General features: G+C 46.3%; 136 protein-coding genes and 6 pseudogenes (1 of these 142 cut by a window edge). 83 read left to right on the top strand and 59 right to left on the bottom strand.

Annotated elements, in window-relative coordinates:
* The 4 genes in view from ACH32G_RS00710 to ACH32G_RS00695 are tightly spaced (at most 16 nt apart) and all read left to right on the top strand, a layout consistent with a single transcriptional unit that may run on beyond the window.
* A protein-coding gene (locus ACH32G_RS00710) for an SDR family NAD(P)-dependent oxidoreductase (RefSeq protein ID WP_448813895.1) crosses the window boundary here: on the top strand, positions 1-6,900 show its 3' portion. It extends 6,504 nt beyond the left edge of the window; the window shows 6,900 of its 13,404 coding nt (coding positions 6,505-13,404); its start codon lies beyond the left edge, outside the window; the stop codon is at positions 6,898-6,900.
* A gap of 16 nt (positions 6,901-6,916) precedes the next feature.
* The gene (locus tag ACH32G_RS00705; RefSeq protein WP_448813894.1) at positions 6,917-17,422 is read left to right on the top strand and encodes an SDR family NAD(P)-dependent oxidoreductase; all 10,506 of its coding nucleotides are present in this window, start codon (positions 6,917-6,919) and stop codon (positions 17,420-17,422) included.
* Positions 17,412-33,704, top strand: a complete 16,293-nt coding sequence (locus ACH32G_RS00700) for an amino acid adenylation domain-containing protein (protein WP_448813893.1) — start codon at positions 17,412-17,414, stop codon at positions 33,702-33,704. The genes ACH32G_RS00705 and ACH32G_RS00700 overlap by 11 nt, the downstream gene beginning before the upstream one ends.
* A gap of 13 nt (positions 33,705-33,717) precedes the next feature.
* The gene (locus tag ACH32G_RS00695) at positions 33,718-41,172 is read left to right on the top strand and encodes a beta-ketoacyl synthase N-terminal-like domain-containing protein (RefSeq protein WP_448813892.1); all 7,455 of its coding nucleotides are present in this window, start codon (positions 33,718-33,720) and stop codon (positions 41,170-41,172) included.
* Positions 41,173-41,311: 139 nt separating this feature from the next.
* Here the strand turns inward: ACH32G_RS00695 and ACH32G_RS00690 are convergent, their stop codons facing one another.
* Complete coding sequence (locus tag ACH32G_RS00690) at positions 41,312-42,523, bottom strand: cytochrome P450 family protein (protein ID WP_448813891.1); 1,212 nt, start codon at positions 42,521-42,523, stop codon at positions 41,312-41,314.
* Between the two features lie 296 nt (positions 42,524-42,819).
* Between ACH32G_RS00690 and ACH32G_RS00685 the strand changes: the two genes are divergently transcribed.
* Entirely contained in the window at positions 42,820-43,251 is a 432-nt protein-coding gene (locus ACH32G_RS00685; RefSeq protein ID WP_016936037.1) for a NucA/NucB deoxyribonuclease domain-containing protein, read from the top strand.
* Between the two features lie 60 nt (positions 43,252-43,311).
* Positions 43,312-44,067: a YoaK family protein gene (locus tag ACH32G_RS00680; RefSeq protein ID WP_032864741.1), complete on the top strand. Its 756-nt coding sequence runs from the start codon at positions 43,312-43,314 to the stop codon at positions 44,065-44,067.
* A gap of 35 nt (positions 44,068-44,102) precedes the next feature.
* Here ACH32G_RS00680 and ACH32G_RS00675 read toward each other — a convergent pair whose 3' ends face one another.
* Both ACH32G_RS00675 and ACH32G_RS00670 read right to left on the bottom strand, forming a co-directional pair.
* Complete coding sequence (locus ACH32G_RS00675; RefSeq protein ID WP_016936035.1) at positions 44,103-44,465, bottom strand: hypothetical protein; 363 nt, start codon at positions 44,463-44,465, stop codon at positions 44,103-44,105.
* A 182-nt stretch (positions 44,466-44,647) separates the two neighbouring features.
* Positions 44,648-45,976: a S8 family peptidase gene (locus ACH32G_RS00670; protein ID WP_327814282.1), complete on the bottom strand. Its 1,329-nt coding sequence runs from the start codon at positions 45,974-45,976 to the stop codon at positions 44,648-44,650.
* A gap of 164 nt (positions 45,977-46,140) precedes the next feature.
* Here ACH32G_RS00670 and ACH32G_RS00665 point away from each other — a divergent pair, with 164 nt between their 5' ends.
* The 3 genes from ACH32G_RS00665 (at position 46,141) to ACH32G_RS00655 (ending at position 47,849) form a co-directional block, all read left to right on the top strand.
* Positions 46,141-46,374 (top strand): hypothetical protein, encoded by a 234-nt coding sequence (locus ACH32G_RS00665; protein ID WP_016936033.1) that lies wholly within the window; start codon positions 46,141-46,143, stop codon positions 46,372-46,374.
* 254 nt (positions 46,375-46,628) lie between these two features.
* Positions 46,629-47,336: a poly-gamma-glutamate hydrolase family protein gene (locus ACH32G_RS00660; RefSeq protein WP_045926688.1), complete on the top strand. Its 708-nt coding sequence runs from the start codon at positions 46,629-46,631 to the stop codon at positions 47,334-47,336.
* Between the two features lie 60 nt (positions 47,337-47,396).
* On the top strand, positions 47,397-47,849 hold the full coding sequence (locus ACH32G_RS00655; protein WP_045926687.1) for an OsmC family protein: 453 nt from the start codon (positions 47,397-47,399) through the stop codon (positions 47,847-47,849).
* A 13-nt stretch (positions 47,850-47,862) separates the two neighbouring features.
* Here ACH32G_RS00655 and erbB read toward each other — a convergent pair whose 3' ends face one another.
* The 3 genes from erbB to ACH32G_RS00640 all read right to left on the bottom strand — a co-directional run bounded on the left by erbB (position 47,863) and on the right by ACH32G_RS00640 (position 49,014).
* On the bottom strand, positions 47,863-48,216 hold the full coding sequence (gene erbB / locus ACH32G_RS00650; RefSeq protein ID WP_223152198.1) for an SMR family multidrug efflux transporter EbrB: 354 nt from the start codon (positions 48,214-48,216) through the stop codon (positions 47,863-47,865).
* Positions 48,217-48,233: 17 nt separating this feature from the next.
* Positions 48,234-48,548, bottom strand: a complete 315-nt coding sequence (gene erbA, locus ACH32G_RS00645; RefSeq protein WP_064778945.1) for an SMR family multidrug efflux transporter EbrA — start codon at positions 48,546-48,548, stop codon at positions 48,234-48,236.
* A gap of 139 nt (positions 48,549-48,687) precedes the next feature.
* Positions 48,688-49,014 (bottom strand): hypothetical protein, encoded by a 327-nt coding sequence (locus ACH32G_RS00640; RefSeq protein ID WP_049628517.1) that lies wholly within the window; start codon positions 49,012-49,014, stop codon positions 48,688-48,690.
* A 101-nt stretch (positions 49,015-49,115) separates the two neighbouring features.
* On the opposite strand from ACH32G_RS00640, the gene ACH32G_RS00635 reads away from it, so the two are divergent.
* From ACH32G_RS00635 to ACH32G_RS00595, 9 genes are all read left to right on the top strand, one after another.
* A complete protein-coding gene (locus ACH32G_RS00635; protein WP_016936026.1) occupies positions 49,116-49,520 on the top strand; it encodes a YmaF family protein in 405 nt (134 codons plus the stop codon).
* 98 nt (positions 49,521-49,618) lie between these two features.
* Complete coding sequence (gene miaA / locus ACH32G_RS00630; protein WP_448813890.1) at positions 49,619-50,563, top strand: tRNA (adenosine(37)-N6)-dimethylallyltransferase MiaA; 945 nt, start codon at positions 49,619-49,621, stop codon at positions 50,561-50,563.
* 39 nt (positions 50,564-50,602) lie between these two features.
* Positions 50,603-50,824 (top strand): RNA chaperone Hfq, encoded by a 222-nt coding sequence (gene hfq, locus ACH32G_RS00625; RefSeq protein ID WP_003154064.1) that lies wholly within the window; start codon positions 50,603-50,605, stop codon positions 50,822-50,824.
* A gap of 95 nt (positions 50,825-50,919) precedes the next feature.
* Positions 50,920-51,195 (top strand): YmzC family protein, encoded by a 276-nt coding sequence (locus ACH32G_RS00620; RefSeq protein ID WP_045926683.1) that lies wholly within the window; start codon positions 50,920-50,922, stop codon positions 51,193-51,195.
* Positions 51,196-51,277: 82 nt separating this feature from the next.
* Positions 51,278-51,493: a hypothetical protein gene (locus tag ACH32G_RS00615; protein WP_016936023.1), complete on the top strand. Its 216-nt coding sequence runs from the start codon at positions 51,278-51,280 to the stop codon at positions 51,491-51,493.
* Positions 51,494-51,752: 259 nt separating this feature from the next.
* Entirely contained in the window at positions 51,753-52,145 is a 393-nt protein-coding gene (nrdI, locus tag ACH32G_RS00610; protein WP_016936022.1) for a class Ib ribonucleoside-diphosphate reductase assembly flavoprotein NrdI, read from the top strand.
* A complete protein-coding gene (gene nrdE, locus ACH32G_RS00605) occupies positions 52,105-54,207 on the top strand; it encodes a class 1b ribonucleoside-diphosphate reductase subunit alpha (protein WP_007611605.1) in 2,103 nt (700 codons plus the stop codon). The genes nrdI and nrdE overlap by 41 nt, the downstream gene beginning before the upstream one ends.
* A gap of 17 nt (positions 54,208-54,224) precedes the next feature.
* Positions 54,225-55,214 (top strand): class 1b ribonucleoside-diphosphate reductase subunit beta, encoded by a 990-nt coding sequence (gene nrdF, locus ACH32G_RS00600; protein WP_414831161.1) that lies wholly within the window; start codon positions 54,225-54,227, stop codon positions 55,212-55,214.
* A 48-nt stretch (positions 55,215-55,262) separates the two neighbouring features.
* Complete coding sequence (locus tag ACH32G_RS00595; RefSeq protein ID WP_414831160.1) at positions 55,263-55,883, top strand: hypothetical protein; 621 nt, start codon at positions 55,263-55,265, stop codon at positions 55,881-55,883.
* 48 nt (positions 55,884-55,931) lie between these two features.
* On the opposite strand, the gene ACH32G_RS00590 is transcribed toward ACH32G_RS00595, so the two are convergent.
* Positions 55,932-56,690 carry an N-acetylmuramoyl-L-alanine amidase gene (locus ACH32G_RS00590; RefSeq protein ID WP_448813889.1) on the bottom strand — a complete coding sequence of 253 codons (759 nt, stop codon included), beginning with the start codon at positions 56,688-56,690 and terminating at the stop codon, positions 55,932-55,934.
* 307 nt (positions 56,691-56,997) lie between these two features.
* Between ACH32G_RS00590 and spoVK the strand changes: the two genes are divergently transcribed.
* The 5 genes from spoVK to glnA all read left to right on the top strand — a co-directional run bounded on the left by spoVK (position 56,998) and on the right by glnA (position 62,545).
* Positions 56,998-57,966: a stage V sporulation protein K gene (gene spoVK, locus ACH32G_RS00585; RefSeq protein WP_032864740.1), complete on the top strand. Its 969-nt coding sequence runs from the start codon at positions 56,998-57,000 to the stop codon at positions 57,964-57,966.
* Between the two features lie 128 nt (positions 57,967-58,094).
* A complete protein-coding gene (gene hflX, locus ACH32G_RS00580; RefSeq protein WP_016936016.1) occupies positions 58,095-59,357 on the top strand; it encodes a GTPase HflX in 1,263 nt (420 codons plus the stop codon).
* A gap of 16 nt (positions 59,358-59,373) precedes the next feature.
* Complete coding sequence (locus tag ACH32G_RS00575) at positions 59,374-60,639, top strand: methionine gamma-lyase family protein (RefSeq protein WP_016936015.1); 1,266 nt, start codon at positions 59,374-59,376, stop codon at positions 60,637-60,639.
* A 109-nt stretch (positions 60,640-60,748) separates the two neighbouring features.
* Complete coding sequence (locus ACH32G_RS00570; RefSeq protein ID WP_007410366.1) at positions 60,749-61,153, top strand: MerR family transcriptional regulator; 405 nt, start codon at positions 60,749-60,751, stop codon at positions 61,151-61,153.
* Positions 61,154-61,210: 57 nt separating this feature from the next.
* Positions 61,211-62,545, top strand: coding sequence for a type I glutamate--ammonia ligase (glnA, locus tag ACH32G_RS00565; RefSeq protein WP_016936014.1), 1,335 nt, complete (start codon positions 61,211-61,213; stop codon positions 62,543-62,545).
* 117 nt (positions 62,546-62,662) lie between these two features.
* Here glnA and ACH32G_RS00560 read toward each other — a convergent pair whose 3' ends face one another.
* Positions 62,663-63,034: a tyrosine-type recombinase/integrase gene (locus tag ACH32G_RS00560; RefSeq protein WP_448813888.1), complete on the bottom strand. Its 372-nt coding sequence runs from the start codon at positions 63,032-63,034 to the stop codon at positions 62,663-62,665.
* Positions 63,035-63,537: 503 nt separating this feature from the next.
* Between ACH32G_RS00560 and ACH32G_RS00555 the strand changes: the two are divergent.
* From ACH32G_RS00555 to ACH32G_RS00540, 4 genes and pseudogenes are all read left to right on the top strand, one after another.
* Positions 63,538-63,914 (top strand): annotated as a pseudogene (locus ACH32G_RS00555) (ArpU family phage packaging/lysis transcriptional regulator).
* A gap of 108 nt (positions 63,915-64,022) precedes the next feature.
* Positions 64,023-64,652 carry a hypothetical protein gene (locus ACH32G_RS00550; RefSeq protein ID WP_327814295.1) on the top strand — a complete coding sequence of 210 codons (630 nt, stop codon included), beginning with the start codon at positions 64,023-64,025 and terminating at the stop codon, positions 64,650-64,652.
* A gap of 669 nt (positions 64,653-65,321) precedes the next feature.
* Positions 65,322-65,909 (top strand): hypothetical protein, encoded by a 588-nt coding sequence (locus tag ACH32G_RS00545; RefSeq protein ID WP_327814296.1) that lies wholly within the window; start codon positions 65,322-65,324, stop codon positions 65,907-65,909.
* A 224-nt stretch (positions 65,910-66,133) separates the two neighbouring features.
* Entirely contained in the window at positions 66,134-66,727 is a 594-nt protein-coding gene (locus ACH32G_RS00540) for a hypothetical protein (RefSeq protein WP_327814297.1), read from the top strand.
* A gap of 459 nt (positions 66,728-67,186) precedes the next feature.
* On the opposite strand, the pseudogene ACH32G_RS00535 reads toward ACH32G_RS00540, so the two are convergent.
* Positions 67,187-68,074 (bottom strand): annotated as a pseudogene (locus tag ACH32G_RS00535) (ribonuclease YeeF family protein); the annotation flags it as partial.
* Between the two features lie 293 nt (positions 68,075-68,367).
* On the opposite strand from ACH32G_RS00535, the gene ACH32G_RS00530 reads away from it, so the two are divergent.
* Entirely contained in the window at positions 68,368-69,480 is a 1,113-nt protein-coding gene (locus tag ACH32G_RS00530) for a Rap family tetratricopeptide repeat protein (protein ID WP_448813887.1), read from the top strand.
* Positions 69,480-69,626 carry a hypothetical protein gene (locus ACH32G_RS00525; RefSeq protein WP_164906834.1) on the top strand — a complete coding sequence of 49 codons (147 nt, stop codon included), beginning with the start codon at positions 69,480-69,482 and terminating at the stop codon, positions 69,624-69,626. Before ACH32G_RS00530 ends, ACH32G_RS00525 begins: the two co-directional genes overlap by 1 nt.
* An 879-nt stretch (positions 69,627-70,505) precedes the next feature.
* Here ACH32G_RS00525 and ACH32G_RS00520 read toward each other — a convergent pair.
* The gene (locus ACH32G_RS00520; protein WP_448813886.1) at positions 70,506-71,600 is read right to left on the bottom strand and encodes an L-dopachrome tautomerase-related protein; all 1,095 of its coding nucleotides are present in this window, start codon (positions 71,598-71,600) and stop codon (positions 70,506-70,508) included.
* Between the two features lie 555 nt (positions 71,601-72,155).
* Between ACH32G_RS00520 and ACH32G_RS00515 the strand changes: the two genes are divergently transcribed.
* Complete coding sequence (locus ACH32G_RS00515) at positions 72,156-73,547, top strand: MFS transporter (protein WP_095240678.1); 1,392 nt, start codon at positions 72,156-72,158, stop codon at positions 73,545-73,547.
* A gap of 41 nt (positions 73,548-73,588) precedes the next feature.
* A complete protein-coding gene (gene xynB / locus ACH32G_RS00510) occupies positions 73,589-75,190 on the top strand; it encodes a xylan 1,4-beta-xylosidase (protein WP_448813885.1) in 1,602 nt (533 codons plus the stop codon).
* Positions 75,191-75,301: 111 nt separating this feature from the next.
* Here the strand turns inward: xynB and xylR are convergent, their stop codons facing one another.
* Entirely contained in the window at positions 75,302-76,456 is a 1,155-nt protein-coding gene (xylR, locus tag ACH32G_RS00505; protein WP_016936010.1) for a transcriptional repressor XylR, read from the bottom strand.
* Positions 76,457-76,697: 241 nt separating this feature from the next.
* On the opposite strand from xylR, the gene xylA reads away from it, so the two are divergent.
* From xylA to ppsA, 3 genes are all read left to right on the top strand, one after another.
* Positions 76,698-78,035, top strand: a complete 1,338-nt coding sequence (xylA, locus tag ACH32G_RS00500) for a xylose isomerase (RefSeq protein ID WP_047474837.1) — start codon at positions 76,698-76,700, stop codon at positions 78,033-78,035.
* A 115-nt stretch (positions 78,036-78,150) separates the two neighbouring features.
* The gene (xylB, locus tag ACH32G_RS00495; RefSeq protein WP_448813884.1) at positions 78,151-79,653 is read left to right on the top strand and encodes a xylulokinase; all 1,503 of its coding nucleotides are present in this window, start codon (positions 78,151-78,153) and stop codon (positions 79,651-79,653) included.
* 375 nt (positions 79,654-80,028) lie between these two features.
* On the top strand, positions 80,029-82,626 hold the full coding sequence (gene ppsA, locus ACH32G_RS00490) for a phosphoenolpyruvate synthase (protein ID WP_448813883.1): 2,598 nt from the start codon (positions 80,029-80,031) through the stop codon (positions 82,624-82,626).
* A gap of 231 nt (positions 82,627-82,857) precedes the next feature.
* Here the strand turns inward: ppsA and ACH32G_RS00485 are convergent, their stop codons facing one another.
* The gene (locus ACH32G_RS00485) at positions 82,858-82,953 is read right to left on the bottom strand and encodes a YjcZ family sporulation protein (RefSeq protein WP_016936006.1); all 96 of its coding nucleotides are present in this window, start codon (positions 82,951-82,953) and stop codon (positions 82,858-82,860) included.
* 475 nt (positions 82,954-83,428) lie between these two features.
* Between ACH32G_RS00485 and ACH32G_RS00480 the strand changes: the two genes are divergently transcribed.
* The 3 genes from ACH32G_RS00480 to ACH32G_RS00470 all read left to right on the top strand — a co-directional run bounded on the left by ACH32G_RS00480 (position 83,429) and on the right by ACH32G_RS00470 (position 85,443).
* Positions 83,429-83,614, top strand: coding sequence for a hypothetical protein (locus ACH32G_RS00480; protein WP_045926671.1), 186 nt, complete (start codon positions 83,429-83,431; stop codon positions 83,612-83,614).
* A 352-nt stretch (positions 83,615-83,966) separates the two neighbouring features.
* Positions 83,967-84,878, top strand: a complete 912-nt coding sequence (locus ACH32G_RS00475) for a helix-turn-helix transcriptional regulator (protein WP_188154079.1) — start codon at positions 83,967-83,969, stop codon at positions 84,876-84,878.
* A gap of 64 nt (positions 84,879-84,942) precedes the next feature.
* Positions 84,943-85,443 (top strand): DinB family protein, encoded by a 501-nt coding sequence (locus ACH32G_RS00470; protein WP_366969349.1) that lies wholly within the window; start codon positions 84,943-84,945, stop codon positions 85,441-85,443.
* Positions 85,444-85,560: 117 nt separating this feature from the next.
* On the opposite strand, the gene adhP is transcribed toward ACH32G_RS00470, so the two are convergent.
* Positions 85,561-86,577 (bottom strand): alcohol dehydrogenase AdhP, encoded by a 1,017-nt coding sequence (adhP, locus tag ACH32G_RS00465; RefSeq protein WP_327814309.1) that lies wholly within the window; start codon positions 86,575-86,577, stop codon positions 85,561-85,563.
* A gap of 251 nt (positions 86,578-86,828) precedes the next feature.
* Here adhP and ACH32G_RS00460 point away from each other — a divergent pair, with 251 nt between their 5' ends.
* The 12 genes from ACH32G_RS00460 (at position 86,829) to ACH32G_RS00405 (ending at position 94,743) form a co-directional block, all read left to right on the top strand.
* The gene (locus ACH32G_RS00460) at positions 86,829-87,203 is read left to right on the top strand and encodes a hypothetical protein (protein ID WP_327814310.1); all 375 of its coding nucleotides are present in this window, start codon (positions 86,829-86,831) and stop codon (positions 87,201-87,203) included.
* 338 nt (positions 87,204-87,541) lie between these two features.
* On the top strand, positions 87,542-87,655 hold the full coding sequence (locus ACH32G_RS00455; protein ID WP_269775035.1) for a biofilm-forming protein: 114 nt from the start codon (positions 87,542-87,544) through the stop codon (positions 87,653-87,655).
* 61 nt (positions 87,656-87,716) lie between these two features.
* Positions 87,717-88,007 carry a YozQ family protein gene (locus ACH32G_RS00450; protein ID WP_327814314.1) on the top strand — a complete coding sequence of 97 codons (291 nt, stop codon included), beginning with the start codon at positions 87,717-87,719 and terminating at the stop codon, positions 88,005-88,007.
* Positions 88,008-88,247: 240 nt separating this feature from the next.
* On the top strand, positions 88,248-88,667 hold the full coding sequence (locus tag ACH32G_RS00445) for a UPF0715 family protein (protein WP_327814394.1): 420 nt from the start codon (positions 88,248-88,250) through the stop codon (positions 88,665-88,667).
* Positions 88,668-88,715: 48 nt separating this feature from the next.
* Positions 88,716-89,477, top strand: a complete 762-nt coding sequence (locus ACH32G_RS00440; RefSeq protein ID WP_064778963.1) for a GNAT family N-acetyltransferase — start codon at positions 88,716-88,718, stop codon at positions 89,475-89,477.
* A 149-nt stretch (positions 89,478-89,626) separates the two neighbouring features.
* Positions 89,627-90,169 (top strand): GNAT family N-acetyltransferase, encoded by a 543-nt coding sequence (locus ACH32G_RS00435; protein WP_099744019.1) that lies wholly within the window; start codon positions 89,627-89,629, stop codon positions 90,167-90,169.
* Positions 90,170-90,363: 194 nt separating this feature from the next.
* On the top strand, positions 90,364-90,723 hold the full coding sequence (locus ACH32G_RS00430; protein WP_049628536.1) for a hypothetical protein: 360 nt from the start codon (positions 90,364-90,366) through the stop codon (positions 90,721-90,723).
* Between the two features lie 83 nt (positions 90,724-90,806).
* Entirely contained in the window at positions 90,807-91,097 is a 291-nt protein-coding gene (locus tag ACH32G_RS00425; RefSeq protein WP_116746182.1) for a DUF3902 family protein, read from the top strand.
* A gap of 132 nt (positions 91,098-91,229) precedes the next feature.
* A complete protein-coding gene (locus tag ACH32G_RS00420) occupies positions 91,230-91,709 on the top strand; it encodes a DUF4944 domain-containing protein (protein ID WP_049628537.1) in 480 nt (159 codons plus the stop codon).
* A 311-nt stretch (positions 91,710-92,020) separates the two neighbouring features.
* Positions 92,021-92,668, top strand: a complete 648-nt coding sequence (locus tag ACH32G_RS00415) for a DUF3885 domain-containing protein (RefSeq protein ID WP_448813882.1) — start codon at positions 92,021-92,023, stop codon at positions 92,666-92,668.
* A gap of 171 nt (positions 92,669-92,839) precedes the next feature.
* Complete coding sequence (locus ACH32G_RS00410) at positions 92,840-93,913, top strand: LLM class flavin-dependent oxidoreductase (protein WP_016935993.1); 1,074 nt, start codon at positions 92,840-92,842, stop codon at positions 93,911-93,913.
* Between the two features lie 209 nt (positions 93,914-94,122).
* A complete protein-coding gene (locus ACH32G_RS00405) occupies positions 94,123-94,743 on the top strand; it encodes a lytic polysaccharide monooxygenase auxiliary activity family 9 protein (RefSeq protein WP_049628539.1) in 621 nt (206 codons plus the stop codon).
* 160 nt (positions 94,744-94,903) lie between these two features.
* On the opposite strand, the gene ACH32G_RS00400 is transcribed toward ACH32G_RS00405, so the two are convergent.
* On the bottom strand, positions 94,904-94,993 hold the full coding sequence (locus tag ACH32G_RS00400) for a YjcZ family sporulation protein (protein ID WP_016935991.1): 90 nt from the start codon (positions 94,991-94,993) through the stop codon (positions 94,904-94,906).
* A gap of 142 nt (positions 94,994-95,135) precedes the next feature.
* Between ACH32G_RS00400 and ACH32G_RS00395 the strand changes: the two are divergent.
* Positions 95,136-95,670, top strand: a pseudogene (locus tag ACH32G_RS00395) (GNAT family N-acetyltransferase).
* 61 nt (positions 95,671-95,731) lie between these two features.
* Here ACH32G_RS00395 and ACH32G_RS00390 read toward each other — a convergent pair.
* Together ACH32G_RS00390 and ACH32G_RS00385 are read right to left on the bottom strand one after the other, a co-directional pair.
* Positions 95,732-95,914, bottom strand: a complete 183-nt coding sequence (locus ACH32G_RS00390; protein ID WP_448814293.1) for a hypothetical protein — start codon at positions 95,912-95,914, stop codon at positions 95,732-95,734.
* Between the two features lie 167 nt (positions 95,915-96,081).
* Complete coding sequence (locus tag ACH32G_RS00385) at positions 96,082-98,499, bottom strand: peptidase G2 autoproteolytic cleavage domain-containing protein (RefSeq protein WP_448813881.1); 2,418 nt, start codon at positions 98,497-98,499, stop codon at positions 96,082-96,084.
* Between the two features lie 273 nt (positions 98,500-98,772).
* Here ACH32G_RS00385 and ACH32G_RS00380 point away from each other — a divergent pair.
* The 5 genes and pseudogenes from ACH32G_RS00380 (at position 98,773) to ACH32G_RS00360 (ending at position 101,635) form a co-directional block, all read left to right on the top strand.
* A pseudogene (locus tag ACH32G_RS00380) lies at positions 98,773-98,926 on the top strand (hypothetical protein).
* A gap of 164 nt (positions 98,927-99,090) precedes the next feature.
* A complete protein-coding gene (locus ACH32G_RS00375) occupies positions 99,091-99,525 on the top strand; it encodes a dUTP diphosphatase (RefSeq protein WP_016935986.1) in 435 nt (144 codons plus the stop codon).
* 212 nt (positions 99,526-99,737) lie between these two features.
* Positions 99,738-100,562, top strand: a complete 825-nt coding sequence (locus tag ACH32G_RS00370; protein WP_064778970.1) for a poly-gamma-glutamate hydrolase family protein — start codon at positions 99,738-99,740, stop codon at positions 100,560-100,562.
* Positions 100,563-100,668: 106 nt separating this feature from the next.
* The gene (locus tag ACH32G_RS00365; RefSeq protein ID WP_016935984.1) at positions 100,669-100,818 is read left to right on the top strand and encodes a hypothetical protein; all 150 of its coding nucleotides are present in this window, start codon (positions 100,669-100,671) and stop codon (positions 100,816-100,818) included.
* Positions 100,805-101,635 (top strand): prohibitin family protein, encoded by an 831-nt coding sequence (locus ACH32G_RS00360; RefSeq protein ID WP_016935983.1) that lies wholly within the window; start codon positions 100,805-100,807, stop codon positions 101,633-101,635. The genes ACH32G_RS00365 and ACH32G_RS00360 overlap by 14 nt, the downstream gene beginning before the upstream one ends.
* A 26-nt stretch (positions 101,636-101,661) precedes the next feature.
* Here the strand turns inward: ACH32G_RS00360 and ACH32G_RS00355 are convergent, their stop codons facing one another.
* A complete protein-coding gene (locus tag ACH32G_RS00355) occupies positions 101,662-102,111 on the bottom strand; it encodes a YndM family protein (RefSeq protein ID WP_047474802.1) in 450 nt (149 codons plus the stop codon).
* A 155-nt stretch (positions 102,112-102,266) separates the two neighbouring features.
* Between ACH32G_RS00355 and ACH32G_RS00350 the strand changes: the two genes are divergently transcribed.
* Both ACH32G_RS00350 and ACH32G_RS00345 read left to right on the top strand, forming a co-directional pair.
* Positions 102,267-102,695: a hypothetical protein gene (locus ACH32G_RS00350; RefSeq protein ID WP_448813880.1), complete on the top strand. Its 429-nt coding sequence runs from the start codon at positions 102,267-102,269 to the stop codon at positions 102,693-102,695.
* Positions 102,692-103,021, top strand: coding sequence for a hypothetical protein (locus tag ACH32G_RS00345; RefSeq protein WP_448813879.1), 330 nt, complete (start codon positions 102,692-102,694; stop codon positions 103,019-103,021). The genes ACH32G_RS00350 and ACH32G_RS00345 overlap by 4 nt, the downstream gene beginning before the upstream one ends.
* A gap of 12 nt (positions 103,022-103,033) precedes the next feature.
* Here the strand turns inward: ACH32G_RS00345 and lexA are convergent, their stop codons facing one another.
* On the bottom strand, positions 103,034-103,654 hold the full coding sequence (gene lexA / locus ACH32G_RS00340; protein ID WP_448813878.1) for a transcriptional repressor LexA: 621 nt from the start codon (positions 103,652-103,654) through the stop codon (positions 103,034-103,036).
* Between the two features lie 152 nt (positions 103,655-103,806).
* Between lexA and yneA the strand changes: the two genes are divergently transcribed.
* The 6 genes from yneA (at position 103,807) to ACH32G_RS00310 (ending at position 108,156) form a co-directional block, all read left to right on the top strand.
* Positions 103,807-104,118, top strand: coding sequence for a cell division suppressor protein YneA (gene yneA, locus ACH32G_RS00335; protein WP_448813877.1), 312 nt, complete (start codon positions 103,807-103,809; stop codon positions 104,116-104,118).
* A 15-nt stretch (positions 104,119-104,133) separates the two neighbouring features.
* On the top strand, positions 104,134-104,784 hold the full coding sequence (locus tag ACH32G_RS00330) for a YneB family resolvase-like protein (protein WP_016935979.1): 651 nt from the start codon (positions 104,134-104,136) through the stop codon (positions 104,782-104,784).
* A 68-nt stretch (positions 104,785-104,852) separates the two neighbouring features.
* On the top strand, positions 104,853-105,086 hold the full coding sequence (locus ACH32G_RS00325) for a DUF896 domain-containing protein (protein ID WP_003153997.1): 234 nt from the start codon (positions 104,853-104,855) through the stop codon (positions 105,084-105,086).
* A gap of 165 nt (positions 105,087-105,251) precedes the next feature.
* The gene (tkt, locus tag ACH32G_RS00320; RefSeq protein ID WP_448813876.1) at positions 105,252-107,255 is read left to right on the top strand and encodes a transketolase; all 2,004 of its coding nucleotides are present in this window, start codon (positions 105,252-105,254) and stop codon (positions 107,253-107,255) included.
* 150 nt (positions 107,256-107,405) lie between these two features.
* Positions 107,406-107,852 (top strand): sporulation inhibitor of replication protein SirA, encoded by a 447-nt coding sequence (sirA, locus tag ACH32G_RS00315; protein ID WP_049628544.1) that lies wholly within the window; start codon positions 107,406-107,408, stop codon positions 107,850-107,852.
* Between the two features lie 85 nt (positions 107,853-107,937).
* Positions 107,938-108,156: a YneF family protein gene (locus ACH32G_RS00310; protein ID WP_003153994.1), complete on the top strand. Its 219-nt coding sequence runs from the start codon at positions 107,938-107,940 to the stop codon at positions 108,154-108,156.
* Between the two features lie 73 nt (positions 108,157-108,229).
* On the opposite strand, the gene ACH32G_RS00305 is transcribed toward ACH32G_RS00310, so the two are convergent.
* On the bottom strand, positions 108,230-108,403 hold the full coding sequence (locus ACH32G_RS00305; RefSeq protein ID WP_012117647.1) for an aspartyl-phosphate phosphatase Spo0E family protein: 174 nt from the start codon (positions 108,401-108,403) through the stop codon (positions 108,230-108,232).
* Positions 108,404-108,604: 201 nt separating this feature from the next.
* Here ACH32G_RS00305 and ACH32G_RS00300 point away from each other — a divergent pair, with 201 nt between their 5' ends.
* The 3 genes from ACH32G_RS00300 to ACH32G_RS00290 all read left to right on the top strand — a co-directional run bounded on the left by ACH32G_RS00300 (position 108,605) and on the right by ACH32G_RS00290 (position 110,329).
* On the top strand, positions 108,605-109,312 hold the full coding sequence (locus tag ACH32G_RS00300) for a cytochrome c biogenesis protein CcdA (protein ID WP_016935976.1): 708 nt from the start codon (positions 108,605-108,607) through the stop codon (positions 109,310-109,312).
* 84 nt (positions 109,313-109,396) lie between these two features.
* Complete coding sequence (locus ACH32G_RS00295) at positions 109,397-109,759, top strand: response regulator (protein WP_016935975.1); 363 nt, start codon at positions 109,397-109,399, stop codon at positions 109,757-109,759.
* Positions 109,760-109,837: 78 nt separating this feature from the next.
* Positions 109,838-110,329 carry a CcdC family protein gene (locus ACH32G_RS00290; RefSeq protein ID WP_095240656.1) on the top strand — a complete coding sequence of 164 codons (492 nt, stop codon included), beginning with the start codon at positions 109,838-109,840 and terminating at the stop codon, positions 110,327-110,329.
* A gap of 27 nt (positions 110,330-110,356) precedes the next feature.
* On the opposite strand, the gene ACH32G_RS00285 is transcribed toward ACH32G_RS00290, so the two are convergent.
* The 4 genes from ACH32G_RS00285 to sspO all read right to left on the bottom strand — a co-directional run bounded on the left by ACH32G_RS00285 (position 110,357) and on the right by sspO (position 111,807).
* Positions 110,357-110,785 (bottom strand): DUF2621 domain-containing protein, encoded by a 429-nt coding sequence (locus ACH32G_RS00285; RefSeq protein WP_045925794.1) that lies wholly within the window; start codon positions 110,783-110,785, stop codon positions 110,357-110,359.
* A 232-nt stretch (positions 110,786-111,017) separates the two neighbouring features.
* A complete protein-coding gene (locus tag ACH32G_RS00280; protein ID WP_045925795.1) occupies positions 111,018-111,389 on the bottom strand; it encodes an Hsp20/alpha crystallin family protein in 372 nt (123 codons plus the stop codon).
* 94 nt (positions 111,390-111,483) lie between these two features.
* Complete coding sequence (locus ACH32G_RS00275) at positions 111,484-111,630, bottom strand: small acid-soluble spore protein P (protein ID WP_003153984.1); 147 nt, start codon at positions 111,628-111,630, stop codon at positions 111,484-111,486.
* Between the two features lie 30 nt (positions 111,631-111,660).
* The gene (gene sspO, locus ACH32G_RS00270; protein WP_003244839.1) at positions 111,661-111,807 is read right to left on the bottom strand and encodes an acid-soluble spore protein SspO; all 147 of its coding nucleotides are present in this window, start codon (positions 111,805-111,807) and stop codon (positions 111,661-111,663) included.
* A 231-nt stretch (positions 111,808-112,038) separates the two neighbouring features.
* Here sspO and acnA point away from each other — a divergent pair, with 231 nt between their 5' ends.
* From acnA to ACH32G_RS00235, 7 genes are all read left to right on the top strand, one after another.
* Complete coding sequence (acnA, locus tag ACH32G_RS00265; protein ID WP_049628547.1) at positions 112,039-114,765, top strand: aconitate hydratase AcnA; 2,727 nt, start codon at positions 112,039-112,041, stop codon at positions 114,763-114,765.
* A gap of 60 nt (positions 114,766-114,825) precedes the next feature.
* Complete coding sequence (locus tag ACH32G_RS00260) at positions 114,826-115,335, top strand: TlpA family protein disulfide reductase (protein ID WP_016935970.1); 510 nt, start codon at positions 114,826-114,828, stop codon at positions 115,333-115,335.
* A gap of 78 nt (positions 115,336-115,413) precedes the next feature.
* A complete protein-coding gene (locus tag ACH32G_RS00255) occupies positions 115,414-115,539 on the top strand; it encodes an FbpB family small basic protein (RefSeq protein WP_012117651.1) in 126 nt (41 codons plus the stop codon).
* Positions 115,540-115,602: 63 nt separating this feature from the next.
* Complete coding sequence (locus ACH32G_RS00250) at positions 115,603-115,749, top strand: acid-soluble spore protein N (RefSeq protein ID WP_013352427.1); 147 nt, start codon at positions 115,603-115,605, stop codon at positions 115,747-115,749.
* 25 nt (positions 115,750-115,774) lie between these two features.
* Positions 115,775-116,017 (top strand): small acid-soluble spore protein Tlp, encoded by a 243-nt coding sequence (gene tlp, locus ACH32G_RS00245; RefSeq protein WP_032864748.1) that lies wholly within the window; start codon positions 115,775-115,777, stop codon positions 116,015-116,017.
* Between the two features lie 85 nt (positions 116,018-116,102).
* Positions 116,103-116,519, top strand: a complete 417-nt coding sequence (locus ACH32G_RS00240; RefSeq protein WP_016935968.1) for a YbgC/FadM family acyl-CoA thioesterase — start codon at positions 116,103-116,105, stop codon at positions 116,517-116,519.
* Positions 116,520-116,533: 14 nt separating this feature from the next.
* Positions 116,534-116,833 carry a hypothetical protein gene (locus ACH32G_RS00235; protein ID WP_328220611.1) on the top strand — a complete coding sequence of 100 codons (300 nt, stop codon included), beginning with the start codon at positions 116,534-116,536 and terminating at the stop codon, positions 116,831-116,833.
* 32 nt (positions 116,834-116,865) lie between these two features.
* On the opposite strand, the gene ACH32G_RS00230 is transcribed toward ACH32G_RS00235, so the two are convergent.
* Entirely contained in the window at positions 116,866-117,153 is a 288-nt protein-coding gene (locus tag ACH32G_RS00230) for a HesB/YadR/YfhF family protein (protein ID WP_016935966.1), read from the bottom strand.
* Positions 117,154-117,239: 86 nt separating this feature from the next.
* Positions 117,240-117,821 (bottom strand): glycerol-3-phosphate 1-O-acyltransferase PlsY, encoded by a 582-nt coding sequence (plsY, locus tag ACH32G_RS00225; RefSeq protein ID WP_016935965.1) that lies wholly within the window; start codon positions 117,819-117,821, stop codon positions 117,240-117,242.
* A gap of 151 nt (positions 117,822-117,972) precedes the next feature.
* Between plsY and ACH32G_RS00220 the strand changes: the two genes are divergently transcribed.
* The 3 genes from ACH32G_RS00220 (at position 117,973) to parC (ending at position 123,197) form a co-directional block, all read left to right on the top strand.
* Positions 117,973-118,380 carry a CoA-binding protein gene (locus ACH32G_RS00220; protein WP_448813875.1) on the top strand — a complete coding sequence of 136 codons (408 nt, stop codon included), beginning with the start codon at positions 117,973-117,975 and terminating at the stop codon, positions 118,378-118,380.
* Positions 118,381-118,803: 423 nt separating this feature from the next.
* Complete coding sequence (parE, locus tag ACH32G_RS00215; protein WP_016935963.1) at positions 118,804-120,771, top strand: DNA topoisomerase IV subunit B; 1,968 nt, start codon at positions 118,804-118,806, stop codon at positions 120,769-120,771.
* 2 nt (positions 120,772-120,773) lie between these two features.
* On the top strand, positions 120,774-123,197 hold the full coding sequence (gene parC, locus ACH32G_RS00210) for a DNA topoisomerase IV subunit A (protein WP_448813874.1): 2,424 nt from the start codon (positions 120,774-120,776) through the stop codon (positions 123,195-123,197).
* Positions 123,198-123,267: 70 nt separating this feature from the next.
* On the opposite strand, the gene ACH32G_RS00205 is transcribed toward parC, so the two are convergent.
* Both ACH32G_RS00205 and ACH32G_RS00200 read right to left on the bottom strand, forming a co-directional pair.
* Entirely contained in the window at positions 123,268-123,393 is a 126-nt protein-coding gene (locus tag ACH32G_RS00205) for a hypothetical protein (RefSeq protein WP_013352436.1), read from the bottom strand.
* A 24-nt stretch (positions 123,394-123,417) separates the two neighbouring features.
* The gene (locus tag ACH32G_RS00200; RefSeq protein WP_016935961.1) at positions 123,418-123,771 is read right to left on the bottom strand and encodes a hypothetical protein; all 354 of its coding nucleotides are present in this window, start codon (positions 123,769-123,771) and stop codon (positions 123,418-123,420) included.
* Between the two features lie 378 nt (positions 123,772-124,149).
* Here ACH32G_RS00200 and ACH32G_RS00195 point away from each other — a divergent pair, with 378 nt between their 5' ends.
* The 4 genes from ACH32G_RS00195 to ACH32G_RS00180 all read left to right on the top strand — a co-directional run bounded on the left by ACH32G_RS00195 (position 124,150) and on the right by ACH32G_RS00180 (position 128,770).
* Positions 124,150-125,568, top strand: a complete 1,419-nt coding sequence (locus ACH32G_RS00195) for an alanine/glycine:cation symporter family protein (RefSeq protein ID WP_095240653.1) — start codon at positions 124,150-124,152, stop codon at positions 125,566-125,568.
* A gap of 157 nt (positions 125,569-125,725) precedes the next feature.
* Positions 125,726-126,538: a hypothetical protein gene (locus ACH32G_RS00190; protein ID WP_049628551.1), complete on the top strand. Its 813-nt coding sequence runs from the start codon at positions 125,726-125,728 to the stop codon at positions 126,536-126,538.
* 1 nt (position 126,539) lies between these two features.
* Entirely contained in the window at positions 126,540-127,148 is a 609-nt protein-coding gene (locus ACH32G_RS00185; protein WP_366970837.1) for a DUF4166 domain-containing protein, read from the top strand.
* Positions 127,142-128,770 carry a YndJ family protein gene (locus tag ACH32G_RS00180; protein ID WP_448813873.1) on the top strand — a complete coding sequence of 543 codons (1,629 nt, stop codon included), beginning with the start codon at positions 127,142-127,144 and terminating at the stop codon, positions 128,768-128,770. Before ACH32G_RS00185 ends, ACH32G_RS00180 begins: the two co-directional genes overlap by 7 nt.
* A gap of 585 nt (positions 128,771-129,355) precedes the next feature.
* Here ACH32G_RS00180 and ACH32G_RS00175 read toward each other — a convergent pair.
* From ACH32G_RS00175 to ACH32G_RS00090, 18 genes are all read right to left on the bottom strand, one after another.
* Entirely contained in the window at positions 129,356-130,492 is a 1,137-nt protein-coding gene (locus ACH32G_RS00175) for an alpha/beta hydrolase (RefSeq protein WP_064778980.1), read from the bottom strand.
* 303 nt (positions 130,493-130,795) lie between these two features.
* A complete protein-coding gene (locus tag ACH32G_RS00170) occupies positions 130,796-132,295 on the bottom strand; it encodes a cellulase family glycosylhydrolase (protein ID WP_448813872.1) in 1,500 nt (499 codons plus the stop codon).
* Positions 132,296-132,790: 495 nt separating this feature from the next.
* The gene (locus ACH32G_RS00165; RefSeq protein ID WP_016935952.1) at positions 132,791-134,062 is read right to left on the bottom strand and encodes a glycoside hydrolase family 30 beta sandwich domain-containing protein; all 1,272 of its coding nucleotides are present in this window, start codon (positions 134,060-134,062) and stop codon (positions 132,791-132,793) included.
* A 76-nt stretch (positions 134,063-134,138) separates the two neighbouring features.
* Positions 134,139-135,677 (bottom strand): glycoside hydrolase family 43 protein, encoded by a 1,539-nt coding sequence (locus ACH32G_RS00160; RefSeq protein WP_448813871.1) that lies wholly within the window; start codon positions 135,675-135,677, stop codon positions 134,139-134,141.
* A 307-nt stretch (positions 135,678-135,984) separates the two neighbouring features.
* Positions 135,985-143,841: an amino acid adenylation domain-containing protein gene (locus ACH32G_RS00155; protein WP_448813870.1), complete on the bottom strand. Its 7,857-nt coding sequence runs from the start codon at positions 143,839-143,841 to the stop codon at positions 135,985-135,987.
* A gap of 88 nt (positions 143,842-143,929) precedes the next feature.
* Positions 143,930-160,012 (bottom strand): non-ribosomal peptide synthase/polyketide synthase, encoded by a 16,083-nt coding sequence (locus ACH32G_RS00150; RefSeq protein WP_448813869.1) that lies wholly within the window; start codon positions 160,010-160,012, stop codon positions 143,930-143,932.
* A gap of 45 nt (positions 160,013-160,057) precedes the next feature.
* Positions 160,058-172,003 (bottom strand): amino acid adenylation domain-containing protein, encoded by an 11,946-nt coding sequence (locus tag ACH32G_RS00145; protein WP_448813868.1) that lies wholly within the window; start codon positions 172,001-172,003, stop codon positions 160,058-160,060.
* Positions 172,004-172,022: 19 nt separating this feature from the next.
* Positions 172,023-173,225 carry an ACP S-malonyltransferase gene (fabD, locus tag ACH32G_RS00140; RefSeq protein ID WP_448813867.1) on the bottom strand — a complete coding sequence of 401 codons (1,203 nt, stop codon included), beginning with the start codon at positions 173,223-173,225 and terminating at the stop codon, positions 172,023-172,025.
* A 604-nt stretch (positions 173,226-173,829) separates the two neighbouring features.
* Positions 173,830-174,615, bottom strand: coding sequence for a 3-hydroxybutyrate dehydrogenase (locus ACH32G_RS00135; RefSeq protein WP_415272801.1), 786 nt, complete (start codon positions 174,613-174,615; stop codon positions 173,830-173,832).
* 12 nt (positions 174,616-174,627) lie between these two features.
* Positions 174,628-175,284: a 3-oxoacid CoA-transferase subunit B gene (locus tag ACH32G_RS00130; protein WP_448813866.1), complete on the bottom strand. Its 657-nt coding sequence runs from the start codon at positions 175,282-175,284 to the stop codon at positions 174,628-174,630.
* Positions 175,285-175,301: 17 nt separating this feature from the next.
* Positions 175,302-176,003 carry a CoA transferase subunit A gene (locus tag ACH32G_RS00125; protein WP_016935944.1) on the bottom strand — a complete coding sequence of 234 codons (702 nt, stop codon included), beginning with the start codon at positions 176,001-176,003 and terminating at the stop codon, positions 175,302-175,304.
* Between the two features lie 24 nt (positions 176,004-176,027).
* Entirely contained in the window at positions 176,028-177,473 is a 1,446-nt protein-coding gene (locus ACH32G_RS00120; protein ID WP_188154103.1) for a GntP family permease, read from the bottom strand.
* Positions 177,474-177,785: 312 nt separating this feature from the next.
* Positions 177,786-178,982 (bottom strand): cytochrome P450, encoded by a 1,197-nt coding sequence (locus ACH32G_RS00115; protein WP_448813865.1) that lies wholly within the window; start codon positions 178,980-178,982, stop codon positions 177,786-177,788.
* Position 178,983: 1 nt separating this feature from the next.
* Entirely contained in the window at positions 178,984-180,003 is a 1,020-nt protein-coding gene (bioB, locus tag ACH32G_RS00110) for a biotin synthase BioB (protein WP_016935940.1), read from the bottom strand.
* A 2-nt stretch (positions 180,004-180,005) separates the two neighbouring features.
* Positions 180,006-180,707 carry a dethiobiotin synthase gene (bioD, locus tag ACH32G_RS00105; RefSeq protein ID WP_448813864.1) on the bottom strand — a complete coding sequence of 234 codons (702 nt, stop codon included), beginning with the start codon at positions 180,705-180,707 and terminating at the stop codon, positions 180,006-180,008.
* Complete coding sequence (gene bioF, locus ACH32G_RS00100) at positions 180,704-181,858, bottom strand: 8-amino-7-oxononanoate synthase (protein ID WP_448813863.1); 1,155 nt, start codon at positions 181,856-181,858, stop codon at positions 180,704-180,706. The genes bioD and bioF overlap by 4 nt, the downstream gene beginning before the upstream one ends.
* Entirely contained in the window at positions 181,848-183,194 is a 1,347-nt protein-coding gene (bioA, locus tag ACH32G_RS00095; RefSeq protein ID WP_064778991.1) for an adenosylmethionine--8-amino-7-oxononanoate transaminase, read from the bottom strand. Before bioA ends, bioF begins: the two co-directional genes overlap by 11 nt.
* The gene (locus tag ACH32G_RS00090) at positions 183,191-183,961 is read right to left on the bottom strand and encodes a 6-carboxyhexanoate--CoA ligase (RefSeq protein ID WP_326351900.1); all 771 of its coding nucleotides are present in this window, start codon (positions 183,959-183,961) and stop codon (positions 183,191-183,193) included. The genes bioA and ACH32G_RS00090 overlap by 4 nt, the downstream gene beginning before the upstream one ends.
* Positions 183,962-184,162: 201 nt before the next feature.
* Between ACH32G_RS00090 and ACH32G_RS00085 the strand changes: the two are divergent.
* The 3 genes and pseudogenes from ACH32G_RS00085 to ACH32G_RS00075 all read left to right on the top strand — a co-directional run bounded on the left by ACH32G_RS00085 (position 184,163) and on the right by ACH32G_RS00075 (position 186,179).
* Positions 184,163-184,614, top strand: a pseudogene (locus tag ACH32G_RS00085) (GtrA family protein).
* A gap of 6 nt (positions 184,615-184,620) precedes the next feature.
* Positions 184,621-185,514 carry a UTP--glucose-1-phosphate uridylyltransferase GalU gene (gene galU / locus ACH32G_RS00080; RefSeq protein ID WP_448813862.1) on the top strand — a complete coding sequence of 298 codons (894 nt, stop codon included), beginning with the start codon at positions 184,621-184,623 and terminating at the stop codon, positions 185,512-185,514.
* 74 nt (positions 185,515-185,588) lie between these two features.
* Positions 185,589-186,179 (top strand): DedA family protein, encoded by a 591-nt coding sequence (locus ACH32G_RS00075; protein ID WP_016935933.1) that lies wholly within the window; start codon positions 185,589-185,591, stop codon positions 186,177-186,179.
* Positions 186,180-186,234: 55 nt separating this feature from the next.
* Here ACH32G_RS00075 and ACH32G_RS00070 read toward each other — a convergent pair whose 3' ends face one another.
* The 14 genes and pseudogenes from ACH32G_RS00070 to ACH32G_RS00005 all read right to left on the bottom strand — a co-directional run.
* Positions 186,235-187,764, bottom strand: coding sequence for an acyl-CoA carboxylase subunit beta (locus ACH32G_RS00070; protein WP_448813861.1), 1,530 nt, complete (start codon positions 187,762-187,764; stop codon positions 186,235-186,237).
* A 17-nt stretch (positions 187,765-187,781) separates the two neighbouring features.
* Entirely contained in the window at positions 187,782-188,561 is a 780-nt protein-coding gene (locus ACH32G_RS00065) for an enoyl-CoA hydratase (RefSeq protein WP_448813860.1), read from the bottom strand.
* 15 nt (positions 188,562-188,576) lie between these two features.
* Positions 188,577-189,476, bottom strand: coding sequence for a hydroxymethylglutaryl-CoA lyase (locus tag ACH32G_RS00060; RefSeq protein WP_342007827.1), 900 nt, complete (start codon positions 189,474-189,476; stop codon positions 188,577-188,579).
* A gap of 15 nt (positions 189,477-189,491) precedes the next feature.
* Complete coding sequence (locus tag ACH32G_RS00055; protein WP_064778997.1) at positions 189,492-189,704, bottom strand: acetyl-CoA carboxylase biotin carboxyl carrier protein subunit; 213 nt, start codon at positions 189,702-189,704, stop codon at positions 189,492-189,494.
* Entirely contained in the window at positions 189,701-191,050 is a 1,350-nt protein-coding gene (locus ACH32G_RS00050; RefSeq protein WP_448813859.1) for an acetyl-CoA carboxylase biotin carboxylase subunit, read from the bottom strand. The genes ACH32G_RS00055 and ACH32G_RS00050 overlap by 4 nt, the downstream gene beginning before the upstream one ends.
* 21 nt (positions 191,051-191,071) lie before the next feature.
* A pseudogene (locus tag ACH32G_RS00045) lies at positions 191,072-192,724 on the bottom strand (AMP-binding protein); the annotation flags it as partial.
* A gap of 32 nt (positions 192,725-192,756) precedes the next feature.
* Positions 192,757-193,899, bottom strand: a complete 1,143-nt coding sequence (locus tag ACH32G_RS00040; protein ID WP_049628580.1) for an acyl-CoA dehydrogenase family protein — start codon at positions 193,897-193,899, stop codon at positions 192,757-192,759.
* 138 nt (positions 193,900-194,037) lie between these two features.
* Positions 194,038-195,576 (bottom strand): glycoside hydrolase family 10 protein, encoded by a 1,539-nt coding sequence (locus tag ACH32G_RS00035; RefSeq protein WP_448813858.1) that lies wholly within the window; start codon positions 195,574-195,576, stop codon positions 194,038-194,040.
* A gap of 118 nt (positions 195,577-195,694) precedes the next feature.
* Complete coding sequence (locus tag ACH32G_RS00030) at positions 195,695-196,075, bottom strand: DUF1360 domain-containing protein (RefSeq protein WP_045927036.1); 381 nt, start codon at positions 196,073-196,075, stop codon at positions 195,695-195,697.
* A 72-nt stretch (positions 196,076-196,147) separates the two neighbouring features.
* Positions 196,148-199,951: a non-ribosomal peptide synthetase gene (locus tag ACH32G_RS00025; RefSeq protein ID WP_448813857.1), complete on the bottom strand. Its 3,804-nt coding sequence runs from the start codon at positions 199,949-199,951 to the stop codon at positions 196,148-196,150.
* A gap of 18 nt (positions 199,952-199,969) precedes the next feature.
* Positions 199,970-207,661 (bottom strand): amino acid adenylation domain-containing protein, encoded by a 7,692-nt coding sequence (locus tag ACH32G_RS00020; protein WP_448813856.1) that lies wholly within the window; start codon positions 207,659-207,661, stop codon positions 199,970-199,972.
* A 15-nt stretch (positions 207,662-207,676) separates the two neighbouring features.
* A complete protein-coding gene (locus tag ACH32G_RS00015; protein ID WP_448813855.1) occupies positions 207,677-215,374 on the bottom strand; it encodes an amino acid adenylation domain-containing protein in 7,698 nt (2,565 codons plus the stop codon).
* Positions 215,375-215,399: 25 nt separating this feature from the next.
* On the bottom strand, positions 215,400-226,157 hold the full coding sequence (locus ACH32G_RS00010) for an amino acid adenylation domain-containing protein (protein ID WP_448813854.1): 10,758 nt from the start codon (positions 226,155-226,157) through the stop codon (positions 215,400-215,402).
* 25 nt (positions 226,158-226,182) lie between these two features.
* On the bottom strand, positions 226,183-230,686 hold a 4,504-nt coding region (locus ACH32G_RS00005), incomplete at its 5' end, for an amino acid adenylation domain-containing protein (protein WP_448813853.1).

Below are 230,686 nucleotides of genomic sequence, written 5' to 3'. Positions count from 1 at the left end.
TATTCCGTCCCGAATCCGAACGCCCAAGCCGCGGTTATCAAACAGGCGTTAAAAGACGCGGGAACCGATCCGAGGGCGGTCAGCTACATCGAAGCCCACGGCACTGGAACTTCACTCGGCGATCCGATTGAAATCACAGGTCTGACAAAAGTCTTTTCAGAACAAACACAAGATAAACAGTTTTGCGCCATCGGCTCAGCAAAATCCAATATCGGGCACTGTGAAAGCGCAGCAGGCATCGCGGGGCTGACGAAGGTGCTGCTGCAAATGAAATACAAGAAGCTTGCGCCGTCCCTGCATTCCCGGACGCTTAACCCGAATATTGATTTTCTAAGTACGCCGTTTAAAGTGCAGCAGACGCTTGAAGAGTGGAAAAGACCGGTCATAAATGATAAGGAACTGCCGAGAACCGCGGGGCTTTCCTCTTTCGGAGCCGGCGGCGTCAACGCTCACATCGTCATCGAAGAATATACCGCTGATGAGGATAAAGAGACGGCTTTTGCCGCACCTCATCCGTCGATGATCGTCCTTTCCGCAAAAAATGAGAAACGGCTTCAAGAACGGGCGAAACGGCTTCTTGATGCACTGCGGAGCGGGTGTTACAAGGAAGCGGATCTGGGCCGGATCGCCTATACGCTTCAAACCGGCCGTGAAGCGATGGAAGAGCGTCTCGGTCTGATTGTCAGCAATTTGCGCGAGCTTGAAGAAAAACTTGACGGATTTACGGGCGGCAAAGATTCAATTGATCAGCTCTACCGCGGACAAGTCAGACAGAATAAAGACACGATGGCGCTGTTTGCGGCTGATGAGGACATGGAAAAAACCATTGAGGCATGGCTTGAAAAAGGCAAAGCCGCAAAGGTACTAGAGCTTTGGGTAAAGGGCCTTCCGCTCAATTGGGATAAGCTGTATCAAATGGGCAGACCGCAAAAAATCAGTCTCCCGGCTTACCCGTTTGCAAAAGACCGTTATTGGATCGACACATCAGCTGGTGCAGCTGTCAAAAAACCGGCCGAAATAAAGCCTGCACCGATCGCACCGGCGGCCGCTCCGGAACCGGTCATTGAAGCAGCACCTCTTTGCGAGGAGGCTTCGAAAGAAAAACCGTCCAACATTACATTGCAGCCTTTGAGCTGCACGGAATCAAAAAGAACGGCACAGCCTGCTGACCGTCCGGCGGTTTCCGTTGAAAAAGTAAGTGCCGAATTAACGGAAAGTTTGGCGGACGTTTTATATATGGATCCCGGCGATATCGACGCAGACGACACTTTTATTGATATCGGTATGGATTCAATCACTGGTCTTGAATGGATAAAGGCGGTTAATAAAACGTACGGCACGTCTCTTACGGTGACGAAAGTATATGATTATCCGACCATCAGCCAGTTTGCGGCCTTCTTGCAAAAAGAGCTCGGGACAGAACCGATCCTTGAGGAAGTAACCGAACCGCAGAAAACGGAGGCCGTGAACAAACCGTCCAACATACTTCTGCAGCCTTTAACCGCTCATAAGCAGCCGGTGATACAGGCAGAAGCGGCTATTCTCGAGGCGATGTCTGAAACGGCAGCTTCCGCGGAACCGGAAGAACCGATTGAAGCGGTGCATGACGAGTTATCGAAAGCACTTGCTGATGTATTGTACATGGAACGGCATGAAGTAGATATTGATGAGGCCTTTATTGACCTGGGCATGGATTCGATTACCGGTCTTGAATGGATAAAAGCCGTCAATAAACGGTACGGCACGGACTGTAACGTAACGAAAGTGTATGATTATCCGACCATCCGTCAATTTGCCGATTTTCTGCGCACGCAGCCGTCCGTCCGCGGCAGAAAAAAACAGGCGGTTCCCGTCCGTCCAAAGCCGCTTACGCAGCGACATGCCCCGCAGGAGAAAACATCTGCCGAGCCGGAGAGATTAACGGTTCAAAAAGAACCTGAACCGGTGCAGGCCAAACGGGAGCCTAAAGACGAGATATCAGACGCGATAGCCATCGTCGGCATGTCGGGCAAGTACCCGGATGCGCCGGACCTAAAGACATATTGGGACAACTTAGCCCGTGCGAAAAACGCCATTCGCGATATCCCGCTTTCCCGCTGGGATGTAAACCAATACTATGATCCGGCCTTAAACAAGAAGGGCAAAGTATACTGCAAATCAATCGGTATGCTTGACGGCATTGAAGAATTTGATCCGTTGTTTTTTAATATTTCTCCGTCTGAAGCTGAACTTATGGACCCGCAGCACCGGATATTTTTACAGGAAGGCTTTAAAGCCTTTGAAGATGCGGGCTATAGCTCAAAAGAATTAAGCGGGAAAAATTGCGGCGTTTATTTAGGGATTATGAACAATGAATACGGCATGATGTTAAATAAACATCAGACAGGAGGAAGCGCAACGGGCAACAGTTTCAGCATCGCGGCGGCCCGCCTGGCGTATTATCTCAACTTGAAAGGGCCGGCGATTCCGATCGATACTGCATGCTCATCGTCTCTTGTCGGGACTCATTTGGCGCGTCAGGCGCTGTTGAATCATGAAATTGACATGGCGCTTGTCGGCGGCGTCACCTTGTATATAACGCCTGAATCATATATCAGCATGTGTGAAGCCGGAATGCTGTCTCCTGATGGCCAATGCAAAGCATTTGATAACAGCGCAAACGGATTTGTGCCTGGCGAAGGCGCGGGGGCGCTCGTTCTGAAGAGGCTGAAAGATGCGGAAGCCGATCAAGACCATATTTACGGAGTCATTATCGGGTCCGGAATTAACCAGGACGGAAAAACAAACGGCATTACCGCCCCGAGCGCGAAAAGCCAAATGGATTTAGAGCGCCAAGTGTATGAAACGCACAACATCCACCCTGAGAGCATTACCTATGCGGAAATGCACGGCACCGGCACAAAGCAGGGGGATCCGATTGAATTAGAAGCTTTATCTTCTGTATTTAAGGAAAAAACGGACCGAAAACAATTTTGCGCCATCGGTTCGGTTAAATCGAATATCGGACATACATCGGCGGCGGCAGGCGTAGCAAGCGTCCAGAAAGTTCTGCTGTCGATGAAGCATCAAAAGCTTGTGCCGAGTCTTCATTTCAGCACGCCGAATGAACATTTTGATTTCGATGACTCGCCTTTATTTGTCAATACCGAACTCAAACCTTGGGAAACAGGCGGAGCACCGCGGCGGGCCTGTGTCAGCTCATTCGGCTACAGCGGCACAAACGCTCATCTCGTCATTGAAGAGTACCAGCCGAAAGACCGGGACAGCCGAAAACCTGATGAGACAAACATTTTTGTACTGTCGGCGAAAAAAGCGCGGCAGCTAAAAGCCTATGCCGAGTCGATGATCGAATTTGCAAAAGCCAATCAGGATATCCATCTTTCAGATATGGCGTACACGCTTCAAACCGGGCGTGACGCAATGGACTACCGTCTTGCGGTTACAGCCGGTTCGAGAGAAGAACTGATCAGCCGTTTAACCGATTTTGTATACAGCAATACGGGTGAAGGGATATATGAAGCCCACATCAAAACGGCAAAAAAAGAAATCAAAGCATTTGAAACGGACGATGATATGAAGCAGCTTGTCAGGTCATGGTTCGATAAGAAAAAATACGGCAATATAGCGGAATTGTGGGCAAAAGGGCTTCACGTGGACTGGAACAGACTCTATCAAGGCGAAAAACCACGCAGAATCAGTCTGCCGGCTTACCCGTTTGCCAAGGAGCCGTACTGGCTGCCTCAAGTGAAATCTGCATCGGAGGAAACGGAAGACCGGCGCGAAGCTGTACTTTTAGAAAAGCAGTGGGTTCCGTGTGAGATCAAGTCTGCCGATGAAAAAAGCGTTCAGAAGGTCATGATTCTGGCTGATGCAAGGACAAGGGGACTTGCCGAAGAGACTGCAAAGCATTTCGATGACTCGTTCATTCTCCCGATCGATTCGGCTGACACGTCAGCTGCCGATTGGAGCCGCATAGATGGCGCAATCGATCTGACGGGCTGCGGAGACGAAGACCTTTCACTGGAAGGGATCAGCCGGCTCCAGACTCTGATTGATACGAGCCGCCGTCAAGCGCGGCCGCTGACCCTGCTGTATGTAACAAAAGGCTTGGAGCCGTTTCAGCAGAAAACGATTCATCTCGCAGGAGCGGCAAAAAGCGGCCTGTACAGAATGCTGCAAAGTGAGTATCAAAACGTGACGTCAAGACACATGGATGCCGATACAGATACAAATCAGCAGACACTTGCCAAACAGATTGCGGATGAATTTTCAGCGGACAGCACAGAACCGGAAGTCTGCCTCCGAAACGGACAGAGATACCGCGCTGTATTCAGGGAGATTCCAAAATGGGAGCGGTCAGAACAACAGCCCACACCGTTCCCGGAAGATCATGTGCTTTTCATTACCGGAGGGACGAGAGGACTCGGTCTTTTATGCGCACGCCATTTCACAGAAAAACACGGCGTGAAAAAAGTGGTGCTGACAGGCAGGGAGCCGATTCCTCCCCGCCATGAACGGTCAGCTGTGAATACACGGCTGAAAGAGAAAATACGGGCGATTGAAGCGCTAGAAGCAAAAGGTGTGCAAGTAGCGGTCATCAGTCTGAAATTGTCTGACCGTGATGCGGCGGCAGCGGAAATTGAAACGATCCGGCGCACGATGGGACCGATCGGCGGGGTCATTCACTGTGCAGGCTCCGTTAATTCAGTAAATCCGGCGTTTATCAGAAAGACTGCTGACGACATACAAGAAGTGCTGGAACCGAAAGTCGCCGGGCTTCAAACTTTAAGCAGCCTTTTTACAAATGATCCTTTGCGATTCTTCGTCTTATTTTCTTCCGTATCTGCTGTCGTTCCGGCGCTTGCCGCGGGGCAGTCGGATTATGCGATGGCAAATGCGTACATGGATTATTTCGCGGCTGCTCATCAGCATCAATATCCGATGGTCAGCATTCAATGGCCGAATTGGAAGGAAACCGGATTGGGTGAAGTCCGCACAGAAAGCCTGAAGCAGACCGGACTTTTAGGACTGACGAATGCGGAAGGGATTGACTTGCTGGACCGCATTTTGTCTGAAAACATCCGCCCGGCCGTTCTGCCGGCCATCGTTGATCGAAGCGGATGGCATCCTGACAGGCTGCTCAGTCAAAAGAAAAAACAAAAAGAGGCTGAAGCAGAAATAAACGGTCAAATCGAGGAAAAACAATCAGACTCAGACCTTCTTTTTGATACGAAGGCATGGCTTGTAAAACTGTTTTCTGATGAGCTGAAAATCGTTCCGGATGAACTGGAAACAGACGAACCGTTTCAGGATTACGGGGTTGATTCGATCATTTTAGCGCAGCTTTTACAGCAAATGAATCAAGCGCTCAAAAAGGACTTAGATCCGTCTGTTTTATATGAACATCCGACGATTGACGCGTTTGCCGAATGGCTTGTATCCAACAGTCAGCCGCTGCTCACAAGGAAGGAATCTGATACAGAAACCGCGGTTCCCGCCAATGTGCAAACCGTTCAAGCTGAACAAAACCGATATGCCGAAAATGAAGACATTGCCGTCGTCGGAATGAGCTGCCGCTTTCCGGGAGCGGAATCGTTAGAACAATATTGGGATTTGCTGAGAAACGGCAGGTCCGCGATCGGCTCCGTGCCGGCCGAACGATTCGGTTACGAAAATCAGTATGTTGCGGGCTTGATTGAACATATGGATCACTTTGATTCCGATTTCTTTTTCATACCGGAAAACGACGCGAAAGCGATGGATCCTCAGGCATTGGCGGTGCTGGAAGAAAGCGTAAGGCTTTGGTGCCATGCCGGCTATACCCGTGATGAAATCAAGGGTATAGAAGCCGGTGTGTATATCGGAGGCCGCAGCCAGCATCAGCCTGATCCTGAAAGCCTTGCGAATGCCCGCAATCCGATCGTTGCGGGCGGGCAGAACTATTTAGCTGCAAACGTTTCGCAATTTTTTGACCTGCGGGGGCCGAGCATCGTGCTTGATACGGCTTGTTCATCGGCTTTGACAGGAATGAATATGGCCGTACAGGCACTGAGAAGCGGCGATATCAAAATAGCGGTAGTCGGCGGTGTCAGTATGCTGAACACGGATGCGGCGCACCGGATGTTCCAAGAGCGCGGGCTGTTAAACGAAAAACCGGTATTTCATGTGTTTGATAAGCGTTCAGGCGGCGTTGTCCTCGGAGAAGGCGTGGGCATGGTGCTGTTAAAAACGGTAAGCCAGGCGCAAAAAGACGGCGACACGATACACGCAGTCATTAAGGCCGCCGCCATGAATAATGACGGCAGAACGGCAGGGCCGTCAGCCCCTAATGTTCAGGCGCAAAAAGACGTTATGCAAAGCGCGCTTTTAAAAAGCGGTAAGAAGCCGGAGGATATCACTTATATCGAAGCGAACGGATCGGGTTCCGCTGTGACTGATTTACTTGAGCTGAAGGCGATTCAATCCGTATACCGCTCAGGTCAGCATGTTCCGCTCGGCATCGGATCAATCAAGCCGAACATCGGGCACCCGCTTTGTGCAGAAGGGATCGCAAGCTTCATAAAAGTCGTATTAATGCTGAAACACAGACAAACGGTTCCGTTTCTCTCAGGGGATGAACCGATGCCGCATTTTGATATAACAAAGACCGATTTGTATTTTGATAAAACAGCCGGCGAATGGGATGCAGCCAGACCGTCTGCGGCCATCAACTGCTTTGCCGACGGCGGAACGAACGCCCACATCATTTTGGAAGCTTGGGAAGAAAAAGATACTCGACTGAAAAGAAAGCCGCTGCCGGCACCGTCATTAAGACGTAAGGGTCTCGTAAAAGAACCTGATGCACCGGTGAAGAAACAAGAGCTTCCTGCCAAGAAAATGTTCTGGAAAGCATTTAAATAGAGAGGAGTGGGAAGAAATGATATCGGAAAAAATCAATATTTCACTGGATCATCCTATCATGAAGGGCCATACGGTCTTTGGTGAAGCGGTATTGCCCGGTCTTAGTTATATCGATTTGATTTATCAGGTTTTTCAGGAGCACGGTTATTCATACAATGAGCTCGAACTGAAGCATGTCACGATTTATCAGCCTTTAACCGTCAGTGAAACGGCTGCAATCATTCTGACCATTCAATGTTCTGAAAGCGGAGATGGAAAGTGGCTCATCTCCCTTTCCGGCCAGAAACAGCAAGATGACGAGCTGTCAGACAATATACAATATGCGACGGCTGAAATGGTGAAAAGAGACGCAGTCACATTTGACGAAACCATTGATTTCAGCGAGCTGAAGCAGTCAGTCCGATCTTTGGATCTCGATGACATGTATCACCGCTGCCTGGATCATGACCTGGTTCATTCCGGGATGATGAAATCGAGCGGACGATTATACGAAACAGAAGACGGCATGCTGGCTGAGCTTTCTTGCGAAGAAGGAAAGGATTTCTTTTTATTCCATCCCGCCCTTTTGGATGCGAGCGGCATCGGGGCGAGCGGCTTGCTTTCTGAAACAAACCGGCTTCACCTGCCTTTATATTATGAATCGTTCAAAGCCGCCGGCAGGCTTCAATCAGAGTGCACGGCGCGTATTGCCGCTTCCGCCGTCCGTCAGGAAAAAGAACTTACAACGATGACTATCGAGTACTTCAGCCGTTCCGGACAGAAGGTGGCTGAGCTTAAAAACATTACGGGAAAAGCGGTTCGGCTCGAAGAAGACGGGCACACAGCAGGACAGAATAAACAGGATGCAAAAGAGCCGGAAAGCGCAGATGAAAAAGACATCATTCTGTTTTTGAAGAAGCTTTTGGCTGATAAGCTTGGTCAGCCTTGGGAGACGCTGGACGTTCTTGCCGGCTACTACGAGCTCGGGCTGGATTCATCTTCTTTGCTTGAGGTTGTGCAGGATATCAGTAAAAAGGCGGGTGCGGAACTCGCGCCCACTCTTCTCTTTGAATATACGAATATAAAAGAACTGGCAGCCTATCTGAAAAAGACCGTTTCATTTGAATGTGCGGAACGTGCAGCCGAATCACCGGACGCGCCAGAACATCATGAAAACACCGGTGACATTGCGATTATCGGAATGGCCGGCCGCTATCCGAAAGCGAAAAATGTGGCAGAGTTTTGGGAAAACCTTAAGGCGGGCACGGATTGCATCACTGAAGTTCCGAAGTCCCGCTGGGATTGGAAAACATATAAAAACGTAACGTCACCATCTGGAAAGACCGTATCAAAATGGGGCGGTTTCATCGACGATGCCGACTGCTTCGATCCGCAGTTTTTCAGAATCTCACCGCGTGAGGCGGAAATGATGGACCCGCAGGAACGCCTGTTTTTAGAAACCTGCTGGGAAACGATTGAAGACGCGGGGTATACGCCTGAAACGCTTGGAAATAAAGGGGCGAAACAGCATCCGATCGGCGTTTTTGCAGGGGTGATGCATAAAGATTATTCCTTAATCGGAGCAGAACAATTATCGGAAACTGATCCTTTTCCGGTTTCGCTGAATTATGCGCAGATCGCCAACAGAGTGTCCTATTATTGTGACTTCCACGGGCCGAGCATCGCGGTCGATACCGTTTGTTCCTCATCATTGACAGCCGTTCATCTGGCGGTTGAAAGCATCCGCCGCGGCGAATGTGAGGCCGCGCTTGCGGGCGGGGTGAACTTGTCGCTCCACCCGGCGAAATATCTGAGCTACGGAAGCGTCGGCATGCACTCAAGCGACGGCCGCTGCCGCACGTTCGGCGAGGGCGGTGACGGCTATGTTTCCGGAGAAGGAGTCGGTGCGGTATTACTCAAGCCGCTGGAAAAAGCCGAACAGGACGGCGACCGGATTTACGCGGTCATTAAAGGAAGCGCCGTGAACCACGTCGGGAAAGTAAGCGGGATTACCGTCCCGAGCCCTGCTGCACAGGCAGAAGTCATTAAGACATGTCTGAAAAAAGCAGGGATCAGCCCTCGGACCGTCAGTTATGTGGAAGCTCATGGAACAGGCACTTCGTTAGGCGACCCGATTGAAATTGAAGGTCTGTCAAAAGCGTTCAGCGAAGGGACGCAGGATCAGCAATTTTGTTCCATCGGTTCAGTCAAATCAAATATCGGCCATGCAGAATCGGCGGCGGGTATCAGCGGATTAACAAAGGCTGCGCTGCAGCTTCATCACAAAACGCTTGTCAAATCTCTGCATTCAGCGGAATTAAATCCATACGTGAAATTTGAGAAGTCTCCTTTTTACGTACAGCAGCAGACTGCTCCTTGGAACCAGCCGGCAGCAGAAGAAAACGGAAAAGTCACGTATTATCCGCGCCGGGCCGGGCTCAGTTCCTTCGGGGCATCAGGTTCGAATGCCCATATCATTTTAGAAGAATACATTCAGCCGGAACACAAAGCGCCTGCACCTGAGAACGATGCAGCCAAAATCATCCCGCTGTCCGCAAGAAATAAAGACAGACTTCTGGCCTATGCGGAAAAACTAGCCGGGGCGCTTTCCGAAAAGACGGTGCTGTCTGAACTGGCTTACACGCTTCAGACAGGACGCGAAGCAATGGAGGAGAGAGCGGTCTTCCTTGCAAATGACACCCGCGAATTGAAGCAAAAGCTGAATGATTTCGTAAAAGGAAGCGACAACATCCCCGGATTTTGGCGCGGACAAGCCGAGATGCCGGAACTGAGCGAACCTGCTCCTGAAACAGGTGATCCGGTACAGCTTGCCGGTTTATGGGCAGAAGGGAAAACAGTAGATTGGAATAAGCTGTACGATGCGGATAAACCGCGTAAAACAAGCGTTCCGACATATCCGTTTGCAAAAGAGCGCTATTGGATTCCGCAGCAGAAAAAACACGGGAAAAGCCTGTCAGGCACTGTGCTGCATCCGCTTTTACAAGAAAATACGTCAGATTTTTCACAGCAGCGTTTTACTTCTCTTTTTACGGGAGATGAATTTTTCTTGTCTGACCATGTCGTCAACGGACAAAAAATTCTGCCGGGCGTCGCCTATTTAGAAATGGCCGCAGAGGCGGTGAAAAAGGCCGCGGCCGTAACGGACAAAGGCCATAGCGTCACACTCAGACAGGTCGTGTGGGTCCGGCCGGTCATGATTGAAAACAAACCGAAGGAAATACATATTGCCCTTTATCCAGAAGATAACGGTGAGATTACCTATGAAATATACAGTGAGGCAGAAGTAAACGGCGAAGATCCGGTTATTCACAGCCAGGGTGAAGCGGTCATTACCGCACAGGGCAGTGCTCAGTTAGATATTGAGTCTGTCAAGGCTTCCTGCGATTTAGGGATCGTGACGGCGGAAGAATGTTACAGTGCTTTTGAAAAGATCGGCCTGGATTACGGAGAGGCATACAGGGGCGTACAGCAATTGCTGATCGGGGAAGACCGGTTACTGGCCCGTATTTCACTCCCGGCTTCCGTTCAAGACGATAAAGAGCTGTATACGCTTCACCCGAGTATAATGGACGCCGCTTTTCACGCCTCCGTCGGTCTGCTTGTCCGCTCGATTCATGACGATGCAGACAGCCATGAGCTTTCTTTGCCGTTTGCGATGCAGGAAGTGGAAGTGTTCGGGCCGTGTCCTGAACAGATCTGGTCATATATCCGGTACACAGAAGGCAGCAAAGCAGATGACAACGTAAGAAAATTTGACATTGATATGTGCGATGATGCCGGTACGGTTTATGTTCGGATGAAAGGCGCATCCGTCCGGGCGCTTGAACCAAGCCAAACAGCGGTCGGTGAAACTTCAGAGGCGCCTGTCGGCCATACGATGATGATTCCGGCATGGGAGCCCGCTGCACTTATAACTACCGGGAAAGCGAAAACGACGGATAAGCAGACTGCGGTTTTCGGAGGAACTGACAGAAGCCGCGCGCGCATTAAAGAGCATCTGCCGAATGCTTCTTACTATCCAATCAGAAGCACGGATGATATCACATCTCTTACGCACTTGCTTGAAGGGCAAAAAGAACTGGAGCAAATCATTTGGCTCGCGCCGCAGGCTGAGAGTGCTGACATCCTTAAGGAACAGGAGCGCAACGTTTTTCATGTGTTCAAGCTGATGAAAGCTTTGCTTGCCTTGGGGTACGGAGAAAAACATTTGGATTGGTGCTTCGTCACAGCAAATGCCCAGCCGTTTTCAGATCAGGACAGCGCTGATCCATCACAAGCAGCGGTCAGCGGACTTGCCGGGACGATGGCGAAAGAATATCCGCATTGGAATATCCGCATGATTGACACAGAGACGGACGGCATCTGGCCGATCGGCGAGGCGCTTTCTCTTTCTGCCGGGAAAAACGGAAGAGTTTGGGCATACCGCAATGAAGAGCTGTATGAGCGGCAGCTGATACCGCTTGACAATATGCCGAAAAACGGCACGCTGTACCAAACAGGCGGGGTTTATGCCGTGATCGGAGGCGCCGGGTATCTCGGTGAGGCATGGAGTGAATATATGATCCGCCGCTACAAAGCACGCGTCATTTGGATCGGAAGAAGCACGCTGAATGATTCGATACAGGCGAAACTCGACCGGCTCAGCGCAATCGGGCCGGCACCTGAATATGTTTCCGCCGATGCCGCTGACAGGGCTTCCTTAGAGCGGGCTTATCAGCTCATAAAAGAGCGTCATACAAAAATTAACGGCGTCATCCACTCGGCAATGGATCTGTCTGAGCAAAGCTTAAATAATATGAAGACAGAAGAGTTCAAATCGGTGCTGCGGGCAAAAGCCGATGTAAGTGTATCTATGGCGGAGGTATTTGGACGGGAGCCGCTTGACTTTGCGCTCTTCTTCTCCTCGCTTGTGGCATTTATCCATAATGTGAAACAAAGCCATTATGCCGCAGGATGCGCCTTCAGTGACGCATTTGCGAAGGAACTTGCTCAGAAATGGAACTGCCCGGTCAAAGTCATGAATTGGGGCTACTGGGGCAGCAGCGAGGCGGCTGAAGACGGCAATTTTATTCAGCTGATGGATCAGATCGGATTGGGATTGATCGAACCGGACGCTGCGATGGAGGGGCTTGAAACCCTTATGACGCTGCGGGTTGATCAGGCCGCTTTCATTCATACGACAAAACCGGTCGCAGTAGAGGGAATGAATGAACGAGAAAAGATGTCTGTTTATCCGCCTCAGCCGCTTGTATCAGGACAACAGCTGAAGGTTGCTCCGCCGGGCGCACGTCTTGTAAGAGAGACCGAGCATCAGGAACTTGATGATTTTCTGTATCAGCTATTGATCGCCCAGCTAAAAGAGGCGGACTTGCTGACGCCGCAAAGCCTTAAAGCGTATGAGCCTGAACACGGCTATTTTAAAAAATGGCTCAATCAAACGATCGCCTTTCTGCTGGAACACGGCTATCTGGAAGGGGATGCCGATTCATTTACACTGGCAGCCCCCGCTGAAAACACAACCGCCTCGTTATGGCGGAAGTGGGAGCAGGAAAAGGCGGAATGGCTCAATCATGCCGATACAAAAGCGATGACTGTTTTGGCCGAGACGATGCTTAAAGCACTGCCAGACATTCTGCGCGAAAACGTGCCGGCGACAGACATCATGTTCCCGCACTCTTCAATGGAACTCGTTGAAGGAATTTATAAACACAACCAAGTCGCGGATTACTTCAACGGCGCCCTGTCAGATACTTTAACGGCCTATGTGAAAGAAAACATCAGTAAAAATCCAAAAGCCGAGATCCGCATCCTGGAAATCGGAGCGGGCACTGGCGGCACAAGCGCGGGCATATTTGAAAAGCTTAAGCCGTATCAAAACCATATAAAAGAGTACTGTTACACCGATGTATCGAAAGCTTTTCTCGTGCATGCGGAGACAGAATACGGCAAACAGAATCCTTATCTGACTTATAAACTTTTTAATGCAGAAGAACCGCTTTCCGGTCAGGACATAGAGCCGGGCGCATACGACATCGCCGTTGCCGCCAATGTGCTCCACGCGACAAAAGACATACGCCAGACGCTGAGAAACGCCAAAGCCGTTTTAAAAGACAACGGTTTGCTGCTCTTAAATGAGATGGCGGGCAACAGCCTGTTCCCGCATATTACTTTCGGTCTGCTTGAAGGCTGGTGGCTGCATGAAGATTCCGGCCTTCGAATTCCGGGATGCCCGGGCTTGTATCCGGAAAGCTGGAAGCGTGTGTTAGAAAGTGAAGGCTGGCATTCTGTCTTCTTCCCGGCAGAAGCGGCACATGAATTAAGCCATCAGATTATAGCGGCAAAAAGCAATGGCATTGTGCGCCAAAAAACGCTTAAAGCTGAGACCGGAAAACGGACCGCACCGCCAAAAGCGCCGGAACTTCAGCCGCAAACAACGGCCGAAAAAAGCACAGCCTTAACAGAAAAAAGCACCGAGTACTTGAAAACGTTAATCGGAGAAACGTTAAAAATTCCGCCGGCTCAAATTGATCCGAAAGCGCCGCTTGAAAAATACGGAATTGATTCTATCGTCGTCGTGCAGCTGACAAATGCGTTACGAAATGTGTTAGACCAAGTCAGCAGCACTTTATTTTTTGAATACCAGACGATTGAGGCTCTCGTCGGCCACTTAATCAAAACGAAAAAAGACGAGATGATCAAACTGACGGGACAAACGCCTGTTCAGGAAGAACCGGCAGCATCAAAACCACAGGCTGTACAGCCGGCTAAACCGCTTCGCACTGACTGGCGGCGGAAAGAAAAACAGGCAGCCAAAGAGACCGTCCGGCAAAGTTCAGTTCGCGACGTGGCGATTATCGGCGTATCCGGCCGCTACCCGCAGGCCAAAACAGCGGCTGAGCTTTGGGCAAACATTAAAAAAGGAAAAAACTGCATAGAAGAAATCCCGCGGGAGCGCTGGAACTGGCAGGATTACTACGATGAAGAAAAAGGTAAAGAAGGCTCTATTTATACGAAATGGGGCGGCTTCATTGAGGATATGGACAAGTTCGATCCGCTTTTCTTTCAGATTTCTCCTTTGGAAGCGGAGCGAATGGACCCGCAGGAGCGATTATTTTTAGAAACGGCGTATGCGAGTATCGAGGATGCCGGCTATACGCCTGACAACCTGTGCCAAAGCAGAAAAATCGGCGTTTTTGCCGGCGCGATGAATAAAAACTACCCGACAGGCTACGGCTACTGGTCTATTGCCAACAGGGTATCTTACCTTTTTGATTTCCAAGGGCCGAGCATTGCCGTTGATACAGCCTGCTCCTCTTCTTTGACGGCCATTCATCTGGCACTTGAGAGCATATACAGCGGTTCAAGCGAATGCGCGATTGCAGGCGGCGTAAATCTTGTGACCGACCCGGTCCATTATATGAATCTGTCAGTCATGAACATGCTTTCTGCAAGCGACACGTGCAAATCGTTCGGAGACCGCGCGGACGGTTTTGTCGACGGAGAAGGGGTAGGCACGGTCGTATTAAAGCCGCTGGATCAAGCGATCGCCGATAACGATCACATTTACGGTGTAATTAAAGGAAGCACCATTAACAGCGGGGGCAAAACGAACGGCTACACCGTTCCGAATCCGAATGCGCAGGCCGCCTTAATAAAAGAGGCTTTCCAAAGAGCAAACGTCCCGGCGCGCACCGTCAGTTATATTGAAGCCCACGGCACGGGGACCGCATTAGGCGATCCGATTGAAATCGCCGGATTAACGAAAGCATTTGAAGAGGATACAACAGACAAACAGTTTTGCGCCATCGGCTCTGCGAAATCAAATATCGGCCATTGTGAAAGCGCCGCAGGCATTGCGGGTCTGACAAAAATCTTATTCCAGCTGAAAGACCGCCAAATTGCGCCGTCCCTGCATGCGAAAGAGCTGAATCCGAATATTGAGTTCGCGTATACACCGTTTGCCGTTCAGCAGGAGCTCGGTGAGTGGAAGCGTCCCGTCATCGGCGGAAAAGAGCTTCCGAGAAGGGCCGGGTTAAGCAGCTTCGGCGCGGGGGGAGCAAACGCCCACCTCGTCATAGAAGAATATATGGCAGACAAAGAACCTGATGAGACGCCGGCAGATCAGCCCGCCATCATCGTCCTGTCTGCGAAAAACAGCGAACGGCTCACCGAAAAAGCAAAACAGCTTAGAGACGCCATCCGTGAAAAAAGATACAGCGGCCGTAATCTGATGAGCATAGCCTATACTCTTCAGACGGGCCGTGTGCCGATGGAAGAGCGTCTCGGCTTTATCGTTCATTCACTGCCTGAACTTGAAGAAAAACTGAATGGATTTATCGCCGGACAAGACAGCGCCGGACTGCACCGCGACAGCACGGAAGAAAACAAACGGTTGCTTGCCGTATTTGCGGCCGATGATGACATGGAAACCATCATTGACGCTTGGATCAGCAAACAGAAATATTCTAAGCTGCTTGAGCTTTGGGTAAAAGGATTGGACATCGATTGGGCGAAATTATACGGAGACCGTCCTCCGGTTCGCATCAGCCTGCCTGCTTATCCGTTTGCGAAAGAACGCTTCTGGCACCAGCCGACTGTACAAAGTAAAACAGTGCCTGTTAAGACGCCGGCTGATGAAAGTGATCAGGCGGAGCAGTTTGAAGTGATGGCTTTTAGAGAAGTTCTTAAAGAACAGGCTCTGCCTGCTGCCGGAGAAAAGAAAATTAAAACGGTGATTTCTTTCTTAACTGATCAGAAGAAGCAGCAGGAAGCCGTCTCTGTGATCAAATCGTATGACAGTGAAGCTGACGTTATTTTTATCGCTCAGGGAAACCGGTACGAGAGCTTATCAGCCGGCCGCTGCCAAGTGGTGCGGGAAGATCCGCAATCATATGTAGACGCTTTTGCGGACATTCAAAAAGAGTACGGTGAAGCATCTGCCATTTTGTATTTATGGGCGCTTGAAGATAAAAGCTGCATCGAAGATTTTTCATGTATCGTCTATATTCTCAAGGCTATGGCCGAGACCGGTCTGCAGCCGGAAAGACTGTTACTGGCGGGTGAATATGCATCCGGTCTGGAAAAATGCTACTTGGAATCATGGATCGGATTTGAGCGTTCGCTCGGCATGGTCCTCCCGAAAACGGGCATTACCGGCCTCTTCAGAAAAGCCGGCGCAGCCATGACAGACTGGATGGGAACCATTTGGGACGAGCTGAAGGCTGAAACAGACCATACCGTTTTCCTCGAAGAAGGGAAACGATATGTCTATCAAACTGAACCGACCGGATTGACGAAAGAAAACAGCAGGATCAGAACCGGGGGCACATATCTCATTACGGGCGGATTAGGAGGGCTCGGCTACTTATTTGCCCGCCGCCTCGCCCGGAACTATCAGGCAAATGTCATTCTCACGGGGCGATCGCCAATCAATGAGGAAAAGAAAGAAAAAATGAAAGAGTTGGAAAATCTCGGCGCAGGTGTTCTTTACGCCGAAGCCGATGTTTGTGATCCGATCGGAATGGGCGACTGCATCAAACGCGCGAAAGAACGATTCGGAGCCATTCACGGCGTCATTCATGCGGCTGGCATCGAAAGCAGAACATCCGTCTTTGAAAATGAAATCGGGAACTTCCGCAATACGCTTGAACCGAAAATAAACGGAAGCCTGCTTCTTGACGAGTGGCTGAAAAACGAAACCCTGGACTTCATCTGCTACTTTTCATCCACATCGGCTGTTTTAGGGGATTTCGGCTGCTGTGATTACGCAGTGGCGAACAGGTTCCAAATGGCGTACGCCCATTATAAAAATGAACAATCAGAAAGCGGAAACGCTTTTGTCATAAACTGGCCGGTCTGGAAAAACGGCGGAATGGCCGTCGGCGGTGAAGAGACGACGGGCATGTATCTGAAATCAAGCGGCCAGCGCCTGTTAGAAACAGATGAAGGCATTGAGCTGTTTGAGCGCATCATTTCTCAAGACAATACACAGTGCCTTGTCATTGCCGGCAAAAGAAGCCGTGCCGAGCGATTTTTAGGCATCCGGCGGGACGATTCATCAAAACCGGATACGCTTTTGGAAACCGTGAGCCGCCGCATCCCGGAAGAAAGCACAGAAAAACGGCTCGAAGCGGATTTGAAAGAGCTGATAAGCAGTCTGCTGAAAATATCCAAAGATAAGCTCGTTCTGCATAAAAACTGGGCGGAATTCGGATTTGATTCCATCTATTTAGCCAAATTTGCCTCGCTATTGTCGAGCCATTACGGCATTGAAGTCACTCCGGCGTTATTTTACAGCTATGCCACGCTCGGAGACGTCATGGGCTATTACCTGACAGAACACAAAGAAACGATCGAAACGTTTTACAGAACGGAAGAAACCGAAACAGAAGCCGCCGCTCCGGAAAGCAAGGAGTATACGGATCAGGAGATCATCGCCATGATGAAACAGGTCTCCGAGGGGACATTGGATTTTAAAAGAGTGCAAGACATCATAGAAGGGAGTAAGACCTATGAATCATAAAGAACTTCTCGATGCCTACAGATCAGGAACGCTCACCATCGCTGAAGTAGAACAAAAGCTTCAGGCTTTCAAGCGGACGACTGCAAAACGTCCGCTTTCGGAAGGCCAGAAAGGTTTGTGGATGCTTCAGAAAATGTTTCCGGAGATGAGCGCATACAACATTCCGTTATGCTTTCGTTTTCAAAAGCTGGATATCGAGACATTCAAAACGGCCCTTTTTTCCGTGCAGCGCCAGCACCCTATTTTGACAAGTGTGATAAAAGAGGAAAACGGCCTTCCGTATCAGGCTGAAGATGCGGATCGGCACTTTCCGATTGAAGAAATAGATCTTTCCGAATTAAGCGGGCGTGATGCTCTTTCGTTTATTAAAGAAAAAGCAAAAGAACCGTTCGCGCTTGAAACAGGTCCGCTCCTGCGCGTTCAAGTGTTCCGTCAGGCGGAGCCGATTGTGTTAATCACCATTCACCATATCATCTTTGACGGCGTCTCTCTTATGACGTTTATGTCGGCGCTGCTGGACGCTTATGTAAAAGCAAGCGAAGGCAAAGAACCGGAAATGCTTCAGCAGGCCGCAGATTATCATGACTTTGTGAAATGGGAAAAGGAGCTGCTGGAAAGCGAAAAGGGAAAAACGCATCTCTCTTATTGGAAAAAGCAGCTTGACGGACCGCTGCCAGTGCTTGAGCTTCCGGCGGATTACCCGAGATCATCGGTTCAAACGTGCAGGGGGCAGGCGTACCGGCGCTTGCTTCCTGATGAACTGAACCGGCAGATTAAAGTTTGCGCCCGAAAACATAATGTTAATGAATCCGTTGTGTATCTCGCTATTTTCAAAGGCTTGCTCTATCAATATACGAATCAGGAAGATGTCATCGTCGGCATGCCGACGATGGGGCGTTCTGAGGCTCAATTTGAATCTGTGATCGGATACTTTATTAATATGATCGCGGTCAGAAGCAGGGAAACGGGCGCCAAATCCTTTGCCGCGTTTTTGAAGGAGCTCCAGCTGACCCTTGCAGAAGGGCTGGACCATGCCGCGTATCCGTTTCCGGCGCTTGTCAAAGAATTGAAGACGGAACGCTCGCCTGCGGTTTCGCCTGTTTTTCAAACCGCGTTTTTCTATCAAAACTTCTTCCAGACAGAAGGAGCGGAAAAGCTGGCGGAACGATATCAATCACTAGGCATTGAAATGATAGAAGACATTCATCAGGAAGGCGAATTTGAGCTTGCGCTTGAAGTCTATAAAAAAGAAACGGGAACCGTCCTGCAATTTCTGTACAACCCGGATGTCTACAGCCCTTCTTCCATCGAACGGATGGCGGAGCATTATATGAAACTGGCAGAAAAGGTGCTTTCTGATCCGGAGATCGCTTTTGCAGCCTGTTCCGGTCTGCTCAATCAAAAACGGGAGGAAAGCCGTCCATCTCATCAGCCGAATAACCGCTGCATTCATGACGTGTTTGCAGAAAAAGCCGGGCGATACCCTGACAGAGCAGCCGTCACATTCGGTGAGACAAGCCTTACATATCGCGAATTAGATGAACGAAGCACGTCGCTCGCTGTGCATCTGCAAGAAAAGGGCGTCACACCGGAATGCCCGGTCGGTATCTGTACGGAGCGTTCTTTTGAGATGGTCATCGGCATCCTCGCCATTTTAAAAGCGGGAGGTGCGTATGTCCCGCTCGACCCGGCTTTTCCAAATGAACGGATGGCACACGTATTGACTGACAGCGGCGTTTCAATCGTATTAACGCAATCAAAAACACGCGGCGTGATTGAGCAGTTAACCATCGGCGGCGTGAGCACGGTGGAGATTGAAAACAGCGGACCTGTCAGCGGAGCGAAACTGATGCCGCGTTCAAAACCGCATCATCTCGCTTATATTCTTTATACGTCCGGAAGTACGGGAAAACCGAAAGGCGTCATGGTAGAGCACAGAGCCATCATGAACACACTGCAGTTTTTAGAAGCGGAGTATCCGGTCGCGCATGAGGATGCCTATTTGTTAAAAACGAATTATGTGTTTGACGTTTCAATTTCAGAATTATTCGGCTGGTTTATCGGAAACGGACGGCTTGTCATTTTGCCGCCCGGTGCAGAAAAAAATCCGCAGCTTTGCATGGAATATATCCAGACTCACCAGGTGACGCATCTGAATTTTGCCCCTGCCGTGTTTAATGTATTTTTAGAAACGGTAAAGCGGCATACGGCATTTACAGAAGGCGGTCCTTTGAAATATGTGATGGTGGCCGGAGAGGCGTTTCCGAAAGACTTGGTCAAAAAATCGGTTTCCATCTTCAAAAAGGCCAGAATTGAAAATATATACGGCCCGACGGAAACATCCATTTATGCCGCGTACTACAGCTGCGGCGACAAGGACATCACAAGCAGGAATACACCGATCGGGAAACCGATTCAAAACACGAGGCTTTATATCCTCGATGAAAAGCTCAGCCCCGTCCCTGACGGTGTGGCCGGAGAGCTTTGCGTAGCCGGCGCCGGACTGGCCAGAGGCTATTACAATCAGCCTGAGCTGACGGCGGCATCGTTTATTGATAATCCGTTTAGTGAAGGAGAAAAGCTTTACAAAACAGGCGATTTGGCCAGGTGGCTGCCTGACGGAAATATAGAATATGCCGGCCGTATTGACAGTCAAGTGAAAATCCGCGGCTTCCGCATTGAATTGGGAGCGATTGAAACAAAATTGAGCGAGCATCCGGATATCCTTGATCAGGCGGTTGTTGTACAGGAAAAGAACGGACATAAAAAGCTGATTGCTTATTATACGGCCCGCTCCGGTCATTCGGCAGATGAAAAAGCGCTCCGCGAACATCTTTTATCGGGTCTGCCGGATTATATGGCGCCTGCCCATTTTATCCGTCTGGATGCGCTGCCGCTAACACCGAGCGGAAAAGTGAACCGCAAGGACCTGGAACAGCGCAAGGTGATCGTTCACCGGTCTGAAAGGACGGGCAGACTGCCGTTGTCAGAAGCGGAAGCGAAAGTGACCGAAATATGGGAAGACCTGCTGAATACGGCAGGCATCAAAACCGAAGACGGCTTTTTCGATGTAGGGGGCGACTCGCTTCTGGCTGTTGCGGCGGCAGAACGCATTAAACAGGAGCTGGAATGTGATTTTACCGTCACGGATTTATTCGAACACTCGACGATTCAGGCGATCAGCCGTTTTATTGTTGAAACAAAACAGGCGGATGAATCAGAGGCGCCCGGCCAAGATGAGAGAGAAAGGGAACAAACACCGCAAAACGGGATGCCGTCTTACCTTGAAGACAGTGTGGCAATAGTAGGGATTTCCTGTCAGTTTCCCGGCGCGAAAAATCATCATGAGTTCTGGAAGCAGTTAAGAGAAGGAAAGGAAAGCGTCCGTTTCTATTCGGAACAAGAGCTCCGGGAAGCCGGCGTCCCGGAAGATTTGATCGAAAATCCAAACTATGTGCCGGCATTATCGGCGATAGAAGGAAAAGATCTTTTTGATCCTGAATTCTTTCACATTTCTCCGAAAGACGCTGAATTTATGGATCCTCAGCTGCGGCTTCTGCTGCTTCATTCCTGGAAAGCCGTCGAGGATGCGGGATATGTATCCAAAGAGATTCCGAAGACAAGCGTTTATATGTCGGCGAGCAATAATTCGTATCGGTCGCTTTTGCCGGAAAAAACGACAGAAGGCCACGAATCACCTGACGGCTATGTGTCATGGGTGTTAGCGCAGAGCGGCACGATTCCGACGATGGTTTCCCATAAGCTCGGATTAAAAGGGCCAAGCTATTTCGTTCATTCCAATTGCTCGTCATCACTGGTCGGTCTTTATTCAGCCTGCAAAAGCATAACGAGCGGAGAATCAGAATACGCGCTCGTCGGCGGAGCAACTCTGCACGCTTCGACTAGCATCGGCTATGTGCATCAAGCCGGATTGAATTTTTCAAGCGACGGGCATGTCAAGGCATTTGACGCTTCAGCCGACGGGATGGCGGGCGGAGAAGGAGCGGCCGTCATTCTGCTGAAAAAGGCGTCACAAGCCGTACAGGACGGAGATCACATATACGCCGTGCTCAGAGGCATCGGTCTGAACAATGACGGAGCGGATAAAGTCGGTTTTTACGCACCGAGTGTAAAAGGCCAGACGGACGTCATCCAGCATGTTTTAGACAGCACGGGCGTTCACCCGGAGACCATTTCTTACATTGAAGCGCACGGCACGGGAACGACATTGGGTGACCCGATTGAAATGTCTGCGCTGCAGCAAGTGTATAAACGTTACACGGATCGGGAGCAGTATTGCGGGATCGGTTCCGTAAAAACGAATATCGGCCATCTGGATACAGCAGCGGGCCTAGCCGGATGTATTAAAGTTGCGATGAGTTTATATCATCGGGAGCTGGCGCCTACCCTTAATTACACATCACCGAATCCGAATATCACATTCAGCGGTTCGCCGTTTTATGTGGCGGACAAGAGAAAACCGCTTCCGGAGAGAGACACGCCGCACCGCGCAGCGTTAAGCTCATTCGGACTCGGAGGAACAAACGCACACGCTGTTTTTGAACAGTATGAAAACAAAACGATCAGCGGATCAAATGACGGACAGCCGCCTTATCTCGTTCCGCTCTCAGCGAGAAATCACGAGCGTCTGACTGCCTACGCGTCTTGTCTTTCTGACTTTTTGAATGACGCCGAAAACGATGTGTCCTTGCATGATCTGGCATTTACGTATCAGACCGGACGTGAAGCGATGGAAGAGAGAGCCGTTTTTATCTGTCATGATCGTCACGATTTGAAGCGGCAGCTGCAGGATTTCATCAATGGCAATGACCAAAACATCTTACGGGGCGAAAAGGTGAGAAATAAAGAAGCGTCGTCTCAGGAGCTGGATGAGCTTGCGGCATGTCAGAGCCGGGATGAAAAGCTGAAAGCACTTGCGGCGCTTTGGATAGAAGGAGTGCGTGTCGATTGGGGCTTATTGTATGAGGATTCCGCGCCGCAAAAAATCAGTGCGCCGACCTACCCGTTCGCAGAGGAGCGCTTCTGGCCGGAAGAAACCGTCAAGCAAACAGATGCGAAGCTTTTGCATCCGCTGGTACATCAGAATACATCCGTTTTGCAGGAGCAGCGGTTCAGTTCGGAATTCACGGGAAAAGAGTATTTTATTGCCGAGCATATCATTAAAGGAATGGCGATCGTGCCGGCTGCCGTCACCCTTGAGATGGCACGGGCCGCGGCGGAGAGAAGCATCGGCGGGGTAACAGACGAATCTCTGGGCCTGCGTTTAAAGAATATCGTATGGGTCCGCCCGGTGATAGCCGATCAGGAGGCTGTCCGTGTTCATATCGGACTTTATGAAGAAGAAGACGGGCAGATTCAATACAGAATGTACGGCGGGAATGATTCAAGCGATGAAGCAGACCTTCTTTATAATCAGGGCATCGCTGAAATCATCCGGAAAGAACCGGAAGAAACAGCGGATCTTGATGAGCTGAAGCGCCGATGCACGCAGGGAACAATCGAATCTCAAGCGTTTTACAAAGGAATGATCGGAGCTGATTACGGGCCGGGCTACAAAGGTGTCCAGCTTGTATACAAAGGCGAAGACCGGATGCTTGCTAAATTGAAGCTTCCTGAATCCGTCTCTCATACAAAAGCTGATTATATCCTTCATCCGAGTATGATGGACGGTGCGCTTCAGGCCGCCGAATATTTGCAGAACGTGACAAGAGCGCAACTTGCAGAAAGCGGAGAACCATTCAAAGCCGCATTGCCGTTTGCTTTAGAGGAGCTGGACGTTCTGGAGCCATGCGCTGATGACATGTGGGTGCACGTCACATTCAGCGCGAACAATAAAGCCGGCGATCCTATCCAAAAAGCCGATATTGATTTATATGACAATAACGGCGTGCTTTGTGTGCGGATGAGAGGTTTCTCAACGCGGATTATGGAAGAAAACGCGGGTGCCGGCGTTCCCGTCAGCCGTACCGAGACATTGCTGGCTGAACCGGTCTGGAAAGAGCAGCCGGAACCGGCGGACCGCGAGCCGTCGTATGAACAGCATATCATTTTCCTCTGTGAGTACGATGAGGCCGTTAAACAAGCTGTCGAATCAAAGCTTGAACATGCAAGCGTCTTGATCTTGGACGAGCGTCCCGCATCCATTGCAGAGCGGTATCACTCTTATGCGGGCCAGCTGTTTGCCCGTATGAAAACCATCATGAAAAATAAGCCGAAAGGCCGCATCCTTCTTCAGGCTGTCACGCGGTCAGCCGGCTTACAGCAGGTGTTCTCAGGCATTACCGGTCTTTTCAAAACGGCATGTCTTGAACAATCCAAGCTGATCTGCCAAATGATAGAAGCCGATGAGAAAGAAAGTGCTGAAGGCATAGCGGAAAAAGCGGCGGAAAACCGCAGGCATGCCGAAAGCGTCCATGTGAAATATGAAAACGGCAAGCGCTTTGCCGCTGATTGGAAAGAGCTGGACATTTCTGAAGCGGAGCCTGACATTCCGTGGAAAGATAAAGGCGTTTATCTCATTACAGGAGGTGCGGGAGGTTTAGGCCTGATCTTTGCAAAAGAGATCGCAACCCGCACAAAAGACGCCGACATCATATTAACCGGCCGATCCGCTCTCGGAGAAAAGCAGAAAGATATGATGGAAACAGTGCGTTCTGCCGGTGCATCTGTCTTTTACGAGCAGACCGATGTCACAGATGAAGCAGAAGTATACCGTCTCATCCGCAATATCCGCAAACGTCACGGCAAGCTGGACGGGATTGTACACAGTGCCGGTGTTATTAAAGATAACTACATGGTGAAGAAGACGGCGGAGGAATACCAAGACGTTCTCGCTCCGAAAGTGAAGGGTCTTGTCTATCTTGACGAAGCGTCACAGCACGAGAAATTAGATGTCTTTATTGTCTTTTCCTCCTTATCGGGTGTGCTTGGAAGCGTCGGCCAGGCTGACTATGCATCCGCAAACGTCTTTATGGAGATGTATGCCGAGTACCGCCGTTCTTTGAAAGCCGCAGGACAAAGATACGGAAAGACGCTTTCTGTCAGCTGGCCGTTATGGAAAGAAGGCGGAATGCAGGCAGGAAAGCAGACAGAAGATATGCTGATGCAGGAGGCGGGAATCGCGCCGCTCGGCACAGAAGCCGGCATTAAGGCCTTATATCAAGGCTTGATGAGCGGGACAGCCCGGATGACGGTTCTTGAAGGAGATGGGAAAACCATGAAAGAAAAGCTGTTCCGCAAAGAAGATGAACGTCCGGAAGCAGAGACCGGCGTACGTCATGACATTGATGCTGACAGCCTCCTTGAAAAAGTGAAGCATCTGTTAAAACAGCAGACGGCCTCACTGTTAAAAGTGAAGCTTGACAACATTGATCCTCATGAAGAAATGACAAAATACGGGCTTGACTCAATTTCGATGACCGAGTTTACGAACCGGTTAAACAAAACGTACCGGCTCACGTTAACGCCGACGATTTTCTTTGATCATCCGACGATTCATGAATTCGCTGTTCATTTAATCAGTGAATACGAAGAGGAATTTGCCGGACGGTTTGCGGTAAATACCAAAACGGTCCAATCGGCAAGATCGGTAAAAGAAGCTCAAAACACGCGCCCGTCCGTTAAGCGCCGCCGCACTCTGCCTGAGACACCGCCGCAGACAGTGCAGCGGGACCAAAAGCCGGAGCCGATCGCAATCGTAGGCATCAGCGGAATTTTTCCGATGGCCGAAGACATTGAAGCTTACTGGCAGAACCTGAAAGAAGGCAAAGACTGCATGACCGAGATTCCGAAAGACCGCTGGGACTGGCGGGACTACTACGGGGATCCTGCAAAAGAAGCCAATAAAACAAACGTCATCCAAGGCGGATTTATTGACGGAATTGCAGAGTTTGATCCGTTATTTTTCGGAATCTCGCCCCGGGAAGCGGAACAGATGGACCCTCAGCAGCGTCTCTTGCTGACGTATGCGTGGAAAGCGATTGAAGATGCCGGATATGCATCAAAGAGTCTCTCAGGCACAAAAACAGGTGTGTTTATCGGGACTGGAAATACCGGTTACGGATCTCTTTTAGCCAACGCCGATGCGACGATTGAAGGGTCGTCCGCAGCCAATACAAGCCCGTCTGTCGGCCCGAACCGTGTCAGCTATACGCTCAATCTGCACGGACCGAGCGAACCGATTGATACGGCTTGCTCAAGCTCACTCGTTGCCATACATCATGCCGTTTCTTCAATTGAAGAAGGGACGTGCGACATGGCTTTGGCGGGAGGAATCAATACGATCATTCTTCCGGATGTGTATATCAGCTTTGACAAAGCAGGGGCGCTGAGCAAAGAAGGGCGATGCAAAACATTCTCCGATCAGGCTGACGGTTTTGCCCACGGGGAAGGAGCCGGGCTCTTTTTCCTCAAAAAACTGAAAGCGGCGGAGGCGGATGGAGACCATATATACGGCGTCATTAAAGGAAGTGCGGTGAATCATGGCGGCCGCGCGGCATCTTTAACAACGCCTAACCCGAAACAGCAGGCGGAAGTCATTAAAGCCGCATACAAAAAAGCGGGCATTGATCCGAAAACGGTCTCTTATATCGAAGCGCACGGCACGGGAACAGAACTTGGAGATCCCGTTGAAATTAACGGGCTGAAGCAAGCATTCAGCTCATTTACAGACGGAAAAGAGAAAGCGTCCGGCTATTGCGGCTTAGGCTCAGTCAAAACGAATATCGGCCATTTATCCCTTGCGGCGGGAGCAGCGGGAATCATTAAAATCTTGCTGCAGATGAAGCATCGGACATTGGTAAAAAGTCTTCATTGTGAGACGGTAAATCCGTACATTCAGCTTGAAGACAGCCCGTTTTATCTGGTGCGGGAAACGATGGAATGGAAGACGCAGACGGACGAACACGGAAACGATGAGCCGCGCCGCGCGGGCATCAGCTCATTCGGCATCGGAGGGGTAAACGCCCACGTCGTCATCGAAGAATACATTCCGCAAGAAAAAGCGGAAGCAGATGATTCGCATATCAACCCATGTCTTTTCGTTCTATCCGCTAAAAATGAAAAACGCCTGAAAGAACAGGCAAAACAGCTGAAACGTGCGCTTACTGAAAAACGGTACGATCAATCCAGCCTCGTTTCTATGGCATATACCCTCCAGATCGGAAGGGACGCCATGGAAGAACGCCTGGCGGTTATTGCCGGATCCGCAGAAGAACTGAAGGAAAAACTGTCACAGTTTATCACTGGAGATAAGCATGCGGATTTGTACAGAGGAAGAATAGACAAAGGCACGCTGCAAATGCTGACGGAAGATGAAGAAATTCAAGAAGCTGTTGAAAAATGGATGGCACGCGGCAAATACGCGAAGCTGCTTGAATTATGGGTCAAAGGGCTGAACGTCGATTGGGCGAAGCTGTATGGAGACCGGCCGCCTAAACGCATGAGCCTGCCGTCGTATCCGTTTGCAAAAGACCGCTATTGGGCGGGAAATCGTACCGGAAAACACGAAAAAACAGCCATTGTTTCAGCGGGAAAACTAGACGTGCTGCATCCGCTTCTGCACAGAAATACATCAAACCTTGCCGAACAGCGGTTCAGCTCAATCTACACCGGGGAAGAATTTTACCTTGCGGACCATGTTGTACAAGGCGTGCCGATTTTACCGGGAGTGGCACATCTTGAAATGGCGCGCGCAGCAATGGAACAGGCATCTGAAGTGCCGGCCGGACAAGGAAGCATCAAACTTAAGAATACGGTTTGGGTGCGGCCGATCACCATTGAAGACGAGCCGGTCCATGTCAACATCCGCCTCGTTCCCGATCCTGCAAATAATGTTCAATTTGACATTTACAGCGGCCGGGAAACAGATCAGCCGTCCGTTTACAGTCAAGGTTCAGTATCAATCCGCCCTGACGCCAAGGCACCGGTCATTGATCTGCAAAAGCTGAGATCACGATCCGCCGAGGCACCGTTTTCTGCAGACGAAGTGTACGATATGTACCGCAAAATCGGTTTTGATTACGGCCCGGCTTTTCGGGGTGTCAAAGCGATTTATACAGGTGACGATTTCGTACTGGGCAGACTGTCGCTTGATCCGGCTTGTTCAGACACGGTACGGCAGTATGTCATGCATCCGGGCTTAATGGACTCTGCGTTGCAGGCATCAAGCATATTAACCGGAACAAATGATGAAAAGCTGATGCTTCCGTTTGCGGTTCAGGAGCTCGAAGTATTCAGCGCATGCGCTGCCGAGATGTGGGTTTACGCCAGACTTTCCGAAGACCACAAAGCCGGCCAGGTTGAAAAACGCGATCTTGATATTTGTGATAAAAATGGCAAGGTTTGCGTCAGGCTGAAAGGTTTGTCATTCAGAACGGCAGAAAAAGAACCTGAGAAAAAAGAAAAAGCTTCGGAAACGCTCATGCTTGAGCCGGTATGGACTCGAAGCGATGAAGCTGCCGTTCAAACGGAACCGGTTTTTGCCCGGCATATCGTGATGCTTTGTGACACAGACGCCGGATTGAAACAAGCCGTTGAAGCTGCGGGGGCCGAATGCATTGAACTGACCTCCCCGCACGGGAAAGCGGCGGCGCGCTTCCGTGATTATACAGGGCGGATATTGGAGACGCTGCAAAAACTGCTGAAGGAAGAGACGGAAGGAGACGTCCTCATCCAGACGGTTCTCACTAAAACAGATAAGCATCAGCTGCTCTCAGGGATTTCAGCTTTGTTAAAAACAGCCGGCCTGGAACATAAAAAACTGAAAACCCAGCTGATTGAAATAGAACCGGCGGAAAACGGCAGAATCACAGACATCATCCGGGAAAATAAAACACGGGCTGATGACAGCCATGTCAAATATGAAAACGGCATCCGATACAGCGCAGATGTCAAAGAAACGGCCGTCTCCGGCAATAAAATACGTATTCCGTGGAATGACGGAGGCATTTATCTTATTACCGGAGGAGCCGGGGGCTTAGGTTTTATTTTCGCAAAAGAAATCGCCCGCAAAGTCAAAGAGCCGACACTCGTTCTGACAGGCCGTTCCGCATTAAGCGAGAATCAGCGGAAGCTGCTGCAATCGCTTGAATCACTCGGAGCAAAAGCGGAATACAGACAGGCTGATGTGACAAACGCTCAAACTGCGGCAGAGCTGGTCAATACAATTGAAACGGAATACGGCGGCCTTCACGGCATCATTCACAGCGCGGGTGTGATGAAAGATCAGTATATCGCAAAGAAAACAACCGAAGAGTTTTACAGTGTATTGGCGCCTAAAACCGACGGATTTGTCAACCTTGATAAAGCAACCGAGCATTTAGCGCTGGACTTTTTCATCGTTTTCTCATCCATATCCGGCGTCACCGGGAATGCGGGACAGGCGGATTATGCGGCGGCAAACGCATTTATGGACAGCTATGCGGCATACCGCAACGCGCTGGTTACGGCAATGTACCGCCACGGACATACATTGTCGGTCAATTGGCCGCTTTGGAAAGACGGCGGAATGCAAGTCAATGAAGAAATGGCGAAGCTCACCGAAAAAAGAACCGGTGTCGTGCCGATGCGCACTGAAACCGGAATAGAAGCTCTTTACAACGCATGGAGCACGGGGAAAACAAGCGTGCTCGTCATGGAAGGAAACCGCGCCGTAATGCGGGAGAAACTGCTTCAGAAGACGCCTGCAGCCGCTTTTGCACCGGTTAAGAAAACGGAGGAAACGCCTGCACCGAAGGACTTGACGGCGAAAATTCAGGAATTGCTGGCAAAAGAGGTTTCCGCACTTCTGAAAATAAAAATTGATGAAATCGATATTGAATTGGAGTTCAATCAATACGGGTTTGATTCCATTACGCTGACGGAATTCGCCAACAAGCTGAATGACACTTATAAGCTTGATTTGACACCGACCGTATTTTTTGAATATGCGACGATTCAAGCCTTGGCACATCATCTGGCTGAAGACTATCACACACAATTTGCCGGCAGCACACAGCCGAAAGAAGAGAAACAAAGCCGCATAACAGATGACGGCAGCATGAGACTGACAGGGAACAAGCGCTTTGCAAAAACTGCCGTACAGCCTGTTCAGACTGCGGTTGAACATAAACCGGAACCGATCGCTATCGTCGGTATGAGCGGAGTGTTTCCGAAGGCCGCAAATATTGATGAGTATTGGCGCAACTTAGAAGAGGGAACAGATTGCATAACAGAGGTGCCGGCGGATCGCTGGGACTGGCGGGAGTATTACGGCGACCCGCTTAATGAAGCCAACAAAACAAATGTAAAGTGGGGCGGATTTATTGACGGAGTTGCGGATTTTGATCCGCTGTTCTTCGGAATTTCGCCGCTGGAAGCCGAACAGATGGATCCGCAGCAGCGTTTGTTAATGATGTATGCGTGGAAAGCGATTGAAGATGCGGGATATTCCGCTAAAAGCCTTTCCGGCACGAAAACAGGCCTTTACATCGGCACGGGAAATACCGGATACGGTTCACTATTTTCCGACTTGGATATCGGCGGTGCATCAGCCGCAAATATGAGTCCGTCTGCGGGACCGAACCGTGTCAGCTATATGCTCAATCTGCACGGGCCGAGTGAACCGATTGACACGGCTTGTTCCAGCTCACTGGTCGCGATTCATCACGCGGTGTGCGCCATTGAAAACGGGAACTGCGACATGGCGATCGCAGGCGGCGTGAATACCGTCGTCACACCGCAAGGCCACATCGCTTATGACAAAGCCGGCGCGCTGAGCAAAGAAGGGAAATGCAAAACATTCTCCGACAGGGCGGACGGATTTGCCGTCAGTGAAGGTGCCGGAATTCTGTTTTTGAAAAAGCTGTCAGAAGCAGAAAAAGCGGGCGATCATATCTATGGCGTCATTAAAGGCAGTGCGGTCAATCACGGCGGACGCGCGAACTCCTTGACGACGCCGAATCCGAAAGCCCAGGCGGAAGTCGTCAAAACGGCTTATGACAAAGCCGGCATTGATCCGAGAACTGTCACTTATATTGAAGCGCACGGAACCGGAACGGAGCTTGGCGACCCGGTCGAAATCAACGGACTGAAATCGGCCTTTCAAAAGCTGTACGAAAAAACCGGCGATCCCGCCGTTTACGCGAGTCACTGCGGTCTGGGCTCGGCAAAAACCAATATCGGCCATCTGTCGCTTGCAGCCGGTGTCGCGGGTGTGATCAAAGTGCTGATGCAGATGAAGCATAAAACCCTTGCAAAAAGCCTCCACAGCGAGGTCATCAACCCGTATATCAAACTGAAAGACAGCCCGTTTTACATCGTACAGGAAAAAAGAGAATGGACGGCATTGAAAGACGAAAACGGCAGCGATCTGCCGCGCCGTGCGGGAATCAGTTCTTTCGGCATCGGCGGCGTAAACGCACATGTTGTCATTGAAGAATATATCCCGAGGGAAGAAAGAAAAACAGCCATTTTCACACACCCTCAAATCTTTGTGCTGTCGGCCAAAGAAGAAGACCGTCTGCAAGAACAGGCACACCAGCTGGCACAAGCTTCTTTTACGGATGAGGATCTTACGGGCATTGCTTACACGCTTCAGCAGGGACGTGATGCCATGGAAGAGAGAGCGGCCGTTATTGCTTCCTCCGCCGAAGAACTGCGGGACAAGCTAAAGAGCTGTGCGAAAGGGAATTATGACGCAGCGGGCATCTATAAAGGGAAAGCGGGTAAAGCCGCGCTGAAATCCATTATGGCAGGCGCAAACGGCGAACCGGATACAGAAGAACTGATCAGCCGCCGGGAGAATGACAAGCTTGCGGAATTATGGGTGCAGGGTGCCGATATCAAATGGGACGGCCTATATGCTGATATCAAGCCCCAACGGATGAGTCTTCCTGCTTATCCGTTTGCGAAAGAGCGGTACTGGATCACAGACAACCGGCCGAAAGCAGAGAAGCCGCAAGCTGTGCCGACGGCCAAGGTGCTGCATCCGCTGCTTCACGAAAACGTATCGGATTTAACAGAACAGCGGTACCGATCTGAATTTACGGGGCAGGAGACGATTTTCACCGATCATCTGATTAAAGGCAAACCGGTCATGCCGGGCGTCGCCTACTTGGAAATGGCTAGGGCAGCAGTTGCTCAGGCGGTCAAAGGGCAAAAAGAACGTCCGTCTGTCATCCGCCTGAAAAACATCGGTTGGGTTCGGCCGATCGAAGCGGGAAGCCGCCCGATTGAAACGCAGATCAGCCTCGTTCCGAGGGAAAACGGTGAGATCGTGTATGACATTTACACTGCTTCACAAACAGAAGCAAGCAGCAGGCAAATACACTGTCAGGGGGCTGCCGGCATTCTCAGCGTCCTTGAGACTCCGCATCGTGATATAGGTGCCCTGAAAGCTCAATGCAGCCGCAGCATGCTGACTTCTGAGCAGTGTTACGGCTTATTCGGAAAAATCGGTATTGACTACGGTCCAGGACAACAAGGAATCAAGCAGATTCATATCGGAAGCAATCAAGCATTGGCTGAGCTCCGGCTGCCTTCCTTCCTCGAAGAAACGGCAGATCAATATGTTCTTCACCCGTGTATGCTTGATTCAGCTTTGCAAGCGACAATCGGGCTGAAGCTGCACGCAGATGATAACCAGCTGTCACTGCCGTTCGCTCTCGAGGAACTGGACATTTTCAGTCCGTGCACGACAAGCATGTGGGCGTATGTCAGCTCCCGGGGAACGGACGAGAAAATACAGCGGCTGGACATTGACTTATGCGATGAGACAGGCCGGGTCTGTGTCAGGATTAAAGGGATTTCTTCCAGAATGATGGAAGGCCCTGCGCCGGAAACATCATTAAATGGAGCAAACCTTCTGGCTCCGGTATGGGATCTTGCGGAATTCAGTGACCGAAGCCCGGCATATAAGACGGAAGAGGTTGTCTTTATCGCGGGGGATGAGGAGAGCGCAGCTTTTCAATTGCATCATCCTTATGCGAAAAGGCTTCATATCACCCCGGAGGATGAAATAGAGGCTGTTGCAGCAAAAATGAAAGCAAGCGGGACATTCGGCCATATCGTATGGATCGCCCCTGTTCACAGCGCTGCTGACATGGTGAAAGCTCAGGATACGGGCGTCATCCAGATGTACAGAGTGATCAAGGCCATGCTTGCTTTAGGATATGGAGGCAAGCGAATCAGCCTGACTGCAGTCACCATAAAAACACAGTCCGTACAGCCGACGGACATCATTGATCCGGCTCACGCAGGCCTTCACGGTTTAATCGGCTCGCTCGCAAAAGAGTATCCGAACTGGCAAACAAGGCTGATTGATGCCGGATGCCCGGAAGATGTTTCAAAGGCGGAGCTGTTCTCGGCGCCGTTCGATGAGCAAGGCCATACATGGGCGTACCGGAACAATCTCTGGTACAAACAGCGCCTCATTCCTGTACAGCAGTCGGTGTCAAGCCAGCCCGCTTACCAAAAAGGCGGCGTCTATGTCGTCATTGGCGGCGCCGGAGGTATCGGCGAGGCATGGAGCGAATATGCCGTAAAAACGTATCAGGCACGCGTCGTTTGGATCGGCAGACGAAAACATAACGGCGCCATTCAGGAAAAAATCGACAGACTCAGCCAGTTCGGCCCGGCGCCGATTTATATTGAAGCAGACGCGGCAGATCAGGATGCACTCACACGGGCGTATGAAACGATCAAACGCACGTACCCGCAAATAAACGGAATCATCCATTCCGCAATCGTTTTAGAGGATCAAAGTCTGGCAAATATGCCGGAAAGCCGTTTTAAAAGCGTGCTCGCTGCAAAGGTCAATGTCAGCGTGAATATGGCCCATGTTTTCCGAAATGAGCCGCTGGACTTTGCTTTGTTCTTCTCGTCTGTACAATCATTTGCACGCGCGGCCGGACAAAGCAATTACGCCGCCGGATGCAGTTTCAAAGATGCCTTTGCCGCTCATTTGGCTCAAACGCGGCCGTATAAGGCGGCGGTGATGAATTGGAGCTACTGGGGCAGTGTCGGAATCGTCTCATCTGCCGATTATCAAGAACGGATGAAACAGGCGGGAGTCGGATCAATTGAAGCGCCCGAAGCAATGGCGGCGCTTGAACGATTGCTCGGCGGCCCGTTGAACCAGTTCGTCATGATGAAACAGGCGGAAGAGCCTTTGGAAAAACCGGAAGAAATGATAGAAGTATACCCAGAACATCACGGCTCGGCGATGCAAAAACTGCGAAGCTATCAGCCTAAAGTAACTAGACGTGCACAACAATTGAGTTAAGGAGGGGACGGCTTTGCAAAACACTGAAGATCTTCTTTACAAACTATTGGCAGGCCAGCTGAAATCTGTCGGATTCTTTACAGAAAACGAGACACAGCCTGTATTGCAGGGGTTTTACGGCAGGTGGCTGGAAGAAAGCATCTCCATCTTGGTGCAAAAAGGCTTTTTGAAACAGTCAGGCAGTACGTATGTGTTAACAGGTCCGATAGAGCGTGCGGACGTGCTGTGGAAAGAATGGGATGAAAAGAAAGCTCCTTTACTCAAGGACAGCAGCAAACAGGCGATGATCACTTTAGTGGAGACAGCCCTCAGAGCTTTGCCGGATATTTTATCCGGCAGAGTTTCTGCCACTGATGTTCTGTTTCCTGATTCCTCAATGGAATTGGTAGAAGGAATTTATAAAAACAATGAAACGGCAGACTACTTTAATGAAGTGCTCGCTGACACATTGACGGCTTTCATTGATGAACGCCTGAAAGAAGACCCAAACGCAGAAATCCGGATATTAGAGATCGGAGCGGGGACGGGCGGGACAAGCGCGACCGTTTTCAAAAGATTAAAAGAGTACAAACATCATGTAAAAGAATATTGTTATACCGATCTGTCAAAGGCCTTTTTCATGCATGCTGAAAAAGAATACGGCCCCGACAATCCGTATTTGACTTATAAGCGCTTTAATGTGGAGGAGCCCCCGGCTTTGCAGGGTGTAGAGGTAGGCGCATATGACGCGGTGATTGCGGCAAATGTGCTTCACGCGACAAAAAATATTCGGCAGACGCTTCGCAATGCCAAAGCGGTGCTGAAAAAGAATGGGATTTTGCTATTAAATGAGATCAGCAGCCATTCGGTTTATTCTCACCTGACATTCGGTCTTTTAGAAGGCTGGTGGCTGTATGAAGACTCCGAACTGCGTATTCCCGGGTGCCCGGGGCTGTATCCTGAAGCGTGGCAGTCCGTGCTGGAAAGCGAGGGATATCGGTACGTTACATTTATGGCGGAATCGTCACATCAGCTCGGCCAGCAGATCGTGGCGGCAGAAAGCGACGGCGTCATCAGGCAAAAACAGCAGGATGCGCAGGCGGCTGAAGAAACTGCAGCTTCCAAAGAGCCGGCTGATTTCATAGAACCGGCTTTCTCAGTGACAGACCGGACCGTGCAATTCATAAAAGAAACGTTAGCCAAGTCGATAAAGCTTGCTCCCGAGCGCATTCAGCCGGAAACGAGCTTTGAAAAATACGGCATTGACTCCATTTTGCAGGTGAATTTCATCCGTGAACTGGAAACATTGACGGGCGAGCTGCCGAAAACGGTCTTATTTGAACACACGAATACGAAAGAACTTGCCGAGTATTTGCTGGAAACTTACCCGGATAAGCTTCAACAGGCATTTGGAGCTGAAGAAGCGCCTCCTGAAACGGAGCATCGGGAACCTGTAATGGCTGAACCGGTGCCGCTCGACACGGAAACGCGGCGATTTATCGCTGAACCAAAAGAGCCGGACGCGCCAAAGCCAGAAAAAGAAACCGCCGCCGCTAATCGCTCTGAACGTGACGACATTGCCATTATCGGCATCAGCGGCCGCTACCCTGAGTCTGAAACCCTTGATGAGCTGTGGGAGCATTTAAAAGCCGGAGACAGCTGTATTTCAGAAGCCCCGGAAAACAGATGGAAATTCGGTCTTCTGAAAACAATGGCAAAAGAAACACGAAAAGAAGATCGCAAAACAAGGTACGGCGGATTTCTGCAGCATATTGACGCTTTTGATCATCACTTGTTTGACATTAAGGAAGACCATGTGATGGAGATGACGCCTGAGCTCCGGTTAAGCCTTGAAACCGTATGGGAAACATTTGAGAATGGAGGCTACTCGTTAGAAAGATTAAACAAATGGCAGGAATCAGACAGCGGCATCGGTGTATTTATGGGCAGTATGTACAATCAATATTTCTGGAATATCCCGTCATTGGAAAAAGCCGCGCTCAGCTCTAACGGAGGGGATTGGCATATCGCCAACCGCATTTCTCACTTTTTCAATTTAACGGGTCCGAGCATGGGCGTTACGACCGCATGCTCCAGCTCACTGAGCGCCATCCATCTCGCCTGTGAGAGCCTGAAGCTTAACAGCTGTTCTATGGCGATTGCCGGAGGGGTCAATCTCACACTTGAACCGTCTAAATATGATGCGCTTGAACGGGCGAATTTGCTTGAACAGGGAAGTGAAAGTAAAAGCTTCGGAACCGGCACAGGCCTGATGCCGGGAGAAGGGGTCGGGGCAGTGCTATTGAAGCCGCTCTCCAAAGCGGTTGCCGACAGCGATCATATTTACGGCGTCATTAAAAGCAGCGCATTGTGCCATAGCGGCGGACGGCAGATGTACACGGCTCCGGATCCGAAACAGCAGGCGAAGCTCATGGCGGCTTCCATCAGCAAAGCCGGAATCAATCCGGAAACAATCAGTTATGTTGAATCAGCGGCAAACGGCTCTGTATTGGGAGATCCGATTGAGGTGATTGCCCTGACAAACGCGTTTTCGCAATATACCGGTAAAAAACGTTTTTGCGCGCTTGGATCCGTCAAGTCAAATCTCGGCCATTTAGAGGCGGCTTCCGGTATGTCCCAGCTCACGAAAGTGCTGCTGCAAATGGAGCGGGAAACGTTAGTTCCGACGATTAACGCAAAACCGCAAAATCCGAATATCTCGCTTGAAGAAACGGCCTTTTATCTGCAGGAGAAAACCGAGTATTGGGAGCGTCTGAAGGATGCCGAGACGGGAGACATCATCCCGCGGAGAAGCATGATCAATTCCTTCGGGGCAGGCGGGGCATATGCAAACCTGATCGTAGAAGAATATATCAGTCCGAATTCCGATCATGACCGTCATGGCAATGAGGAATATATTTTCCCCGTGTCAGCGAAAACGAAATGGAGTTTTGAAGCTTATCTTGACAGGCTGGCGGCTTTTTTAGAAAAAACGCCTTCACTTCATCCGGCCGCCATTGCATCCGCTCTGCAAAAAAGAACGCATCATTCGGAGTATCGGGCGGCATTTACGGCTTCTTCCGTACAGGAACTGCTGAACGAGCTGGTCTCTTACCGCGCGGATCAGCCGGGGCGGAGCCGTTCCGATTCTGCCGTCGGCCATCGGGCGAGGCAATGGGAAAAAGGAGAGAATATTGCATTTGATCAGTTGCAGCAAGAGCACGCCGTTCATTTGCCGGCTTATGCTTTTGACCGCCGGACTTCTTTTCAGTTCGGTGAATCAGAAAACGCTGCCGGCGTTCAGGTGATATACAGTGATGATGATCCATATGTGCAGGGGCATCAATTCAGCGGAGAACCTGTCCTCGTCGGTGCTACATACAAAAGCCTGGCAGCCGAGCAGTTTTATCATCACTTTCCTGAAGCGGAAGGAGGACAAATTAAAAAACTGAATTACGTCAATCCCATTGCCGTAAAAAAAGGCGATCGCATCGAGCTGAAAACGGAATCGAAGCAAAACGGGGATGCATTTGAACTGAGCATGATGTACCGCAGCCGCACGTCTCCTGATTGGAGCATAGCGGCGTATGCCGAGTGCAGTCCGTATCCGTTTCAGAAGCAGCACGCGGATCTGGCGGCCATTCAGCGTTCTTACCGGGAAGTGGGGATAGATAAGTTATACGGCGACGGCACGGGAACCGTCGTGTGGGGAGAAGAATTTAAAACGATCACACGCCTGTACAAAGGCACTGATGCGGTGTTAGCAAAGCTGAAACTGAATAATATCGCCTCACAACAAGCGCATCATTACGCCATAAATCCGTTAATCGCCAACAGTGCTTACTTGGCCGCGCTGTCTTTATTGGACCAAGCCGATGCGGAAAGCTATCTGCCGTTCGGCATTAATGCCGTTACCTTCAGCAGCCCAGCAGATCTCGTTGATTGCTGGCTGCACATCAAGCTGGCCAAACAAACAGGGGAAATGATCCTGTTTAACGCAGATGTCATCAGCAGCCGATCTGAAGTGGTGATGTGTTATGAAGGCTATGCCCTGAAACGGTTCCGTCCGGAAGTCAAACAGATCAATCAGCCGGCCCGAACGGCTCTTAAAAGCCCGGGGGATCTGGTTTCTGCCGGCAGTCTGACAGATCATATCCGCAGCTATGTCCTTGGCAAGCTTGCCAAGATGATGAGTGAACCTGTGCCATCCCTGCGTCCTGATGTAAATATTATGGAATTGGGGCTTGATTCAGCGAGCCTGATCGGACTGACAAAAGAGATCGGCCAAGAGGCAGAAATCGATGTGAATCCGACATTGTTTTTCGAGTACCCGACGGCAGAAGAGCTGACCCGCCACTTCGCGTCAGCATATGAGAGTAAGTTTTCTCAATTGCTTGCCGATCACAAACATACAGAAGAGGCTAAGGTCACGGAAACAGAAGAGCGCACTTTGCCGAAGGAACAGCATCGGCCTTGTGATAACGGTAATATCAAACAAGGAATCGCCATTATCGGTATGTCAGGCCAGTTTCCGCAATCTCCGGATATCCAGTCTTTTTGGGAGCACATTGTAAACGGAGATCACTGTATTTCAGAAATTCCGGCGAACCGCTGGGACTGGCGCCGTTACGCCGATGATGAGGATGACACAGGTCTCAGATGGGGCGGTTTTATTGACGGCGTCGGAGAATTTGACCCGCTCTTTTTCGGAATTTCTCCTAAAGAGGCTTCACAAATGGGGCCGGAGCAGTTTCTGCTTTTGATGCATACATGGAAGGCAATGGAGGATGCGGGCCTGACGAGTAAGACGTTATCAAGCAGACCGACGGGCGTTTTCGTTGCCGCGGGCAATAGCGACCCGAACAATGGAACAGCCATTCCGTCCATTATTCCGAACAGGATATCATATGCCTTGAATTTACAAGGACCGAGTGAATATTACGAGGCGGCCTGCACGTCAACACTAGTGGCTTTGCACAGGGCGGTTCAATCAATCCGTCATAACGAATGTGAGCAGGCTGTCGTGGGCGCCGCCAATATTCTGCAATCGCCGAAGGGCTTTATCGGTTTTGACGCAATGGGATATTTAAGCAAAAACGGCCGGGCGAAATCTTTCCAAAAAGATGCCGATGGCTTTGTCAGAAGTGAAGGCGCGGGCGCCATCATTATCAAACCGCTTGAGGCGGCAATTGAAGACGGCGATCATATTCACATGGTCATAAAAGGAACCGGGGTGTCGCATGGCGGTAAAGGCATGTCGCTTCACGCGCCGAATCCGGCGGGGATGAAGGCTGCGATGAAAAAAGCGTACGAAAACACCGATGTTGACCCGCAAACCGTCACATACATTGAAGCACACGGCATCGCCTCCGAAATGGCAGATGCGCTTGAGTTCAATGCAATCCAAGCGGGTTACGGCGAGTCTGCGAATGAGGAGGAAAGCGCGCCTTGTTACATCAGCACCGTGAAACCTTGCATCGGCCATGGCGAACTCGCTTCCGGACTGGCCGCCCTTATAAAAGTGGCGATGGCCATGAAACATCATACCATCCCGGGGATTCCCGGTTTCACAGCCGCAAATGAGCAAATGACCAATCAGCAAAGCCGCTTACGATTCACTGAAGACAATCAAGAATGGACACAGCTTACCGACCGTACAGGCAGTCCGATTCCGCGCAGGGCCGCAATTAACAGCTATGGATTCGGCGGCATGAATGCGCATGTCGTTTTGGAACAGTACAGTCCGATCCCTAAAGACAAAGAATCTGTGCATGAACCGCAGCTTATCGTGCTTTCTGCTAAGAGCGAAGGCCGGCTTAAGGCGGCTGCAGGTCAGCTGGCCGATTTCATACAAGCTGAACATACTCCGTCACTGCGGGATATTGCTTATACGCTCCAGACCGGCCGCGAGGCGATGCATTGCCGCCTGGCATTTGTTGCCCGCAATCAAGATGAACTGCTGGAAAAACTGAAAGACTACAGAGAGTTTTCCGGAGAAAGCAATGGAGTGAAAAGCTTCTTTACCGGCAGTCAGCAGACTGGAGCAGGAGACATCGGCATTTTACTGGAAGGGACGCTCGGTACAGTCGTCACGGAGACGCTTTTGGCTGAAAACAATCTGGAAAAGCTTGCATTTTGCTGGGTGAAAGGTGCGGATATACCGTGGGACAGACTCCATCAAGGCAAATCTGTTCAAAGAGTGCCGCTTCCGACATATCCTTTTGAAAAACAGAAGTATTGGAACGGCAGTCAGACGGAAGACATCAGCCTTGAACCGATTCTAGAGAATCAACAGTTCCGCCGCGGGGGCGCGGCTGACATAGTGGCTGACATTTTAGGAATGGACGCAGCGGAAATGGATCCAAATAAGCCGCTGACTGAATACGGCTTCGATTCAATGTCCTGTATTCAGCTTCTGAAAAAACTTGAAGACACAGACTGCCGAATAAGTCTGGAAGCTCTTCAGAACTGCGGCACTCTTCAGGAGCTCAGCTTGCTGTTAAAAACGAACCAATCGCAGGATGGGGAAGGGAAATTTCCCGAACTCGTCAAGCTGAATGAAAGAGAAACAGGACGTCCTGTTTTCTGGTTTCATGGAGGAACGGGAGGCGTCGAAGCGTATCAGCCATTCGCTAAAAAAAGCCAGCGTCCTTTTTACGGCATTCAGGCAAGAGGTTTGACAGGGAAAGATCCGCTGCAAGGAATCGGAGAGATGGCCGCTTCTTATGCGAGAATCATTCAAGCGGTACAGCCGAAAGGCCCTTATGACCTCGGCGGATATTCCTTGGGCGGAATGCTCGCATATGAAACGGCGCGCCTTTTGCAGGAGGAAGGTCATACGGTGAAAAGCGCCGTCATGATTGATACCCCGTATAGTGAAAAATGGAAAGAAAGAAAACCATCTGTCAAGTCAGTCATGCTGCAAACGATCAATACGATGCTTACGGCATATCTCAAGCCTGAAAATCCTGAAGACGCATTAATCAGCAGGGAAGACATTAACGTGCAGGCTGGGGAAGAGGCTGTATTGAATGAATTGATCAGCCTTGCCAAAGAGCGCGGACTGCCAAAACCGGAAGAAGCGATCCGGATGCAGATGGAGCAAATGATGAAGACGCAGCTTGCTTACGGAATGGAAGAGTATGATATGAAGCCGCTGCCGCATCCGGAAACGCTGCAGTGCTACTATTTCCGTAATAAAAGCGGCTTGTTCCTCGGAGATCTTGAACGTTATCTGACAGCAGAGGAAGAACAAAATCTGTTAGACCATGAGGCGTATTGGGAAGAATGGGAACGGCAGATAAAACAATTTCACCTGCTGGATGTTCATTCTTCTAATCATGTTACAATGCTGTCGGAATCAAAGCCGCAAAACGCCATTAAGGCATTCTGTGAAAAACTGTACGCAAATAAAGGAACAATAAGCGCCAATTTCCTTAATTCTTTCAGAAAAAAGCTGGACGAAACAAATGAGTTGGTAAAACGGTAATATAGAAAGAGCTGCCGGAGCAATCCGGCAGCTCTTTTTGACTAATGAGAACTAAATTTACTATGTACTAAATTTTCATAGTAATTTGTTGTCTCCTGTTAATAAGATATTTAAAAACCCCCAAATATGGGGGCGGATATTATAATCTGACAGGCAGTGCTTCAAGCCCTCTTAAAAACACATTCTTTCTCCATGATAAATCCTCAGGCGCTCCCTTCAGCTCTATATTCGGAAACCGTTTTAAAAGCGCTGTAAAGGCAATGGATGCTTCCATCCGGGCGAGCGGAGCTCCGAGACAGAAATGAATGCCGAAGCCAAAAGAGATATGGCGGTTCGGTGTTCTCGCTATATTTAATGTATCAGGATCATCAAAATATTCCGGGTCCCGATTGGCTGAACCGATGCCGATAAATATCATATCGCCTTTTTTAATGGAAACATCTTTATAGGTGAAATCTTCAATCGCCCAGCGATTCGCCATCATGATGACGGGAGAGGTATAACGCAAAAGCTCTTCGACCGCCGTCTGAATAGTTTCAGGCTGCCGCTTTATCTTCTCCAGCTGGTCTTTGTGCAAAAGAAGCGCCAGTGTGCCGGAGCCGAGAAGGTTAACCGTTGTTTCAAGTCCGGCAACGACTAACAAAAACAGCATGGAATAAAGCTCTGATTCACTCAGCTTTTGGCCGTCCTCTTCTGCGTAAATCAGCTTGCTCGTCAAGTCTTCACCCGGATGTATTCTTTTTTCTTCGATCAGTGTTTTCATATATTGTTTAAACTCTCTGAGCGCCTGATTGGTCGCTTCTCGTCCGCTTTCTGACGTGTCGACCATCGCGTTTGTCCACACCTGAAATGAGGCGCGGTCCTCTTTCGGAATTCCGAGCAGCTCTGAAATGACGATAAACGGAAGCGGAGCGGCGAAATCTCTCATGATATCAGGATCTGTTTTTGTTTCCATTTCATCCAGCAGCTCTTCTGTAATCCGTTCTATCCCGGTGCGAAGCTGCTCAATCATCCGGGGAGTGAACCCCTGATGCACCAAAGACCGCAGGCGTGAATGATCCGGCGGGTCCTTTGCCAGCATATGCTCTGATACAAAATCGATATCTTCACTGACATTCAGCTTCGCGATCAGCTCCTTCGGCATGACCCGTTTTACATCTCTCGTAATTCTGCTGTCCTTTAAAAACGCCATACAATCATCATAACGCGTGATAAGCCAAGCCGGAAAGGTGCCTCCGAAACGCTGCAGTTCGAATTTATGTATGGGATCCTGCTCTCTGAATGTGCTTAAAACCGCAAAAGGGTTTTCGTGAAACTCGGATGAGTGTGGATGAAACATTATTTTTTCCATCGTGATTTCCCCGCCTTCATGTTTTTAAGAAAGACTTAAGACATAACAAACTGCCGGTGCCGGCCGGCCGGTCGGCATTCCTCCTTTTATCCGCTGAAGACACTGATTACAACGGCGCATAAGTATGTCTAAAATATATAAGGAATCAGAAGCTTGTTCAATAGAAAAACCGTAAAGCCGTCATTTTCGTTGGTTATCACCAAAACAGCAAACTTTTTTTACCAATTCATCATGTGTGCCGAATCCGGCTAATATACATATTTACGCTTCATATCAACTTCTTAAGGAGGCTGTGAATGACTGCGTTTATGAAATGGGCGGCAAGTCTGCTTTTGGTGATCTCTCTTCAGTTCAGCTTTATGAGCGCCGGCACTTCGGAGAATACTGCCCGAGCCGCGTCCAGATACGATCAGGTGCTTTATTTCCCGCTGTTAAAATATCCGGAGACGGGAAATCATATAAAAGACGCCATTTCGGCAGGGCACTCTGACATTTGTACAATTGATCGCGGCGGAGCTGAGGATAGAAGGAAAGAATCATTGAAAGGAATTCCGACAAAGCCCGGATTTGACCGTGATGAATGGCCGATGGCGGTCTGTACAGAAGGCGGAGCTGGAGCTGATATCAGATATGTAACCCCTTCGGACAATCGCGGGGCCGGCTCATGGGTTGGAAATCAAATGAGCAGGTATTCCGACGGCACGAAAGTATTATTTATCGTTCAGTAATCTTCTCCGGCGCGCCGGAGTTTTTTTATGCTATGAAAAGGCGGCGTACCGGCTGGACATATGAAATGGCGAAGAGTAAACTTATATGTTGGACTCAGCATGAGAAAGGATTGGATCACATTGACGGTGACTACATACCGAAATATTGCACTTTTGCTTCTTTGTTTAACTGCGGGAATTGTGGATGTGATCGGTTATTTAAGTTTAGGACACGTCTTTACCGCCAACATGACGGGGAACATCGTTTTGTTCGGCATGGCGATCGGCAACTCATGGCACCTTGCCGTACTCAAATCTTTAACCTCGTTAATCGGATTTATTGCAGGCGTTATTGCCGCGGCTTGGCTTGTCGGCAATAAACAGAAATCATTCTGGCCCCCTGCGGTCACTGCCGCATTGATCATTGAAGGGGCTGTTTTGCTTTTGTTTGCTCTGTTCTCCTGCTTTTTTGCAGAATCCATTTCTGTTTATGTGCTGATTATGCTGCTCAGCTTCGCAATGGGAATGCAGACAACAGCCGCGCGAAAACTTGGTGTAGCCGGGATTTCCACGACTGTATTAACGGGAACGCTTGCTAATTTTTTTGAAGATCTCACCGCAAGGTTTTACAAAGCGGACAAGCGGAAGCAGTTTACGAGAGATGCGGTATTGCGCGCGCTTGCCTTGGTGCTGTATTGCTTTGGGGCGGTTATCGGCGCATTTGCCGAACCGAATTATAAATTCGCCGTGATCTGGCTCCCGATTATTATTATTTTAGGTATTATGCTTTGTGCATTTACAATGTTCCACGGTTACTCGGAAGAAAAAAAACAATAAAAAAACGCCGCTGATTCACGGCGTTTTTTTTCGTTTTATTGCTCTTTTCGGGTCCCGATTGTATAAACGGCCCGATCTGTATGTACCTTTAATCCGTCTTGCTCTTTTTGGATGGTAATCTCGCCGAGCAAAGGGATTTCATACGCATCTTGAGGGAGCGGGACATTTCCTTCCTCCGTATAGGTTGTGCCGTGTCCTTTTAGGACGAGTTCTTCGTCAGCTACATAGTCATCGGGATGATTTGTCCGGCGGACGAGAACATCATCAAGGTGAAGCATGATCTGGTCCATATCAGAAATCTCGTTCCGGCTGTCTGTCAGCTCTCCTTTTCTGATATCAAGAGTTTGTCCGATCTGCTTTTGCAGCCATTCTGACAGTTCGGTGTTTGTAAGTGCCATTGATATTCCTCCTTTTATCTACACCATACTTATTCCCTATTTTTTTAGAAATACACTGCTCCGCTTAATCTTTTTTTCTGACAGCCGGTTTTGAAGAGTTACTAGTTTCTTCATTATAATTGTTTACTAAAAACGGGGTCATCTTCCGGTGCAGACGACCCCGTTTACTCATCATATAAAGATTATTCTTTCGGCACGGCGTTTTCGGCGTTCACTGCACCCGCTCCGTAAATGTTCGGATCTTCATTTGTCCATTTATCCGGACTTTCCTTGATCAGTGTTTTTACTTCGTCAGGCGTAAGCTGCGGGTTCTGCTGAAGGATTAAAGCGGCAATGCCCGCACAGATCGGAGTGGCCATCGACGTGCCCGACAGACTGAAATACAATGACCCTACACGATTTGATTTTTGTAATTTGTCAAGGTATGAACGAGGTGAACGAAGGGACACGATATCGACTCCGGGCGCGAGAATATCAGGCTTTTCTTTTCCGTACACCGTCGGGCCGCGGCTTGAGAAAGAAGCAGCCGTATCGTCTTCATTCGCGGCCGTATCATTGTCATCATAGGCGCCTACCGTGATGACCTTCTCACTGACGCCGGGGCTTGAAATCGTTTGAGCTTCCGGACCGGAATTGCCCGCAGCGACGCAGACGACGATTCCTGCGTTCCATGCTTCTTCAACGGCCTTGACGAGCGGATCGTCCGTTTCTTTGTCATATCTGAGCGCTTCTCCGCCCAGCGACATGCTGATGATCCGGATCGGATTGTCAGTGTGTTTTTTATTATATTGTATGCACCATTCCACACCTTCAATGATATCAGCCAAGGTTCCCGATCCGGTTTTGTTTAAAACTTTGACACCGATCAGATTGGCTTCCGGCGCGGGTCCCTGATATTTTCCGGAAGACGATGCGCCGCTGCTCGCGATATCACCGGCGCAATGGGTACCGTGGCCGTTGTCATCATACGGTTCCGTCCTTTGATTCACAAAGTCTGCAAATCCGGTAATTCTTCCTTTTAAATCGGGGTGCTGATAGATTCCGGTATCAATGACGGCAACGGTTACGCCTTTTCCTGTTAATACGGTGCCGTTTCGGGTCACTTCTTTTGCATGTGATGATTCGGCTGCCGTATCGAGAAGTGCTTTTACTTCCCGGTTTAAATAGACTTTACGGATATCCCGGCATTGAGAAAGAAGCATGTGAAGGGCGGCCGGGGTGACTTCAGCGCTGCAGCAATTAATTGTGTGAAACTGCTTTTTGATCGTGCAGCGTTTCTCATTTGACAGGATCTGGCCTGTGCTGTGAAACCCGGATTCATGGCAGCCTTCCTCGAATTCAATGATGACTGACATTTTCTTTCTGTTTTTCACCTTTTTTTCGAAAAAACGATGGAGAAAGCAAGGCGTCCATTTGAAAGGTTTATATAACTGTAATACATTTTCTCTGAGCGGCCCGTCCAGCTTATGAGCATTTGACCGAACCATTTGTACCATTGAGTAACCAAACATATATACTTTTCCTCCCATTCTGGCGATTCTCTCTATACCATATGAACAGGCAGTATATTCGGTCAGTTTGTTTGTCCTTTCAGAGAGCTGGTTACTTGCGGCTTTTTTACTTGAAAAAGAACATTTGTTCTCTTATAATGAAACCGACAGAAGGAGGTATATACATGAACATAATATTGAGACATTCCTTGGAAAAGCAGCTTCCGATTGATATTATATATATGAAAAAAGACGGCTCCATTTCAAAACGGACCATTATTATTAAAAAAGGGGATGAGCGGGCTGTAACGGCATTTTGCTGTACAAAAAGGCAGATGAGAACTTTTTTGACGGGCTCCATTCTGTCCTGCGCATTTGCTTCGGGAGACGGATATTCATTTTTAAAAGCGTATTCTTGATGCCGGATGTTTCCGGCTGTGAATCTCCCGCCCCTGAAAATTCGGGCATTCCTCCCTTTTTTTTTGCCTCTCTCAACCTTTTTTCACTGATGCCCGGCATTTGAGCGCTTGAACCGTGACCATCCATTGATTTTTCGAAACCGGGAAGTTTTTCACTGATGATAATGTTAATAGAATGTTAAGATAAGACCTATTGACAAAAATCCAAATAATGAATATCTCATTTTTCAGAAAGGAGCAAAGAAGGAGAGCTGATGAAAAGAATAATACTTAATGTCATCATTATCGTAGCAATGGTCTTACTAATAAGATGTGCTCACTATGCGTCAGACCCTGATCCCTCGAATTCTTCAGATACATACACAGATTTTAAAGATCTGGCTGAACATGAAGACCCCGATGATTATCATATATCGTACAATAAGCGAGAGGGGAGCCCTGTATTGATCATGTCGCCGCACGGAGGGAGAATTGAGGGCGGGGTGAGCGAGATCGTCCGCTCTTTCAGAGATGATTATTCAACCTACCTGTTTGAGGGGTTAAAAGCGCATGATAACCAGACTCTTCATATTACGAGCACCAAGTTCGATGAGCCTTTAGCAGTCGAAAGCATTAAGCAGCACCATTATGTGATCGCAGTTCACGGTTATAAAGGCGACGAGAAAAATACCCTTGTCGGAGGAAGCGACCGGAAGCGGGCGGAAAAATTGGTGAGAGCTTTCAAACGAAATGGATTTCCTGCAGAATTGGCAACCTCAAAAACTGGTCTGGCCGGGGTTGACACAGAAAATATCAATAATCAGGCGCAAACAGGTCTGAGCATACAGCTTGAGATCAGCAGAGAACAGCGGGAAGCGTTTTTTGATAATTTCGACTACCGTGAAAGAGAATTCACAAAAACAGACGAATTTTACCGGTTTGTCCGTACGATAAAAAGAGTAATCAATCAAGAGTATTCATGAGCTTATCATAAGACAAACCAGTGAAAGATGAGTAAACTTGAAAAAAAGGAGGATGGTCCCTTGGCAAAACATCATTTTTATTTAAAAGCAAATTGGCCCGGAAATCGGAATGACGTCGGCGACATTAAAAGCGGCCGGCTGGAAACGGCTGTGTCCATTCCTAAGGAAATGGACGGTCCGGGAGAAGGCACAAACCCTGATGAGATGCTGCTTGGAGCGGCCGCGACCTGTTATATTATAACGCTTGCGGCAATGATGGAAAGAAGCGGTCTGGATAAAGAAGAGTTACATATGGAATCTGAAGGAATTGTAGATGTAACAAACGGTGTGTTCACGTATCAAAAAATCATTCACCGCCCGTTTATATTATTAAAGCCGGATGCAAACGAAACGGATTTTGCACTGGCCAGGAAGTTAGCGCAAAAAGCGGAATCATCGTGTATGATTTCACGAGCGGTTCAGGGAAACGTGGAGATGGAGCTTGAGGTTGAAGTAAAAGCCGCCCGCGCATGACGAATTCAAACGGTCAGCTCCGGGCCGTTTGATTTTTTTTCGTTTTTTGAGATTTGGAACGGTTGAGCAGGATGACGCCCGTGATGACCAACACAAGACCGGCCATCATTTTGATCGTCATGGCTTCCTTAAAAACAATAAAGCCGACGATTGCAGTTAAAGCCGTGCCGACACCTGACCATGTCGCGTATGCGGTGGATAAATCAAGGCTTTTCAATGAAAAGCTCAAAAACATAAAAGAGGCTCCGATTCCGGCAATGACGCCGAGAGCGGGCCACAGGTGCGTAAAACCGTCCGACAGCTTCAGCATCGTGCTCCCGAACACTTCTGATACAATGGCTAATGCCAAGCAAAGTAATCCTTTCATCAGCATGCCTCTCCTTTCTACCAATTCATCAAAATGACACCGGCCAATAAGAAAAAGAGTCCGAAGACAGCCTGCTTGTCCAATTTTTCCTGAAACCACTTCGCTCCGATAATGGACGCAAGCACCGTTCCGGCCCCGCTCCATGTGGCATAGGATAAGCTGAGCGGAATAAGATTCAGTGTCAGTGAAAGCATATAAAAGGCCAATGAATAGCCAGCCACTACAAGCGCGCTCGGCACAAACCGCGTAAATCCGCGGGAGACCTTCAGCATGGCCGCACCCATTGACTCTGATAAAATAGCAATTGTGAGGAAGATATAACCCAGAATCATATCCAATCCCCCTCTCATCATCATCTTTCATGCCTTTTGTTTAAGGCAGTAAAATAAAATAATATCCGAACTTTACCCGGCAAGTCAAGACATTCGGCCTATATAAAAAGGCCCCTGAAAGGAGCCCTTTTTGATTGTCTTAGTAGTAATACGGATAACCTCCGTACGGATAGTAAGGGTAGCCGTAACCTCCGTACAAATACGGATTGAACAAAGCGCTTCCGACAAGTCCCCCGACAAGCCCTCCGACAAACGGTCCGCCGTAAAAACCAAACGGACGTCCGAACCCGCCAAACCAAGGCCGGCCAAAACCAAAACCCGGCCGTCCGAATCCGAAGCCGAATCCGGGACGTCCGAAGCCGAATCCGGGACGTCCGAACCCGAATCCAGGCCGGCCGAACCCAAATCCAGGCCGTCCAAACTGTCTCATATCACTATCTGCTGCGTATGCGTATTCTTCATTCATAATTAAGGTACCTCCAAGAATAAATTTTAGATGATAACAGAGTATTCAGCCCACCAATTTTTGATTGGGCGTTTATCAAAAAAATAAAGGAGTGAGCTTTTGTGGGCCTGTATCAGTCCGATTGGTCAAAAAAACCTCCGCACACACACGCTTACCGGGCTGTAACGGATGTTGTGCAGGGGCATTACCATTTGATCGAAGGCTTCTCACAGCCTGAGAACGGCAGCAATACAGATCAGCATACACATTTCTATACGGGCATCACCTCATTTGAAAACGGCCATTTCCACAGATATTACGGTATTTCCGGCCCTGCCATTCCGAGAGCTGACGGAACGCATTACCATGAGCTTTCAGAGACCACCTTTGCCGCCTACAATGAGCCGATTCAGATCCAGTACGGCGGCGTCGTTTACGATCCGCGGGAGGAAGGCCGGAAAACGCACCGCCACACGCTCAAGGGAAAAACGAAAGAGGTTGTCGGCAACGAGCCGATCGGGTGGTAATTGACGTTTAGCGCTCAGGAAAAAGGGCAAAATGGATAGGTGCATGGAGCAATGAATGCTATAATTAGGGGGAGATTTATAAAAGAGAGTGATACATATTGAAAAATACAAAACAGCCTGTCGTCATACTTGTCGGCCCGACGGCAGTCGGAAAAACAAAACTGAGCATCGGACTCGCAAAAATGCTGAATGCGGAAATCATCAGCGGGGATTCCATGCAGGTATATAAAGGGATGGACATCGGAACGGCCAAAGTCACCGAAGAAGAGACAGAAGGCGTGCCGCATCATCTGATTGATATTTTGGAGCCGTCCGACACGTTTTCAACGGCTGATTATCAAAAAATGGTGAGAGAAAAAATCAGCGAGATTGCCGCCAGAGGAAAGCTCCCGATGATTGTCGGAGGGACGGGTCTGTACATCCAGTCTGTGCTGTATGATTATACGTTTACGGAACACTCCGGTGATCCTTTATTCAGGGAGCGCATGGAGAAACTGGCTGCCGAAGAAGGGGCTGAGGCTCTTCATGCCAAACTTGCGGCGGCCGATCCGGAAGCAGCGGCAGCCATTCATCAAAACAATACGCGAAGAGTCATCCGCGCTCTCGAAATTCTGCACATATCGGGCAAAACAATGTCAGAACATCTTAAAACTCAAAAACGGGAGCTGCTTTACAATGCGGTGCTCATCGGTCTTACAATGGACAGAGAAGTGCTGTACGGCCGGATTAACGAGCGTGTTGACCTGATGATGGAAGCCGGCCTTCTTGAGGAAGTCAAGCGGCTGTATGATATGAATATCCGGGACAGCCAATCGATTCAGGCGATCGGCTATAAAGAGCTGTATGAATATCTTGATGGAAAAGTGCCGCTTTCTCAGGCCGTGGAGCAATTAAAACAAAATTCAAGACGTTATGCGAAACGCCAGCTGACCTGGTTTCGCAATAAAATGTCCGTTTCATGGACCGATATGACGCCGCCTGTTGTTCTTGAACAGAAAAAAAAGGAAATTTTCGAGTGTATAGCAGGAAAACTGGAAATTTAATCGAAACAGTATTGTATTGAGAACCAAGGAGGACGAAACATGAAACCGATTAATATTCAGGATCAGTTTTTGAATCAAATCCGAAAAGACAATACGTTCGTCACGGTATTTTTACTCAACGGCTTTCAGCTTCGCGGCCAGGTAAAAGGCTTTGACAACTTTACCGTCTTACTCGAAACGGAGGGGAAGCAGCAGCTTATTTATAAACATGCCATCTCCACGTTCGCCCCGCAAAAAAACGTTCAGCTTGAGCTTGAATAGACTTTTGCCAAAGACCATGAACAATGGTCTTTTTCTATGCGCATCTGTATATTGCCGGCTGTATATCGGCAACATAAAAGGGGGCTTGGAAAACGATGTTCGAAAGTGAGAATGAACTGAGAAGAATCAGGATAACGCTTGTCTGGATCGCTGTTTTTTTGCTGTTTGGAGCATGCAGCAATCATGAAACGGTGGTGACGGATGATGACGGCGGCTCGGCGGATGCCGAACCGCAGACAGAAGGCACGGTGCAGCTGGAGCATAACCATTTCGGCGTCGTCGAAGACGGTTATTTAAAAATATATCGTTACGACGAAAAAACGAATAAAGTCAAACTGAAAAAAGAAACGACGTTAGATGAGCTTGAATAAATTTCACAAGCTTTCGAATTTACAAAGCGGGCCGCACAAGCTACACTAGGTACTGACATTGATCATGCAGAGGGTGAGACGATTGAAACACAAGGTGATAATCAACCATTGGGAAGAAACCTGTGAAGATGATTCCTGCTATGAATATGGAACCAGCATCATTGTTGACGGCAAAGAACTGCTCAGAGAGGCTTCCATCACAAGCGCTCTGAAAGCCGTGCTGAAAGAAATCGGTGCTGATGCGGAAATAGAAGAGACCGTTGAAAGCGAAAAAAAATGTGATTCTTACAAAAAATAAGAATAAAAGTCTAGACTACTAAGCAGTTTTTTTTCATGTTATGATAGACATCGGCTTACACATGACACCTTGAGTAGGATGAGAGATGATTCTCGTTCTGCTCTCTTTTTTGGGCGTTAATCGGGGCAGAACCAAGGTCCGCTCTTTCAAAAATATGAACTTTTTATAAATCGATCTCAATATGTTGTGTTTTTCTGAGAGGTTAGTATACTATATATAGTGTTAAGAGATTCATTATTTTTGATAGGTCGTGATAAGGATGGTTCAAATCATATTTGATTCAAAGACAGGGAATGTTCAGCGTTTTGTGAATAAAACAGACTTTCAGCTGATCCGCAAGGTGGATGAAATGGACCACGTGGACACTCCGTTTGTTTTGGTCACCTACACGACAAACTTCGGCCAGGTACCGGCATCAACACAATCATTTCTCGAAAAATACGCCCATCTCTTATTAGGAGTCGCTGCGAGCGGCAACAAAGTATGGGGCGATAACTTTGCAAAAAGCGCCGATACCATTTCAAGACAATATCAGGTGCCGATCTTGCACAAATTTGAACTCAGCGGCACAGCGAAAGACGTTGAATTGTTTACTCAGGAGGTAGAAAAAGTTGTCACAAAACCAAGTGCCAAAATGGATTCAGTTAAATAACGAAATTATGATCCAACAAGATGGAAAATTCCAGTTTGATAAAGATAAAGAGGCTGTACATAGCTATTTTGTTGACTATATCAACCAAAACACAGTTTACTTTCACGATTTGAAAGAGAAGCTGGATTATTTAATTGAAAACCAATACTACGAAGAAGAATTCTTAAGCCTGTATTCTTTTGAAGACATTAAAGAAGTGTTTAAGACAGCTTACGCAAAGAAGTTTCGTTTTCCTTCCTTCATGAGTGCGTTTAAATTCTATAATGACTATGCTTTGAAAACGAATGACAAAAAAAGAATCCTCGAGCGTTACGAGGACCGGATCTCAATTGTTGCGCTGTTCTTCGCAAACGGCGACACTGAGAAAGCGAAAGAATATGTGAATCTGATGATCAATCAGGAATATCAGCCGAGCACACCGACATTCTTAAATGCGGGCCGCAAACGCCGCGGAGAGCTTGTCAGCTGTTTCCTCTTGGAAGTCAATGATTCCTTAAACGACATCTCAAGAGCGATCGACATCTCCATGCAGCTTTCTAAACTGGGCGGCGGGGTTTCTCTTAACCTGTCTAAGCTCCGTGCGAAAGGTGAAGCGATCAAAGATGTGGAAAACGCCACAAAAGGCGTCGTAGGCGTGATGAAGCTTCTTGATAATGCGTTCCGCTACGCTGACCAAATGGGGCAGAGACAAGGCTCAGGCGCGGCATACCTGAACATCTTCCACCGGGATATTAATGATTTTCTTGATACGAAAAAAATCTCGGCTGATGAAGATGTCCGCGTTAAAACCCTTTCCATCGGCGTCGTGATTCCGGACAAGTTTGTCGAGCTTGCGCGTGAGGATAAAGCCGCTTATGTCTTTTATCCGCATACGATTTATAAAGAATACGGCCAGCATATGGACGAAATGGACATGACGGCGATGTATGAGGAGCTTGTCGACAACCCGCGCGTCAAAAAAGAAAAAGTGAATGCGCGCAAATTGCTTGAAAAGCTTGCCGTTCTCCGTTCTGAGTCAGGCTATCCGTACATTATGTTCCAGGATAACGTAAACAAAGAGCACGCGAATAACCACGTATCAAAAGTGAAATTCTCGAACCTTTGCTCTGAGGTGCTTCAGGCGTCACAGGTTTCAGCTTACACAGATTATGACGAGGAAGACGAAATCGGCCTGGACATTTCCTGCAACCTTGGTTCTTTAAATATTTTAAATGTCATGAAACATAAATCGATTGAGCGCACGGTGAAACTCGCGACGGATTCCCTGACTCATGTATCCGAGACGACGGATATCCGCAACGCGCCGGCAGTCAGACGCGCAAACAAAGCGATGAAGTCGATCGGTCTAGGCGCGATGAACCTGCACGGCTACCTTGCCCAAAACGGCATCGCTTACGAAAGCCCGGAAGCAAGAGACTTCGCGAATACGTTCTTTATGATGGTGAACTTTTATTCTATCCAGCGTTCCGCTGAGCTTGCAAAAGAAAAAGGCGAAACGTTTGAGCATTATGAAGGCTCCACTTATGCAACGGGAGAATATTTCAATAAATATATCGAAAAAGAATTCTCGCCGGCATACGAAAAAATCGCTGCGCTCTTTGAAGGCATGCACATCCCGACAATCGAAGACTGGAAAGAGCTGAAGGCGTTTGTCGCTGAAAACGGCATGTACCACAGCTACAGACTGTGCATCGCGCCGACAGGCTCCATTTCCTACGTCCAATCCAGCACGGCATCCGTTATGCCGATTATGGAACGGATTGAAGAAAGAACATACGGAAACTCCAAAACGTATTATCCGATGCCGGGGTTAGCGTCTAATAACTGGTTCTTCTACAAAGAAGCTTATGATATGGACATGTTCAAAGTGGTGGATATGATCGCGACAATCCAGCAGCATATCGATCAGGGAATCAGCTTTACCCTGTTTTTGAAAGATACGATGACAACTCGTGATCTGAACCGTATTGATCTGTATGCCCACCATAGAGGCATCAAAACCATTTACTATGCAAGAACGAAAGATACCGGGCAGGACAGCTGTCTTTCTTGTGTCGTTTGATTAAAGGAGAGTTTACAGTGACAAAAATTTATGACGCAGCAAACTGGTCAAAGCATGAAGATGATTTTACCCAAATGTTTTACAACCAAAACGTAAAGCAGTTCTGGCTTCCCGAAGAGATCGCATTAAACGGCGATCTCCTCACTTGGAAATACTTGGGTAAAAATGAGCAGGATACGTACATGAAGGTGCTCGCCGGCCTGACACTGCTTGATACAGAGCAGGGGAACACGGGCATGCCGATTGTGGCCGAGCACGTAGAAGGCCATCAGCGAAAAGCGGTTCTTAATTTCATGGCGATGATGGAAAACGCGGTGCACGCAAAATCATATTCAAATATTTTTATGACACTTGCTCCGACTGAAACGATCAACGAAGTGTTTGAATGGGTAAAGCAAAATAAGTATCTGCAGAAAAAAGCCCAAACCGTTGTCGGACTGTATCGCGCCATCAAAAAAGACGATGAGATTTCGCTGTTTAAAGCGATGGTTGCTTCCGTTTACTTAGAAAGCTTCCTTTTCTACAGCGGTTTCTATTATCCGTTATATTTCTACGGACAGGGAAAACTGATGCAAAGCGGTGAAATCATCAACCTGATTCTTCGTGATGAAGCGATCCACGGCGTCTATGTCGGACTGCTTGCCCAAGAAATATACAATAAACAAACAGAAGCGAAAAAGACGGAACTTCGTGAATTTGCGATTGAGCTTTTAGAAGAGCTTTATCACAATGAGCTTGAGTATACCGAGGATCTGTATGATCAAGTCGGGCTGTCTCATGACGTAAAGAAATTCATCCGCTATAACGCCAATAAAGCTTTGATGAACTTAGGGTTCGATGCTTACTTTGAAGAAGAGGATATTAATCCGATCGTATTAAACGGATTAAACACCAAAACGAAATCACATGATTTCTTCTCCATGAAAGGGAACGGCTACAAAAAAGCGACGGTAGAACCGATTAAAGACGAGGATTTTTATTTCGGCCAAGATGAAGAGCAGATATAATATCTGCTCTTTTGGCTTGAATGGAGAGGTATGACAGGAGGAACCGACATGGATAAAATGGATGAAATCATCTTAGCTGCGCCGCGGAGTGACGTCTTCCAAAATGAAACGCTGACATTCCAGGGAGTCAACAGCGAAGATGAGTGTATCGTGAAGATTATGGCTCAAATTGAGGAGCATTTTTTAGAAATCAGAAGAGGCGACGCGGAAGAGGACCCGCGTTTTAAACAGCCGATTCCGTATGTCGTTATTCGCCGCGATGATGAAGTGTTTGTGTATGAGCGTCTCGCGGGCGGCGGAGAATCGCGCCTCCATAATAAACTTTCCCTCGGTTTCGGCGGACACATGAATCCTATGGAGGGAGCGGCTTCATTTGCGGAGGTGCTGAAACAGAATACCGACCGGGAGTTAGCAGAAGAACTGCATATTCTTGAGAAAGACAAACAAAACATTGTCACACTCGGTTTAATCAATGATGATGAAAACAGTGTCGGAAAGGTGCATATCGGCATCCTTTCTGCGCTCCAATTAGCGTCTGGAGCACAAGTCGAAGTGAAAGAAAAAGAGCAGATCGCCGGCCGCTGGATGAAAGTGAACGAATTAAAAGAAGAAGACGTGTATCAGCGGCTTGAAACTTGGTCTCAGTTTGTCGCCGATATTCTTCAATAACAGAAAAACCCCTGTTCCTCCTAAAAAAGGGAGAACAGGGGTTTTTCATTAGTTTAACGTAATGACAGTATCAAATCCCGCTTTTTTGGCCTGCGCTGCTAAAGATTCAGCATAATCTCTGGAAGAGAATGCGCCAATCTGTACTTTAAATAAGCCGTCTTTCGGAAGCACAATCGCATCAAAACCTTTAGACACCGCATTGGCGGCAAGCGCATCAGCATTTGCTTTCACATTGAAAGCGCCGATTTGCACTTTATACAAGTCAGTCTTTTTTTTTAGCCCGAAAGCCTGCTCCAAGCCCTTGGCATGTCCTCTTGCAAGGCTTTCAATAAAACTGGCTGTTTTCAGTTTATTTGCATCAGCTGCCGTATCAACAAAACCATTCTCCGTCAAAATCGCCGGCATACTTGTCTCTCGCAGCACATGGAAGTTGGCTGTTTTTTTCCCTCGGTCATTAAAACCGGATGCTTGGATTACTTGCGTGTGAACGGCTGACTGGTAAGTCGAAGTCGGCGCTCCGACACCGGGATAAATATAGCTCTCAAATCCGGTTCCGCCTCCTGAGTTAATATGAATGGATAAAAAATAATCTGCGCCCCAGCTGTTGGCGGCATCCGTTCTTTCCGTCAGGCTGACCGTCTTATCGCTTGTCCTGCTCATCGTGACAGAAACCCCTTCATACTCATTCGTCAGAATCGTGCGCAAAACCAGCGCGATCCCCAGCGTGACCGCTTTTTCCTGAAGCCCGTTTCCGGTTGCGCCTGAATCAGTTCCGCCATGACCGGGGTCTATAAAAATTTTAACCATTCTCCATCACCTCATTACAGCATATGATGATATTTAAAAGGTGCTTGTACGGCTGTCATTCATGAAAAAAATAAGAAATCCGCCCAGCATTTCCCGGAAAATAAAAATAAATGGTTTGTCCTTCCGTTTCAGCTGAATACAATAAGAAATGAAAAATATTTCTCGGGAAAGCGCAGGATTCAGCATCATTCCCGAAGAGAGCGGAAAATGCGACAGATAAAAGGGGTAATCGGGCCTCATGATGATAGGCGGGTGTCACGGAACGCCTTTATCATGAATAAGATAAAGAGAGAACAGAGAGGTGAGCATGTTGGAGCGCGCTGTAACCTATAAAAATAACGGACAAATTAACATCATTCTTAATGGCCAAAAGCAAGTGCTGACAAATGCGGAAGCTGAGGCGGAATATCAGGCCGCCCTGCAAAAAAATGAAGCCAAGCACAGCATTCTGAAAGAAATTGAAAAAGAAATGAACACATTAGTGGGTATGGAAGAAATGAAGCGCAACATTAAAGAAATTTACGCATGGATATTCGTCAACCAAAAACGGGCCGAACAAGGGCTGAAAGTCGGAAAACAAGCTCTTCATATGATGTTCAAAGGCAATCCCGGCACCGGAAAAACAACCGTCGCGAGACTGATCGGCAAGCTTTTCTTCGAAATGAACGTGCTTTCCAAAGGACATCTGATCGAAGCAGAACGTGCCGATCTGGTCGGTGAATACATCGGACACACGGCGCAAAAAACGAGAGATCTGATTAAAAAATCGCTCGGGGGCATTTTATTCATTGATGAAGCATACTCACTTGCAAGGGGCGGAGAAAAGGATTTCGGTAAAGAGGCGATTGATACGCTTGTCAAGCATATGGAAGACAAACAGCATGAATTTATTCTGATCCTGGCAGGGTACTCGAGAGAAATGACACATTTCCTGTCATTAAATCCCGGCCTGCAATCGCGTTTTCCTATCAGCATCGATTTTCCGGATTATTCTGTCGCTCAGCTGATGGACATTGCAAAGCGCATGATAGCGGAGCGGGAGTATCAATTAAGCCAGGAAGCCGAGTGGAAGTTAAAAGATTACTTAATGACGGTGAAAAGCACGACAAGCCCCATTAAATTCAGCAACGGACGCTTTGTCAGAAATGTGATTGAAAAATCAATCCGCGCTCAGGCTATGAGGCTTTTAATGGGGGACCAATACTTAAAAAACGATCTGATGACGATTAAGAGTCAGGATTTATTTATAAAAGATGACACGGCAGCTCATGAATAATCCTCTCAGCCGGTTTGAGAGGCCTTTTTTTATTTCTCTCTTTAAAACCCGCCGGATGTGTGGTATACGTCCTGCGGGTTTGGTATGATAGTACTACTGCCCAATACGACACAGAAAGGAACATCCATTTGAACGAACAGGAAGAAAAAAAAGAAACGGTCATTTTAGTCGGCTGCCAGCTTCCGCACATGACCGACGAGCACTTTGAACATTCCATGGACGAGCTCGCTTCATTGACAAAAACGGCTGACGGAACGGTGCTGACCCGGATTACGCAAAAACGGAACAGAGCGGATGCCGCTACATATATAGGCAAGGGGAAAGTAGACGAGCTGAAGGCGCTGTGTGAAGAGCTTGAAGCGGATCTGGTCATTTTTAATGATGAACTGTCACCGAGCCAGCTTAAATCACTCGCCACGGCAATTGAAGCGAAGATCATCGACCGCACGCAGCTTATTTTGGATATTTTCGCAAAAAGGGCGAAGACGAGGGAAGGAAAGCTTCAGATCGAATTGGCCCAGCTTCAATACGCACTGCCGCGTCTGAGCGGACAAGGAATCAATCTCTCCAGACAAGGCGGCGGAATCGGGACGAGAGGGCCCGGTGAGACAAAGCTTGAAACAGACCGGCGCCACATTAGAAACCGCATACACGAAATTAACGTGCAGCTGTCAACGGTTATCCGCCACAGAAGCCGTTATCGGGAGAGACGCAAGAAGAATGGTGTGCTTCAGGCGGCGCTCGTCGGCTATACCAATGCCGGGAAATCAACGTGGTTCAATAAATTAACAAGCTCAGACAGCTATGAAGAAGATCTGCTGTTTGCAACTCTTGATCCGATGACAAGAAAGATGGCGCTTCCAAGTGGTTACAGCGTCCTTTTGTCTGATACGGTCGGCTTTATTCAGGATTTGCCGACGACGCTGATTGCCGCTTTCCGTTCAACGCTTGAGGAAGTGAAGGAAGCTGACTTGATCATTCATGTCATTGATTCTTCCAATGAAGATTACGCGGGGCATGAACAGACTGTTCTCGGACTGTTAAAAGAGCTTGAAGCAGATGATATTCCGGTGTTAACTGCTTATAACAAAAGGGATGAAACACTTCCTGACTTCATTCCGACAGCAGGAGAAGGCCACATCATGATCAGCGCCAGAATCGCCGGGGATGAAGCGAAATTGAAAGCGGAAATCGAAGCTTATTTGCGCCGTGAGCTGATGACGCCGTATGAAGTTCATGTACCCGCCGCTGAAGGCAAATTGATGTCGCGCATTAAATCAGAGACTATGATCGACAGCCTTTATTTTAATGAAGAAAATGAACGCTACGAAGTCTCGGGTTATGTGCAAGAAGAACAAAGCATACTTGGAGAACTGAAGAAATTCATGTAAGGAAGGTATACACAACATGTTTGAGACACTGACACACGGCACTCTATTGCAAAAAACCGCCGAAGAAACAGAAGCGGAAATCGCCGCCGTTCATAAAAGAATAGAAGAAATCAGTGAACGGAATGAATGGAGAGTCCTGCAAAGCTACAGAAAGCATAAAGTAAGCGATACGCATTTTACACCTTCAACCGGATACGGTTATGATGACATCGGCAGGGATACTCTGGAAGAGATCTATGCTGATGTGTTCGGAGGAGAGGCGGGGCTTGTGAGACCGCAAATCATTTCGGGGACGCACGCGATCTCAATCGCGCTGTTCGGTGTGCTGAGACCCGGAGACGAATTGCTTTATATCACAGGCAAGCCTTATGACACACTCGAAGAAATTGTCGGGGTGAGAGGCGGGGAGTATTCAGGCTCGCTTAAGGAATTTCAAATCGGGTATCATGCAGTCGATTTAACCACAGAAGGCAAAGTGGACTTCGAAGCGGTCCGTGCTGCAATCCGTCCGAATACAAAAGTGATCGGTATTCAGCGTTCAAAAGGATATGCGAACCGCCCGTCTTTCAGGATAAATGAGATTGAAGAGATGATTCGTTTCGTAAAAGAAATCAAAGAAGATGTCATTGTTTTTGTGGACAATTGCTACGGAGAATTTGCGGAAGAGCGGGAACCCTGTCACGTCGGAGCGGATCTTATGGCCGGCTCCCTGATTAAAAACCCGGGCGGCGGCCTTGCCAAAACGGGGGGATACCTTGTGGGGAAAGCCAAGTGGATTGAAGCCTGCTCTTACCGGATGACCTCACCGGGAATCGGAAGTGAAGCCGGCGCATCGCTGTATTCACTGCAGGAAATGTATCAAGGTTTTTTTCTCGCTCCGCACGTAGTGGCGCAAAGCTTGAAGGGAGCGGTATTTACCGCCCGTTTTCTTGAAAAGCTGGGATTTTCGTCAAACCCTGCATGGAATGCGCCGAGAACGGATCTGATCCAATCTGTTGAGTTTCAGGACCCTGATAAGATGATCGCTTTTTGCCAGGCGATACAATACGCTTCACCGATTAATGCGCATGTGACGCCTTATCCGAGCTATATGCCGGGATATGAAGACGATGTCATTATGGCAGCGGGCACTTTCGTACAGGGGGCGAGCATTGAATTATCGGCAGATGGCCCTATCAGACCGCCTTACGTCGCGTATGTCCAAGGAGGATTAACCTATGCGCACGTAAAAAATGCGATTTGCAGCGCAGTTAATGCTCTAATGGAAAAAGGGCTGATCTGAGCCGTTTGCAATTTTCAAAGAATTCGATGTTAAGATTCCTTACATTGTGTTGACACAAAATATAACATCACCTATAATGAGACTAAGATAAGAAAAGGAGGAAATTGAGATGAGTGATAACATTCGCCGCTCAATGCCTTTATTTCCAATAGGAATTGTCATGCAGTTAACAGAACTTTCTGCCCGGCAAATTCGATATTATGAGGAAAATGGACTGATATTTCCAGCGAGAAGCGAAGGAAATAGACGATTATTTTCATTCCATGATGTAGATAAACTGTTAGAAATCAAAAATTTGATTGAACAAGGCGTCAATATGGCGGGGATCAAACAAATTCTGGATAAGGCATCTGCCGAACCTGAAGAAAAATCCGAAAAAACTGCCAAACCGATGAAGCACAATCTGTCTGACGACGAACTCAGAAAGCTTCTGAAAAACGAACTGATGCAGGCAGGCCGATTCCAGCGGGGGAACACCTTCCGCCAAGGTGATATGTCCCGATTCTTTCATTAATCCGTTAGCAACTGTTTTGCTATATACATTTACCTTTTAGAGGAGGAGTTTTACGAAATGGCAAAGTACACAAGAGAAGACATCGTAAAATTAGTAAATGAGGAAAACGTAAAGTACATCCGCCTTCAGTTTACAGACATTCTCGGAACGATTAAAAACGTGGAAATTCCTGTGAGCCAGCTTGAAAAAGCACTTGATAATAAATGCATGTTTGACGGTTCTTCCATCGAAGGTTTTGTCCGCATCGAAGAATCTGATATGTACTTATATCCTGATCTGAACACATTTGTTATCTTCCCATGGACAGCTGAAAAAGGTAAAGTAGCACGCTTCATCTGTGATATCTACAATCCGGACGGCACCCCGTTCGAAGGTGACCCGCGTAACAACCTCAAACGGATTCTGAAAGAAATGAAAGAACTCGGTTTCAGCGATTTCAATCTTGGACCTGAGCCTGAATTCTTCCTGTTTAAATTAGATGAAAAAGGCGAACCGACACTCGAATTAAACGATAAAGGCGGATACTTCGACCTGGCTCCGACTGACTTGGGAGAAAACTGCCGCCGCGATATCGTGCTTGAGCTGGAAGAAATGGGCTTTGAAATCGAAGCATCTCACCATGAAGTCGCTCCCGGCCAGCACGAAATCGATTTTAAATATGCCGGTGCCATCCGTTCTTGTGACGACATCCAAACTTTCAAACTTGTCGTCAAAACGATTGCCCGCAAACACGGTCTGCATGCGACATTCATGCCAAAACCGCTGTTCGGCGTAAACGGTTCCGGTATGCACTGTAATCTATCACTCTTCAAAGATGGCGTTAACGCATTCTTTGATAAAGACGCTGATCTTCAGCTGAGTGAAACAGCAAAACACTTCATTGCCGGTATCGTAAAACACGCGACAAGCTTTACAGCTGTCACAAACCCGACAGTGAACTCTTATAAACGCCTTGTTCCGGGCTATGAAGCACCTTGCTACGTGGCATGGAGCGCGCAAAACAGAAGTCCGCTGATCCGTATTCCGGCTTCCCGCGGCATCAGCACGCGTGTTGAAGTCCGCAGCGTAGACCCGGCGGCAAACCCGTATTTGGCATTAAGCGTATTGCTTGCAGCAGGCCTTGACGGAATCAAAAATAAACTTGAAGCGCCGGCTCCGATTGACCGCAACATCTACGTCATGAGCAAAGAAGAGCGCATGGAAAGCGGAATCGTAGACCTTCCGGCGACACTTGCGGAAGCTCTCGACGAATTCAAATCAAACGAAGTCATGGTTGCAGCTCTCGGTGAGCATCTGTTCGAACACTTCATCGAAGCAAAAGAAATCGAATGGGATATGTTCCGCACACAGGTTCATCCGTGGGAGCGCGAACAATACATGTCTCAGTATTAATCTCTCAATCCCTTGGCACTATTGGTGTCAGGGGATTTTTTGATTTGTTAACAAATTTAATAATTTAATATAAATAAAATACCACCCACAAAACACCCACGAAAAATCAATAAAAAATTACTCCATAATTGTGGAGATATAATCCTCGTACTTATTCATTGAATCTCTGTCAATTTTTTTGCTGATGTGTGAGTAAATATCTGACGTCACTTGAATACTTTTATACCCCAGTCGTTCTTGTACATATTTCATTGATGCACCTGATTCAAGGAGCAAAACAGCATGTGTGTCACGAAGGGCATGAATAGGGAGTTTCTCTAATCCAGCTTTATTTAGTATTCGGACAACAGCATTAAACAAGGACGATTTAGGTAAATGTGAACCATCTTTGCGAGTGAAGACTAAGTTAAGGTCATAGTGATAGATCTCATTAAGCTGAAGTTTATCTTCGTTTTGTCGTTTTCTTAGTTCGTGAAGTTCATTAACCAACCTTTGATCAATAGTAATAATACGCCTGGATGTATAAGTCTTGGGGTCACCAAATAACTCATCTTTTGGCTGTCAGTGTCGGCGCGCCGCATCAAAGATACAGGACATTTGTTGTTGCCCACTCCGGCCGCGAGTCAAAATCACAAACCGATCAGGCCTTTAGCTCCTTCGGAAGTGGGCGGAACACACGGGGTGATCTTGCCGGGGGAATTGAGCCATCAGTTTCCCCATCTTATTGGCAAATACATCAATCTCCAGCTGTTGGAGTGGATGATGGGTTTCCCAATCGGGTGAACAGAAGATAGCATTAGGTAACGCGGTTGTGTCTCAGCAGATTTACTTGATCCTCCAAGCGATTATGGATCAGGAGGCGACAAAGTGATTATCTCTATTATAGCTTCTCTCTTCATGCTGAATTCATTTACCCTCATTGTATGGGCTTGCTTAACTGAACGACGAATACAAAAATGGGAACGTGAAAAATAGAGGAAAGGAGGACGGATGTGACAGAACAACTTTCATTCCTTCATCCTGGGGATTTGAAGGCAGTCCGTAAAATCGTGATCAAAGAACTCAAAGATTATCGAGCATTAAAACTACAGCTTGAGAATAAAAAGGAATCGGTTGACGCTGGCATCAGCCCGTTTCCTTCAATCAGAGATTCTTTCATATTAAATGAACTGAAGGTTAAGCAGATGGAAAGGGCGTTAGAAAACAGCCTGGACGATGAAGAACGAATGATCATTGAGAAAAAATACTTAACAGCCAGCCAAACGAAAGACATTCATATCTATATGGAACTCGGTATGAAGAAGGACACCTATTATGAATAAAACAGCGTGCCATTTTACGCATTGCTACAGCACTTGGAATAATCTGAGTGCTTTTTTGTAGTAAGCAGTTGTGTAGGTGGGATTTCCTATTTTAACGTTATATGGTGTATTTTTCATTATGACTATGTTAGTCTCCTTAAAGGAGGGATAATAATTTGAAAACAAAAATAGTAAGCTTGCTTCTTGTATTGAGTTTAGTCTGCGGATTTGCACTTCCTTCTTATGCTAAGACATCGATGAATGAAAAGGTAAAAACCAATGTTTCTGGAATGAATGTTATAAGTCAGTCTGAAGATGAAGCATCTTATACAATCGAATATGGCGGAAAACAGTATTTTATTGATCAAAAAACTCTAGATAAAGGGACCTCTAAAGAGTCGATTAAAGTTGATCAATATTTGTTAACTGATGGCCATCGAACACTAGTCGATTCTGCTACAGTTAATATTTCCGATGAATCAAGTGAGATGTCAACTCTAGCAAAATGTAGAGGGAAACAAGGTGTTTCGGTAGCAATTCCTATAGTCAAGGTGAGCATGAATTCGTGTGTAATTAAAAAATTCTTAGATATTGTTGAGGATGCTGACGGTATTGCAGGAGCTATCGCCGGGATAACAGCATTGATAAAAAAAATACCTGGGATTTCAGTATATGCTGGAGCAATTGCAGGGGCAATGTTTGCTGGTAAGTATGCCATAAAAAAAGTATCCGATAATGGAAAGTACGGAATTTCTTATAATTGGATAATTGGTACCCCTGTTGTTGTACCTTGGAGAAATGGTTAATTATTAAGGTGGTAATGTCAAATGAATCGTATATTAGTCTCAATAGCTATTATTATATTCCTGATTGAATATATTGTAGCTCCACTCACAGATATAGATACCGGAAAATACGGCACGTTTATAGGCTTAATATTATTGAGTATTACGGTTCTAAGGTTATCTGATAATGACAAATCATAAACTTTTGAAGGGAGCAGACTTCGGTCTGCTCTTTTTTGTTTATTTTATTTGGGTGTAAAACGAAAAATAAGCGACAAATTCCCGACAAAACAGGGGACAAATTGGGGGAGAAAAGGGGGGACTATTTATGTTTGAAATCTCGATAGACTTAACTTATCAACAAAACACGGGTGACGCGCCTTACCCTTATCAATGGCGTATCCGGATACGGAACAAAGGTGTTGAGGAATGAAGCCGAACGAGAGGACCATTCTGAGCCTGGATAGCAGCTAGTCTGCGGCGGTCGTATCGGGGAATAGTATTATCGTGGTTCATTGTGCGATCATGCTATACTTGGCCTTCCTCTCGGAGTATGTGTGAGATCAATTTAATAAGCAATTAGCATAAGGAGGTTAATGATTAAATTTATCTTGAACTTTCTTTCGACAAATTTTGCATATTGTTTCTTTGTCCTTTTCTTTCACCGATAATAAGGTGGGGGCGATTAAGTTGAATTTTGAATCGAAATATTTAGTAAGATGGGGATTACCAGGATGGGTGTTTATGATATTTATAACCCTGTTGTACTTAATAAACGACCCAGGGTATATACCCCAAATTCTAAAGTATAAAGGTTTCTCGCTTGTAGGCTTTACTGCACTAGCGGCAGCACTAGGAATAATTTTAGGGCATATGATTCATCAGATTAGCTTGTTTTTGTGGTTTGTAATTCCTGAATACAGAAAAAGAAAATGGTTAGTTTACTTTGATAGAGAGTTTAAGATAGACAAGCGAATCATTGAAGAAGAAGAACTTGGTAAGGGAATCAAAAACATATACAGTTATCGTTTAGGGCAACTACATGCAAGAAGGGGCTTGCTTACAAGTTTAATGCTGTCATTTGTGACTATAATAATCCTCTGTTGTACAGATCTAAACTTACTCAGCGTAAAAACGATAATACTTGAAAGTGGTAATGGTGCTCTAATAATGATTATGCTGATAAATTATTATTATTTTGATAGGAACCTAGAATATTTTATGGACAGAGTAAATGAGTTTGAAAATCAAAGTAATTCAAGTGATAACTCTCAATAATATAATAATGAATAAAATTGCACCTCTATTAAGGTGCCTTTTTATATTCTCAGTAAACTGCATCCGGTAAAACTCAGGATAGACAGACTATTGGCGGTTAACAGTATGAGTGTGGAGAGAGGTTAAAACAACATTATTAGGCTGTTTTTTCAATCCAATAGGGAGGACGTTATTGTTTCTTAATTCCTTTTTTATGTATAATGAATAAAAAAAGGATGAATAATTTGGCTATAGTACCTCTCATTATAAGTAGTTTTGCAGCTCTTATATCTTTATCTAGTTATTTCTTAACACGTAAAAATCTTCAAATTAACGATGCTCCCCGTCTAATAGCTAGCAATATAAAAAAGAGACTCGAGAATCAAAAAGTTACTATTTCTTTTGAAGTGAAGAACTATGGAAAAGGGGTAGCTTTAAAAACCTTTTTAATTATCACCGTAAAAGATGGAAATAAAAAGGGAGATCAACATCACTTATCTAAACCATTAGTAACTCTAGAATCTGGGGAAACAGGAGTTTTGGAAATAGTCTTCAAAAAAAAGGAAACAGAAGGTCAAATCTCTGATGCTATTTTGGTAAGTCAAGATTTTTTTGATAATTTTCATATAACAGAAACTAATTTACAATTCAACAATCAGCATTTGAAGGAGTTTAGTAAACCAGTTAAGCAGATTTCAAAAATATTAAGAATGTGTACTCATAGAAGAATAAGGAAAATCATGAACCTTGCAAGCGATCAAGGCAACACAGCTGTTGACAGAAAACAAAAAGAGCAAAATGAAATTATTGAAGAATTACAAAAAGCATTTCGAAAGTAAAAAATCTCTTATTACTTATTGTATTTTTTAAAATTGAATCTTTAAACCTTACTATGTACTTGTACTGACAAACGTTCGACAAATTCTGCAAATTATTCCTTATTTCTTCTCTTTCACCGATAATAAAATGGGAGGTGAGAAAATGGATTTAGGAGACAGAATAGGTCTTGTAGTAGCTACTGCAATATTCACACTTTTAGGAAACATTTTGTTCAAGTTTTTTCAAAATAGAACTGATTTTATGATAAGTATAAAGCAGTTTAAACGAGATCATTACTACAATCAGCTTAATAAGTTATATATGGAACTTTATGCAATAGTATGTCAATCAGAATTTTTGAGAAAATTTCATCACATAGATGAAATGAAATCTATGAAAGAGGTTCCTTTTGTAGAAATAAAAAGAAAAATCAAAAAGATACAAACAAACTTAGTGACAGGTGAGGAAGAATTAACAGGTGCGACTCGCTGACCTGCCGTGAGTTTTTCACCTGTGACTGGGTCAACTCTATCAGCCGCTCTTTTATAATCATAATACCCAGTAACTTCTCCTGTAAAATTACAAACGACATCCCATGTTTTTTCGTACCAAGGTCTGTTCGCGAGCTCTTCTTGTTCCTTGGCTATTCTTCGCTCTTCAGCCTGCTGCTTTTTGAACGAAAGATATTCGGATGACTGCTTATGTAATCCTGCTTGCATCTGGTGGATTTCACTTTCCCGATACGCCTTAGCATTATAGTTGAGCGGGGTGGCGTTTTTGCCTTTCCCTGTCGCATCCTGTAATGCCTGAAAATCTGCCATAATAAACGCCTCATTAGCTTCTGTCAGCGCATACTCATTTGAAAGGTTGTTATCCAGCTCACCAATTTTATGTATTGTATCTCTTTTTGTTGTATCAGAATCATCTAATTTTTGATCCACGTTATCGGTTGAAAAGAGATCGAGCGGCAGTATATCTGCGATTTCATCAAGGATACCTTTCATTTCATTACGCTGCTCTTGCCTAATCGCTTTTGATTTATCAAGTGCGTGTGTCAATTCATGTTCAAGGAAAGATTCTTCCACATAAGAATCTGAAAGCCCGGCATCTTCAATCATAGCTTCTATGCTTGTGAGAAACGCAATTTTCATATCAATCAATTCCAGCCATTCATCTGTGACGCCAGCGTGATCTTGAAATAAAGCTTTGATGTTGTCGGCGCCTTTGCCCGAAAAATCGCTGTCGCCCAGGTCTGCCATGCCTTGAAACGCATTTTTCAGGTTCGTCATTTGGCTGCGCAATTCTTTGTATTCTTTTGCACGTTGTTTGGCGACAGTAAGCAGGGTAGTTGCTTCAAAGATTTTCATGATCATATCCTTTCGCGATAAAATGTTATTTTACCACGATGAAAGCCGGAGTAAATACATAACAAAACTTCCAAATACAAAATGGTTCTTTTGGATTGGTTTATTTTTACTGTTATTCTTTGATTCGAACTTTTAAAAATAGGTTAAATTGCCCTTTCCTCTGATTGCGTAAAAACGAAATAAGAATTGCGGCATGTCGAAAATTATTTCTATATATTACATATTATGCTAAACGTATGCTAGAATGTTATTTGAGAAAATTTAGAATATTTGTAGAAAGAGGGGTTTATCATATGAGTAAACTGGCTTCTGAAAGAGTTGCAAATATATTAAATGATTGGTATATCGCGATAAAACAACAAGACGATGAGTCTGCTGAGAGATATTTTGAAGAGATCAAACCACTTTTAGATGAAATGGAAGAGGATCAAGAGGTGTTAATGTATTATTCTCTGCTGGAAGAAAGGCATAAAATGCTTTTGTATCAGGTTAAAGGGGAGGAGCTGCCGCCTCATTCATACTTTAATGAGAACCACGCTGATGAAATCCTAAAAACAGACCATATGATTGAATATTATTTTTATTTATTTGAAGCGCTTTTCGAGTCATATAATAGGAATTTCGAGAGCGCCATAAGTTTATTTAATATCGCTGAAAAAAAGCTTTCATTAATACCGGATGAAATTGAAGCTGCAGAATTTTATTCAAAGGTTGCCTCTATGTACATGATGTTGGGCCAGAACATCGTATCGTTAAATTATATAACCAATGCAATGAATATCTTTAAGAATAATGAAAATTACTTGAAGAAATTTGCGACGTCTTTAATGGTGGTTGCTCATAATTACACTGAATTGGGACAATACGAAAAATCGGAGGAACATTATTTACAAGCAATTAAAGTGGCAAAGAAATTGGATGATTCATTTTTCGTGGCTATGATTCATCACAATTTAAGCATTACATATTCAGAAGCGAAGCGGCCGCAAGATTGTCTTAATGCGATTAAGCATGCATTAAGAAATAAAGAGTGGTGTGGATCATCGTATTATATAAATTCATTATATATGATCGCAAAAGAGCTGGTGATGATGGGGGAAAACAATAAAGCATCATATTATTTGAAAAAGGGACAGGAAAATCTTAGACAAAAACAGAATAAAATATACGAAGCTAAAATAAATATTATTCATGAGCTTTCACAAAGTCCTTTAAATGAGCGTGTTGATCGAATTCACAGTCATATGAACAGATTAGCAGAACAAAATGACTTTGACAGCATTCGCGATCTAGCTCTAATCACTTCAAAAAAATTTGAAGAAAGGGGACTTTATAAAGAGGCTCTAAAGTTTTCTAATAAAGCTATTTTAGCTGAAAAGAAAATGAAGCAGTTGGAGGGAATTTGATGAAAAAGAGAATTCTTTTTGCGGCATTATCTGTTGCTTGTTTGAGCGGGTTAGCTGTTGCGGGCTTTATGGGGTTTTCTAATAAACATGTAGCTGAAAAGCCAGTCGGTACTTATATATTAGCTGAAAAGCCAGTCGGCACATAATAAAAAACAAGTCTCAATTAAAAGATGGGGGTCATAATATGAGGCGTTAAAATAACATTATGGAGCATCATAGGGATAGTCATCGTGTTAATGATAATTGGAGTTGTCTCTTTTTATCAGACCCCATCTTCATAAAGCGAAAACATGTAATTAATCCCTTTATATGTATATCTTTAGATTACAATAAAAATTTAAAAATGAACAGGTGTGGGCACCCACAAAGACACCCACAAAACACCCACAAATATAATATACTTGATGATTTCTTATTCGAAGAGAAATAACAAAACCTTTTTAATTCAACATTTATCATGCACTATGACATTGAAATATTGCCTAGGTTATAATCCGCACGCAAGTTCACCCTTGGGAGCGTGAACAGTATATGTCTCAGTATTAATCTCTCAATCCCTTGGCACTATTAGTGTCAGGGGATTTTTGTTTTTGACCGCCATAAATACTAAACATATATATTCTTCATAACCATCAACTGACGAATTTTAAAGTTTCTCTGGGATATGGGAGTATAGGTCGGAAGTGATGGTTATATTTCCATGTCCAAATCTTTCCTGGACAAATTATTGTTTCCCTAGTTTCAAAAAGAAGAACAGCGTGACAAACTGTAAAATACAGACGGGTTACAGTGTTTTTCCCTTAATAAAAAGACCAGGGTGTTGGTATCACCCCGGCTCTGTAATAAAAGCTGCCCATCAAAGGACTTGCTCAGCTGATATTCATGATAGACCTATTCCTTCAGGTTCTGAGGCTCAAGGGAGGTCTGTTTTTTTCTTATATACGTCAACAGGCCGATTATAAACGGCTCGAATAACCATTTATATTTAAATAAGGATATTATATGATTGCCTTCATTTTTCATTTTCAATAGGAAGGAGCAGGTAATTCATCGATTTTTATACGAAGTAAACTATAAGGTTTCTGTCGTAAGTCTTTTCCATAATGAAATCTAGCCTGCCGATGTAATTGGTTCACGATGACGTATAAGTATCCATCCGGACCAATTGAAAAAGTATCCGGCCATAAAATTCTCGGATCATGTGCAATGGTTTCCATTATGCCATTCGGCAGTATTTTTCGAATACTATTGTTCTCGTAATCTCCGGCATAAATGGCTCCTTTTGCATCTGTAATCATTCCATCAGACGCACCTTTTTCTCCCCAATACGCCACATGATAAAGTAAATCCATGTCCGGTATATTTCTATCTCTCAGGGCTACTGTTGAGATCGAGAACAAATGGCGGCTGGTCAGTGGACAAAAAAATAATACCTTTCCGTCAGGAGAAATCGCAATACCGTCGGATGCCAGCCTAAATGGGGAAGTTGAACCATCCCTGTTACGATTCATCAAAATGTTGCCTTCTACTTTCGGTATAAAATAGGAATCCGGTGAAGTTGGATTTGCTCCATTTAACCGTCTGCATGCATTTCCGGTTTCCAAATCAACGACGATAATCGCTCCTGGTCCTTTGGAAGAAGAATCCGTTATATAGGCATAACCTGCAGTTCCAACACGAAAATCAAATCGGACATCATTCAGGTAAGTTGTTGGCAGGACAACATCTTCTGTAAAGGTATACACTCTTCTGATTGTATTGGTTTTTAAATCAACAGCGACTAATTTTGCCCCGCCTTTAATTGGTTCAGAAAAATTGGGTGCCGCTGTATCTAGTACCCAAAGCGTTCCCCTTCCATCAGCAACTACACTTTGGACACTGATGAAAGTCATTTTGATAGTCTCGGGGTTAACCAAATTGGTTTGTAAATCAGGATAAGGCTGCAATTTATCCCCAACTATTTCTGCCACCGTAAATTTAACATCGTCTCCCCATTTCGGAAAACAAATGAAAATACGACCAGTTTCCGAAACCGTAACACCGGTAGGCATAGCTCCATAAAATGCATAAACCAGTTCTAAATCACCGAAATACTTTTCAAAAGGCAGCATAGGTTTCATAATATCCTCCTCAACCAATTAAACGGGATATGACTTATATATGATTCGCATTTTTTCTAGTGCATGTTTATTAATACGTTTTTCTAAACGAAAAGGTGATGATCAGTCAGCCACAAGGGATTTTTACTTATACGTCTGTCGAAGCAGTTGGCAATTACACTATGGTATGTCCTTGGTCGGTTTTAAATTTTCTGAAAAAGGAGTTGAAAAAGCAGATCAGATTTTATAAGATTAAATCAAGTTAGTTTGTTTACGCAACAAACTAAGGAATCCGATTAAATTGCCCGTAATTTAAATGCATGATGGAAGGGGGATAAGAGGCTCGAAAGAAGAATTTAAAAAACGAAAGCACGGGGCTTTTATCCTTTCCGGGCATATAAGATGAAATTGCAGCCATCTGATCACCATTTATCTGATGAAAATGCTCTGTGAAAGTCATCGGCTATCAGTTTATGAAAGCGCTTTTATAAAGTGCGCACTGCCCAATAAATTTGAAGACATGTTATATTCTTTCATACTGGTTCCTTATGAAAGATCGAAAAGGGGGAGGAAATCATGCTCAGTGAAAATGTAAAGAAGATCAGCATGGCTGAAAAAGTTGGATATGCGTCTGGGGATTTTGCATGTAATTTAATTTATGCAACGGTGTCTACTTATCTTTTGTTCTTCTATACAGATGTATTTGGTTTATCGGCAGCCGCCGCCGGTACGATGTTTTTAGTGGTCAGAATCATCGACGCCCTCGCTGATCCTTTTATCGGAACAATAGTAGACAGAACAAATAGCAGGTTTGGGCGCTTCAGACCGTATCTTTTATTCGGAGCTTTTCCATTTGTCATACTGGCCATCCTCTGTTTTACAACCCCCGATTTTTCAGATATGGGGAAATTAATATATGCCTATATAACATATGTCGGCTTGTCGCTTACATACACAGCGATAAACGTTCCGTATGGCGCGTTAACTTCTGCCATGACCAGAAATAATCAAGAAGTTGTTAGTATAACATCTGTCCGTATGTTATTTGCGAATCTTGGGGGACTTGTCGTTGCATTTTTTGTTCCCTTACTGGCTGCTTATTTAAGCGATACTTCAGGCAGCGAATCTCTTGGCTGGCAGCTAACCATGGCCATTATGGGATTCATAGGCGGGTGTCTTTTAATCTTTTGTTTTAAAAGCACAAAAGAGCGTGTCACTCTTCAAAAATCTGAAGAAAAAATTAAATTTTCGGATATATTCGAGCAATTTCGTGTTAATCGCCCGCTTGTGGTATTAAGTATTTTCTTTATTATTATTTTTGGAGTGAATTCAATAAGTAATTCGGTCGGCATCTATTACGTGACTTATAACTTAGGAAGAGAGGATTTAGTGAAGTGGTACGGTTTGTTAGGAAGTTTGCCCGCTCTGGTCATTTTACCTTTTATTCCAAAGCTTCATCAATTATTGGGGAAGAAGAAATTACTAAACTACGCATTATTACTGAATATGATCGGCCTTCTAGCTTTATTGTTTGTTCCGTCAAGTAATGTATTCCTTATCCTTTCCTTTCGATTACTGGCTGCTGCCGGAAGTCTCACTGCCGGGGGATATATGTGGGCGCTTATTCCTGAAACAATAGAATATGGTGAGTACAGAACCGGGAAAAGAATGGGCGGGCTCATATACGCTATTATCGGATTTTTCTTTAAATTCGGCATGGCCTTGGGAGGGGTTATACCTGGGCTGGTTTTAGATAAGTTTGGATATGTGGCAAATCAGGTGCAAACGGCGGAGGCATTGACGGGAATTTTAATTACAACCACCATTATTCCCGTGTTTTTACTGGTTTTAGCCATGATTGATATTAATTTCTATAACTTAGATGAGAAAAAATATAAAAACATGGTTCGAGAATTAGAGAATAGAGACAAGGTTTATTTGGATCATATTGATGATTTCAAAGCTTAAAATATGATGAGTCAACAGAAAATAGCTAAGGAGGCGTTCCGATGAAGATTATCAATCCGGTACTTAAAGGATTTAATCCCGATCCAAGTATTTGCAGGGTGGGAGAGGATTATTATATCGCCGTATCTACATTTGAGTGGTTTCCGGGAGTCCAGATACACCACTCAAAAGATTTAGTGAATTGGCACTTAGTTGCACATCCATTACAGAGAGTTTCGCAATTAGACATGAAAGGAAACCCTAATTCAGGCGGGGTCTGGGCGCCATGTTTAAGTTACAGCGACGGGAAGTTTTGGCTGATCTATACGGATGTTAAGGTAGTAGATGGCGCCTGGAAAGATTGCCACAATTATTTAGTGACTTGTGACACGATTGATGGTGATTGGGGGGAGCCGATCACATTAAATAGCTCGGGATTTGATGCTTCTTTATTCCATGATACGGATGGAAAAAAATATTTATTAAATATGTTATGGGATCAGCGTATTGATCGGCACTCCTTTGGAGGCATTGTCATGCAGGAATATTCTGATAAGGAGCAAAAACTAATCGGTAAACCGAAAGTGATATTTAAAGGAACTGAAAGAAAGCTGACAGAAGCGCCGCACCTTTATCATATCGGGAACTATTATTATTTATTAACTGCAGAAGGAGGAACGCGGTTCGAACATGCTGCTACAATTGCCCGTTCTGCAAATATTGAGGGGCCATATGAAGTTCATCCTGATAATCCTATCTTAACGTCATGGCATGATCCGGAAAATCTGCTGCAAAAATGCGGGCATGCATCCATCGTTCAAACACATACAGGTGAGTGGTATTTAGCTCATTTAACGGGGCGTCCTATTCATCCGGACGATGATTCAATTTTTCAGCAGCGAGGTTATTGTCCTTTGGGCAGAGAAACAGCTATTCAAAAACTCTATTGGAAAGATGAATGGCCTTATGTAGCTGGCGGAAAAGAGGGAAGTTTGGAGGTGGAAGCGCCTTCTATTCCTGAAACCATATTTGAAGCAACGTACCCGGAAGTTGATGAATTCGAGAACTCAACATTAAATATCAATTTTCAAACGTTAAGGATTCCGTTCACGAAAGAATTAGGCTCATTGACTCAAGTGCCAAATCATTTGCGGTTATACGGCCATGAATCATTAACCTCGGCATTTACTCAGGCATTTGTAGCCAGACGCTGGCAAAGTCTCCATTTTGAAGCGGAAACAGCTGTAGCGTTTTTCCCGGAGAATTTTCAACAAGCCGCTGGATTGGTGAACTATTACAATACAGAGAACTGGACGGCTCTTCAAGTCACGCATGATGAAGAACTCGGCCGTATTCTTGAATTAACAATATGTGATAACTTTTCTTTTTCACAGCCATTAAAAAATAAAATGGTGATCCCCGGTGAAGTAAAGTATGTCTATTTAAAAGTGAATATCGAAAAGGAAAAATATTATTATTTCTATTCGTTTAACAAAGAAGACTGGCATAAAATTGACATTACATTAGAATCGAAAAAATTATCAGATGATTACATCCGCGGAGGAGGATTCTTTACAGGAGCTTTTGTAGGGATGCAGTGCCAAGATACCAGCGGTCACCACATTCCGGCTGACTTCAGATATTTTCGTTATAAAGAAAAATAATGCGCACAAGAAAAAGGAGCTTCTATTTTAGAACTCCTTTTTCATATCGTGTCCTATGTGAAAAATTCCTTCAGAAATACTCCTGTTCAGCATGTAAAAACAACGTAAAACTTAATGATTAACCATATCAAGAAAATGATCAATTACAATAGAGGACATTCCCAATGCCGATGCATTTTTTCCTAAAACAGATGGTAATAATTCATAACTATTGCCTAATTGGGAATAAACCCGGGACGACACTTCGCTTCTGATTGAATTTAAAACCATAGGATGCGATTCAATGATGCTGTTTCTTAAAATGATGGCTTGCGGATTGAATGTATTCAAAATATTGGTCAGGCCTATCCCTAAATAGAAGCCGAAATTCTGTAAGGCACGTAAAGTTCCAACATCATTCAGATGGGCGAGGTCTATGATATCTTGATTGGATACTTTTTTTTCTTTCGTCTGAAGAGATTTTAATAAAGCCTTCTCTGAAGCATACAATTCCCAGCAGCCCCGGTTTCCGCAGCTGCATTTCGGACCATTAAAGTCTATTGTCATATGTCCCATTTCTCCAGAGAATCCGCCAACCCCTCTATATAAATCATTATTGATTATAACGCCGATCCCTATCCCTGTACCGATACTTGCATAAATCATGTTATCGTGATTTTTTGCAGCGCCAAATACTTTTTCTCCATATGCGCCGGCATTTGCCTCATTTTCAATAAAAACAGGCACATTGAACTTCTCTTGGATGATAGGTTTTAAGTCAATATTTCTCCAGTTGGAGTTCGGAGTAAAAACAATTTTTTGATTTTTATCAATTAATCCGGGAACGCATATGCCTATACCGATAAGCCCGTACGGAGATTGCGGCATATTCGCAATAAAGTGATGAATCATCTCAATTAAAATATCTTTCGTTATTTCAGGAGAGCTGCATTCCAAATGATGGTGTTGATCAAGGACGATCGTCCCTTCAAGGTCTGTTAAAATGCCGTTAATATAATCGACCCCGACATCTATTCCTACGGAGTATCCTGCTTTTTTATTAAAAACAAGCATGACAGGTCTTCTGCCGCCGCTTGATTGTCCCTGACCGATTTCAAATACAAGGTTTTCTTTCATTAAAGTGTTTACCTGTGATGAAACGGTTGATTTATTTAATCCGGTCATTTCAGATAATTTTGCTCTTGAAATAGGTGAGTTTTTAAGGATTTCTTTTAATAATAACTTTTGGTTTACTTTTTTGACAAAGGCTTGATCAGCGATATCCACTTCATCCACTCCATTTGTATAATCTTTAAATTAAGTTGAGTTTTCTGTGTTATCATGCGAAGCGTCACACATAGCGAATCCAACCTTATTATATCTAATGTATTCGTGAAAAACTAAAAAAAATATTGAAAATACTGATGAGGTTATATAAGATGAAAATATGTTAGTTTGTTTAAGCAACAAACTAACATGTGAATATGACATAAAATGCGCTTGAATTTATTTTTAAGGGGGAAATGTCATGGCTCAGTCTCATTCCGGTACAGCCGGCTATTTTGAAAGCGTAAACAAAGTGATTTATGAAGGGAAAGATTCCACGAATCCTTTAGCATTTAAATATTATAATCCTCAAGAAGTAATCGGCGGAAAGACAATGAAAGAGCATCTGCGGTTTTCTATTGCTTATTGGCATACATTTACCGCTGACGGTACAGACATGTTTGGAGCGGCTACGATGCAAAGACCGTGGGATCGTTATAAAGGCATGGATCTGGCGAGAGCGAGGGTAGAAGCAGCATTTGAGATGTTTGAAAAACTGGATGCGCCATTTTTTGCTTTCCATGACCGGGATATCGCACCTGAAGGAAGTACGTTAAAAGAGACAAATCAAAATTTAGATATTATCGTGAGCATGATGAAAGAGTACATGAGAACGAGCGGCGTGAAGCTATTATGGAATACTGCAAACATGTTTACGAACCCCCGCTTCGTCCATGGTGCCGCGACTTCTTGCAATGCAGATGTGTTTGCGTATGCCGCAGCACAAGTAAAAAAAGGGCTGGAAACAGCAAAAGAGCTTGGCGCCGAAAACTATGTATTTTGGGGCGGACGTGAAGGATACGAAACATTGTTAAATACGGATTTAAAATTTGAGCTTGATAATCTGGCCAGATTCATGCATATGGCAGTGGATTATGCGAAGGAAATCGGGTATACAGGGCAATTTTTGATTGAACCAAAACCAAAAGAGCCGACCACTCATCAATATGATACAGATGCAGCAACAACCATTGCCTTTTTGAAGCAATATGGCTTAGACAGTCATTTTAAATTAAATCTCGAAGCCAATCATGCCACATTAGCCGGGCATACATTCGAACATGAATTACGAATGGCGAGAGTGCATGGCCTTCTTGGATCTGTTGATGCAAATCAAGGTGATCCGCTGTTAGGCTGGGACACAGATGAATTTCCGACAGATTTATATTCTGCGACATTAGCCATGTACGAAATCCTGCAAAATGGCGGCCTTGGAAGCGGCGGATTAAACTTTGACGCAAAGGTCAGAAGATCTTCTTTTGAGCCTGATGATTTACTTTATGCCCATGTTGCAGGGATGGATGCATTTGCAAGGGGATTGAAAGTCGCTCACAAATTAATCGAAGACCGTGTGTTTGAAGATGTGATTCAGCATCGTTACCGCAGCTTTACCGAAGGGATCGGTCTTGAAATTGCAGAAGGAAGAGCTGATTTTAAGACACTTGAGCAATATGCGCTAAACAATCAGCCAATTAAAAACGAATCAGGGAGACAGGAGCGGTTAAAAGCGATATTGAACCAATACATTTTAGAGGTATAACAAAGAAGCTTGATCCGCTAAAAAGTTTTAGCAGGGAAAGCCGAGCTGCCCCGGAACTTCCCGTTCTGGCGGGAAGTTTCAATGGGGATCTATTGAGAGGGAAAGGAGTGAAAAAATGAAGTATGTCATTGGAATAGATCTTGGAACGAGCGCCGTTAAAACCATTTTAGTCAATCAAAACGGCAAGGTTTGTGCAGAAACGTCCAAAAGATATCCGCTTATTCAAGAGAAGGCGGGGTATAGTGAGCAAAATCCCGAAGACTGGGTGCAGCAAACAATTGATGCCTTGGCTGAATTGGTTTCTGAATCCGGTGTTCAAGCCGAAGATATAGACGGGATAAGCTATTCAGGACAAATGCATGGGTTAGTCCTGCTTGACCAAGATGGGCAGGTGCTGCGTCATGCGATTCTTTGGAATGATACCCGAACGACGCCTCAATGTATGAGGATGACCGAGACATTTGGCGATCATCTGCTTGATATCACAAAAAACCGTGTACTAGAAGGATTTACATTACCTAAAATGTTATGGGTGAAGGAACATGAGCCTGAACTTTTTAAAAAAACTGCTGTTTTTTTGCTTCCGAAAGACTATGTGAGATTCCGTATGACCGGTGCCATTCACACTGAATACTCCGATGCGGCGGGAACGTTACTTTTAGATATTACCCGCAAGGAGTGGAGCGTTGATATTTGCAATCAATTCGGTATTTCTGCAGATATTTGTCCTCCGCTTGTTGAATCCCATGATTGTGCGGGATCGCTGCTTCCGAACGTCGCGGCGGAGACAGGGCTGATGGAACAAACAAAAGTGTACGCCGGGGGAGCAGATAATGCTTGCGGTGCAATTGGAGCCGGTATTCTTTCATCCGGAAAAACATTATGCAGTATTGGGACGTCAGGGGTCATACTTTCCTGTGAAGAAGACAAAGAAAGAGACTTTAAAGGGAAAGTGCACTTTTTTAATCATGGAAAAAAAGATTCTTTTTATACGATGGGAGTCACGCTCGCTGCTGGATACAGCTTAGACTGGTTTAAAAGAACGTTTGCGCCAAACGAATCGTTTGAACAATTATTGGATGGGGTGGAAGCTATTCCGATAGGAGCAAATGGACTGCTGTATACTCCTTATTTGGTTGGTGAAAGAACGCCGCATGCGGATTCATCTATTCGGGGAAGCTTGATCGGAATGGATGCGTCCCATAAAAGAGAGCATGTTATGAGGGCGGTAATGGAAGGCATCACATTCTCTTTGAATGAATCAATTGAGCTATTCCGCGAAGCGGGAAAATCAGTTGATTCTGTTGTCTCTATTGGCGGGGGAGCTAAAAATGAAACGTGGCTTCAAATGCAAGCTGATATTTTCAATACGAGGGTGATTAAGTTAGAAAATGAACAAGGTCCCGCCATGGGAGCTGCTATGTTAGCTGCCTTCGGGAGCGGGTGGTTTGAATCCCTTGAAGAATGTGCAGAGCAATTCATACGTGAGGCTGCTGTATTCTATCCGGAAGAACAAAATGTTCAAAAATATAAAATACTATTCGATTTGTATAAGAACATTTACACTCACACAAAGGATCTCAATACAGCATTGAAGAGTTTTCGGGAAAATGAATGATAAGTGCGGGTCGTCAAGAGAGTGTTTTTGCCGGGAGATCAATGACAGAACAATTAAATGCTAAAAAGCTTTGATGGCAAAGCTGCTTATAAATAATGTCATTTGTCGAAGGAAACAGATAATCATTCGGACTCCGTGGGGATACCTTTTTGCAATGGATTCACAGCTATCATTCAACTTCAGGAGTTCCTTAGAAAATTAAAAAAGAACCCCGCCAAATTGGCCAGGTTCTTTTTATATTGCACAAAAACAGACACGGTGATATAATCAGATCACGCGTGCTTTCTGTGTAAAAAGTCATAGTTATACATCTTGTATTATGATTATATCATGCTGAAAAGCTCTTGTCAATTTTTTTTGAAGGGGAGATATAGAATGAGTTCTTTGGTTCTCGGTATTCACGAAATTGAAAAAACACAGCCTTTGCTCGTTGGAGGAAAAGGGTTGCATTTAGGGGGATTATCAAAAATTCAAGGAATACAAGTACCAGAAGGCTTTTGTGTCACAACAGCAGGATATCAAAAAGCCATTGAACAAAACGAAACGTTACAAGCGCTGTTGGATCAACTGACCATGCTGAAAGTGGAGAATCGGGATCAAATCGGTAAAATCAGCAGGGAAATTCGGCAAACCATTATGGAAGCAGAAATCCCTTCCGATGTAGTTAAAGCAGTTGCTTGCTATCTCTCCCGGTATGGCGAAGAACATGCCTATGCCGTGCGTTCTAGTGCGACTGCTGAAGATTTACCGCACGCCTCTTTTGCCGGTCAGCAAGACACCTATTTAAATATTACCGGTGTCGATGCAATCTTGCAGCATATCAGTAAATGTTGGGCGTCCCTATTTACTGATCGCGCGGTCATTTACCGTATGCAAAATGGATTTGATCACAGCCAAGTTTATTTATCCGTTATCATCCAAAGGATGGTTTTCCCTCAGGCTTCGGGGATCTTATTTACCGCTGATCCGGTGAACGGAAACCGAAAGCTGCTATCTATTGATGCCGGTTTTGGACTTGGTGAAGCACTGGTCTCCGGCTTAGTATCTGCCGATTGTTATAAAGTACAGGACGGGCAAATCGTCGATAAGAGAATAGAAACTAAAAAAAAGGCTGTCTATGGACGAAAAGATGGCGGAACGGAAACACAAGAGATCGATCTTCATCAGCAAAAGATTCAAACACTGACTGATGAACAAATTTTACAGCTGGCACGTATCGGGAGGCAGATCGAAGCTCATTTCGGCCAGCCGCAAGATATCGAATGGTGTTTGGACCGCGATACTTTTTATATTGTCCAGAGTCGTCCGATCACAACGTTATACCCCGTTCCTGAAGCGAACGATCAAGAAAATCACGTCTATATCTCTGTTGGTCATCAACAAATGATGACGGACCCCATAAAACCCCTTGGATTGTCTTTTTTTCTGTTGACGACTTCTGCACCCATGCGTAAAGCCGGCGGAAGGCTATTTGTTGATGTCACACATCATCTGGCATCCCCTAAAGTCAGAGAAGTTTTCTTAAAAGGCATGGGGCAGTACGATCCGCTCTTAAAAGACGCACTTATGACCATAATAGAGCGACGTGATTTCATTAAGCCGATACCTGATAAAACGGCACCGATTCCCGGAAAAGGCAATGCCGATATGCCGGATCAAACTGAAAACGATCCGGCAATTGTTTCTGATTTGATTAAGAGCAGTGAAACATCGATAGAAGCTTTAAAACAAAACATCCAGACGAAATCAGGATCTGATTTATTTCGTTTTATTTTGGATGATATCCAGGAATTAAAGAAGATTTTATTTAACCCAAAAAGTTCGGTATTAATTCGAACTGCAATGGATGCTTCATCATGGATTAACGAAAAAATGAACGAGTGGTTAGGTGAAAAAAACGCAGCAGACACGCTTTCTCAATCTGTACCCCATAATATTACTTCAGAAATGGGGCTTGCGCTATTGGACGTCGCCGATGTGATCCGTCCTTATCCAGAAATAATTGCTTATTTAGAGGATGTAAAAGATGATTCCTTTTTGGATGAGCTGGTGAAATTTGAAGGCGGACAGGAAATCCATGACGCCATCTATGCTTTCCTCAACAAGTACGGAATGCGATGTGCCGGAGAAATTGATATGACAAGAACTCGATGGAGCGAAAAACCAACTGCACTTGTCCCTATGATTCTTAATAATCTCAAAAACTTTGAGCCAAATGCCAGCCGGCAGAAATTTGAGCAAGGGCGGCAGGAGGCATTGAAGAAAGAACAAGAGTTATTAGATCGATTGAAGCAATTACCGGATGGTGAACAAAAAGCCAAAGAAACCGAACGAATGATCCGCATCATCCGGAACTTCAGCGGCTTCAGAGAATATCCAAAATACGGAATGGTCAGCCGCTATTTTGTTTATAAGCAGGCTTTACTGAAAGAAGCCGAACAACTCGCCGAAGCGGGTATTATTCAAGAAAAAGAAGACATATACTATCTTACTTTTGAAGAACTTCAAGAAGTCGTACGCACAAATATATTGGATTACCAAATCATCAGTACACGAAAAGACGAGTACAAAGTATATGAAAAACTATCTCCGCCGCGTGTTATCACGTCTGACGGCGAAATCGTTACAGGCGAGTACAAACGAGAAAATCTCCCGGCCGGAGCGATTGCAGGGCTTCCTGTTTCCTCGGGAGTCATAGAGGGGCGGGCACGTGTTATTTTAAACATGGAAGATGCCAATTTGGAAGAGGGGGATATATTAGTTACCTCCTTTACCGATCCCAGCTGGACACCATTGTTTGTATCCATAAAAGGCCTGGTCACGGAAGTTGGCGGACTGATGACCCATGGAGCGGTTATAGCACGTGAATACGGTTTACCTGCAGTTGTTGGAGTTGAAAATGCAACCCAATTGATAAAAGATGGGCAACGAATCCGCGTACATGGAACAGAAGGCTGTATTGAAATATTATAATAGCGGGTGTGTGCACCGGGACATCAAGTATTCTCTGCACTTGTACCAATGGTAATAACAAAGGTCGAACAATAAGAAAAGCCGGAACCTGTTAAAGGTGGAGTCCGGCTTTTTTTATGCGAAAATGACTTAATGTCAAAAGTGAAAACGCCATAAAAAGATCTTATGGCGTCTGTCCGAACTGTGAGATGCAATTTTCTTGGGAGACGAATATGGTTCGTCAATGTGCTATTAAAGGAAAGCAGCACCTACAATGATTAACAAAATGAAAAGCACAACGATCAAGACGAAAGTGCTTCCGCCATAATTTCCACCGTAGTATCCCATATTGCCACCTCCTCTTGTTAGGATAGTATATACTATGCCGCACGATAAATTTCGACATGGATTTTAGTCTAAAGGAGAAAAAATGAAGTTTTTGTCTAAATGAAGGGCTGATGAATGAAATATCATTTTCGGTTCTCCTTAGGCTATGGCATGTTTAGTTGAGAGTAAGAACCTTTAGGATATGCCGTTTTACTTCACGATGGAAGCGAAGTTATCCTCGCACGAAATGAATTAGATAATGAGAAATAATCCAAGAAAGAATGATTCATCATTTCCCGGGCAAGCGCAGCATACGACAAATAACAAGTATTTTCCTTTTTTCGTTTTGGAAGAGAACGCATTAAAGTGAACGAACAAGATTGGACACAGGGGAAGGTGATGCCTGTTGGGCGGGCACAGATCAACCGGAACGAAGTGAAACTTTTATAAAGCAGTAACGTATTACTTTTATAAAGATAAATAAGGGGGCTTCTGAATGGGATTAAAACATTTCTTTAATATAGAGTTAAAATGCTCCATCTGCGGGAAAACATTAAAATCTGGTGATGGGCTGACAGCTCATATTACCCTTCCAAGTGAGAAGATGATGCCTGTGGGGAGAATGGACAGAGTGTTAAGTAAATTCGCTGATAAGGTTTACTGTAAAAAGTGTAGTGAGTAGATCGTCAGTGTCATGAGGAAACTCTGGCGGGTTTCCTCATGATATATGTCGGTCAATTCAAATTGGAAAAAAGCGAAATTGTAATGACTAAAGTAGACAAAGAACCCAAGGATACCAAAGAGATCATTTTTCGTTTGCTTTGCTTTTTGGAAGGTTTGCTTAGTTCGTGGATCACTGCACCCCATAAAAGCATTGATGCTAGAATGATAAGACTCATATGTAACAGTGCTCCTTTGCTTGTTTTAAGAAATTTTACCATCTATAAGGCGGTAATGTCGATGAAATGAACAAAACAAGATCTTAATAACTATTACCGCTGATCTTAATCAATGATGAGGAAAGGAATTGAGAGTTGAAATTAGAACGTTTATTATCAATCATATTCAAGCTCTTACATAATGAAATTTTATCTGCTTCCAGTTTAGCTGATGAATTTCAAGTATCATCGCGGACAATTTATAGAGATATCGAAGCGATTTGTGCTGCTGGAATACCGATCGTTTCATATCAAGGTGCTAACGGCGGTTTCGGGATTATGAAAGGATACAAATTTGATAAAAGTTTAATCGGATCTCACGATGTATTAAATCTTATCACTGTATTAAGCAGTTTATCGAGTCTTTTTGAAGATAGGGAAGTTGAACATACGATAGATAGATTAAAATCTCTGGATACAAGCGGCAACAGGACGTTGTATGTTGAGTTGGAAAGCCTTAGAACAGAACCGAATTCCTTAAGGCATCTGCGAAAAGCTATACATGAAAAAAAGGTGGTACGCTTTGATTATGTCAGCAATAAAAATGAATTTACCTCACGTGAAGCAGAACCAATCCATCTCCATTATAAGTTCCGTAATTGGTATGTATATGGTTATTGCAGAGAACGTCAAGATGTTAGAGAATTTAAAGTATCACGTATGATGAATATAACGCTGACTCAAGAAGAGTTTATGCACAGTCACAAAGTGAAAGATGATTCATCTTATTCAGACTCCAATGCGGAAGGGTTTGAGGATGTTGTCATTTGGGTTGATCCCAATTCTCTGGCAAAAGCTTTAGATCAATTTCAGAACGCGTCTAAAGTTATGAACAGTGATGGAAGTATGACGTTTACCATTTCTGTTTATCAGCCTCTGCATGCCGGATGGCTTATATCAATTCTCTTAAGCTTTGGCAGCGGAGCTAAAATGATAAAACCGGTGCAGCTGCAATCAAAATTAATCGCTGAAGCCAAAAAAATAATGAAAGTTTATCAAGATGTATGACGATCTGCTGTCATATATCTTTTTTTATAATCATAAGCATCAACTTTAAAGGAGAAGATGTTAAATGAACCATGCAAAAAATATGTATCAGTACCATGTTTGGGCGAATAAAGCGTTATTAGAAAGAATAAAGGAATTACCAAGTAACGTTCTTTATGAAGAAGTTCGCGGTTCATATCCTACAATTGCTCAAACGTTCAGTCACATCTGCGCGGTGGATGCTATGTGGCTGCAAGTACTTAAAGGAATAGACATGCAGGAAGCAGTGGAAGGTTCTGCGGCTTATGCAGAAAGGACTCATTTATATTCTGCAGATGAATTTGCGGCGTCTTATGATGAACTGGCTTCACAGTTTGAAGAATGGATGAATAACCAAACAGATTTAGAACAAAAAATGAACTTACATAATCCTTGGTTAGGTTCCAGAGAAACTGCTTACTCAGAAATTTTATTCCATGTTGCCAATCATGGCACTTATCATCGGGGCAGCATAACAACTATGTTAAGACAGCTGGGTTACGCTTCAGCAATGAATGACCTTGTATTATATTGGTATCAGGATTAGTTCAGTACTTGCAAAATGAATAACGGCCGTTTGGTCAGAACTAAAATGACAAAGGTGAGGGCGCTGCGCAAGAATAGAGCTCAATGGCTGCCGTATCATTCCCGGCAGCCTTAATCATTAGGAAGTAAAATCTATAACCATACGGCCGGTCACTTTCCCTTGCTCCATTTCTTCAAATATATCATTCACGTCTTCAATCGGGCGTTTTGTCACTTTAGGTACAACTTTACCGTCTGCAGCAAATTGAAAAGCTTCCCTCAGGTCTTCTCTGGTTCCTACTAATGAACCTACTACTTGAATACCATCTAACACAAGACGGGGAATATCTAATTCCATCTTGTCGACCGGTAAACCGACAGCCACTACACGCGCACCGGCTTTTACAACATCAATCGCTTGATTGAAAGGGATTTTTGAGACAGCAGTAATGACCGCGGCATCCAGACCTAAATCGCCGGTCACTTCTTTAGCCTTCTTGACGGGGTCTTCGTTTATACTGTTTACAACCGCGTCAGCGCCTAAGCTCTTAGCAAAGTTCAGTTTTTCATCGCTAATGTCGAAAGCAATCACTTTAGCGTTAAAGACATTTTTTGCATATTGAACAGCCAAGTTGCCCAAACCGCCGACTCCAAATACACCGATCCACTGACCAGGTTTAATTTCACTGACTTTTACTGCTTTATAAGTTGTGACACCTGCGCAGGTAATGCTGCTTGCGGCTGCCGGATCTAAATGTTCAGGCACTTTCACTGCATAATCAACCGCCACGATTGCTTCTTCAGCCATTGCGCCATCAACTGTATAGCCGGCATTTTTCACATCGCGGCACAAGGTTTCACGGCCTGTTAAGCAATATTCACAGCGGCCGCAGCTTTCAAACATCCACGCAATGGAGACGCGGTCTCCTTTTTTCAGGTTTGTTACGCCTTCACCAATCTCGGTTACAATGCCTACTCCCTCATGACCTAAAGTGACGCCTGTCACATCCCCGAAATCAGCATTTTTAACATGCAAGTCAGTATGACATACACCGCAGTATTCCATCTTAACTTTGGCTTCACCGTGTCGCAAAGGACGCAATTCTTTTTGTACGATCGCTATATTTTTGTCCTTCGTTGCTACTACTGCTTTCACAACATACACCCCTTTCAAATATTTGCAGAAAATTGGTACTTATCTTACAATTTAGCATAATACTCTTCTTTTGAAAACCCTTACATAACTTTGCGGACAAGTATCTCTAAAAATTTATTGAGGGCGCACGCTATAAAGATACTAGAAATTATTTGTTATCCGAATAGTGTTTAAATAGGAATTTGTCGTCTCTCTATGAACGGAATTTACATAGTATATATAATAGTACGTTTTCAAAGGAGGTCTTTTTTTTGAGTGATAGAAAGCTGACGGAAGAAAACCTTGATAATCACCAGCCCGCTAACTTTGCGCCATTTATCAGCCCTAACCCTGTTACGTCATTTAATCCGGTTCAGAGATACCCTGAAATTGATAAAACATCATTCATCAGTCCGTTTTCCAGTGTGATAGGAGACGTGAGAATAAAGGACAATGTTTATGTCGGGCCGAATGCTGCTGTTCGCGCAGATGAAGGGACGCCCTTTTATATTGGATCAAATACAAACCTTCAAGATGGGGTCATTTTACATGGTTTGTTAAAACAATTTGTTTCAGTCAAAGATAGGGCATATTCCATATCGGTTTGTTCCTCCCGGAGCCGACATAGACTCACAAGAAAAAGCTGACAGACTGAGAAGAGTGACAGAAGAGGAACGTGAATTTGCACGGGAAGTGCAGCGCGTCAATCAAGAATTTCCCGCTTCTTATCAAGCGTTATTCAGTTGAAGAAAAACAGATAAATCCCCATCTCGGAAGGAGGGGATTTTTTATGAAGTGCGGTCATTGGGTGTGATGGGCTGATTGATAAGGAGAATTTATAGGCAAAGGTTATCTTTGAAAGCCTTAATTCAAAGCGATTGTCTGAAGCTTCTTTTTAAGAAAATCCACCGAATAGTGTATGAATATAATTCCCATAGACACAATAAGAACGGTCTATATTCTATTTGAAAGGGAGTGAGAACCAGTGAGCAAAAAAGGAATCCAAAATTCAAGCATTGAACAATTAAAAAAAGACCATGAGACCGAAACCGCTTTTAAAGCAGATGATCCCAAAAAAGTTCAAAACAAAAATAAATGAAATAAAAATGATCACTTAGTTACACCCGTCAAACAAAATTGATCAATATGGAGTGAATAACATGGCTGAACAACATGGCGCAGACAGACCGGACGATTACAAAAGATTTTCTTCTTTGGACAAGGACTATGATTTTCAGCAGCAATCTTTATCCAGCGATACCAAAGCAAACCAGACAGACACAGAAACACAAACTCATCATAAAGAAACTGACACAACAAACACGGCAGGGAAATATTTTGACACATCAGATTATGAGGGAAATACGCAACTGGAAAAAGGATTGGCTGAAACACATGAACAGGTCAGCGATGACTATTTTGAAGGAACGATTGATCAAAATTTGGAATAGTCATATAACGGAACTTTCTTGCAGAAGTCAGTTCCGTTATATTGATACTTACCGGCCTTTGGATTTGAACATGATGAACCGGATGAAGATTATAGTCAAGGTATCTCCTTGACCTTTTTTATGGGCAAAAAAAGATTTCAAAAAATATAGATCTTTTAAAGTGATCAATATATACTGATTTAAATAACAGGAAGAAAATGAAAAATTAGAGAACTGAATTTTAAAAAGCGGGTGAAATAAATCGAAGGGGCAGCGCGGAGCAGCTTAAAATGTTATGCTTTCACATTGGCGTTTTCAAGCATGTCTTTTGGTCTTGTTTTTGGATTGTATATGTTTGTATACTCGGGTTTTGTGCCATTCGCATTAGTCACTGTAGTTATCATTGCTTTTTACGCTTTCGTCACTTACTTTTTATTTGCTGTTCCTGTGCAATTTTGGTTAAGAAAGAAGCCGAAAAAGTGTAGTTTGATTCATCTTTTCATTTATACAGCAGTCGCTTTTTTAGCTGTGTTCTTGTTCTGGTGCATGGGTAGTCATTCCATTGATGTTAGAGTTTTCGAGAATTTCATTTATTACATGATGAGCATTACTGCTGCGTTAATCTATTGGTTTTGGGACTCTATATTTCTGAGAAAGCAGTTTTTTATAGAAAAAACATGAGCTTAACAATTTCGGGTTAAACGCTGATCTTGGAATGGGGAGATCATAATGGAATACATTGAATTGAAAAAGGACAATATTGATGACAATCATATTTGCTGCGCACTAGGTGCGAAACAATATGAGAAGGCCGTAACGGAAAAGAAAAGCTGGCTTAAAGATCGAATGGCTGATGGTTTGGTGTTTTATCGATTAAACGAGCGGGCAAAAGTTTTTATTGAATATTTACCTGCAGAAAAAGCGTGGGTTCCGATAAGCGCTCCTAATTTTATGTATATTAATTGTCTTTGGGTCTCGGGGAGATATAAGAACAGCGGACATGCGAAACACTTGTTAGATAAATGTGCGGAAGATGCCAAATCCCGCGGTATGGATGGAATTGTTCATATAGTTGGTAAGAAAAAACTTCCCTATTTAAGTGATAAGCATTTCTTCGAGCATATGGGATTTACTTTGCAAGATGAAGCAAAACCCTATTTTCAGTTAATGTCATTGACCTGGAATGAGCATGCAGCTCCTCCTGTATTTAAAAAACAGGTTAAAAGTTGTTCTTTTAATGATGAGGGGATCACAATATTTTATACAGCTCAATGTCCATTCGCAGTCGGAGTGTTAGAGGATTTGAAGGAACTGACTGAAAAGAAAGGGCTTCATTTTCAGGCTCATCGATTATCCTCCAAAGATAAGGCCCAAACATCACCGGCAATCTGGACAACTTTCAGCGTGTTTTATAATGGAGAATTTCTCACTCATGAAATGATGAGCGTGAATAAGTTTGAAAAGTTACTCAATAAGCTTTTAATGGCTTAACTGGTTTTTCTCCATATTCTAGGTAATGAGGATCACATTATTGATTTGGACAAAAATGATAACATATATAGTACAAATAGATTGAGATCGTTCTTTAACAAACGGGCGAGGCCTGTTGAAGAAACATTTCAAAAAAAGGAGACTAACAAATGCAAAAAATTGAAACCCCACGCTTAGTTTTAAGAAATTTTAGCGAGGAAGATTCGCACGGCCTTTTGGAATATTCGGCACATCCGAGAGTGAACTGCTTTCTTGATGACAGAATTTCTACGATAGAAGAAGCAGTCTTAAACGTTCAAAAAAGAAGCAGAGATGATTCTTATATTGCTGTTTGTTTAAAAGAGAGTAATGATCTGATCGGGGAACTATTTTATTTAAAAGAAGAGCCTGATACATATTCCGTTTGTTGGAATTTCAATGCTCGATTTGAAGGGAGGGGATACGCCAGTGAAAGTGTAAAGGCTTTCTTTGAGTATCTCTTTATGCAAAAAGGCGCAAGAAGGCTTTATGCATATGTTGAAGATGATAATGACAAGTCACAAAAATTATGTGAAAGATTAGGTATGCGTAAAGAAGGTTATTTTCTTGAATTTATTTCGTTTACAAAATATGAGGATGGAACACCTAAATATGAAAACACTTTCCAATACGCACTGCTAAAGAAAGAATGGTTAAAACAAAAACATAGTTAACGGAAAAAACCTTGCCGGGGGCAGGTTTTTTTGCGTTTAAGTTAAATTCTTCAATAAAATTACCGATAATACCAATGGATTATGGAATTGTAAAAATGCTTAGTTTAGTAACGATCAAAATGAGATTCAGGTTTGGAAAAGCAGTGAAAATCATTTACCGTAACGTTGTAAAATTCGAGAGAGGCGTGAATGTGATGGAAAGCCTAAATAACTCTTACAATATCACGAAAGATCCAAAGTTTTTAGCATTTTGCAGTTTAGCGACAGAAGGTGCAGGAATTAGTTCGAATCAGCAATGTTCAATTGGTTTTACTGAATTCAAAGAAGCGCTGGAGAATGGCAAAGTGGTTGAAAATCAAAATCTGCAAAGCAGTTCAGAGTTACATCACAAGTTCGATTACTGGAAGTCCAAAATCACTGGAGGACGAGCTGTAACTGAAACCGATAACCAAGTGCTGGATATCATCAAACAAGCATACAATCTTGGACTGGTTACGAAGGATAATATGCTGTTGAGAAGTCAAGCCATTAACGCGTATCAAACATCTATTTAATTTTAAGAAAAAAAACGTTAATCATGAAAAGATGGCGTTACCTGATGTGATCTAATAAAACTAATGGTGAAAGGAACTCTAACTTGAAGTCACATTTAGTTTCGTTCGTATTAGCTTTGATAGGATGTTTATTCAGTATTTATATGCAATCAATGGCTTATTGGAGCAATGACTCAATGCTGTGGTATTGGGTCGGTGCGATTTTGTCGTATATATTTGCTGCAGGATCATTCATTACGCTGAATTTTAACAAAAACAAGGACTCAGTTCTGTCGATAAGTTGCCTCATTTTAATGATTCTAACTGTTATGCTTATTTTAGTTACAGTTTTTTGGACGGCTTTTATTATAATCGCAGGGCAATCGGGGATGTGATACTAAGGGGAACATGGCTTATTTTTCGTATTTTTTTGATGACTGGAATCTGAACCTCTATTTATTAAGTTTTCGAATTTAAATGTAACAATTCTAATGTCCATACGTTCTAAATGATAAAGGCGGGATGCAATGAAGAAGTATAAAGTCATTAAAACATTGCTGATTATTATCACTGTTCTGACCATAACGGCCGGAATTGCACTATTTTCTTTAATTTCAGGAGAGAAAGTCAAATATATCGGCTATAGCCAGAACAAGGCGTGGGAAGCGTCAATTGAAAAATCAGGAAAGACCTCTATCGGTCCTAATTATTTCTTGAATTTGTACTACAGAGGCAATAAAGAGAATAAAAAGAAAACGGTGATTAAGAGATTAACATTATTTATTGACGGCCGGAAATATGGAGAAGATAAAGACTATCATCTTTCAGAATACACCGGAGAGAAATTAGCAGGCGGCGGAACGGGGGAAGATCATATTCAGACGTTTGAATATATGCCGGAAAATGAAGTGATCGGTCATGAAATCACTGTAGAAGCAGTATGGAAAACCGATCATGAGTCCTATAAAGAAAAATTTAAACTGAAAAGAATACATTGGTATGACTGAACTAAAAAGGGCGGTATAACCCTCTCTTTCATCCAAAACAATTAGCTTTGTCTGTTTTTCTCGATTTTCTAAATTGATCTGGGTCGATTAAAGAGTCACTTGAATACCCTGGAATGTGTAAAATCAATGAACAGCTTCGGAATGGAAGGATCAGTGAAGGTGAGCTTGTGAAAAAAGGATCAGGATGGATGTGACCAGCATCCACCCTGATAATGGGGTTCACAGTGTTCTATTTCATTGTATTCCAATCGGAATAATATTACAAGGGCGAAAAAGTAAAAAGTAGGTCGATCATTGTGAGAATGTTTTGAATGAAAATAAAGGATTATCTGAAGGAAAGGTTTCCGACTTTAAAATTAGTGCCCGGCATTTATCATCAATGGGACGTGGGAATTCATTTTTCTCTCGGCGGCAATATGTATCAATTTAATGAAAGCGGTGAGCTGAATCTTGAGTATTTTCAGTGTGTCCATCATCAAATGACCGAAATTTTTAATGAGCTGTTTGAACAAAACGATGACTTATTCCTTGTTGCAAACATATATAAGCACAAAACTCAAGGTAATGACGCCAGCAAATTAAAAATTTATCAGCCGTTTCTGAAGTGCAAGGATGATTTATATCGGATTCAGGTGGAGACCTGTCCGTATCCGTTCGAAGAAGATGATGCAGAAGAATACGAGATGCAGCAGTTTTCTTTATTATGTAAACGGAAGGATTTGCGTATTACCCCATTACTTAAGGCAGCTGCTCACGAAGATTTTCCGCTGAAGCCAAGGTTCGGGGGTTACACCGTTGAGTATCCCGATGTTTTCTTTGTGAATATTGCAAAAGACATTATTTTCTTTATATATGATGACAGAGGGTGTGAAGTTATCGCCCTTGATACCGGAAAAATACGTGCGCTTTATGACCAATATCACGATTGGATTGAAAGTGAACGCATGCATTCGAATTAGCTTTTTCGAGGTGTGTTCTTGCTTGCGCGGTTTCGCATTTGTGCGGGAGGAATGTAACGGAACTTTTGGATGCTATGATGCTGTATTTATTTGGATGAATTCCATTTTGCAAAACGGCTGAATAGAATAACAGCATAAAAGTTTTTTTACACAGTGCAGGAGGAGAGAAATGTGAGGGCTGAACATCATGATGGTATGGAAATTGGAATTTATTCATTTGCAGAATTATACCCCGATCCTCTGACAGGGAAAACAGTCAGCGCAAAGCAGCGGGTAGAGGAATTGATAAAGCTGGCGAAATTGGCTGACGACGCAGGGCTTGATGTATTCGGCGTAGGCGAGCATCATCGTCTTGATTATGCAGTGTCGTCGCCGCCGGTCATCTTATCAGCGATTTCACAGCTCACCGAAAACATTAAGCTTACGAGTGCTACGACTGTATTATCCACCGCAGATCCAGTCCGTTTATTTGAGGATTTTGCAACGCTTGATCTGATATCAAACGGAAGGGCGGAGATCATAGCGGGACGCGGTGCATTTTTAGACTCGTTTCCTCTTTTCGGTTATGATGTGGGTTACTATAAAGAACTGTTTGAAGAACACGTTGAGCTTTTTTTGAAATTAAATTCGGGGGAAGAATCGGTCACCTGGAAAGGACGTTATCGGCCGCCGCTGAATGACGCAGAAATTTCCCCTCAGCCTTTTCACGGAAGCATTCCGCTGTGGTTAGGTGTTTCAGGAACTCCGGAAAGTGCGGAGCGGGCCGGAAGAGCAGGCGCCGGTCTGGCATTAGCTGTATTGAGCGGTGATCCGAAATCATCTAAACCGCTTGTTGACAAATACCGAGAAGCGGCTTCTAAAGCCGGTCATCCGCCGGAACATGTGAAGGTTGCTGTAACCGGGCATACGTTCATTTCAAAAACGAATGAACAGGCAATACAAGAATTTTACCCGTATCATTCTAATTATTGGTCTCATGTTCATTCATACCACGGTATTCATGAACCTTTAACGAGGGAAGATTTTGAGCGGGCGTCCGGTAAAGAAACAGCCTTATTTGTCGGAAGCTCACAGCAGATCATTGAAAAAATCATGCACCAATACGAGCTGTTTGGCCATCAGCGGTTTCTTGCGCAAATCGATATAGGCGGTATGCCATTTAAAAAAGCTGCGGAAAACATCGAACGATTAGCATCAGAAGTAGCACCGGTGATCCGAAGAGAAACCGGCAAATCAAGCGATTAAATGGAGTCAGGCGGAGCGGGCCGGTTTTTGAACATCGCGGACTCGACATCAGAAACGGTCCGGCTTTTTTAATGATTATAAAAAACAAAGGGAAGAGCGCGAACCTCATTGCTTTTTCCTATCAAGAAAAGGAAGGTCATTTCATCCTCCATCGTGAAGTGTATATACTGAAAGGTTTATATTTACAAAAGAGGGAGGATGATGTAGAGATGAAGGGTTTAGTCAAAGCTGCAGTTTTAACTGTTACTCTCGGTATTGGAGGCGCTTTCTATTCAAGTGATGCATCTGCACACGGGTATATAAAAGATCCCGTCAGCAGAGCGTACATGGGAGCATTAGAGAAACAGACAATGGGCTGGACGGCCGCTGCTCAGAAATATGGCTCCGTCATTGATAATCCTCAGTCTGTTGAAGGGCCGAAAGGATTTCCGGCCGCAGGTCCGCCGGATGGAAGAATTGCATCTGCAAACGGAGGATCGGGACAAATTGATTTCGGACTGGACAAGCAGACTGCAGATCATTGGGTAAAACAGAATATACGCGGCGGCTTTAATTCTTTTACTTGGCACTATACCGCACCCCATGCGACATCAAAGTGGCACTATTATATCACCAAGAAAAATTGGAATCCGAATAAACCTTTGTCGAGGGATGAATTCGAATTAATCGGAACGGTAAACCACGATGGCTCCAAGGCAGATACGAATCTGACTCATAGAATTTTTGTGCCGACTGATCGAAGCGGTTATCATATCATTTTAGGGGTATGGGATGTCGCGGATACTTCCAATGCCTTCTATAATGTCATTGATATAAACCTTACACAGTAATCTATGAAATGACTGATCGGCTGCATTCGTGCATTGCCGATCTTTTTCGTTTGAAAGAGTTAGTTAAAGGAGGAAACAGCAAAGCGCCATAATGAATTCATTATGGCGCCTTACGATCATAGAGGTAATGCTGACATGGATGCGGAGGTAAGGGAGACTCTTAATAACCGCCGAGGAAAGAAGCACCGACGATGATTAATAAAATGAATAGCACCACGATTAACGCAAAGGAGCTACCATAACCGCCCATATGATCTCACCTCCCTTAAGAGGATTAATACATATTATGCTGAATGTAAAAGTTTGATAGGGATGCTAGTTTATTTTTGAAAAAAAGTTCGTCTGCATATATTTTCTTCTCACATTTCCATCTTTTAAAGGGGGGACCGTAAATGCTTCCTGTAATAGAAACGGACAGACTTATTCTTAGAGAAGTTGAAAAGAAAGATGCAAAGCAAATATTTGCTTGTTTTTCAGGATGCAAATGTAACACGCTATTATGGTTTGGAACCTTTTGATTCAATGGAACAGGCTGAAAAAATGATTGGCTGGTTTAAAGATCAATATCATGATAAAAAGGGAATGCGTTGGGGAATTGAGAAAAAAGATGCGAAGGGAATAATCGGAACTATTGGTTTCAACTCTTGGGTGCCCAAGCATAAGCGGGCGGAGGTCGGTTATGAGATTCATCCGAATTATTGGAGGAATGGCTATGCTTTTGAAGCGTTGGAGAATGTTCTTTCTTTTGGGTTTGAAAAGCTTGGGCTGAATCGTATAGGCGCTGTTGTTTTCATTGAGAATGCAGCGTCTCATCAATTATTGATAAAGGCGGGGTTTCAATCAGAAGGAATTTTGAGAGGATATATGTATCAAATTAAGGTCTGTGGAATTCAATATGCTGATTATCACGATCAAAATCTTATTTAGAAATGCACATTAACAAAAACACCCGGAGTTCACCGGGTGTAAAAAGCGTTGATATGTCATGTCAGCAACATTTTTTGCATTTTCTTTTATAGACAACGATGTAATCATAATCAAGATGCTTTTTGTCTTGTTTCTTTTTCTTTTTTTGTTTAGGCTGCTTTTCTTCCTTTTTACCGTGATCATAATGTCCGTCCATATCCATATCCATATCCATATCCATATTCATATCCATGTCCATATCCATACTCATATCCCTCCTTTTTCATCTGACGGTAGTATTCTATGACAGAAGGAACAGATGGCTTGGACAAATGAAACGATATGCTGTAAAAGAGGCGTCTCATCCGGTATAAAAAAACAGGATCATACCCGTCCGATAGATAGGGAGGAAATGATCCTGATATGAAAATACTATTTGATAACCGCTATTGCAATGCCGTACCCTTTTTCTGGACTGTATAAGGCGGTCAGTTTCAATACCTTCCAGCCTTCCGCGGCTTTTGTACCGATTCCGTTATGGGCCGTGATATAATCTCCCGGGTTTACCGTACTGTCTACCCGTACGTAGTGCCGGCCGCTGAGTCCGACAATATGCCATTCGTCTCTGGCGGCGCGCGCTTCATAGTCAGCTTCAAGAGCCGGACTGCAGTCTGGGTTTTGTTTCGGCACGCGTATCGTTTCTCCTGTTTCTTCGTCAGTTACATTTTCATATATGAAACCGCCGAACTCGTTTGTCAAAAAACGGCTTTGCCATCCGAAGCTTGCGGCTCCTGATATAAAAGCGGCTGTTTCTGAAATGACGCCGAGCATATAATCACCAACGTGAGCCGGCTCGATTTTTTCTCCCCTCACTGTGACGATCGTCCCGGCGGGAATCGTCTGGCCGTTTACACTTTCAAAATATTCTCCGTACCCTGACAGGGAAGAGGTGACGGCTCCGGCGAAAGTTCCGTGGCCGCCCGCTGAGTCCAGTTTCCACTTAATGGACTTATGCCCTCCGGCAACGGTGTACGGTTCTTCCAATGTAATGCTTTCTGATGACAGAATAGTTCTGGAGACTTTGCTGCCCGTAACATGTACATTGTTTGAAGCAGCGATAAATGCCCTTGAACCTTCAGAACTTGAACCTCCGGAAGAGCTGATGATCGCATTTCTGTCACCTCTTGCCGTAATATCGCCTGTGCCCGCAATAACGGCGCTTGTCGGGTTAAATGCAAAACCCGAGCTTGTCGCAAGCTGTGCGCCGCCTTTTAAATTGACGGGGATCTGCTCGTAAGTCTGTCCTTTTATAGAAGCGGCAGCGCTGTAGCCTTCCGCCTGCACGCCGAGAATGACAGCCTGACTGTTAGGGGACGTAATTCCGACAGCACCGCCATCTCCGATCATCGTTCCATTCATAATATTTACGTTATATTGGCCTCCGCCAATTGAGATGCCTTTGGGAGAAGACTTGTAAATATCAAAATTTGAAATTTTAACATAATCGGTTTTATTTGATCCGCCGGATATATTGATGTCAACACCGGCTTGTGTAAAACCGCGTATTTTAATGCCGCTGATCGTAATATTTTGACTGCGGTATTGAAGGGCTACGACAGGATTCCCGCCATAGTCATATGAAGGATCACCAATAGCTGTGAATCCGTTTACATTTACGTTTTTATAGGCAGAGATAACCAGCGCCCTTGGAGTCACGCTGTCATAGAGAGCGTTGAAGACCGGTTCAATCGCGGTGCAGTCGGTTAAAGTAACATCATAAGCCGTCGTGCTTTCGGGGTCTGAGGCCTGGTGGTGTCCGATATGACGAATATCAAACGAACGTACATCACGATACGAAACATGGCCGATAATATGAACATTTTGGGAAGCCGGCCACAGGCTGTGCGCCTTTACTTCAATTCCGCGGATATTTCCGCTCGTATAGTTATTCAAAAGCCACACATGTTTAGAGCCGTCATCAATTTCAATGCCATTCGAATTTGCGCTGCCCTCGGCATGCTCTGTGCCGCGCGGGTTCCCTGAATGACAGTTGGAAATGAAAATATATTCGCTGTAATGGGTGGTAATACCGTCGTCTCCGGCGCCGTACGCCACACAGTTATCTATCCATATATAACGGCAGCCGTCTTTCGTCCATTCTGTTTCAGGCAAATGATCATAAGCCGGGGATGTGATATCGATACCATGCAGACCTGCGTTAACCGCTTCAACATTCTTGACCCAGCCGTATTGCACATTGGCAAACGTTAAACAGCTGGAAAATTGTCCCCCGGGGTTTCGGACTCCGCATTGACGATCAGGATTCCAGTCTAAAGTCATGCCCTGGACAAAAATATTACGGTTTCCATTTTCGTAGTTATCATTGGTTATAACCCATTCATATGCGGGAGTGTCCTCATGGAGTTTAATTACGGTAATCCCTTGTCCCTCACCGGAGATGGTAGTCCACGACGGAAGTTTTATCCCTTGAACTAAAAATTCTCCTGCGGGAACATTTACTTTGACGCGGCCGTTCCCGATCGCTCTCCGAAAGGCTTCCGTATTGTCCCGGCCGTCAGGGACCGCTCCGTAATCCTCTACATTCACTTCCCGGGTGATTTTATTCATAAGCATTTCGTATTCTGTATCAAGCCGTTCTTTTAAAAGTGAGGTGACCATTCCTTCCGCCGTCACTCGGGCATCTGCGATCTCAAGATTATCATCTGTTGCGGAATGCTTAATAAAATTTTGCATCCTTGCTTTGAGATGTTCCAATTCAGAGGAATGCGAAGGGCGAGACTGCAATGCGGCGTTTAAAGACGGATCAGGAAAGTTTTTAAATTGAACCATTCTAAAGACACCTCTTTCTTTTGATATAAGCGCTTGACGCAGGGGAGCAGAAAAAAGCCGCGCGCCTTATGCGCTTATTCATCAAATTCTTTGTTGAGAACGAAATCCCTTTTAAAATCAGATTGAATTTCAAAAAAACGCCAATATTTCAGGTGAAAGATCAAAACGAAGAAAGTTTTTGAAAACTAGTATAAAATTTACCTTTATATAGAGTGTGTATTATAAGTGGAGCTCTCCTGTGAAAACGATGGAAAAAGATTGTTGGGGGACGTTATGATAAGTAAGGAAAGCAGAATTGCGGCTGCAATATTAGCATTTTTCTAGGGGGTTTCGGCATTCATAAGCATTTATTGAATATATTATTTATCTCTGCGGAAGCGAACAAGTATTTGATCAAAAGTATAATGATTATTATGACCAACAGTAATCAAAAGCCTGAGTGGGATATCCCGCTTATCGGTTTCTTCTCAATTAAGCGTTTTCTTTTCTTCGCATTAAATCCTTTCCTCAGCTGCTCAGTTAAAATGGTATAATGGTGCACGGATTGGTCATTAATACGACTAAAATAGGGAATCAAAAGGAGCGGCGAACATGACTTTACAAATTAAAATTAAATATTCAGATGATACACAAACGAGAATCAGTAAAATTGAACAGGGCGATTGGATCGATCTACGGGCTGCAGAGGATATAACAATCAAAAAAGGTGAGTTCAAACTTATCCCGCTCGGAGTTGCGATGGAGCTGCCGGAAGGATATGAGGCCCATGTCGTTCCGCGTTCAAGTACATATAAGCATTTCGGTATTATTCAGACAAATTCAATGGGTGTCATCGATGAATCTTATAAAGGTGACAATGATTTCTGGTTTTTCCCGGCATACGCACTTCGGGATACCGATATTTCCAAGGGAGAGCGGATCTGCCAATTCAGAATCATGAAGAAAATGCCTCAAGTGGAATTGATCGAAGTGGACAAGCTCGGAAACAATGACCGCGGCGGTCTGGGATCAACAGGCACAAAATAAAACGATTAAAGACTGCTGTTAAGCAGTCTTTTTATTGATTTCGAAGCGCCAGCTGCGCTAGCATATTGATGAATGATTTCCCGATATTCCTTCTTCAGCATTCCGTCTATCTAGAAGATGCTCTGATGTTTTTATTCTTTAAGATGAACGGAGGTCTTGTCCAGCGTATATAATATTGTGACAAAAGTGTAAACAAAAGAAAGGATGATGTTATGAAAAAAAGGGTTAGAAGAGAAGACCGTAAAGCTGCTGGCAAAGAGGCAGAGCAGAAGAAACCGTCCAAAGTCACCCTGTTCTGCCGTTCGCTTCAAAGGCTGAAGCATTTGTATTGTAACATAAACATACAATTGCCATCAATAACCAAAAAAGGAATTTTAGTTTTAATTTTATCGTTTTTGTTTCTGCCGTTTTTACGGGCTGATGCCGCTTCAGATACTTACGGCAGTTTCGATGAATTAAAACTGCATGAGGCCCCCTCCGTTTTTTCTATTTCATCGAAAGAACATGACCCTTCTGTTCTCATATTAGCTATACACGGCGGAGGCATAGAGCCGGGTACCAGTGAGTTGGCTAGAAAAATTGCCGAAAACCGGAGCCTGTATTTATTTGAAGGGCTAAAATCAGCCGGCAATGCTGAGCTGCATTTGACCAGTTCGCATTTCGACGAACCTAAAGCCGTTCAAATGGTGAAAGAGCACTCAAATGTCATTTCATTGCACGGTTACGGCAGCGACGATAAAAAGATAAAAATCGGCGGTACAGACAGAGAACGGGCCGAACTTTTGACAGGTGTGCTGAAACGAAACGGGTATCCTGCCGTTCTTCTTGGCATAAATGATAAATACGCAGGTGTCAGTCCGAACAATCTTGCCAATCAATCTTCATCCGGATTAAGTATTCAAATCGAAATGAGCACCGGTTTTAGAAAATCACTGTTTGATACTTTTACGCTTAAAAGCAGAGCGTCCACACAAAACGATACCTTTCTACAATTCACAAAAACGATTTCTGATTTTATCAATGACAATTATAAATAAGCACGCGGCTTTTTGCCGGCGGAGCTTTTTCTTTTGAAATTTATGAAACTTTAAGTTCTTAAGATCGTATACATAACTGACAGGATGAAAGAAAAGAGGTGGGCGAATGAAAGTGATGATTGGGTCTGTCATTCTTCTTGCCATCATCGGATTCGGTTTATGGCTGATGCTGAGTCCAATCTTTAAACAAGTGGGAAGCGGAGCCAAAAAATTTAAAAAGTCATGGGAGGAAGAAGATCAGCATGAGCGAAAATAAGCGGAGAAACACAAAAAAAATACTCGGCGGTGTGATTATAGGCGCAGCCCTTTTAATTGCGGGCGTTACGGCGTCATTATTTATTGAAAAAATACCGAATGGTTATGTCGGAGTCGTATACTCACCGAACGGCGGGGTAAAATCCGAAACTTTGGATCAAGGCTGGCACTTAGTCGGTTTGTTTAATAAAGTAACGGAATATCCGGTGCGTATGCAGACCGTAAATAATGAAAATATAAAAGTGGCAACCTCAGACGGTAAAAATATTGAAATGGATATCGCTTACAACTATGTTGTGCAGCCTGATAAAGTAGTCGATCTGTTTAACAAATTCGGGGCGGTAGACGTTGAAACGATTGAAAATACATATTTAAAAACAAGACTGTGGGACGCGGCGCGAAAATCAATCAGCAAATACTCGGTTATTGACACATATGGGCAAAAATCTGCAGAAGCCGCTGCCGATGTTCAAAAAAGGTTTGCTGAGGATATGAAGAACCTTGGATTTTTAATTGATGATCTGACGCTTGGCGTACCGAAGCCGGATAAAGCCACACAGGAAGCCATTGATGCAAGAGTGAAGTCTTCACAGGAGCTTGAACGGACGCAGACTGAAATTAAAATAGCTGAAGCAGAAGCGAAAAAGAAAAAAATTGAAGCGGAAGGGATCGCTGATTATAACCAAATCATAAAAAAATCAATGTCTGATGAAATGATCAAATATAAATGGATTGAAAAATGGGACGGAAAAACACCGAAAGCGACAGGCACAGACTCACTGCTGCAGCTGCCGCTGGACGATCAGAAGCAAAAATAAAAAGAAAGGAGGCGGATGCCTCCTTTTTATGTTTTTTCTTCAGAATCTTTTTCAGGCATTAATTCTTCAGACGCCTCGGTTTGATATCTCAATTGTGTGCTGTCTGTCCCTGTTTCGCCCTGATAATCTTCAGGCAGCACAAATTGCTGCAGATACCGGTGGAAAAATGCTTCAAAAACAGAAAGGCAAAATGCAGAAATAACCGCTGCCGCTGCAGGGGAGACATTAAACCCGCCAATGTTCATTAGAAATATCCATAATATAATGAATGAAATTCCGAAATCAGCTGCAACGGCTGTAAAATTGCTTGTTCTCGGCAGAATCATGCAATCACCCAAAAAGTAAGTGATCAAACTTAAAATCAAGGTAATAAACAGAACGTTTAAAAAAGTTACTTGGTACATCAGATCCAGGACAATGTACAGCAAAGCAAGTGTGAGCGCTGTTTTAGAAGCGAAAGCAATTACATGTTTCATTTGAACCACCTTCGTTATTTCGTTTAGTCTTCATTGTAGGCAATCAGCAAATTTTTAAACTGGTATATAGTGGTTATGAAGTGTGCGTTTAATAAAATGTAAATAGACATCACCATATTCACAAGTTAAAATATGTAAAAAAGGGGGATGCAAAATTGAAAAAATGGTGGATATGTATTGCTGTTTTTTTATTATGTTTTTGCGGAGTACACTCAGCTGAAGCGGCTACCACTGAATTCGGATCAAAAACAAGCTTCATTATGGAGGGAGATGCAAAAGAGTTTTTTATTGAAAACCCGGGGGCTGTATCAGCTGATGATTACCTATTAGGATACAAGTTCACCATTGTGAACAATTCTTCATGCAATTTAAACGTAAAACTCCAGCGGATGGCGCTGAACGGAAACTTTTATACATTAAGTTCTAAAAGCTACAGCGGCAGCTGGTTAAACCTAAGTGCCCAGGACAAAAAATCAATTGATCCGTATCACAAATACAGGATTCTGATTGAAAGCTCTTCAAACGTCTGTGAACCTGTTCATATTAAAGGGTTATACGGCGTGGAATATTATCATTTTGAATGAAAATAGATACCCGCAAAGGCAGCGGGTTTTTTTACACCTCATCAAAACCTATTGTACTATGTACTAAATTTTCACAAATACAATGTAATCCGCCCGCTCCAGGTAAAGATAAATATATATCAAAATCAGCGCGCACAAATACAAAAGTTGAAAAATGGATAAAAAGTTTCCTTAGGGAAACATTATTTGTTGACTTCAAAAGTGAGATGACAGATAATAAAGATGTAAGTTTTTCCTCCTTAGCAGGTTCGTTTCTTAAGCCAGGGCGAATCTGCTCTTTTTTTGCAAAAGAAAAACCCCTTTCAGAGGGGTTTTACGATAAATAAAGTTTAATAGAATTAATGAACGGCTCTGAATACGCCGATCACTTTCCCTAAAATACTTACGTTTTGCAGGATAATCGGTTCCATCGTCGGATTTTCCGGCTGCAGCCGCACATAATTGTCTTCTTTATAGAAGCGCTTGACCGTGGCTTCATCATCTTCGGTCATAGCCACCACGATTTCCCCGTTATTGGCCGTGCTCTGCTGTTTGACAATGACGTAATCTTTGTCAAAAATGCCGGCGTCAATCATACTTTCTCCCATGATTTCTAACATGAATACGTGTTCTCCCGGAGGAACCATCCGGTCAGGAAGCGGAAAATACTCGTCGATATTTTCAACAGCCGTAATCGGAATACCAGCCGTCACTTTTCCGATGACCGGGACATTGACAACCTGGCTTTTCGGAATTTGGACTTCTTCTTCATCCAATACCTCAATCGCTCTAGGTTTAGTAGGGTCCCGTCTGATCAGGCCTTTTGTCTCCAGCCGCGCCAAATGTCCGTGCACGGTTGAACTGGAAGCCAGTCCTACTGCTTCTCCTATCTCTCTTACAGAAGGCGGATATCCTTTCGTTTTTACCTCTTCTTTAATAAAACGCAGGATATCAAGCTGCCTTTTTGATAGCTTCGTCATATTTCGCACCTCAAAACGTCGATTTTAAGTAGATTATAGCATGATTTTCCTGACAGTACAAACATAGGTTCGAAAAAAACGATTGACAGAAACGTTTGTTCGTATATACTGAAAGGTATAAAAAGCGAACAAACATTCTGGAGGTTGTTTAAATGGCGAAGGAATCTATCATATTTGTCGGACTGTTTACTGCGATTTTAAGTGCCGTTATTTTACTTGTTTCATGTGCGGGAAATGATCAGGCACTCAGCCAATATGTTAAAATAAAGGTTCAGGACGGAGATACTCTGTGGTCACTTGCGGATCAAGTAGCAGAGATGAAAAATATTAACAAAGAAGATTTCATTGAGTGGGTGACGGAGAATAATCATCTCCAAACTGCTGATATAAAGCCCGGAGACGAACTTATTCTTCCGGTTAAGAAGGAGCATCCGGCCGTATATCAGCTGGCCATTGTCAATTAGAGAGGAAAGAGAGAAATGAAGGCGCTCATTTATGCCCGGGTAAGCACAAACAAAGAACAGCAGCAGACGTCTTTAAAAAGACAGGAAGAGGAGCTCAGTGAGATCGCTGCGGCAAACGGCATGGAAGTCGTAAAAGTCATTTCAGAGAAAGCCAGCGGTTACGAAATGGACCGCGACGGAGTATTTGAAATGCTTGATGAAATTAAAAAGTCACATATTGACGCGATATTGGTGCAGGATGAAACAAGACTGGGAAGAGGAAACGCCAAGATCGCGCTTTTGCATTGTATTTACAGGGAGAACGTAAAGATATATACGACGGCTCATAAAGGTGAGCTGGAGCTTTCCGAAGCTGATACGATGGTACTCGAAATCGTCAGTATTGTTGAGGAATATCAAAGGAAAATTCACAATATGAAAATCCGGCGGGGAATGAAAAGAGCCGTAAAAAACGGTTATAAACCTGAACGGAATCTGAAAAACAGACATGAAAACAGCGGAAAAGAAAAAAAAGAGGTCCCTGTTTCGGAAATTATCAGGCTGAGAGCCAACAAGCTTACCTTTGCAGAAATCGCGGCTACCTTAAGAGGATTCGGCTATGATGTATCCAAAGCCACGGTTCACCGGCGTTTTCAGGAATATATCGCAGACAGTGAAGGCAGCTGACATGCTTCAGTTGTAAAAAAGACTATGTTTTAGTAGTATATAATCAACACGCACCAAAGGAGCTTATTATGATTTCTAAAGAAAAAATCGCAAGAATTAACGAATTGGCTCAAAAAGCTAAATCAAACACGATAACCGATGAGGAAAAAGCCGAACAGCAAAAGCTTCGCCAGGAGTATTTGAAAGGGTTCCGCTCCTCAATGAAAAATACGTTAAAGAGCGTAAAAGTTATTGATCCGGAGGGTAATGATGTCACTCCTGAAAAATTAAAAAGGGAACAACAGAAAAATAATCTTCATTAAACAGAAAGAATACGGCAATACGTATTCTTTTTTGTATATACTAATATCAGGCTGTGATTTGCGACAATTTTCAACAAGTTTATCTCAAATTTAAGCTGAAAGAGTTGAGAAAAAGTCAGCATCGCTTTATGATGAAAAGGTACAACAATAAGGAAGGGGATTATAATGGATACAATTGAAAAGAAATCAGTTGCCACCATACGTACACTATCTATAGACGCAATTGAAAAAGCTAATTCCGGACACCCAGGGATGCCGATGGGAGCTGCTCCGATGGCTTACACGCTGTGGACGAAGTTTATGAACGTAAATCCGCAGAACCCGGGATGGTTTAACCGCGACCGCTTTGTTTTATCAGCAGGACACGGTTCAATGCTTTTGTACAGCATGCTGCATTTAAGCGGGTATGACCTCAGCATTGAAGACCTGAAACAGTTCCGCCAATGGGGAAGCAAAACACCGGGACATCCGGAGTTCGGGCATACAGCCGGAGTCGACGCAACAACCGGGCCTTTGGGACAGGGTATCGCTATGGCAGTGGGAATGGCAATTGCAGAACGCCATTTGGCTGAAACATATAACCGGGATTCATTCAACGTAGTTGATCATTATACATATAGTATTTGCGGAGACGGCGATTTGATGGAAGGCATTTCTTCTGAAGCCGCTTCTCTTGCAGGCCATCTGGAATTAGGCCGCCTGATCGTATTATACGATTCTAATGATATTTCTTTAGACGGCGATTTAAACCGCTCTTTCTCTGAAAATGTAAAACAGCGTTTTGAAGCCATGAACTGGGAAGTCCTTTATGTTGAGGACGGAAATAACATCGCTGAATTGACGGCTGCAATTGAGAAAGCGCGCCAGAATGATAAAAAACCGACATTAATTGAAGTGAAAACGACAATCGGTTTCGGTTCTCCAAACCGCGCGGGCACATCCGGTGTTCACGGCGCTCCGCTAGGACTAGAAGAGAGCAAGCTGACTAAAGAAGCGTACGCTTGGACGTTTGAAGAAGATTTTTATGTTCCAGAAGAAGTATACGCGCATTTCAACGAAGCTGTAAAAGAAGCCGGCGCGAAAAAAGAACAGGAATGGAATGAACAGTTCGCGGCTTATAAGGAAAAATATCCTGAGCTTGCTGAACAGCTGTCACTCGGCATGAAAGGCGAACTGCCGAAAGACTGGGATCAGGAAATTCCTGTCTATGAAAAAGGCAGCAGCCTTGCTTCCCGCGCATCTTCAGGTGAGGTGCTGAACGGCATCGCCAAGAAAATTCCTTTCTTTGTCGGAGGATCTGCTGACCTTGCGGGTTCAAACAAAACGACAATCAAAAACGCAGGGGACTTCACGGCCAAAGACTACGCCGGGAAAAACTTCTGGTTCGGTGTCCGTGAATTTGCGATGGGCGCTGCTTTAAACGGAATGGCGCTTCACGGCGGCCTCCGCGTATTCGGCGGCACATTCTTTGTGTTCTCAGATTATTTAAGACCTGCTATTCGTCTGGCGTCATTAATGGGGCTTCCTGTCACTTATGTATTTACGCATGACAGCATTGCCGTAGGAGAAGACGGACCGACTCACGAACCGATTGAGCAGCTTGCATCTTTACGCGCGCTTCCTAATCTTTCTGTGATCAGACCTGCTGACGGCAATGAAACCGCAGCTGCGTGGAAGCTAGCCGTTCAAAGCCAGGATCATCCGACAGCTCTTGTGTTGACACGCCAAAACCTGCCGACAATTGATCAGAAGGCTGAAGAAGCGTATGCCGGAGTAGAAAAAGGGGCTTACACCGTTTCCAAAGCAAAAACCGATTCACCGGACGCCCTTCTTTTAGCGACAGGTTCTGAAGTCGGACTTGCGATTGAAGCACAGGCGAAGCTTGCTGACGAAAACATTCATGTATCTGTAGTCAGCATGCCGAGCTGGGACCGTTTCGAAAAACAATCGGCCGAGTACAAAAACAGCGTACTTCCTCCGAATGTGACGAAACGTCTTGCAATTGAAATGGGATCAAGCTTCGGCTGGGGCAAATTTACCGGTCTTGAAGGAGACGTTCTCGCAATTGACCGTTTCGGTGCTTCGGCTCCGGGAGAAACAATTATGAAAGAATACGGGTTTACTGCAGAAAACGTGGCTGACCGCGTGAAGAAACTGCTAAACAAATAAAGAAAGAAAAGAGGATGAGTCAAATCATCCTCTTTTTCCTGTTTATACGACAAAAATAGAAGGGGCGCCGTAACAGTAATAGACAATTCTTTCTTTTCTCCTTTTGTATAATAGAAAGCAATACGCAGCGCTGTAAAAGGGGATGAGGAAATGGAACGTCATTACTATACGCACCTGATTAAGGATGAGTTTGCGAACCACTACTTCGGGCGGGAAACCGCTATGTTTGAATTGTTTCGAGACTATCATTGGACAAACCTGACACCCCAAGAATATCAACTGACAAAAAAGCAAGTTCACTATATAACAGAACCGATTCCGGTGATACATATGCATCAGCGTCTCCAGCTTCATTTAAACCGAATGTGTTACAGTCGTTTAGATTCAATTTATCAGCTTACACTGCCCGGAGAAAAGGGCCGCGCCACCTTCATGATGAAAGACAGTTTGATTGAGATTGCAGCTTCGGGAGATTATGAGGCGGAAACGATTTTCTTCGAGATTCTCCGTAAAATCAGCCCCTGCTTTCTTGCGATGGATTTTAAGACAAGGCGTTATGGGTGGTTAAATCCGGTCAGAGAAAGAAATTTTGTCTAAAAACGAGCAAAAAGAGATGTAAATGTTGTATAATAGCCTTTGGTTTAGTACACTTTAAACTAGACAACATGAAGGAGGAAATAAAATGACTTTATGGGTTGGCATCCTAGTGGGCGTTGTCGCATTGCTCATAGGTGTTGCACTCGGGTTTTTTATTGCTCGTAAATATATGATGAGCTATTTGAAAAAGAATCCGCCTATTAATGAACAAATGTTACGCATGATGATGATGCAAATGGGAATGAAACCTTCTCAAAAGAAAATTAATCAAATGATGAAAGCCATGAATAATCAAGCGAAATAATACGTAAAGATTATGATATAGAGATACATGGTTATAAAAATAAAAAACCCGGAGAGGGTTTTTTATTTTGGCGTCATGTTTCACCCCAACTGCCGGTGTGCAGTTCCTTTTGATATTGTATGAGAAGGTGGTCAAGCTCCTGGCTGAGTTCTATCGTAATGTTTGATGTCATTCCGTTTGTCATGACGATTTTAAGCAGCTCTGCCCGTTTTTTTTCAATTTCATTTAATAGATGCTCTCTAATCACAGGGATATATCCTTTCATACATAAATCTTTCACTTGAATCGCTATTATTATATCCACATTTATACTGTTTTTCAAATAAGAAGGAGTATAATATCTTGATGTCAAATTAAATTATATAAGCTTTTTCTATAAAAAGTAATCCTTCATAGGAAAGTGTTAAAAAAATGAAATGATTTTGTCATAACTCGAAAGGAGTGTGTCATGGTGAGTTTTAATTACTTTCTGACGTTCGGGGCCGGGTTTCTGTCTTTCATTTCTCCCTGCTGTCTGCCGCTGTACCCCGCTTTTTTGTCATACATAACCGGTGTCAGCATGGACGAGGTGAAAACGGAAAAGGTGATGCTGCAAAAACGGGGGCTCGTGCATACACTTTGTTTTTTGCTTGGTTTCTCCGTGATTTTTATTGCACTTGGATACGGCACTTCGTTCATCGGCAGTTTTTTTACCCGTTATCATGAAGCGATCCGCCAGTTTGGCGCTATCATGCTGGTGCTTTTCGGGCTCATTACGGCGGGTGTGTTTCAGCCGAAAATCATGATGAAAGAGCGGCGCATTCATTTTAAGCACCGGCCCGAGGGGTTTATCGGCTCTGTTCTGATCGGCCTGGCGTTTGCAGCCGGCTGGTCGCCGTGCAGCGGGCCTATTTTAGGCGCCGTGTTTTCACTGGCCGGTACAAATCCTTCTTCAGCGGTGCCGTATATGTTTTTATATGTTTTGGGATTCGCCATTCCTTTTCTAGTTCTTTCATTTTTTATTACCAGAATGAATTGGATTCGAAAGCACCAGCTGCTTATCATGAGAACCGGCGGCATTGTTATGATTGTCATCGGAATTATGCTGTTTTTTAACTGGATGAGTTATATTCTGATCGTTCTGTCAAATCTTTTCGGAGGGTTCAAGGGGCTGTAAGAGATTGATAACTTTTGAACTATTATATACCCTTTCTTTTTTGGTACAATAAGACTAGTTAATGTTAAATATGTGGAGGGGAATATGACACGAGTTTTAGTTGTAGATGACGCCAAGTTCATGAGAGTGAAAATCAGAGAGATTCTGGAATCGGCGAATTATACAGTGGCCGGAGAAGCGGCTGACGGCGAGGAAGCTCTGGCCGTTTATCAAAAAATCCGCCCCGATCTGGTGACAATGGATATTACCATGCCGGTTAAAAACGGAATACAGGCGCTGCAGGAGATTTTAGCTTTTGACCCGAAAGCCCATGTCATTATGTGCACCGCCATGCGGCAGCAGCGGATCGTTCTGGAAGCGATTGAACTGGGCGCTAAAGATTTTATCGTTAAACCGTTTGAAGGGTCTAAAGTGCTGGAGGCCGTAGGCAGGGTAACGGGAACATAAACGTATTTTCTTTTCACATTGGTTTTTTTATGTTTTTGGAGTATAGTATATAGTATCAAACTCCGTGCAAGCAAAGGAATGATAAAGATGATGATTATAATTTCATCCGTTATTGCAGCGGCCATGGCAATCTCTGTAATGATCGTGAGGATTAAATCCTCCGATAAGCCCGCTTCACCAAAAAAAATAATTCTCCCGCCGATTTTCATGAGTACGGGAGCGCTGATGTTTCTTTTTCCGATTTTCAGAGTGACGGGCGAAGAATTTTTGGAGGCCATTACGCTGGGCGTGATCTTCTCTATTTTTCTGATAAAAACATCTAAATTTGAGATTAAAAATAATGAAATCTATTTAAAACGGTCAAAAGCATTTGTGTTTATCCTAATTGGTTTGCTGGTTATCAGAATCGCTATGAAATCCATTTTGAGCACGACGATTGATTACGGAGCTTTAAGCGGAATGTTTTGGATTCTGGCTTTCGGAATGATTGTCCCGTGGCGCATCGCGATGTTTATGTCGTACCGCAAACTTGCCAATGAACTGAAGACCGCTGATATTCAGATGAATTAAAACCTTTCCGTCCGCCGGAAAGGTTTTTTATTTGAGCAGGGTTTGATAAGGAGTAAGGTCAATCTGTTTTTCGCGGAGATGTTTTTTCAAAAACTGGTGATCCCGCTTAGGAGTGGCCAGTATGTAACCCCTGATGATTAAATCCCGGTTTATTTGTTCTGCTTCCTCTTGTAAAGAGATTTCACCGATTTTTCCGGCGATTTTAGCTTTGGCTACATCCCGAAAGAGCTCTGGCACGGGGGCGACCAGTTCATCCAAAAACGCCTTGTCGCCTTCATTCCATAGGTGTCTGCTTTTTTCAATATAATAATCCTGCCAATCCAGTTCTGACCGGCCGTCTTCTTTCGGTAAGCGTTTTAAAAATTTTCGAAACATAAAAAACCCGCCGATGGACAGCAATCCGATCATTACGATGACCCAAAATAAAATAAACCACATGAACCAGCCTTCAAGCATTGTTTTATCTCCTCCTTACTTTAACCATATTGTAAACGAAGACAGAATAGAAGAACACATGAAAAAAGAATAGAAAAAATGATAGATGTCCAGTCAATCCGATTGCTAGAACATATTCTATCGTATAGTGATTCTGCTATTTGGCCATGGGAGATTCACTTCGAGGGTATATGACTGATATGACCGGACAAAAAAGCCGCTTTCATTGAGGGATGAAAACGGCTTTTTTATGTTATAGAGGAAATTGAAAGGAAAAAGAGGCAGGGGTTTCATTTGACTCCTTGTTCATGGAGACGGTCAGAATATGGTTTGTGAAATCAGTGAAAATATGTTTGTCATTTAGATAAAAAGGCAGCATCATTTGTTTGTTTAACGTCTGTTCAAGCGTTTTAACAGAGAGAATGAACTCATTTCCCGAAAGAGTGACGGTCATCGCCTGCACTGGCTTCAGCGCCGTCAGGTCAGCTTCAATGATGTATTGACGGCTTGTTTCATATAGATCGATCGGAAGCGCCTCGTCATACCAAGCATACGGGTCCTCATAAAACTGCCGCAGCCATTCTTCGATATCATCAAATTCTTCAGCGTGATTTGAATGATTCATGGAAGCATCCCTCCATATTAAAAAAGCCTTGCTATAACGTATGCAGAAGCTTTGAATGGGTGAAAGCACAAAAAAACAGACACCGAGGTCTGTTTTACATATCGTGGCTTGTATTATGTTTTTGTCTTGTATGGTTGCGGTTTTTCACTTTTTTGCTTCCGCTTAACGGTTCCGGCTGGCCGGGATTATGGCCCTTCGGAGCATTTTTATGCATATCTTTGCTCGTATTTTTATTTGTCATGTTAAAGCCTCCTTTTTTAAGGGGTGACGGCTATTGGTTTGTTTTTCTTTTTTTATTGTTCTGCCGTTCTGCTTCGGTCAGGACAAGCTGGTCATTTTCAATATAACCCGCGCCTTTACCTTGGCTTTTTGCATCATTCATGCCGTTTATCACATGATTGGCTTTTCGTTTTACCATGATCATCACCTCACCTTTAATATGGCTCTTTACAGCCCGTTGTATGAGACATAAAACAGGACAAAATTTACCGGAAATCATTCTGATAAGACGATCTTATTGTATTTAATAAAAACATTGATATTTACTTATGTATGATTTTATACTAAGATGAAATTGTGAGAAAATTGTGATGGAATGTGAACATTCATCTAAAGAACGATCTTGATCTTTGAAGGGGGATTTTGGAGAATGACAAATCAGCAAAAAGTCGCAACACAAGACGTTTTCCAAGCAAGAAAAACATTTTCTTCAAACGGGAAAACATACCACTACTATTCATTAAAAGCATTGGAAGACGCAGGGGTCGGCAATGTTTCAAAACTTCCTTATTCTATTAAGGTTCTTTTGGAATCCGTTTTGCGTCAGGTAGACGGACGCGTCATTACGAAAGAACATGTTGAAAATTTAGCAAGATGGGGTACTGCTGAATTAAAAGATATCGATGTGCCGTTTAAACCGTCACGGGTTATCCTTCAGGACTTTACCGGCGTTCCGGCCGTAGTTGACCTGGCATCTTTAAGAAAAGCCATGGCTTCTGTCGGCGGAGACCCTGATAAAATCAATCCTGAAATTCCGGTTGACCTGGTCATTGACCACTCCGTACAAGTCGACAAAGCAGGTACGGAAGACGCGTTAGCCATTAATATGGACTTAGAATTCAAAAGAAATGCAGAACGTTATAAATTTTTAAGCTGGGCAAAGAAAGCGTTTAACAACTATCAGGCCGTTCCGCCTGCAACAGGTATCGTCCACCAGGTAAACCTTGAGTTTTTGGCAAGTGTCGTTCATACGAAAGATGAAGACGGAGAGCTTGTGACATATCCTGATACTTTGGTGGGAACAGATTCTCATACCACGATGATTAACGGAATCGGCGTTCTCGGCTGGGGTGTCGGCGGTATTGAGGCGGAAGCGGGAATGCTCGGCCAGCCTTCATATTTCCCTGTTCCTGAGGTCATCGGCGCGAAACTTGTCGGAAAATTGCCTAACGGAACGACGGCAACTGACTTAGCGCTGAAAGTCACTCAAGTGCTGCGCGAAAAAGGCGTAGTCAATAAATTTGTTGAATTCTTCGGCCCTGGTGTTGCTGAGCTTCCGCTTGCGGATCGGGCGACTATTGCCAATATGGCGCCGGAATACGGAGCGACTTGCGGATTCTTCCCGGTTGACGAGGAAGCACTTTCTTACATGCGTCTGACCGGCCGTGAAGAAGAGCAGATCGATGTCGTGGAAGCATACTGCCGCAACAACGGTTTATTCTATACGCCTGACGCAGAAGAGCCGATTTTTACAGACGTTGTCGAAATTGATCTGTCAAAAATTGAAGCGAACCTATCAGGCCCGAAACGTCCGCAGGATTTAATCCCGCTTTCTGTCATGCAGGAAACGTTTAAAAAACATCTCGTCAGCCCGGCCGGCAACCAAGGATTCGGAATGGATGCTGCTGAAGAGAACAAAGAAATCTCATTTAAACTTAACAGCGGCGAAGATGCGGTCATGAAAACAGGGGCAATTGCAATTGCCGCCATTACAAGCTGCACAAACACATCTAATCCTTTTGTATTAATCGGTGCCGGATTGGTAGCGAAAAAAGCGGTAGAATTGGGATTGAAAGTGCCGAATTATGTGAAAACATCACTTGCACCGGGATCTAAGGTTGTTACTGGATACTTAGTCAACTCAGGCCTTCTTCCTTATATGAAGGAGCTCGGCTTTAATCTTGTCGGTTACGGCTGTACGACATGTATCGGAAACTCCGGACCGCTTTCTCCAGAGATTGAAGAAGCGGTTGCTAAAAATGATCTTCTGATCACTTCTGTCCTGTCAGGCAACAGAAACTTTGAAGGCCGGATCCATCCGCTTGTCAAAGGAAACTACCTTGCTTCACCGCCGCTTGTCGTCGCGTACGCATTGGCAGGCACTGTGAATATTAACTTGAAATCTGACCCGATCGGTGTCGGAAAAGACGGGCAAAACGTTTACTTCGATGACATCTGGCCGTCAATGGATGAAATCAATTCCCTCGTCAAACAGACTGTGACGCCGGAATTATTCCGTAAAGAATATGAAACGGTATTTGACGACAACCAGCGCTGGAATGAAATCGAAACGACGGATGAAGCACTTTACAAGTGGGATAAGGATTCTACTTACATCCAAAACCCGCCGTTCTTTGAAGAAATGTCTGTAGAACCGGGAAAAGTTGAGCCATTAAGAGGGCTTCGCGTTGTCGGCAAATTCGGAGATTCCGTGACGACTGACCATATTTCTCCGGCCGGAGCGATCGGAAAAGACACGCCGGCGGGCAAATACCTGCAGGAAAAAGGCGTTTCTCCTCGGGACTTTAACTCTTACGGCTCACGCCGCGGAAACCATGAAGTCATGATGAGAGGAACATTCGCCAATATCCGCATTAAAAACCAAATCGCGCCTGGTACAGAAGGCGGATACACTACACACTGGCCTACCGGTGACGTGACATCTATTTATGACGCATGCATGCGGTATAAAGAAGATAAAACGGGTCTTGTCGTCCTGGCCGGCAAAGATTACGGAATGGGCTCTTCACGTGACTGGGCTGCAAAAGGAACAAACCTGCTAGGCATCAGAACAGTCATTGCGGAAAGTTTTGAAAGAATTCACAGAAGCAACCTCGTCTTCATGGGTGTGCTGCCGCTCCAGTTCAAACAGGGTGAAAACGCGGATACACTCGGTTTAACCGGTAAGGAAGTTATCGAGGTGGATGTTGATGAAACTGTACGTCCACGCGACTTGCTGACTGTCAGAGCTATCAGTGAAGACGGTACGGTAAAAACATTTGAAGTCGTTGTCCGTTTCGACAGTGAAGTGGAAATTGATTACTATCGCCACGGCGGCATTTTACAAATGGTGCTTCGCGATAAAATGAAACAGTAGCAGAATGACAAAAGAGAGAAAGCGGACTGCTTTCTCTCTTTTTATACGGGAGGCCTTAAGATGCTTGCAAAATGGCTGGGCGTATTGTTACTTATCGGGTTGTTAGTGTATGCGGGCTGGAACATTTATTCTGCACAAACAAGTCCGAAAGAAGGGACAGAAGAAGGGATGAAGGCTCCTGACTTTACACTCGACACACTGTCAGGAAAAAGCAGCTCCCTTTCTGATTATAAAGGTAAAAAAGTGCTCCTTAATTTCTGGGCGACGTGGTGCAAGCCATGCCGGATGGAAATGCCCGATATGCAGGAGCTGCAGAAAGAAAATCCTGATATTGCGGTAGTAGCCGTTAATTTTACGTCCTCTGAAAAAAATATACAGGCTGTGAAATCATTCGCTGATACTTATCAGCTGACCTTTCCAATTCTGATTGACAAAAGCGGGATTAACGGAGATTTCAACGTGCTTTCTTATCCGACAACATACATATTAGACGAAAAAGGAACCATTCAGCACATCCGAGTAGGCACGATGACAAAAAAAGAAATGAAAGAAAAACTGGATCTCAAGTAGAGGTTCAGTTTTTTTTATGCGAAAGGCTTATCTTTTAAAAAATTGGAAAAAATGAATGAAAACACGGAGGTGAGAAGATTGAAAAAAATGAGAAAACGTTCTTTTCATGAATTGGTTATGGAGAATAAACGTGAGCTGATGACCAATACGGAATATTTGAATCAGCTTGAAGAAAAGCTGGAGCAGCGGTTCAAACAAAAATAACCTTTAATTTGCAGTCATGTTTGCGCCTCCTTTTGCGAAATATACTCTTAAGGAGGGATGAACATGGGCACAAACAAGAAAGACGGCCAGCCGCAGTACGCTCCGAGCCACTTAGGGACAAAACCCGTTAAATATAAACGAAACAAAGGGGAAAAGTTTCATGACAAGTCAAACGGACATCCGATTGTCATGCAGACGAAAGGCGAATAATATCATTAAAAGGAGAGCTGACATGATGACAAATCATAACCAAAGACCGAACCCGGACGACCGTTCTGATAACGTTGAAAAGCTTCAGGATATGGTACAGAATACAATCGAAAATATAGAAGAAGCGAAAGAATCAATGGAGTTTGCGACAGAAGAGGAAAAACAGCGCATTCAGGAGAAGAATGCCAGACGCAATGAAAGCATTGAATCATTCCGAAGTGAAATTCAGGATGAATCGGCTGCGAGAGAAAACGGCTATCAATCGTAATAAAAACCAGGGAAACCTGGTTTTTTCTCTTTCCGCCTCGTTGTGATAAAATAGGGCTAATCTGATAATAAGGGAGCAGAGAACGTTGCATGTGTCAAAAAAAGAAATAGAAGTGCGTTATGCGGAAACAGATCAAATGGGCATCGTCTATCATGCCAATTACTTAGTCTGGATGGAGGTCGGGAGAACGGCGCTCATTAAGGACCTCGGATTTCTGTACAAGGACATGGAAGAAAGAGGGGTGCTGTCACCTGTAGTGGATATCAGCATTTCTTATAAAAAGCCGCTCCGCTACGGAGAAACAGCAGAAGTACATACGTGGATTGAAGAATATAACGGATTTAAAATCATTTACGGCTACCGCATCTATAATCCGGATCAAGAACTTGCGATCGAAGCGTCATCCTCTCACATATGCGTCGATAAACAGAGCTTCAAACCGATTCAGTTCCGCAAGGCCTTTCCTGATTGGCACGCCGCTTACGAAAAGGCAAAAAAATAAGGAGCGGCTCAGTTATGGCATTTGGAATTACACGCAGAGAACTGGAAAGATGGAAGCGGGATGTATCGGAAGGAAAAATCGCTTTTTTAACGCATTATTGGCTGGACGACCGCTTTCCGGAGGCTAAGACCGTGACGAAGGCCGGGTCAAGCGATCTCAATAAGCTGATCCGATGGGGATCGGAATACGGGCTGAAGCCTGAGTGGATTCATCATAAAAATGCATTTCCCCACTTTGACCTGCTCGGTGAAACGCAGAAACGCATATTAGAAAAAGAACATCTGACTGATCATATCAGAAGGTTCAAACTGTAAAAAAAAGAACGCAGCGGATGCGTTCTTTTTTCTTACACGTAATCAAATACCGGCTCTTCTGACTGATCTGAATATGTGACGGACAGATCGTGATTATCAAAGTACCATAAGTCGCTTTCTTCAATAAAAAAGGTAATGCCTTCAACTTCCGTGCTGATTCCGACGTTCATCGGCTGGTCTTTTGAAACACCGAGAGAAAAGCCTTTCTGGACGCTGCTGCATCCTCCGTAACGGACAAAGAAACGGACCTGATCGCCTGTTTCCAGTTCAAGCTCTTCTTTGTACCAATCCAGCGCGCCTTTCGTTACTTTCATGTTCATCCGGTACACTCCCTTTTTGTTTCTCATAAAGAAATTATCTCTATTATAAACGCATATGGCATTTTGATGTCAAAATTGAAGTTTCATCAAAACCATTTGATTTTCGGTTCTGTTTTGTTCATAATCCGTTTGATGTTTGCCCTGTGTCTGTAGATAACAAACGCGGTCAAGAGCGTCACTACGATTAATAAATAAGGGTCTTTTACAAACAGACAGTAAATAATCGTATAAATCCCTGTTAACATTGAAGACAGAGAAACAAATTTCGTAAGGAATAAAAATACGAAAAACACTGCAACCATCGTTACGAATAACAGCGGAGCATAAAACAGCAGGACGCCTCCTGAAGTGGCTACGGCTTTTCCGCCCTTGAATTTTGCGAATACGGGGAATACATGACCGATCACTGCCGCCACTCCTGCGAGAAGAGGGTGAATGGGAACGTGCAATAAATACGGCAGCGCCGCGGCCAAGGTGCCTTTTAAAATATCGGCTGCAACGACGACAGATCCCGCTTTAACGCCAAGCGTGCGAAAAGCATTTGTGGCGCCCAAATTACCGCTTCCATGTTCTCTAATATCAATCCCTTTCGCAAGTTTGCCTACGACTAAACCTGACGGGATGCTGCCTATTACATAGGCCAAAATAATCAATAAAGCAATCAACATCTACATTTCTCCTTTTTAATGTCCCTTCACTTTATTTTAACACGAGTTGTTATTGTCTGATGACAAGTTTTTTGAGAATTAAGCTGACAAACCGCTTTTTTTGAATCCGGTGAAGCTGTCGTGTACAATAATACAAAAGGAGATGGTAAAGATGCAAAATCCTTCAAAGTCAGAGATTAAAGAAATTCTTGACCGAAGCAAACGTATCGCCGTCGTCGGGCTGTCAGATCGTCCCGACCGGACTTCTTACATGGTTTCCAAAGCGATGCAGGATGAAGGGTACGAGATTATTCCTGTCAATCCGACGATTGATGAAGCGCTTGGCGTTAAAGCCGTCGCTTCATTAAAAGACGTTGAGGGACCGATTGATATCGTCAATGTGTTCAGACGATCTGAGCAGCTTCCCGGCGTCGCTGAAGAGTTTTTACAGACGGATGCTCCCGTTTTTTGGACGCAGCAGGGCCTGGCAAATGAAGAAGCGTACCGCATGATTACAGAGAAAGGGCGGACGGCTATTATGGATTTATGTATAAAAGTCGCCCGCGCTGTTATAAAATAGGAACAAAAAAGGCAAAAATCCTTGGCAAATCAGGGGTTTTTGTTTTTTTATTGAAAGAATACTCTTTGCGTATGATGTTGAAACAGATACAATAAAGCATGAACAGCTTTTTTAGAAACCCCTGCATTAAAGGGGGCTGCAGTCTGTTTGCGATGGACGGCATAAATCTATATAATAGAAAGCGAACATAAGTTCCCGTCTCCGGAAAAGAGCACCAAAAAGATGAAAAGCCGTTCGAATGTATGTCTTGCGGCCTAAAAAACGAGCCATTCGCTTAAAGATGTTGCGAAATCAAGCATATTGGTTATAATTGTGAGTCCGAGGAGAATTGGACCGAAGCTTGCGCATACTGAAAAACAAAGACATGAAAACATTTAAAAAGAGAATGATTAAGAGCAGGTTTTTTGAAAGGGGTTTGTACGTTTGGCTAGAAAACAGCAATTTGATTACAACGAAGATGCCATACAGGTGCTTGAAGGCCTGGAAGCCGTCAGAAAAAGACCGGGAATGTATATCGGTTCGACGGACGCACGCGGCCTGCACCATCTGGTATATGAGATCGTCGACAATTCCGTCGATGAAGTCCTTGCCGGCTACGGAGATCATATTATCGTAACGATACATAAGGACAACAGCATCTCCGTGCAGGACAGGGGGCGCGGAATGCCGACCGGAATGCATAAGCTCGGAAAGCCGACACCGGAAGTTATTTTCACCGTGCTGCATGCGGGAGGGAAATTCGGCCAGGGCGGCTATAAAACAAGCGGCGGTCTGCATGGTGTCGGCGCATCTGTCGTAAACGCTTTATCAGAGTGGCTGACAGTTACCATTGAGCGTGACGGCTATGTTTATAAACAACGGTTTGAAAACGGCGGCAAGCCTGTGACTTCACTTGAAAAAATCGGTACGACCAAGAAAACGGGAACGCTTACCCATTTTAAACCTGATCCGTCAATGTTCAGCGCAACGGTTTATAATTTTGACACGCTGTCGGAACGCCTGCGCGAATCCGCCTTCTTATTAAAAGGCTTAAAAATAGAATTAATTGATGAGCGGAACAACGTAAAAGAAGTATTTTATTATGAGAACGGAATTGAAGCATTTGTCGCCTATTTAAACGAAGAAAAAGACGCTTTATGCGAAGTGGTTTCTTTTGAAGGCGAGCACCACGACATTGAAGTCGATTTTGCTTTCCAATTTAATGACGGATACTCAGAAAATATGCTGTCATTCGTTAATAACGTCAGAACAAAGGACGGCGGCACCCACGAATCAGGAGCCAAAACGGCAATGACAAGAGCGTTTAATGAATATGCGCGAAAGGTCGCGCTTTTAAAAGAGAAAGACAAAAACCTTGAAGGCGCCGATATCAGAGAAGGGCTGTCCGCGATTATTTCCGTGCGTATCCCGGAGGAACTGCTGCAATTTGAAGGCCAGACAAAAGGGAAACTTGGCACAAGTGAGGCGAGATCCGCCGCAGACGCAGTCATTTCTGAGAATCTTGCTTATTTCTTGGAAGAAAACCGCGATACAGCGACTCTGCTCGTCAAAAAAGCGATTAAAGCAAGCCAGGCCCGCGAAGCTGCCCGTAAAGCGAGAGAAGAAGCGAGAAGCGGCAAAAAACGCAAAAAATCAGAAGCGACGCTGAGCGGAAAACTCACACCGGCAGGCTCCAGAAATCCGGCGAAGAATGAATTGTATCTCGTGGAGGGAGACTCTGCCGGAGGTTCTGCAAAACAGGGAAGAGACCGGAAATTCCAAGCTGTGCTGCCCCTTCGCGGAAAGGTCATCAACACAGAGAAAGCAAAGCTTGCAGACATTTTCAAAAATGAAGAGATCAATACAATTATTCATGCGATCGGCGGGGGAGTCGGCGCAGATTTTGAGATAGACGACATTAACTATGACAAGATCGTCATCATGACCGATGCGGATACCGACGGCGCACATATTCAAGTCTTGCTGTTAACGTTTTTCTACCGCTATATGAAACCTTTAATTGAGCACGGAAAAGTCTTCATCGCGCTTCCGCCTCTTTACAAAGTCAGCAAAGGGAGCGGCAAGAAAGAGATTATTGAATATGCTTGGTCCGACGAAGAAATGGACGGCGTTTTAAAGAAAGTCGGCAAAGGCTATACCATTCAGCGTTATAAAGGTCTGGGAGAAATGAACGCAGACCAGCTCTGGGAAACAACGATGAATCCCGAGTCGCGAACGCTCGTCAGAGTCAAGATTGACGATGCGGCCCGCGTAGAGCGCCGCGTAACGACATTAATGGGAGACAAAGTAGAACCGAGAAGAAAATGGATTGAAAAGAATGTTGCCTTCGGATTAGACGAGGAAAGCAATATTTTAGAAAATGAAAACTTGTCGGTCGCTGAGGAGGTTTAATAGTGGCACAGCCAGAATTATTTCATGATTTACCGTTAGAAGAAGTAATCGGCGACCGTTTCGGACGCTACAGTAAATATATTATCCAGGACAGGGCGCTGCCCGATGCACGTGACGGGTTAAAGCCGGTGCAGCGGAGAATTTTATACGCCATGCACGCAGACGGAAATACATTCGATAAAAATTTCCGGAAAGCGGCAAAAACGGTCGGGAACGTTATCGGTAATTATCATCCGCACGGAGACAGCTCCGTTTATGAAGCGATGGTGCGGATGAGCCAGGATTGGAAAGTGCGGAATGTGCTGATTGAGATGCACGGCAACAACGGAAGCATTGACGGTGATCCGCCTGCTGCCATGCGTTATACGGAAGCGAGATTATCTTCTATCGCATCAGAGCTTTTGCGGGACATCGATAAAAATACGGTTGAATTCGTTCCGAACTTTGATGACACAAGTAAAGAACCGGTTGTTTTACCGGCCATGTTTCCTAACTTGCTGGTCAATGGATCTACCGGGATTTCCGCGGGCTATGCGACCGACATTCCCCCTCATCATCTGGGTGAGGTCATTGATGCTGTCATTAAGCGGATTGAATCGCCCGATTGCACCGTCGATGACTTGATGCAGGTGATTAAAGGGCCTGACTTTCCGACAGGAGGCATCATCCAAGGTGTCGACGGCATTCGGAAGGCCTATGAAACCGGTAAAGGCAAAATTATTATCCGCGGCAAGGCTGAAGTGGAAGCCGTAAGAGGCGGACGGGAGCAGATCGTCATTACAGAAATCCCGTTTGAAGTAAACAAAGCCAATCTCGTGAAGAAAATGGACGAATACCGCATTGACAAAAAAGTTGAAGGTATTTCTGAAGTCCGGGATGAAACGGACCGCACGGGACTGCGGGTTGTCGTTGAGTTAAAGAAAGAAGCCGATGCAAAAGGCATCTTGAATTTCTTATATAAAAACACTGACCTGCAGACAACGTATAACTTTAATATGGTCGCCATACATAACCGCCGGCCGATGCTGATGAGTCTTACGGCCATTCTGGATGCGTATATTTCCCACCAGAAGGAAGTGGTGACAAACCGCTCCGTCTTTGAATTGCAAAAAGCAAAAGAGCGGCATCATATTGTTGAAGGACTGATGAAGGCACTGTCTGTGCTAGATGAGGTCATTGCCGTCATCCGGGCAAGCAGCGACAAGAAAGATGCGAAACAAAACTTAATTTCTAAATTCGCATTTACGGAGCCTCAGGCGGAAGCGATCGTATCTTTGCAGCTGTATCGTCTGACAAATACGGATATTACGGCATTAAAAGAGGAAGCGGAAGAGCTCAGCAAGAAAATTCAGGAGCTTGAAGCCATTTTAAGTCATGATAAAAAGCTGTTAAAAGTCATTACCAGCAGCCTGAAAAAAGTGAAAAAGACTTATGCCGACAGCAGACGGTCGGTCATTGAAGAGAAGATTGAAGAAATTAAAATCAATCTCGAAGTTATGGTTGCCTCTGAGGACGTCTATGTGACCGTCACGAAAGACGGCTATGTAAAACGAACAAGCCAGCGGTCATTTGCCGCTTCTAACGGCCAGGATTTCGGGATGAAGGATACGGACAGGCTGATTCACCAATTTGAAATGAATACAACGGATGTGCTCCTGCTCTTTACCAATAAGGGAAGCTATATATATTGTCCGGTTCACCAGCTCCCTGATATCAGGTGGAAAGACATGGGGCAGCACGTCACGAACATCACCACGATGGACCGTGACGAAACCATCGTGAAAGCCATACCGGTAAAAGAATTTGATCCATCTTCATATTTATTGTTTATGACGAAAAACGGTATGGTGAAAAGAACTGAAATGACGCATTACAAAGCGCAGCGTTACTCAAAAGCGCTTGTTGCTCTTAACCTTAAAGGGGACGATGAGCTGATTGATGTTCATGTCACAGACGGCTGCTGCCAGCTGTTTATCGCCACCCGCCTCGGGTACGGCTTATGGTTCGGTGAAGATGAAGTAAATGTAGTCGGAGCCCGTGCGGCCGGTGTGAAGGGCATTAATTTAAAAGACGATGATACCGTCGTTTCAGGACAAATCCTGCATGAAACAGATTCGCTTGTCCTCGTCACACAGCGGGGAGCCATCAAACGGATGAATCTCTCTGAATTCGAAAGAACATCCAGGGCTAAGCGCGGTGTCATCATGCTGCGTGAGCTTAAAAAGAACCCGCATCGTGTTGTCGGAGTATTCGCGTGCGCTTTAGCCGACATGATCGCTGCTGAAACCGAAAAAGGCGAGAAAATTGAAGCCTCCGTGAAATCTTTGCGGGCTAATGACCGATACAGCAACGGTTCCTTCTTTACAGATGAAGATGAGACAGGGCCGGTAACAGATGTATGGCGCATCCCCGCATCTGATGTTTAAGAGTAAAAATAAAATAAAGTGAAAAAAAACCTCCGCTCAATTGGTCCTAAAGCGGAGGTTTTGCTATTTATTAGCTCTCGTGGCTGCCGAATAAGTCCGTGATAGCGTGAACGACTTCAATTCCCTGCCACACAAATAAATTTAATGCAGTGAATGAAAATAAGCCTAGAATCACCATTCGTAAGATAAACAACATGTTGAACAACCTCCTCATTTTATGTTACATAGATAGGCGATGTTGAACATGAAGCTCATCGAAATACGAGGACTGATAAAATTTAGCGATTAAAAAGCTTTTCTTTCGCTGTCTTCTCCGGGAAGCGGGGCGTTTTCTGTCTGATATCACGATCAATGAGACAGAAGCGGCAAAAAGCGCCGTCAAAATAAATGAGCCCGTCAGCGATTTTTTCTCATCGTCAGCATTTTGGCCGGCCTTCATTTCGTGCATTTCCTGCTGATCGGCTACGGCTTTAAAATGATGAGCAGTATCAAACGCATGGGGAATGGAGAGCAAATGAAAGCTTGCAATCGCTAAAAATAAAATAGAAGCTTTTAAAAACAAGATTTTTTTCAAATGTTCTCCCCCCTTCATAAGTCTGAATATTTTTATTATAATACCCTAATTTAAATTGAAAGTAAACACATTTATTAAATTTAAAAAATTATTATGTTGGTTAAGTATATACCATTCCGTCCGTCTTTTCATCTCTTTTATTCTTAAAGGCCTATTTGTTATGATATGCACGCAACCCTTCTGATGTGACAACATTTTTCAGGTTACAGGATAAAGAAACGGGGCATACCAGCAATAAGCATGATGAAGAAACCGAAACATTTTCTTAAAAAAACTTCTCAACATCTGTTGTTGTGATATAATAATACCCGTTGTGTTAAAAGATCTAACATATGCAGCAAAAATGACAGTAAAAGATATGTAAAAGGGAGGTTAAACATGGAGGCTTTCATCAGTGAAATCATAAATGTTCCAAATGATTTTATTTGGAAGTATCTTGTTTATATTTTAGTAGGAATCGGATTGTATTTCACATTCCGTTTTCGCTTTATTCAATTCGAATACTTTATTGAAATGTTTAGAATCGTCGGGGAGAAGCCGCAAGGAAATAAAGGAGTGTCTTCAATGCAGGCATTCTTTATCTCGGCCGCTTCGCGTGTCGGTACCGGAAACTTGACCGGTGTCGCGCTGGCGATTGCAACAGGCGGTCCCGGCGCAGTATTTTGGATGTGGATCGTAGCGATTGTCGGTATGGCTTCAAGCTTTGTGGAAAGCACCTTAGCGCAGCTGTATAAAGTGCGCTCCGGCGATGAATTCCGCGGCGGTCCGGCATATTACATGGCGAAGGGTCTCGGCGCCCGGTGGCTCGGTATTTTATTTGCCGTATTGATTACCGTTTCTTTCGGACTTATCTTTAATGCCGTGCAGTCAAATACGATTTCTGTCGCGTTTGACGAAGCTTTCCATGTGAATAAAACAGTTATCGCCATCATCTTAGCTGTATTAACGGCTTTCATTATATTCGGCGGGCTGAAACGTGTTGTATCCGTTTCGCAATTAATCGTTCCGGTCATGGCGGGTATGTATATTTTGATCGCGCTGTATGTTGTGATTGTGAATATTACCGCAGTACCTGAATTGCTTGCGACGATTGTGAAAAATGCGTTTGGTTTTGAGCAGATCGTCGGCGGAAGCTTAGGAAGCATCATTATTATCGGTGCGCAGCGCGGCCTGTTTTCAAACGAAGCGGGTATGGGGAGCGCGCCGAATGCCGCCGCAGCTGCACACGTATCGCATCCGGCTAAGCAGGGATTAATCCAGACGCTCGGCGTGTTTTTTGATACATTTATCGTTTGTACATCGACTGCCTTTATCATTTTATTGTACAGCTTTACGCCTAAAGGCGACGGCATCCAAGTGACACAAGCCGCACTGCAGCACCATCTCGGAGGCTGGGCCCCGACGTTTATTGCAATTGCGATGTTCTTATTCGCATTCAGCTCAGTCGTCGGCAACTATTACTATGGTGAAACGAATATCGAATTTATTAAAACAAGCAAAACATGGCTTAATATTTATCGCGTATTCGTCGTAGTGATGGTGGTATACGGATGTTTGGCTGACTTCCAGATTGTCTGGGACATGGCAAACTTGTTCATGGGTCTCTTAGCTCTCATTAACTTAGTGGCAATCTTGCTGCTGAGTAATGTAGCCTATAAAATCTATAAAGATTATGCCGCTCAGCGCAAAAAAGGACTTGATCCCGTATTTAAAGCAGAGAATACTCCGGAACTCAAGCATATTGAAACATGGGCGGAAGAAGAAAGTACAAGCCCTGAACACAAGGCTGCCAACTGAGGAATATGCATATCATTTACGAAACCCTTCACGTTTAATGTGAAGGGTTTTTTTATGTTAAAAACCAGCTTCATATTCCTGAAATCTTATTGCAGAATTTCATACATCCCTATGATAATATAGGAATTGTTTACAAAAGAAGGGAAGAGGAGGGAGCATGAAACAAAAGCCGATATATGTCGAGATCAATATAGCGTCTGATATAGAAACGCTTTGGGAATATACGCAAAATCCGGTTCTTCATAAGGAATGGGACCTGCGCTTTTCTGACATTACATATCTTCATAAGTTACCGGATGAACCGCAGAGATTCCTATATGAAACTCGAATCGGTTTTGGGCTGAAGGTGTCCGGCACGGGTGAATCAATGGGTGACATAAGGCCTCAATCGTCAGAAAGGGTGTCGGCGCTTGCTTTTGCATCGGATCATCCGCTGTCTCTGATAAAAGACGGCCGGGGCTACTGGAGGTATATAGAGCGGGATAACGGGGACATCACATTTTTGACTCAATATCAATATGAAACGGCCTGGGGTCTGCCGGGAAGATGGATAGACCGGTTTTTATTTCGTCCGCTGCTCGGCTGGGCTACCGCATGGAGCTTTGATGCGTTGCGGCTTTGGATAGAACAAAACCGACATCCGAAGATATCAGTCCGTTTCGGGTTTGTCTATGTCCTGATGTGTCTCGTATTCAGTCTGTATTGGTTTTTTCAAGGTTTTCATGATAGCTGTGCCGATGCAGAGATCGTGAAGGGAGCGCTGAAGACAGGATTAGGGATATTATGGATGCTGCCTATGCGGAGAAAGCGGCTGATCCACACCGGACAGTCAGCCTTCTTTTGTATAACGGCAATGCAGTATTCCGGCGGCGGATTCGCTATTCCATTAGGATTACTTACGGTAGCGGGTATGATTCTTACATTCCTGCTGCCGAGCGCCGCGCATACAAAACGAAAGAGAGAGAAGTGAAATGACGGATTCAATGTATGAAAAAGCGATTATTCATTATCAATTCCTGCATCCGATGCTGCAGAAACGGTACAAGCTTGCCGGATCACGCACGTTTTGCGGAAAAGGAGTGATGTCAGAAATTAAAGGAGGTTCGTTGTTTGTCAGAATGCTTTTAAAGACAGGCGTTTTTTTCAGATGTTTTTTCTCAGAGAGGGGAACAGATATCCCTTTTACCATTGAGAACAAAAACAGGCAAAATGGTGTGGAGTGGAACCGAACCTTTTTCTTTAAAGGCAAAACACGGTTTTTTGATGCGGTCATGGAATATGACGAGCGGGAAAACAGAATTCTTGATTACTTCGGTAAACCTCATATCCTGCTGTCTGAACTGCATTTAGAAGCGTCTTCAGACGGAGGGCTTGTTATTACATCCGGAAAGCAGTGGCTCCTGATAGGCGGAAAGAAAATCCCGCTTCCGGCTTGGCTGTGCGGCAGTTCAACCGTTTATGAGGCTTATGATGAGGAAATGAATTGCTTCAGCATAAAGGTTCATGTGAAAAACAGGATACTCGGCACAATTTTCTCTTACCGGGGGACTTTCCGGGAAACAGAGGGAGAAACATGCTGAAGCGTCATCTCATGGTAGGCGCGGTTTGCTTTTTGGGATTTGCGGCGGCTGAAGCACCGCATATATCAGCTGCTGAGACGTTTGTTTTATTATCCGTGCTATTTTTCGTTCCTGCTGTATTCCGCTTTGCGTTTCGGCCGTCAAAGACCTTAGAGAATGTGCTATTACGGAGTTATCCCATTGCCGCTTTATGTGCAGTGCTTGCGCTGATTACAGACTTCAGCTTTTTTGCCTTTGTCTGGCTCATTTATACGCTTGGCCTGGCACTGTATGCTGTATGGCGGCTGATGAAAACAAATATCCACAGAGCGGAAGAGATGTCTGTTATGATGGGTTTCATTTATTTGGCCGGCGGTGGATTTTGGTTTTTTGCATATATCTTTAAGATTCCTATCATGGATTTTGGTCCGCTTATCGTGCTGCTGACGGCGGTGCACTTTCACTATTCGGCTTTTCTCATTCCGATTTTTAACGGATTGCTCGGCAGGATCCTGCGGGAGAACCGCGTTCTTTACAGGCTGAGCACGGTCATCATCCTGATTTCGCCGATCCTTATCGCCCTGGGGATTACATTTTCAAAGACACTTGATGTGATTGCTGTCGCTCTGTATCTGACGGGTCTGTATGTTAATGCGTATCTCGTCTTTAAAGCGCCGTTTGCTGTGAAAACAGCCAGGTTCTTGATCAGGAGTTCTTCGGCTGTGTTAATGATTACAATTGCTTTTTCTTTGATATATTCGTTCGGTGTCTACCGCGAGGCGGCAACGCTCACGATCAGTCAGATGATTTGGATTCACGGGGCCGTCAATGCATTCGGCGTTATTCTGCCGGCTTTGGCGGGATGGATAATAGAAAATCCGAGACCGTTTGATGAGGGCAGTAAAAGAACGTTCAGCCGAATTTACGGGAAGGGAACGATAGGCGAAAATTTTTTGACTGACATTCATGCAGCAAATGAAATCCATTATACCGGCCTTCAGGATCAGATGAGAGAACTGCATTCTGAAGACTTTTCAACTGAAAAACTGGCTCCGGCCGTTATTTCCTTTTATGAAGAGACAATCGATTATGACATCAAGGCAAAAGTGATGTGGAGCGGATGGTTTCGTCCGTTCGCGCGCATGTACGAGCCGTTCAGCAGAAGAGCGGGGCAGATCCACTTGTCAATGAATCCGGATTGGTATACCATGCACACTAGCATGAAAGGAGTCGACTCTGACAGAGACGGCAGAAAAAATGTCCGAGCGTGGATCAGGACAAATGACAAGCAGGAAACCGTTTTTACTGCGCTGTATTCAGCGTACAGGTCAAAAGGGGAGGGATACATGAATATTTCTCTACCGCTGCCGTATGGCCAAATGACGGGCATTTTAAAACCTTATGCGTATAAGCAGAATCTTGTTTTGACGAGCAGACGCCGAAAAAGCGGAGCGGGTGATGAAGGAATTTATCTGCAGACGAAATGGGGGGCATGCCATCTTCCTCTGGCAGAGACATTTCTTATTGCGGCCCAGAGCGAAACAAGCTTGAAGGCCGTTCATCATATGTGGCTGTTCGGCCTGAAGTTTTTAACTGTGCAGTATCGGATCACTCACACTTCCGCAGGTAAGCAAAGCAAATAACAAGCTGTAAAGCCGTCTGTTCAAGACGGCTTATTTATCATGTAAATATAGAAATATCGTGAAATTATGAAATGGAAGCGCTGTCGTAATTGTGTTGTACTCAACATTCGTCATTTGCCGACTTATTTGAAATCGCTGTGCGCAGCCAGTGCAAAAAATCTTCGAAAATGAGCAAGGAAAGAGCAGAAAAGTATTACCAGACATGAATTTTTCATTTGTGTGTTGATTGGATAATAAAAACTTTTGCAGCGTTTGCGGTGTTAGGTTTGATTCAGCTGTATCAACCGGAGTTAAATTTGTGCGTGACAGATTAATAATAGCGCAAACGGAATATGCGGTTATTTTGCTATACATTTCTTTTTCGTCTCATTGACTAAAGTATACTTAGTTTATGAGACAGATAATTCATCTCTTAACTTAACTTCCTAGAATATATATTATGTAAACTAGAAATTGTGAAGAGAATATAAAAATGGATTCTAACAGCACTCCCTTTTTGCAGTGTACTATTAAAAAACCTCTACGTCCTTAATAAATTAAATTGGTCATACAGGTTTTTCGGTTTGAGTATTTTAATCGGTTATGTCACTTGTTGCCGGCCTTCTTGATCAAGTCCACGCCATCGTATGCCAGACTTTCCACACTTGCAGCCTTCTGCAGTATGTAATGATCAAAAAAGTTCTTCGTATAGTTTGTAACAAGATTCCGCATCTCCATAGCATCCCGTTCGCCTCTGAGTTCCGCATTCACATTAGTAAACACGATGTCGCAGTAATCTAAATGCGCAGCACGATCAACAGAGAAATAATAGGTTTCCATGCTATTGTTAGCGCCAATGATCGCATTCATGTTATAGTTCGGTTCACAAAACAGCAGCAAAAAGGGTTTTTTAAGGTCGCTGCCCTGAAGGCCGAACGCACCGCTATCCAGGCCAATCCCGCAGGCGAATCGGTCGTCATCCCGGCAAACAATCGCTGTCGTAGGCCCTCCGTAAGAATGTCCGACTATGCCCATGCCGATGTCAAGCAACAATCTGTCTTTAAAGATAGAATTCAGCTCTCCAGAGTCCAGTTTGTAAAGATAATCGGCTGCATACCTTACATCTTCCGCCTGTAATTCACTATACACTGTTAACTTGTCAAGTATCGGCAGTGTAAGCACGTTACGGCACATCTCAATGGCAGTTTCATCGTCAGGCCGCATCTCCATCTTATCAGCCAACGCCAGCATCTCCGGATCTTCAGAAAACGCCAAAATGGCATCCGAAAAATCCTTTGATACATTAAACATGCGCCCATCTTTACGCTTATACATTGTGCTATTCTGATGGCCGATGCTTACCACAACATACCCCATGCTTGCCAAGTCTGTACAGATCACTGTACCCCATTCCGGAGAACCGCCTCCGCCGCAAACATAGAATAACACCGGATAGCGTTTTTCCTTCCCGGAGAGAGCAAGGTCGTCGTAACATTGGGTCTTGATATCTATAGAGTAAGCATCCTTCAACGCAGTGAGAAGCGGCTGCTCATTAAGCATTTCGGAGACTTCAGGAAACATGTACGTTGATGTAGTCTTCCCTTCGCTGCTGTCGGACGGATAGTACACAAACGCTGTCAGTTCTCTTTTTGAGTGATCTGATGCCGTGTAATCAAAATCCATCTGGGTTCGGCCGACAGTATAGCCGCCAATTGGTTTTGGAAATGTGTCATAAGTTTTCATTCTCTTTGTGCCCCCTTAATGAATAAAAGTGGCGAATGTGAAATACATATTTTGAATACTACATCCTATGTTCAGTGAGTCATATTTACTCCCTTGCTTTCTTGAGATTGCTAAAAATTTCAGAATATTTATGATCTTCAAGCAGCACGTGATCCATAAAGTCAGCAAAGTACTTGCTAATCTTATAGTATAGCCTAGAGTCCTTAATTCAGAAGTTTCATCCGCCACGTAAACTTCTTTGTATTGCTGTTTTTAAGATCATAAAAGCGGACATCGTGTTGCTGATGTCCGCCTAAAGCTTAACTAATTGGGTTCTGTTCCCCAAATCAGTTTTCCTTGATGATATAATGTGATTTTTTTCGTTGTTTTAAACGTATTTGATTGGAAAAAGGAATAATCGCCGCTTTGTGCATAATTGCTCCAGTCATCGTTGTGAAGACGAAGCTGAATATTCCCTGTGCTTGCTCCCGGTGACAGCGTTCCTTTTTTAAACCCCAGTTCCAGATAGGTATCTGCACCTTGCTTAGGTTTATGCAGCGTCACAAACTTGTGGGTCAGATTGCTGCATCCAACCTGCGCGTAGTCACAGTCAAAGTTTTGGCCTTTGTTTTTCGCGTTATACCAGTAGCGGGCAGTGACATCTTTTAAATCAACCGTCGTATTCCCGTTATTTTTTATGTGAAGCTGCGGGCGGATTTGGTTGCTGTTCACACTCCCATCCCCTGCTTTGTATTGTACAGGAATGCTGTTTTCCTGTGCGGGGTTATCTTGTGCCGGCGTTTCAGGGCGTTCTTTCGTTGAATCTTTGTTGCCGAGAATGTTTTCTCTTACGAATGTTCCTGAAGCAGTTAAATCTGACAGCGGCCAGCCGCCTGTTTTAGATGCTCCCGGCTTTAACGCTGAGGATGATTCCTGCTTATCAGAAAGATTCCAGTTCACCCAGCTGATTTTCTTGCTGTCGAGATAATTCAGCCATTCCCGCGACTGGTCAAGGAATACACCGCCATTCCCAGACGCGTCGCTTGTTCCCCATTCCGTCACGAAAATAGGCGCTCCTTTACTGAGTGCATAGTTTGCTTTATCACGTAAAGATTGGCCGTGTGTGCCGGCATAAAAATGAAGCGCGTACATGACGTTTGCATCTTTTAGCTGATCATCGGCTGCATCATTCACATCCTGGCTCCATGTACCGGTACCTACAATGATGGGATTGTCGGGGTCATTTTTGCGGATCACGGAAATCACTTCTTCCGCATACGGTTTAATATCCCGCTTCCAGTTCACATCACCGTTTGGTTCATTTGCAATTTCATAAATGACGTTTGGCGTATTTTTGTAAAGACTTGACATTTCCTTGAAAAATTCTTTCGCCTTCTCTTTATTTTGGTTTGGATTGCCGTCATTTAAGATATGCCAGTCAATGATGACATATATCCCAAGCTCTTTTGCCGCTTCAACCGCTTCTTTCACTTTATTTTTCACAGACGGGTTGTCAATATAACCGCCATCTGCTGTATACATCGCCGCGCGGAAAACGGTGATGCCCCAATCGTCTCTCAGCCATTTTAAGCTGTCTTTATTGACGAAATCGCCATACCATTGCAATCCGTGTGAACTGATCCCTTTCAGCTGTACCGCTTTGCCGTCTCGGTTTACGAGCTGTGTCCCTTTTATGCTAAGCTGACCATTCTTGGCTACTGGCGTTTTAGTCCCTGCTGCAGATGCCGGCGAAGCCAGCATGCCGCCCATTGTCAATACCGCAATCAATAAACACGTAATAAAAATAGAGATTGACCGTTTCATATCTGTCTTTTCCTCCTTCACATCATTTTGGCTCTACTTCTTATGAGCACGAACTCATTGTAAAAATCTTTCTTATGATTGTCTATCAACCTAATTTCTTGTTTTTGGGAGGTTTAAAAGCCTGTCAATTTGCTCTATCTCTATTGAATAAGATACACCTGACACATATAGAACAAAGAAAACTGGACGGAATCGGGACTTTACACGTCATTTTTCAATCGAATCGAAAAATTAAATTTATTTCCAACGTAGATATGCTTAATGTGATGAGTCTCAATATAGCATTGAATCTTATGATTGCTGTAAGAGGACAAGCCCTTATTCTGTACTGGTTAATTTAAGGTTGATGTAAGGTTCGGATTAATACGGGTTAAGGTTGGAGTTGTACAATGAGATTGTACTTCAGTGAGGGATGCAGTCAGACCCACAGAAAATAAGCCAATTTTCTTTTTGGAGTCAGAAAATTGGCTTATTGCTATGATCTATCAGATGCTTTTAACGCTTTACAACAAATGTTGTCACGCTCTGAGCCGGCAGATGGGCCCAAAAGTGATTGTCCGTTACTTTGAGATCCGTTCCGGGCTGAAGATTGCTGTTGCTGCTCGTGATCCATCTGGATACTTGAGAAGCGGATCCGTTCTGCAACACAAAGTTTTGGTTGACCCCTGTATTGGTTTTGTTAATGGCGACAATCACGACTTTGTTGTCACCTTTATAGGCTGACACGTAAACATTCGGATTAGGGTTTTTCGTTGCATCAATCCTTACATAGCCAGGGCGCACAAATTTAGAGAAATGGGCCATATTGTAGCCGCGTTTGCTGATCGTGCCATCTTCTTTCATAGGACCATATGATCTTCGGATGTACCACCAAACATAAGCTTGTAAATCCCCTTCTACCATCGAACTGTGAATATGTTGCGAAACATCCAAGGCCTCAGGCCATCGATCCGCCGAGTTGTTATCACTGTTCGGATAGTATACTTCCGTCATCCAAAGGTCTTTCCCCGCTCCTTTTTGTTTAAAAAGAGGATAAGGGAATTGACTGACCTGAGTTCCGTACAGGTGGGTTCCGAGAATATCCATATTGGCAAGGGCCTGAGGATCGTTCAAAATCGGGTCCGACAAATTCTTTAAGTATTGAAATGATTCAGGCGCAATGACGCGGGCATTGATCGAGCCGGCGTTTTCTCTCATAAAGCGAAGTATTTCTTGCGGCGTCCACCATGTCCACTCATGAGCGTAATCAGGCTCGTTTTGGATGGAAATCGCATACAGATTCACACCATTACTCTTCATGAAGTTAACGAAATCGTTAAGATGCTGCGCGTATGCGGCGTACTTATCGTATCTCAGCCGCTTAGCTGATGTGTCACCATTATGATTGAAAGTCTCGACCATATCGTTTGGCGGATTCCAGGGAGAAGCGAAAACGATTGCTCCATGTTTGATCGCACTCTTTGCAGTCTCTACTTCTTTGTACCAGTTATTTCTATTTTCATCTACATGAATTCTTAAGATCGAAAAGCCTAACTGGTTCTGCCCATTGCCAAAAGCAGTTTCTCTTTGAGCAGCTGTTAAATCTCCAACCCAAGCCGGGTGGTTCATCCCTCCAAAACCGCGAATCACTTGTCTTTCTGCGGAAATGTTAACTGTTACATCATTTGCCGCCAAGACCTCAGCAGCGCCTGGGCCCATTAACATTACTGACAGCGTAGTGAAACATACCAATAATAGACAAATTGTTTTTTTTACGCTCGACATCATTTTTTCTCTCCTTTATCTGTCTTTTACCGTATTAGGAAAATGTGTTCTGTCCTGCTTTTATATCACAAAACTGATGTTATCTTTGCGTAAATTGCCAATAATCAAAATTAAACAAGTTTCCTGAACCTGTTCCGGTAAATACAAAGAATACGTTGTGCACACCGGCTGCGCCGCTTACCGCAGTTTCTATTTCTCTCCAATTTTGTGTTCCGCCTGTGGAAGGGACATTCAGTGTTCCCGCAAGTTTACCAGTTGGACTATCGAGACGCACTTCTATTCTCCCGCCAAGAGCGGATGCTACATTTGCTTTAAACGTCCTGGCACCGCCTGACCCGAAGTCTGCATTTCCTACAGCAACCCAGTCTCCGTTCTGAATGTTTGTTATATGTTGATTATTTACCGGCCCGCCGGGTGCAGAGGAATTCTCGGTCAAAATCCGTCCATTCCAGGCAAACGTTTCAGCTTCTACCCGGTGATATGGATTCAAGTTAGAAAGCTGTTTTACGCCTGTATAATTTGCCGCTACCTCTTGAATCGATCCGTCTGAATTATGCACAAGCTTATTGATATGGGGAGAACGGTATCCTTTGCCGGCCCCGAACAGAGCGGAGCTGACAGTTTGAGTATGATACACCGTGTACCACTCGTTTTTAAAATTGAAAACGGCATGATGGTTGTTTCCGCCGCCTCCGAAAAATGCACCCGGATTTTTCAGGAAGTGCCCTCTATATGTAAAGGGACCCATGGGACTTGAGCTGGTCATGTAGCCGATCTCACCTGGGGGTTTATCGGCCGGGTGCGCGCCGCTGAAATTGATGCAATAGGAATAGTAATATGTCCCGTTATATTTGTGCATTCCCGAATCTTCAAACATGAAAGGCGCATCGATCGTAGATGCACTTCCGGCAACACTGGTCATATCAGGCCCTAATTTTATGACTCTTGCTGTTTTAGGGTTTGCCCATTGCTCCTGTGTCGGATTTGAACCTCCGGGGATGCCTCCGCCGGCATACAGGTAACCGGTACCGTCGTCATCTACGAATACTGCCGGATCAAAAAGCCATACAACGCCGGACATTCCTGGTGTACTTGGCGTCACCAGCGGTTTTCCGATCGGATCTGTCCACGGACCGGTCGGGCTGTCTGCAGTGAGAACCCCGATACCGCCGCCGCTGTTTGCGAAATAAAGGAAGAATTTGTCCTTGCCATTTATCTTTTTAACGGCGACTGACGGGGCCCAGGACGCACCTGCCCACTTTGCGATCCCCCGGCCGCCATTAGCACCATAGGCACCTGCTACCGGAATGGCTCCGTGGTCTGTCCAGTTCACCATATCCGCTGAAGATATGACGAATACTCTATTCAAATTGGCAAATGAATTATCCTTAATCGTTCCGTTGCTGTTATATTCATAATCATCACTTGACATATAGATGTAGACTCTTCCGTTATAAGTCAGTGCAAACGGATCTGCGCCCAGATGATGGTCGATCAGCGGATTTGAATTCCCAACATGTTTTGCAATTGGCGTACTGGCAGCATACGCAGACTTCCCAGATAAGCAGCTCAATAATAAAACAAGAACCCATAAACATAAGCTACATTTTTTCCTCATTACTTAATATCCCCCTTTTCCTAAAATAAGGGTCCTTTTGGGAAATTGCAGTGCTGGCAGCATACGACGACTTCCCAGATAAGCAGCTCAATCATAAAGCAAGAACCCATAAACATAAGCTACACTTTTTTGTCATGACTGAATATCCTTCTTTTTCCTTAAAATGAGAATTTTCTTTTAACATTTGATGACAAATGGTCATGGAGAACGCATTCGAGGAAACCGTTTCAAATACATGAGTTTACTCTCTTCTTTTTCGTACAAAATGCCGCTGACTGTCATCCAGCGGCATTTTACACTGGATCATTTACATTTTGTCAAACTTCGTATTTCCCGCAAATGATCCCATTGACAGTTGTTCTTCAAGAACAAGTCCGTGGTGATGCCGTTCTTCAATCCGTTTAATAATAGATCGAATTGCATCCGTATTTTCTTCGATATTGTGAGGTTCAAAGATCGTCACGTGATCTCCTTTTAATTTGTACTCAAGATAATGCTGTGCTGTTGATTGTGTCCAGCCCCTATCATCGGTTACATCGCCGCATAGTAAATGATGGATGTTGGCGTTAACGGCGCCGGAATTGATCAGATTATTGATGTACGCAAGATAGCCTCTGATTTTATCCTTAATCGAAGGGATGGTTAATATTTCTCTGTAATAGTCTGGAATAATGTCTATATTCAGATGGACGATCTCTTGGATTTCCTCTTCCGATAAATGAGTTACCGAATCGGTGATTTTAGAATCCAGCATAATCACATCAGATACGGTGCGGCCCCGCTTCTCCAAAGCTTTGGCAGCCTCAAAAGCCAAATTCGATCCTGAAGAGTAACCAAGCAGAACAAAAGGCCCTTGTTCTTGAATGCGTATCATGCTTTCTGCATACCGGTCAACGATCTCTTTCTCATGAGACGGCTCTTCTAAAAAATCTGCCGCATAGACGGTGCAGCCGCCGTCAAGTCTTTTCGCCATTTCATTATAAACGAGTCCATACCCGATTAAAGGCGGGAAACAGAACACAGGGATTGAATCTTCCTGGTTCAGCTTGACGAATACGTTATGATCCGTCTCGGATTCGAAAACTGCAGCTTGAATGGCGTGTGCCATTGTTTCGATGGTAGGAAAATCGTATACGGCTTGATAATGCATTTTGATTCCCATACTGGCGTTAATTTGATGAATGAGCTGCAATACTTTAAGTGAATGGCCGCCAACGTCAAAGAAGTGATCTTTAATCCCGGGGTCAGGCAGAGCTAAAATATCCTTCCATATATCGGCGAGCTGCTTTTCAATTAACGTTCCTGGCGCTGCGTATTCGGTTCCGGTAAGCCTATTTCCCTCAGGAGCCGGCAACGCTTTTCGATCGATTTTTCCATTAGCGGTTATCGGCATCTTCTCTACTTGTACAAAATAAGCCGGAATCATATACGCGGGCAGATTGTTCAGCAAATGACGCTTCAGCTGCGCCGTATTTAATGACTCGTCTCCTGACAAGTAAGCGCACAGCTGCTTTGAGCCCTCTTCTTCAATCGCGATGACGACCGCTTCTTTGACAGCATCGAGTTGTAGTAAAGATGCTTCGATCTCGCCGAGTTCTATCCGGTAGCCTCGGATTTTCACTTGATGATCGATTCGTCCCAAATACTCGATATTGCCATCGGGCAGCCATCTTGCCAAGTCGCCTGTCCGGTACATCCGCTTCCCTGCTTCAAATGGGTGAGCTGCAAACTTCTCAGCCGTCAGCTCCGGGCGGTTCAAATAGCCCCGTGCGAGCCCGTCTCCGGCGATACACAGCTCTCCTGCCACACCGAGCGGTTGAAAATATTCCGATTCGGGGTGTACGATATACAATTGAATGTTGGAAATCGGTTTACCTATCGGAACTGAGTTAAGCGTTTCTCCCGCTTCGCATTCAAAATACGATACATCGATCGTCGCTTCGGTCGGCCCGTATAAATTGATGATTTGAGCCTCACCCGCCGGTGTGATCAAGCGATGAAACCCGGCAACGTGCGCAGGCGTCAAAGCCTCGCCGCTTGCAAATACATATTTTAATGACGCCAGCTTTCTCTTTAATTCCTCGTCGGATTTCTGCTCCATGGACTCAAGAAAAGCATGCAGCATCGCAGGCACAAAATGCATAACGGTGACATTTTTCTGCGCAATCGTATCTAAGATGACGTCAGGGTTCTTTTCCCCTCCGTTTGGAAGCAATACCGCTTTAGAACCAGTCATCGACCACCAGAACAATTCCCACACCGATACATCAAAGGTGATTGGGGTTTTTTGCAGAATGACATCCTGCTTATCCAGCGGGTAATGTTCCTGCATCCAAACGAGACGATTGATTACGGATCGGTGTTCCACCATAACCCCTTTCGGTCGGCCTGTTGATCCCGAAGTATAGATAACATAAGCTAAGTGATTCGGTCCGGCCGTCTGTTTCAAGTTTGAACCATCTTCCCAAGAGAATCGCGGATCTTCCAGGTCAAGCACTTTTCCCGTAAAAGGCACGCTTTTCCTCAAGTGACTCTGTACTAACAACAGCTTCGTATCCGAATCCTCCAATATATAGTGAATCCGTTCTTCCGGATAGCTCGGATCGATCGGCACATACGCGCCGCCGGCTTTTAAGATCCCGAAGAGTCCTACGATCATTTCCAAGGAACGTTCGGCCATAATCCCGACCGGCTGATCCGGCTGCACGCCTTCTGATTGCAATGTCCGGGCAAGTTGATTGGCTCTTTCATTCAGTTCCCGGTATGTCAGCTGGCTTTCCCCGTATACGACAGCCGTTTGATCAGGCGTACGCTGTGCTTGTTCCTCAAACAATTTATGAAGCGTCTTTTCCTTTGGATAATCTGCTTCCGTATCATTAAATGCCTCTATAAGGAGCGAACGTTCATCCCCCGTAAGTATATCTAAGTCTTGGACGCGAATCGCCTGACTGTTCACCATCTGCTTAATGATTTGCATAAAATGCTCTTCCATCCGCTTGACACTTGCATGATCATAGACGTTGCTATTGTATACAAAATGAATGTCGATTTCTCCCGCGGGCATGACAATGAAATTGAAATCGTAATGGGTATGCTCTTCCATATGGAAATTGATAATGTCCAGCGCGTCACGATTCGGTTTCATATGTTCCATTTGTTTCTCGACCGGATAATTTTCAAATACCATGATATGACTGATCAGCTGCTGCTTTTGTTCGGTTTGAGCCTGAATTTCATACAACGGAAATGTATCATACCCTTGAGAAGCCAATGCCTGCTCCTGGCTCATTTTCAACACTTGTTCCACAGTCATTCCAGGCTGAGCGGTAATACGTACGGGAATGGTGTTGATAAATAAACCGACCATGGATTCAATACCCGGAATTTCTGCCGGGCGGCCGGATACAACCGACCCGAAAACGACGTCCTGACTGTTGTTGTATCTTTGCAGCAATAGTCCCCACGCACTTTGAATGAATGTATTCACGGTGACGTGATGCTTGCTTGCAGTCTGTCTGATTTCTTCTGACAGCTGCTTTCCGAGCCGGCATGCAAGCCTTTGTTTTTGATATCCTTTGCCTTGGTTTGAATCGGTTTTTTTCAGCAAAGCGGTTTGTCCTTCATAACCGTCCAAATATTTTTGCCAATAGGCTGAAGCGTTCTGATGATCCTGGTCTTCCAGCCATTCGATATACCGGCTGTACGGGGTGACGGCTTCGGGCTCCGGTTTTCTTCTATCAATAAGCTCATAATAGGTTTCAAACACTTCTTTCGTAATAAGAGGCAGACACCAGCCATCCATTAAAATATGATGGAAGCTCCATATCAATCGGGCTTGGTCATCCTCTGTACGAAGGATTGATACGCGCATTAACGCATCTTGAGTAAGGTCGAATCCTCTTGCCTTATCTTTTTGTACAAAGCCGGCAATGAACTCGTTTCGTTGTTTATTCTTCATGCTTCGAATATCTTCAACAGTTATTTCGATCGGTTTTTTTCGGAATACGATCTGCAAAGGCTGATCTTTCCATTCCGTATAAAAATGAGTCCGGAGAATCTCATGTCTTTCCGCCAGCTGCGACAAACTCATTGTAAATGCCTCGATATCCAAGTCGCCTTTGAGATCAAAAGCGGCTTGTTCAAAGTAAGCTCTGGAAGCCGAATCGATTAAACTATGGAACAGCATACCTTTCTGCATAGGAGTTAAAGGATATATATTCTCAATGTCGCCGATATGCTGTGTTTGCTGAACAAATTGATCTAATTCCTCGATTGTTATGTCCTTCAGCGAGATATCGCTTGGCGTCAGCTGAATGTCTTCTTGAGCTGCGCAATGTTCGATGACTTCTTTTAAGCTGTTCTTTAAGAGAGCTGCGCATGTTTCCATTGTTTCTCTTCGATATTGTTTACCGCTGTAACTGATGGCCAATGACAGCCGGCCGTCTGAGATCATGCCGTTAATGTCAAGCGTATAGGCAATGGGATGTCTGTCGCTTGCAATTTTCCCTCCGGAGTAAGGAGATACCTCGATTCCTCCATTTTCGAAATCTTGATCAAATTGTCCGAGGTAATTGAAGCTGATTTCCGGATGTCCGGTCCATTCTGATGCCTTCGGATGATCGGTCAAATATTTCATCAGGCCATATCCTATTCCTTTTTGGGGAATCTGACGCAGCTGTTCTTTCACCGTCCTAATCCGCTGGGAGATGTCCTGGTCCGCCTGGATTTGAAGAGAAACCGGGTATTGGGTTGTGAACCAGCCCACCGTACGTGAAATATCAACGTCTTGAAAAATAGATTCCCTGCCGTGTCCTTCCAGATGAACATGAATTTCTTCATGCCCCGTCCAGCGATGAACAGCCATTCCGAGTCCGGTCAGCAATAAATCATTAATGTCAGTCGTATAGGCCCGGTTCGATTTTTTTAATAAATGCTCGGTTTCTTCCTCTGTCCATTGGACGATGATCGTTTCCCGGTCTTCGGCCAGACCGGTCTCCTGCTCATTATCCTTTGGCAATTTGTGTTGCGAGATATGTTTCTGCTCAAGCCAATATTGATTTTTCGCTTCAAATTCCGGACTTTCTGCATAACGTTTCAATCGTTCAGCCCATAACAGATTGGAATCCGTCTTCTTAGGGAGCGTGATCGCTTCTCCGTTTTGGAGCTGCTCATAAGCTGACGTTATATCCTCAAGTAAAATCCTCCACGATACGCCATCGACGACGAGATGATGAATCGCAATCAGCAAATGATCGCCATCCTGACATTGAAACAATCCCAGTTTCATGAGCGGACCATCGGCTAAATGGATGGATTGCTGAATGTCATTGGCTATCGTTTCTATCGTTTCGGCAGGGTTGTTTTCTTCGAGTAAAGAGAACACGTCGAGGCTGAATAATTCTCCTTCACTGATCCCGCGGGTTCTGGCTTCGTATTCATGATCTCCCTGAACATAGACCATGCGCAAAGCATCGTGATGCTCGGAAATCTTCTTCATGACTTTCTGAAGCTTCGATTCATCCAAACCCTCTTTAAAATAAAGCATGACAGATTGATTATAATGGTGCGGATCAGGGTATTGCCGGGCGAAAAACCAATGCTGAATCGGCGTCAATAAGGTACGGCCTTTGATCTCCCCTTGTTCTGCGATTCGGGAAACGGGCTCAATAAAAGGAGCAAGCCCGGAGATCGTCGGGTGTTTGAACAAGTGTTTGATGTCAAGCTTATACCCGGCTTGATATAAGCTTGAGGTCACCTGAATCGACTTAATCGAATCTCCTCCCAGCTCAAAGAAATGATCATCGATTCCGACCTGTTCTGCGCCTAATACCGATTCCCACACCCCGGCCAGTATTTTTTCCAGTTCTGTCCGCGGAGCTGTATAAGGATTGCCAGTGAGATTTCCTGTTGGAGCAGGCAGCGCCTGACGATCTATTTTTCCGTTGGGAGTAAGCGGCATCGCTGCCAGCTGTACAAAATAAGCAGGGATCATATAGGACGGAAGCTGCCGGGACAGGCGCTCCCGAATTTCGCCTGCGGTTAAAGAATGCTGTGCGGTATAATAGGCGCACAAGGATGTTTCCCCGTTGGTTTCTTGTGCCGTAACGAGAGCTTCTTGAATCGGCGGTATTTGGAAAAATGCGGATTCGACTTCCCCGATTTCAATGCGGTAACCGCGGATTTTCACCTGGTGGTCGATCCGGCCTAAATATTCGATATTTCCGTCCGGCAGCCGCCTTGCTAAGTCTCCCGTCCGGTACATTTTCACCTCTGGCACAAAGGGGTGCTGCAAAAATCTTTCCGCCGTTAATTCCGCTCTGTTCAAGTATCCTCTGGCGATGCCGTCCCCGCTGATATAGATTTCTCCCGGAACGCCGGCCGGCACCGGCTTCATGCTCTTATCCAGCACGAAAATGTTCATGTTGTCCGCGGCGGTTCCGATCGGCACTGATTCCCGTCTGTCGTTTTGCGGATCAAAGGAATAAATCATGCAGCCGACGACTGTCTCTGTAGGCCCGTATTCGTTAAAAATTTCGATTTTCCCGCCGAATTTCCCGCTGATGCTACGGGCGAGCCGCGTGCTTAAATTGTCACCGCCGACAATGAATTTCCGAATGGTGCACTCAGCAGGGATATTCATCTCTTTCAATAACTGCAAGTGCGCCGGGGTCAGCTTGATAATATCCGTCCTTGAATCCTGAATAATGCAATCAAGCAAGGCAGCACTGTTTTCTCCTCTGTAGACAATAATGGAATTTCCTGTAATGAGCGGAGTGAAAACAGACGTTATCGTCAGATCAAAAGCGATGGACGAATATAGGGGAAAGTTGGTTTTTTCCCCTTTGACATAGACCCGGCGGGCCCACCAAATATAATTGGTTAAGCCCTGATGCTCAATTGCCACTCCTTTAGGCTTGCCTGTGGAGCCTGACGTATAAATGACATAAGCCAAATCCTTCGTACTGCTGATCGGTTCCAGGTCAGAGCCGTCTTCGTGGTAAGAGCTTTCCTGATCGAGGAAAACCATTGTGCCCGCAAGTTCCAACTGTTTTTGAAGATGGCTCTGCGTCAGGATGATATCAGCTTGGGAGTCTTCTACTATATACTGTATGCGATGCTTCGGATAATCCGGATCAATTGGCACATAGGCCCCTCCCGCTTTTAAAACGGCCAGTATTCCCACGACCAGTTCGATCTCATGTTCGCAAATAATCGCAGTGAGCCGGTCCGTCTTTACCCCCTTTTTCCTTAACGTTCGGGCTAATTGATTGGCACGTTCATTGAGCTGACGATATGTGAATTGCTTTTCTCCGCAAATAACAGCTGCTTGATCCGGTGTTCGTTTCATCTGTTCTTCGAATAACTGATAAATCGTCTTATCCCGCGGATATTCAGTTTTCGCAGTTTGATTGTCAACGAGAAGTGTATGTGTCTCCGATTCTGGCAAAATATCCACTTGGCCGAGGGGGAGGTCAGGCTGAAATAATATGACAGAAAATAGCCGGTTTAAATGTCCGAGCACCTGCATCATATACTGACGGTCATAGACTTGTTCATTAAAACATAACTTTAGGTCAATCAAGTCTTCACCCATAACAAACTGAAATAAAGCATCTGCAGCAGCCGTTTCTATGAAACCATCAGAATGAATTTGCTCTAGTGAAACGACTGTATGGATGATCGGCAAATGATTTGCATTGTAGTTCAGCCTCAGCTGTCCGGCCATTTTATCAAAGGGAACGTCCTGATATAAGATCGCTTCGTCCAGCGTATGTTTCAATTCATGGAAAATTGATTTAAACGTACTGCCGGAATTGATATGCTGTTTGATTAACATGAGCTGGTCTGAACGAAGATCTTCATCAGTTTCGTCTTCAAAGGTTGGAACCCCTGTAATCACGCCCTCATCCCCCGTGTATTTGTATATAAGGGATTCAATTCCGATCAGGAGAACCAGATAGACGGCCATTGGCGTTTGGTTCGTCATCGTCAGGATGCGCCGTGATACATCCGCACTCAATGAACTGTGAATACAGTCAGATCCGCTTGTTATATCACGCTTTACTGTTGAGTCGGACACTTGAAACGAAGGGAATGCACTGGGACGGTCTTCCGTGTGAAACATTCGGCCCCAGAACAACTCCTGTTGTTTGAATTCTGACATTCATATCCCTCCAGTTGGTTTCATTCCTGTTTTCAGGCAGCTGGCGGCAGCCGCGGCATTCATGCCGGGACCGCCGCTGCCCCCGTGATTAGAAATCCAATTCGATTGTGCTTGCGAGATGTTTACTTTTGTTTACTTTTTCGCTTAATTGAATGTCTTTTAAAGGAATGGCTGGGTTTCTCATAATCGCCGAAAGGATCATGACGTAATCCTTGGCCAATACAGCAATGGTTTTCTTTTTAAACAGTTTCGTACAGTAATCAAAACTGCCTTGAATCTCATCTTGATCTATTAAGAAGTTCAGCTGTAAATCAAACTTGGCTGCCGTCTCCGTTTGTTCATAAGGTCTGACTGTGAGAGAGTCCACTTCAATATCCGTTTGTTCCGTATTTTGCAGGACAAACATCGTATCAAACAATGGATTGCGGCTTAAGTCCCGTTTCACACCCAGTTTTTCAACTAATTCTTCAAAAGGATACTCTTGATGTTCAAAAGCCTTCAGCATGGTTTCTTTCGTTTCCGTTATATAATCCAAAAATGTCTTTTCCGCCATCGGAGCGGTGCGGATGGCTAATGTATTGACAAACATTCCGATAATGGGTTCCAAATCCGCATGAGGTCTCCCTGCAATAGGTGTGCCGACGACGATATCACCCTGACCGCTGTATTTAGCCAGCAGTATGGAATAGGCCGAGAACAAAATCATGTAAGCGGTCGTTCCGGTCAATTCTTCCAGCTGCTTTATCCCTTGGGTGACAGTCTTATCGAGCGTAAAATTGTGCCTTTTTCCATCAAAGCTTCTAACCGGCGGTCTCGCAAAATCTTTCGGCAGCTCGAATGACGGGAGCTCTTCATGAAATACACCAAGCCAATACTCTTCCTGCTTCTTGATTCGTTCTCTTTGTTCTTTTTGATGTTTCCATTCCGTAAAGTCTTTGTACTGAATACGGAGCGGAGCTAACTCTTTGCCGTCATACAATTGAATCAGTTCTTCGACAAAAATGTTCATGGAGGCGCCGTCCGTGATGATGTGGTGCATGTCAAACATGAAAATATGCAGGTCTTGTTCTAACTCGATGAGTCCGGCCCTGAGTAATGGAGCCTGGCTGAGATCGAACGGCCGCACGAAGGTGCGGAAACATTCCTCAACCTCGTCAGCTGTTGCCTTGTATCTTTCCATCGAAAACTCCACTTGCGGTTTGATCACCTGCATCAGTTCTCCGCGGACCATTTCAAAACCGGTACGCAGCGATTCATGACGCTGGATCAGTCTTTGGAAAGCGGTTTGCAAGCGATTCATGTCGAGTTTTCCTTCTAATGTAAGGATTCCCGGCATATTGTAGCTCAGTTCTCCGCCTTCTATTTGTGTTGACAGGTAAACCATTTTCTGTACGGACGATACGGGATAGACATCTTTTACTTTGGCTTTCGGAATGTCATCCGGCCCGTTGGTTTCAGCTTCTGCAATAGCCTGTGCCATTTCTTCAACTGTCGGACATTGAAAGACTTCTCTTAATGAAATGTTTTTGCTGAATTGCTTATGAATTTTGGCGATGAGCGTCATCCCCCGCAACGAGTGGCCGCCCAAATCGAAAAAGTTATCTTTTACACCTATTTCTTTTACCTTCAAAATGTCTTGCCAGATGCATATCAGCTGCTCTTCCATATTCGTCCGCGGAGCAACGTAGTCGGTCCCCGTTTGCAGACCTGCTTCAGGCATCGGTAATGCTCTTCGATTTACTTTTCCATTGCCGGTTAGCGGCAGTTTCTCCAGCTGGATGAAGTATGAAGGGATCATGTATCCCGGTATTTGACCAGCAAGTTTTTCTTTCAGCTGACTGATCGAGAGTGATTGCTCCGCTGTAAAATAGGCATATAAATCGCTTTGGCCATCGGTATTTTCTTTTGCTAGGACAACTGCTTCCTGTACGTGCTTGAGAAGAGCGGCCTCCACCTCACCGAGTTCAATCCGGTAACCGCGAATTTTGACCTGATGGTCTCTCCTTCCCGCATATTCAATGTTTCCGTCAGGAAGGTAACGGGCCAGATCGCCTGTTTTATACATCCGCTGATTCGAGTCATATGGGTGCGGAACAAAAGTTTCGAGCGTCAAAAGCTCCCTGTTATGATAGCCTCTGGCAAGGCTCACTCCTGAAATACAAAGTTCACCGACGATTCCGACAGGCTGAAGCGTTCCGGCTTCATTCAAAATGAAAATCTCCGTATTTGAAATCGGTTTGCCGATCGGCTGCAGCTCCTGATCTGTATTCGGATCAACGGTATACATGGTCACGACATGCGTCTCCGACGGACCGTAATGATTATGCAATGTGACTTGATGGCGTGCCAGCATGTCACGCAGCATACTTGTTGCGATGAGCTGTTCTCCCGCAGCGATGATGTGATCTACGCACTCGGCAAACGGTTCGAAATAGTGTTTCTCCGAGGCAAGAAGCTTAAGGAACGCGGTCGGAAGAAATGCTGTTTGTATCCTGTGCGTTCTGACAAAATCATTGAGCTGACGTATGTCACGTTTTGCCTCATTGCCGATGATAAAGAGTGTTCCTCCGCTTGAAAGCGCGGAGAACATTTCTTGATAGCAAACATCAAAGCTCATTGCGGCAAATTGCAGCACTCTGTCAAACTGCAGCTGCGTATGATCCTGCTCATAAGCGAGCAGATTCGTCATCGTCTTGTGCTCCAGCTGAACGCCTTTCGGCTGCCCCGTTGTGCCTGACGTGTAAATAACATACATTAAATCATTTTCCGAGCAGGAAAGATTAAGATTGTCTGCTCTGCCTTGATATATCATCGGATCATCAAGCAGAAGCACTTCTCCTTCAAAGAGCGGCGGAATAGCGTGACCTGCACAAGTCAAAAGCACATCGGCACCGCTGTCTTTCAGCATAAAAGCCCGCCGTTTTTCGGGAAGCTCCGGATCGATAGGGAGAAATGCTGCGCCGGCCTTTAATATGGCTAAAATGCCGATGATCATATGTGCTGAGCGATCCGTGAGAACGGCAACCACCTGATCAGTGCAGGCCCCCTTATCCTGAAGGACGCGCGCCAGCTGATTGGAACGCTCATTCAGCTGACGATAAGTCAGCGTCTGAATTCCAAACCGGACGGCTTCATGGTCCGGGTTAAGCTCAGCCTGCTGCTCAAAAAGCTGATGAACCGTAGTTGGAATTCGTTTTTCCGCAACTGCAGTATCGTTAAAGAGTTGCTGAATGTCTCTTTCCTCTTCCTTGGTCATCATATTCAGACGAGCCAGCTCGGCATCAGGCTGTTTAATAATCGAATCAATCAGCTGCACAAAATGCCCCATCATGCGTTCGATCGTTTCCGGTTTAAACAGAGCCGTCAAGTATTCCATCGTGAACTGAATACCCGACTCTTCTTCCACAGCCGTTAAGGTTAAATCAAATTTAGCCATCGTATGTTCGCTTGGATATGGTTTGAAAGTGACGTCATTTATCTCTAACTGTTCCTGCTCCGTGTTTTGAAGCACAAACATGGTGTCAAACAACGGATTACGGCTCAAGTCTCTGGCGATATTCAGTTGATCGATCAGCGCTTCGAACGGATAATCTTGATGTTCATAAGCTTTTAATGCATTCTCCTTCACCTCGGACAGATACTGAGAGAACGTCTTCCCTTTTTCAGGGTAATTTCTCATGGCCAGTGTATTCACAAACATTCCGATAATCGGTTCTAAATCGGCGTGCGGTCTTCCCGCTATAGGACTGCCGACAATTATGTCTTCCTGGCCGCTGTATTTTGAAAGCAATAATGTATAAGACGCAAGGAGCACCATATATAAAGTCGATTCGGTTTGGGATGCCAGCTGCTTTAATCCGGCGCTTTTTTGCTTATCAAGCGTAAACTGCATTGTGGCTCCCGCAAAATCCCGTGCCGACGGCCGGATATAATCGGTCGGCAGATGAAGGACAGGAACGTCGCCGCTGTACAGCTCTAACCAATAGGCTTCTTGATTTTGGATCTGTTTTAACCGCGCTTCGCCGGTCTGCCATACTGCGTAGTCCTTGTACTGGATGCGCAAAGGCGGTAATGTTTCTCCTTCATAAATCCGGATAAATTCTTTAATCAATACGCTCATGGATGTTCCGTCAGAAATAATATGGTGCATATCAAACATCAGAATTCCGCGGTCAGGTTGAAGTTCAATCAGCCCCACGCGAAGCAGCGGCGGCTCATCCAGATGAAAAGGACGAATAAATTGGCGGATATAAAGGTCCGCATCATCTTCTTCCCCTTGGTACCACTCTGCTTCAAACGCTGCATGATCCAATACATACTGAACGGGTTCACCGTCAGCCATTTTAAAACCGGTGCGCAAAGATTCATGGCGCAAAATCAGCGTGCGGAAGGCTTGCTGCAGCTTGTCACGGTCAAGCTTGCCTTCGACAGCCATCAGTCCCAGCATGTTGTAACTGAGTTCTCCGCCTTCCAAGTGATTCAGGATGTACAACCGTTTTTGTGCTGAGGATACCGGATAATAAGGTCTTTTTTCAATTGCAGGAATCGCAGCATATCCGGTCAGCTCCGTCTTCGTGATCGTCTGTGCGAGCTGTTCAATGGTTGGGAAACGGAAGACGTCCCGCAAAGGAATTTGGACATGCAATTGCTTTTGTATTTTTGCAATCAGCGCCGTTGCCCGCAGGGAGTGTCCGCCGATCTCAAAAAAGTGATCTCTGATCCCCACCTGCTCTAATCCGAGGACATCCTCCCAAATTGCTGTCAGTTGGATTTCTGCCGAAGTTTGCGGAGGGACGTACTCTATGCCGCTGTCACGCTTTTTGACCGGAGCCGGCAATAACTGGCGATTCAACTTCCCGTTTGGCGTCAGCGGCATCTTATCCAGCTGCACAAAATGAGCCGGGATCATATATACCGGTAAATGCCGGGCCATTCTTTCGCGAAGTTCACTGATCTGTATTGTCTTATCCGCAGCAAAGTATCCGCACAAGTAATATTCATCATCTGCATCTTTAAGGGCAGCTGCGGCGGCTTCTTGAATATCAGGAACGTTCAGCATCACCGATTCAATTTCACCGAGTTCAATCCGAAAACCTTGAATTTTCACCTGATGATCAATCCGGCCGATATATTCAATATTTCCATCCGGCAGAAGGCGGGCCAGATCACCGGTTCTGTACATTCGGTCCTCCGGTACAAACGGATCGGCAACAAATTTTTCGTCCGTCAGTTCCGGCAGGTTCAAGTAACCCCGCCCGACACCGTCCCCTGCAATATACAGCTCGCCTTGGACGCCCGCCGGCTGCAGCCGTTTTTTTGAATCAAGAATGTACATGCGGTTTCTGCCTAACGGCTTGCCTATAGGGACATAGTTTTGGCTGCGTGCCCACGCATCGGAAGAACATTCAATGTTGAACAGAGACGCGTCTACGCAAGTCTCCGTAGGCCCATAAACATTGGTAACCCCAGGTGAAGCGCCATGATCGCCGAATAATTGCATGAGCTTATTTACCGTCGTTTTGGAAAGAGCCTCTCCTCCGATTAAAAGATGCTGAAGCGTGACTCCCTGCAAATCACCTGCAGCTATCAAAAGCTTTAAGTGGGCAGGTGTTCCGTCGGTGATGTCAATCGAATGCTGCCGATAGTAACGGCATAAGGCAGCACCGTCTGACACAATCTCTTTCGGAACAATAAACAAGGTATGTCCTGACAGCAAGGAAGCATACATTTGCTGAACAGAAGCATCGAAATAATATGGAGCGAGCATGGCTACATTCAGCTCCGCATCGTAGGCAGAGTAAATTTGGCGTCGAAGTCCTTCAATCAGGTGAATGACCTGGCGATGTTCAATTAACGTGCCTTTAGGCTTGCCTGTCGTACCGGAAGTATAAATGGCATAGGCCAGTTGACTGGACTGATAAGAGAGTGCAAGACTGCTGTCTTTTTCGTGATAGAAATGTTCCTCCATGAGATCGATACATGTTCCTGGAAAGCCGATGTCATCCGGAAGCTTCCCGCGGTAAAGCAATACGCTGAGACTTGAATCATTTAAAATATAACTGATGCGTTCAGACGGAGAATCAGGATCTATCGGCAAATATGCGCCGCCCGCTTTTAAAACTCCCAAGATGCCTACAAGCATCTCAAGCGAGCGTTCTGTCATAATACCTACAAGCTGATCGTTCCGCACACCTTTTGCCTGCAAGGTTCGCGCAAGCTGATTGGCACGCCGATTCAGTTCTTCGTAGGTGAATTGTTTACCCTCGAATACAACCGCTGTATTGTCCGGAGTACGATACGCTTGCTCCTCAAACAGCTCATGAATCGTTTTTTCACGCGGGTAATGCATGTCATTAGACTGAAAGCTGCTGAGCAGATGTTCTTTTTCTTGCTGAGAGAGAAGCTCCAATTCTTCTATTTTGACAGACGGCTGCTGTAATACTTGCTGCATGAGCTGTTCAAAATGTCCGGAGAGCCGCTCCACTTCTGATTTTTCATATTCGTTTTCATTAAAACCGAAATGAACGGCCAGCTGTTTGCCAGGTATGACAACCACATTCAAATCATAGTGGGAGTGTTCCTGCATATAAAAATTCGTAATGTTCAGCTTCGTACCATGATGGCCCGTCTCTTCGACCTGCTGTCCTATCGGATAGTTTTCAAAGATCATGATATGGTCAATCAGGTTCTGCTTTTGTTCCGTTTGGGCCTGAATTTCGTATAAAGGATAAGTATCATACGATTGGGAAGCCAGCGCGTTTTGTTGAACCATTTGCATCGTATCAGCAAAAGAGCTGGTCTCATCGCAGCAGACCCGAACCGGAATGGTATTGATGAACAGGCCGATCATCTGTTCCACATCAGGAATTTCCGCCGGCCTTCCCGACACGACACTGCCAAATACAACGTCTGCGGACCCGCTGTATTTCTGTAATAAAATTCCCCACAACGTTTGGATCAACGTATTTAACGTAACCTGATGCTGATTTGCGATCTGCTGTAATTGTTTTGTCTGTTCGTGATCAAATTGGCAGATCACCTTGGCATAAGCGTATTCTTTTTGCTCATGCTGCGGTGTTTTATGAAGAAGCGCGGTTTCACCTTTATATCCTTCAAGATACTCGCTCCAGAACCGCTTTGCTGCTCCCTGATCTTGGCGGTCAAGCCACTCGATATAGTCGCTGTAAGGCGCTGCAGATGACGGTTCTGTTCCCCTTCCTTTTTGTAAGGCGCTATAATGATCAAACACTTCCTTCGTGATAAGAGACAGGCACCAGCCATCCATGACAATATGATGGAAGCTCCAAATCAAATGATAGCTGCGGTCTTCCATGCGGAAAATTGCTATGCGCATCAGAGGATCGCGAGCCAAGTCAAATCCTTTTGCCTTGTCTTCTCTTTGATAGGCTGCGATTGCACCCTCACGCCGGTGCTCCTCTATGTCACGCAAATCTGCAAAATGGATATGCGGTTTTTGCGTTTTATAGACAATTTGTAAAGGAGTATCGTTCCAGCCGCTGTAAAAACGGGTTCTGAGCACGGCGTATCTTTCAAACAATCGCTCCAAGCTTTGTTTAAACCAATCAACCTTTAACTCTCCCTGCAAATCGAACGATGCTTGTTCAAAATAAGAATGTGAGGCCTCGTCCAGCAAGCTGTGGAAGAGCATTCCTTTCTGCATCGGAGTGAGCGGATACACGTTTTCAATCTCACCTGTATGCGGCAGTTGAATGAGGAGCTGATCCAATTCGTCAATGGACATGCCTTTTAACAAAATATCGCTTGGTGTCAGTTCCGATTGTTCTTTCTGAACGCAATGCGTAATGATTGACCGCAGGCGGCTTTGAATCGTTTCCGATAACCGCTTGATTGTTTCTTTTGCGTACTGTTTGCTGCTGTAGCTGATCGTGAGCTTGAGCCGGCCCTCGGTGATCATTCCGTTTATATTCAATACATACGGTCTTTCTTGATTTCCGCTCGAGTCTGAACCGCAAGAATAAGAAGATAATTGAACCCCATGCTGCTGTAAATCTTGGTCAAACTGTCCCAGGTAGTTAAAGCTGACCTCAGGATTGAGTTTCGATGGCATTCCGCCGCTTAAGTACCTTGCTATTCCATATCCGATTCCTTTATGCGGAATTTGGCGCAGTCCTTCTTTGGTCGTTTTGATATAATCAGAGATTTCTTTGCCTGGCTGCGCGTGCAGCACAACCGGGTACAGACTAGTAAACCAGCCGACCGTGCGCGATATATCCATATCTTGAATGATCTGTTCTCTTCCGTGTCCCTCTAAATGAATCGGAATCCGGTCAAGCCCCGACCAATGGGATATAGAAAGACCAAGAGAAGTTAAAAGCAAATCATTTATTTCCGTGTTATAAGCGCGATTCGCTTGTTTTAATAAGAGCTCCGTTTCCTCTTTCGTCCATTCCGCAGTTGCTGTTTCACTGTCTTTTGCAGTTGTATGGGTTTCCTGAAAATCTTTAGGCAGCGGTTTTACTTCGGTTTGTTCGATCTTTGTCCAATATTCCTGTTCTTGTTTTATCGTTTCACTTTGCGCATATTCTGAAAGTCTCTTAGCCCATAATTGGAAAGAGTCTGTTTTTTGCGGCAGTTGAATCACTTGCCCGTTCTCGGCTTGCCTGTAGCCGGTCACGAGATCCTCCAGTAAAATGCGCCATGACACCCCGTCTACCATCAAATGATGGATGGCGATGAGCAAATGATCTCCATCTGCACATTGAAACAATCCGGCTTTCATTAACGGGCCATCACTTAAATGCATACTGCTTTGTATCTCATCAGCCTTGGCTTCAATGGTCTGCCCTGGGTCGGATTCTGCTTTCAGATTCAGGACTTCAAGGTTGTACAGTCCGCTTTGGGCGATCTCTGCATGATGTGCCTCGTAACCCTTTCCCTTAGTCTGGAACGTCATCCGGAGCGCATCGTGATGCTCTGCTATCTTTTGCAGGGTTTGACGAAGCGGCGTTTCCCGAAAACCTTCCGGCGCATGCAGCATGACGGCTTGATTATAATAATGCGGATCTATTGTTGTTTGTTCAAAAAACCAATGCTGAATAGGAGTCAGGCTGACTTTTCCTTTGACCTCACCTTGATCGGCTATACGCAGATTCTGCTTGATATGCTGACTCAATTCAGCAATCGTAGCATATTGAAACAAGTCTTTGATTTCCATTTTGTATCCGCTCTGTTTTAATCTGGATGACACTTGGATTGACTTAATGGAATCTCCGCCAAGTTCAAAGAAATTATCAAGAATACTGATATTCTCTGCGCCTAATACCGATTCCCAGGCAGAAACTAATATTTCTTCCGCTTTTGTTCGGGGAGCTTTATACTCTGCTCTGTCCTGCAGCTCGAAATCCGGAGCCGGCAGCCCTTTTTTGTTTATTTTTCCGTTAGACGTTAAAGGCATTTCATCAAGCTCGATAAAATAAGCCGGAACCATATAACCCGCCAGGCTGTGAGACAGTTGTTTCCGGAGCCGGGCTGCCGTTGTTTGCCCGCCGCTCACGTAATATGCACACAATTGTTTAAACCCGTTGGCATCAACTCTTGCTGTAACGACAGCTTCCTTGACCGCTTCTTCTTGAAGCAGCGCCGCCTCGATTTCGCCTAATTCGATACGGTAGCCTCTGATTTTCACTTGTTCATCTATTCTGCCCGCATATTCAATGTTTCCGTCAGCCAGCCACTTCGCCAAATCTCCGGTCTTATACATCTTGGCTCCCGGTTCGAACGGGTCATCGACGAATTTCTCTGCCGTCAATTCCGGACGGTTCAAATATCCTCTTGCTACACCGGCGCCGCTGATATAGATTTCTCCTGGGACACCGATCGGCGCGGGTTTCATATTCTCATCCAGCACATAAATGCTCGTGTTTGCCGCAGCGGTTCCGATCGGTACCGATTCCCGTCTGTCCTTTGCGGCATCATAACGGTAAATCATGCAGCCGACAACGGTTTCCGTGGGCCCGTATTCATTGCATATTTCAATCCGGCCTTCGAACTGTTCATGAATACTTTGGGCTAACCGGGTGCTTAAGTTTTCTCCGCCCACAATCATTCTTCGGACAGCCGTTTGATCGGCGATGTTCATTTCCTTCAAAACCTGCAAATGGGCCGGGGTCAATTTAATAATATCCACCCTCGGGTCTTGCACAATCGATTCAAGCAGAGCTGTTTTATCCTCTCCGTCATAGACGATGATCGTATTACCTGTGATAAGCGGTGTGAAAATAGAAGTCACCGTCAGATCAAAAGAGATGGAAGAGTACAGCGGGAAGTTGGTTTTCTCGCCTTTTACATAAACTTCTTTCGCCCACCAAATATAATTGGTCAAGCCCCGGTGCTCGATTAATACGCCTTTTGGCCGCCCTGTAGAGCCTGACGTATAAATGACATATGCCAAATGGCTTGCATCACTTATCGGCTCAAGGTCAGAGTCATCTTGATGATACGACTCTTCATCATCCAGTAAAATCGTGACGCCTTCATAGGAAAGCTGTTCCCTGACATCTCGCTGCGTCAAAACGATTCCGGCTTGGGAGTCATCGAGCATATACCGGATGCGGTCTTGCGGATATTCCGGATCTATAGGGACATAGGCGCCGCCTGATTTTAAAACGGCAAGGATTCCGACCACCGATTCGATGCTGTTTCTGCTGATGATGGCTACAGGATGATCCGCCTGCACTCCCTTTGCTCTTAACGTTCGCGCCAGCCGGTTTGCCCGCTTATTGAGCTCTCCGTACGTGAGCTGCCTGTCCTTATCAATGACGGCCGCTTGATCGGGCGTACGCTGCGATTGCTCTTCAAATAATTGATGAACGGGCGTCTGCGGAAATGGCGCATCCGTGTCGTTAAGCGTCTGCAGAAGGGTTCTTTTTTCGCCTTCCGTCAACAAATCCACTTGATCCACCCGGACATCCGGATCTGTCACGACTTGATGCAGGATTTGCATGAAATGTTCCCGAACCCGCTCTACGCTTGCCCGCTCATACACATTGGCATTGTATTCAAAAGAGATGTTCATCTCGTCGCCCGGTATAACGGTCATATTAAAATCATAGTTGGTCTGCTCTTCCATTTGTACGTTGGAAATGGTGATGGATGATCCGTTTTGCCGGCCAATGCTCTCCATATATTGATCAACAGGATAATTTTCGAAGATCATTAAATGTGTAATTAAATCTTGCTTTTGCGTTGTACGCGCTTGAATATCGTACAACGGGTGCGTCTCGAATTGTTGAGATGCTACAGCCCTTTCCTGCGCTTCTTTCATAAGCTCGGCAAACGTTGTCCCGGCTTCATACCTGAACCGGACGGGAATGGTGTTAATGAATAAGCCGATCATTGTTTCCACATTCGGAATTCCAGCCGGTCTTCCGGATACGACACTCCCAAAAACAACGTCCTTGCTTCGGTTATATTTTTGCAGCAAAACCGCCCATGCCGTCTGCAGCAGCGTGTTCAGCGTGACTTGGCGCCCGCCGGCCGTCTGCTTCATTTTTAAAGTGAGGTCGGTGCTTATGTCACACGTCACTTTTTCTGGAATGTATCGTTCTTCTGGTGCATGGTGATCCTTAGGAAGGCCGGTTTGCTCTTCATATCCCTCCAAGTATTGATCCCAATAAGCCATGGCCTCTTTTGCATCTTGCCGGCTGAGCCATTCAATATATTGACTGTACGGAGTAATTGGCGATTGTTCAGGCTGTTTTTTGTGAAGCAAGGCAAAGTAATGCTCGAATATTTCTTTTGTAATCAGCGGCAGGCACCAGCCGTCCATCAGAATATGGTGAAAACTCCATATGAAACGGTATGTCTTTTCATCCGTTCGAAGAATGAGTAACCGCATTAATGCGCCTTTCTCTAAATCGAACCCCCGCATTTTATCTTCTCTGGCATACTGCTGAATCATCTCTTCTCTTTGTGATTCCTTCATCTCGCGTAAGTCAATGAATTCAAAACCGATCTTTTTCGTTTTCAATATGATTTGCAGCGGCTGATCCTTCCAGCCTCTGTAAAAATTCGTCCGGAAAATATCATATTTTTGCGATAAGCCATCCAAGCTTTTTGAAAATGCATCAATGTCTAACTCTCCGTGCAGATCAAACATCGTTTGCTGAAAATAAGCACCTGAATTCGGATCAAATAAGCTGTGAAACAGCATGCCCTTCTGCATCGGTGTTAATGGATAAATATTTTCCGCCTCGCCTAATTCACGCGTCTGCTCTAAAAGCTGTTCAAGTTCGCCGATTGAGATGTCTTTCAACAGGATGTCACTTGGTGTGAGGGAAGTCTGCTGCCGGCTTACGCAATGTGCAATGACTTCTTGCAGACTTTCTTTCAAGTTCCGTGCAAATTGCGCCATAGTAGATCTTTCGTATTGTTTGCTGCTGTAGCTCAGTGTCAGCGATAATGTCCCTTCAGAAATCATGCCGTTTACATCAAGAATGGCTGTTCTCTCTTGGTTTTCGTTCATCGATAACCCTGTGGAAAAAGGCGATATGCGCAAAGCTTGATGATTCAGGTTTTGATCAAACTGACCCAAGTAATTAAACGATATTTCCGGTTTCAGCTGCAGGCTGTCGGCTTCGGGATGCCCGGATACATATTTGATGATGCTGTAATTCATGCCTTTATCCGGGATACGGCGCAGCCCTTCTTTCACGGTCTTAATCCGCTGTGACAAGTCTTTTCCGGCTTCCATCCTCAGGACGACAGGGTACTGGCTTGTAAACCATCCGATCGTGCGGGAGATATCCGCATCCGGAATAATCGGCTCTCTCCCGTGCCCTTCCACATTTACGACAATGTCTTCCATGCCAGTCCACCTGTGAACGGCGAGACCTAACGAAGTCAGCAGCAGATCATTGATATCCGTGTTGTAGGCCCGGTTCGCTTGTTTTAACAATTGCTCCGTTTCCTCTTTTGTCCATTGAATCGTCACTTCTTCGCTGTCTCTTAATAATGAACCTTCGCTTATTTTGTCCTTAGGCAATGGCTGCGGCTCCGTGCTTGAAAGCTCGGCCCAATAAGCAATCTCTTCTTCCATGTCGGTTTCTTTCGCATATTTGGACAATTGATCAGCCCAGAATGGAAATGAATCTGTTTTTTGCGGAAGGCGGATGGTTTGTCCGCCCTCTGCCTGCTCATAACCGCTTGCAAAATCTTCAAGTAAAATGCGCCACGATACTCCGTCAATCACCAAATGATGAATTGCAATCAGCAAATGATCTCCGTCGGGGCATTGGAACAAACCAAGTTTCATCAAAGGCCCCCGGTCTAATGCCATGCTGCTTTGAATCTCATTCGCTTTATCGGCAATCGCTTGAGCCGGATCGGTTTCCTCTTTATAATTCATCACTTCCAGATGATATAATTCACTTTCATCCGTTCCTGTAATTCGCGGAGCGTACCCGTTCGGTGTTTTTTCGAAAACCATCCTAAGGGCATCGTGATGCGACGCGATCCGTTCCATCGTCCGGCGAAGCGGAGCCTCTTTCAAGCCTTCCGCCGAATATAACATGACGGCCTGATTGTAATGGTGAGCTTGCGGCATTTTTTGTTCAAAAAACCAATGCTGTATCGGGGTCAGGTTTGTGCTGCCGGTCACTTCCTCTTGAACAGCCATCCTGCCGATCGGCACGACAAATTGACTTAGTTCTGCAATCGCGGGATATTTAAACAGATGTTTCATATCAACCTTGTATCCGGCTTGATACAATCTGGAAGACACCTGAATTGATTTAATCGAATCTCCGCCATAATCAAAGAAATTATCCAGAATTCCGATACGTTCTGCCCCTAATACTTCTTGCCAGATGGACGCCAGCAGTTCTTCTGTTATGTTCCGCGGGGCTATGTATTCGTTATCCGTCCGCGTATTTTCTTCATCAGCAGGCAAAGCTTTCAAATCAATTTTTCCATTGGAAGTGAGCGGTATGCGTTCCAAATGGATAAAGTAAGAGGGAATCATATAATCCGGCAGTTTACGGGATAAGTCGGCTCTGAACTGTGCAGTCATAGAAGGCTCGCCGACATAATAGGCATACAATTGCTTGGCTCCGTCTGCGCCTTCCCGCGCAATGACTGCAGCTTCACGAACATTTTCCAGATTGAACATGGCCGCCTCTACCTCGCCGATTTCGATTCGGTAGCCGCGAATTTTCACTTGATGATCGATCCGCCCTGCGTATTCGATTCTTCCATCTGGCAGCCATCTGGCGAGATCCCCCGTTCTATACATCTTTTGACCGGAGAGATGCAAATGCTGAACAAATTTTTCCTCCGTCAGCTCAGGCCGATTCAGGTAGCCGCGGGCCACCCCGGCGCCTCCGACATACAGCTCTCCCGGTACGCCGATCGGCTGGATTTGCTGGTGCGCTCCTAAAATATAGGCTTGATGGTTCGCCACCGGTTTGCCGATTGTGATCTGTTCATCAGCAGACTGAACAGGGTGAAAGGTCGATACCACGCTGTTTTCTGTCGGTCCGTATTCATTATTGATCCGAATGTGAGGCTGCAGAGAATACAGCTTCTCAACTGTGTCTGTTTCCAGCTGCTCTCCGCCTACAACAACATGCTGAACATGAATGAAGTCGTCCGCGTTCATCTCTTCGATCATCGTTTTCAAAAGACGGGGAGAAGTTGAAAAATGTGTAATCCGCTCTTGTTTCAAGACATTTTGAATGGCGAAAAGGTCTTTATTTTCTTCATTCGGCAAAAGGTGCAAAGTCGCACCCGAGATAAGCGGGCCGAAGAAATTTAAAATGAACGCATCAAAAACATACGGGTACAAGACAAGCACGCGATCCGCTGAAGAATGCTTGAAAAACGCCTTCTTCCACTGGAGCGAATTCACAATACCGCCGTGTTCAACCATGACTCCTTTCGGCTTTCCTGTTGTGCCCGAGGTGTATATAACATAGGCTAAATGGTTGTGTCCCGCTATCGGTGATAACAATGAGGCATTCGCATGGTAAGATGCTTCATCATTTAAATCAATCACCGGGCCGTCAAAGGTGAGACTGTTTTTTAAATGATGCTGAACAAGGAGAACGTCTGCATTCGCATCATGAAGCAAATATTGAATCCGCTCGTTTGGATATTCAGGGTCCAGGGGCACATAAGCGCCCCCCGCCTTCCAAACGGCTATGATTGACACGATCATCTCTAATGAACGATCAGCCAGAATGGCGACCAATGTATCGGCTTGAACCCCGCAATTACGCAATGTTCTTGCCAAACGGTTCGCCTTTTCATTCAATTCCCTGTACGTCAAATGGGCGTTTTTAAACTTGACCGCCGTGTGCTCAGGCGTTCTTTCTGCCTGTTCTTCAAATAATTGATAGACGGTTCTGCTCCCGGAGTAATCTCTGCCGGTATCATTAAAATCAAACAATAGTTTCTGTTTTTCTGCTTCGGGTATCATTTCTGCCGTATGGATCTTCGCTTGAGGGTGAAACAAGATTACGGACAGCAGCTGATCCAAATGGGCTGTCATTTGATCCATATAGCGCTCATCGTACAGATTGCCGTTATAAAAAAGCTTCAAATGAATCCCGTTGTTTTCTAAATCAAAGTGAAACAGCGTATCGGCTGCAATGTCTTCTTTAAATTGCAAAGAATGAATTTCGTTAAGCGAAACGACAGTATGAATCAGTGGCAGACGCTCATCATTGTAATGCACGTTTAGATGTTGAACCATTTTTCTAAACGGCAGGTTTTGATTTTTCAGAGAATCATTAACGGCTTCTTTCAGCTGTTCAAACACGGTTTTAAATGTACTCTCGTTTGAAAGCGTATTTTTCAAAAGAACAACGGTGTTAACGGCTGACTGGCTGCTTTTTTGCTTCGATACCGTTGGAATGCCGAGAATCAGGCTCGTTCGATCGGTATATTTATACAGCAAGCATTCAATACCTGCCAATAAAATCAAATAGGCCGCCATTTCGGAATGATTGGCCATTGTCATGACTCTTTGAGATACTTCCGGAGATAAGGAACGGCTGATGCATTTTTCCTGGTAGCCGGTACGGGCCAATGACACATTATCCGTTGCTTTAAAGTAAGGGAATACGCTTAGGCCGTCTTCTTCGTCAAACAGGTTTTCCCAGTACGTTTCTTGATTTCTAAATACCGACATTGGAGCACCTCATTTTATATAATTTAAAGAAATAAATGCTTTTCCCTAAAAGTTCAATTGAATAGAATCAAGCGCGTTCTCTTCTTCCTCAATACTTCCGCTCAATCCGATTTGATCGATCAGAATGTCCGGCTGTTCCAGAATCGCTAATAGGATGTGTAAATAGTCGTTTGATAGAATCTCGATTCTGCTTTTCTTAAACAGTTTTTTCGAATATTCAAACAGCCCGTGATAGTTGTCGTGATCCGCCTGAATCGACAAGGTCAAATCGAACTTGGCAACCGGATGATGAAATGGATACGGCTTGAGCTGCAGGGAATCAAATGTCAATTCAGCCTGGTCGAGATTTTGCAGCACAAACATCGTATCGAATAAAGGATTGCGGCTTGAATCTTTCGGAAGATGTAAATGCTGTATCAATTCTTCCAACGGATAGTCTTGATTTTTATAGGCGTTCAGCATGTTTTCCTTTACTTCGTTTAAGTAGGCATCAAATGTTTTACGGCCCGCCGGGTGATTCCGAATGACTAACGTATTGACGAACATTCCCACAACTGACTCCACATCCAAATGAGTCCGCCCGGCAGACGGCGTTCCTACGATAATATCCTCTTGTCCGCTGTATTTAGATAAAAGAATCGTATAGGCCGCCAATAAAATCATATACAGTGTTGCGCCTGTTTCTTCTTCCATATGGCTTAAACGCTGTTTCAAGTGTTCCGGTATAACAAATTCGAATGATTCGCCTTCGTAATCGCGTATGGCAGGTCTCTCATAATCCGCAGGCATATCCAGTACGGGAATGTCATCGTGAAACTGATCCAGCCAATACGCTTCCTGGCTCTTGATGTTCCGTCTCTGAATGTCCGATTGCTGCCAAACCGCATAATCTTTATATTGAACTGAAAGCGGGTCCGGTTGGTTCCCTGCGTAGAGCCGGCTCAGATCGTTCATCATAATATTGACGGACACGCCGTCAGAAATGATATGATGCATATCAACCACAAGCACATGCCGCAAAGGTTCAATTTCAATTAATCCCGCTCGCATCAGAGGCGGTTTGGCTAAATCAAACGCTTGGATGAATTCAAGCACACGGTCTTCCGCTTCTTCCTTGCTTGCTTGAATTTGTTCTATTGTAAATTCGACGCTTTGATGAATTCGCTGTGCCGGCTCACCTTCATATAATTCAAAGCTGGTCCGCAACGCTTCATGACGCTCGATTAATTTTTGAAAAGCGTCGTTTAACCGGTCGGGATCAACTTCTCCTTCCACGCTCACGGCACCCGTCATATTGTAAGTCAGCTCGCCGCCTTCTGCGTGACTTAACAAATACATCCGTCTCTGAGCTGAAGAAACCGGATAATAGGACATTTCCTTTGCGGCCGGGATCGGTATATATTGATTTTTGTCCATGTGTAACGTCTTTTCAGCCAATTGTTCAATGGTAGGAAACTTGAATATGTCTTTTAGAGACAGATTCACATCCAGCTCTTTTTGAATTCTGGCGGCTAAGGCCGCTGCGCGAATGGAGTTTCCTCCGAGATCAAAGAAATTATGTTTAATCCCCGCACGGCTTATTCCGAGCACTTCCTGCCATAAATCTGCGAGTTTGGACTCCGCCTCATTGCCCGGCGGAACATATTCAGCTGTCTGCTGAAGACTCGCTTCTGGCGCGGGCAGTGCCTTACGGTTTATTTTCCCGTTGGACGTTAACGGCATATCGTCCAGACGGACAAAATAAGAAGGAATCATGAAGTCCGGAAGCTCGGATGACAGTTGTTCCCTAAGCTGCGCAGCCGCTATAGGCTTGTCGCTTACGTAATACGCGCATAATTGTTTTAAGCCGTCTTCTTCTTCTTTCACTGTAACCGCGGCTTTTTGCACCGCTTCCGCGTTATGCATCGCCGCTTCGATTTCACCAAGCTCGATTCGGTGTCCCCTGATTTTGACTTGTTCATCAACGCGCCCAATATATACAAGATTTCCATCCTTCAATCGTTTAGCCAAATCCCCTGTTTTGTACATCTTCGCTCCCGGTATAAATGGGTTTTCAATAAATTTCTCTGCCGTTAAATCCGGGCGGTTCCAATACCCTCTGGCCACACCCGGTCCGCTGATATACATTTCGCCGATTACCCCGACCGGAACCAGGTTTCTGCTTGCATCGGCCACATAAATATCCGTATTGGCAGCCGGAGTGCCGATCGGTACAAATTCCCGCTTGTCCCGTTCTGCGTCGAAGTGATAAATCATACATCCGACGACAGCTTCCGTCGGTCCGTATTCATTGAAAATGTCCAGCCGGTCTTTAAACTGCTCGCTGACACTTTTGGCCAGACGGGTGCTTAAATTTTCTCCGCCCACAATCATTTTCCGAATTGCGGTGCCGCCTGCTATATTCATCTCCTTGATGACGTGCAAATGTGCCGGTGTCAATTTGATCATGTCTATTCTTGTGTCCTTTATAATCTCAGAAAGCACGGTGCTTTTGTCCTCTCCATCGAAGACAACGATGGTATTTCCTGTAGCCAGCGGTGTAAATATCGAAGTCACCGTCAGATCGAAAGAGATGGAAGAGTATAATGGGAAGTTGGTTTTCTCACCCTTTACATAAACCTCTTTCGCCCACCAAATATAATTAGCCAGCCCTTGGTGCTCAATGAGTACACCTTTCGGATTTCCCGTAGAACCCGACGTATAGATCATGTAGGCCAAATCATGTACATTGCTATCCAATTCAAGATTCGAGCGGTCCTCATGATATGAACTTTCCTCATCCAAAAGCACAACGTCACCATCATACGGTAATTGATCTTGCAGGCTCTGCAGTGTCAACACAACCTCCGCTTTTGAATCTCTCAGCATATATTGAATCCGATCTTCCGGATATTCAGGGTCAATAGGCACGTATGCGCCGCCGGATTTCAGAACTGCCAAAATTCCAACAATCAGCTCAAGGCAATGCGGAGAAAGGATGGCAACGAATTGATCCGCTTGTACGCCTTTTGTCCGTAACGTCCGCGCCAATTGGTTCGCCCGTTCATTGAGCTGTCTGTACGTATACTGCTCATTGCCAAAAATAACGGCTGGATGATCGGGCCGCTGTGCCGCTTGTTTTTCAAACCATCGGGTTACTGTTTCCTTATGCGGATACGGCGTCTTTGTGTCATTACACTCCGTCAGCAATTGATGCCGTTCGGTTTCAGACAGCATAGGAACGGAAGACAGCGTCATCTCCGGCTGCTCCACAAGGCTGTTTAAAATGCCGGTATAGTGTCTGGTGATCTGTTCAATGGTGTCTTTTTCAAACTGTCCCGATTTAAAATCAAAATGCATCTCGATTTGTTGTCCGGCATCTTCGATCGTGAGCATCAAATCATATAAAGAGACTCCGGGATTTCGCTCTTTCACCTTAAACGTACATTCATCGTGCCGGATTTCATGAAATTCAATATTTTGAAATACAAACATCGTGTTAAACAGCGATGTTCCCGTTGTTTCTCGCTGAACATTTAATTTCTCCACAAGCCTGTCGAATGGATAGTCTTGGTTTTCGAAAGCGTCAAGCGTCTGCCGCTTTACTTCTTCCAGATAATCCGAGAACTTTCGATTGGCGTGCGGCTTCGTTCGGATTCCGATGGTTTGTATGAAAATACCGATGATATTTTCAATATCCGGATGATTTCTTCCTGAAGCAGGCGTACCTACGACTATGTCTTCTTGGCCCGTATATTTATGTAGCAGCACTTTGTAGGCCGCCAGCATCACCGTATAGAGAGTCGTTCCCGCTTTTTGCGCCAGATCTTGCAGCGAACGGATGATATCCGGCTGTAAAGAGCACGTCACGCGCTGTCCCTCAGAAGACTGCTCTGCCGCTTTTGAGCCGTCTGTCGGCAATTGAAGGACCGGGATTTCGTCTTGAAATTGTTCCAGCCAATATGCCTCCTGCCGCTTCATGGCATCCTCATTCAGCCATTGGTTTTGCCATTCTGCGAAATCTTTATATTCAAATTCAATATCCGCTAGCGGTTTTTGATGATATAAAGCCAGCAATTCATTTGTAAGGATGTTGACGGAATAACCGTCCGAAATGATATGGTGCATATCGATGAGCAGTTCGGCCTGCTCGTTTTCAATCTTGATCAGCTCCGCGCGAACCAAAGGAGCTTGTTCCAAGCGGAACGGTTTTACAAATCGGTCTGCATAAGCTTCAAATTCGTTCCGGCTCATGGTCCGGACTTTAACGTTAAAATCGACTTCGTTTTCAAGTTTCTGAACGATTTCCCCGTCTATCATTTCAAAGTATGTGCGAAACGCTTCATGCCGCTCTATGACTTGCTGAAGGGAAGAAATCAAGGCATGCTCATCGTACTTCCCTATAATTGATATTTGGCCGAACATATTTTGAGCCAGCTGATCCGGCTCCATTTGGTGGAGGAAATATACTCTTTGCTGCGCCGGCGATGTCGGGTAATACGCTTTTTTCTCAGCAGCTTTGATTGGGAGGTGCATGACTTTCGTTTCATTCTGAATGAAACGTGCTAATTCCTTAACAGTCTGGTGATTGAAAAATTGTCCGATGGAAACTTTTTGCTGAAATGTCTTCTGAACTTTGGAAAGCATAAGCGTCGCTTGGAGTGAGTTTCCTCCCAGTTCCAGAAAGCGATCTAATCTGCCAACCCGCTCAAGGCCGAAAAGCTCCTCCCAAATCTGCGCCAGCTGCCGCTCCGTTTCATTTGCCGGCGCCTCGTAGGCATCAGCAAGGTTTTCCGTATTGCTTACAATTGAAGAAACCCGCTTTTGGTGTTCAGCGTAAAGTTCTTGTAAATGATGCTGTTCTTCATCGGAAAACATCACCAAGGCGTTAAGAGGGACTGAATCCCCCTCAACCATCTTTTGCAGCAATGTCGTAAAGCCCGCTCCCCACTTTTTCATGATCTCCGGACTGACGACATTCGTATTAAAATCAAAATCAAGAATGTATTCTTGATCCACATCCGTTACGTTAAGAAACAGATCGTATGAAATGCATTTCATAGGGTAAGCAACGAGCTCAGCTTCCGCCTTTCCGAAGTGAAGCTTTCGAAAAGGCCTGTCCAAATTAAAAATAATACGCATGTCCGGCACATGATCGTGCGGAAGTTCTCTGGCCGTCAGTGTCATCGGAACGGCTTGATGGCGCATGGCTTGATTCACGTTTTCTTTCATCCGGCCCAGATAGCCGGATAAAGTGCTTTCTGAAGAAGCCGTGTTTTTTACCGGAATCATATTGACGCAATTTCCAATCAGATCATGCTGTTTCATATGGGATTGACCGGCTGTCGGCATCCCGATTACAAGGCCCGTCTGTTTGGTAAGCCGGTGCAGAAAAAGGTGAAATGCACCAAGCATCGTTACAAATACGCTATTTTTCATCCGAATGCTTAAAGACTTTAAGGCCTCGCTTAAAGGCCGCCCAAGCCGGACGGTACACCGGTCTCCCTCGTATCCGTTCTGATGGCGGGGAGAAGCGGCGCCCGGCAGGACTGCCTGCTGTATCGGTTCTGAGAAATGATGCCGCCAATACCGGACTCCTTCTTCATAATGGCCGCTGTCAATTTGCGCCTGCTGCCAGTCTAAATATTGGCGAAATGAAGCAGCGGCCTCTTTTTGCTGAAATGATTTTCCTTGTACGATTGCCGCGTAGCTGCTCTCCAGCTCTTGAACAAAAACGGCGATCGACCATCCATCGGCAATGATATGGTGGAACGTGAGCACAATCAGATGCTCATTGTGAGCCGATGTAAGCACATGGATTCTAAACAAAGGCTTTTGGTCATGGAAATCAAACGGCCGTTTAGCATCTTCTGTCAGCCATTTCTGAATTTCTGTTTCCCGCTGCTCTTCCGGGTGACCGGTAAAATCAATGACAGGTATTTCTATAGTCATCCGTTCCTGCACTTGCTGTACTTCGTCATCGGGATGAATCACCGTACGTAAAGCTTCATGACGGTCGACGATATGCCGGACGGCTTGTTTTAATGGTGTATGCTGCAGTTCGCCCTTTACTTTCAGCATAATGGACTGGTTTAAAGCTGCAGAAGCTTCATTCCCATAATGGGATGCCATGACCAATTGTTTTTGTTCATCTGAAAGCTCGTACGCCCCTGATTTGTTATGTCCGCCGTCATCAGGAGAATCCGGGCCTTCCGGAATAAATCCGCCTCGGCGAAGATCCTTCACCGTGTCTTTAACAGCTTGAATGATGTGTTCAATATCATCCGCGGTATGCGCCGTGGATAGGAAGCAGTTGCGTCCTTCCCACACATAGATCCCTTTATAATTGAGATGGTAAAAGAACAAGTCGTTATCAAGCGATGAGACAAACCGGAATAAAGAACCGAATTGAACCATGCGGATAGGCACTTGCGATTGTTCAAAGAAGCGATTTAGCCGATCAACCAGGGAGGCTGTTTTTTGATTCAGCTGTTCATACAGGTGTTCTCCCTCGGTTTGTAAATGGCGAAGCACGGCTAACGACATTCTCATGGTAAGCGGGTGAGTATTGAAGGTGCCGGCCACAAACGTGCGTTTCGCCTCATCTTGCGGATAGGAATCGTCCCCATACTGCCAGGTTCCCCCGTCGATCGCATTCATGAATTCAGCTTTTCCGGCAACAATCCCTAACGGCTGTCCGCCGCCGATGATTTTTCCGTAGGTCACTAAATCAGCCTGAATACCGAACCATTCCTGGGCGCCGCCGAGACCGATCCGAAATCCGGTAATAATTTCATCGATAATCAAAGCTGTTCCGGATTGCTGCGTGATCGCCCGCAATTCTTTCAAAAATGCCTGCGGCTGCAAATCCGGCCTGCGGCTTTGTACCGGTTCCACCAGTACGGCTGCCAATTCATCACCGAGGCTGCGAATCACATCGAGCGAATCGGGATTGTTGTAATGTAAAATAATCAAATCATCCATATAGCTCTGCAGTATACCCGGAGCCAGCGGATTCGCAGACGAGGCTCCGCCTTTAGTGCCGGCAACCCCTAATACGCCGTCAAATGTACCGTGATAAGACCCCGAGAAGGCCACAACTTTCTTTCTTCCTGTTGCCGCCCGCGCTAAACGAAGGGCAACCATGACAGCCTCTGTTCCGGAATTATAGAAAGCGACCCTTTCCACCCCAGTGCATGTGCGGATCCGATCGGCAACTTCTCCTGCGACATCCGACATCGGGCCGAGCGGAGGCAATGATGAACGGACTGAATCATCGATAACCTGTGTAATAAAGGAAGGATGGTGTCCGAAAAGGTTAACCCCGAATCCCATGGTGATATCAATGTATTCGTTGCCGTCAACATCCCACATCTTGGAACCGTCAGAACGTTCGGCAATAATCGGGTACACGATTTCCTTCCAATATGAACGGAAGCTGGACAAGTTGCGGTTATTTGCATGAGCAAATCGGGTTTTGTCCGTATACTGTTTGGAACCTTTCGTTTTATCTGCATATTTCACGATGAAATCTTCTAAATATTGTTTTTGCCGTGCGGTATAGTGTCCCTGTTCATGCAGGTTCTGAGGCTGAAAAGGAACATAAGGTTTCGTTTCTCGAGTCAATGTCTTTTCTGCAGTGACAGCCGGAGGCCCCTGCTTGACAGAAGGAATTGATTTCTCTTGGGTTTTATCGTGTTCTTTCACATCGGAATGATGACCGCCGTTTCTCAGCAAATTAAAGCTATTTAACTGAGCTTGCAAGGTGTCCTGGATTAATTGATTCTGAGAAGCAATTATTTTTTCGAGCATATGTCCTTGATGATCTTCTCTGTGGCCAGATTCAGGCTGTGCTTCTGGAATGACCAGTGTTTCCTGCGCCGGAACATTCTCTTGAGCCGGAGCGGATGCATGAGATGATGGAACAGTCTCAGCCAAGTATTCGATGACACTTTGAAGGTTGTTCATCGTATCAAAAAAACGATCCATCGGGATGTCTATCCCAAATTCATCAGCGATAGCTTTTTTGACCTGTGACAGCATGATAGAATCCATTCCGAGCCCGATAAAATGGGCATTCAGATCGAGTTCCTCCGCTCTGATTCCAGAAGCATTGCTGATGACTGTTTTCAGGAAGGATTCAATATGCGCCTTCGATTGATTGATGTTCAATGCGGCTTCTCCTTTCTCTCGGCCCTCGTTTAGGCGCAATTGGTCAGCTTCAGCCCAGCAGCGGTTCCGTTCAAACGGATACAGGGGCAATGGCGTTTTTTGTACGGTTTCACCGGCGTAAATGGCGCTCCAGTCTATAACGGCTCCCTGCACAAATAATTCGGCGGCGCGATTCAGCCATGTGATCCGTTCATCATGCGTTCGTATACGCTGCTCCAACAGAGCGGCTGCTTGTTTATTCAGCTCCTCTTTATGAGCAGGCAGCATTTCCTTCAAGTTCTTATAACCAACGTATACTCCGGGAAGATGTCTGTCTCCTTGAATTACGGAAGTCAGCTTGTCACATAATTCCTGCTTACTGAATACAATCATGGCAATACCATGATCCAAATGAGCCCTGCCCGTGCCGGCTGTATAGCAAATGGACTTTAATGAAGCTTGTCTGTCATCTGCTGCATATTGCCGGTACTGCTGTGCAAGTTCATAGAGTGATTTTTCAGTATGAGCAGATAAAACAAATAGGTGCGGCTCACCGTCATCGGGTGCATCCTCATTTTGAGAAGTATATTCCTCTAATACCACATGAGCGTTCGTTCCGCTAAAACCGAACGAGCTGATTCCGCCTCGCAGCGGCTCATCACCGGATGTGAACTCCGCAGCTTCCTGATTCACATAAAATGGTGAAGAGTGAAAATGAATGAGCGGATTAGGTTCATTAAAGTGCGCTAAAGGCGGGTTTTTCTTATGATTCAGCATGAGGACAGATTTGATCAGTCCGACGATGCCTGCTGCTTCAAACAAATGACCGATGTTCGATTTAACAGAACCAATCGCACAAAATTGCTTTTTTGCCGTGTGTTTTTCAAACGCTTTACAAAGCCCGTTGAATTCAACCGGATCGCCGAGCTTTGTTCCGGTGCCATGCGCTTCGATGAAAGACAGCGTTTCAGGAGCAATGCCCGCGTCTTTCCAGGCCGTCTCAATGACCTCAGTCTGAGCTGCCGGATTCGGTGCGGTAATTCCGGCGGTCGTTCCGTCTTGATTTATCGCGCTTCCTTTAATCACGCCGTAAATATGGTCTCCGTCGCGAACTGCATCCTGCAAAGGTTTTAACAGGACTGCCGCCGCGCCTTCACCCGAGCCAGTGCCGTCTGAATCTTTGCTGAACGTTTTCGTGTACCCGTCCGAGGATTCCATATCAAGTCCGATACGGATCGGCAAGAGCGATGTCCGGATCCCGCCGGCAAGAGCCATGTCACAATCGCCGGAAATTAAAGATTTGCATGCCATATGAACGGCGGCAAGCGATGAAGAGCAGGCCGTATCCACCGTGACCGCCGGCCCTTTTAAATTTAAGAAATAAGCAATCCGGCTGGCTAACACGGAAGGAAGATTGCCTACTATATATTGATGAAGTTCCTCCGGATAATTCGCAGAAAGGAGGCGTTCATAATCGTAGCCCACCTTCGAGTACCCCGCATATACCCCGACCCGGCTCCCGTTTATCCCGTCCCCGGCATAGCCCGCATCTTCAATCGCATGCCATGCAGACTGCAAAAACAGTCTTTGGTTAGGATCCATAAACTGAGCGGTTTTAGGCGCTAAACCGAAAAACGAATAATCAAAACGGTCGATTTCATCTAAATAACCGCCCTTCACAAACTGATTCTCATTGAATTCACTTTGGATGGACTTTAAATAATCCGCCGCATCTTTCAGCCGGGATGCAGGGTATTCTCGAATGCTGTGCTCTCCTTTTTCTAGCAAATCCCAAAAATCACTTTTGGTCGATGCTCCCGGAACATTGAGCGACATCCCGATAATGGCGATATCTTTCGGTGTCACATGGCTTGGTTTTGCTGTCACGTTCTGCTTGATTTCAGCCCGGCTTTCAGACAGATATGCCGCTAAATCAGTGATAGAAGGATACGTAAAGAGATCGGAGACGGCAAGCTCGCGTCCAAATCTCTGTTCTATACGCTCGGCAGCCTGTGATAACTGTAATGAATTTGCGCCCATATCAAAATAACTGTCAGTGAGGTAAACCTTTTTCCCATCGAGCACATCGGAAAAGATAGACAGTAATTCCGTTTCGATTTCATGAATGGGAGTCTCTCCGGTTTTTACAGGGTTGCTCTCCAAACAAGCATTGATGGCGGCAGACTCTAATGAAAAATCCCCTGCCTCATACTGTCTGGCCAGTTCATAACGTTTCACCTTCCCGCTCGTCGTTTTTGGCAGCTTTTTGATCGGGAGGACTTCTTTTATGCTCCAGCCGCCCCGCTGGTATAAATGCTTTTTGATCTCTTTGACAAGCGGGGCAAATTTTTCAGGCGATTTTTTGAAAACAACAAACAGCACGATTTCTCCGCTTTGTGTCTTTTGGTCATATACACCGCAGGCGGCAACCCTTCCTAAGTCAACCTCTTCCATTTCAATCGCAACCCGTTCAATATCGTGCGGGTAGATATTTTTTCCGTTCACGAAAATAATGTCCTTTTCTCTTCCGGTTACGACTAAGTTGCCACTTTCATTAATGAATCCGAGGTCTCCCGTTTTTACCCAGCCGTCAGAAGTCAGCGCTTTTTCCGTACTCTCGGGGTTGTTATAATACCCTTGAGTCACATTGTCCCCTTTAATCTGGATGTGACCGATGATTCCGTCTTCTGCTCTTTCATTTGCTCCGTCGGAGATCCGAAGCTGACAATAGTCAATGGGTTGTCCCACTTCGACGAATGAAGCGCAATGTTGATCCTCTTTGCTGACTTTTACAGCTCGTTCACCAAGATTTAAATAGTCACGATGCAAATAAACAGGAACGAATTCTTTACCTATTTTAGAAAACGCTGCGCCAACCGAAGCTTCCGCTAAACCGTAAACATTCAAAATAGCGGATCTTTTCAGATTGAATGCTGCGCATCTTTTCAAAAATTCGTCACAGAGCTCCGGCAATATCGGTTCTGCACCGTTTGCGATGACTTTGATATGGGATAAATCCCAGTCTGGTTCGTTTTTCAGAAATTTAAGGAAGTAGTTGTACCCGAAATTAGGAGAGGATAGAATACTGGCTTTATGTTCATGAGCTTTTTTCATCCAAAGAATAGGTCTGCGAATAAATAATTCTGTAGGCATTAGATTTTGATTGATTCCGGTTATGAAGGGAACAAGGTGGCAGGCGATGAGCCCCATATCATGTGTTAAAGGCATCCATGATAAGAAAGAGTCTTTCGAATGAATGGCTAGGGCAGTCCCAATGGCGCACGTGTTATGTATTAAGTTGTGATGCGTTAACATGACTCCTTTTGGATCTCCTGTCGATCCGGAAGAAAATTGGATAAAAGCCAGTTCATCCGCATCAGGTTCATAAAACGAAGCGGGGTAATCGTAGGTTTGATCTTGAATGATGTCAGATTTTTCGTTTAATTGATGATGGAAATCCTGTAAATCGTGTTCTGCAGCGTATTTCTTTATTTTGTCCAATACTTTTTCAGAGGCAATCAGAAACGGATGATTTAATATATTCCAAATGCGCCACACCTTCAGCTTATGGTCATCATCTTCTCCGATACTGACCGGTACCGGGATCATTCCTCCTAATATACAAGCCCAAAAAGCAACGACAAATGATTTGTTTTCTTGGATTTGAAATACAATTTCCTGCTTGGGCTGAATGCCGATATGCTGTAAATAGCCAAGAAAGCCTTTCGCTTCTTCAAACAATTGGCGGTAAGAGACAACCGTCTCTTTTTTATCGGATTCGATAAAACGGATTCCGCGATCAGAGATATTGCTTCTTTCCCGAATGACATCTACTAAGGTTTGGAATTGACTGGTATACATAGGTCCCCTCCTGGGCGCTTTATTTTAAAATCCGCAATTCTTCCCATGCCGGAAGCTGTTTAGCCTCGCAAATTAATTTGCATAAATGGATCGAATGTTCGAGCTCTTGTTCTGAAAGCTCTTCTTCATGCCTTTCCATTCTCTCTTTCAGCTCTTGGATTTGCGTAAATAATGACGTCGTCATATTGGAATAAGCCGCTGAATCGTTGTTATAATTTCGCGCAATAACGGATTGAATCATCAATTTATTCAGTTGTTTTTTGCGTAAACGGACAATATGCTTCTTTCTTTCCGCTGAATTGGAAAGCGGGTGAATATCAGATGTCTGTCCAAAGGGATAAGGTACAATGTGATTCGTTATTTTTTTCAGCAGACCGGATAAGACATTGTTCGGCCCCATTTCGATGACTTCCGTGACTCCTTGTAAAAGCAAGTAATGCATTGATTCCGCCCATCTTACCGGCATCGTCATGTGCTGCTTGAGATGTTCGCAGATCGAATTTCCGCTGCTGTAAGGGCGCGCGGTGACATTTGAAATGATCGGCCATGCGGCATCCCGGAAGGAATACTGGTGTAATGCACTCTGGAATTGTTCGGATGCCGATCTTATCATTGAGCTGTGAAAAGGTGCACTTACATTTAAATAAGTGTATGCCGCCCCCTTTTCCTCCGCCATCCTGATGACACGCTCCACAGCTTGCCGGTGTCCGGAAATGACATGCTGCCGGTCTGAATTCATGCAGGCTACACCTGCCGGAAAGTCTTCTGTCGACACTTTCGCACACATTTCTTGCAATGTTTGAAGAGAGAGCCGGGTCACGGCAGCCATCGTCCCCTGCTGCTGGGGATCCGCATTTTGCATAAGAATCCCCCGCCGCCTTACAAGTGTAACGGCATCATGAAAAGAAAGGGCGCCGGCACAGACAAGCGCCGAGTATTCTCCTAAGCTGTGACCTGCAAGAAAGCGCGGCTTAACCCCTATTTCTTGCATATACACTTGAAACGCAATCACACTGACCGTTAAAATAGCGGGCTGCGCATTCATTGTTTTTGTTAATTCATTCATATCACCGTTAAAACACAGCTTTTTTATATCCAAGGAGATCGCGTCGCCAGCTTCTTCAAATAATCTTTTTGCGGCCGCAAAATCATTCCAAAATTGTTTGCCCATTCCTACAAATTGAGATCCTTGTCCAGGAAATAAAAAGGCAAGATTGTTCATGAGCTCCCTCCGATCGCATTGAACATCGATCCAATATCATACAATATATCCCTTTATATAACATCGTAGCATGATTATAACAAAGGTGTATAGAATACTTTCGGAGGAGTTATTGTTCGATTTCACAAACGAACTGGTTATAATTGTTCATAAAATATAAGATGGAGCTGACACTGAAAAATCAGTCTTAAAGAGAGGTGATGAGAGCCGGGCCGGAAGCCTGTTTCCGACTCTTCTTCACTTAGGGAGCGCCCTTAATGTTTCATATTTTTTGGGTATATAGGCATAATTGTGTCAGAAATTACATCTTTTCTGTTTATTGTAAAAGTTCATTTGTATATCTGTGAAGGATTGTAAACTGGTTGTGCAGGAATGGGATTGGAAGAGGAAAATCTGCAGTGAAATGCGGTGCAGAACATATGGATGATCCTGCTCCGATACCGATTGATGCATTCTCAATCGATTAAATTCCGGCTGTTTTTTTGTTTACATTGTTTTGTAACCTTCCGTCAGCATTCACCATCTTGCTTATCAAGAACCCCAATCTTATTTGGACAGAAAAAAACAGCCGCTCAAAACGGCTGTTTTTTCATGGATATCAGAACTATTGAGCGGTATAACCGCCGTCCATAACGACGGCCTGACCGGTGACGCCTTTTGCTTTGTCGCTGGCCAAAAATACGGCGTAATCCGCAATTTCCTTCACTGAAAGCAGACGTTTTTGGGGAACGAGCGGGAAGATGACGTCCTCCAGCACCCGTTCGTACGGTACATTCCTTGTTGCTGAAATATCCTTTAACTGATTGCGGACAAGCTGAGTGTCCACATATCCTGGGCAAAGCGCATTGACGGTAATGCCGTCAGCCGCGCCTTCAAGTGCGCCGACTTTCGTTAAGCCGATGACGCCATGCTTGGCGCTGTTATATGCCGCTTTTCCGTAAAAGCCGATCAGTCCGTTGACAGACGCCATATTGATGATCCGTCCGAACTGCTGTTTTTTCATGACGGGGAATGCATGTTTCGTGGTGAGAAACGGTCCAGTCAGCATGACGCGGATGAGCCTTTCAAACTGTTCCGCGGGAAATTCCTCGATGGGCGCGATATGCTGAATGCCCGCGTTATTTACGAGAATATCGAGCCGGCCGAATTCTGTCAGAGCTGTTTGAATCATATCGGCCGTTTGTTTTTCATCTGTTACATCACACGTGAGGCTGATGGCATGGGCGCCTTCTCCGCTGAGTTTTGCAGCAGCTTCTTTTCCCGCCTGTTCATTAACATCCGCTATGAGAACGGAGGCTCCTTCACGGGTGAATTCTTGAGCGATTTCAAATCCGATTCCTCTGGCTGCCCCTGTCACCACAGCTGTTTTGTGTTTCAGCATTGAATGCATGATGATACCTCCTTATTTCCGCCGGGACGTTAATGCTTCACTGACAGTGAACCGGCCTTCGGTTTTCTCGAGGACTTCCTCTAATACCGCGCCTTCCTGCAATTCGGTCAGCGTCATACGGCCTTGGCAGAAATCGAATACCGCCAAATCTGTGATCAGCCGATCGACGACCTGCCTGCCAGTTAAAGGCAGCGTACATTCCGATTTCACTTTGGACTCTCCATATTTATTCACATGCTCCATGATGACAACGATCCGTTTTGCTCCGTGAACCAAGTCCATGGCGCCGCCCATTCCTTTAATCATTTTTCCGGGGATCATCCAGTTCGCCAAATCTCCCCGTTCGGACACTTCCATGCCGCCGAGGATGGCGACATCAATGTGCCCCCCGCGAATCATAGCAAACGATTCGGCACTGTCAAAATACGAGGCTCCTTTGACTTCGGTAATGGTTTCTTTCCCGGCGTTAATAAGATCTGGGTCCTCCGTTCCGGCAAGGGGATAAGGGCCGATTCCGAGCAAGCCGTTTTCCGACTGAAGCATCACATTGTAATGATCCGGGATTTCATTGGCGACAAGCGTCGGCATGCCTATCCCTAAATTCACATTCATTCCGTCTTTAATTTCCTTTACTGCCCGTGCGATCATTCGTTTTCTGCCATCTTTCATGAGATCAGCTCCCTTCTTCATGCTTCCCGGACGGTGCGGCGTTCGATCCGTTTTTCTTGTGTTGTGCTTTTGAGCACATGCTGAACAAAGATACCCGGTGTATGAATGTGATCCGGATCAAGCTCACCGATATCGACGATTTCTTCAGCCTCTGCAATCGTCACTTTGCCTGCCATGGCAGCGAGCGGATTGAAGTTTCTCGCCGTCTTTCTGAAAACCAGGTTGCCCAGAGGATCAGCTTTCCAGGCCTTTACGATGGCGGCGTTCCCTGTAATTCCTTTCTCCAGAAGATAGGTGCGTCCTTCAAATGTCTTCTGTTCTTTTCCTTCGGCTACTGATGTCCCGACGCCCGCAGATGTATAAAAACCCGGGATGCCCGCCCCTCCCGCGCGAATTCGTTCTGCGAGCGTTCCTTGGGGAACCAATTCGACTTCCAGCTCCCCGCTTAAAAACTGCCGTTCAAATGTTTTGTTTTCTCCCACATAGGATGCGACCATTTTTTTGATCTGCCGATTTGCAAGCAAGAGGCCCAATCCCCAGTCATCAACACCGCAGTTATTACTGACAACGGTCAGGTTTTTCACGCCGCTGTCCCTGATCGCGAGAATTAATTGTTCCGGAATGCCGCACAGGCCGAATCCTCCTGCGATGAGGGTGTCTCCGTCTTTGATCAGTTCAGCAGCTTCTTTAAACGAATCCATGATTTTCCCTTTTCCCATATTCGCTTCCCCTTTCTGTTTTGGCTACACAAGGCCCGTCAGACTGTAAATACCGATGATGACAAACACAGCGGCTGTTTTAATGACGGTAATGGCAAAGATATCTCTGTAGGATTGGCGGTGAGTCAACCCTGTGACCGCGAGCAGCGTAATGACGGCGCCATTATGCGGAAGAGTGTCCATCCCGCCGGAGGCCATCGAGATCACCCGGTGCATGACTTCCGGCGGGATGTGAAATGTATGGATTGCTTCTGTATACGCTGCGGACATCGTACTTAAAGCGATGCCCATTCCTCCTGAGGCCGACCCTGTAATCCCGGCAAGCGCAGTGGTCGTCACCGCTCCATTGACAAGCGGATCAGTAAACGTCTGCGATATGCCGCTGCTGACTGCTTTGAAGCCGGGAAGCGCTGCAATGATGCCGCCAAATCCGTATTCGGCTCCTGTATTCATTGACGCCAGCAAGGCGCCCCCGATGCCCACATTCAGTCCTTCCTTCAAATTGAAGAGCACTTTTTTCCAATCGAACAAAATCGTTGTCATGATACCGATGAACAGTGCGAGCTCTACTGACCAGATCGCAGTGACGGAAGAAAGATCAATCTTTCCGAACGCTTCTAAACCGAGCGGCGCAAAATCAAATCCGGCGGGATACCAATGCGGGAGCCACATCGTGAAGCATTTGTTCAATACCCCGACAAGGATAAGCGGAATAAAGGCGAGCACTTGCCGCGCGGTACTGGGTTCTGCCTCCTGCGATAAATCAGGCGTGTTTTTTTCATAAGCCAGACCTGAGGATTCCTTTGCAGCGGAAACTTCAGACGGAAACCCAGCATAGCCTTCTCCTGCATCGGCCGCTTTCTTGCGACGGAATTCTAAATAAAACATCCCGGCCGTAAGCACAAACGCTGCACCAATCAGTCCGAGCCAGGGAGCGGCATAAATGTTTGTTTTAAAAAATGCTGTCGGAATGACATTTTGAATTTGCGGTGTGCCGGGAAGCGCATCCATTGTAAATGTAAAAGCGCCCAATGCAATCGTTCCGGGTATCAGACGTTTGGGAATATCAGCTTTCATAAATAGGTTTTTAGCAAACGGATAGACGGCAAACACCGCTACGAAGAGACTGACGCCGCTGTACGTTAAAATCGCACCCATTAAGACGATGGCGAGAATGGCTCTTTTTGCTCCCACAAGCCTGACGATTGTTTTTGCGATCGACTCGGCGAGCCCGGATATTTCAACAACCTTGCCAAAAACAGCCCCCAAAAGAAATACGGGAAAATACAGCTTAATAAAGCCCGCCATCTTCTCCATAAATATATTCGAGAAGAAAGGAAGTACGAAGCTCGGATCTGTCAGAAGCACAGCAAACAGCGCGCAAATCGGGGCAAATAAAATGACTGAAAAGCCTCGATAAGCCGCAAACATCAGCAAGCATAATGCCAATAAAATAATGACAATGTCCACAAATCCCCCTCTTTTCTGCTTCATGATAGCAAACGCTTACAAATTGATTCGAAGGAAGAAAATGCAACAACCATGCCAAGCTTACATCATGCTTCGTTTTTTCGAAAAAAGACGCATGAATTCCGGAAAATCGGAAGTTTCCATTTTGGCGGAAAGAAAAGGAAGCCCTTGTTACGGTTATATTGAATGGCTGAGCGGTGAGTTTTTTTGGATATGCGAGAGAGGATTTTTGCTTTATAAATATGTATTCTTTTTTCTTTCATTTATTTCCTGCAGGAGGAACCGGTAAAATCCGACCCTCCTGCATGGTCATCAGCCGATGACAACTGGAAGCTCTGTGAGTGACCTAAAACCAATGAGCTTCCGGTATTCAAGCTTGGGTGCAGCCAGCCGAAGCTTAGGCATCCGCTCTAACAGCGCGAGAATGGCTATTTGTGCTTCAATGCGCGCTAATCGTGAACCTACGCAAAAATGGGCGTTCTTTCCGAATGCAAGATGAGGATTCGGTTTTCTTTCAATGTCCATTTTGTGAGGCTGATCGAATATGCTTGGATCGCGATTAGCTGCACCTAAAAGGATATATACCTGCTCTCCTTTTTTTATGATCTTTCCATTTATTTCGCAGTCTTCTGAAGCGGTGCGGGCCGTCAGCTGTGTAGGGCTGTCATAACGCAAACATTCCTCGACTGCAGTTTCAATAAGCGAGGGGTTTTCTCTCAGTGCGCTAAGCTGTTCAGGGTGTTTCAATAAAGTATACACACCGTTGCTTATGAGGTTTACCGTCGTCTCGTGTCCGGCTATGATAAGTAATACACATGTCGCGAGTACTTCCTCTTTTGAAAGCTGTTCTTCTACAATAAACCTGCTGATCAAGTCTTCCTGAGGCTGGATTTTCCGCTTGTGAATCAAATCTCTGAAATATGACGTCATCCTGCCTGCGGTGCCGCTTGCTCTGACTAACGTCTTTCTTGACCGGGTAAAATCAATGGCCTGAATGACGTCTGCCGTCCATTGTCTGAATTGATATCTCTCCTCTTTCGGCACTCCGAGTATCTTCGCAATGATGAGGCTTGCCAATGGAAAGGCAAACTCTGAAACAAGGTCTGTAGTTTTTTTGTTTTGGACTTGATCCAATAAGTCATGCGCCGTTTCTTTTATACAGGGGCGGAGTGATTCCGCCGTCTTTGCGGTGAATTCTTTCCCTATAACCATCCGGATCCGCTTATGGTCTGATTGATTTTTAAATAACAGCATATCGTGCTGGATATGCGATAGATTTTGATATTTCGTTGAAGCTTCCGGAAGAGGAATGCGGTTTTTAAACCGGTTGTCTTTCAGAATCGCTTCCGCTTCTTTATACCCGGTGACATACCAGCCCGGATATTTTAATACGGTTCCTTTATAAACAGGATCAATGGCCCGCAGGTTGTCATAAAACGGGTAAGGGTTATTCCAAAAATCTGAATCCGCCTGGAGGGACGGATGTGAAATTGATACGCCCGCCGTCATCTTATACCTCCGTTTTGCAGGCGGATTGTAAGCCGGCTTTCATTTCTTCGACGGATTCAACTTCAAAACCTAGATCATGGAGCATTTTATGATCCTCTGTTTCATGCTGTCCTGAGGTTGTTAAGTAATCACCGACGAATATAGAGTTTGCCGCGTACAGGCCGAGCGGCTGCAGCGAACGCAGGTTGACTTCCCGGCCTCCTGAGATTCGGATTTCTTTTGCCGGATTGATAAAACGGAACAAGGCGAGCACTTTCAGGCAGTACACCGGATTTAATTCGCTTACCCCTTCTAACGGAGTTCCGTCAATCGCATGCAGAAAATTAACCGGGATGCTGTCGGCGTCAAGCGCTTTCAAGCTGTTCGCCATATCAATGACGTCCTGTTTCGTCTCTTTCATGCCGACGATGACACCCGAACAAGGTGACATCCCTGATTGTTTCGCCATTTGTACCGTATTGACCCTGTCGTCATACGTGTGTGAGGTCGTAATGTTTGCGTGATTCCTTTGTGACGTATTGATGTTATGATTGTACCGGTCGACTCCTGCCTGTTTCAGCCGCTCTGCCTGTTCCGGCTTCAGCAGACCGAGGCATGCGCAGATTTTCAAACCGTACGTTTCTTTTATTTCTTTGACAGCATCAACCACTTGGTCTACTTCTCTGTTTGACGGTCCCCGGCCGCTGGCGACGATGCAGTATGTTCCTATATTCAGGTCATGGGCGCGTTTTGCCCCTTTAAGCAATATATGCTTATCCACCATCCGATAAGACTCAATCGGCGCTTTTGATATTGCAGATTGTGAACAGTACCCGCAATTTTCGGGACACAGGCCTGACTTTGCATTCATAATCATATTCAGCTTTACCTTTTTTCCGTAAAATCGTTTTCTGATATGAAAAGCGGCATGCATCAGCAATAAAAGATCCTCATCAGGGCAATTTAAAATGGCAAGCGCTTCCTGGTTCGTTACTTCCGCCCCGTCCAGCACTCTCTCTGCAAGATCCATCCATTGATTCATGTTTATCTCCCCATTTGTGTCAGATTCATGAAAGAGGAAACATCTACATGTTTCTCAATCATGTGTTGAATGTTTTCTGCTGAAACGAGATCCAGCTTTGGTGTGATTCCCAAAATCGGAACTTTGCATAAGGTTTCAATGATGCTCGGGTTTGTCTTCTCGTCCAGCCCCGGCCGGCTCTTTACGCCGTTGATAATGATGCCGAGAACCTCTATCCCCACGTTTTTCGCATATTCAACGGTTAAATACGTGTGGTTGATGGTTCCGAGATCAGGCCTGGCCACAATCACTGCCGGCAATTCCAAGGCTTTTATCAGATCACTGACTAAATAATTTTCACCAAGCGGGACGGAAATGCCGCCTGCCCCTTCGACGATGAAACACTCATGACGATTTTTGATCTTTCTCCAGTGGGCCGTGACCTCTTCCATGCTCACGGATTTTCCTTCAAGCATGGCGGCCGTGTACGGTGCAAGCGGCTCTTTCCATTCAAATGGCGTAATCTCTTCATGAGACAGTGCGGTTTGTGACATGTTTTTCAACAGCGAGGTGTCACTTTCCGGATGAGTCCGCGGCACCCCGCTTAAAAACGGCTTAAACACTCCGACATCCGCACGTTTCTGCCTGAATGCCGCGGCCAGTCCGCAAGAGACGATGGTTTTTCCGACGCCCGTATCTGTTCCTGTGATAAAAAAACTTCTCATTTGTTTATATTCAGCTCTTTTCTAATGGAATCAAATGCTTCTGTAAGCCCATCTATGTCCTGTAAGCTGCGGTCCGCCGTGACGGTCAGCCTGATTCTGCTTTCACCGTCAGGAACGGATGGCGGGCGGATGGCCGGGGCGCAGATTCCCTTTTTCTCCAGCAGTGCAGCAACTGAAACCGCTGTTTTTGCATCACCGATGATGACGGCGATGATTGGTGTATCTCCGCCTCTTACGGTAAAACCCATATCGGCCAGACGGGTTTTGATCGTTTTGACAGACGACAGCAGTTCACGGCGCGTATCGTACATATCTGATATGATGTCAAATGCCGTATGGGAAGCCGCACAAATTGCCGGCGGAAGGGCCGTCTGAAAAATAAACGTCCGCGCATGATTCAGCAAAAAATCAATGAAAATGTTTGACCCTGCGGCAAAACCTCCTTCCGTTCCGACCGCTTTACTTAACGTGCCGATGACAACATCAGGACAAACACCAAAATATTCACTGGTTCCCCCGCCGTTTTCCCCGAGTACACCGGTTGCATGCGCGTCGTCTGCTATCACAAATGCCTGATACTGCTTTGCAAGCGCCATTATGCGGTCAAGAGGCGCAATGGTGCCGTCCATGCTGAAGACGCCGTCCGTGACGATAAAGCGGCGGTTCCGAGACTGGACGGAGGCAAGTTTTTCCTCAAGATCAGCCATATCAATATGGCGGTACACGATGGTTTCCGCTTTCGATAAACGGCAGCCGTCAACAATGCTCGCATGGTTCAATTGATCGCTTAAAATGACATCGCCTTTTTGCGGCAGTGAAGCAAGCACGCCTATATTCGCCAAGTAACCGCTGGAAAACAATAAAGCAGCTTCCGTCTGTTTAAAATCCGCGATTGTTTGTTCAAGTGTTTCATGCCAAAAAGTATTTCCTGTCGTTAACCGGGAACCGCTGCTTCCCGCTCCGAAGCAGTTTAGCGCCGTTTGCGCGGCTGTGATCAGGCGCTCATCTTTAGATAGGCCTAAATAGTCATTGGATGCCCAGATCTTTTCCCCTTTGTTTTTGAGAGCGGTTTCCTGTTTCCGCAGCGTCCGATACAGCCCGTCTCTTTTCACCACATCGAGCCTTTCGAAGAGCCATCCGTCAAAATCCACGGCCGGTCACCTCGGCTATCGCTTCTTTCATAATGGAGATCATGGCTTTTAACTGATCAGTCGTGCTGGCGAGCGGCGGAAGAAAGGCGATGACGTCTCCGAGCGGCCTCGTCAGCATACCGAGCTCTCTCATTTTCAAAGACACCTTATATCCAACACGCTTTTCAGGCGGATAAGGCTGTTTTGTCCCCTTATCCTGCACGAGCTCTATGCCGCACATGAAACCGAGCTGGCGGACATCGCCGACATGGGGAAGCTGCTTCAGATCATGAAGAAGCATCGCTGCCGTTTTTGATTTTTCGGCGACTTGTTCAACGATGCGCTCTGATTCAAATAAACGGAGATTTTCAATTGCCGCGGCACAGCCCAGCTGATTTCCTGTATAGGAGTGGCCGTGGAAAAATGTTTTCATGTTTTCATAGTCATCATAAAAAGCTTCATAAATCGCTTCTGCGGCAAACGTCACGGCGATCGGCAAATAGCCTCCCGTAATTCCTTTCCCTGCGGCCATCAAGTCCGGCTGGACATTTTCATGCTCACAGGCAAACATTTTTCCGGTGCGGCCGAACCCCGTCGCCACTTCGTCAACGATCATTAACACATCATATGCCGTACACAGCTTTCGTACGCCTGCCAGAAAGCCTTCAGGCATGACGATCATGCCGGATGCGCCTTGCACCATCGATTCAATCGTAAGTGCGGCAATCTCTTCGTGATGCTTTGCAAGCAGCTGTTCGAGCGCGTTCAGACATTCATCCCGGCACTGTACGGGGTCGCCGCTTTCAGATCTGTATACGTAAGGAATCGGCGCTTTGTAGCTTTCAAACATCAGCGGGCCGTATACATGGTGAAAGAGTTCAATAGAACCGACGCTGACCGCTCCGATCGTATCGCCGTGATAGCCGTTCTGCATCGAAATGAATGTCTGCTTTTTGGGCCTCCCTATGTTTTTCCAGTATTGAAAGGCCATTTTCAGAGCGATTTCCATTGCTTCCGCTCCGCTGTCAGAGTAAAAAACACGTGTCAGATTTTCAGGTGCAATGCCCGTCAGCATCTCGGCAAGTTCTGTCGCGGGAACATTCGTCATGCCCAGCAAGGTCGAATGAGCGATTTTTTTAAGCTGTTGTTGAATCGCCTCATCTATTTCTTTTTTGCGGTGGCCGTGTACATTGAGCCATACTGAGGAAAAGCCGTCATAGTATTCTTTGCCGCTTGTGTCTTTCAGCATGATTCCGTTTCCGCTTTCAATTATTAACGGATCCTCATCGTAATCTTTCATTTGTGTGAAAGGCAGCCAAAGATGCTTTTTGCTTTTTTCAATCATTGATTGTTTCATATGTTCCCCTCCCGCTGAATGAATACAGGCTGTTTCTCTAAAAAATGAATACAGCTCTCTGTATCTGTGATTCCATCTGTAAAGAAAATCCGGCAGCCGCTCTCATCGCCGTCATTCTTCATCTTGGTAATCCGCTGATAGCCCAGCTCTTTTGAGGCAACGTAGCCCGTTATGTAATCAGGGTCATCTGACCAGCACACTTCAGCTATGATTCCCGGATGCGCGCAAACCTTTGCCGCGATGGCATGTGCTTCTTTGATTCGTGAATTTTCCGGCATGTTGTGATCTAAAGCCCATTTTTGAAAATCGTGTGCCGGCCAATCCATTCGGGATACCCGCACACCTCTTTCCCTTCTGCCGTCAATGCGTTTTCCCGTCCGGATGTCAAACAGGACCGCTCCTCTTGCTTCTGCATATTCCGCGATGTTTTGATAGGCTTTCTCTATCATGCGCGGAGGAATTCCTGCTTTTTGCAAAAGCGTCCGGGCGATTGCTTGTCCTTTCTCTGCCGTATCTGTTTGATGTACGGTAATCGGCAAAGGGCGGATCGTTTTGATCGGTTCATTGACGCTTTCAAGCTGGATCTGCATAAAATCAGGCGTCCCTCTTGAATGCGAGAAGCCTTTATGTAATAAGCCATTCACCGCTTCCTGTATTCCGCTGTAAGTGATAAGCCGTTCTCCGCCGGAAATGTGTTTCCCGCCCTGTTCATGAGGGGCGTTTCGGGAAGCTCTCATTCTGACGCTGTAATATGTTTCTTCCTCCATTCCTTTCCCCTCCTTTCTCTTGCCTTGAAAAATAATGTTAACCAAAATAATTAAAGGTTAACACTTATACAGAATATTAGTGCCCCTCTCGAAATATGTCAACCTAATCTATCAAACTGTTAACTTAACGTTTTCATGTTTTGTTCATATTTTAGTCATTGTTTTTTCAAGGCTGTCCGCTAAAGTAATCGATATCAACAAATAGGACAGCCATCCGCATCTTATTATGAGGGGAGGTCACCGTTATGCTGAAAGGAAAAATAAAGACATTAGGCCGTTTCTGCACGGTAGGGGCCGGCAATACGCTGATCGATTTTGGGGTCTTCTTTCTGCTTACTGCCTGCCATGTTCCTTATCTGCCGGCACAGATCTGCTCCTATTCGGCCGGAATGATCAACAGCTATGTGTGGAACCGGAATTGGACGTTTCGTGTAAAGCGCAAGGCTGACGGGAAAGAGATCGTGCGCTTTCTCATCATTAATCTTGCAGCGTCGGGGATCACCTTTTTGCTGCTGTACGCGTTTCAAAAAGGCGGTTGTTCGCTTTTGGTGAGTAAGCTCGCCGCCACTATCGGCGGAATGATGATGAATTTTATCGGAAACCGAATCTGGGTGTTCGGAGATTCGCTGAAAAACATACAGGATCAGGAGTGAAGATGAATGAGAAAAAAAGTGAGAAAAGCGGTCATTCCCGCAGCGGGTTTAGGAACGAGATTTCTGCCGGCGACAAAGGCGCAGCCGAAAGAAATGCTGCCAATCGTCGACAAACCGGCCATCCAATATATTGTCGAAGAGGCCGCAGCGTCAGGAATTGAAGATATATTGATTATTACAGGGAGAAACAAACGCTCGATTGAAGATCATTTTGACCGGTCGGCGGAATTGGAATTCAATCTTGAGGAAAAAGGCAAGACGGAGATGCTGAAGGAAATGCAGCAGATTGCCGAATTGGCCAATATTCATTACATCCGCCAAAAAGAGCCGCTCGGCTTAGGTCATGCGGTGCTGTGTGCGGAGCATTTTATCGGAGAAGAGCCTTTTGCCGTTCTCTTAGGTGATGATATTATGGTATCTGACACTCCCGCGCTCTCGCAGCTCATAGACGTCTATAACCAACACTGCACAGAAACGATCGGCGTACAGCCCGTCGATCCCGCCGATGTCAGCAAATATGGTATTATACAGACGGGGCAGCAGAACGGTCATGTATACCAGGTTGAGGATCTGATTGAAAAGCCGGCTGTTGAAAAGGCGCCCTCTCACATCGCCGTGATGGGCCGTTACATATTAACCCCTGCCATTTTTAAAGCGCTGAAGACGATCGGAAGAGGCGCAGGCAACGAAATCCAATTGACAGACGCGCTGCGCGAAGTGTGCCGCACCCAAAGTATCTATGCGCGGGAGCTCGAAGGAAGACGGTTTGATATAGGCGACAAGCTCGGCTGTTTTAAGGCCGGCACGGAGATCGGGCTGCTGCGGAAGGAAATGAGACCGAAACTCTTAGCTTATTTAGAAGAGGTGTTAAAAAGAGAATCTGAAGAAAACGTGCGTTAAAAAATAATTTGTAACCATTTTGCTTGTCAATCAGTCATATAATTGGGTAAAAAGATAAAGAGGTTGTGAACAGTGTGGGCAATTTTATTAGTGAAATATTATCCTGGCTGACAAGTATGGGCTATTTCGGGATTGCGCTCGGATTAATGATCGAAATCATTCCGAGTGAAATCGTTTTGGCCTATGGAGGCTATATGGTGTCAGAAGGCACGATCAGTTTTATCGGCGCCGTTATCGCCGGCGTGATCGGGGGAACGATCGCGCAGTGCTTTATTTACTGGATCGCCCGTTATGGGGGGCGGCCGTTTTTGGACAAGTACGGCAAGTACTTACTGCTGAAAAAGCATCATATTGATGTTGCCGAAAACTGGTTTCGCCGTTACGGTGCGGGCGTAGTATTCTCGGCCCGGTTTATCCCGGTCGTCAGACACGCGATTTCCATCCCGGCCGGCCTCGCGAAAATGCCGCTTTCCAAGTTTGTCACCTTGACGACGCTTGCGATTATTCCGTGGTCTGTCATTTTCGTTTATCTCGGGTATCAGCTCGGCGGACAGTGGAAAGATGTAGACAGCTATGCCGGAATGTACACGACTCCGATCATTATATTGGCTCTTGTATTTATTGTTGTTTATTTTGTCGTGAAAAAGATGAGATCAAGACTATGAAAAAAAGACTGCATAGAAGAACGGCCGCGGGCCGGATCTATGCGGTCTTTTTTATTTATACCGGGTATACGGGGTGTTTCCGGTGTGTGAAAGTCAGTTGTTTAGACATGTAAGCAGTGAGGCGTTTATTGAGTTCGTCCCGCAAGGAATCAGCGGGAACGATGCCGTCAATCACCATTTCAGAGGCAAGACGGTAAAGGTTAATGTCTTCCTTGTATTCATCTCGCTTTTCCTGAATAAAGGCCGGCCTTTCTTCTGGAGCGAGTTCGCTGATTTTGTTTGCGTAGACCGCATTTACCGCTGCTTCTGGCCCCATTACGGCAATTTGCGCAGTCGGAAGCGCTAAGCAGCAGTCCGGTTCAAAAGCCGGGCCCGCCATCGCATATAATCCCGCACCGTAGGCTTTTCTGACAATAACGGAAAGCTTCGGAACAGTCGCTTCCGCCATTGCGGAGATCATTTTTGCGCCATGCCTGATGATGCCCGCCTGCTCAACCTTCGTTCCGATCATAAATCCGGGGATGTCTGCCAAAAACAGAAGCGGAATATGAAATGCATCGCACAAAGCGATGAATTTTGCGGCTTTATCCGCCGAATCGAGAAATAAAACCCCGCCTTTGACACGCGGCTGGTTGGCGATAATGCCGACCGGCTGTCCGTGAATCCGCGCAAGTCCCGTTATTAATTCCTGCGCAAATAACGGTTTAATCTCAAAAAAAGAGTCTTCATCGATGACACGTTCAATTAAATCCAGCATGTTGAACGGTGCATTTTGATGTGCCGGGATGACATCTGAGAGCGGTTTTTCAAAATCTTTCGGGTTCTTGGATTCGCTGACAGGCGCTTTTTCCTTATAATTTGCCGGAAAGTAGCTGAGATATGTCCGCGCCATCGTGATTGCTTCCTGTTCCGTCCGGGCGAGGAGATCACCGCAGCCTGATACGGAACAATGCATACGGGCGCCGCCCATTTCTTCAAGCGATACCTTTTCGCCGATTACCATTTCCGCCATGCGCGGAGAGCCTAAGTACATGGATGCATTGCCTTCAACCATAATAACAATGTCGCAAAAGGCAGGAATGTAAGCGCCGCCCGCAGCGGAAGGACCGAACAATAAACAGATTTGCGGTATGCGTCCCGACAGCTTTACTTGATTATAAAAAATGCGGCCGGCTCCCCTTCTGCCCGGGAACATGTCGACCTGATCGGTAATTCTTGCACCTGCTGAATCGACTAAGTACAGAAGCGGACACTGCAGTTTTTCAGCCGTTTCCTGAATGCGGATGATTTTTTCCACCGTCTTCGCGCCCCATGAGCCCGCCTTTACGGTTGAGTCGTTTGCCATCACACAAACGGTTCGGCCGCTGATGGTTCCGAGCCCGGTGACAACCCCGTCAGCCGGCAGTCCGTCTGACATGCATTCGGCGAAAAAAGCGTCTTCAACGGATATGCCGTCATCGAATAGAAGCTTCAGCCTGTCTCTTACAAAAAGTTTTCCCTTTTTTTCGTTGCTTGCGTGATATTTAGCCGCTCCTCCCTTTTCAATCGTTTTGCTGCGTGTCTGCCGTTCTTTTTCGTAATCCATCCGAGTCCCTCCAAGTTTTATTTTCCTTTGTATTCAGGGGGTCTTTTTTCTTTAAAGGCGCGCAGCCCCTCTTCTCTGTCAAGTGTCGGGATGACTTGTTCATATGCTTTTCGTTCGATTTCGAGCCCTGTATTGAGATCAGTCTCCAGCCCTTTGTTTATCGCGAATTTTGCTTGTCTGACGGCGATCGGCCCATTGGCGGCGATGCGGCCGGCCAGTGCTTTTGCTTTTTCCAAAAGTTCTTCAGTTTCACATACATGCTCGACCAGCTTTATGTCTTTTCCCTCTTGGGCCGTGAGCCTCCGGCCGGTGTAGATCAACTCTTTTGCCGCACCGGGTCCGATAAGCCTAGGCAGTCTCTGTGTTCCGCCCGCCCCGGGTATGATCGCAAGGCCTGTTTCAGGGAGGCCGAGGCCTGCCCGGCTGACAGCGATTCTGATATCGCAAGCGAGGGCGAGTTCAAGTCCGCCGCCGACTGCCGTTCCATTCAGCGCTGCAATGACCGGCTGCGGGAGTGCTTCAATTGAGGCGGCGGTTTCACCGATACGACTGACGCTTTGTTTGACTTGTTCATGATTCATCCCCGCTCTTTCTTTTAAATCAGCACCGGCGCAGAATGTGTTTCCGAAGCCGGTGAGAATGACACAGCGAATGGATGGCGAGTTATTGATGTCTGTAATTACACGCTGTAAATCATCAATCATTTCTGATGACAGTGAGTTGGCCGCATGCGGGCGGTTCAGCGTGATCAGGCCGATTGTTTCTTGACAGACGGAAAACAATACACAATCTCCCATGGCTTCTCCTCTCTCTCATTTCGTTCTGAAGACCTGCAGGTTTCTGCTTGGCAGGTCTTTGCCGATTTTATCTCCGATCCAGCCGGCGGCTTCAAGTAGTTTATTCATGTCCGTCCCGGTATCAATCCCCATTTGTTCAAGCATATAAATGACGTCTTCTGTGGCGGCATTCCCTGCTGATCCCGGAGCATACGGACAGCCGCCAAGCCCGCCTGAGGAGGTATCAAAGGATGTAATCCCCATATCAAGAGCGGGAATGATATTTGCAAGAGCCGTGCCTCTTGTATCATGGAAATGGAGTGCGATTTTTGAGGCGGGAACTCTCGGCAAAAGAGCTTCAAGCACGGCTATGACCTGCAAGGGGTTCGCCGCGCCGATTGTGTCGCCGAGTGATAATTCATCAACGCCCATTTCAAGAAGCGTGTCTGTGAGCCGGATGACTTGTTCGATCGGTACGTTTTGTTCATACGGGCATCCGAATACGGTGGAAAGATAAGCTCTCGTTGCCATTTTTTCAGATTTTGCTTCAGAAATGACCTGCCTGAGCTCTTGAACGGTCCGGTCAATCGGTTTGTTGACGTTTTTTTGGTTATGGGTTTCGCTTGCTGATAAAAACACACAGGCTTGATCAATTCTGCCTTCTGCCGCATGCTCCAGCCCGGTGAGGTTTGGAACGAGAGCCGCGTATACTGTATGTTCTGTTCTGGCAATTCCCTTTGCAACGTCCAGACTGTCACGCAGCGCCGGAATCCACCTCGGATTCACGAATGAAGTCACTTCGATATAGGAAAGTCCTGTTTTTGACAGCATATTGATCCACTCAATCTTATCTTCTGTATCCACCCACGCGGACTCATTCTGCAGGCCGTCACGAGGCCCTACTTCATTGATTCGGACATGCTTCGGACAGTTCATGCTGCACCTCCCGTTTTATTGGAGCTCAATCAGGACCTCTCCTTCATCGGTGAAATCACCTTCTGCTTTTTTCACTTCTTTCACCGTTCCGGATACATCAGCAATAATCGGAATTTCCATTTTCATTGATTCCAAGACAGCTACTTCCTGTCCTTTTTCGATGACATCGCCCGGTTTCACATGAATTTTCCACAGATTTCCCGCCATCTGAATTTTTATCTCGCTCATTTGGACGCCTCCCCGTTCATGGTTTGTAAAAATCCGGTTGTCGCTTCACCCTTTTCAAACGCTTCTGAATGGGCAATCTTTGACAGCAGGGGAATATTGGTTTTAATCCCTTCTACATGGTATTCGCGAAGAGCGGTTTTCAGTTGTTCAATGGCTTGTTTTCTCGTATTCGCCGTGACGATCATTTTGGCAATCATCGGATCGTAAAACGGAGAAATGGTGCTTCCCTTTTCAACGGCGCATTCGTGTCTCACTGACGGATGCCGTAATACGGAGAAAGACGAGATGGTGCCGGGTGACGGATAAAAGGTGACCGGATCTTCCGCATAAATCCGCACTTCGATCGCATGCCCGTGATGTGTGATGTCTTTCTGTGAAAAAGTCAGCGGCTGCCCCGCGGCAATTTTCAGCTGCTCTTCCACAAGATCCAGTCCTGTAATTTCTTCTGTCACCGGATGCTCTACCTGCAGTCTTGTATTCATTTCTAAGAAATAGATTTGTTTCTTTTGGTCGACGAGAAACTCTATGGTGCCCGCATTTTGGTAGCCGATCGATTTAGCGGCTTTAACGGCGGTTTCGCCGAGTCTTTGTCTTAATTCATCATCAACAAACGGGGACGGCGCTTCTTCTATCACTTTTTGATGGCGCCTTTGCACTGAACAGTCACGTTCAAACAGATGAACGGTATTGCCGAAAGAATCTGCGAGAATCTGAATTTCAATATGACGGGCGTTTTCAATGACTTTTTCCATATACATCGCGCCGTCTGCGAAAAAGGATGCGGCCCGCTTTTGATTGCCTTCAAACGCTTTGGCCAGCTCTTCTTCTGAATGTACGATCTGCATGCCGATTCCTCCGCCTCCAGCGGATGCTTTCAGCATGACCGGAAAGCCGATGGCGCGGGCCTCGGCTAAGGCCGAGTGTACATCGGGCAACGGTTCTGAAACACCGGGAACGATCGGGACCTTTGCTTTTTGCATCGTTTTTCGGGCTTCTATCTTGCTGCCCATCTTGGCGATGATGTCACCGGGCGGGCCGATAAACGTGATTTGTTCCTTCCGGCAGCGTTCGGCGAACGAACTGTTTTCTGACAGCAGTCCGTAGCCGGGGTGAATGGCGTCTGCTCCGGCGGCTTTAGCGGCTTCTATGATTCTGTCGATATGTAAATAGCTTTCATTTACTCTCGATTTACCGATCGGATAGGCCTCATCTGCCGCTTTTACATGGAGCGCATTCTGATCGGCTTCTGAATAGACAGCTGCCGAGGGAATGCCGAGACGTTTGCAGGTGCGGATAATTCGTAAGGCGATTTCTCCTCTGTTGGCAATCAGGATTTTTGTGAACAAATGTGAAGCACTCCTTTTTCATTAAGTTAACTTGAGCTCTTCAATCGTTTTTTCCCGCAGCTTGAATTTCTGAATTTTTCCTGAGGCTGTCATGGGATATTCATCTGTGAATAACACATACCGGGGGACTTTGTAGCGGGCGATATGTTCTTTGCAAAAGGTTCTGATGTCTTCTGTGGAAGCGGTTTGTCCGTCTTTGAGCCTGATCCACGCCGCGGCTTCTTCTCCGTATTTCGGATCAGGCACGCCGACAACTTGAACGTCTGCTACTGCGGGATGCCGATATAACATTTCTTCAATCTCCCGGGGATAGATATTTTCGCCGCCTCTTATCAGCATGTCTTTCAGACGGCCCGTGATTTTGCAGTACCCGTCTTCATCCATGACTGCCAAATCACCCGTATGCAGCCAGCCGTCTTTGTCTATCGCTTCTTCGGTCGCTTCTTGATTTTTATAATAGCCTTTCATGACATGATATCCGCGGGTGCAGAGCTCTCCCTGTTCGCCCCGGGCGGCCTCCTCGGATGTTCCGGGCCGAACGATTTTGATTTCGATATGAGGAAGCGCCCGCCCGGCTGTTTCCACTCTTCTTTCAAACGGATCATCCGTTCTTGTCTGCGTAATGACAGGTGATGCTTCGGTCTGTCCGTAGGCAATGGTAATGCCGGCCATCCCCATTTTGCCGATCACTTCTTTCATGACTTCCGCCGGACATGGCGAGCCGGCCATAATTCCGGTTCGGACGTGAGAAAGATCATATTCAGAAAAACGGCTGTCATTTAGGAGGGCGATAAACATCGTCGGCACACCGTGCAGAGCCGTGCAGGCTTCTTGCTCCACCGTTTTCAGAACGGCCGGCGGAGAAAACTGTTCAATCGGGATCATCGCTGCACCCGCGGAAACACATGCCAGCACGCCGAGCACACACCCGAAGCAGTGGAAAAACGGCACGGGAATACATAAACGGTCACTTGGGGTAAGCTTCATGCACTCTGCGATATTGGCCGCGTTATTGACGATATTAAAATGTGAGAGCATGACACCTTTCGGAAATCCGGTCGTACCCGATGTATATTGCATATGAATGCAATCATCCTTATCCAGGCTGTCCATCCTTCCGTTAAGCGCTGCATCCGTTACAGACTCGGCACCCTTCAGCAAAGAATCCCACCGTTGCATGCCGGGCGGTCTTTGATCACCGATATATAACACCGTCCGTAAAAAGGGATACCGTTTCGAACGCAGCCTGCCGCGCTCACAAGTTTTCAGCTCCGGAATCAGCTTATTCACCATCTCAACATAAGATGTCTGCCTGTAGGAATCCATGATAATCAGGGACGTGACGTCTGAATGTGTCAGCAGGTAATCGAGCTCTGCGATTTGAAAATTCGTATTGATGGTGACCAGGACGGCGCCGATTTTCGCCGTTGCAAATTGCGCCGCGAGCCATTCCGGTATGTTGGATGTCCATATGGCCACATGATCTCCTTTTTCAACTCCCAGCTTCATCAGCCCTTTTGCGGTTTGCCGGCATAACCGTTCAAACTCGGCATACGTATAACGAAGGCCGCGCTCAGGGTAAACAACTGCTTCATGATCCGGAAAAAGCTCCGCGGTCCGCTCAAGCAGCTTTCCTGCTGTTAAATGGATAAGTTCAGCCATATGACCTGCTTCCTTCCATTCTTGTTTTGGTAAACGTTTTCATTTCACTTCAAGAGCTGTCTTGCAATGACCATTCTTTGAATTTCTGACGTTCCTTCGCCAATCTCCATCAGCTTTGCGTCACGAAGCATGCGTTCGACACCGCACTCCTTCATATAGCCGGAACCGCCGTGAATTTGGATGGCCTGAAGGCATGTTCTGACGGCCATTTCTGAAGCATAGAGCTTGGCGAATGCCGCTTCTTTCGTAAATGGCAGGTTTTGATCCTTCAGCCAGGCCGCTTTAAGCACCATTTGTCTGGCAAGGTCAATTTCCATCGCCATGTCAGCGAGCTTAAATTGGATGGCTTGAAATGACGATATCGGGCTGCCGAACTGCTTGCGTTCCTTCGCATATGACAGCGACGCCTCCAATGCTCCTTGAGCGATACCGACAGCCAGCGCCGCAATCGAAATCCGTCCGCCGTCTAATGTATATAAAAATTGCTTGAAACCTTTTTCAGGATCACCGAGCAGGTTGTCGGCAGGCACCCTGACATCTTCCAGCACAAGTTCGGCCGTATCAGATCCTCTCACACCCATCTTGTCGTACGGACTTGTGATCGTAAATCCTGGTGTGTCTGTCGGGACGATAAGAGCTGAAATGATCGGTTTTCCGGCGGAGTTCTTTCCCGTAACGGCGGTGACAATGACCGTGCGGGCATAATTGGCGTTAGTGATCCAGCATTTCTCTCCGTTTATCACATAGTCAGCACCCATTTTCTCGGCTTTTGTCTGGGTGCCGCCGGCATCTGAACCGGCATTCGGCTCCGTCAATCCGAATGATCCGAGCGCTTTTCCGGAAGCTAGCGGAGTAAGGTGTTCTTGTTTTTGCTGTTCAGTACCGAAATAGTATAATGGGCTTGCACCGAGTGACACGGCTGCCGCATAGCTCAGCCCCGTGCTTCCGCAGGCTTTTCCGATTTCTTCAACTGCCGCTGCATAGGAAATGGTGTCACCGCCCGCTCCTCCGTATTCTTCCGGAAACGGAATTCCGAGAAGCCCGAGTTCGCCCATTTTTTTAAATGTGTCTATCGGAAACGCGGCTGATTGATCAACCTCATGGGCTTTCGGGGCAATTTCATTTTTGGCGAAATCTCTGACCATTTCGCGCACCATCTGCTGTTCTTTTGTCAGTTGAAAATTCATTAACCTTCCTCCTTCTGCTGCTTTCTACATTTTATTAATGGGGGTCTTTATTCATTCCATCCAAATAAAGTCTGAACATTCGGACTCATCCGCCGCAAAAAACTGACAGCGCGGCAACTGTCAGTTTGTTTAGACATGCTATTTAACCGTCCGTTTTGCGGAAGGACGGCTTTCATGGTGAAGCCTGTCAACGGAAGTAACGATATAGGTGCAGGAGCCTTTCGCCTGGATATCAGTATCTGAAAATGTCTGCGTCCGTGGTGCTGTTTTTCTGACTGTATCAACTAAATAAGGCTGCTTTCCCTTTTCTGCGCGGTAAATGGCGTAATAAGCCGTTTTTTTACCGTTGGATTTTGCATCTTCGATAAAGAGTGTATTGCCTGAAGCGTTCTTCTCCGCCCGTTTGACAGCCGGTTTTTTTAAAGCGGAATGTCCGAGCCAAGGCATCTCGGGTATTAATGCTGGCCGGCTGTACATGTCATTGATCAAGCGGTTTTTCACATCGAGCGGATTACGGTTCAGATCCTTTAAACTGAAATGCATGCTGCCTTTAATCCAAGCTGATTCCCTGTTAAGAGCAATCTGTCTTCCGTATTCCTCCGGATCGGCCCAAGGCGGATCAGCGTTGTTGTTGATTTTATAAGCTGCCTGCCCGATATATAAATGCACGGGACGATTTTTCACTTCATTGCCCCACCAATCCGCTAAGACGTCATATGCCGCCGCTTTAAAGCCGATACTCCAGTAAATCTGCGGTGCGATGTAATCAATATATCCTTTTTGGATCCATTCTCTCGTATCAGCGTATAAGTCATCGTAGTTCCGCACTCCGGCGGCCGTTTTGGAGCCTGTCGGGTCATCTGCGGCATTTCTCCATACGCCAAATGGGCTGATTCCGAATTTGACATAAGATTTTTCTCGTTTAATGGCCTGATTGATCTCTTTTACAAGCTGGTTGACGTTATCCCTGCGCCAGTCATCAACTGATGCAAAGTGAGCTTTTCCGTACCGTTCGTATGCCGCCTGATCGGGAAATTCCTTTCCGGCGATTTTATAAGGGTAAAAATAGTCATCCATATGAACCGCATCAATGTCATATCGGCTGACCACCTCTTTGATCCCATCCGTTATAAATTGCCGTACTTCGGGAATGCCCGGATTATAATACAGCTGATTTCCGTATGCGGCGACCCAGTCCGGATGAGAACGGGCGGGATGATCATCTGAAAGCGCATTCAAATTTGTGTGATTCATCGTGATCCGGTAAGGGTTGAACCAAGCGTGGAATTCAAGATTCCGTTTATGTGTCTCTTCAACTAAAAAAGCAAGCGGATCGTAGCCCGGATTTTTGCCTTGCGTTCCTGTCAAATACTCTGACCATGGACCGTAATCTGATGGATAAAAAGCATCAGCCGTCGGTTTAATTTGAACGATCACGGCGTTCATCCCCATTGCCTGAACGTCATCCAGCAGCTTGCTGTATTCTTTTTTTTGCTCATCGGGTGACAGCCCTTTTTTAGAGGGCCAGTCGATATTGGTGACAGACGCGATCCATACGGCTCTCATTTCCCTCTTCGCCTGAGTGCCGCCAGCTTTTGCTGGTGCTGAGACTGTAAAGATGCCTGCTGTCAGTAAAACGGCCAAAAACCATATGATGCTGGAACGGCAGCCTTTCATGTTTTTCCCCCTTTCAGCTTTACGGTATTCCGAAGCATTCCGGGCGGTGAATCAAAAAGCCTGCTTTATTCCTCTCTGCCTTAAAAAAAGAAAAAAGTCCTAAAGCGGATGAAACGCTTCAGGACTTTTTATGTTTCATGGCGGCGAGCACGTCAATGACCTTCGTTCCGACGCCGACACAGGTTTCAAGAATAGCCTGCGCTCCGGCAATGGACAAAATGAAAATAACCGGATGTGCATAGCGGGGCCAGACCAAGTAGCAGATGCCGATCAATATGGCGCACCAGACACCCGCACACCAATAACACTGCAGCATATAACCGAATGCGGAGGAAGGGACTTTTTTTTGGACGGCGCGCCCGTTTTGGTCGATGGTTTTTTCTTGCTTTAAAAAGGGTTTTCTTATGAATTCGGTAATCTTATCAAATACAATTAAATGGGTCAGCCGATAGCTGGCAAGGATGATCATTACATATGTAAGCCAAGATAGGTTCGTCATGACAAAGCCTCCAAAAACCTGGTTTGATTCCCCTATCTTGCCCTCTGTCATCCTGAACCATTCTGCCGGATGCTACATATTCCGTTCCAAGCGTCTGCCGCTGTTTGCAACGATGTCCAGTATGACCTCGGCATTTTTGTGTGCAAACTCGGGTTCAAACATATCTTTATGGGCTCCCTCGCCCTGATATTCCTGATAGAGTCCCGTTGTGGCGCCTTCCCATTTCTTCGGCTCAGGCTCAGCATTGTGCTCTTCCTTTATGCCGGCCTCAATAAAATGGAGGTTTGCCGCAATTTGGCCGTCATTTATCAGTTCCGCCCAATACGTTTGATAGCGCTCTGTTTTTCTGATGACCGCTTCCCTGACGGCCTCCGGGACATTTTCGGCTGTTGCGTTTGTTGGCTGCGGCGGCAGCGCGTCAAGCTTTCTGTACGCGTCTGCGATAATGACGTCGCTGATTTCTAAGCCGCGCTTTTCCATTGCTTTTGCCGCCTCGAATGCCGTATTGCCGCCCGCTGAATATCCGAAGAGGATATAAGGGCCTTCCGGCTGGATTTCCAGCATTTTATCAATGTATTGTTCCATTCTGCTGTCTTCTTCAATAAAGTTAAAACCGTACACAGCAGCCCGTCCATTTAATGCTGCCGCCAGATCTTTGAAGAAAATACCGAAACCTGAGATTGGCGGAAAACAGAAAAGGTTGCGGCCTTTCGGCTGATTCAATCTGCTGATATGCTGTTCGGCAGCTTCTGACAGTTTGCTGGAATACAGCTTTTCAGCCAATTGTTCAATTGTCGGATATTCAAATATCATTTCAATCGGGACATCCATCTGCTGCCTGGTCTTCAGCTGGTGAATGACTTGCAATGCTTTCAAAGAGTGCCCGCCAAGCTCAAAAAAGTCATCCTGTATGCCCAGCTCGCCGCAGCCGAGTATCGGCGACCAAATGTCGATCAGCTCACGCTCTACCCAGTTTCGCGGGGGAACGGCTTTTGATGACGTCTTTTTCCGTTCTGGCGCAGGGAGTCTGCGGCGGTCCACTTTGCCGTTTGCGGTAAGCGGCATACGGTCAAGCTTTACCACATACTGCGGAATCATATAGTCGGGAAGCGGCCTTGCCAATAGGGAGCGAATGGTTCTTTCTTCAACATGCGCGCCTGTATAATACGCACAAAGGATGGCTTCTTGTCCTTCGTCTGACACGATGACTGCCGCTTCCCTGATTCCCTCAATTTCAGTCAGCCGCGCTTCAATTTCGGCCGGCTCGATACGCTTTCCGCGAATCTTGAATTGACGGTCGATACGGCTGATGTATCCGATGCTTCCATCCGGCAGCCAATAAGCCAAGTCGCCTGTTTTGTAAATCTTTTCTTCAGGATGAATCGGGTGGCTGACAAATGCTTCACTTGTTAAGTCAGGCCTGTTTAAGTAGCCTTTGGCAACCCCGTCGCCGCCGACACAAAGCTCACCGGGCACGCCGATCGGCGCAAGTCCGCCATTTTTCTCAATGATATACGCGGTTGAATTAGTGATCGGTTTTCCGATTGGGATCGGCTGAGAAAAATCATGCTTGATTTCATAAAAGGTGGAAAATGTCGTATTTTCCGTCGGTCCGTATATGTTATAAAGGCTGAGATTCGGACAGCGGTGTCTGACCTTATTGATGAGCGCCGGTGACAAAGCTTCTCCGCCGACATATAAGGTGTGCAATCCGGAAAACATCTCCGGATCCGCCTGAGCAAACTGGTTAAAGAGCGCCGTCGTCAAAAACAGAATCGTAATTCGATTGGAACAAAGATAATGGCCGAACCTCTCAGGCGCAAGCATTGTCGTGCGGTCAACTACATGAAGGCACGCTCCGTTCAAAAGCGCTCCGAAGATTTCAAACGTCACTGCGTCAAAACCGATGGACCCTGTCAGAATGAGACGGTCCGTCGTGCCGGCCGACGTGTAATTGCTGTTGGACACGAGCGATACGACGTTGCGGTTGGAAATCATCACGCCCTTCGGTTTTCCTGTTGAACCGGATGTATACATAATATAGGCAAGATCATCAGGCGATGTAACGGTATTCAGTTTTCCCGCGTCAGCGGTTTGTTTCTCAGCGGCAGCCGGGATAGAGATGATGCGAGAAAAGTAAATATCAGTCTCAATCCCGTTTTGCACCGTTAACAGCTGTGCTCCGCTCTCAGTGAGCATATCGGCGATCCTGTCGGAAGGCAGATCTGCATCGAGCGGAAGGTACGTCCCTCCCGCTTTCAAAACAGCGAGAACAGCGATGATAAATTCCGGTGAGCGTTCGGCTAAAATCCCGGCAATTCCCTTTTGCGCCAAACCGTTTTCCAGCAGGGTGCGGGCGAATGCAGTTGACCGTTCATCAAGCTCCCGGTACGTCAACGTCATCCCGCCGGCGTGAAGCGCCTGATGATCCGGGGTTTTCTCCGCCTGACGGCTGAATAGGCTGATGATGCTTTCGTCTCTTTCATAAGTTGTTTTCGTGTTATTAAATTCGCCGATTATTCTTGATTTTTCCTTTTGTCCGAGCATCGGAAGCCGGTCAGCAGGAACATCGGGATTAAAAGCGGCGCCGCGCAGCGCTTCTTCCAAGTGGCCTTTTACGCTCTCTATCCATACTTCGTCATAAACGTTCGCATTGTAGCTGAATTTGATGAGCAGCTCATCGCCGGGCGCTATGATGAGGTTAAAGTCGTAGCCCGATTGTTCCGACACGTTGACATTCCCGATTCTAAACGGCGCATCCGATTCCTTTTCCGCGTCTTTCATCTGCTGCTGAATCGGATAATTTTCAAACACGATAATATGGTCGATTAAATCCTGTTTCAGCTCAGTCTGAGATTGGATGTCGGCAAGCGGATGATAACTGAACGCCTCTGAATCAAGCATTTCCTTCTGACAGCGTCCCAGCAGTTCTCTAAAGCTTTCATCACCCGTTTTAATGCGTACCGGGACGGTATTGATAAACAGTCCGATCATGCTTTCCACGCCATCAATGACAGAAGGCCGCCCTGATACGACGGCGCCGAACACGGCATCGTCCGTCCGGTTGTAGCGCTGCAGCATCAGGCCCCATATGGTCTGCATAAGAACTGCAAGCGTTGCGCCCTCTTCTTTGGCGATCGTTTTCAGCTTATCCGTCAGGTTTTGATCTAAAGAAAACAGCAGCTCTTTCTTGCGGTAGCCTTTTTCCAGGGGCCGGACCGATATTTTCGGCAGTCCTGATGGGGTCTCAAAGCCCGCTAAATATCCTTTCCAATACTCAGAAGCTGCGTCGTTGTCCTGATCGGTCAGCCATGTAATATAAGTGCTGTACGGCTTAGCGGGCTCCAAGGTGACGGGTGAGCCTGATTCAATCGCCCGGTACATATGCATAAATTCCTGAAGGACGATGCCGAGGCACCAGCCGTCCATGAGGATGTGATGATGGCTCCAGACGCATACATATTCTTCGTCAGCTGTTTTAAACAAAGAAACACGCATCAGCATATCCTTTTGCAAATCAAAGCCCTTTAAGCGGTCACGTTCCTTAAATCGCTGTATATAGCTGTTTTGTCCCGCTTCATCCAAATGTGTAAGATCTTCGCGGTGCAGCCGGAATTCCCGCTCACGAAGCACGACTTGGCGGGGGCCGTTCAGCTGAGCGACATGAGGTAAAAATACCGTTCTGAAAATATCGTGGCGGCTGATGACAGACTGTACGCTTTGCTCAAACAATTCCGGACGAAGCCGGCCTTTTATGGTGAAGACGGATTGCTCGATATATGCAGCCCCCTCCTTTTGCAGAAAGGAATGAAAAAGCATTCCTTCCTGCATTCGGCTGAGGGGATAAATATTTTGGATATTTTTCGTTTTGTCCATGTGTTCCTCCCGCTCGGTTTAGTGGAAGCTGAGTAAGTCGGCAATATCCTGCAATGCTTCCTCGGTCAGCTCCCGATCATCAAAGTCACTGACGGTTTTCTCCGTATCGGTTTTACTGAGGCAATGTTCCGACAGTTTCAGGAGAAAATACCGGCAGCTTTCGGACAGCCGTTCGATCGTATCCTGCCGGAAGCGTCCCGTTTCATAGGAAATGCTGACGGTCATCCGGCCTTTTGCCGCAATCGCGCTGATTTCAAGTGACTGCTCCCGTTTCCATGTATCCGTCACATCATCTCCGCTGCCCAAAGGAGAAAATTGAAACGCGTCAGGCTGTTCCGTTTCTGCCGGATTCCCGCCGGGCGCATCGAATTGTCCGAGATAGTTAAAGCTGATCTCCGGTGCTTTCCCGAAAGTCATCCCGGCAAGCTTCGGCGGTGTCAAATATTTAAGGACGCCGTATCCGTTCCCTTTATCCGGAATGCGCCGCAATGTGTCTTTGACGGTTTTCAATGTGCGAATTTCATATTCTTCAAGAGGTTCATAAGCTCCCGCCCGGAAAAGCACCGGATAAATGGAAGTGAACCACCCCACCGTTCTGCTGATGTCCGCACCGCCCTGCTCCGATTGGCGTCCGTGTCCTTCAAGGGCGATTTTCAAAGCATCCCGCGGCGACCATTTCTGAACAGCGAGCACGGCGGAAGCCAAAATCACATCTTGCGTATCCGTATTGTAGGCGCTGTGCACATCTTTCAACAGCGCATTTGTTTCACTTTCTGTCAATGTGAAAGATACCGTGTTCCGTTTTTCCGCAGAAGTTTCAGATCGTTCTGCCTGCTCGCAAGGGAGACTTTCTGTTTCATAGTGTTCTATCTCCCGCCAATACTCCGCCTGCTGAAGCAGCTGTCGGCTTTCAGCATAATCCTTCAGCTGCTCCGTATATGATTTGAATGACATGGTTTTCGGCGGAAGATTGATTTCTTTTCCGGAGACGGCCTGCTCATAGGCAGAAGCCAAGTCTTCCAATAAAATCCGCCATGACATCCCGTCGACGGCGAGATGATGGACGGTAAGAAACAAGTAATCTTCTGCTTCAGAGCGGAACAGCCCTGCCTGTACAAGCGGCCCGTTCTCCAAATCCATGTTTCTCTGAAGCTCTGCGACGCGGCGTTTTATAAAACGTTCCTTTTCATGCTCATTGCCTGCCGCTTCCAAAATAGTCAGGCTGTAAAGCTGCTCATCTGGGAGGCCAGCCGGTCTGTTGAAGAGGAAGAGGCCTTTCTCTCCGTCTTTTTTGCACACAAGGCGCAAGGCATCATGATGAACGGTAATGGCTTTTAACGTCTTCCTCAAAGCCTCTTCATCAATTGCATTTGTTCTCGTCAGCATAACGGACTGGTTAAAATGGTTTGCTTCCTTCATGTCCTGTGCGAAGAACCATTTTTGAACAGGTGACCACTTCACTTCTCCTTCTGCGGGAGCTTGGCTGACCGGCTGCCGCTCTGTTCGGACATAAGGCGCCAGTTCTTTAATTGTCGGCCGGCTGAAAATATCTTTTACAGCGATCTGTTTTCCTGTCTGGTGTAATCGGGCCGAGACTTGCAGGGCTTTGATGGAATCGCCGCCAAGCTCAAAAAATGATTGATCCGCTGCAATGTTTTCAGTTCCGAGCACGTCGCTCCAAATCGCAGCCAGTTCCTTTTCAATGGCGCTGGCAGGTTCTGTAAACACCCGTCCCGTTTGCATTTTTTTCCGCGGCTCAGGAAGCGCGCGGCGGTCGAGCTTCCCGTTCGGTGTGACCGGCAGGGCCTCAAGGGTTTCAAAGAGCGCCGGCACCATATAAGCGGGCATTTCATTTCTGAGCGCCCGCTGCACCGTTTCGCTTTCTGTTCCTTCTTCTGTCACGATATAAGCGCATAGTTCCGTTTGGCCTGCTGATGCGGGCAGAGCGGTAACGGCGGCTTCTTTGACACCTTTTATGCCTGTTAAGGCGGCCTCAATTTCTTGCAGCTCCACCCGGTAGCCTCTGATTTTGACTTGCTCATCCATTCGGCCGATATATTGCAGCGTGCCGTCCGGCAGCCATTTTGCCAGATCGCCCGTGCGGTACATGCGCCGGTTCTTGTGGAACGGGTCTTGGACAAAGGCTTGAGCTGTTTGCTGAGGAAGATTGCGGTACCCTCTTGCAAGGCCGGAACCTGAGATGCAAAGTTCCCCTGTTACACCGATCGGCTGCAGATGATCCCCGTTTAAAATATAAACGTGCGAATGATCAATCGGCCGGCCGATCGTAATCTCCTCATTTTGTTCTATATGTCTTGCCGCTGCAGTGGCGACGCTGTTTTCCGTCGGACCGTACTCGTTGGCAAGTTCCGTGTGAGGACAAACCGATAAACTACGGCTGATAATATTTTGATCGACCGCTTCTCCCGCTAATGTGACAATCCGGAGAGACTCGGCATCTCCCGGCTCCAGTACGTCAAGCAGTGTACGGTACAGCACGGGAACAATAATCATGTGAGTAATGCGGCAAGAAGCGAGATAGTGTTTGATGGCCAGAATATCTTTCGCTTCGTCTTCAGCTAAAACGGCCACTTTCGCGCCGGAAATCAGCGGTGTGAACATACTTGTTACAAATCCGTCAAAGGAAAATGAAAAGAGCTGAAGAACCGTATCTTTCTCATTCAGATCATAAAATCCTCTCCGCCATTGAAGGGTCTGGCTGACGGATCGATGTTCGACCATAACCCCTTTCGGCCTGCCTGTTGTCCCTGACGTATAAATGATGTAAGCCAAATCCTCCGGCGCCGACAGTGACTGAACCGGTGAAGCGTCCTGTTCCTGGATATCTTCCAATGCGAGTACTTCACCTTTAAAATGATCAGGCACTTGATCTATCGCGCCCCGTACGGTAAGAAGAATCGCTGCGCCGCTGTCTGAGGTGATATATTGCTTACGTTCCTCCGGATATTCAGGATCTATCGGGACGTAGGCGCCTCCGGCTTTCCAAACTCCGAAGACTGCCGCTACTTGTTCCGGCGATCTTGGTATCACAATGCCGACGGCTGCATCAGGTCCGATCTGCCGTTTTTGCAGAGCTCTGGCGATTTTATTCGACCATTCATCTAAATCTTTATATGTGACCAATGTTTCCCCGCTGATAAGGGCCGCAGCGTCAGGTGTTTTTTGTGCCTGGGTGATGAACAGTTCATGAACTGTTTTTTCCGGCAGCTGTTTATCCGTCATGCCGTTAAAATCCGCAAGAATCCGGTTGCGTTCCGGTTCTGTCAGCATATTGATCTCCCGTAAAGAGGATTCCGGTTCACGGACAATGTGTTCAAGCATCGTCAAAAAGTGGGAAGCCCAGCGTTCCATCGTTTCTTTCCGGAATAAAGCCGCGGCATATTCGAACAGAAAATGAATCTGTCCCCCGCCTTCAGAAGCCTGCAAAGTGAAATCAAATTTGGAAACCGGACGGGACATGTCCGCAGGCTGAATATGCAAACCGTCCAGAAGCAATTCCTCATGCTCCATATTTTGTACGACAAGCATAGCATCAAACAGCGGATTGCGGCTTGTGTCCCGCTGCACGCCGAGCCGTTCCACAAGCTCTTCAAACGGATAGTCCTGATGCTCATACGCCTCAAGTGCCGCCTGACGGACTTCCGCCAAGTAATCGGTAAACCGTTTGTCCCCTTTCGGCTCCGTTCTGATGGCGAGTGTATTGACGAACATCCCGAGAATCGGTTCAAGGTCTTTATGCGGGCGCCCGGCAATCGGCGAGCCGACGATGATGTCTTCCTGTCCGCTCAACCGCGCGAGCAGCGTATTGTACGCGGCGAGAAGCACCATATACAAAGTGGAGCCGTGATCGCGGGCGATGCGGTGAAGGCCGGATGCCGTTTCAGCGTCAAGCGTGCACGATACGTTCCCGCCCGCAAAGCTTCTGACAGCCGGACGAGGCTTGTCAGCCGGAAGCTCAAGCACCGGAAGCTCACCTTCCAGCCGCTTCAGCCAATATGCTTCCTGCTTCTGATATCCTTCCTTCTCCTGAAACGACCGCTGCCAGACGGCATAGTCTTTATATTGAAGGCGCATCGGCGCAAGCGAGCGGCCTGCATACAGCTCGCCGAATTCTTTTATCAAGGTGTTGACGGACACACCGTCGGAAATAATGTGATGCATATCCGTTAATAAAAGATGGCGTTCGTCCGATTCTTTCACGAGGGCCGCCCGGAAGAGCGGCGCTTCCTCTAGACAAAACGGCCGGACGAATGCGTCAGCTGACTCGGCTTCATCCAGCTGAAACGTCACGCTGTCATGGATGCGCTGCACCGGTTCGCCGTCATGTCCCGTTTCAAAGGACGTTCTGAGCGACTCATGCCGCTCGACAAGCTGCCGGAACGTCTCCTCCAGCCGGCCGCGGTCAAGCGGGCCCGTCAGTTCCAGCACAGCCGGCATATTGTAGCCGACACCGCCGTCTTCAAGCTGCTGGAGCACATACATCCGTTTCTGCGCTGAAGACACCGGATAAGTGTCCTGTGTTTTCGCCGGCTGAATCGCTTCATACGGGCTCTCTTCGAGGTCCTGAATGACCTTAGCGAGCTCTTCCACCGTCGGCCGGGCGAAGATGTCCTGTAACGGCACCTGAACGCCGAATTCTTTGGCGATGCGGGAGACGAGAGCCGTCGCTTTTAACGAATGGCCGCCCCGCTCAAAAAAGTGATCCCGAATGCCGACGGGGCCGTTTTTCAGCACCTCTTCCCAAAGGGCGCAAAGCTTCATTTCCGTGACGTTACGCGGTGCGGTGTACGCCTGTCTGCCTGCCGTTCCGTCAGGAGCCGGCAGCGCACGGCGGTCAAGCTTTCCGCTCGGTGTGACCGGCCACTCGCTCATTTCTATAAACTGAGCCGGCATCATGTAGGCTGGAAGGCGTGTCGCAAGTTCTGCCCGCACGTCATCGCTTTCCCGTCCTTCGATATAGGCGTAAAGCGCGGTTTCGCCGTGTTCGGTCCGGGCAGTGACCGCCGCCTCACGAATGCCGTCAACGCGACGGATCGCCGTTTCGATTTCCCCCGGTTCAATCCGGTAGCCGCGAACTTTCACCTGTCCGTCTGAACGGCCAAGCCATTCGACAAGTCCTTCTTCTGTCCAGCGTGCGATATCACCCGTCTGATACATGCGCTCTCCCGGATAAAACGGATCATCGAGAAAACGCTCTGCCGTCAGTTCAGGCCGGTTCCAATAGCCCCGGGCCACCCCTGTCCCCGCAATGTACAGCTCTCCGGCAACGCCCGCAGGCTGAACGGTTCCCCCGCCGTCTAACACATAAAGACGGGCACCCGGAACGGGTTTTCCGATCGGAAGCCTTGTCCGTCCGCTGTCCCGTTTTCGGTCACAGACGTAAAACGCCGCATCAACCGTCGCTTCTGTCGGCCCGTAGCCGTGAATGAGCACGGTTTCCGGCAGAAGATCGGCAAACCGGGAAGCCGTAAGCGGTGAAAGAGCTTCCCCTCCGGCAAACACGCGTGTCAAGGTTTTGCCGAGGCGGATTCTTGTTTCCTCAGGCTCTGTTTCCAGCGCATCTAAAAAGCTGTTGACCATCGCCGGAATAAAATGCGCGGTCGTCACCTTTTCCGAGGCAAACGCTTCAATCATCCGCGCGGGATCTTTCTCCCATCCGGACGGAAGCAGATACACGGAGGCGCCGGACATCGTCCACCAAAACAATTGCCAGATGGAAGCGTCGAAGGAAAAGGATGATTTCAGCACGATCATATCCTCCTCCGTTAACGGAAACTGCCCTTGCATCCCGGATAAAAAGGCGGCGGCCTGACGGTGTTCAACAGCCACCCCCTTCGGTGTTCCCGTCGAACCGGACGTGTAAATGATATAAGCGAGCGAATCGGCATCCGCTTCTTCAGAGACAGCCCCTGTCTCCGTCTCACCTGTAAGGGCAGAAAGAGACACTTCTAGCGTCTCGCCGGAAAAACCGGGAACGGATAATCCCGACTGTTGAAGCAGGAGACAGGCGCCGCTGTCGTCGAGCATATAGCGCAGCCTGTCCTCCGGATATTCCGGGTCAAGCGGCACGTAGGCGCCGCCTGCTTTTAACACGGCAAGCACTGAAATCACCATCTCCGGCGAGCGTTCAGCGAGCACACCGACCATGCTTTCTTTTCGGACGCCTTTTTGGCGGAGCCGAACAGCGAGCCTGTCTGTGTACCGGTCAAGCTCGGCGTACGTCAGCATACCGTCTGGGAAACGGAGCGCCGGACGATGCGGCGAAAGTGCAGCGCGGCGGGTAAACAGCCCGTGAAGCGTAGGAGCCGGCGGTTCAGCCGCTTCTGTCCGGTTAAACGCATCCAGCATATTTCTGGCTTCACACGCATCCAACAATGCGATCTCGGAGGCGCTCATTTCAGGGTCGGAAATGACTGATTTCATCATATACCGTAAAAAGGTTTCAATCTTCTTCATAAAAACACGATCGTATATACCGGTATCAAAGTTTAAGCGGATATAAAGAGAACTTCCCGGAATCACCTTTACGCTGCATCCGTAGTTTGTGACTTCCTCCATCGTGAAATCCTCTACCGCAAAATCAAATGAACCGGCCTGACTCACATTTTCAATTTCACGCTGGGCCGGCACATTTTCAAACACGATAATATGGTCAAACAGCGCCTGCTTCAGAGGGCTTTGCGCCTGAATGTCATACAGCGGATAATAGCTGTACGCTTCTGCTTGCAGCGTCTCCTGCTGCAAATGCCTGACGAGCTCCAGGAAAGAAAACGAACCGCTTTTTACCCGCACGGGAATCGTATTGATAAACAGCCCTACCATTTTTTCTACGCCCGCCAGATCCGACGGCCGGCCGGAAACGACAGAACCGAAAACGGCGTCTTCACAGCGGCTGACACGCTGCAGCAAAATGCCCCACAGTGCCTGAAACACCGTATTCAGCGTTGCTCCCGCCCTTGCCGCAATGTTCTTCAGCTCATTTGTCTGCTCTTCAGGAATAGTGAAAACAGCCTGCTCAAGCTCGCCGTTTGGTTCGGCGGATTTTTTCGGAAGAGACGCCGTTTGCTCAAGATCGGCAAGTCTCGTTTTCCAAAATGACTCGGCTTCTTTACGATCTTGCTTCATGAGCCATTTAATATACTTCCCATATGGCTGAACAGGCTCGAGAGACGGGAGGTGTCCGTCTCCGAGAGATTGATAGATCATCAGAAATTCCTTCATGACAATTCCGAAGCACCAGCCGTCCATGACGATATGATGGTGGCTCCAAATACAAACATAGCGTTCGGGCGCTTTTTTCAGAATGGAGACTCTCATGAGAGGGTCTGATTGCAAATCAAAGCCTTTATCTTTGTCTTCTTTACTGAACCGGTCGGCATACATGTCTTGCGCCTTCTCATCCAAATGAGAAATATCATGAAACTGAACGCGGCTCGGCCTGTTTTTTAACACGACTTGGCGGGGCTTAGCCACATTCTTATGAATAAACGTCGTACGGAAAATATCATATCGTTCAAAAACAGCATCTATACTTTTTTGGAATCGTTCCCGGTCAAGCTGTCCGCTGATCGTAAACACTGCTTGTTCGAAGTAGGCTCTTGAGTCATGATCCAAAAGAGAATGAAAAAGCATGCCCTCCTGCATAAAAGATAAAGGGTATATATCTTGTATTTCCGGTTGCTGCCCCATTGCGCCTCTCCTTTTCTATAGTTTGTTGACGGCTCCCATAATGTCACTCAGATCTTCCAGCGTTAACTCTTCATCACTGAAATCAGCAGCGCTCCATTCACGCTCCTCTTTGCCTGTGCAATGCGCGATGATCTGCTTGAGAAAAGTATGAAAATGCCCCGTCAAAACTTCAATCGTTTCTTTTTGGTACTGAAAACGGTTATACACCACATTCAAGCTGAGACATTCCGATGATACGGAGCCGCTGATATCAAGTGTGTACGGACGTTCCCAGTCTGGGCTGACTTCATTTCCCGCTTTTACGGGAGAAACATCGAAGCCGGTGGAACGGATCTCCCGGTCAAACTGCCCCAAATAGTTAAAACTGATTTCAGGAGAATCAGATTCAGCCTCTTCCCAGAATTTGCTTATATATTTCAGCACCCCGTATCCCGCTCCTTTATGCGGAATGCGGCGCATCATGTCTTTTGTCCGCTTAATGTGATAACCGAGACGCCCGCTGTCATCAGCCTGATCTTGAAAACTTGCATCAACCAATACCGGATAAATTGACGTAAACCAGCCGATGGTTCTGCTGATATCAAGATGCTCCAGGTGCTCTTCCCTTCCGTGGCCTTCCATGCTGATTTTGAATGTCTCGTTTCCGGTCCATCTGTTCAGCGCAAGGCTTAACGCCGCAAGCAATAATTCACCCGTCTCCGTTGTGTACGCTCTGTTTGCCTCCGTTAACAGCTGCTCAGTCTCCTGTTTTGTCAATGTAATGGTCATCACATCTGTATCTTTAAGGAGATTGGAAGAGATGCGGGCATCTTTTGGAAGCGGTTTGACCGCCGCTTCTTCTCTTTCAGACCAGTAATCTGCTTCCTGCAGAAGCCGGCGGCTTTTTGCATAATCAGAAATCTGCTTTGCATAAGTCTGATAGGAATCAGTTTTCGCCGGAAGAACGGCTTCTTTTCCAACAAGCGCCTGCCTGTAGCACGCGGTGAGATCTTCAAATAAAATCCGCCATGACACTCCGTCAATGACAAGGTGATGAATGGAAAGCAGCAGATGATCGCCATCAGCGGCGTGAAATAAACCGACAGCTATGAGCGGACCCGTTTCCAGCCTAATGGAAGTTTGTATGCGGGCGGCCGCCTGTTCAATTGCGGCGTGCTCCTCTTGTAATGACCCTGTCCCTCTCACGTCAAGCGTTTCAAACGTAAAGAGTTCTTCTTCAGAAAGGTTCTCAGCTCTGTTATATTGCATCACCGATCCATTTTGCGTGCCGCATATCATCCGTAATGCGTCATGATGAACCGCCAGATGCGCCAGCGCTTTTCTCATGGCAGATTCATTGATTCTGTCCGCACTGCGGAGCATAACGGTCTGATTAAAATGATCATGCGGCAATGATTGTGACAAGAACCAGTGCTGGATCGGCGTCAACGGCACTTCGCCTGTGACGGGAGCCTGATCAATTACGCGGCGGACTTTCCGGAGCCGCATCGACACCTCTCCCAGTGTCTGATGCTCAAACAGCTCACGGACGGTCGTTTCGTAGCCCTGCTGCTTCAGCCTCGCACATACTTGCAGCGCTTTAATCGAATCTCCGCCGAGATGGAAGAAATGAGCATTGGGGCCAAGGCCTTCAACACCTAAGAGTTCCTCCCAAATGTCAGCCATCATTTCTTCAGTTTCATTCCTCAGGCTGATATCATCTCCGGGGTTTTCGTTTAATTCAGGCTGCGGGAGCGCCTTCTCATCCAGCTTCCCATTCGCCGTCAGAGGCAGTTCATTAAGCTCTGTCAAGCGTGCGGGAATCATATATTCCGGCAAGAAAGCTCTGAGAGAGGCCTGAATCTCTGCTTCTTTTAACTTTTCGTTTCCGTGTAAGACGGCATAGGCGTAAATGGAGTGCTGACCGTGCTGATCAGCACGTGTGATCACGGCGGCCTCTTTCACGAAAGAAAGCTTCTGGAGCGCTGATTTAATTTCTCCCAATTCAATTCTGTGGCCTCTGACTTTTACTTGCGCATCTTTCCGCCCGACATACTCCAGCTCGCCATTTGAGAGCCTTTTGGCGATATCGCCCGTCCGGTAGAGCCGCATACCGGAAACGTGCGGATTCGTGATGAAACGGGAGGCAGTTAAATCATCTCTATTTACGTATCCCCTCGCGACACCCTCTCCGCCGATATAAAGCTCACCGGGAATTCCGATCGGCTGCGGATTCATATAGGCGTCCATGACAAAAGCATGAAGGGTTTCCAGCGGTCTGCCGATATTGCTTTTATTTCTCTCGATATCTTCCATATTCAGTTTTTTGTATGTGACGTGAACCGTGGTTTCTGTAATGCCGTACATGTTCACAAGCTCTGTCTCCGGGTACTTCTCTTTCCAGCTTTTCAGCATGCCGGGCTGAAGCGCTTCTCCGCCGAAAATGACATATCGAAGCTTCAGCTTGTCCGTATGCCCGGCTTCTTCATGAATGAGTCCGGAAAAAGCGGTCGGCGTTTGGTTCAGCACCGTTACGCCTTCACTTAGCAGCAGCTGCCGGTACAAATGCGGATCACGGGCTGTTTCTTTCGGCACGATGACTACTTTTCCGCCGTATAAAAGCGCACCGAATATTTCCCAAACAGAAAAATCAAAGCAATAGGAATGAAACAGCGTCCAGACGTCTGCTGGCCCAAAATCAAACGGCAGCCCTTTATGTGTGATAAGGCTGATGACATTACGGTGTTCCGTCATAACGCCTTTCGGTTTCCCTGTTGTGCCCGATGTGTAAATCACGTAAGCCGGCTGTTGAGGTGTTATCGTTTCTTTCGGACTGTCTGCTGAGACAGATTCAGGCTTATCAATGTATAAAACCGGCAGACCGTCCATTCCGGAAACCCCGAGACCCGATTGCGTCAAAAGAACACGCGCGCCGCTGTCAGTCAGCATAAATGAAATCCGCTCGTCCGGATATTCAGGATCAATCGGCAGATACGCCCCTCCCGCTTTTAAAATACCGAGAATCCCAATCAGCATATCCGGAGATCGTTCAGTCATCATCCCGACAATCTGTCCGGAGCGGATCCCGTTTTCTGAGAGCATATCGGCGATTCGATCCGCCTTTTCATTGAGCTCGCGGTAGGTGAGACGCTCATCGGCCATGACGGCTGCGATTTGATCCGGCGTTTTTTCCGCCTGTGTTTCAAATAAACTGACGATCGTTTCATGCCGCGGATACTCAGCCGTTTGATTATCAGCTTCCAAAAGCATCTGCCGCTCGTTTGTGTCCAGCAAATGAATGTCAGACAGCTTCCGATCGTAATCCGACGCGATTTGTCCTAAAAGCTCTTTAAAATGACCGGCCCACCGTTCGATCGTTTCTTTTTCAAACAATGCGGTACTGTATTCAAAATGAAAATCCAGGGCGCCATCCGGCCGTTCCTCAGCATGTAGCGTCAAGTCGAATTTTGAAATGTCATGCTTCACTGCATGTGCAGAAACGGATAAGCCCGGAAGATTCACTTTGAAATCATCACTGTTTTGCAGAACGAGCATGGCATCAAACAGCGGATTGCGATTGACTTCCCGAGGTGTATCAAGCTTTTGGGCGAGTTCTTCAAACGGGAATTCCTGATGTTCGGCTGCGCCGAGGGCGAGCATTTTCACCTCTTCTAAATAAGCGCGGAATGTCTTATCACTTTCCGGCCTGCTTCTCATGGCCACGGTGTTAACAAACATGCCGATAACCCCTTCAAGCTCAGCGCGGCTTCTGCCTGCCGCAGGTGAACCGACGACAACATCTTCCTGTCCGCTCAATTTAGACAGGAACAGGGAATAGCCGGCCAAAAGAATCATATACAGCGTGGAACCCGTCTCATCCATGAGCCGGCGCAAATTCTCCCCCGTTTCCTTTTGAAGACGCGTTCGAACCGCGGATCCGCTGAAATCAGGAAGCTGAGGGCGCTTTTTATCCAGCGGCAGATCAAGAACGGGAATGTTTTCCCCGAGCGCATCCAGCCAATACCGCTCATGTTTTTTGAACTCTTCAGCGGCAGACCGGTCATGCTGCCAGACGGAAAAATCTTTGTACTGCAGTTTTAACGGCCGCAATTCCTTCCCTCTGTACAAATCCGTCAATTCCTGAATCAGAACGCTCATTGACACACCGTCTGCGATAAGATGATGCATATCGAGCAGCAGAAAATGACGGTCTTCATTGACTTTGGCTAAAGTCACCCTCAAAAGCGGCGCTTTTTCCACGTCAAACGGCTTAACGAAAGTTTCCATCGTCTCATGAAGAAGTGACTCGGACGGCATGTGAAGCTCTGTGAGTTCGAGATCGGCATGTGAATGTATGTGCTGCATCGGCTCCCCGTTTCGTAACACAAATGATGTGCGTAACGCTTCATGCCTTTGCAGCAGCACTGAAAAGGCTTCTTGCAGACGGTTCCGATTGAGCCTGCCGCTCAGTTCCAGACAAGCGGGCATATGATAGCCCGTGCTGTCCGCCGCAAGCTGGTGAAGGGCATAGAGCCTTTTTTGAGCAAAAGATAACGGGTACAAGTCCTTCGTCTTTGCAGGCGTGATTTCCGCATATTCTCCTCTTTTCCTCTGTTCAAGGAAGCGGGCCATGCTCTCAATGGTCGGATGTTCAAAGACATGGCGGACGGCAAGTTCAATTTGCAGCCGTTTATGTATGTTTGAAACAAGTGATGCGGCTTTCAGCGACTGTCCGCCGATTTGGAAGAAATCATCTCTCATACTGATGCGGTCCCGTTTCAGCACATCTTGCCAAATAGACAGCAGCTCAGTCTCAAGCATTGTGCGGGGCGCTTGATAATCACCGGTTCTCTCAGCTTCTTCCGGTTCAGGAAGCGCGGCCCTATCAAGTTTTCCGCTCGCAGACAGCGGCATTTCCGTCAGTTTGGTAAAGCTTCCCGGTATCATATAAGCAGGTAATGTCCCCGCCAATTCGGCGTGCGGATCAAATGTCACACCCGCGTTTTGCAGTACGACATAAGCTGCAAGCTCCTGTTCTCCGTCCGCCGTTTTGCGAACGGTAACTGCCGCCTCTTTTACCCCGGACAGACTTCTGAGTGCCGTTTCGATTTCTCCTAATTCGATTCTGTAGCCTCTGACTTTCACCTGATCATCAAAACGCCCCATATATTCAATCGTTCCGTCCGGTAAAAAGCGGGCTGCATCCCCCGTTCTGTACAGCCGTTCACCTTCACGAAACGGATGAGGGGTAAAGGCTTTGTCCGTCAGCTCTTTTTGCTGAAAATATCCGTGTGCAAGACCTTTTCCTGAAATACACAGTTCACCGACGGCTCCGACCGGCTGCAGCTGGACACCGTGCATGATATAGACGGATGTATTGGCGATCGGGCGTCCGATCGTAATCCGGCTGCTTTTTTGCAGATTGCGCAGGATCGTCGCTGCCACACTGTTCTCCGTCGGGCCGTATTCATTCAGCAGCTCGGCATTCGGGCATATATTCCGGCTCGCTTCCACGATATCAGGGGTTGCCGCTTCCCCGGCAAATGTCACCGCCCGAAGCGTCTGTGCATCTTTTTTTGTCAGAGAGTCAAGCAGGACGCGATACAGAGACGGGACGATCAGAAGATGGCTTACCCCGTGGCGGGCGATTTTCTGTTTCATTGAAAGAACGTCTTTTGCATCGTCTTCATCAGTCAACAGTACACAAGCGCCGGACAGCAGCGGAGTGAAAAGACTTGTCAAAGAGCCGTCAAATACGTATGAAAAAAGATGAAGCGCTATGTCGCCTTCTGTCATGCCGTATTCTTCACGCCGCCATTGCAATGTATTGCTGATCGCTTTGTGTTGTACAAGCACACCTTTCGGACGGCCTGTCGTTCCCGAGGTGTAAATGACATACGCCCAATTTCCGCTGCCGGACACCGGCGGAAGCGGCCCGGTGTGCCGGGAAACCGTTTCCTCCAAGATGACGACGTTTCCCTTGAAATGAGGCGGAATGAGAGGAAGCAGGTCTTTTTCAGTCACGAGCAGTGAAGCTTCACTGTCTCTCAGCAAAAATGAGATCCGTTCAGGCGGATATTCCGCATCAATCGGCATATAAGCGCTGCCCGATTTCCAAATTCCGAGCAGAGCGGCGACCGTATTCATCGATCGGCGCAGCATAACAGCGGTAATCTGATCGGGACGGGCGCCTTTTTCCCTTAACGCATGCGCAATCTGATTCGCCCGCTGATTTAATTTCTTATAGCTCCAGCTTATCCCGTTATATCTCAACGCTTCCTGGTCGGGCGTTTTGGCAGCCTGTTCTTCAAAAAGCCCGTGAACGGTTGTCTCAGGATACGGACGGCTTGTGTCGTTAAACGAATGAATCAAGGCCTCTTCCTCCGGCGGCACGAGACTGATGCTTGATAAGAGCCTGTCCGGATCCTCTGTTACACAGGAGATGACCTCAAGAATATGCCCTTTGATCCGTTTCATGTCCTCCCGATCATAAATGTCAGCATTGTAGCTGAATTTCACATAAAACTCTTCCCCCGGAACGATGACGACGTTGAGATCATAGTTCGTTTCTTCCGCCATCGAAAAGTTTTCAAGAGAGAGCGCATGGCTTTCAGTCTGCTGCCAGCCGTTTACCGCAGCCTGCATCTGAACCGGATAATTTTCAAAGACAAGGATATGGTTCAAGAGATCTTTTTGCAGACCGCTCTCGTTTTGAATGTCATAAAGCGGATAATAGCTATGCTCTTCCGCTGCGAGTGAATCTTTTTGCACTGCTTTAACAAGCGATGCAAAAGTCATATCCTTAGCTGCGCGCACCCTCACCGGAACGGTATTGATAAACAGCCCGGCCATGGATTCAATGCCGCTGATAGCTGACGGCCTGCCGGAAACAACCGAACCGAAGACCGCATCTTCAGTCCCGTTGTAACGATGGAGAAGCAGGCCCCAAATGCCCGTAAATATAGTATTCAGCGTGACCCCGATGCCCCGGGCTATGTCTGTCAGTTTTTGTACGGTTTCAGGCTCAAGGGAAAATTGAAAATGCTCAGATGTATAACCGTTTTGCGCCGGTTTATTCTTCGTTTGCGGAACAGAAACGGTTTCTCCGTAATCTTTCAAATAGCCGGACCAGAACGCTGACGTTTCTTCTTTATTCCGGCTTCGTAGCCATTTGATATAAGTGCTGTAAGGATTCGGACTGCCGAGGTTTACAGGCCGCCCGTTCCGGATCGAATAATACATGCTGAAGAAATCTTTCAGCACAATGCCCAGGCTCCAGCCGTCCATCATAATGTGATGGTGAGTCCAAACGCATGTATGGCGGTTTTTTCCCGTATGAAAAAGAGCAAGGCGCATTAAGGGGCCTTTTTGCAGATCAAACCCCTTATGCCGGTCGTTTTCCTTAAATTCGTCAATGATGCTTTGCTGCTGTTCTTCCGAATAATCTGAAATGTCTTCAGTCCGTACGGCAGTGTCACGGCGCGAAAGGACTACCTGCTGCGGCCCTTCAAGGTCAGGTACTTCTTTTATGAAAATTGTTCTGAAAATATCATAGCGGCTGACAAGCATATCAAGGCTTTTTTGAAATGTATCAACGCATAAATCTCCGCTGACCGTAAATGAAATCTGCTCGACATATGCGTTTGATCCGGAATCCAGAAGCGAATGAAACAGCATGCCTTCCTGCATATATGATAAAGGGTAAATATCTTGAATTTCTGTCGCTTGTGTCACGAATGCCACACACCTTTTTATGAAATTAAAGTCCTTTTACGAGATCTTCAATGCTTGATAGTGCTTGAGCGGTCAATTCCTTATGGCTGTAATCAGTCAATGTTTTTTCCCGCTCTTTCTTGCCAGAACAGTGGGCGATGATGTCCTCAAGACGAGTTTGGAAACGATTCATGAAAGACTCGACTGCCCCCGGTGCAAATACGCCGGTATAAACGGCTTTTACCTCCAGACGTCCGTCCGCCGTCATCGCGTTAATATCCAGGTCAAACTCGCGGATGCGCCCGGCCGCTATATCATGCTGCGGCTTAAATGGCGACATCTTCAGTCCTCCCTCAAGACCGTCAAACGCACCGAGATAGTTAAAGCTTATTTCTGGGTCTTTATAAAGAATGTTTCGCGAATATCTCAGCAGCCCGTAGCCGGTTCCGTAATGAGGAACCCGTCTCATCATGTCTTTTACTGTCTTTATACGGTGAGCGGTTTTTTCGCCTGAGCCGTCCGGCACTCTCATATCTAAGAGCACGGGATAAACAGATGTAAACCAGCCTGCCGTTCTCGAAATATCAATGTCAGGCATATGTCCCTGGCGTCCGTGTCCTTCAGTGCTGATAAGCATCCGTTCAGAACCCGTCCACTCATGAAGCGCCATTCCAAGCGCCGTTAAAAGCAATTCATGAACATCCGTGCCGTATGCCTGCTGTGTTTCTAAAAGCAGCTGTTTTGTGAGCTCCCTGCTTAATATCCACGATGCCGTGCGCGCGTTTTCCTGCATCCGTCCGGCATTTCCATCATTTATTTTCGGCAGCGGCGCTGTTTCAAAAGACATCACACTGTCCCAGTACGCGGCTTCTTCAAGCAGCGCTTTGCTTTTGGATATGTCAAAAAGTTGTTCGGCATATGTGATATAAGAATCGCTTTTCGGCGGCAGTTTGATTTGTCGGCCTTCTAATGCCTGCTGATAAGCTGTCTGCAGATCTTCAAGCAATATTCTCCACGACACGCCGTCCGTGATAAGGTGATGAATCGTGATCAGCAGATGGTCGGCTTCTTTCAGCCGGAACACTCCGAGATGAAACAGAGGCCCTTGATCAAGGCGCATGGCCTGCTGTATTTCTTTTTCCTCGGCGGCTATCCGTTTTTCCGGCTGTGTTTCTTCTGAAAGATCTATGACGTTAAGTGTAAAGATTTCTTCATGCTGCTCTGTGATTCCGCGGTTATATTGAACAACTTCCCCATGCTCATTTTCAGTGAATGTCATTCGCAGCGCATCGTGATGTTCTGTCAGCGAGCGAACCGCCTGAGACAAAGCATTTATTTGGAATCTCTCTTCACTGCACAGCATGACTGATTGGTTATAATGAAGATCAAAAGCACCCGGTTCCTCAAAAAATCTCTTCTGGATCGGTGTCAGCGGTGCGCTTCCTTCTATCGGCCCCTGATCAGCCATTGCAACAGCCGGCGTGAGGTGCTTCGCGAGTTCTGCAATCGTCGGGAACTGAAACAAATCGCGGATCGACATGTTCCAGCCTTCTCCCGCGAGTCGGGCTGACACTTGAAGCGCCTTAATGGAATCTCCCCCAAGCTCAAAGAAAGAGTGATGAATGCCTGCTTTCTGAATATGAAGCACATCTTCCCAAATTCGGCATAACAACGCCTGTTTTTCATCGCCGGGCGCGACAAATGCCTGTGATGAATGTATCTCTTCTGCCGGCAGAGCCGATTTATCAAGCTTGCCGTTCAGTGTCAGGGGCATGCTGTCTAAACCGATAATATGAGACGGCATCATATAAGCAGGGAGCTCCTGCATGAGAAACTCGCGAAGTGATGAGATGTCAGCTGTTTTAGGTACGATGTACGCCGCTAATCTGCCCTGTCCTTCGGCATCTTTCATCACGGTAACAGCCGCTTCTTTGACTTGATCGTGTTTCAAAAGCACACTTTCAATTTCTCCCGTCTCAATTCTGTATCCTCTGATTTTTACCTGCTTATCAATCCGCCCTTGAAAACGAAGAGTGCCATCCGGCAGCCAGCAGGCTTGATCTCCGGTTCTGTAAAGTATTTCTCCCGTTTGTAACGGGTCGCTGAATGCGCCCTTTGTCAGCTCCGGCTGTCCCCAATATCCTTTGGCGACGCCGGTGCCTCCGATATACAGCTCTCCGAAAACGCCGATTGGCTGAACCTGTTTGTCTTTGTTTAAGACGTACATTTGCACATTCGGAAGCGGAACACCGATCGGCACATCATCTTCCCGCGGCTTTTCGCTCATTTTGGCTTCATAATACGAAGAATCAATTGTCGCTTCTGTTACACCGTAGCTGTTTATGATCCGCATGTCTTCTCCGAAACGCTTATGAAGCGTATAAAAATCTTTCGCTTTGATCATATCTGAGCCCAGTACCAGTACTTTTACACTTTGCAGTGCTAGGTTCCGGCGATATATATATTCCATAAACGGAACAATCAGCGCGGGTGTCGACTCCATAAATGTGATACGGTGCTGATCAATGAGCTGATAAAGCTGTTTCGGCTCAAGCCGGACGTCATCCGGACAAATAACAAGCGTCCCTCCATTTAGCAAGGCGCGGGCAAGATCTCCTGAAAAAACATCAAATGAGAAACTCGCCATCTGCAGCACCTTGACCGGTATACGGTCAAGCTCATAAATGCTGCGCCATGCAAGTGCTGCATGGGTAAAGCTGCGATTTCTGACTTCGACTCCCTTCGGCGTTCCCGTCGTTCCCGAAGTATATATGATATAAGCAGTATCATCCGGAGACACTGATGAATGAATATTCTCCGCACAAATATCGTATTGATCTTCATGATCAAGCTGAATGAGCAACAAATTGTGATCCGCGAGCTGTGAAGCAAGCTCTTTGTATTCAGACTGCACCAACAAGACGGATGCCGCGCTGTCCTTTAATAAATAGCGAATCCGTTCCTTAGGATAATGTGAATCAATGGGGATATACGCCCCTCCCGATTTCATGACGGCAAGAACACTGACGATCGCTTCAATCGAACGATTTGCCAATATAGCTGCTCTTTTTCCCGGACCGAATCCATTTTTGTGTAATGTTCGTGCAAGCCGATTTGCCCGCTCATTAAGCTGCGAATAGCTGATCTGTTGTGTTCCTTCAATGACGGCCGTCTGATGAGGCGTTTCTGCTGCTTTCGCTTCAAATAGCTGATGGAACAGTTTGTTTTTTTCCGAGAACTCGGTTTGTGTATTATTAAATTCAGTCAGTATCTTTTGCTTTTCCTCTTCTGTCAACATATCAGCTTTTGAGAGTGTGACTTCCGGTTCGGCGGCAACATGGCGCAAGAGATTCAATAAGTGGCCCATCCAGCGTTCAATCGTTTCTTTCATAAAAAGCTCGGTGCTGAATTCCATCTCAAAGCGGATGTTTCCGTCGGATTCAGCCGCTGATAAGGTCAGGTCAAAACTTGATACATCATGTTCGGTATGCTCTGATCGTGATGCCTTCAGCCCGGCCAGATTTATCTCCTCTCGCTCCATATTCTGAAGAATAAACATCGCATCAAACAGCGGATTGCGGCTCATGTCCCGCTGCACGCCGAGCCGTTCCACAAGCTCTTCAAACGGGTAGTCCTGATGTTCATACGCTTCAAGCGCCGCCTGGCGGACTTCCGCCAAGTAATCGGTAAACCGTTTGTCTCCTTTCGGCTCCGTTCTGATGGCGAGTGTGTTGACGAACATGCCGAGAATCGGTTCAAGGTCTTTATGCGGGCGCCCGGCAATCGGCGACCCGACGATGATGTCTTCCTGTCCGCTCAACCGCGCGAGCAGCGTATTGTACGCGGCGAGAAGCACCATATACAAAGTGGAGCCGTGATCGCGGGCGATGCGGTGAAGACCGGATGCCGTTTCAGCATCAAGCGTGCACGAGACGTTCCCACCCGCAAAGCTTCTGACGGCCGGGCGGGGCTTGTCAGCCGGAAGCTCAAGCACCGGAAGCTCACCTTCAAGCCGCTTCAGCCAGTAGGTTTCCTGCTTCTGATATCCTTCCTTTTCCTGAAATGCCCGCTGCCAGACGGCATAGTCTTTATATTGAAGACGCATCGGCGCAAGCGAGCGGCCGGCATACAGCTCGCCGAATTCTTTAATCAAGGTGTTGACGGACACACCGTCGGAAATAATGTGATGCATATCCGTTAATAAAAGATGGCGTTCGTCCGATTCTTTCACGAGGGCCGCGCGGAAGAGGGGCGCTTCCTCCAGACAAAACGGCCGGACGAATGCGTCAGCTGAATCGGCCTCATCCAGCTGAAACATCACGCTGTCATGGATGCGCTGCATCGGTTCGCCGTCATGCCCCGTTTCAAAGGACGTTCTAAGCGACTCATGCCGCTCGACAAGCTGCCGGAACGTCTCCTCCAGCCGGCCGCGGTCAAGCGGGCCCGTCAGTTCCAGCACTGCCGGCATATTGTAGCCGACACCGCCGTCTTCAAGCTGCTGGAGCACATACATCCGTTTCTGCGCTGAAGACACCGGATAAGTATCCTGTGTTTTCGCCGGCTGAATCGCTTCATACGGGCTCTCTTCGAGGTCCTGAATGACCGAAGCGAGCTCTTCCACCGTCGGCCGGGCGAAGATGTCCTGTAACGGCACCTGAACGCCGAACTCCTTGGCGATGCGGGAGACGAGAGCCGTCGCTTTTAACGAATGGCCGCCCCGCTCAAAAAAGTGATCCCGGATGCCGACGGGGCCGTTTTTCAGCACCTCTTCCCAAAGGGCGCAAAGCTTCATTTCCGTGACGTTCCGCGGTGCGGTGTACGCCTGTCTGCCTGCCGCTCCGTCAGGAGCCGGCAGCGCGCGGCGGTCAAGCTTTCCGCTCGGTGTGACCGGCCACTCGCTCATCTCAATAAACTGAGCCGGCATCATGTAGGCCGGAAGGCGTGTCGCAAGCTCCGCCCGCACGTCATCGCTTTCCCGTCCTTCGATATAGGCGTAAAGCGCGGTCTCGCCGTTTTTGGTCCGGGCAGTGACCGCCGCCTCACGAATGCCGTCAATGCGCCGGATCGCCGCTTCGATTTCCCCCGGTTCAATCCGGTAGCCGCGGACTTTTACCTGTCCGTCTGACCGGCCGAGCCATTCGACTAGCCCGTCTTCTGTCCAGCGTGCGATATCGCCCGTCTGATACATGCGCTCTCCCGGATAAAACGGATCATCGAGAAAACGTTCCGCCGTCAGTTCAGGCCGGTTCAAATAGCCCCGGGCCACCCCTGTCCCCGCGATGTACAGCTCTCCGATACATCCCGGCGGGAGAAGCCGTTTCTTTTGATTTAAAACATACAGCCGCATGTTATGTCCTGGAATGCCGATCGGAACATTATGAAATTCACTTCCTCGCCGTAAATCAAAGTACGAGGCTTCCACAGTCGCTTCTGTCGGTCCGTAGGAATTTGTCAATTCCGTTTTCGGCAGAAGGTCATAAAAACGGGAAACCAGGTGCGGGCCCAATTGTTCCCCGCCGGCAAAAACCCTTTTTAAGCTGGTCTTTTTGACGGACTGTTTTCTGGAATTTATATATTCCAAGAAAGCATGAAGCATGGAAGGCACAAAATGGGCCGCCGTTATGCGGTTATTCTCCAGTGCGTTCAGTATTATTTCAGGGTCTTTCTCGCCGCCTTGCGGAAGAAGGAAAACAGAAGCTCCCGCGATCGGCCACCAAAACAGCTCCCAAATCGAAGCATCGAAAGAGTATGATGTTTTATGCAAAATGATGTCAGAATCACTTAATCTATAACGCGTTTGCAGCGAGTATAAAAAGTTTACAGCTGACTGATGTTCAACCTGCACGCCTTTTGGGCGTCCGGTAGAACCGGATGTGTAGATAATATAAGCCAATGAATCGGGTTTTACGGGAACATTCGGGTTGGCCGCGGCTTCCGGGTTTCCTGTTTGCCCGCTTTTCAGCGATATGATCTCTCCGTCAAAAAGATCTGCGGCCGAAAGTTCCGGTTCCGCAAGTAAGAATCTTACGCCGCTGTCTTTCAGTAAAAAGCGAATCCGCTCTTTCGGGTAATCGGGATCAATCGGCAGATATGCACCGCCTGCTTTTAAGATGGCGTAAATGCCGATCAGCATGTCAGGAGAACGCCGGCCCATGATGGCGGTTTTATCCTCCAGCCTTATCCCCCGCTTTATCAGCTGGTGCGCAAGCTCATTTGCCCTTTCGTTCAGCTCTTGATACGTAATCGAAATGTCGTCAGTTAAAATTGCCGGACGGTCCGGCGTTTTCTCCGCCCGCTGTTCCAGCAGAGCATGAAGAGGCTGCTCAAGCGGAAACGCTGTTTTCTGCAAGGGGCTGAAATCGTGAAGCAGGGACATTTCTTCTTTTTCTGATAAGACAGAAATATCGTCTAATTCCAATCCTGGATCAGCCGCGGCGTTTTCGGCAAGTGTTGCAAAAAATCCCGCCCATTTTTGAATCGTTTTTCTCTCAAACAAATCGGTACTGTATTCAAACTGGCAGTACAATTCCCCAGCATTTTCCGAGATGTACAGTGACATATCAAATTTAGAAATCGGCAGGCTGATGTCTGCCGGCTGCAGTTCAAGCCCGTCTGCTCTAAGCTTTTGCTGTTCCATGTTCTGCAGCGCAAATGTTGTATCGAACAGCGGATTTCGGGACATATCCCGCGGCACACCGAGCTTATCGACGAGTTCCTCCAACGGATAATCCTGATGTTCGTAGGCCTCAAGCGCTGTTTGGCGAATCTCCTGTAAATAATCTTTAAATGTCTTGCTTCCTGCGGGGCGCGTCCTGACTGCAAGCGTATTGACAAACATGCCCAGAACGCTATCAAGATCGGCATGAGGCCTTCCCGCAATCGGAGACCCGACAATCATATCTTCCTGTCCGCTTAAACGGGCTAACAGAACGGTGTACACACCGAGCAGCGTCATATACAGTGTGCATTTGTTTTCTTTCGCCAGCTTTTTCAACTGTGCTGTATGTTTTTCGCTGATGACAAATGACACCCGGTCACCGGAAAAGCTCCGCACCGGCGGACGCGGCTTATCAGCCGGCAATTCAAGTACGGGAAGCACCCCGGCAAGACGGTTCAGCCAGTACTCCTCTTGTTTTTTGTATGCGGCGCCGGCCATGAATGATTGCTGCCAAACGGCATAATCTTTGTATTGAATCCGTAACGGAGGCAGACTTCTCCCAGCATACAGTTCACTGAATTCACGTATCAAAAGATTGACGGATACGCCGTCTGAAATAATATGATGCATGTCAGCTAAAAGCAGGTGCCGGTCTTTTTCAATTTGGACAAATCCGGCCCGGAAAAGAGGTGCTTTGCCGAGGTCAAACGGCCGGATAAACGCTTCAGCTGATTGTTCTTGTGTAAATGCAAACGGAACCTCGTCATGAATCCTCTGCACCGGCCGTCCGTCTTTTTCTTCAAAGGACGTTCTTAGCGGTTCATGCCGCCGGATCAGTTCCTTGAACACGGCTTCTATCCTGTTTGGGTCAAACGGCCCCTTCACCTCTAAAACGGCTGGAATGTTATAGCTGACTCCTCCATTTTCAAGCTGGTGAAGGACGTACATCCGTTTTTGGGCGGATGAGACAGGATAGGTTTCTTTCGTTTCTGTTTTTTCTATAGATGCGAACGGATTCTCTTCTGCTTCGCTGATGATATTGGCGAGTTCTTCTACGGTCGGATGGCTGAAGACATCGCTCAGCGGAATTTGCACGCTGCACTCTTTGGCTATTTTTGCCACAAGCGCCGTCGCCTTTAATGAATGGCCGCCAAGCTCGAAAAAGTGATCGTGAACACCGATCGGGCCGCTCTGAAGCACTTCTTCCCATATCCGGGTCAGTTTCAGCTCCGTCACATTCCGGGGAGCCGTGTATTGACGGCCTGCGGCGTACCCCGAAGCTTCCGGAAGGGCACGCTGGTCGACTTTTCCGTTTGCAGTGAGCGGAATCGTGTCAACAAAAGCCCATTTAACCGGAATCATATAATCAGGCAGCTCTTTCGCCAAATCGCTCCGCAGCTGAGAAGGATCAGTTGCTTGTGAGACGCTGCAGTAGGCGCATAATTCATTTTCGCCCGACTCATTCGTTTGAATCAGCACGGCAGCTTCTTTCACGGCATGATGATTTGCCAGAACGGTTTCAATTTCTTTCGGTTCAATCCGGTACCCTCTGATCTTCACTTGATCATCTGTCCGGCCGATGTATTCAATTTGGCCGTCCGCACGCAGTCTTGCCAAATCTCCGGTACGGTACATGACGGCACCCTTTCTGAACGGATCCGGCAAAAATTTCTCTTCGGTCAGCGCCGGATTGTTCACATAGCCTCTTCCTGTATTCGCTCCGGAAATATACAATTCTCCAGCAATTCCGAGAGGCTGAAGCTGTCTGTTTTTGCTGAAAATATACATCTTGTTATGATGGATCGGTTTCCCGATCGGCGGATGTTCAGGTATGTCATCTCCCGGAGAAATCGTATACGTTGAAACGACATGGGTTTCTGACGGCCCGTAATGATTATGCAAATGCATACCGTGTAAACGGAGCGTCTGCCTGAACAACCGCGAGACGGTCAGCTGCTCTCCGGCCGTAATGACATGCTTCACACAGCGGGGAAAAGACTGTGCATAATCGTCTTCATTGAAAAGCATTTTGACAAAGGCAGTTGGGAAAAATACCACTTCCGCTTTATGCTGATCGATAAACGAATACAGCTGAGAAACATCTCGTTTGATTGATTCCGGCACGATACAAAGAGTGCCGCCGCTCAAGAGTACTGAAAATAACTCCTGGTAGCAGACGTCAAATGCCACAGATGCGTACTGCAGCACATTTGTGCAAAAATCAATGTCTGTGTTCGTCAATTGGTCAGAAAGCAGGTTGGCCATATTTTTATGTTCGAGCAGCACACCCTTCGGTTTCCCTGTCGTTCCGGATGTATAAATCATATAAAGCAGATCGTCCGCTGTATTAATGGATTGCACATTGCTTCCGTCCGCTTCTGTCCCGGCTTCTTCTATATATGTAACTTGCAGCGTTTGTTCCGAGGGAACTGTCTGATGCCGCTCTGTTACAACATGGACGCAGCCGCTGTTTTCAATGATATAGCGGATACGCTCCTTTGGACTGCCGGGATCTATCGGGACAAAGGCGCCGCCCGCTTTTAAAATACCGAGAACGGCCGCCGCTAAAGAAGAGGAACGGCCGAGCATGACGCCTACCGGCTCCCCCCGCTTTAACCCGCGTTTTTGCAGAAGGCGGGCCAGCTTATTAGCCGATTCGTTCAGCTCTTTGTACGTCACTGACTCGCCTTCATACTTGATCGCGATTTGATCCGGCGTTTGTGCGGCCTGCCGTTCAAACATCGCATGAATTGTGTCATATTCAGGCTTTTCAGTTTCTTCAGAAATTGGAGCAAGCAGCTGCTCTTTTTCCTCAGGAGTTATGATTACAAGGTTATCCGGCGTGATATCAGGTTTGTCGAGAATCTGGGAAACAATATGTGTCAAATGACCTTTGATATTTTCGATAAATTGGCGGTCATACACGCTTGAATCGTATCTCATTTTCAAATGAATCTCGTCACCCGGCGCCACCATAAGATAAAAACTGTAATTGGTTTCGTCTTCCATGCTGAAATCATGGATGTGGAAAAGATCTTTCGTATCCCCCTCGCTGTTCAGCACGTCAAGCTCCTGTTCAACCGGATAATTCTCAAAGACGAGAATATGGTCAATTAAGCCTTGTTTTACTTGTGATTTCGCTTGTATGTCATAAAGCGGATGGTAGCTGTACGCCTGCCCTTTCAAAACGTCCTTTTGCACGTTTTTGATCAGTTTTTGAAACGGGATGTCCGCTCCGCTGATCCGGACAGGGACGGTGTTAATGAACAGGCCGATCATTCGCTCGATGCCTTCAATTTCAGACGGCCTTCCGGAGATGACAGAACCAAAAACCGCATCCTCTGTCTGATTGTACGCCTGGAGCAAAATGCCCCAGAGCGTGTGGAAAATGGTGCTCAGTGTGACCTCTTCTTTCACGGCCAGCTCTTTCAGCTTGGCTGTGTCCCCTTTTGAAAAGGAAAACGTCACTTCCTCCTGTCTGCTGCCGCCGGCTTTTTTCTGTTTCGGCAGAACAGTCTGCTGTTCAAAGCCTTCAAGATATCGCTCCCAGTACGAAGCGGCTTTTTCTTTATCTTGCTCCATCAGCCACTTGATATAGGTCCCGTACGGCACAGCGGGCTCAAGCGTTAACGGTGTTCGGCGGAGCCGCGAGGCGTATATCTGGAAGAACTCTTTCAGCACGATTCCGAGACACCAGCCATCCATAATGATGTGATGGAAACTCCATATGCACGTGTATTCACGTTCTCCGGTTTGCAGCAGCGTCACCCGCATCAGCATGTCCTTTTGCAGATGAAATCCTTTCTCACGGTCTCTTCGTTTGGCTTCTTCGATATATTTTGTTTGATCAGCCTTATTTAAATTGGTGAGGTTTTCTTCGATGATGCTGACGTTCCGCTCTTTTAATACGACCTGCTGCGGAACGGACACGTTCTGGCTGATAAAGATCGTTCTGAAAATATCATGTCTTCCGAAAAGAACATGGACGCTCTCTTCAAACACGCGGGTGTCAACCTTCCCCGTGATTGAAAAGGAGGCCTGTTCGGCGTAAGCCTGTGATTCCTTTTGCAGGAGGGAATGAAAAAGCATTCCTTCCTGCATATAAGACAGCGGATAAATATCCTGAATTGCATTCTTTTTTGTCATGTTATGATCTCCCTGTCGCCTTTTTCTACAGTTCCTCGACAAAACTCGCTATGCTGTCCAAATCATCAGATGTTAACGTTTTGCTGCTAAAATCACTAACGGTTTTTTCTGATTCTTCTTTGCCGGTGCAGTGCGCCATAATATCACGCAAATATTGTTGTAAGGTTTGCAGCAGCTGTTCCATCGTTTCTTTGCGAAAGCGGCTCGGCGGATAGCTCAAACTGAAGTGAAGCTTGTGCTGTGCAGCCATCGCGCTCATTTCCACCGCTTGTTCCCGTTGCCATGTCGGCGTAATGTCGTGCCCGCTCGCAAGACCGGATAAACTGAACGTTTGCTGATCTTCTGTATCATTGAATTGCCCTAAATAGTTAAAGCTGATTTCAGGCGCTTGTCCGAACCGAATTGTTTTTTGCTCAGGCGGTGTCATATATTTTAAAATGCCGTAGCCTATTCCTTTATCCGGTATTCTTCCGAGTGTGTCTTTTACTGTTTTTACCGCCGTCCCAAGTTCTGAACCGGCTGTATTCAAGTCAATGAGCACCGGATACATGGAAGTAAACCAGCCTACGGTACGGCTGATGTCAAGCTCCGGCATGATATGCTCTCTTCCGTGCCCTTCCATCGCGATGCGGATTCTGCCTCCTGTCCAGTCCCGTAAAGCCAAGGCTGCGGCAGTCAGAAGAATATCCTGCGTATCGGTATGGTAGGCCCGGTTGACCTGCTGCAGCAAAACGGATGTTTCTTCTTCTGAAAGCGTAAAGCTTACCGTTTGCCGAATACTGTCGGCTCCCGTCTGATGGAGCGGTTTTTCATAAGGAAGTGAGGAGGCGGTTTCTTCTTCAGTAAAACGCCAATAGTCTTCTTCACGCATCAGCTTGCTGCTTTTTGCGTATTCTGAAAGCCTTTCTGCGTACTGCTTAAAGGAATCAGTCTTTGGCGGAAGCTGAACCGGCTGACCTTTTACGGCTTGAGTGTAAGCGGCTGATAAATCCTCCAGCAAAATACGCCATGACACTCCGTCAACTGCCAAGTGATGGATGGTAATGAATAAATAATCCCCAGACCGGGTTTTGAACCAGCCGGCTTTTAATAATGGCCCTTTTTCAATATCCATCCGCTGTTGGAGTGCTGCCACTTCAGTTTCTATTTCTCTTTCCCATGAATCCGTTTCAGACAGATCCCATGTATCCAAGCTGTACAGTTCATCCTTTTGGATGCCTTGATTGATTTGTCTGAGACTTCCGTTTTCTGCACTGACGGTGATCCGGAGTGCATCATGATGAATGACGAGATGCTGCAACGCTTCTTTGAGCGGCTGTTTACGCAAAGCGTCCGAGCTGAACATCATGACGGACTGATTGAAATGATTTCTGTTTTCCATCCGCTGTGATAAAAACCAGTGCTGAACGGGGGTCCAAGGAATATCCCCTTCAACCGGCCGCTGATCGATGACTCTTTCCGCTTTCCGGATAAGAGGCGCGAGTTCCTTTATGGTCGGATGGCGGAACAAGTCACTTGCCGCCATTTTCCACCCATAGCGTCCGAGCCGTGCGGAAACTTGCAGCGCTTTGATTGAATCGCCGCCCAATTCAAAAAATGAGTCTTCAATTCCGACTTGCTTTGCGCCGAGCACTTCCTGCCAGATCACGGAAAGCTGTTCTTCAAGCTCAGTGCGGGGAGCTGTGTATACGGTTTGAAGCGCGAGCTCCGGTTCGGGCAGATTTTTCCGATCCAATTTACCGTTCGGCGTAAGCGGCAGCCTCTCAAGCTTCATCATATAGGACGGAACCATGTAATTCGGCAGGCGCTGAGAAAGTAAAGAACGCACTGTTTCTATGTTCATGTCCGCCTGCAGGCTCATGTATGCGATCAGTTCTTTATTGCCGGACTGTCCGGTTCTGACTGACACTGCGGCTTCTTTCACGCCGTCCAAGCTCCTCAGAGCGGCTTCAATTTCTCCCAGCTCCACCCGATAACCGCGGATTTTCACTTGATCATCCATTCGGCCCGCATACTCGATCGTTCCGTCCGGCAGCCAGCGGGCTAAATCTCCGGTGCGGTACATTCGTTCTCCAGGAACAAATGGATTAGGGACAAATTTTTCTTCCGTCAGCTCAGGACGTCCGAAATATCCTCTCGCCACACCGTCCCCGCCCGTGCATAATTCGCCGATGACACCGATCGGCTGGGGTGTTCCCCTGCCGTTTATAATATACGCGGTTGAATTTCCGACAGGGCGCCCGATCGGGATCGAATGATCGTATGATTGTTCAATCAAAAAGCATGTCGAGAACGTTGTATTTTCCGTCGGCCCGTATCCATTCCATACTGCAAGATGCGGCAGTGCTCCCCGAACCCGGTTGACATGGCTTGGGGACAGTGCTTCTCCGCCGATAATCAATCGTGATAATCCCGAAAACACATGTTCATTTTGTTCAGATAAATGGTTAAACAGAGACGATGTAAGCCAAAGTGTCGTTATACCGTTTTGCTGTATAAATGTTTCCAAAACATCAGAATCGAGATAGGTTTCCTGGTCACTTACATATAAAGAAGCGCCGTTTAAAAGCGGGCCGAATATCTCAAATGTCGTGACGTCAAATCCTAATGATGAAGTAAACAACAGTCTGTCTTTCGGCGTGAAATCAATATAATTGCTATTTTTCACAAGGCGGATCACGCTTCGCTGTTCAACCATGACGCCTTTTGGCGCACCCGTTGACCCGGACGTATAAATCATGTAGGCCAATGATTCGGGTCCGCCGAGCGGTTCGGGATTAACTGCACTCAATCCAGCCTGTGTTTGAATATCCTCTATGAATAAACGTTTTCCTGAAAGCGGCAGACCGTCAACTTTATCAGATTGAAGGAGAATATCAGCTTTGCAGTCTTTAAGCATCCATTCAGCCCGTTCCCGCGGCACATCGTCAGCGATAGGCAAGTAGGCGCCCCCCGCTTTTAATATTCCGAGAATGCCGGAAACAAGCTCTGTTGTGCGGCCGGTTAATATTGCGACCACACTTTCCGGACCGGCGCCATTTGATCGGAGCGCCGCAGCAATTCTGTTAGCCCGTTCGTTCAGCTCTCTGTATGTCAAGATTTGCCCGTGATGCACAACTGCCTGGGCATCAGGTGTTTCTTCCGCCTGCCGCTCAAATAAACGGCTGATGGTTTCGTGTTTGGGATAATCGCTTTTCGTCTGATTAAATTGATAAATGACGCGATTTGTTTCAGCATCATCCAGCACGTGAATGTCACCAAGCGGTATTGTTTGGTCTTCAATCACTTTCGTAAGAATACGGGTAAAATAAGAAAGCCATTTTTCGATTGTCTGTTTTTGATAGATATCTGCATTGAATTCAAAATCAAAGCTGATGGTGCCGTCAGACCCTTCTGCCGCATAAAGCGTGGCATCAAATTTTGCTGTTTTATGGCCGGTATCCGCAGCTTGAGTCAAATGCAGCTCATTTAAAACCAAGGATTCACGCTCCATATTCTGGAGCACAAACATCACGTCAAACAGCGGATTGCGGCTTGTGTCCCGCTGCACGCCGAGCCGTTCCACAAGCTCTTCAAACGGATAGTCCTGATGCTCATACGCCTCAAGCGCCGCCTGGCGGACTTCCGCCAAATAATCGGTAAACCGTTTGTCTCCCTTCGGCTCCGTTCTGATGGCGAGCGTGTTGACGAACATTCCGAGAATCGGTTCAAGGTCTTTGTGCGGGCGCCCGGCAATCGGCGAGCCGACGATGATATCTTCCTGTCCGCTCAATCGCGCGAGCAGCGTATTGTACGCGGCGAGAAGCACCATATACAAAGTGGAGCCGTGATCGCGAGCGATGCGGTGAAGGCCGGATGCCGTTTCAGCATCAAGCGTGCACGAGACGTTCCCACCCGCAAAGCTTCTGACAGCCGGACGAGGCTTGTCAGCCGGAAGCTCAAGCACCGGAAGCTCACCTTCAAGCCGCTTCAGCCAGTAGGTTTCCTGCTTCTGGTATCCTTCCTTCTCCTGAAACGACCGCTGCCAGACGGCATAGTCTTTATATTGAAGGCGCATCGGCGCAAGCGAGCGCCCTGCGTACAGCTCGCCGAATTCTTTAATCAAGGTGTTGACGGACACACCGTCGGAAATAATATGATGCATATCCGTTAATAAAAGATGGCGTTTGTCCGATTCTTTCACGAGGGCCGCCCGGAAGAGCGGCGCTTCCTCCAGACAAAACGGCCGGACGAATGCGTCAGCTGACTCGGCTTCATCCAGCTGAAACGGCACGCTGTCATGGATGCGCTGCACCGGTTCACCGTCATGTCCCGTTTCAAAGGACGTTCTGAGCGACTCGTGCCGCTCGACAAGCTGCCGGAACGTCTCCTCCAGCCGGCCGCGGTCAAGCCGGCCCGTCAGTTCCAGCACAGCCGGCATATTGTAGCCGACACCGCCGTCTTCAAGCTGCTGGAGCACATACATCCGTTTCTGCGCTGAAGACACCGGATAAGTGTCCTGTGTTTTCGCCGGCTGAATCGCTTCATAC

The sequence above is a fragment of the Bacillus sp. CIS52 genome (assembly GCF_053545315.1).
The sequence above is the reverse complement of the archived record's forward strand: the minus strand, read 5'-3'. Positions and strand labels throughout refer to the sequence as shown.

Excerpts from the sequence above, each read along its gene's own strand:
- ACH32G_RS00705 (WP_448813894.1), top strand. The coding sequence starts at position 6,917 with ATGATATCGGAAAAAATCAATATTTCACTGGATCATCCTATCATGAAG.
- ACH32G_RS00700 (WP_448813893.1), top strand. The coding sequence starts at position 17,412 with ATGAATCATAAAGAACTTCTCGATGCCTACAGATCAGGAACGCTCACC.
- ACH32G_RS00690 (WP_448813891.1), bottom strand. The coding sequence starts at position 42,523 with ATGGAAAAAATAATGTTTCATCCACACTCATCCGAGTTTCACGAAAAC.
- ACH32G_RS00685 (WP_016936037.1), top strand. The coding sequence starts at position 42,820 with ATGACTGCGTTTATGAAATGGGCGGCAAGTCTGCTTTTGGTGATCTCT.
- ACH32G_RS00680 (WP_032864741.1), top strand. The coding sequence starts at position 43,312 with ATGAAATGGCGAAGAGTAAACTTATATGTTGGACTCAGCATGAGAAAG.
- ACH32G_RS00675 (WP_016936035.1), bottom strand. The coding sequence starts at position 44,465 with ATGGCACTTACAAACACCGAACTGTCAGAATGGCTGCAAAAGCAGATC.
- ACH32G_RS00670 (WP_327814282.1), bottom strand. The coding sequence starts at position 45,976 with ATGTTTGGTTACTCAATGGTACAAATGGTTCGGTCAAATGCTCATAAG.
- ACH32G_RS00665 (WP_016936033.1), top strand. The coding sequence starts at position 46,141 with ATGAACATAATATTGAGACATTCCTTGGAAAAGCAGCTTCCGATTGAT.
- ACH32G_RS00660 (WP_045926688.1), top strand. The coding sequence starts at position 46,629 with ATGAAAAGAATAATACTTAATGTCATCATTATCGTAGCAATGGTCTTA.
- erbB (WP_223152198.1), bottom strand. The coding sequence starts at position 48,216 with ATGAAAGGATTACTTTGCTTGGCATTAGCCATTGTATCAGAAGTGTTC.
- erbA (WP_064778945.1), bottom strand. The coding sequence starts at position 48,548 with ATGATTCTGGGTTATATCTTCCTCACAATTGCTATTTTATCAGAGTCA.
- ACH32G_RS00640 (WP_049628517.1), bottom strand. The coding sequence starts at position 49,014 with ATGAATGAAGAATACGCATACGCAGCAGATAGTGATATGAGACAGTTT.
- hfq (WP_003154064.1), top strand. The coding sequence starts at position 50,603 with ATGAAACCGATTAATATTCAGGATCAGTTTTTGAATCAAATCCGAAAA.
- ACH32G_RS00620 (WP_045926683.1), top strand. The coding sequence starts at position 50,920 with ATGTTCGAAAGTGAGAATGAACTGAGAAGAATCAGGATAACGCTTGTC.
- nrdI (WP_016936022.1), top strand. The coding sequence starts at position 51,753 with ATGGTTCAAATCATATTTGATTCAAAGACAGGGAATGTTCAGCGTTTT.
- ACH32G_RS00595 (WP_414831160.1), top strand. The coding sequence starts at position 55,263 with ATGGATAAAATGGATGAAATCATCTTAGCTGCGCCGCGGAGTGACGTC.
- ACH32G_RS00590 (WP_448813889.1), bottom strand. The coding sequence starts at position 56,690 with ATGGTTAAAATTTTTATAGACCCCGGTCATGGCGGAACTGATTCAGGC.
- spoVK (WP_032864740.1), top strand. The coding sequence starts at position 56,998 with ATGTTGGAGCGCGCTGTAACCTATAAAAATAACGGACAAATTAACATC.
- ACH32G_RS00575 (WP_016936015.1), top strand. The coding sequence starts at position 59,374 with ATGTTTGAGACACTGACACACGGCACTCTATTGCAAAAAACCGCCGAA.
- ACH32G_RS00570 (WP_007410366.1), top strand. The coding sequence starts at position 60,749 with ATGAGTGATAACATTCGCCGCTCAATGCCTTTATTTCCAATAGGAATT.
- glnA (WP_016936014.1), top strand. The coding sequence starts at position 61,211 with ATGGCAAAGTACACAAGAGAAGACATCGTAAAATTAGTAAATGAGGAA.
- ACH32G_RS00530 (WP_448813887.1), top strand. The coding sequence starts at position 68,368 with ATGAGTAAACTGGCTTCTGAAAGAGTTGCAAATATATTAAATGATTGG.
- ACH32G_RS00525 (WP_164906834.1), top strand. The coding sequence starts at position 69,480 with ATGAAAAAGAGAATTCTTTTTGCGGCATTATCTGTTGCTTGTTTGAGC.
- ACH32G_RS00520 (WP_448813886.1), bottom strand. The coding sequence starts at position 71,600 with ATGAAACCTATGCTGCCTTTTGAAAAGTATTTCGGTGATTTAGAACTG.
- ACH32G_RS00515 (WP_095240678.1), top strand. The coding sequence starts at position 72,156 with ATGCTCAGTGAAAATGTAAAGAAGATCAGCATGGCTGAAAAAGTTGGA.
- xynB (WP_448813885.1), top strand. The coding sequence starts at position 73,589 with ATGAAGATTATCAATCCGGTACTTAAAGGATTTAATCCCGATCCAAGT.
- xylA (WP_047474837.1), top strand. The coding sequence starts at position 76,698 with ATGGCTCAGTCTCATTCCGGTACAGCCGGCTATTTTGAAAGCGTAAAC.
- xylB (WP_448813884.1), top strand. The coding sequence starts at position 78,151 with ATGAAGTATGTCATTGGAATAGATCTTGGAACGAGCGCCGTTAAAACC.
- ppsA (WP_448813883.1), top strand. The coding sequence starts at position 80,029 with ATGAGTTCTTTGGTTCTCGGTATTCACGAAATTGAAAAAACACAGCCT.
- ACH32G_RS00485 (WP_016936006.1), bottom strand. The coding sequence starts at position 82,953 with ATGGGATACTACGGTGGAAATTATGGCGGAAGCACTTTCGTCTTGATC.
- ACH32G_RS00480 (WP_045926671.1), top strand. The coding sequence starts at position 83,429 with ATGGGATTAAAACATTTCTTTAATATAGAGTTAAAATGCTCCATCTGC.
- ACH32G_RS00470 (WP_366969349.1), top strand. The coding sequence starts at position 84,943 with ATGAACCATGCAAAAAATATGTATCAGTACCATGTTTGGGCGAATAAA.
- ACH32G_RS00450 (WP_327814314.1), top strand. The coding sequence starts at position 87,717 with ATGGCTGAACAACATGGCGCAGACAGACCGGACGATTACAAAAGATTT.
- ACH32G_RS00440 (WP_064778963.1), top strand. The coding sequence starts at position 88,716 with ATGGAATACATTGAATTGAAAAAGGACAATATTGATGACAATCATATT.
- ACH32G_RS00435 (WP_099744019.1), top strand. The coding sequence starts at position 89,627 with ATGCAAAAAATTGAAACCCCACGCTTAGTTTTAAGAAATTTTAGCGAG.
- ACH32G_RS00430 (WP_049628536.1), top strand. The coding sequence starts at position 90,364 with ATGGAAAGCCTAAATAACTCTTACAATATCACGAAAGATCCAAAGTTT.
- ACH32G_RS00420 (WP_049628537.1), top strand. The coding sequence starts at position 91,230 with ATGAAGAAGTATAAAGTCATTAAAACATTGCTGATTATTATCACTGTT.
- ACH32G_RS00415 (WP_448813882.1), top strand. The coding sequence starts at position 92,021 with ATGAAAATAAAGGATTATCTGAAGGAAAGGTTTCCGACTTTAAAATTA.
- ACH32G_RS00405 (WP_049628539.1), top strand. The coding sequence starts at position 94,123 with ATGAAGGGTTTAGTCAAAGCTGCAGTTTTAACTGTTACTCTCGGTATT.
- ACH32G_RS00400 (WP_016935991.1), bottom strand. The coding sequence starts at position 94,993 with ATGGGCGGTTATGGTAGCTCCTTTGCGTTAATCGTGGTGCTATTCATT.
- ACH32G_RS00390 (WP_448814293.1), bottom strand. The coding sequence starts at position 95,914 with ATGGATATGGACATGGATATGAATATGGATATGGATATGGATATGGAT.
- ACH32G_RS00385 (WP_448813881.1), bottom strand. The coding sequence starts at position 98,499 with ATGGTTCAATTTAAAAACTTTCCTGATCCGTCTTTAAACGCCGCATTG.
- ACH32G_RS00375 (WP_016935986.1), top strand. The coding sequence starts at position 99,091 with ATGACTTTACAAATTAAAATTAAATATTCAGATGATACACAAACGAGA.
- ACH32G_RS00370 (WP_064778970.1), top strand. The coding sequence starts at position 99,738 with ATGAAAAAAAGGGTTAGAAGAGAAGACCGTAAAGCTGCTGGCAAAGAG.
- ACH32G_RS00365 (WP_016935984.1), top strand. The coding sequence starts at position 100,669 with ATGAAAGTGATGATTGGGTCTGTCATTCTTCTTGCCATCATCGGATTC.
- ACH32G_RS00360 (WP_016935983.1), top strand. The coding sequence starts at position 100,805 with ATGAGCGAAAATAAGCGGAGAAACACAAAAAAAATACTCGGCGGTGTG.
- ACH32G_RS00355 (WP_047474802.1), bottom strand. The coding sequence starts at position 102,111 with ATGAAACATGTAATTGCTTTCGCTTCTAAAACAGCGCTCACACTTGCT.
- ACH32G_RS00345 (WP_448813879.1), top strand. The coding sequence starts at position 102,692 with ATGAAAATAGATACCCGCAAAGGCAGCGGGTTTTTTTACACCTCATCA.
- lexA (WP_448813878.1), bottom strand. The coding sequence starts at position 103,654 with ATGACGAAGCTATCAAAAAGGCAGCTTGATATCCTGCGTTTTATTAAA.
- yneA (WP_448813877.1), top strand. The coding sequence starts at position 103,807 with ATGGCGAAGGAATCTATCATATTTGTCGGACTGTTTACTGCGATTTTA.
- ACH32G_RS00330 (WP_016935979.1), top strand. The coding sequence starts at position 104,134 with ATGAAGGCGCTCATTTATGCCCGGGTAAGCACAAACAAAGAACAGCAG.
- ACH32G_RS00325 (WP_003153997.1), top strand. The coding sequence starts at position 104,853 with ATGATTTCTAAAGAAAAAATCGCAAGAATTAACGAATTGGCTCAAAAA.
- tkt (WP_448813876.1), top strand. The coding sequence starts at position 105,252 with ATGGATACAATTGAAAAGAAATCAGTTGCCACCATACGTACACTATCT.
- sirA (WP_049628544.1), top strand. The coding sequence starts at position 107,406 with ATGGAACGTCATTACTATACGCACCTGATTAAGGATGAGTTTGCGAAC.
- ACH32G_RS00310 (WP_003153994.1), top strand. The coding sequence starts at position 107,938 with ATGACTTTATGGGTTGGCATCCTAGTGGGCGTTGTCGCATTGCTCATA.
- ACH32G_RS00300 (WP_016935976.1), top strand. The coding sequence starts at position 108,605 with ATGGTGAGTTTTAATTACTTTCTGACGTTCGGGGCCGGGTTTCTGTCT.
- ACH32G_RS00295 (WP_016935975.1), top strand. The coding sequence starts at position 109,397 with ATGACACGAGTTTTAGTTGTAGATGACGCCAAGTTCATGAGAGTGAAA.
- ACH32G_RS00290 (WP_095240656.1), top strand. The coding sequence starts at position 109,838 with ATGATAAAGATGATGATTATAATTTCATCCGTTATTGCAGCGGCCATG.
- ACH32G_RS00285 (WP_045925794.1), bottom strand. The coding sequence starts at position 110,785 with ATGCTTGAAGGCTGGTTCATGTGGTTTATTTTATTTTGGGTCATCGTA.
- ACH32G_RS00280 (WP_045925795.1), bottom strand. The coding sequence starts at position 111,389 with ATGAATCATTCAAATCACGCTGAAGAATTTGATGATATCGAAGAATGG.
- ACH32G_RS00275 (WP_003153984.1), bottom strand. The coding sequence starts at position 111,630 with ATGACAAATAAAAATACGAGCAAAGATATGCATAAAAATGCTCCGAAG.
- sspO (WP_003244839.1), bottom strand. The coding sequence starts at position 111,807 with ATGGTAAAACGAAAAGCCAATCATGTGATAAACGGCATGAATGATGCA.
- acnA (WP_049628547.1), top strand. The coding sequence starts at position 112,039 with ATGACAAATCAGCAAAAAGTCGCAACACAAGACGTTTTCCAAGCAAGA.
- ACH32G_RS00260 (WP_016935970.1), top strand. The coding sequence starts at position 114,826 with ATGCTTGCAAAATGGCTGGGCGTATTGTTACTTATCGGGTTGTTAGTG.
- ACH32G_RS00250 (WP_013352427.1), top strand. The coding sequence starts at position 115,603 with ATGGGCACAAACAAGAAAGACGGCCAGCCGCAGTACGCTCCGAGCCAC.
- tlp (WP_032864748.1), top strand. The coding sequence starts at position 115,775 with ATGACAAATCATAACCAAAGACCGAACCCGGACGACCGTTCTGATAAC.
- ACH32G_RS00235 (WP_328220611.1), top strand. The coding sequence starts at position 116,534 with ATGGCATTTGGAATTACACGCAGAGAACTGGAAAGATGGAAGCGGGAT.
- ACH32G_RS00230 (WP_016935966.1), bottom strand. The coding sequence starts at position 117,153 with ATGAACATGAAAGTAACGAAAGGCGCGCTGGATTGGTACAAAGAAGAG.
- plsY (WP_016935965.1), bottom strand. The coding sequence starts at position 117,821 with ATGTTGATTGCTTTATTGATTATTTTGGCCTATGTAATAGGCAGCATC.
- ACH32G_RS00220 (WP_448813875.1), top strand. The coding sequence starts at position 117,973 with ATGCAAAATCCTTCAAAGTCAGAGATTAAAGAAATTCTTGACCGAAGC.
- ACH32G_RS00205 (WP_013352436.1), bottom strand. The coding sequence starts at position 123,393 with ATGTTGTTTATCTTACGAATGGTGATTCTAGGCTTATTTTCATTCACT.
- ACH32G_RS00195 (WP_095240653.1), top strand. The coding sequence starts at position 124,150 with ATGGAGGCTTTCATCAGTGAAATCATAAATGTTCCAAATGATTTTATT.
- ACH32G_RS00190 (WP_049628551.1), top strand. The coding sequence starts at position 125,726 with ATGAAACAAAAGCCGATATATGTCGAGATCAATATAGCGTCTGATATA.
- ACH32G_RS00185 (WP_366970837.1), top strand. The coding sequence starts at position 126,540 with ATGACGGATTCAATGTATGAAAAAGCGATTATTCATTATCAATTCCTG.
- ACH32G_RS00180 (WP_448813873.1), top strand. The coding sequence starts at position 127,142 with ATGCTGAAGCGTCATCTCATGGTAGGCGCGGTTTGCTTTTTGGGATTT.
- ACH32G_RS00175 (WP_064778980.1), bottom strand. The coding sequence starts at position 130,492 with ATGAAAACTTATGACACATTTCCAAAACCAATTGGCGGCTATACTGTC.
- ACH32G_RS00170 (WP_448813872.1), bottom strand. The coding sequence starts at position 132,295 with ATGAAACGGTCAATCTCTATTTTTATTACGTGTTTATTGATTGCGGTA.
- ACH32G_RS00165 (WP_016935952.1), bottom strand. The coding sequence starts at position 134,062 with ATGATGTCGAGCGTAAAAAAAACAATTTGTCTATTATTGGTATGTTTC.
- ACH32G_RS00160 (WP_448813871.1), bottom strand. The coding sequence starts at position 135,677 with ATGAGGAAAAAATGTAGCTTATGTTTATGGGTTCTTGTTTTATTATTG.
- ACH32G_RS00155 (WP_448813870.1), bottom strand. The coding sequence starts at position 143,841 with ATGTCAGAATTCAAACAACAGGAGTTGTTCTGGGGCCGAATGTTTCAC.
- ACH32G_RS00150 (WP_448813869.1), bottom strand. The coding sequence starts at position 160,012 with ATGTCGGTATTTAGAAATCAAGAAACGTACTGGGAAAACCTGTTTGAC.
- ACH32G_RS00145 (WP_448813868.1), bottom strand. The coding sequence starts at position 172,003 with ATGTATACCAGTCAATTCCAAACCTTAGTAGATGTCATTCGGGAAAGA.
- fabD (WP_448813867.1), bottom strand. The coding sequence starts at position 173,225 with ATGAACAATCTTGCCTTTTTATTTCCTGGACAAGGATCTCAATTTGTA.
- ACH32G_RS00135 (WP_415272801.1), bottom strand. The coding sequence starts at position 174,615 with ATGCATTCAATGCTGAAACACAAAACAGCTGTGGTGACAGGGGCAGCC.
- ACH32G_RS00130 (WP_448813866.1), bottom strand. The coding sequence starts at position 175,284 with ATGAAAGATGGCAGAAAACGAATGATCGCACGGGCAGTAAAGGAAATT.
- ACH32G_RS00125 (WP_016935944.1), bottom strand. The coding sequence starts at position 176,003 with ATGGGAAAAGGGAAAATCATGGATTCGTTTAAAGAAGCTGCTGAACTG.
- ACH32G_RS00115 (WP_448813865.1), bottom strand. The coding sequence starts at position 178,982 with ATGACGGCGGGCGTATCAATTTCACATCCGTCCCTCCAGGCGGATTCA.
- bioB (WP_016935940.1), bottom strand. The coding sequence starts at position 180,003 with ATGAATCAATGGATGGATCTTGCAGAGAGAGTGCTGGACGGGGCGGAA.
- bioD (WP_448813864.1), bottom strand. The coding sequence starts at position 180,707 with ATGAGAAGTTTTTTTATCACAGGAACAGATACGGGCGTCGGAAAAACC.
- bioA (WP_064778991.1), bottom strand. The coding sequence starts at position 183,194 with ATGAAACAATCAATGATTGAAAAAAGCAAAAAGCATCTTTGGCTGCCT.
- ACH32G_RS00090 (WP_326351900.1), bottom strand. The coding sequence starts at position 183,961 with ATGGAGGAAGAAACATATTACAGCGTCAGAATGAGAGCTTCCCGAAAC.
- galU (WP_448813862.1), top strand. The coding sequence starts at position 184,621 with ATGAGAAAAAAAGTGAGAAAAGCGGTCATTCCCGCAGCGGGTTTAGGA.
- ACH32G_RS00070 (WP_448813861.1), bottom strand. The coding sequence starts at position 187,764 with ATGGATTACGAAAAAGAACGGCAGACACGCAGCAAAACGATTGAAAAG.
- ACH32G_RS00065 (WP_448813860.1), bottom strand. The coding sequence starts at position 188,561 with ATGGGAGATTGTGTATTGTTTTCCGTCTGTCAAGAAACAATCGGCCTG.
- ACH32G_RS00060 (WP_342007827.1), bottom strand. The coding sequence starts at position 189,476 with ATGAACTGTCCGAAGCATGTCCGAATCAATGAAGTAGGGCCTCGTGAC.
- ACH32G_RS00055 (WP_064778997.1), bottom strand. The coding sequence starts at position 189,704 with ATGAGCGAGATAAAAATTCAGATGGCGGGAAATCTGTGGAAAATTCAT.
- ACH32G_RS00040 (WP_049628580.1), bottom strand. The coding sequence starts at position 193,899 with ATGAATTTTCAACTGACAAAAGAACAGCAGATGGTGCGCGAAATGGTC.
- ACH32G_RS00035 (WP_448813858.1), bottom strand. The coding sequence starts at position 195,576 with ATGAAAGGCTGCCGTTCCAGCATCATATGGTTTTTGGCCGTTTTACTG.
- ACH32G_RS00030 (WP_045927036.1), bottom strand. The coding sequence starts at position 196,075 with ATGACGAACCTATCTTGGCTTACATATGTAATGATCATCCTTGCCAGC.
- ACH32G_RS00025 (WP_448813857.1), bottom strand. The coding sequence starts at position 199,951 with ATGGACAAAACGAAAAATATCCAAAATATTTATCCCCTCAGCCGAATG.
- ACH32G_RS00020 (WP_448813856.1), bottom strand. The coding sequence starts at position 207,661 with ATGGGGCAGCAACCGGAAATACAAGATATATACCCTTTATCTTTTATG.
- ACH32G_RS00010 (WP_448813854.1), bottom strand. The coding sequence starts at position 226,157 with ATGACAAAAAAGAATGCAATTCAGGATATTTATCCGCTGTCTTATATG.